Origin of the sequence: Metallosphaera tengchongensis (assembly GCF_013343295.1) — an archaeon.
Lineage (GTDB): Archaea > Thermoproteota > Thermoprotei_A > Sulfolobales > Sulfolobaceae > Metallosphaera > Metallosphaera tengchongensis.
Genome location: NZ_CP049074.1, coordinates 1614646 through 1840146, shown reverse-complemented (window position 1 = coordinate 1840146; position 225501 = coordinate 1614646). Strand labels below are relative to the sequence as shown.

General features: G+C 45.9%; 239 protein-coding genes, 1 tRNA gene, 2 pseudogenes and 1 riboswitch (1 of these 243 only partly in view). Of the genes and pseudogenes, 105 read left to right on the top strand and 137 right to left on the bottom strand.

The genetic code is table 11. From position 1 onward, the window contains the following. Positions 1-294 precede the first annotated feature (294 nt). The 5 genes from GWK48_RS09910 (at position 295) to GWK48_RS09890 (ending at position 6347) form a co-directional block, all read left to right on the top strand. Positions 295-915, top strand: a complete 621-nt coding sequence (locus GWK48_RS09910) for a haloacid dehalogenase type II (protein ID WP_174631877.1) — start codon at positions 295-297, stop codon at positions 913-915. 463 nt (positions 916-1378) lie between these two features. Then, a complete protein-coding gene (locus GWK48_RS09905; protein ID WP_174631875.1) occupies positions 1379-3238 on the top strand; it encodes an AMP-binding protein in 1860 nt (619 codons plus the stop codon). Positions 3239-3382: 144 nt separating this feature from the next. After that, a complete protein-coding gene (locus GWK48_RS09900) occupies positions 3383-4120 on the top strand; it encodes a ZIP family metal transporter (protein WP_174631873.1) in 738 nt (245 codons plus the stop codon). 195 nt (positions 4121-4315) lie between these two features. After that, the gene (locus GWK48_RS09895; RefSeq protein ID WP_174631871.1) at positions 4316-4639 is read left to right on the top strand and encodes a GYD domain-containing protein; all 324 of its coding nucleotides are present in this window, start codon (positions 4316-4318) and stop codon (positions 4637-4639) included. Positions 4640-4826: 187 nt separating this feature from the next. After that, complete coding sequence (locus GWK48_RS09890; RefSeq protein WP_174631870.1) at positions 4827-6347, top strand: APC family permease; 1521 nt, start codon at positions 4827-4829, stop codon at positions 6345-6347. 199 nt (positions 6348-6546) lie between these two features. Here GWK48_RS09890 and GWK48_RS09885 read toward each other — a convergent pair whose 3' ends face one another. The 5 genes from GWK48_RS09885 to GWK48_RS09865 form a co-directional block, all read right to left on the bottom strand. Continuing rightward, positions 6547-7359, bottom strand: a complete 813-nt coding sequence (locus tag GWK48_RS09885) for a CAP domain-containing protein (protein WP_174631868.1) — start codon at positions 7357-7359, stop codon at positions 6547-6549. 546 nt (positions 7360-7905) lie between these two features. Next, on the bottom strand, positions 7906-8223 hold the full coding sequence (locus GWK48_RS09880; RefSeq protein ID WP_174631866.1) for a TA0938 family protein: 318 nt from the start codon (positions 8221-8223) through the stop codon (positions 7906-7908). Then, positions 8220-9131: a thiaminase II/PqqC family protein gene (locus GWK48_RS09875; protein WP_174631864.1), complete on the bottom strand. Its 912-nt coding sequence runs from the start codon at positions 9129-9131 to the stop codon at positions 8220-8222. The genes GWK48_RS09880 and GWK48_RS09875 overlap by 4 nt, the downstream gene beginning before the upstream one ends. 140 nt (positions 9132-9271) lie before the next feature. Continuing rightward, complete coding sequence (locus tag GWK48_RS09870) at positions 9272-10324, bottom strand: hypothetical protein (protein WP_174631862.1); 1053 nt, start codon at positions 10322-10324, stop codon at positions 9272-9274. 660 nt (positions 10325-10984) lie between these two features. Further along, positions 10985-11359: a hotdog fold thioesterase gene (locus GWK48_RS09865; RefSeq protein WP_174631860.1), complete on the bottom strand. Its 375-nt coding sequence runs from the start codon at positions 11357-11359 to the stop codon at positions 10985-10987. A 159-nt stretch (positions 11360-11518) separates the two neighbouring features. On the opposite strand from GWK48_RS09865, the gene GWK48_RS09860 reads away from it, so the two are divergent. Beyond that, positions 11519-12157, top strand: a complete 639-nt coding sequence (locus tag GWK48_RS09860) for a uracil-DNA glycosylase (RefSeq protein WP_174631859.1) — start codon at positions 11519-11521, stop codon at positions 12155-12157. A 31-nt stretch (positions 12158-12188) separates the two neighbouring features. Here GWK48_RS09860 and GWK48_RS09855 read toward each other — a convergent pair whose 3' ends face one another. Continuing rightward, complete coding sequence (locus GWK48_RS09855; RefSeq protein ID WP_174631857.1) at positions 12189-13337, bottom strand: MFS transporter; 1149 nt, start codon at positions 13335-13337, stop codon at positions 12189-12191. A 42-nt stretch (positions 13338-13379) separates the two neighbouring features. Between GWK48_RS09855 and GWK48_RS09850 the strand changes: the two genes are divergently transcribed. Both GWK48_RS09850 and GWK48_RS09845 read left to right on the top strand, forming a co-directional pair. Beyond that, positions 13380-14090 carry a TrmB family transcriptional regulator gene (locus GWK48_RS09850; RefSeq protein ID WP_174631855.1) on the top strand — a complete coding sequence of 237 codons (711 nt, stop codon included), beginning with the start codon at positions 13380-13382 and terminating at the stop codon, positions 14088-14090. Between the two features lie 20 nt (positions 14091-14110). After that, positions 14111-14350: pseudogene (locus GWK48_RS09845) on the top strand (transposase family protein); the annotation flags it as partial. Positions 14351-14447: 97 nt separating this feature from the next. Here the strand turns inward: GWK48_RS09845 and GWK48_RS09840 are convergent. Beyond that, the gene (locus tag GWK48_RS09840) at positions 14448-15167 is read right to left on the bottom strand and encodes an MBL fold metallo-hydrolase (RefSeq protein WP_174631853.1); all 720 of its coding nucleotides are present in this window, start codon (positions 15165-15167) and stop codon (positions 14448-14450) included. Positions 15168-15816: 649 nt separating this feature from the next. On the opposite strand from GWK48_RS09840, the gene GWK48_RS11520 reads away from it, so the two are divergent. Together GWK48_RS11520 and GWK48_RS11515 are read left to right on the top strand one after the other, a co-directional pair. Further along, a complete protein-coding gene (locus GWK48_RS11520; RefSeq protein WP_246263800.1) occupies positions 15817-16044 on the top strand; it encodes a hypothetical protein in 228 nt (75 codons plus the stop codon). A gap of 126 nt (positions 16045-16170) precedes the next feature. Further along, positions 16171-16551 (top strand): hypothetical protein, encoded by a 381-nt coding sequence (locus GWK48_RS11515; protein WP_246263799.1) that lies wholly within the window; start codon positions 16171-16173, stop codon positions 16549-16551. A gap of 543 nt (positions 16552-17094) precedes the next feature. Here GWK48_RS11515 and GWK48_RS09830 read toward each other — a convergent pair. Next, positions 17095-17907, bottom strand: coding sequence for an amidohydrolase family protein (locus GWK48_RS09830; RefSeq protein ID WP_174631851.1), 813 nt, complete (start codon positions 17905-17907; stop codon positions 17095-17097). A gap of 633 nt (positions 17908-18540) precedes the next feature. Next, entirely contained in the window at positions 18541-19647 is a 1107-nt protein-coding gene (locus GWK48_RS09825; RefSeq protein WP_174631850.1) for a hypothetical protein, read from the bottom strand. Between the two features lie 351 nt (positions 19648-19998). Between GWK48_RS09825 and GWK48_RS09820 the strand changes: the two genes are divergently transcribed. Then, positions 19999-20628: an amidohydrolase family protein gene (locus tag GWK48_RS09820; RefSeq protein WP_174631847.1), complete on the top strand. Its 630-nt coding sequence runs from the start codon at positions 19999-20001 to the stop codon at positions 20626-20628. A gap of 1 nt (position 20629) precedes the next feature. On the opposite strand, the gene GWK48_RS09815 is transcribed toward GWK48_RS09820, so the two are convergent. Beyond that, positions 20630-21178, bottom strand: coding sequence for an Hsp20/alpha crystallin family protein (locus GWK48_RS09815; RefSeq protein ID WP_174631846.1), 549 nt, complete (start codon positions 21176-21178; stop codon positions 20630-20632). Between the two features lie 359 nt (positions 21179-21537). Continuing rightward, the gene (locus GWK48_RS09810; RefSeq protein WP_174631844.1) at positions 21538-22860 is read right to left on the bottom strand and encodes a dihydrolipoyl dehydrogenase; all 1323 of its coding nucleotides are present in this window, start codon (positions 22858-22860) and stop codon (positions 21538-21540) included. 216 nt (positions 22861-23076) lie between these two features. Here GWK48_RS09810 and GWK48_RS09805 point away from each other — a divergent pair, with 216 nt between their 5' ends. Then, positions 23077-24165 carry an S-methyl-5-thioribose-1-phosphate isomerase gene (locus tag GWK48_RS09805; protein ID WP_174631842.1) on the top strand — a complete coding sequence of 363 codons (1089 nt, stop codon included), beginning with the start codon at positions 23077-23079 and terminating at the stop codon, positions 24163-24165. 94 nt (positions 24166-24259) lie between these two features. On the opposite strand, the gene GWK48_RS09800 is transcribed toward GWK48_RS09805, so the two are convergent. Continuing rightward, positions 24260-24511 (bottom strand): hypothetical protein, encoded by a 252-nt coding sequence (locus GWK48_RS09800; RefSeq protein ID WP_174631840.1) that lies wholly within the window; start codon positions 24509-24511, stop codon positions 24260-24262. Between the two features lie 377 nt (positions 24512-24888). On the opposite strand from GWK48_RS09800, the gene GWK48_RS09795 reads away from it, so the two are divergent. Both GWK48_RS09795 and GWK48_RS09790 read left to right on the top strand, forming a co-directional pair. Continuing rightward, a complete protein-coding gene (locus tag GWK48_RS09795) occupies positions 24889-26838 on the top strand; it encodes a hydantoinase/oxoprolinase family protein (RefSeq protein WP_174631838.1) in 1950 nt (649 codons plus the stop codon). A gap of 1 nt (position 26839) precedes the next feature. After that, entirely contained in the window at positions 26840-28375 is a 1536-nt protein-coding gene (locus GWK48_RS09790; RefSeq protein WP_174631836.1) for a hydantoinase B/oxoprolinase family protein, read from the top strand. A gap of 58 nt (positions 28376-28433) precedes the next feature. On the opposite strand, the gene GWK48_RS09785 is transcribed toward GWK48_RS09790, so the two are convergent. The 5 genes from GWK48_RS09785 to GWK48_RS09765 form a co-directional block, all read right to left on the bottom strand. Then, entirely contained in the window at positions 28434-28880 is a 447-nt protein-coding gene (locus tag GWK48_RS09785; protein WP_174631834.1) for a MarR family winged helix-turn-helix transcriptional regulator, read from the bottom strand. Continuing rightward, positions 28855-30543, bottom strand: a complete 1689-nt coding sequence (locus GWK48_RS09780; RefSeq protein WP_174631832.1) for an MFS transporter — start codon at positions 30541-30543, stop codon at positions 28855-28857. Before GWK48_RS09780 ends, GWK48_RS09785 begins: the two co-directional genes overlap by 26 nt. A 423-nt stretch (positions 30544-30966) precedes the next feature. Next, positions 30967-31863: a 2-hydroxyacid dehydrogenase gene (locus GWK48_RS09775; RefSeq protein WP_174631830.1), complete on the bottom strand. Its 897-nt coding sequence runs from the start codon at positions 31861-31863 to the stop codon at positions 30967-30969. A 59-nt stretch (positions 31864-31922) separates the two neighbouring features. Next, a complete protein-coding gene (locus GWK48_RS09770; protein ID WP_174631828.1) occupies positions 31923-32336 on the bottom strand; it encodes a type II toxin-antitoxin system VapC family toxin in 414 nt (137 codons plus the stop codon). Continuing rightward, positions 32314-32553: an AbrB/MazE/SpoVT family DNA-binding domain-containing protein gene (locus GWK48_RS09765; RefSeq protein ID WP_174631826.1), complete on the bottom strand. Its 240-nt coding sequence runs from the start codon at positions 32551-32553 to the stop codon at positions 32314-32316. Before GWK48_RS09765 ends, GWK48_RS09770 begins: the two co-directional genes overlap by 23 nt. A 257-nt stretch (positions 32554-32810) precedes the next feature. Beyond that, positions 32811-32890: riboswitch (Fluoride riboswitch) on the top strand. A gap of 14 nt (positions 32891-32904) precedes the next feature. Here GWK48_RS09765 and GWK48_RS09760 point away from each other — a divergent pair. The 7 genes and pseudogenes from GWK48_RS09760 to GWK48_RS09730 all read left to right on the top strand — a co-directional run bounded on the left by GWK48_RS09760 (position 32905) and on the right by GWK48_RS09730 (position 39207). Next, a complete protein-coding gene (locus GWK48_RS09760) occupies positions 32905-34206 on the top strand; it encodes a proton-conducting transporter transmembrane domain-containing protein (protein WP_174631824.1) in 1302 nt (433 codons plus the stop codon). Positions 34207-34211: 5 nt separating this feature from the next. Beyond that, positions 34212-35312, top strand: coding sequence for an NADH-quinone oxidoreductase subunit D-related protein (locus GWK48_RS09755; protein WP_246263949.1), 1101 nt, complete (start codon positions 34212-34214; stop codon positions 35310-35312). Beyond that, on the top strand, positions 35309-35920 hold the full coding sequence (locus GWK48_RS09750; protein ID WP_425487479.1) for an NADH-quinone oxidoreductase subunit B family protein: 612 nt from the start codon (positions 35309-35311) through the stop codon (positions 35918-35920). Before GWK48_RS09755 ends, GWK48_RS09750 begins: the two co-directional genes overlap by 4 nt. Beyond that, entirely contained in the window at positions 35917-36282 is a 366-nt protein-coding gene (locus GWK48_RS09745; RefSeq protein WP_174631820.1) for a hypothetical protein, read from the top strand. The genes GWK48_RS09750 and GWK48_RS09745 overlap by 4 nt, the downstream gene beginning before the upstream one ends. A 147-nt stretch (positions 36283-36429) precedes the next feature. Beyond that, positions 36430-37638: pseudogene (locus GWK48_RS09740) on the top strand (proton-conducting transporter transmembrane domain-containing protein); the annotation flags it as partial. Further along, a complete protein-coding gene (locus GWK48_RS09735) occupies positions 37635-38579 on the top strand; it encodes a respiratory chain complex I subunit 1 family protein (RefSeq protein WP_174631817.1) in 945 nt (314 codons plus the stop codon). The pseudogene GWK48_RS09740 and the gene GWK48_RS09735, both read left to right, overlap by 4 nt. Beyond that, complete coding sequence (locus tag GWK48_RS09730; protein ID WP_174631815.1) at positions 38572-39207, top strand: hydrogenase; 636 nt, start codon at positions 38572-38574, stop codon at positions 39205-39207. The genes GWK48_RS09735 and GWK48_RS09730 overlap by 8 nt, the downstream gene beginning before the upstream one ends. Positions 39208-39293: 86 nt before the next feature. Here the strand turns inward: GWK48_RS09730 and GWK48_RS09725 are convergent, their stop codons facing one another. From GWK48_RS09725 to GWK48_RS09710, 4 genes are all read right to left on the bottom strand, one after another. Beyond that, positions 39294-39812: a hypothetical protein gene (locus tag GWK48_RS09725; RefSeq protein ID WP_174631813.1), complete on the bottom strand. Its 519-nt coding sequence runs from the start codon at positions 39810-39812 to the stop codon at positions 39294-39296. Continuing rightward, positions 39781-41160, bottom strand: coding sequence for a selenium-binding family protein (locus GWK48_RS09720; protein WP_174631811.1), 1380 nt, complete (start codon positions 41158-41160; stop codon positions 39781-39783). Before GWK48_RS09720 ends, GWK48_RS09725 begins: the two co-directional genes overlap by 32 nt. 183 nt (positions 41161-41343) lie before the next feature. After that, the gene (locus GWK48_RS09715) at positions 41344-41850 is read right to left on the bottom strand and encodes a nucleotide-binding protein (protein WP_174631809.1); all 507 of its coding nucleotides are present in this window, start codon (positions 41848-41850) and stop codon (positions 41344-41346) included. Further along, the gene (locus tag GWK48_RS09710; RefSeq protein WP_174631807.1) at positions 41847-42581 is read right to left on the bottom strand and encodes a hypothetical protein; all 735 of its coding nucleotides are present in this window, start codon (positions 42579-42581) and stop codon (positions 41847-41849) included. Before GWK48_RS09710 ends, GWK48_RS09715 begins: the two co-directional genes overlap by 4 nt. 663 nt (positions 42582-43244) lie before the next feature. Between GWK48_RS09710 and GWK48_RS09705 the strand changes: the two genes are divergently transcribed. Further along, entirely contained in the window at positions 43245-44084 is an 840-nt protein-coding gene (locus tag GWK48_RS09705) for an MBL fold metallo-hydrolase (RefSeq protein WP_174631805.1), read from the top strand. A 147-nt stretch (positions 44085-44231) separates the two neighbouring features. Then, positions 44232-45614 (top strand): MFS transporter, encoded by a 1383-nt coding sequence (locus tag GWK48_RS09700; protein WP_174631803.1) that lies wholly within the window; start codon positions 44232-44234, stop codon positions 45612-45614. A gap of 6 nt (positions 45615-45620) precedes the next feature. Here GWK48_RS09700 and GWK48_RS09695 read toward each other — a convergent pair whose 3' ends face one another. The 5 genes from GWK48_RS09695 to GWK48_RS09675 all read right to left on the bottom strand — a co-directional run bounded on the left by GWK48_RS09695 (position 45621) and on the right by GWK48_RS09675 (position 53897). Further along, on the bottom strand, positions 45621-46172 hold the full coding sequence (locus GWK48_RS09695; protein WP_174631801.1) for a class I SAM-dependent methyltransferase: 552 nt from the start codon (positions 46170-46172) through the stop codon (positions 45621-45623). 301 nt (positions 46173-46473) lie between these two features. After that, positions 46474-47817, bottom strand: a complete 1344-nt coding sequence (locus GWK48_RS09690; protein ID WP_174631799.1) for an ATP-binding protein — start codon at positions 47815-47817, stop codon at positions 46474-46476. A gap of 5 nt (positions 47818-47822) precedes the next feature. Then, the gene (locus tag GWK48_RS09685) at positions 47823-48404 is read right to left on the bottom strand and encodes a hypothetical protein (RefSeq protein WP_174631798.1); all 582 of its coding nucleotides are present in this window, start codon (positions 48402-48404) and stop codon (positions 47823-47825) included. Between the two features lie 271 nt (positions 48405-48675). Further along, positions 48676-49887 (bottom strand): NAD(P)/FAD-dependent oxidoreductase, encoded by a 1212-nt coding sequence (locus tag GWK48_RS09680; protein ID WP_174631796.1) that lies wholly within the window; start codon positions 49885-49887, stop codon positions 48676-48678. A gap of 173 nt (positions 49888-50060) precedes the next feature. Further along, positions 50061-53897 (bottom strand): protease pro-enzyme activation domain-containing protein, encoded by a 3837-nt coding sequence (locus GWK48_RS09675; RefSeq protein ID WP_174631794.1) that lies wholly within the window; start codon positions 53895-53897, stop codon positions 50061-50063. A 448-nt stretch (positions 53898-54345) separates the two neighbouring features. On the opposite strand from GWK48_RS09675, the gene GWK48_RS09670 reads away from it, so the two are divergent. Beyond that, positions 54346-54864 carry an SLOG cluster 4 domain-containing protein gene (locus GWK48_RS09670; RefSeq protein WP_174631792.1) on the top strand — a complete coding sequence of 173 codons (519 nt, stop codon included), beginning with the start codon at positions 54346-54348 and terminating at the stop codon, positions 54862-54864. A gap of 6 nt (positions 54865-54870) precedes the next feature. On the opposite strand, the gene GWK48_RS09665 is transcribed toward GWK48_RS09670, so the two are convergent. From GWK48_RS09665 to GWK48_RS09635, 7 genes are all read right to left on the bottom strand, one after another. Continuing rightward, the gene (locus tag GWK48_RS09665; protein ID WP_174631790.1) at positions 54871-56313 is read right to left on the bottom strand and encodes an MFS transporter; all 1443 of its coding nucleotides are present in this window, start codon (positions 56311-56313) and stop codon (positions 54871-54873) included. 238 nt (positions 56314-56551) lie between these two features. Beyond that, the gene (locus GWK48_RS09660) at positions 56552-57682 is read right to left on the bottom strand and encodes an MFS transporter (RefSeq protein ID WP_174631789.1); all 1131 of its coding nucleotides are present in this window, start codon (positions 57680-57682) and stop codon (positions 56552-56554) included. 447 nt (positions 57683-58129) lie between these two features. Next, a complete protein-coding gene (locus GWK48_RS09655) occupies positions 58130-58885 on the bottom strand; it encodes a hypothetical protein (RefSeq protein ID WP_174631787.1) in 756 nt (251 codons plus the stop codon). 391 nt (positions 58886-59276) lie between these two features. Then, on the bottom strand, positions 59277-59543 hold the full coding sequence (locus GWK48_RS09650) for a hypothetical protein (RefSeq protein ID WP_174631786.1): 267 nt from the start codon (positions 59541-59543) through the stop codon (positions 59277-59279). 56 nt (positions 59544-59599) lie between these two features. Beyond that, complete coding sequence (locus GWK48_RS09645; protein WP_174631784.1) at positions 59600-60085, bottom strand: 3-isopropylmalate dehydratase small subunit; 486 nt, start codon at positions 60083-60085, stop codon at positions 59600-59602. After that, the gene (locus GWK48_RS09640; protein WP_174631782.1) at positions 60082-61329 is read right to left on the bottom strand and encodes a 3-isopropylmalate dehydratase large subunit; all 1248 of its coding nucleotides are present in this window, start codon (positions 61327-61329) and stop codon (positions 60082-60084) included. Before GWK48_RS09640 ends, GWK48_RS09645 begins: the two co-directional genes overlap by 4 nt. A gap of 62 nt (positions 61330-61391) precedes the next feature. Then, positions 61392-61547 (bottom strand): zf-TFIIB domain-containing protein, encoded by a 156-nt coding sequence (locus GWK48_RS09635; protein ID WP_174631781.1) that lies wholly within the window; start codon positions 61545-61547, stop codon positions 61392-61394. A gap of 177 nt (positions 61548-61724) precedes the next feature. Here GWK48_RS09635 and GWK48_RS09630 point away from each other — a divergent pair, with 177 nt between their 5' ends. The 5 genes from GWK48_RS09630 (at position 61725) to GWK48_RS09610 (ending at position 68881) form a co-directional block, all read left to right on the top strand. Next, positions 61725-62492, top strand: coding sequence for a winged helix-turn-helix transcriptional regulator (locus tag GWK48_RS09630; RefSeq protein WP_174631779.1), 768 nt, complete (start codon positions 61725-61727; stop codon positions 62490-62492). Between the two features lie 78 nt (positions 62493-62570). Continuing rightward, entirely contained in the window at positions 62571-64541 is a 1971-nt protein-coding gene (locus GWK48_RS09625; protein WP_174631777.1) for a serine/threonine-protein kinase, read from the top strand. 214 nt (positions 64542-64755) lie between these two features. After that, the gene (locus GWK48_RS09620) at positions 64756-65601 is read left to right on the top strand and encodes a CBS domain-containing protein (RefSeq protein ID WP_174631775.1); all 846 of its coding nucleotides are present in this window, start codon (positions 64756-64758) and stop codon (positions 65599-65601) included. Positions 65602-65607: 6 nt separating this feature from the next. Next, positions 65608-67653: a type IA DNA topoisomerase gene (locus GWK48_RS09615; RefSeq protein ID WP_246263948.1), complete on the top strand. Its 2046-nt coding sequence runs from the start codon at positions 65608-65610 to the stop codon at positions 67651-67653. A gap of 64 nt (positions 67654-67717) precedes the next feature. After that, positions 67718-68881, top strand: coding sequence for a cation:proton antiporter (locus GWK48_RS09610; RefSeq protein ID WP_174631764.1), 1164 nt, complete (start codon positions 67718-67720; stop codon positions 68879-68881). Between the two features lie 62 nt (positions 68882-68943). Here the strand turns inward: GWK48_RS09610 and GWK48_RS09605 are convergent, their stop codons facing one another. Next, positions 68944-69393 carry a hypothetical protein gene (locus GWK48_RS09605; RefSeq protein ID WP_246263798.1) on the bottom strand — a complete coding sequence of 150 codons (450 nt, stop codon included), beginning with the start codon at positions 69391-69393 and terminating at the stop codon, positions 68944-68946. Between the two features lie 224 nt (positions 69394-69617). Between GWK48_RS09605 and GWK48_RS09600 the strand changes: the two genes are divergently transcribed. Next, on the top strand, positions 69618-69947 hold the full coding sequence (locus GWK48_RS09600; protein ID WP_246263797.1) for a hypothetical protein: 330 nt from the start codon (positions 69618-69620) through the stop codon (positions 69945-69947). Between the two features lie 21 nt (positions 69948-69968). Here GWK48_RS09600 and GWK48_RS09595 read toward each other — a convergent pair whose 3' ends face one another. Together GWK48_RS09595 and GWK48_RS09590 are read right to left on the bottom strand one after the other, a co-directional pair. Continuing rightward, the gene (locus GWK48_RS09595; RefSeq protein ID WP_174631760.1) at positions 69969-70646 is read right to left on the bottom strand and encodes a sulfocyanin-like copper-binding protein; all 678 of its coding nucleotides are present in this window, start codon (positions 70644-70646) and stop codon (positions 69969-69971) included. Positions 70647-70856: 210 nt separating this feature from the next. Beyond that, positions 70857-70949, bottom strand: a tRNA-Glu gene (locus GWK48_RS09590). Positions 70950-71414: 465 nt separating this feature from the next. Between GWK48_RS09590 and GWK48_RS09585 the strand changes: the two genes are divergently transcribed. Further along, the gene (locus GWK48_RS09585) at positions 71415-72566 is read left to right on the top strand and encodes a pyridoxal-phosphate-dependent aminotransferase family protein (RefSeq protein ID WP_174631758.1); all 1152 of its coding nucleotides are present in this window, start codon (positions 71415-71417) and stop codon (positions 72564-72566) included. Positions 72567-72652: 86 nt separating this feature from the next. On the opposite strand, the gene GWK48_RS09580 is transcribed toward GWK48_RS09585, so the two are convergent. Then, positions 72653-73444 carry an MBL fold metallo-hydrolase gene (locus GWK48_RS09580; protein WP_174631756.1) on the bottom strand — a complete coding sequence of 264 codons (792 nt, stop codon included), beginning with the start codon at positions 73442-73444 and terminating at the stop codon, positions 72653-72655. 121 nt (positions 73445-73565) lie between these two features. Between GWK48_RS09580 and GWK48_RS09575 the strand changes: the two genes are divergently transcribed. From GWK48_RS09575 to GWK48_RS09565, 3 genes are all read left to right on the top strand, one after another. After that, the gene (locus tag GWK48_RS09575; protein ID WP_174631748.1) at positions 73566-73853 is read left to right on the top strand and encodes a hypothetical protein; all 288 of its coding nucleotides are present in this window, start codon (positions 73566-73568) and stop codon (positions 73851-73853) included. Positions 73854-74056: 203 nt separating this feature from the next. Further along, positions 74057-74932 (top strand): SPFH domain-containing protein, encoded by an 876-nt coding sequence (locus tag GWK48_RS09570; RefSeq protein ID WP_174631746.1) that lies wholly within the window; start codon positions 74057-74059, stop codon positions 74930-74932. Continuing rightward, the gene (locus GWK48_RS09565) at positions 74895-75320 is read left to right on the top strand and encodes a hypothetical protein (RefSeq protein WP_174631743.1); all 426 of its coding nucleotides are present in this window, start codon (positions 74895-74897) and stop codon (positions 75318-75320) included. The genes GWK48_RS09570 and GWK48_RS09565 overlap by 38 nt, the downstream gene beginning before the upstream one ends. A gap of 301 nt (positions 75321-75621) precedes the next feature. Here GWK48_RS09565 and GWK48_RS09560 read toward each other — a convergent pair whose 3' ends face one another. From GWK48_RS09560 to GWK48_RS09520, 9 genes are all read right to left on the bottom strand, one after another. Continuing rightward, positions 75622-76095 (bottom strand): hypothetical protein, encoded by a 474-nt coding sequence (locus GWK48_RS09560; protein WP_174631741.1) that lies wholly within the window; start codon positions 76093-76095, stop codon positions 75622-75624. Between the two features lie 32 nt (positions 76096-76127). After that, entirely contained in the window at positions 76128-77042 is a 915-nt protein-coding gene (locus GWK48_RS09555; RefSeq protein ID WP_174632739.1) for a mechanosensitive ion channel family protein, read from the bottom strand. Positions 77043-77246: 204 nt separating this feature from the next. Continuing rightward, complete coding sequence (locus GWK48_RS09550) at positions 77247-77654, bottom strand: DUF2299 domain-containing protein (protein WP_174631739.1); 408 nt, start codon at positions 77652-77654, stop codon at positions 77247-77249. Further along, a complete protein-coding gene (locus GWK48_RS09545; RefSeq protein ID WP_174631737.1) occupies positions 77654-78238 on the bottom strand; it encodes an HAD family hydrolase in 585 nt (194 codons plus the stop codon). The genes GWK48_RS09550 and GWK48_RS09545 overlap by 1 nt, the downstream gene beginning before the upstream one ends. Continuing rightward, positions 78235-79710, bottom strand: a complete 1476-nt coding sequence (locus tag GWK48_RS09540; RefSeq protein ID WP_174632737.1) for a 4Fe-4S binding protein — start codon at positions 79708-79710, stop codon at positions 78235-78237. Before GWK48_RS09540 ends, GWK48_RS09545 begins: the two co-directional genes overlap by 4 nt. After that, positions 79710-80363: a TorD/DmsD family molecular chaperone gene (locus tag GWK48_RS09535; RefSeq protein WP_174631735.1), complete on the bottom strand. Its 654-nt coding sequence runs from the start codon at positions 80361-80363 to the stop codon at positions 79710-79712. The genes GWK48_RS09540 and GWK48_RS09535 overlap by 1 nt, the downstream gene beginning before the upstream one ends. Before the next feature lie 43 nt (positions 80364-80406). After that, positions 80407-81231 (bottom strand): 4Fe-4S dicluster domain-containing protein, encoded by an 825-nt coding sequence (locus GWK48_RS09530; RefSeq protein WP_174631733.1) that lies wholly within the window; start codon positions 81229-81231, stop codon positions 80407-80409. 31 nt (positions 81232-81262) lie between these two features. Further along, a complete protein-coding gene (locus GWK48_RS09525; RefSeq protein ID WP_174631731.1) occupies positions 81263-85570 on the bottom strand; it encodes a twin-arginine translocation signal domain-containing protein in 4308 nt (1435 codons plus the stop codon). A gap of 43 nt (positions 85571-85613) precedes the next feature. Next, positions 85614-86477, bottom strand: coding sequence for a tetratricopeptide repeat protein (locus GWK48_RS09520; RefSeq protein WP_174631729.1), 864 nt, complete (start codon positions 86475-86477; stop codon positions 85614-85616). Between the two features lie 142 nt (positions 86478-86619). Between GWK48_RS09520 and nrfD the strand changes: the two genes are divergently transcribed. Continuing rightward, a complete protein-coding gene (nrfD, locus tag GWK48_RS09515) occupies positions 86620-87687 on the top strand; it encodes an NrfD/PsrC family molybdoenzyme membrane anchor subunit (RefSeq protein WP_174631720.1) in 1068 nt (355 codons plus the stop codon). 6 nt (positions 87688-87693) lie between these two features. On the opposite strand, the gene GWK48_RS09510 is transcribed toward nrfD, so the two are convergent. From GWK48_RS09510 to GWK48_RS09500, 3 genes are all read right to left on the bottom strand, one after another. After that, positions 87694-88659 (bottom strand): hypothetical protein, encoded by a 966-nt coding sequence (locus GWK48_RS09510; protein ID WP_174631718.1) that lies wholly within the window; start codon positions 88657-88659, stop codon positions 87694-87696. Next, on the bottom strand, positions 88608-89237 hold the full coding sequence (locus GWK48_RS09505) for a hypothetical protein (RefSeq protein WP_174631716.1): 630 nt from the start codon (positions 89235-89237) through the stop codon (positions 88608-88610). Before GWK48_RS09505 ends, GWK48_RS09510 begins: the two co-directional genes overlap by 52 nt. Before the next feature lie 126 nt (positions 89238-89363). Continuing rightward, positions 89364-90380 carry a potassium channel family protein gene (locus tag GWK48_RS09500; protein ID WP_174631714.1) on the bottom strand — a complete coding sequence of 339 codons (1017 nt, stop codon included), beginning with the start codon at positions 90378-90380 and terminating at the stop codon, positions 89364-89366. 109 nt (positions 90381-90489) lie between these two features. Between GWK48_RS09500 and GWK48_RS09495 the strand changes: the two genes are divergently transcribed. Genes GWK48_RS09495 through GWK48_RS09485 form a run of 3 tightly spaced genes read left to right on the top strand, consistent with a single transcriptional unit; the run spans position 90490 to position 93044 of the window. After that, positions 90490-91440 carry an ABC transporter substrate-binding protein gene (locus tag GWK48_RS09495; protein ID WP_174631712.1) on the top strand — a complete coding sequence of 317 codons (951 nt, stop codon included), beginning with the start codon at positions 90490-90492 and terminating at the stop codon, positions 91438-91440. A 1-nt stretch (position 91441) separates the two neighbouring features. Continuing rightward, positions 91442-92410, top strand: a complete 969-nt coding sequence (locus GWK48_RS09490; RefSeq protein ID WP_174631710.1) for a FecCD family ABC transporter permease — start codon at positions 91442-91444, stop codon at positions 92408-92410. Continuing rightward, positions 92391-93044, top strand: coding sequence for an ABC transporter ATP-binding protein (locus GWK48_RS09485; protein WP_174631708.1), 654 nt, complete (start codon positions 92391-92393; stop codon positions 93042-93044). Before GWK48_RS09490 ends, GWK48_RS09485 begins: the two co-directional genes overlap by 20 nt. On the opposite strand, the gene GWK48_RS09480 is transcribed toward GWK48_RS09485, so the two are convergent. From GWK48_RS09480 to GWK48_RS09425, 12 genes are all read right to left on the bottom strand, one after another. Then, positions 93041-94648, bottom strand: a complete 1608-nt coding sequence (locus GWK48_RS09480; RefSeq protein WP_174631706.1) for a PQQ-binding-like beta-propeller repeat protein — start codon at positions 94646-94648, stop codon at positions 93041-93043. The genes GWK48_RS09485 and GWK48_RS09480 overlap by 4 nt on opposite strands. A gap of 329 nt (positions 94649-94977) precedes the next feature. Continuing rightward, a complete protein-coding gene (locus GWK48_RS09475) occupies positions 94978-95175 on the bottom strand; it encodes a hypothetical protein (RefSeq protein ID WP_174631704.1) in 198 nt (65 codons plus the stop codon). Between the two features lie 126 nt (positions 95176-95301). Further along, positions 95302-95601 (bottom strand): hypothetical protein, encoded by a 300-nt coding sequence (locus GWK48_RS09470; protein WP_174631702.1) that lies wholly within the window; start codon positions 95599-95601, stop codon positions 95302-95304. Positions 95602-95864: 263 nt separating this feature from the next. After that, positions 95865-96659, bottom strand: a complete 795-nt coding sequence (locus GWK48_RS09465) for an Lrp/AsnC family transcriptional regulator (protein ID WP_174631700.1) — start codon at positions 96657-96659, stop codon at positions 95865-95867. A 190-nt stretch (positions 96660-96849) separates the two neighbouring features. Next, on the bottom strand, positions 96850-96999 hold the full coding sequence (locus GWK48_RS11510; RefSeq protein WP_246263796.1) for a zinc ribbon domain-containing protein: 150 nt from the start codon (positions 96997-96999) through the stop codon (positions 96850-96852). Positions 97000-97985: 986 nt separating this feature from the next. After that, complete coding sequence (locus GWK48_RS09455) at positions 97986-98618, bottom strand: hypothetical protein (protein ID WP_174631698.1); 633 nt, start codon at positions 98616-98618, stop codon at positions 97986-97988. Positions 98619-98880: 262 nt separating this feature from the next. Further along, positions 98881-99696 (bottom strand): twin-arginine translocase subunit TatC, encoded by an 816-nt coding sequence (gene tatC, locus GWK48_RS09450; RefSeq protein ID WP_174631696.1) that lies wholly within the window; start codon positions 99694-99696, stop codon positions 98881-98883. Further along, complete coding sequence (locus tag GWK48_RS09445; RefSeq protein WP_174631694.1) at positions 99680-100033, bottom strand: twin-arginine translocase TatA/TatE family subunit; 354 nt, start codon at positions 100031-100033, stop codon at positions 99680-99682. The genes tatC and GWK48_RS09445 overlap by 17 nt, the downstream gene beginning before the upstream one ends. 74 nt (positions 100034-100107) lie before the next feature. Continuing rightward, positions 100108-100410, bottom strand: coding sequence for a twin-arginine translocase TatA/TatE family subunit (tatA, locus tag GWK48_RS09440; RefSeq protein ID WP_174631692.1), 303 nt, complete (start codon positions 100408-100410; stop codon positions 100108-100110). 382 nt (positions 100411-100792) lie between these two features. Then, positions 100793-101392 carry a hypothetical protein gene (locus GWK48_RS09435; RefSeq protein WP_174631690.1) on the bottom strand — a complete coding sequence of 200 codons (600 nt, stop codon included), beginning with the start codon at positions 101390-101392 and terminating at the stop codon, positions 100793-100795. Between the two features lie 69 nt (positions 101393-101461). Continuing rightward, positions 101462-101809, bottom strand: coding sequence for a transcriptional regulator (locus tag GWK48_RS09430; protein WP_174631688.1), 348 nt, complete (start codon positions 101807-101809; stop codon positions 101462-101464). A gap of 71 nt (positions 101810-101880) precedes the next feature. Beyond that, positions 101881-102918 (bottom strand): glycosyltransferase family 2 protein, encoded by a 1038-nt coding sequence (locus tag GWK48_RS09425; RefSeq protein WP_174631687.1) that lies wholly within the window; start codon positions 102916-102918, stop codon positions 101881-101883. A gap of 165 nt (positions 102919-103083) precedes the next feature. On the opposite strand from GWK48_RS09425, the gene GWK48_RS09420 reads away from it, so the two are divergent. Then, a complete protein-coding gene (locus GWK48_RS09420) occupies positions 103084-103557 on the top strand; it encodes an NUDIX hydrolase (RefSeq protein ID WP_174631685.1) in 474 nt (157 codons plus the stop codon). On the opposite strand, the gene GWK48_RS09415 is transcribed toward GWK48_RS09420, so the two are convergent. Then, on the bottom strand, positions 103543-104904 hold the full coding sequence (locus GWK48_RS09415; RefSeq protein ID WP_174631683.1) for a RuvB-like helicase: 1362 nt from the start codon (positions 104902-104904) through the stop codon (positions 103543-103545). The genes GWK48_RS09420 and GWK48_RS09415 overlap by 15 nt on opposite strands. Before the next feature lie 254 nt (positions 104905-105158). Between GWK48_RS09415 and GWK48_RS09410 the strand changes: the two genes are divergently transcribed. The 4 genes from GWK48_RS09410 (at position 105159) to GWK48_RS09395 (ending at position 108070) form a co-directional block, all read left to right on the top strand. Next, a complete protein-coding gene (locus tag GWK48_RS09410) occupies positions 105159-105401 on the top strand; it encodes a hypothetical protein (protein ID WP_174631682.1) in 243 nt (80 codons plus the stop codon). A gap of 184 nt (positions 105402-105585) precedes the next feature. After that, entirely contained in the window at positions 105586-105972 is a 387-nt protein-coding gene (locus tag GWK48_RS09405) for a CBS domain-containing protein (protein WP_174631680.1), read from the top strand. Positions 105973-106184: 212 nt separating this feature from the next. Then, positions 106185-107021, top strand: coding sequence for a PfkB family carbohydrate kinase (locus GWK48_RS09400; RefSeq protein ID WP_246263795.1), 837 nt, complete (start codon positions 106185-106187; stop codon positions 107019-107021). Continuing rightward, complete coding sequence (locus tag GWK48_RS09395; protein ID WP_174631678.1) at positions 107018-108070, top strand: Y-family DNA polymerase; 1053 nt, start codon at positions 107018-107020, stop codon at positions 108068-108070. The genes GWK48_RS09400 and GWK48_RS09395 overlap by 4 nt, the downstream gene beginning before the upstream one ends. Here GWK48_RS09395 and GWK48_RS09390 read toward each other — a convergent pair. Further along, complete coding sequence (locus GWK48_RS09390) at positions 108047-108487, bottom strand: hypothetical protein (protein ID WP_174631670.1); 441 nt, start codon at positions 108485-108487, stop codon at positions 108047-108049. The two genes, GWK48_RS09395 and GWK48_RS09390, sit on opposite strands and share 24 nt — an antisense overlap. 11 nt (positions 108488-108498) lie before the next feature. Between GWK48_RS09390 and rtcA the strand changes: the two genes are divergently transcribed. Further along, positions 108499-109509: an RNA 3'-terminal phosphate cyclase gene (gene rtcA, locus GWK48_RS09385; protein ID WP_174631669.1), complete on the top strand. Its 1011-nt coding sequence runs from the start codon at positions 108499-108501 to the stop codon at positions 109507-109509. On the opposite strand, the gene GWK48_RS09380 is transcribed toward rtcA, so the two are convergent. After that, positions 109490-110458 (bottom strand): alcohol dehydrogenase catalytic domain-containing protein, encoded by a 969-nt coding sequence (locus tag GWK48_RS09380; RefSeq protein WP_174631668.1) that lies wholly within the window; start codon positions 110456-110458, stop codon positions 109490-109492. The genes rtcA and GWK48_RS09380 overlap by 20 nt on opposite strands. Further along, the gene (locus GWK48_RS09375; RefSeq protein WP_174631666.1) at positions 110459-111742 is read right to left on the bottom strand and encodes a glutamine synthetase family protein; all 1284 of its coding nucleotides are present in this window, start codon (positions 111740-111742) and stop codon (positions 110459-110461) included. A gap of 264 nt (positions 111743-112006) precedes the next feature. On the opposite strand from GWK48_RS09375, the gene GWK48_RS09370 reads away from it, so the two are divergent. Next, positions 112007-112240 carry a hypothetical protein gene (locus GWK48_RS09370; protein WP_174631664.1) on the top strand — a complete coding sequence of 78 codons (234 nt, stop codon included), beginning with the start codon at positions 112007-112009 and terminating at the stop codon, positions 112238-112240. Here the strand turns inward: GWK48_RS09370 and taw21 are convergent. Further along, positions 112224-113009 (bottom strand): tRNA 4-demethylwyosine(37)-methyltransferase Taw21, encoded by a 786-nt coding sequence (gene taw21 / locus GWK48_RS09365; protein WP_425487478.1) that lies wholly within the window; start codon positions 113007-113009, stop codon positions 112224-112226. The two genes, GWK48_RS09370 and taw21, sit on opposite strands and share 17 nt — an antisense overlap. Next, the gene (locus GWK48_RS09360; protein ID WP_174631662.1) at positions 112975-114111 is read right to left on the bottom strand and encodes an amidohydrolase family protein; all 1137 of its coding nucleotides are present in this window, start codon (positions 114109-114111) and stop codon (positions 112975-112977) included. Before GWK48_RS09360 ends, taw21 begins: the two co-directional genes overlap by 35 nt. Before the next feature lie 52 nt (positions 114112-114163). On the opposite strand from GWK48_RS09360, the gene GWK48_RS09355 reads away from it, so the two are divergent. The 7 genes from GWK48_RS09355 (at position 114164) to cutC (ending at position 118330) form a co-directional block, all read left to right on the top strand. Next, the gene (locus GWK48_RS09355) at positions 114164-114985 is read left to right on the top strand and encodes a phosphoheptose isomerase family protein (RefSeq protein WP_174631660.1); all 822 of its coding nucleotides are present in this window, start codon (positions 114164-114166) and stop codon (positions 114983-114985) included. Positions 114986-114994: 9 nt separating this feature from the next. Beyond that, a complete protein-coding gene (locus GWK48_RS09350) occupies positions 114995-115237 on the top strand; it encodes a hypothetical protein (RefSeq protein ID WP_174631658.1) in 243 nt (80 codons plus the stop codon). Between the two features lie 4 nt (positions 115238-115241). Next, positions 115242-115832 carry a hypothetical protein gene (locus tag GWK48_RS09345; protein ID WP_174631656.1) on the top strand — a complete coding sequence of 197 codons (591 nt, stop codon included), beginning with the start codon at positions 115242-115244 and terminating at the stop codon, positions 115830-115832. Between the two features lie 97 nt (positions 115833-115929). Next, the gene (gene cobA / locus GWK48_RS09340) at positions 115930-116655 is read left to right on the top strand and encodes a uroporphyrinogen-III C-methyltransferase (RefSeq protein WP_174631654.1); all 726 of its coding nucleotides are present in this window, start codon (positions 115930-115932) and stop codon (positions 116653-116655) included. Between the two features lie 15 nt (positions 116656-116670). Continuing rightward, complete coding sequence (locus GWK48_RS09335; RefSeq protein ID WP_246263794.1) at positions 116671-116805, top strand: YHS domain-containing protein; 135 nt, start codon at positions 116671-116673, stop codon at positions 116803-116805. A gap of 171 nt (positions 116806-116976) precedes the next feature. Continuing rightward, positions 116977-117813, top strand: a complete 837-nt coding sequence (cutB, locus tag GWK48_RS09330) for a glyceraldehyde dehydrogenase subunit beta (RefSeq protein ID WP_174631650.1) — start codon at positions 116977-116979, stop codon at positions 117811-117813. A gap of 4 nt (positions 117814-117817) precedes the next feature. Continuing rightward, positions 117818-118330 carry a glyceraldehyde dehydrogenase subunit gamma gene (gene cutC, locus GWK48_RS09325; protein WP_174631648.1) on the top strand — a complete coding sequence of 171 codons (513 nt, stop codon included), beginning with the start codon at positions 117818-117820 and terminating at the stop codon, positions 118328-118330. Here the strand turns inward: cutC and GWK48_RS09320 are convergent. Then, on the bottom strand, positions 118275-118841 hold the full coding sequence (locus GWK48_RS09320) for a nucleotidyltransferase family protein (RefSeq protein ID WP_174632731.1): 567 nt from the start codon (positions 118839-118841) through the stop codon (positions 118275-118277). The two genes, cutC and GWK48_RS09320, sit on opposite strands and share 56 nt — an antisense overlap. Continuing rightward, positions 118841-121093 carry a 4Fe-4S dicluster domain-containing protein gene (locus GWK48_RS09315; RefSeq protein ID WP_174631646.1) on the bottom strand — a complete coding sequence of 751 codons (2253 nt, stop codon included), beginning with the start codon at positions 121091-121093 and terminating at the stop codon, positions 118841-118843. Before GWK48_RS09315 ends, GWK48_RS09320 begins: the two co-directional genes overlap by 1 nt. A gap of 53 nt (positions 121094-121146) precedes the next feature. On the opposite strand from GWK48_RS09315, the gene GWK48_RS09310 reads away from it, so the two are divergent. Together GWK48_RS09310 and GWK48_RS09305 are read left to right on the top strand one after the other, a co-directional pair. Next, a complete protein-coding gene (locus GWK48_RS09310; RefSeq protein WP_174631644.1) occupies positions 121147-121890 on the top strand; it encodes a GHMP family kinase ATP-binding protein in 744 nt (247 codons plus the stop codon). Then, complete coding sequence (locus tag GWK48_RS09305) at positions 121845-122642, top strand: 4-phosphopantoate--beta-alanine ligase (RefSeq protein ID WP_174631642.1); 798 nt, start codon at positions 121845-121847, stop codon at positions 122640-122642. Before GWK48_RS09310 ends, GWK48_RS09305 begins: the two co-directional genes overlap by 46 nt. On the opposite strand, the gene panB is transcribed toward GWK48_RS09305, so the two are convergent. Both panB and GWK48_RS09295 read right to left on the bottom strand, forming a co-directional pair. Further along, positions 122621-123409: a 3-methyl-2-oxobutanoate hydroxymethyltransferase gene (panB, locus tag GWK48_RS09300; RefSeq protein ID WP_174631640.1), complete on the bottom strand. Its 789-nt coding sequence runs from the start codon at positions 123407-123409 to the stop codon at positions 122621-122623. The genes GWK48_RS09305 and panB overlap by 22 nt on opposite strands. Next, positions 123321-123971 (bottom strand): hypothetical protein, encoded by a 651-nt coding sequence (locus GWK48_RS09295; protein WP_174631638.1) that lies wholly within the window; start codon positions 123969-123971, stop codon positions 123321-123323. Before GWK48_RS09295 ends, panB begins: the two co-directional genes overlap by 89 nt. Positions 123972-124023: 52 nt before the next feature. Here GWK48_RS09295 and GWK48_RS09290 point away from each other — a divergent pair, with 52 nt between their 5' ends. The 3 genes from GWK48_RS09290 (at position 124024) to GWK48_RS09280 (ending at position 126423) form a co-directional block, all read left to right on the top strand. Next, positions 124024-124755 carry an ABC transporter ATP-binding protein gene (locus GWK48_RS09290; RefSeq protein ID WP_174631636.1) on the top strand — a complete coding sequence of 244 codons (732 nt, stop codon included), beginning with the start codon at positions 124024-124026 and terminating at the stop codon, positions 124753-124755. Further along, positions 124752-125930, top strand: coding sequence for an ABC transporter permease (locus GWK48_RS09285; RefSeq protein ID WP_343044011.1), 1179 nt, complete (start codon positions 124752-124754; stop codon positions 125928-125930). The genes GWK48_RS09290 and GWK48_RS09285 overlap by 4 nt, the downstream gene beginning before the upstream one ends. Positions 125931-126192: 262 nt before the next feature. Next, the gene (locus tag GWK48_RS09280) at positions 126193-126423 is read left to right on the top strand and encodes an Lrp/AsnC ligand binding domain-containing protein (protein ID WP_174631634.1); all 231 of its coding nucleotides are present in this window, start codon (positions 126193-126195) and stop codon (positions 126421-126423) included. Between the two features lie 775 nt (positions 126424-127198). On the opposite strand, the gene GWK48_RS09275 is transcribed toward GWK48_RS09280, so the two are convergent. Further along, positions 127199-127489 (bottom strand): hypothetical protein, encoded by a 291-nt coding sequence (locus GWK48_RS09275; RefSeq protein WP_174631632.1) that lies wholly within the window; start codon positions 127487-127489, stop codon positions 127199-127201. Positions 127490-127632: 143 nt separating this feature from the next. Between GWK48_RS09275 and ccr1 the strand changes: the two genes are divergently transcribed. Then, entirely contained in the window at positions 127633-127809 is a 177-nt protein-coding gene (ccr1, locus tag GWK48_RS09270) for an aCcr1 family cell cycle regulator (protein ID WP_174631630.1), read from the top strand. On the opposite strand, the gene GWK48_RS09265 is transcribed toward ccr1, so the two are convergent. Genes GWK48_RS09265 through GWK48_RS09240 form a run of 6 tightly spaced genes read right to left on the bottom strand, consistent with a single transcriptional unit; the run spans position 127806 to position 131254 of the window. After that, the gene (locus GWK48_RS09265) at positions 127806-128417 is read right to left on the bottom strand and encodes an MBL fold metallo-hydrolase (protein ID WP_174631628.1); all 612 of its coding nucleotides are present in this window, start codon (positions 128415-128417) and stop codon (positions 127806-127808) included. The genes ccr1 and GWK48_RS09265 overlap by 4 nt on opposite strands. A gap of 14 nt (positions 128418-128431) precedes the next feature. After that, the gene (locus tag GWK48_RS09260; RefSeq protein ID WP_174631626.1) at positions 128432-129565 is read right to left on the bottom strand and encodes an isopropylmalate synthase; all 1134 of its coding nucleotides are present in this window, start codon (positions 129563-129565) and stop codon (positions 128432-128434) included. Positions 129566-129605: 40 nt separating this feature from the next. Next, a complete protein-coding gene (locus GWK48_RS09255) occupies positions 129606-130214 on the bottom strand; it encodes a 6-hydroxymethylpterin diphosphokinase MptE-like protein (protein ID WP_246263793.1) in 609 nt (202 codons plus the stop codon). A 20-nt stretch (positions 130215-130234) separates the two neighbouring features. Then, positions 130235-130426 carry a hypothetical protein gene (locus tag GWK48_RS09250; protein ID WP_174631624.1) on the bottom strand — a complete coding sequence of 64 codons (192 nt, stop codon included), beginning with the start codon at positions 130424-130426 and terminating at the stop codon, positions 130235-130237. Beyond that, the gene (locus GWK48_RS09245) at positions 130410-130826 is read right to left on the bottom strand and encodes a hypothetical protein (protein ID WP_174631623.1); all 417 of its coding nucleotides are present in this window, start codon (positions 130824-130826) and stop codon (positions 130410-130412) included. Before GWK48_RS09245 ends, GWK48_RS09250 begins: the two co-directional genes overlap by 17 nt. Next, positions 130823-131254 (bottom strand): hypothetical protein, encoded by a 432-nt coding sequence (locus GWK48_RS09240; RefSeq protein ID WP_174631621.1) that lies wholly within the window; start codon positions 131252-131254, stop codon positions 130823-130825. The genes GWK48_RS09245 and GWK48_RS09240 overlap by 4 nt, the downstream gene beginning before the upstream one ends. Before the next feature lie 32 nt (positions 131255-131286). Between GWK48_RS09240 and GWK48_RS09235 the strand changes: the two genes are divergently transcribed. Together GWK48_RS09235 and GWK48_RS09230 are read left to right on the top strand one after the other, a co-directional pair. Continuing rightward, positions 131287-131772 (top strand): hypothetical protein, encoded by a 486-nt coding sequence (locus GWK48_RS09235; RefSeq protein ID WP_174631619.1) that lies wholly within the window; start codon positions 131287-131289, stop codon positions 131770-131772. After that, complete coding sequence (locus GWK48_RS09230; RefSeq protein WP_174631617.1) at positions 131769-132185, top strand: 6-pyruvoyl trahydropterin synthase family protein; 417 nt, start codon at positions 131769-131771, stop codon at positions 132183-132185. The genes GWK48_RS09235 and GWK48_RS09230 overlap by 4 nt, the downstream gene beginning before the upstream one ends. Here the strand turns inward: GWK48_RS09230 and GWK48_RS09225 are convergent. From GWK48_RS09225 to GWK48_RS09215, 3 genes are read right to left on the bottom strand one after another with little or no spacing between them, the layout of a single operon-like run. Beyond that, positions 132182-132583 (bottom strand): hypothetical protein, encoded by a 402-nt coding sequence (locus tag GWK48_RS09225; protein ID WP_174631615.1) that lies wholly within the window; start codon positions 132581-132583, stop codon positions 132182-132184. The two genes, GWK48_RS09230 and GWK48_RS09225, sit on opposite strands and share 4 nt — an antisense overlap. Next, positions 132564-134063 (bottom strand): dihydropteroate synthase-like protein, encoded by a 1500-nt coding sequence (locus GWK48_RS09220; protein WP_174631613.1) that lies wholly within the window; start codon positions 134061-134063, stop codon positions 132564-132566. The genes GWK48_RS09225 and GWK48_RS09220 overlap by 20 nt, the downstream gene beginning before the upstream one ends. A gap of 40 nt (positions 134064-134103) precedes the next feature. Continuing rightward, positions 134104-134265 (bottom strand): hypothetical protein, encoded by a 162-nt coding sequence (locus tag GWK48_RS09215; RefSeq protein WP_174631611.1) that lies wholly within the window; start codon positions 134263-134265, stop codon positions 134104-134106. 84 nt (positions 134266-134349) lie between these two features. Here GWK48_RS09215 and trxB point away from each other — a divergent pair, with 84 nt between their 5' ends. Together trxB and GWK48_RS09205 are read left to right on the top strand one after the other, a co-directional pair. After that, complete coding sequence (trxB, locus tag GWK48_RS09210) at positions 134350-135321, top strand: thioredoxin-disulfide reductase (protein ID WP_174631610.1); 972 nt, start codon at positions 134350-134352, stop codon at positions 135319-135321. Continuing rightward, positions 135321-136109, top strand: a complete 789-nt coding sequence (locus tag GWK48_RS09205) for an inositol monophosphatase family protein (RefSeq protein WP_174631608.1) — start codon at positions 135321-135323, stop codon at positions 136107-136109. The genes trxB and GWK48_RS09205 overlap by 1 nt, the downstream gene beginning before the upstream one ends. On the opposite strand, the gene GWK48_RS09200 is transcribed toward GWK48_RS09205, so the two are convergent. Both GWK48_RS09200 and GWK48_RS09195 read right to left on the bottom strand, forming a co-directional pair. Continuing rightward, positions 136030-137847: an AAA family ATPase gene (locus GWK48_RS09200; protein WP_174631606.1), complete on the bottom strand. Its 1818-nt coding sequence runs from the start codon at positions 137845-137847 to the stop codon at positions 136030-136032. The two genes, GWK48_RS09205 and GWK48_RS09200, sit on opposite strands and share 80 nt — an antisense overlap. 88 nt (positions 137848-137935) lie before the next feature. After that, positions 137936-139510 carry a phytoene desaturase family protein gene (locus tag GWK48_RS09195; RefSeq protein ID WP_174631604.1) on the bottom strand — a complete coding sequence of 525 codons (1575 nt, stop codon included), beginning with the start codon at positions 139508-139510 and terminating at the stop codon, positions 137936-137938. 149 nt (positions 139511-139659) lie between these two features. Here GWK48_RS09195 and GWK48_RS09190 point away from each other — a divergent pair, with 149 nt between their 5' ends. Beyond that, positions 139660-140748, top strand: a complete 1089-nt coding sequence (locus GWK48_RS09190) for an alkaline phosphatase family protein (protein WP_174631602.1) — start codon at positions 139660-139662, stop codon at positions 140746-140748. Then, complete coding sequence (locus tag GWK48_RS09185) at positions 140741-141280, top strand: phosphoribosyltransferase (protein ID WP_174631594.1); 540 nt, start codon at positions 140741-140743, stop codon at positions 141278-141280. The genes GWK48_RS09190 and GWK48_RS09185 overlap by 8 nt, the downstream gene beginning before the upstream one ends. Here GWK48_RS09185 and GWK48_RS09180 read toward each other — a convergent pair. After that, positions 141277-142938, bottom strand: a complete 1662-nt coding sequence (locus tag GWK48_RS09180) for an acyl-CoA mutase large subunit family protein (protein ID WP_174631592.1) — start codon at positions 142936-142938, stop codon at positions 141277-141279. The genes GWK48_RS09185 and GWK48_RS09180 overlap by 4 nt on opposite strands. A 90-nt stretch (positions 142939-143028) precedes the next feature. Between GWK48_RS09180 and mce the strand changes: the two genes are divergently transcribed. Then, complete coding sequence (gene mce / locus GWK48_RS09175) at positions 143029-143451, top strand: methylmalonyl-CoA epimerase (RefSeq protein WP_174631590.1); 423 nt, start codon at positions 143029-143031, stop codon at positions 143449-143451. Between the two features lie 74 nt (positions 143452-143525). After that, positions 143526-144038 carry an archaeal heat shock protein Hsp20 gene (gene hsp20, locus GWK48_RS09170; protein WP_174631589.1) on the top strand — a complete coding sequence of 171 codons (513 nt, stop codon included), beginning with the start codon at positions 143526-143528 and terminating at the stop codon, positions 144036-144038. Here hsp20 and GWK48_RS09165 read toward each other — a convergent pair. Continuing rightward, positions 144010-144516, bottom strand: a complete 507-nt coding sequence (locus GWK48_RS09165) for a ZPR1 zinc finger domain-containing protein (RefSeq protein WP_174631587.1) — start codon at positions 144514-144516, stop codon at positions 144010-144012. The two genes, hsp20 and GWK48_RS09165, sit on opposite strands and share 29 nt — an antisense overlap. A 61-nt stretch (positions 144517-144577) precedes the next feature. On the opposite strand from GWK48_RS09165, the gene GWK48_RS09160 reads away from it, so the two are divergent. Next, the gene (locus tag GWK48_RS09160) at positions 144578-146140 is read left to right on the top strand and encodes a GTPBP1 family GTP-binding protein (RefSeq protein WP_174631585.1); all 1563 of its coding nucleotides are present in this window, start codon (positions 144578-144580) and stop codon (positions 146138-146140) included. On the opposite strand, the gene GWK48_RS09155 is transcribed toward GWK48_RS09160, so the two are convergent. Continuing rightward, a complete protein-coding gene (locus GWK48_RS09155; protein ID WP_174631583.1) occupies positions 146127-146537 on the bottom strand; it encodes an SRPBCC domain-containing protein in 411 nt (136 codons plus the stop codon). The genes GWK48_RS09160 and GWK48_RS09155 overlap by 14 nt on opposite strands. Then, a complete protein-coding gene (locus tag GWK48_RS09150) occupies positions 146534-146959 on the bottom strand; it encodes an SRPBCC family protein (RefSeq protein WP_174631582.1) in 426 nt (141 codons plus the stop codon). Before GWK48_RS09150 ends, GWK48_RS09155 begins: the two co-directional genes overlap by 4 nt. 322 nt (positions 146960-147281) lie before the next feature. Between GWK48_RS09150 and GWK48_RS09145 the strand changes: the two genes are divergently transcribed. From GWK48_RS09145 to GWK48_RS09125, 5 genes are read left to right on the top strand one after another with little or no spacing between them, the layout of a single operon-like run. Further along, positions 147282-147971, top strand: a complete 690-nt coding sequence (locus tag GWK48_RS09145; protein ID WP_174631580.1) for a MoaD family protein — start codon at positions 147282-147284, stop codon at positions 147969-147971. After that, positions 147968-149302, top strand: a complete 1335-nt coding sequence (thiD, locus tag GWK48_RS09140; protein ID WP_174631578.1) for a bifunctional hydroxymethylpyrimidine kinase/phosphomethylpyrimidine kinase — start codon at positions 147968-147970, stop codon at positions 149300-149302. The genes GWK48_RS09145 and thiD overlap by 4 nt, the downstream gene beginning before the upstream one ends. Continuing rightward, positions 149302-149853 (top strand): HD domain-containing protein, encoded by a 552-nt coding sequence (locus GWK48_RS09135; RefSeq protein WP_174631576.1) that lies wholly within the window; start codon positions 149302-149304, stop codon positions 149851-149853. The genes thiD and GWK48_RS09135 overlap by 1 nt, the downstream gene beginning before the upstream one ends. Before the next feature lie 37 nt (positions 149854-149890). Further along, entirely contained in the window at positions 149891-150406 is a 516-nt protein-coding gene (gene ppa, locus GWK48_RS09130; RefSeq protein WP_174631574.1) for an inorganic diphosphatase, read from the top strand. Further along, complete coding sequence (locus GWK48_RS09125; RefSeq protein WP_174631572.1) at positions 150406-151686, top strand: glycosyltransferase family 2 protein; 1281 nt, start codon at positions 150406-150408, stop codon at positions 151684-151686. The genes ppa and GWK48_RS09125 overlap by 1 nt, the downstream gene beginning before the upstream one ends. Here GWK48_RS09125 and GWK48_RS09120 read toward each other — a convergent pair. The 4 genes from GWK48_RS09120 to GWK48_RS11505 form a co-directional block, all read right to left on the bottom strand. Further along, complete coding sequence (locus GWK48_RS09120; RefSeq protein WP_174631570.1) at positions 151676-153394, bottom strand: type II/IV secretion system ATPase subunit; 1719 nt, start codon at positions 153392-153394, stop codon at positions 151676-151678. The two genes, GWK48_RS09125 and GWK48_RS09120, sit on opposite strands and share 11 nt — an antisense overlap. A 163-nt stretch (positions 153395-153557) precedes the next feature. Then, entirely contained in the window at positions 153558-155405 is a 1848-nt protein-coding gene (locus GWK48_RS09115) for a type II secretion system F family protein (RefSeq protein ID WP_174631568.1), read from the bottom strand. A gap of 141 nt (positions 155406-155546) precedes the next feature. Then, positions 155547-155903, bottom strand: a complete 357-nt coding sequence (locus tag GWK48_RS09110) for a zinc ribbon domain-containing protein (protein WP_174631567.1) — start codon at positions 155901-155903, stop codon at positions 155547-155549. A 60-nt stretch (positions 155904-155963) separates the two neighbouring features. After that, positions 155964-156275: a hypothetical protein gene (locus tag GWK48_RS11505; RefSeq protein WP_174631565.1), complete on the bottom strand. Its 312-nt coding sequence runs from the start codon at positions 156273-156275 to the stop codon at positions 155964-155966. 497 nt (positions 156276-156772) lie between these two features. Here GWK48_RS11505 and GWK48_RS09100 point away from each other — a divergent pair, with 497 nt between their 5' ends. Beyond that, positions 156773-157291 (top strand): hypothetical protein, encoded by a 519-nt coding sequence (locus GWK48_RS09100; protein WP_174631563.1) that lies wholly within the window; start codon positions 156773-156775, stop codon positions 157289-157291. A gap of 62 nt (positions 157292-157353) precedes the next feature. Here the strand turns inward: GWK48_RS09100 and GWK48_RS09095 are convergent, their stop codons facing one another. The 5 genes from GWK48_RS09095 to GWK48_RS09075 all read right to left on the bottom strand — a co-directional run bounded on the left by GWK48_RS09095 (position 157354) and on the right by GWK48_RS09075 (position 161712). Then, positions 157354-157890 carry a KH domain-containing protein gene (locus GWK48_RS09095; protein ID WP_174631562.1) on the bottom strand — a complete coding sequence of 179 codons (537 nt, stop codon included), beginning with the start codon at positions 157888-157890 and terminating at the stop codon, positions 157354-157356. A gap of 8 nt (positions 157891-157898) precedes the next feature. Next, a complete protein-coding gene (locus GWK48_RS09090) occupies positions 157899-158648 on the bottom strand; it encodes a serine protein kinase RIO (RefSeq protein WP_174631560.1) in 750 nt (249 codons plus the stop codon). Continuing rightward, positions 158645-158971 (bottom strand): translation initiation factor aIF-1A, encoded by a 327-nt coding sequence (locus GWK48_RS09085; protein ID WP_174631558.1) that lies wholly within the window; start codon positions 158969-158971, stop codon positions 158645-158647. Before GWK48_RS09085 ends, GWK48_RS09090 begins: the two co-directional genes overlap by 4 nt. 264 nt (positions 158972-159235) lie before the next feature. Then, positions 159236-160423, bottom strand: coding sequence for a thiolase family protein (locus GWK48_RS09080; protein WP_174631556.1), 1188 nt, complete (start codon positions 160421-160423; stop codon positions 159236-159238). Positions 160424-160455: 32 nt separating this feature from the next. Then, positions 160456-161712 carry a tRNA (N(6)-L-threonylcarbamoyladenosine(37)-C(2))-methylthiotransferase gene (locus tag GWK48_RS09075; protein WP_174632726.1) on the bottom strand — a complete coding sequence of 419 codons (1257 nt, stop codon included), beginning with the start codon at positions 161710-161712 and terminating at the stop codon, positions 160456-160458. Between the two features lie 54 nt (positions 161713-161766). Between GWK48_RS09075 and GWK48_RS09070 the strand changes: the two genes are divergently transcribed. The 7 genes from GWK48_RS09070 (at position 161767) to GWK48_RS09040 (ending at position 165928) form a co-directional block, all read left to right on the top strand. Further along, entirely contained in the window at positions 161767-162189 is a 423-nt protein-coding gene (locus GWK48_RS09070; protein WP_174631554.1) for a translation initiation factor IF-2 subunit beta, read from the top strand. A gap of 9 nt (positions 162190-162198) precedes the next feature. Then, on the top strand, positions 162199-162495 hold the full coding sequence (locus GWK48_RS09065) for a DUF424 domain-containing protein (RefSeq protein ID WP_174631552.1): 297 nt from the start codon (positions 162199-162201) through the stop codon (positions 162493-162495). Positions 162496-162501: 6 nt separating this feature from the next. Further along, positions 162502-163197: a 60S ribosomal export protein NMD3 gene (locus GWK48_RS09060; protein ID WP_174631550.1), complete on the top strand. Its 696-nt coding sequence runs from the start codon at positions 162502-162504 to the stop codon at positions 163195-163197. Further along, on the top strand, positions 163194-163820 hold the full coding sequence (gene rnhB / locus GWK48_RS09055; protein ID WP_174631549.1) for a ribonuclease HII: 627 nt from the start codon (positions 163194-163196) through the stop codon (positions 163818-163820). Before GWK48_RS09060 ends, rnhB begins: the two co-directional genes overlap by 4 nt. 1 nt (position 163821) lies before the next feature. After that, positions 163822-164895 carry a TGS domain-containing protein gene (locus GWK48_RS09050; protein WP_174631547.1) on the top strand — a complete coding sequence of 358 codons (1074 nt, stop codon included), beginning with the start codon at positions 163822-163824 and terminating at the stop codon, positions 164893-164895. Positions 164896-165110: 215 nt separating this feature from the next. Beyond that, positions 165111-165635 (top strand): hypothetical protein, encoded by a 525-nt coding sequence (locus GWK48_RS09045; protein WP_174631545.1) that lies wholly within the window; start codon positions 165111-165113, stop codon positions 165633-165635. Then, entirely contained in the window at positions 165614-165928 is a 315-nt protein-coding gene (locus GWK48_RS09040) for a hypothetical protein (protein ID WP_174631543.1), read from the top strand. The genes GWK48_RS09045 and GWK48_RS09040 overlap by 22 nt, the downstream gene beginning before the upstream one ends. Positions 165929-166364: 436 nt before the next feature. On the opposite strand, the gene GWK48_RS09035 is transcribed toward GWK48_RS09040, so the two are convergent. Further along, entirely contained in the window at positions 166365-166637 is a 273-nt protein-coding gene (locus tag GWK48_RS09035; protein ID WP_174631542.1) for a hypothetical protein, read from the bottom strand. 137 nt (positions 166638-166774) lie between these two features. On the opposite strand from GWK48_RS09035, the gene GWK48_RS09030 reads away from it, so the two are divergent. Next, the gene (locus GWK48_RS09030; protein WP_174631540.1) at positions 166775-166945 is read left to right on the top strand and encodes a hypothetical protein; all 171 of its coding nucleotides are present in this window, start codon (positions 166775-166777) and stop codon (positions 166943-166945) included. Positions 166946-167552: 607 nt separating this feature from the next. Here the strand turns inward: GWK48_RS09030 and GWK48_RS09025 are convergent. Together GWK48_RS09025 and GWK48_RS09020 are read right to left on the bottom strand one after the other, a co-directional pair. Continuing rightward, the gene (locus GWK48_RS09025) at positions 167553-168908 is read right to left on the bottom strand and encodes a vWA domain-containing protein (protein ID WP_174631538.1); all 1356 of its coding nucleotides are present in this window, start codon (positions 168906-168908) and stop codon (positions 167553-167555) included. Continuing rightward, a complete protein-coding gene (locus tag GWK48_RS09020) occupies positions 168905-170053 on the bottom strand; it encodes an AAA family ATPase (RefSeq protein ID WP_174632724.1) in 1149 nt (382 codons plus the stop codon). Before GWK48_RS09020 ends, GWK48_RS09025 begins: the two co-directional genes overlap by 4 nt. A gap of 278 nt (positions 170054-170331) precedes the next feature. Here GWK48_RS09020 and GWK48_RS09015 point away from each other — a divergent pair, with 278 nt between their 5' ends. From GWK48_RS09015 to GWK48_RS08995, 5 genes are read left to right on the top strand one after another with little or no spacing between them, the layout of a single operon-like run. Further along, positions 170332-170796 (top strand): single stranded DNA-binding domain-containing protein, encoded by a 465-nt coding sequence (locus tag GWK48_RS09015; RefSeq protein ID WP_174631536.1) that lies wholly within the window; start codon positions 170332-170334, stop codon positions 170794-170796. Continuing rightward, complete coding sequence (locus tag GWK48_RS09010) at positions 170793-171161, top strand: PqqD family protein (protein WP_174631535.1); 369 nt, start codon at positions 170793-170795, stop codon at positions 171159-171161. The genes GWK48_RS09015 and GWK48_RS09010 overlap by 4 nt, the downstream gene beginning before the upstream one ends. A gap of 24 nt (positions 171162-171185) precedes the next feature. Continuing rightward, complete coding sequence (locus tag GWK48_RS09005; RefSeq protein WP_174631532.1) at positions 171186-172841, top strand: molybdopterin-binding protein; 1656 nt, start codon at positions 171186-171188, stop codon at positions 172839-172841. 40 nt (positions 172842-172881) lie between these two features. Beyond that, positions 172882-173817: a homoserine kinase gene (locus GWK48_RS09000; protein ID WP_174631530.1), complete on the top strand. Its 936-nt coding sequence runs from the start codon at positions 172882-172884 to the stop codon at positions 173815-173817. Beyond that, entirely contained in the window at positions 173801-174925 is a 1125-nt protein-coding gene (locus tag GWK48_RS08995; protein ID WP_174632722.1) for an aminotransferase class I/II-fold pyridoxal phosphate-dependent enzyme, read from the top strand. The genes GWK48_RS09000 and GWK48_RS08995 overlap by 17 nt, the downstream gene beginning before the upstream one ends. A gap of 116 nt (positions 174926-175041) precedes the next feature. Here GWK48_RS08995 and GWK48_RS08990 read toward each other — a convergent pair whose 3' ends face one another. From GWK48_RS08990 to GWK48_RS08965, 6 genes are read right to left on the bottom strand one after another with little or no spacing between them, the layout of a single operon-like run. Beyond that, entirely contained in the window at positions 175042-175380 is a 339-nt protein-coding gene (locus GWK48_RS08990) for a succinate dehydrogenase (RefSeq protein ID WP_174631528.1), read from the bottom strand. Further along, on the bottom strand, positions 175377-176249 hold the full coding sequence (locus GWK48_RS08985) for a CoB--CoM heterodisulfide reductase iron-sulfur subunit B family protein (RefSeq protein WP_174631526.1): 873 nt from the start codon (positions 176247-176249) through the stop codon (positions 175377-175379). Before GWK48_RS08985 ends, GWK48_RS08990 begins: the two co-directional genes overlap by 4 nt. A 1-nt stretch (position 176250) precedes the next feature. Then, positions 176251-177219 (bottom strand): succinate dehydrogenase/fumarate reductase iron-sulfur subunit, encoded by a 969-nt coding sequence (locus tag GWK48_RS08980; RefSeq protein WP_174631525.1) that lies wholly within the window; start codon positions 177217-177219, stop codon positions 176251-176253. Further along, a complete protein-coding gene (locus GWK48_RS08975; protein ID WP_174631523.1) occupies positions 177220-178920 on the bottom strand; it encodes a succinate dehydrogenase flavoprotein subunit in 1701 nt (566 codons plus the stop codon). A 36-nt stretch (positions 178921-178956) separates the two neighbouring features. After that, positions 178957-179748, bottom strand: a complete 792-nt coding sequence (locus GWK48_RS08970) for an HAD-IIA family hydrolase (RefSeq protein WP_174631521.1) — start codon at positions 179746-179748, stop codon at positions 178957-178959. Next, positions 179745-180023: a hypothetical protein gene (locus GWK48_RS08965; RefSeq protein WP_174631519.1), complete on the bottom strand. Its 279-nt coding sequence runs from the start codon at positions 180021-180023 to the stop codon at positions 179745-179747. Before GWK48_RS08965 ends, GWK48_RS08970 begins: the two co-directional genes overlap by 4 nt. A gap of 29 nt (positions 180024-180052) precedes the next feature. On the opposite strand from GWK48_RS08965, the gene GWK48_RS08960 reads away from it, so the two are divergent. Then, on the top strand, positions 180053-181657 hold the full coding sequence (locus GWK48_RS08960; protein WP_174631517.1) for a DUF2070 family protein: 1605 nt from the start codon (positions 180053-180055) through the stop codon (positions 181655-181657). Here GWK48_RS08960 and GWK48_RS08955 read toward each other — a convergent pair. Further along, positions 181628-182989 carry a digeranylgeranylglycerophospholipid reductase gene (locus tag GWK48_RS08955; RefSeq protein ID WP_174632721.1) on the bottom strand — a complete coding sequence of 454 codons (1362 nt, stop codon included), beginning with the start codon at positions 182987-182989 and terminating at the stop codon, positions 181628-181630. The two genes, GWK48_RS08960 and GWK48_RS08955, sit on opposite strands and share 30 nt — an antisense overlap. A 39-nt stretch (positions 182990-183028) precedes the next feature. Continuing rightward, positions 183029-183406: a DUF5751 family protein gene (locus tag GWK48_RS08950; RefSeq protein WP_174631515.1), complete on the bottom strand. Its 378-nt coding sequence runs from the start codon at positions 183404-183406 to the stop codon at positions 183029-183031. 107 nt (positions 183407-183513) lie between these two features. On the opposite strand from GWK48_RS08950, the gene GWK48_RS08945 reads away from it, so the two are divergent. Next, positions 183514-183747, top strand: coding sequence for a hypothetical protein (locus GWK48_RS08945; protein ID WP_174631514.1), 234 nt, complete (start codon positions 183514-183516; stop codon positions 183745-183747). Here the strand turns inward: GWK48_RS08945 and GWK48_RS08940 are convergent. Then, the gene (locus tag GWK48_RS08940) at positions 183737-184276 is read right to left on the bottom strand and encodes a phosphoesterase (protein ID WP_174631512.1); all 540 of its coding nucleotides are present in this window, start codon (positions 184274-184276) and stop codon (positions 183737-183739) included. The genes GWK48_RS08945 and GWK48_RS08940 overlap by 11 nt on opposite strands. Beyond that, complete coding sequence (locus tag GWK48_RS08935) at positions 184273-185088, bottom strand: isoaspartyl peptidase/L-asparaginase (protein ID WP_174631510.1); 816 nt, start codon at positions 185086-185088, stop codon at positions 184273-184275. The genes GWK48_RS08940 and GWK48_RS08935 overlap by 4 nt, the downstream gene beginning before the upstream one ends. 40 nt (positions 185089-185128) lie before the next feature. Here GWK48_RS08935 and GWK48_RS08930 point away from each other — a divergent pair, with 40 nt between their 5' ends. The 3 genes from GWK48_RS08930 to GWK48_RS08920 are packed head-to-tail and all read left to right on the top strand — an operon-like array spanning position 185129 to position 187102. Continuing rightward, positions 185129-185647 carry a hypothetical protein gene (locus GWK48_RS08930; RefSeq protein WP_246263792.1) on the top strand — a complete coding sequence of 173 codons (519 nt, stop codon included), beginning with the start codon at positions 185129-185131 and terminating at the stop codon, positions 185645-185647. Positions 185648-185657: 10 nt separating this feature from the next. Further along, positions 185658-186647 (top strand): NAD(P)/FAD-dependent oxidoreductase, encoded by a 990-nt coding sequence (locus tag GWK48_RS08925; RefSeq protein WP_174631508.1) that lies wholly within the window; start codon positions 185658-185660, stop codon positions 186645-186647. Continuing rightward, entirely contained in the window at positions 186644-187102 is a 459-nt protein-coding gene (locus GWK48_RS08920; protein WP_174631507.1) for an Lrp/AsnC family transcriptional regulator, read from the top strand. Before GWK48_RS08925 ends, GWK48_RS08920 begins: the two co-directional genes overlap by 4 nt. A 47-nt stretch (positions 187103-187149) precedes the next feature. Here the strand turns inward: GWK48_RS08920 and GWK48_RS08915 are convergent, their stop codons facing one another. From GWK48_RS08915 to GWK48_RS08880, 8 genes are all read right to left on the bottom strand, one after another. Continuing rightward, on the bottom strand, positions 187150-188040 hold the full coding sequence (locus GWK48_RS08915) for an ATP-grasp domain-containing protein (RefSeq protein ID WP_174631505.1): 891 nt from the start codon (positions 188038-188040) through the stop codon (positions 187150-187152). Between the two features lie 24 nt (positions 188041-188064). Beyond that, positions 188065-188913, bottom strand: coding sequence for a hexaprenyl pyrophosphate synthase (gene gdS-2 / locus GWK48_RS08910; RefSeq protein ID WP_174631503.1), 849 nt, complete (start codon positions 188911-188913; stop codon positions 188065-188067). 6 nt (positions 188914-188919) lie between these two features. Beyond that, positions 188920-189702: a hypothetical protein gene (locus GWK48_RS08905; protein WP_246263791.1), complete on the bottom strand. Its 783-nt coding sequence runs from the start codon at positions 189700-189702 to the stop codon at positions 188920-188922. Next, positions 189669-190475, bottom strand: coding sequence for an S-methyl-5'-thioadenosine phosphorylase (locus tag GWK48_RS08900; RefSeq protein WP_425487477.1), 807 nt, complete (start codon positions 190473-190475; stop codon positions 189669-189671). Before GWK48_RS08900 ends, GWK48_RS08905 begins: the two co-directional genes overlap by 34 nt. A 317-nt stretch (positions 190476-190792) precedes the next feature. Further along, on the bottom strand, positions 190793-191320 hold the full coding sequence (locus GWK48_RS08895) for an SAM-dependent methyltransferase (protein WP_174631502.1): 528 nt from the start codon (positions 191318-191320) through the stop codon (positions 190793-190795). Further along, positions 191317-192057, bottom strand: coding sequence for a cobalt-precorrin-4/precorrin-4 C(11)-methyltransferase (locus GWK48_RS08890; protein WP_174631500.1), 741 nt, complete (start codon positions 192055-192057; stop codon positions 191317-191319). The genes GWK48_RS08895 and GWK48_RS08890 overlap by 4 nt, the downstream gene beginning before the upstream one ends. Further along, positions 192054-192866: a slipin family protein gene (locus GWK48_RS08885; RefSeq protein ID WP_174631498.1), complete on the bottom strand. Its 813-nt coding sequence runs from the start codon at positions 192864-192866 to the stop codon at positions 192054-192056. Before GWK48_RS08885 ends, GWK48_RS08890 begins: the two co-directional genes overlap by 4 nt. Positions 192867-193033: 167 nt before the next feature. Then, the gene (locus GWK48_RS08880; protein ID WP_174631496.1) at positions 193034-194329 is read right to left on the bottom strand and encodes a thermopsin family protease; all 1296 of its coding nucleotides are present in this window, start codon (positions 194327-194329) and stop codon (positions 193034-193036) included. A gap of 38 nt (positions 194330-194367) precedes the next feature. Between GWK48_RS08880 and GWK48_RS08875 the strand changes: the two genes are divergently transcribed. Genes GWK48_RS08875 through GWK48_RS08865 form a run of 3 tightly spaced genes read left to right on the top strand, consistent with a single transcriptional unit; the run spans position 194368 to position 195808 of the window. Continuing rightward, positions 194368-194733: an NfeD family protein gene (locus GWK48_RS08875; RefSeq protein ID WP_174631494.1), complete on the top strand. Its 366-nt coding sequence runs from the start codon at positions 194368-194370 to the stop codon at positions 194731-194733. Then, entirely contained in the window at positions 194717-194992 is a 276-nt protein-coding gene (locus tag GWK48_RS08870; RefSeq protein ID WP_174631492.1) for a PDZ domain-containing protein, read from the top strand. The genes GWK48_RS08875 and GWK48_RS08870 overlap by 17 nt, the downstream gene beginning before the upstream one ends. Before the next feature lie 3 nt (positions 194993-194995). Continuing rightward, positions 194996-195808, top strand: a complete 813-nt coding sequence (locus tag GWK48_RS08865) for a gamma-glutamylcyclotransferase family protein (protein WP_174631491.1) — start codon at positions 194996-194998, stop codon at positions 195806-195808. 59 nt (positions 195809-195867) lie between these two features. Here GWK48_RS08865 and GWK48_RS08860 read toward each other — a convergent pair whose 3' ends face one another. Beyond that, positions 195868-196155 (bottom strand): 4a-hydroxytetrahydrobiopterin dehydratase, encoded by a 288-nt coding sequence (locus GWK48_RS08860; protein ID WP_174631489.1) that lies wholly within the window; start codon positions 196153-196155, stop codon positions 195868-195870. 471 nt (positions 196156-196626) lie between these two features. On the opposite strand from GWK48_RS08860, the gene GWK48_RS08855 reads away from it, so the two are divergent. Together GWK48_RS08855 and GWK48_RS08850 are read left to right on the top strand one after the other, a co-directional pair. Further along, entirely contained in the window at positions 196627-197811 is a 1185-nt protein-coding gene (locus GWK48_RS08855) for a Cdc6/Cdc18 family protein (RefSeq protein WP_174631487.1), read from the top strand. Between the two features lie 16 nt (positions 197812-197827). Further along, positions 197828-198118 (top strand): DUF6788 family protein, encoded by a 291-nt coding sequence (locus GWK48_RS08850; protein WP_246263790.1) that lies wholly within the window; start codon positions 197828-197830, stop codon positions 198116-198118. Positions 198119-198344: 226 nt separating this feature from the next. Here GWK48_RS08850 and GWK48_RS08845 read toward each other — a convergent pair whose 3' ends face one another. Together GWK48_RS08845 and GWK48_RS08840 are read right to left on the bottom strand one after the other, a co-directional pair. Next, positions 198345-199577, bottom strand: a complete 1233-nt coding sequence (locus tag GWK48_RS08845) for an NADP-dependent isocitrate dehydrogenase (protein ID WP_174631485.1) — start codon at positions 199575-199577, stop codon at positions 198345-198347. Between the two features lie 254 nt (positions 199578-199831). Continuing rightward, entirely contained in the window at positions 199832-200341 is a 510-nt protein-coding gene (locus GWK48_RS08840; protein WP_174631483.1) for a class I SAM-dependent methyltransferase, read from the bottom strand. 306 nt (positions 200342-200647) lie between these two features. Here GWK48_RS08840 and GWK48_RS11365 point away from each other — a divergent pair, with 306 nt between their 5' ends. Together GWK48_RS11365 and GWK48_RS08830 are read left to right on the top strand one after the other, a co-directional pair. Beyond that, positions 200648-200908 carry a zinc ribbon domain-containing protein gene (locus GWK48_RS11365; protein WP_217451748.1) on the top strand — a complete coding sequence of 87 codons (261 nt, stop codon included), beginning with the start codon at positions 200648-200650 and terminating at the stop codon, positions 200906-200908. Positions 200909-200919: 11 nt separating this feature from the next. Beyond that, positions 200920-204150, top strand: coding sequence for a S53 family peptidase (locus tag GWK48_RS08830; protein WP_174631482.1), 3231 nt, complete (start codon positions 200920-200922; stop codon positions 204148-204150). On the opposite strand, the gene GWK48_RS08825 is transcribed toward GWK48_RS08830, so the two are convergent. Next, entirely contained in the window at positions 204147-204530 is a 384-nt protein-coding gene (locus GWK48_RS08825; protein ID WP_425487503.1) for a hypothetical protein, read from the bottom strand. The genes GWK48_RS08830 and GWK48_RS08825 overlap by 4 nt on opposite strands. A 279-nt stretch (positions 204531-204809) precedes the next feature. Next, the gene (locus GWK48_RS08820; protein WP_174631478.1) at positions 204810-206168 is read right to left on the bottom strand and encodes a hypothetical protein; all 1359 of its coding nucleotides are present in this window, start codon (positions 206166-206168) and stop codon (positions 204810-204812) included. Between the two features lie 345 nt (positions 206169-206513). On the opposite strand from GWK48_RS08820, the gene mcu7 reads away from it, so the two are divergent. The 3 genes from mcu7 (at position 206514) to GWK48_RS08805 (ending at position 207601) form a co-directional block, all read left to right on the top strand. Next, positions 206514-206702 carry a DNA-binding protein Mcu7 gene (gene mcu7, locus GWK48_RS08815; RefSeq protein WP_174631477.1) on the top strand — a complete coding sequence of 63 codons (189 nt, stop codon included), beginning with the start codon at positions 206514-206516 and terminating at the stop codon, positions 206700-206702. A gap of 147 nt (positions 206703-206849) precedes the next feature. Continuing rightward, a complete protein-coding gene (locus tag GWK48_RS08810; RefSeq protein ID WP_174631475.1) occupies positions 206850-207203 on the top strand; it encodes a hypothetical protein in 354 nt (117 codons plus the stop codon). Positions 207204-207253: 50 nt separating this feature from the next. Next, positions 207254-207601, top strand: a complete 348-nt coding sequence (locus GWK48_RS08805; protein WP_246263789.1) for a hypothetical protein — start codon at positions 207254-207256, stop codon at positions 207599-207601. A gap of 125 nt (positions 207602-207726) precedes the next feature. On the opposite strand, the gene GWK48_RS08800 is transcribed toward GWK48_RS08805, so the two are convergent. The 4 genes from GWK48_RS08800 to GWK48_RS08785 are packed head-to-tail and all read right to left on the bottom strand — an operon-like array spanning position 207727 to position 212325. Then, on the bottom strand, positions 207727-208872 hold the full coding sequence (locus GWK48_RS08800) for an RsmB/NOP family class I SAM-dependent RNA methyltransferase (RefSeq protein WP_246263788.1): 1146 nt from the start codon (positions 208870-208872) through the stop codon (positions 207727-207729). 60 nt (positions 208873-208932) lie between these two features. Beyond that, positions 208933-209568, bottom strand: coding sequence for an HAD family hydrolase (locus GWK48_RS08795; protein ID WP_174631471.1), 636 nt, complete (start codon positions 209566-209568; stop codon positions 208933-208935). Further along, positions 209565-211007, bottom strand: a complete 1443-nt coding sequence (bax1, locus tag GWK48_RS08790; RefSeq protein WP_174631470.1) for an endonuclease Bax1 — start codon at positions 211005-211007, stop codon at positions 209565-209567. Before bax1 ends, GWK48_RS08795 begins: the two co-directional genes overlap by 4 nt. After that, entirely contained in the window at positions 210994-212325 is a 1332-nt protein-coding gene (locus tag GWK48_RS08785) for a DEAD/DEAH box helicase family protein (protein WP_174631468.1), read from the bottom strand. Before GWK48_RS08785 ends, bax1 begins: the two co-directional genes overlap by 14 nt. A 60-nt stretch (positions 212326-212385) precedes the next feature. Here GWK48_RS08785 and GWK48_RS08780 point away from each other — a divergent pair, with 60 nt between their 5' ends. Continuing rightward, complete coding sequence (locus tag GWK48_RS08780; protein WP_174631466.1) at positions 212386-213306, top strand: hypothetical protein; 921 nt, start codon at positions 212386-212388, stop codon at positions 213304-213306. Positions 213307-213480: 174 nt separating this feature from the next. Here GWK48_RS08780 and GWK48_RS08775 read toward each other — a convergent pair whose 3' ends face one another. The 3 genes from GWK48_RS08775 to GWK48_RS08765 are packed head-to-tail and all read right to left on the bottom strand — an operon-like array spanning position 213481 to position 215146. After that, positions 213481-214221: a VIT1/CCC1 transporter family protein gene (locus GWK48_RS08775; RefSeq protein WP_174631464.1), complete on the bottom strand. Its 741-nt coding sequence runs from the start codon at positions 214219-214221 to the stop codon at positions 213481-213483. Positions 214222-214263: 42 nt separating this feature from the next. Further along, positions 214264-214743 (bottom strand): AAA-associated domain-containing protein, encoded by a 480-nt coding sequence (locus GWK48_RS08770; protein WP_174631462.1) that lies wholly within the window; start codon positions 214741-214743, stop codon positions 214264-214266. A 28-nt stretch (positions 214744-214771) separates the two neighbouring features. Continuing rightward, a complete protein-coding gene (locus tag GWK48_RS08765; RefSeq protein WP_174631460.1) occupies positions 214772-215146 on the bottom strand; it encodes a hypothetical protein in 375 nt (124 codons plus the stop codon). 451 nt (positions 215147-215597) lie between these two features. Here GWK48_RS08765 and GWK48_RS08760 point away from each other — a divergent pair, with 451 nt between their 5' ends. Together GWK48_RS08760 and GWK48_RS08755 are read left to right on the top strand one after the other, a co-directional pair. Next, positions 215598-216893, top strand: a complete 1296-nt coding sequence (locus tag GWK48_RS08760; RefSeq protein ID WP_174631459.1) for an APC family permease — start codon at positions 215598-215600, stop codon at positions 216891-216893. Positions 216894-216973: 80 nt separating this feature from the next. After that, the gene (locus GWK48_RS08755) at positions 216974-217405 is read left to right on the top strand and encodes a hypothetical protein (protein WP_174632710.1); all 432 of its coding nucleotides are present in this window, start codon (positions 216974-216976) and stop codon (positions 217403-217405) included. Here the strand turns inward: GWK48_RS08755 and GWK48_RS08750 are convergent. The 5 genes from GWK48_RS08750 to GWK48_RS08730 form a co-directional block, all read right to left on the bottom strand. Next, complete coding sequence (locus GWK48_RS08750) at positions 217402-217824, bottom strand: hypothetical protein (RefSeq protein ID WP_174631457.1); 423 nt, start codon at positions 217822-217824, stop codon at positions 217402-217404. The genes GWK48_RS08755 and GWK48_RS08750 overlap by 4 nt on opposite strands. Then, complete coding sequence (locus GWK48_RS08745; protein WP_174631455.1) at positions 217821-218549, bottom strand: helix-turn-helix transcriptional regulator; 729 nt, start codon at positions 218547-218549, stop codon at positions 217821-217823. Before GWK48_RS08745 ends, GWK48_RS08750 begins: the two co-directional genes overlap by 4 nt. After that, positions 218534-218677, bottom strand: coding sequence for a hypothetical protein (locus GWK48_RS08740; protein ID WP_174631453.1), 144 nt, complete (start codon positions 218675-218677; stop codon positions 218534-218536). The genes GWK48_RS08745 and GWK48_RS08740 overlap by 16 nt, the downstream gene beginning before the upstream one ends. A 34-nt stretch (positions 218678-218711) precedes the next feature. Continuing rightward, positions 218712-221300: a COG1361 S-layer family protein gene (locus tag GWK48_RS08735; RefSeq protein WP_174631451.1), complete on the bottom strand. Its 2589-nt coding sequence runs from the start codon at positions 221298-221300 to the stop codon at positions 218712-218714. Between the two features lie 180 nt (positions 221301-221480). Next, positions 221481-222356, bottom strand: coding sequence for a mechanosensitive ion channel family protein (locus GWK48_RS08730; RefSeq protein WP_174631449.1), 876 nt, complete (start codon positions 222354-222356; stop codon positions 221481-221483). Between the two features lie 327 nt (positions 222357-222683). On the opposite strand from GWK48_RS08730, the gene GWK48_RS08725 reads away from it, so the two are divergent. Next, positions 222684-223283: a hypothetical protein gene (locus GWK48_RS08725; RefSeq protein ID WP_174631447.1), complete on the top strand. Its 600-nt coding sequence runs from the start codon at positions 222684-222686 to the stop codon at positions 223281-223283. Positions 223284-223324: 41 nt separating this feature from the next. Here GWK48_RS08725 and GWK48_RS08720 read toward each other — a convergent pair whose 3' ends face one another. The 3 genes in view from GWK48_RS08720 to GWK48_RS08710 are tightly spaced (at most 8 nt apart) and all read right to left on the bottom strand, a layout consistent with a single transcriptional unit that may run on beyond the window. Then, the gene (locus GWK48_RS08720) at positions 223325-223978 is read right to left on the bottom strand and encodes a hypothetical protein (RefSeq protein WP_174631445.1); all 654 of its coding nucleotides are present in this window, start codon (positions 223976-223978) and stop codon (positions 223325-223327) included. Between the two features lie 8 nt (positions 223979-223986). Next, positions 223987-224709 (bottom strand): SDR family NAD(P)-dependent oxidoreductase, encoded by a 723-nt coding sequence (locus tag GWK48_RS08715; protein ID WP_174631443.1) that lies wholly within the window; start codon positions 224707-224709, stop codon positions 223987-223989. Positions 224710-224712: 3 nt separating this feature from the next. Continuing rightward, positions 224713-225501 carry the 3' portion of a thioredoxin domain-containing protein gene (locus GWK48_RS08710; RefSeq protein ID WP_425487476.1) on the bottom strand. The gene runs 1302 nt beyond the window's last position, so the window shows 789 of its 2091 coding nt (coding positions 1303-2091); its start codon lies beyond the right edge, outside the window; its stop codon occupies positions 224713-224715.

Genomic DNA, 225501 nt, shown 5'->3' with positions numbered 1-225501 from the left:
TTAAAACTTTGCGAAGGGTAAGACGGTTCCCCCCGACTTCCTCCCAACATGACGAGGTTTGCTACTCTTTTTATCATTTTCATCATAGTGGTGACTCCTCCTTTCCACTATCAGATAACGCTAATGCGTTGTCCACTCGATAGCCTGGAGTCCGTAGCGGCAGAGGAAAACCCAGAGGACTTTCCACACCTCTGATGGAGTCGGATAAGTCTAGCGTTGAGAGGATCTCCGTGTTAATAGGTTCAAGACCTCCCCGCCCTTTAAAAAGTTTAAAACCTTTCTTTCTAAACTTCTATGCTCGGATGGAGCATGAGGTTGAGGTTAGCTTTTGACGTGTTTGGGACTATCCTGGACTTGTCGACGCTGCCCTACGAGTTTAGGAGGAAGCAGTTGGAGTACACTTGGCTGTTGACCGTTATGGGGAAGTTTGTCCCTTTTCATGAAGTAACAGAGAAGGCCATGACGTACTACCTGGAGGCAGAGGGCAAGCTTGGGGACTACCATACCATGATGGAGAAATGGAGAGACCTGAAGGCTTTCACGGACGTGTCTTACCTCAATGAAATCTCTTCACTCGCTGACATCTTTGCTTTAAGCAACGGGTCAGTAGAGGAGGTCAAGGATCGCTTGAGGAGGGAAGGTATCCTAAACCTTTTCAAGGGGATTTTCAGCGCGGAGGAGGTTAAGGCCTACAAACCCTCGCCCAAGGTGTATAGACACTTCGTTGAGAACGTAGGGGAGCCTGCCTTTCTCGTTTCCTCAAATCCCTTCGACCTGATGGGCGCTAAAAACGCTGGGATGGGAGCCATATATCTGAATAGAAGGGGGGTTAAACTGGACCCGTTGGGGTTTGAGGTCGATCTCCTTGTTAAGGACCTAAAAGGGCTCTTCCTTTGGTTACGGGAGAAGGCCTGAGCTAACGTTATCCAGACCAAGGAGGCTCATGTTATCTCCTCCCTCCATATGGGAGAAACCCGCCGTAGTCAACAGTTTCCGTGAGACCGTCATGTCCATATAATCTGGGTGTTGAGAGCTTTATATACCGCTAAAGGTCTTGCCTTAGGTGTGGGTCTGAGTCCAGAAAGGTAGGTAAGAGATACGGACAGTCCAAGATGTGCGTTCCCCTACCGTCAAGTGGGCTGGGGTCACCCCTTGGAACTGAAGGGATGAGAGCAAAGGGTCTGCTTGATCCCCGTGTCAAGGGTTGAGGATAGATATCAAACGACATGAAATCCGGTGAGACACAAGCTCCGTCTCTCGTGACTACGTCGCCTCTTTCCTCAACTTCTCAGTCCACTATAGACCTTCAGGAACTTTATTTGATTTTTAGTAAAAAATTAGTGAAAAAATATTTAAGTACAATATTCGAAAGTATCTTATGAATGTCGAAATTTTCTCTCTAGATAAGATAAGGAGGCTCGCTGAGGAGGCTAAGATAGAGCCTGAGAGGTTCTGGGCCCACAGGGCGTGGTACCTAGAGTGGTTCCGGAAGCCCAAGGTAATCCTTGAGGGGAGACCCCCAAATGACAGTTGGTTCGTGGGGGGTCTGCTCAACATAGCCTACAACGCGGTAGATAGGCATTATAGGGTTAACCCTGATGGAGTTGCTTTTTACTGGATGAGCGAGAGGGGAGACACCAGGACAGTCTCGTATAGGGACCTCTACTGCGAGGTCAACAGGGCCTCTCACGTCCTCAAGGAACTTGGGGTGAAGAGAGGGGACTCTGTCTCACTGATTATGCCAAGTATACCCGAGGCGGTCTACTTCTCCCTTGCTGTACACAGACTAGGAGGAGTGTTGGTAATACACTACCTGGGCTTAAGTGAGGACACTTTGGCTTACAGGCTCAACGACTGCAGGTCTAGGGTCATGGTGATAGCTTCCTCTACCACCAGGAATGGCAAGGAGATAGAGGTGAAGAGGGTCGTTGACAGCCTGTTGGAGAAGTTTAAGACCCCAGTGGAGAAAGTCCTCGTAGTAAAGAGAGGGGAAGTGGACACCACTGAGAGGGATGTGATATACGATGACGTAAAGCCGAGGGGCAGGGTCTTCGTGGACCCCGAGGCAATGGAGTCGAACGAGCCAGCCACTGTGTACTACACCTCTGGTACCACTGGAAGACCCAAGGGGCTTTACCATACAAATGGGGGTTACCTGGTGGCACTGAACTGGTCGTTTGACGCCCTGCTAAAGCCCAGGAAGGGAGACGTCTGGTGGACCATATCAGAGCTCGGATGGCCTGTATGGCCCATGGCAAACCTTTACACCATCCCAGTGATGGGTCTAACAGGGGTCCTCTTTGAGGGTTACGTGGGACATAAGGCTGACCTGTTCTCGAGGGTAGTGGAAAGGTTTGGGGTAAACCTGGTGTGGAGCTCAACAACCACCCTCTACACCCTCAAGAGTTTAGGGGAAGAGTCCATAAACTCAGGAGATGTCTCCTCACTAAGGGCAGTCCTAAACACCGGGGAACCGCTAAATACTGGAGCCAGGAAGTGGCTCAGGGACAGGTTGAGGGACGTTTACATAGCTGACGCCTATTGGATGACAGAACACCTACTACCCATAGCCGCGACCCCCATGGGCCTTGGGGAAGTCCCGTACAAACCTGGGTCAGCAGGGATTACCTTCCCTGGTTCCAGTTTCGCTGTAGTGGACGACGACGGAAACCCACTCCCACCCATGAGGAAGGGGTACATAGTCCTAAATTCCGTAAACCCGGCTATGGCGAAGATGTATAACGACCCTAACCACGAGAGGATGGTCAAGACCTACTGGTCCAGGTTCCCAGGGTACTTCTACACTGGGGACTACGGCTACGTCGACGAAGAGGGTTACCTATACGTGATAGGTAGGGCAGACGATGTAATTACCAAGGAAGGAGAGAGGATAGGGACCATGGAAGTGGAGAGCATAGCAGCAAACCACCCCTCTGTGGCTGAGGCAACGGCCGTGGGATACGAGAGGGACGGCTCAATGAGGATAGTGGTCTTAGTAGTCCCAAGGGCCGGCTTAGAGAGGAGCGAGAGGTTAGAACAGGACGTGAAGGCTTTCCTGAGGAACGCTGGAGTCATCGTGGACAGGGTTGTCCTAGTCTCCAAGTTGCCCAAGACCAAGAGCGGGAAGATAATGAGGAGACTAGTGAGGGCCATACTTCAGAACGATGAGCTCGGTGACACATCCACCCTCGACAGCCCAGACGTCCTTAATGAACTTAGAGACGTGTTGTCCAAGTAAGGTTGAACTGATCCTTAGGACGACCCTGGCGTCCTCCCACAAGCAAGTGGTCAATCTTTTAACTACTTGAACGATTTTACGATCTGGCGTTTACGACCAGGCGTAAAACTTTTATACGTCGGGGAGAATGAGTGGTTGAGCGCCATGATGCAGTTGATTCAGTTGTTTCTGATGTCGTCCCTAGTTGCGTACTCAATTTTAGTTACCTACCCCTTAGCCTTCAGGAAGATGTCAGGCAGGAGGTACCAGCTGTTCAACGGGATAGCATTAGGGATACTTATCTACTTGATCATGGACATATTTTCAGGGACTTATACCCTCCTAGACGATAGCCCTATCCTATCCTTTCTCTTTATAGTCCCCTTTGTACTTTCCTACTTTGGGTTTCATCTTTACTCATCCATGAGAGTCTCAGGGGTTTCAAACGAGAAGTACGCTGAAACCGTTTCCCTCATCATATCCCTAGGTATAGGTCTCCAGAATTTCACCGAAGGCCTCGCCATAGGGGGCTCCCTGCGACTAGGCTTGTCGACAGTTCTGATCCCGTTGGTCGTGGGGCTGACTTTACAGAACGTAACCGAGGGCTTCCCCATAGCCTCACCTTTCCTTAAGACGGGAGTGGAGAAGGAGAGAACTTACCTACTCTACATGTACTTGTTGGGCGGAAGCCCCACACTCCTAGGTTCGCTGCTATCTTACGTTTTAGCCTCAACGCCCCTTGTTGTGGTGTTTAACGCTTTAGCCATGGGAGGAATCCTCTTCGTCGCCTTAGAAATGTACAAGGGGATGGTTAAGCACTCGGACCAGTCCCTAAGGAACGTGGCTGAGGTGGGTATAGCCATTGGGATCGTGATTACTTTCCTTGTGAACTTATTACCTTGAGATCTGACTTCCTCCCCGCCATGGTGGAGGTTTCCCTATCTTGTAAACCTCTCCTCTGCCTGTGCCTCTATTTTACATTGATGTACAACGAGTGTAGGCGTGTTCAGGTCATTATAAGAGAGACAGTCTGGGACTTAAGATTAGTGACAGTCTATAGGAAATGCTTATATGATTCGATTCACAATAATATCTATAATGACAGTCTTCATCGTAATATCCAGTTTGACCGATAAGGGGGCTGAGACAGTTGCCGAAAAACCTGAGAGGATAAAACTCGTGAATGAGGAGCTCGCCAAAGTTGGTGCAAAGGTCAAGGAACAATACTTGGTTTTTGGGGACATAGACTTCATAAACGTTGTGGAGGTGGACGATCCCGAAAAATTCTTGAAGGCGATAATAGAGCTGAACAGTAGGGGCACAGTGAGGACAAGGTCCTATTTGGCCATACCAGTTGATAGGGCAATAGACGTGTTGAAGAGTGCCCCCTCGATAGGTCATCCAAAGGAAAAAGGAAAGTGAGCGTAAGTTTTTGTCTTTTATATTTTTAGATATTTAAAATTCTTCCTGTTAACCTTTAAAATGTGTCAACTTAATCCGTACCTATTTGTCAACTTTTCAATATAACCTCGCGTCATCATTGTTAAATATAGAATTTTCTATAGTTTATTTTAGTAACTCTTATAAAGTAGTTTATTATACTTTCTTCATGTCTCTAAAAAAAGAGTTAACCCTTTTTCAATTGGTTGTAATTGGAGTAGTGGGTGCAGTAGGGACTGGAGTCCTTTTTTCCTCAGCGGGAATGGCTAGCGTAGCCGGTCCAGCCCTAGTGCTCTCATGGGTGGTCGGTGCCATATTCTATACCTTCGTGGGGCTGACCTATTCAGAGCTCTCGGTCAACTATCCGGAGGCAGGAGGACCAGCTAGGTATAGCCTGTACAGCCACGGAAAGCTGACCAACGCCATTGGGGCCTTTGCGAACCTCCTGTGGTACCTCTTTATTCCTCCTATCGAGGCCCTGGCTGTCGTGGAGGGATTGAGCTTCTTCTTCCCCCAACTTTTAACTTCAACCGGGGCTCCGAGTCTTCTAGGGTCTGCGGTAGGTGTCCTCCTCATCCTCTTGTTCATTCCTTTTAATTACTTTGGAGTAAAATTTTTTGGAAAGACTACCTCTGGGCTAGGCCTCGTAAAGCTCGCAATCTATCTGGCGTTAGCCTTCGGTACCCTGGCGGTGGTCTTTAGACCGCAGAACTTCACCGCCTATGGCGGTTTCGCTCCTTATGGATTAGCTGGAATGTTCAGCGCTATCCCAATAGCTATGTTCGCCTTCGGTGGGATAAGGGTAATCCCAGATTACGCAGAGGAGTCGAAGAAAAGCTCCATGTTAGGCAAGGCCATAATGTTTACCATACTGGGACAGAGCCTGATCTACGTTCTGTTTGCCCTCGTATTCGTTGGTGGTCTCGACTGGAAGGGATTGGGTATAAACCCAGGGAACTGGACTGCAATCTCCACTCTTCCAGGAAATCCGTTCGTGGATATAGCAAGCGCCGAGAAAGCGTCAACCCTGATACCTTTGGCTCTCCTCGTAGCAATACTTGGACCCTTCGTAGTTGGCTACATCTATCTAGGGGGAGGGACCAGGGTTTTGCTGGCCATGGGGAGAAGCGACATAGTATCAGACAAGATGAAGCAACTCCATCAGACTTACTCTGTGCCCTACTGGGCCCTCATAGTTTTCGGCATAGTGGGGGCAATAGTTACTTTCCTAGCAGCGCCAGTGCCCACCATATACGGCGACATAACGGACTCTGTGGTAGCTGGCTACATAGCCTTCGCCCTAAACCCGGTCTCAATGCAGGTGTTAAGGAATAGGGGGAAGATAGGGTACAAGTTGCCAGGAGGGGCCCTAACCGCGCCCTTAGCCTTCATCTCCTCCTCGCTCATAGCGTTTTGGAGCGGTTGGCCATCAGTCCCTTATGCTATCCTTCTAATCTTTATAGCTGTACTAATATTTTCTTTAAAATATAAAATAATTGGGAATGTAAGGAACTCCGTATGGTACATCGCCTACATCGCCTTCATAACTCTCATCACTTACATAGGCAGTGACGGGGCTCTGTCCATAATACCTTTCTTGACCGCTTCGTTAATAACAGCTGTAGCTTCCTTAGGGTTCTTCTTCTGGGGGGTTAGGTCAGGACTTAAGGAGACCGAGACAGTTAAGTAAACCTTTTTGATAGGCCCCGAAATTAACGAGAGGTTCATTCGAGGGGTCTCGGCTGGCCCCTCCAGGTAAGGAACGAGTTTTTTCATTAGGGTGAAGGGATCCGAAAACTGTCGTTTATAGTTTAAATAAGGATTGGATCTGTGGGATAGTCTCAGTGAGGATAGTGGATTTTGAATACAATGATACCTACTTCACAACTTCATTTTTGGGGAACCTTAAAGGAGAAGGTAAGGATCGAACATAGCTCAGGATCCCTCCCGGAGAGAGGTTTCCACTTGACCCTCCTAGAGTCCCTAGCGTTGACAACTACTGTATATACACCGCCGGTTAGCTGAAGGGGAAACTTAAGTTCCATTTCCTCTCCCATTTTCCAGGTATACGGTCGAATTGTCCTCAAGTCGCGGAAAAAGAGTCCTGGTGGGAGGACGCCCTCAATAGGCCTTCCTAAGTCGTAGTACCGCCTAGAGACGTAAGAGGGATTAGGCTCGTCCTGAAATATTATAACTGATTCAGGGCTCATTACCCTCACCCTTCCCTTAGCGTAGAAGACTGAGTCCCTTATGGATGGATTAACCCCCCAGTTAACCCACGCAGATATCATGGTGATCACAAGGAAGACCCTCCTTGAGTCCCAGGCTACAGAGACGTCTGAATAGTTGGCGCAGGGGTTGAGCAGTGTGTCCCTGTGACCCCAGTTACTCTCCTGATCGTCATAAACCATTTGGTGAATGAGGTCCTTGGAGACGTTTACGACTGAAACGCCGTCCTTGAACCGGGGAAAGATGCTAAAGGTGTAGCCTATTGCTTCTTCCATCCCGAAATAGTTCCCAGCCCTTGTGAAATAGTAGACTGGGTTCACCCCCTCCTTGTCATAATGACTGAAAATGTTCTCCTTGAGCATGTAATTGGCCCTGAAGTTGGAAGCTCCCGAGTTAGCGTACTTCACAGGTTGTATTCCGTGATCACTCCTGATCTTGTTAATGTAATCCACAAGGGTCCTTACCAAGGACATAGTTATCTTCTATGAAGATGGTCTAATAACTGCTCTCATACCCGTGGGACACTCTAAGTAGTAAAGGTGAGAATGATAGCAACAAATAGGAGCTAAATCCCGCATCTTAACGATACTGACTTCCTCCCTGCCCTAAAGGGTGAGGCTTCCCTTGTCTTTTTTGATCTTGTTAGCTAACTAGTTGTGTCTGAATCCTTGCTTCTCTCCAGAAGTTTCTAACTCGAGTCTTACTTCGATGGGGCACATTCCCTACTGAGACTAAGTCCAACTCCGTCCCTTCAGCTGTCATCCTCTACGCAGGATCACGATAATCTAATTCCATTGAAAACCCTTTTCTACGCAAATCCTTGTGGGAAAAAGGGTAAAAGTGGAGAATCAACGTAGTACCTCTACTCTTAAAGCTGGTGACACGACCACATTCGTTGTGTTCTAAGAGTTCTATGAACCTTGCCCTGAAACCATGTGAGCAGCTGAGGACCGAGTCCTCACACTTGACCCGGAACACCATTGCGGTGCCAGTATGAACGTATGGATAGACAATTTTACCTACAACTCTCTGAAGGTCTCTATGTCCGCTTCATCATTGAACTTCACGTAAAACTTGTACTCCTTGCCCTCCCTTCTGGCTACGCATGTCCTACCGGTATAATAGTTGCCCTTAAGCTCCAGCTGATCCAGGTGATCCCACCCCGTCCTCTTTTTAACCTCGTTCACTGTGTTGATGAATGCCTTTGCACAGAGGTCGCAACAGAAGAACATGCTTTGGTCTTCAACATCTTCATAGTAAGACCCCCAAGTGCCACCGCAGAGGGCACATCCTGTCTCTTTCTTACCAGTCTCCCTTCCGTTAGTTATTACCTTCATGTTACCGCCTCCACGAACTTAATGAGGTTAGGGTCGAACTCCATGGCCCTCTCAAGCCTCGCCATAAGGTACTTGGAGAGGGCGTCCAAGGACCTTAGGAATGAAACTTGTACGTCTTCAACGACCCCAAGCTCTTGGGAGTACTTCTCCACGAGTTCGAGGGCCTTCCAAGCGTGGTATTCGTCAGCGTTATAGCCCTCGGCCAGGAACTTCTTCACCGCGTCTGGGTAATCCTGGTCTGTGAGGATTGACGGGTTGAAGTAGTGCATTTTACTACCGTAGTTCCTCAGACTCTTGTCAGCGATTAACTCCATACTGTGCATGGAGGCCATGGTCTCCACCCAACTTCTGGTTTCGGCTATGTTCCTCCACACCTTAATGGAGGAGGAGGTTGAAGGTAATGGGTCGTAGGACATGATCTCGTCTCTGGTGAGCCCCAGACTCTCCCCCATCCTTATGAGTAGTTCGTAGTGCGGTGGAGACCCGTTCCCTAAGAACTCCTGGCTTATGTTCTCCAGCTCATATCTCGCCACGTCGTCCTTGTCGGTCTTGTAGACTATCATTGAGAGCACCCTTATCCAGTTCCTAAGGAAGTGCCTGTGTTCTATCACGTACCCTAGAAGGACCGCCCTGTTTGGTTTCTGCATGGCCAGTATGAAGGGGTGAGGTCTCTCCCCGTAAATCTTCTCTATTACCTTCCCCCTTATCCAGGAAGATAGGCCCCCTTTCAGGGAGAAGTAATCCTCCAAAGTCCCAGCCAGTTCCTGGGATGAGACCTCCCTAGAGGAGAGGTTCCTGTTCAACCACATGACGTGAGGGGGATCGCTCCTTGACGTCATGTCGTGGATGTGAGAGGCCACATCTCCCCAGTTGTTGGATCTAAACCTACAGACCGGACAGATTGACATAAGATGGAGTTTACGTGCAACTTTAAATCTTTTTGCAAATAAACCAAGTAATCGAATTTTCAGTGAGCCAAAGGTATGAGAAGATAAAGCGATAATTAGACTAAGTATACAGTTAATTATATCTTAAAAACACATGTATCCTAAAACTGCAATAATTCGATTTTTTTACTCAACGAATCGATCTTTTCGGAAATCAGTCCTTTATTAACTACCCATTTACCATGCTTGTCATAGTGTTCATAAGGTATTGAAGCAGTTAGCAAGTATTTGAACCTCGGAAGAAACGCATGAACTGAAACGTCTATATTATGTTTATGCTTCCACATAGTGTAAGAGATGTAATCCAACACATCCCCTAGGAAGTAGTCATCGCAATACACATTAGCAATAACCTTGTTATCCGACGTTTCGAAAGCGTAAGATAAAGTCAGGATTTTAGACAAATCTTTAATAACTTCTTCATTTTTACCAAACGTCAATATTACCCTTATATTTTGTAAGTCTTTGATTCTGAATGCGTTTCCTCTTACGAGACCTTTTCCTATTACATGTTTTTGGTAATGATAGAGAGCATTTCTATAGGGAACACCGGCTAATTTTGCTATTTCTTTTAGTGAAATTGTATTTATTTCTTGTTTTTTGCCTATTATAAATAAATCTAACCAGTCCGGCTTGAAACCATCGGAAATATTTGGAAGTTCTAATGGATCTCTTGGATAATCCACAATGCTCTTCTTAAACCTCAATGACACGAAATCGAGCTCAGAAAAATCCATCGCATAGTACATTATCTTTTTCATTTTATGGATTGAATATTCAGATATAATATAGTTATCCACCATTTTTTCGAATAAAGACTGAAATTCAATACCTGTTGGAAAATAAAATAGCGACTTTATCCTTTCGGGATAACGGTCGTTCCTAGCTATTAAAACCAGATGACCATCCATAACGTTATATAAATCCAGTAAAGAAATCTTAGGATTTGCTTTCATCTCTATATAAAAATAATCGAGCCCAAGGGCTTCCCATCTCGCTAGTGGATTGAGCCCATACAAATTTCTTAAATTTCCCAGTATTTCTTCAGCATTTCTGACCCCAGATAACGCACCTATAATTCTAGGGTTTAAATCACCCAGATGCTGAACGTACTGAAGAACCCTTGCTATAACCCTAGAATCGTATTTAGCCATCAATCTAACAATTTACTCTTATTCGCATCTATTAAAGGATTTCCCTAATCATCCCAACAAGGAAAACACGAATAAATCTAAATTCAAGAATAAAAATTATTTTATTTTAAGAAAAAGTAATCCCAGCTGGTAAAAAATTTATCCTGAGCCTACAGGATTATCTGCAACCCCTGCGTGTATAATTATCCCATGAGCTGCCAATAACAAAAGCGTGGCGCTCCCCACCAGCGCAACTACCTTCCCAATGTTATAGATTTGGATTGGATTTAACCTCATTTTTCTCAATTTTCTTTTCTATTAAAAGTTCATTTTTAATATTTCATCTGTAATACACAGTATATGTCCTTTTCTATATTTGCAGATGGGGGTTATTGCTTAAAAGTATTAAATACTTCAGCGATGAGAATGTTATGTTTTAATTTCACTAGCAGGATAACAGTTTGTATTACGGACTAAGGTTTTTTAAAAGCATGTATTTTTGATAATTAAGCTTTTAAATATTTACAATGTCGTGCAGACTCTTACTAAGTCGTGACAACTCTTAAGAAGGGTATATAGCGGGTTAGACAACAAAGTTAAAAGAAGAACCGCACCTAAATGTCCTCCAACGATCCTAACCATGCCGGTGGGCTTAACTCACAAGCATCCACGAACAACTCACTAATTCCTCCCGTCTAGATGGTAAGCTAGGGCTGTCAAGTACGCTAAGACCTTTCCTTCCGAGTTCTTAACCAAAATTCTATACAAAGAGGTTGTCTTCCCTGAGCTCTCTAGGTAGGCCTCAGCGGTTACCCTCTCTCCTTTAAACGCTGGTCTCCTAAAGTCCACGTCCATGTGGAGGGCTACGGAGTCCCTCGAGAAGTTGCTCACGTATTCGAAGGCAGTGTCAGCCAAGGCGAAAAGGAAGGAACCGTGGGCGCTCCCGTGAGTGTTGAGGTGAACCTCTGAGACAATGGAGGAAACTCTTGCATATCCATCCCTAACTTCCTCCACGTTAATGTTTAGATGCTCCACGAAGGGGCTTCTCTTCTGCATTGTTTAGAAGAGCTCGATTCCTCAATTAAAGCTAATTCTAACCTATTACGTGTCCCTCACAACTGACTTCCTCCCCAAAGGCGAGGCTTCCTTTGTGAAGTCATCAAATTGTCCTCAGTCCTAGGGAAACCTTTTGATCTTCCTAACTCTCACATCCACATGGAAAGTTTCGTTAACAGGTTAGTCTCCTGTAGAAAGTGCCACAGGCTAGTCCAGTATAGGGAGTCCTTTCCCCAAGGTTATTGGAGAAGACCTGTTCCCCCTAACGGTGATCCATTCTCCAGGATAGCTCTAGTCGGTCTAGCTCCGGCAGGACACGGAGGGAACAGGACTGGGAGGATGTTCACTGGAGATAGGAGCGCCAACAACTTGACGAGGGCCCTGCATGATACTGGCTTAGCCAACAAACCGACATCAGAGTCGAGAGATGACGGGCTGGTGCTTAAGGTATACATTACCTCTGCTGTGAAGTGTGCCCCTCCTGAGAACAGACCAACAAGGCAGGAGATTGAGAACTGTTTGGAATACCTGAAGGAGGAGATAACTTTACTTAAAAACGTTAGAGTCTACGTAGCCTTGGGCAAGCTAGCGTGGGACTCTCTCCTGGATGCCTTTCGAGGCCTAGGTTACGTTGTTCCATCCGCTAAGTTCTCCCATGGAGCTCAAGTCCTAATAAACGGAGTCTGGGTTTTAGGCTCCTACCACCCCAGTCCCAGGAACGTAAACACAGGGAGGTTGACCAATGAAATGTTAGTTAAGGTGCTAGAGAGGGCTAAGGAATTAGCTTACGGGAGCTAGAGTTACAGGATCTCTGCCCCTCGACGGAACTCTAAGACCAACCTCGGTAATTTCCGTTTCCTTTTGAGAATAATTTGGATTTTAACAGGTCAATCTTCTGAGAAATCCTTATCCTTGAACGCCATGAGATTGTAATCATTGCCAGGATTTGACACATAACTACAACCACGATTGACCACGAAGGGGTGTGGTAAGTAAAGAAGAAGAACAACCCGGCAATGGCGTATCCGCCGTCTCTCAGTAGCCTATAAACTCCCAGAGCCCTCCCCCTAACAGCGATGTCGGCATCGTCATTAACGAGGGCAATCAGAGTTGGATAAACCATGGCCATCCCAATTCCTGAAATCAAGGCTGATAGGTAATAATTGAGCGGAAAGGACGCTACCCCAATAGACATTAAGGTAAACCCAATTAAGATGATTCCAGTCCTTCCCCTCACATCGCTGATGTGCCCCATTGGTGTCTGAAGGCTAGCCCAACTCATGGAATATATTGTAACTATAGTGGCTATTTCCAGAGGACTCTGTTTCTCTAGATACAGGTAGAGGGGAACCAGAACCCAAAAGAACGCATCAACAAATTTTTCCAGGAGCCCAGCCATTCCAATTAATAGGGGAGATGTGAGGCTGAGCCTAGAGGTAACGCCTTGGCTTGGCTTAGTTTCCCTTACAGAGCTACCTATGGAGAGTGCCAGTAGCGAGGTAAAGAGCAGGAAGAGGTAAGGGGAGATTTCACTTTCGATAAGAATTCCCGCGATGAAGTTTCCAAGGGCAACTCCTAAATATCCGAAAGTCTCGTTAAATCCAGCAGCCAAACCTGCCCTTTTCTTTCCAGTGAGGTCTATCTGTGACGTAACAGTGGTCGTCCAAGTGAGGGCTTGGTTAACCCCCAGAAAAGCTGTAAGTAAAATCAAGACCTCGGAGCTCCTGAACAGACCAAATACTGATATGGGCAATGCTGCCAACCATCCAAGAAGGAGGACTTTCTTTCTTCCAATAAAGTCCGAGAGGTGGCCAGAAACATAGTTCATTATGGACTTAACGACCCCGAACACTATGAGGGAGTAAAGGACATATGAGTAGGAGTTGATCTCAATAACTGGATACGCTAGCCTAAGTACTCCCAAGAATAGTCCAGTGAGAAAGACCATCACCGTGAAAACGTGAAAAGATATTTTCATGTATGATGAATCCTTTTAAGAAATAGATTAGAATTATTCACCATGAGTGGTGAATTGGAGGAGAAACTGGTGAGGATAGGTTTCTCCAATTACGAGAGCAAGGTTTATTCAGCCATAGTTAGCCTCTGTGAAACGAAGATGAAAACCCTCTCTGAGGTGTCTGGTGTTCCTTACCAAAAGACGTATGAAGTAGTATCAAGGCTAGAGAAGAAAGGGTTTGTGAAGGTGATAAACTCTAGGCCGAAGAGAATAAGGTTGGTTGATCCAAACCTAAGCTTTGAAAATTACAAGGAAAGCGTGATTAATCAGGTTGACGAAATAAAGAGCGAGATCCGTAATGCTGTTAAGATAAAAAGAGGGGAGAACCCTGGAGTTATTCAAGGAAGGAGGCAGGTAATGAATTTCATTAAGACCAGAATCTCCGAGTCAAAGACGATTAAGGGAGTCTATCGTGGAATTCCTGGCTGGCTAGTGAAGGCCCTTGAGAGGTTCCAAGGGGACCTGACGCTCGTTGTAGACCAAGGAGACGTTAAGAGAGTGAAAAATTTAAGAGGTGACATCAGGGTAAGCGACACAATTGGAGCTAAATACTTAATATTCGACGATGAGGTAAGCGTCATCTTCACAGATGAGAGTTACCTCACCGTAGAGAGCTGTCCAGGATGTATAGTCCATTCAATAGAACATTTCAAATTTTCGTTTAACTCGTCCAGGTTTATATACGTCCCTAGTGAACCTGAGGTCGTGCAGTAGTCCTGTTGAACAACTGACCTCTATCCCGAAAGGTAGGTAAGGCCTTTGAATGCTAGAGGTGTGGGTCCAGACTAGACAGGCAGTTGAACGCGTCATTGAACATCTACCTGAGAATGTGCAGGTTCCCCCACTTACACGGTACTCCGTCTAAGTGGGTCGGGGTTATCCCGCTAATGGGGCGGAGGAGGATGAAGGAAAACCTGCTCGACTCCCGTGAAGCCCAAGGGTTGAGGGTTGATATCAAGTATGAGATCCGATGAAAGCCAAACCCCTGTGGCATTTTATAGCTCTAAAGTTGTACGACCAACTATATGGAGTAGTTGAACTATATGGAGTAGTTGAACGCAACTTGATGCGCTAACCAAGGTTCATCCTTATATTGTCATCAAACTCCTTTGGTCTGTAGGCCTTAGCGGACCTTAAGTTATTCACGAATTTCTCTTTATCCTCCAACCTAAACAAGGTGTTATATCTCCTCTCAAAGCCTATGGTAGATGAAGGTTTACCGCTAAGGCCGAAACCGCATACAGAACCAGATATATGTGCAGGGTAAACTTCCACGTAGTCCGGTAAGGTCTTCAACCTCTGCAGACTTTCAAAGAGGCGTTCAGCCGCGTTCTCCCCAACAATATCGATCCTTCCTACTGTACCGACGAAAAGGGTATCCCCAGTGAGGACAGCCCAAGGTTCGTCGCCTCTCCTCACATCAGTTATCAAAAGGGAAGCACTGTCAGGGGTATGTCCCGGGGTGTGGATGAACTTAATTTTGGTATTACCAGCAACTATAAGCTCGCCATCTCGTACCTTCTCTGCAAACTTGACTTTCGTAGCCTCATGCATGTACAAGTTAGCCTTGGTGATTTCCGAGAGCTTCTTAGATCCAGAAACGTGATCGGCATGGGTATGCGTATCAATTATATAGGATATCCTCATCTTAAGGCCCTCCGATAGAGCAAGCACTTGGTCCACCATATCTAACTTTGGATCAACGACTATGAGCTCACCAGCCTGAGTACAACCTAGAACGTATGTTACACACCCTCCCGTTTTAGATATGAGCTGTCTGAATATCATCATAAAATAAATCAATTTATTTACCTAAAAGTGTTATTCACTATTAGTGGGGAATTTCAAGGAAAGGATCCTCTTCAAGCTCTGAATTTCAGGATGACAGAGGAAAGCCTAGCTCCTAAGGCATGGATGGAGAGTGAGAGGAATAACCGAGGAGAAGTAGATTCTGAGCTTCCTCTAAAAGTTAAACTCATAACTCCTCCCTTAAGGGGTTTGGGTCTCATCGGATCTCATACTTGATATCAATCCTCAACCCTTGGGCTTCACGGGAGTCGAGCAGGTTTTCCTTCATCCTCCCCCGCCCCATTAGCGGGATAAACCCAGACCCACCTAGACGGTATGTTATCTAAGTGGGGGAACCTGCACATCTTGGACTATTCATATGCCTTGCCAGCCTTTCGGGATACAGGCCCACATCTGGGGCAAGACCCCACGTTTGCCTTTGCAGTATATAAAGTCCTCAACATTCCAGGTTATATAGACTTAATGGTCTCACGGAAACTGCTGACTACGGCTTCGCTACAGTAACCAAGTGGAAATTAGAGAATAGGGGAATCATGGAATAGGGCTTTCAAAAAGATCTAGACTATAATAATAGTCAATAGCTTAACTACGCCGTGTTGTTTACAAAGTAGGGAAAGCCTCGCCCAGCGGGATGGCAAATGGCATAGACTTTTTTTCTATTTCTATTTATGGCGTAAGGGCTAAAAAGAGTGGGAATGGAACCAGAGCCACAGTTCCAATAAAGGTTTCCCCCACCGCCTTTCTGCTCAGCGTTGTCTCAAACTATGGAAAAGGCCTACGTTTCATCCTCAACTGGTTAAGGGAGAACAAGCCAAAGAAGTTGTTAAAAGTAAAAGATACACACAAAGGTAATTACTGAACACCGAGAGAAGTCGTCCTACCGTCTAAAGTCGCCCAAGACTGCCATAGAGATGCAATCGCAAAGTACAAGTCATGGTTAAACAACCCTAAACGCGGTAGGTACCCGAGTGTACTTAACGTCTCTATGTGGTTAACCCCAGTCCTACCGTTTTCAACTAACTTCAACAAGATGAGCTTAAGGGTAGCGGGAGTCGGCGCAATACATATAGAAGGTTATCCAAGGGACTTATCGGAGTACAAGGACTGGGAAGTGATGGAGGCCAGGTCAGCGCTGAGGGATGGTAAAGCGTACTTGAAGGTCACTATCCTGAAGGACTGGAAATGGCCTAAAGCTAGAGACAGTGTCGCAGTCGACATCATGGCTGAACTAGTTGTAGGTAAAGGCGACGAAAAGTACGTCAAGATCCCAACACGTTTGGAGGACGCCCACCACAACAAGTCGCTAGCTGAGTCCCTACAGAAGTACGAGAAGAGTGGAAAGAGGACAGGGTCCTACGCAGGATAAGGTCTCACCACAAGAGAGCTAGGGACGTCTTAGAGGACTCGCTAAAGAAGGTAAGTGGTTAGTAGACACAGCTAACTCATTAACCGTCTCATCCATCTCCCTTGAAGACCTCAACGACCTCATCAAAAATGTGAAGAAGCTTCCGGGAGAGTTTAGGGACAGGCTGTCTTGACCCCCCCCACCGGTATGGAGTCACATCCATCAGTTGTGGTAGTCGAGAGGCTCAGATCCCTCCCATAGAGGTCCATGACTGCGGTGACGTCGCAGCCAACCTCATAACAGTATGGACGGCGGGAATACCTGTGGGCAGCCTCTTTCATCTTTTTACCGCATTTATGGCAGCGAGTAGAGGAGTAGTGTGGGTCAAAGAAGACTACTTAAGTCCGTTTTTTGCCTGTCATCCGACCCAGTACTGCAGTCTACGGTACGGGCCCGCAGACAAGGAGGAATTCAGTTGAAGTTGAAAACATAGTGGTAAAACTATTGCATCCAACTGGCATCTCCTAAGGGCGAGGCTTGTCCTCCCTTTGCCAGTTGTCCCCCTTACCTTTCCACCAACTTCCTGGCGTTACTACTCAGGATCTTGTCTTTAACATCTCCAGGTATGTTTAACTCGTTGAACTCCCTGAGCCATCTCTCGGGGCTAACGAGGGGGAAGTCAGATCCGAAAAGAACCTTATCCTGGAGCCTCTTTACGTTGTCCCATAATACCTTAGGTATGTACTTGGGTGCCCAACCTGACAGATCTAGGTACACGTTGGGCTTGTGGAGCGCAACTGCTATTCCCTCTTCTGTCCACGGCCAGCCGAAGTGCGCCATAACTATCTTAAGATTCGGGAACCTAACAGCTACTTCGTCTAGATAGATTGGTCTCCCGTAGTCGAGCCTGATTCCAGACCTAACCCCTGCACCTATACCTGAAGTACCTGTGTGAAATACTGCGACCGTTCCGAGACTGTCAAGGTATTCGTACAACTTGAGCGCCCTCTCGTCTAATGGGTGAAACCCCTGGAGCTGAGGGTGAAACTTAACTCCTACAGGTTCCATCTCCTTGATGTACCTTTTTAGCTCCTCCAGGGAGTTAGCCTTGAGAGGATCGACGGATATGAACTTGATCACCCTATCATCTCTGATCCTATTTACCAGTTCGTTGGGTATCTTCCTTCCAAGGAAGGAAGTCGAGTCTATGGGAAGGACCACAAACCTCTCCACTCCAAGGGAGTTGAATTGGTCAAGGGTTTCCTTGAGGTCCCTCAGCTCAACCTTGGCGTTGAAGTACCTAATGGCTGACTCGGCATATTCCCCCAAGTATTGGAGGAACTCTTTCACGGGGGCGTGGAAGTGAAAATCTATCATACTTAAACTAATGAGAGGAGTCATAAACACTTTTCGAAGGCCGAAGTAGATCTGATGCAACGGTTTTATTGGGAAGGGTGGAAGGTTTTTCCTTTGCTTCAGCAAGGAAAGAAGGATGACCAGGCCTGGTTGTCCATCAGTAGGACAGCTTGAGTATTAGCTTAGCCTAATACGCCTTTGTACTCCTCGCCGCATTTGTCTCAGGTACCTTTGAACTCTACTCTCTTGTCCTGGAAGGACTACTGCCTCCTCTCGAAGTCCACTTCGCTCCACAGCTTTGGTGTCGTGCGTGCTAACGTCCCAGGTTTCTTCTGTCGGTAGCTGCTTGGGAATAGCCCAGCTACTACCGCTCAGACGCATTCCTCTCGCATTGCATGAGCGATCGCTCCGACCCACATCTTTACTAAGTTGAGCATAGGGGAGTCGTTTTATGAAGCGAGGACTTTTCCGTCATTTAGAGACCTTCACATAACCTTGAAAGTCGGGGTTTATCTTCCCTTTTTCAACCTATTCCGCCTGGCACAGTCCGTCCAGTTGACATTACCTCACAATGCTAACTTCCCTCCACAAAGGGCGAGGCTTGTCCTTCCTTTACCATTATACGGTCGAGAGAGTCAGGTATGGTACTACCCTTCAGAAAAAGTTCATGTTATTACCCATAAGCTCGAAGCTGACCAGGGATGGTTTAGGGATGAAGTACTCCTCCGTTCCGTGCTCTGGATGGGTCAAGGTTACACTCCCTGGCTCCAACACTAGAACAGTGGGACTCATGGAACCCCTAATGTACACTCCCTTCATCCTCACAGAGTGTGGCGTTGTGTAGTGACCCAACATGATGTTCAACCGCTCTTCCTTGGACTTGATGAACTCAACGTACTCCTCCCTGTACCTCTTAACCAGGTCCCTCCTATACATATCTAGACCTCTATTTACGTCTAGGAAGCTAACGTTAGCCATCTTAACGTTTGGGCTATACGCGTCCACGAATATAATTGACCCAAGTCTATTCCCCAGCCATTCTGAATCATTATCCCTGGTAACGTTTTCGATCTCCACTAACGGAAACCCGGAACTGTCCTTCTCCCCGCGATCCTTGGGGCGTCTCCTAGTCCGGACTCTAAGCTTAACCTCCACGGTCGGAAACTCTGAGATCTCGGAAATTCTAGACTCTAGTTCCCTCTTTATGGAGAGAACCTTCCTCAAGGACTCCCTTGGGAGGACTGATCCAGTCAAGAAGTTCATGATCTCCGAGTAAATTGTTACTAACCTTTCCAACCGTACCAGATCAGGCTCCTGATACAGCCTATCCCTAATGAACTGGTTCATCAGCAGGGTAAAGGATGGGAGAAACCATAGGTCGTCGCTCTCAGAGAGCCTAGTGCGTTCAAAGGACCTCTCCACTCTCATCACGAGGTCTCCCTGCAACCTGATGACTATCCCGTCCCTGTACTTGAAGTTCTCGTAGGCATGATAGTCAAAGCCCATCATGGCTCGAAGATCCCTCTCAGTGATCTGTTCCGGCCCCTTGTCAAGGTAGCGAAAGCTGGAGAAGACCTGCATTACGAAGTACTTCCCGGTCGAGGAGTCCCGCCCCATGACGTAGGCATCCCCTCTCCTAGACTGCCCACCTAGGAGGTATAACCTATATTCCCCTATCTCTAGAACCTTCCTTTTCAGCCTCTGAGCTAACCTATACCTCGTGTAGTGTTGGAAATCTAAAAAATCCTCTTCTTTCAACATTCAGTCTAGACCTCTGAGGTTCATATCCCTGAAGTCTATGACTGTCTCCTTTTCCTCTACCCTTTCCTCCCTTTTCTTGAGGACAAGTTTTTGCATAATGTATACTCTCATGTGTAATACTTAAGGATTTCTCAAGATACGTTGTCCATGACAATCATAGTTCCGCGTGATCTATGAGGGTTTTAAAGTACTATGTAATTATGAAGGTCTGTTTGAGCTCTGCCACATACGTTAAAACTCGCTATCCCATTATCTAGATGAAGGACCTCCTCTCCTTAAGACCCAGGAACTACAGGGACTGAAAGATACGAAAGGCTTTCTAATTCCGAAACAAAATTTTTACGGAAAACGTTGAAGATTGACCTGCATCAGCATTTGGGAATTAGGGGAGTGGTTGGAAGAGAGACTAAAGACATTTTTGATCTCGTAGTGCTCAATCCCGCGTACAAGTACTCTTGTCAATGTTGCGTGGACGGTTTTTATCAACAGTATCTATGGAACAAGGGAAAGGACTACCTACAACTAGGCATATATAACCCTAGGTGTAGGGTTCCAGCCAAAGTTGAGCTGGGCAGACAGTTGGACAGGGGGATTGTTGGAATAGTCTTGAACCCCATAAACCACGATTTCCACCTTCAGGACGCAACGGAAGTTTACCAGTTCGCTGAGGATCATGATTTACCTCTATTCGTTTACACTGGTAGAGGAAAGGGAAATCCGAACCACCTTTCGAATGTCCTGAAGGAGTTTAAACTCACTGTTGTTCTCCTAGGTTCAGGGTACCCCAATTACGTTATGGAAGCGAAGGAGCTCATGAGGTTACCTAACGTGTTTGGGGACACCTCATCTCTTCCGGAGGACATGGTTGGGACTTTCCCGAAGGATAAGTTGGTCTTCGGGAGTCATTACCCATACGTGCCTCTGACCGTGACAGCGGATAGTATGATCCTGGAGAACGGGAAAAGGGTTGTCAAAATTTGACTTATTCTACCTTTATGACCTGCTCGGAATTGGAGTAGTTCTTCTTAAAGGTGCAAACTAGTACACCGTTGTTCAGCTTAGCTGACAAGGGTTCCACAGGTCCAGGGAGGTTGACCTCCGTCCTACCACCCTTTGTCTCAACTATGAGCTTGACGTTGTTCTTCAGAGTCGCCTTAACTTGTTCCTTAGAGGAGCCCTGAACCTCCACGGTCGCTATGACCTTATCCCCTGACTCAACGACCTCCACGTCTGGTACTTCAGCGTCCCCTTCCTGCAAAACTTGACCCACTGGAGTGCCATTTACGAATTCCTCGACTCTAGGTTTTCCGTCAGGACCCATTGTCACCCTCCTGGTGTAGGTAGTGAACCCAGAGTTGGGATCCATTACTGTCTTAAACATTTCCTCGGTCAGTCTAGTAAGGTTGTCAAACAGCTCATCGAACTCATGAAACTCGGTGCTATCAGGGTCAACTCTTATTTCTCTAGTGGGCTCGTCGTCCTGGATCTTACGGTTTTCCTTCTCTTTCTTATCTTTCTTTCTCCAGAACATAAGATTTCGTCTGGTTCTGAGTTATTAAACATGTCTTCAATCTAACTCTTGAGAGTTGACTTAAACGAACCTTTTTAACGAGCCTCAGTGACAGCCTTAGTGTGGAAAAGGCGTTTGATTGACACTAAATTTTTACCAGCTGACCTCCTCCCCGCCAGGGCTAGGCTTTCCCTACTTTGTAAACTCTAATGGCAGGAAATCGCCTAAGCTTGGCATCCTGTTGTTCGATACACTGAGGTAAGCCCCAGTCAATCTGGGTAAACCTAAAAACAGCCCTCCACATGATAAGGATGAACACACTTAAAACCGATCCACGGAGTCGTTCAAAGGATCTCGCCTTCTAACTTTAGAAGACTGACTTAGTACCTCCTCATGAGCGTTGTTATGTCCTCAAGCTGGGTCGGATGGGGTTGGCTAAACCTAGACAGGTCGTAGCTAGTGAGTCTCTGACCTACCGCCAGGGAAAGCTCTCCTATGAGAAGGTCAGCGTCCTCGCCCACTACCTGAGCCCCCAATAGCCTCCTGCTTCCGCTCTCCAACACTATGTCAATCCACCCCTCAGGTTCTCCATCAATCTGTGCTCTGGAGTCCTTGGAGAGGTCATACCTCCTTACCTCCACGTTAAATCCTAATTTCATTGCGTCTTCCTTCCACATCCCTGTCCACGCCACCTGCGGGTCGCTGTACACTGCATAGGGCACCGCGTTGTAGTCCATCTCAACCACCTCTCTCCCTCCCTCAAGGATGTTCTGTGCTGTAACCCATCCCTCCAGTACCGCAACGTGGAATAGCATGTGCCTCCCGTTCACGTCTCCGGGGGCGAAGATGTTAGGGACTGAGCTCCTCATCCCATAATCCACTTGGACCTCCCCCTTCTTTCCTAAGGGCAAAACGCCTGAGACCGGAGAAGTCATGGGTCTCCTCCCTACTGCCACCAGAACCTCCTGGAATCCCTTCGACTCCTTTTCTGTGACCACTAGTTTCCTGTCCCCGTCCCTTTTCACCCCCTTACTCCTGTCCTTCACTATTTCCACACCCAATTCCTTCAGTCTGGCCTCAAGCAATCCTTGGATCTCCTCAGAGACGTTCAAAAGGTGGGAAGCGTAAAGGGTTACCTTAGAGCCGAACTTGGCGAAGATGGAAGACATCTCCACCCCAATGTACCCTCCCCCAACTATGGCTAAGGTCTCCGGGACTTCCCTGAACGTAGTCCCAGGTTTAAGGAGTTCATGGGTAGTAATTCCGTCCTGAAATCCTTCCGGGACAAACGGATAGGCTCCCGTTGCTACCACGATCCACTTGGCACTGAAGGCCTTATCCTCAACTTTCACGTGATTTGTGTCTAGTAAGACGCCGTCCTTTGCCAAGAAAGTTACGTTTTGGTGTTCCCTTAGCTCTTCATCGTGTTGCCTGAACCTGAGTTCTTGAACCTTGTCCTTCCACTCCACGACCTTTGAAAAGTCAACTGAGAGCTTCAGGAAAGGGAGTTTCCTTGCCTTACTCAAAAAAGAGGAACCGTACCATAAGGTCTTGGAGGGAATGCAACCCTCATAGAGGCAGTTTCCCCCTAGCACCCCCTTGGGGTCAAGCATGAGAACCTTGAGTCCTCCCCTGGACAATTCGAAGGCTGACGTGTAACCTGCTCCGCCAGCTCCGATCACGATCACATCAAAATCTGTCATAAAAATAATCTCCAGTTACTTTTAAATAAAATTTTTCTGTGGAAAATCGCCTTCTAAACAAATTCAATTTGGTCTACTCTGTACAATTTTGAGCACTCCTGACTCAACGAGTACTTCCATGGGTTGTCAACTGGTAAACCTTAACTGAAGCTTAGACCTCAACATGAAATGGTCCAGATGACAAAATGTTTTATATCATAAGTCCATTTATTTACCATGCCCTCGCTCAACGAGCTCAAGGAGATCTTTAAGCCGAAGCTCATCCCTATTTCATGGGAGGAACAAGACAACTCATTGGTTCTCCTCGACCAAAGCGCCCTTCCCTTTGAAACTGTGTTCGTGAAGGTCAGGACTCCAGAGGAGGTAGCGTATGCCATTAAGACCATGAAGGTAAGAGGGGCGCCTGCCATAGGCATAACAGCAGCATATGGAATGATCACCGCTATACTCAAGTCCTCAAGCCTAGAGGAGGCGATGGGCTCCCTGTTCAAGGCTAAGTCTGTCCTAGACTCCTCCAGGCCCACCGCAGTTAACCTGAGCTGGGCTACTTCGCACATGCTTTCCCTATCCAAGAAGTTAGTTGAGGAAGGGAAGGTAAGGAGGGTAGAGGAGCTCTTAGCTGAACTGAAGGCCGAGGCTAGGAGGATTTTCGACCAGGAACTGGAGGCAGAGTTACAGATGGGTATCTACGGACTGGAGAAGATCGACGAAGGCGACACTGTCCTGACTCAGTGTAACGCTGGCGGCCTAGCTACGGGTACGGGAGTAGGCACGGCTCTAGCTCCCGTCAAGGTCGCTCACGCCTTAGGAATTAAGGTGTCCGTAATTGCTCCTGAGACAAGACCTTGGCTCCAGGGCAGCAGGTTAACCGTTTACGAGCTAATGAAGGAGGGGATACCGGTAAAGCTCATAACTGATACTGCGGTAGGTCTGGTCATGTTTAAGGGTATGGTCAACTCAGTGATGGTTGGGGCGGACAGAATCCTCTCGGACGGTCACGTCTACAATAAGATAGGAACCTTTAAGGAGGCAGTTATCGCTAAGGAGTTAGGCATACCCTTCTACGTGCTGGCCCCAGTGACGACATTCGATCTTAAGAATAAAGTTGAGGATATAAGAATAGAGGAGAGGGATCCCAATGAGGTTAGAACTGTGAGGGGAGTCCCCATAGCCCCAGAGGGAGTCGAGGTATACAACCCAGTGTTCGACGTAACTCCACCTAAATACGTTACTGCCATCATTACAGAGAGAGGGGTCATCTACCCTCCCTTTGAGAGAAACGTTAGGAAAACCGTGGGGAGATAACGTTTCTCCCATGCGCAACGTATCTGACCTCCTCCCTGCCCTAAAAAAGGTTCCACTGAGGTATAAAGCGTTACTCCCCTTTACGGGAGTTAGGTTAGTTGTTCTTCCCTACCTTCTCGTTGAGCTTATCGAACTTTTGATTTAGCCCGATGACCTCAGAGTTGAGCTTATCGAACTTTTGATTAAACTCCTCCCCGAGCTTTATCTGCTCTTGTGCCAGCTTCTCCACCTTTAAGCTTAGTTCCTCCAGTCTCTGGACAACTACCTTGTCAGCCAACGCCTCAGCTAGCTTCTCTATGAACTCCCTATCATTCCTTAATTTGTTGTAGATCTCCTCCACGCTCATATGTGAAAGGTGGGAATAATGGAGTAAAAAGATTTCGTCCATTGATGACCATTCTAGGTCTCCATGACGTATTGTTTTGAGTCTCAGTGAAAATAGGCTTCTTGGTTAATACCAGTTAAACGAGGCTAAAGACTTAGCCGCGATTTATCCCTTAGGCGATTAGATAATTGATGCGATCCTTAAGTATTAGGGGTTACCTCTATGTGGTAGAAACACGAAGGCCCACGTAATGGCTTACAGTTAATGAAACCTGATTCTCCAATGGCAAACCGGACTGGAATTAGGATAGAATATTCAGTAGACGTCTCTCCCTAGTCCTACAGTTCACCGTCTACTCAATACCCAACGTTTTTTAGGTCACGTTTGTAAATTGTGTAATGTTAACCGTCTCCGTAGACGTTGGTGGCACATTTACAGATATAGTAGGCGTAGACGAAAGAGGCAATTTCTTCACGTATAAGGGTCCGACTACTCCGGAGAACCCAGAGGTTGGCGTAATTCAGGGTTTAGCAAGTTTCAAAGGGGTTAGGTACCTCGTCCACGCCACTACCTTAGCTACCAACGCCATTCTGGGGCAAATGAGATTGAACCTGCCTAAAGTCGCACTTCTGACCACCAAGGGCTTCAGAGATGTAATAGAAATAGGGAGGCAGACTAGACCTGAGCTTTACAACCTTTTCTTTAGAAAACCAGTCCCGCTTGTACCTAGGGACATGAGGTTCGAAATCGAGGAGAGGATCTCAGCCTCTGGGGATGTACTGACCCCCATGTCCGAGCTCACCGTGGAGGAGGGCCTCAAGGCTGCTAAGGAGAGGGGAGCGTCCGTCATAGCCATATCCTTCCTGCACTCCTATCTGAATCCCTCCCACGAGAGGAGAGCGAAGGAGATTTCCCTGAAGTACTTCCAATACGTGTCTACCTCCTACGAGGTATGCCCAATTCCAAGGGAGTACGAGAGAACCTCGACTACAGTTTTGAACTCATTGTTGATGCCCGTAATTAGGAGGTACCTAACGTCCCTTGAAGAGGGTTTGAGACAGTTTGGAAATCCGACCATTTACGTCATGGCAAGTTCAGGGGGTCTCATAGACGTGAACGAAACCGTGGAGAGACCCGTTCAAATTATTGAGTCCGGGCCAGCAGCTGGAATTATAGGAACTTCCATCTTATCCAGGATCATGGGCATTCCCAACTCGATAGGTTTCGATATGGGAGGTACTACAGCCAAGGCTGGAACCATTTTTGATTATCGTGTGGAGGTGACCCAGGACTACGAGGTGGGCGGCAGGACACATCACGGGAGGTTAGTTAAGGGGACAGGGTATCCTGTGAAGTTTCCATTCGTTGATTTAGCTGAGGTATCTGCAGGCGGAGGGACTGTGATTTGGAGGGATGAGGGAGGGGGTTTGAGGGTAGGTCCCCTTAGTTCAGGTGCAGACCCAGGCCCAATGTGTTACGGTAAGGGGGGCGATAGGCCGACCCTCACGGACGCCAACCTAGTCTTGGGTAGGATACCCGATGTCATCTCTGGAGACCTTAAGTTAGATCCAAACCTCTCCCTAAGGGGATTAAGAGAGCTGGGGGATCCAGTTGAGGTCTCCGTGGAATCGGTCTCCTTGGCTACCCTTGAGATGGCCAGGGCAATCAGACTAGTTACTGTGGAAAGGGGTCACGATCCTTCCGGGTTCACTCTCTTTGCCTTCGGGGGTGCAGGACCCCAGTTCGCAGTTGATCTAGCTGAGGAGATTGGGATCACTAGGGTCGTTATCCCACCGTTCCCGGGCCTGTTCAGCGCTCTGGGTATGCTCTTCGCTGACCGAAAATTTGAGGCCTCCATGTCCTACCCAAAGGACTTGGAGAGAGGTTTCGAAGAACTGGAGAGAAACCTAAAGAGCAAACACCCGGATGCGTCCAACTTCTTGAGATACGCTGAAGTGAGATATGAGGGCCAAGGGTGGGAACTTACTATACCTGTTAACGACCCCGAAAAGGTGGAGGAGGAGTTCCAAAGAGTCCATAACTCAGTTTACGGTTTCGTAATGGATAGACCTATCGAGGTAGTGACCATAAGGAGCTTTGCCATATCCCCAGGGTTGCCACTATCTCTCCCCTCCCCACCTAGATCAGGTACCCCTGAGGTAAAGTGGAGGGAAGCGTTCCTAGAAAACTGGGTGAATGTGAGGGTTATGAAAAGGGAACAGTTACCGGTAGGTTATGTAGTGGAAGGACCTGCTATCCTTGAGGAATATAGTTCAACGGTGATAGTAAAGGATGGATGGAAGGCTAGGGTTCACGAGACCGGATCTCTAATCTTGGAGGAGGAGTGAAGTGACGCGATGGGAGATATTGAACAAGGCCACGGTATTCATAGCGGAGGAAATGGGGATAGCATTGAAGAGAAGCGCATTCTCCCCTAACATTAGGGAGAGAATGGACCACAGTTGCGCTTTAGTCAACCGGGATGGGGAAATTGTGGCCCAGGCAGAGCACATACCGGTGCACCTTGGCTCCTTTAGGATTGGAGTTAGGAACGTCCTGAACTACTTGGACAAAGAGGGGGTGGAGTTGGAGCAGGGTGACTCAGTGATTTTCAACGACCCCTACATTTCAGGGACACATCTCAACGACGTAGGGTTGCTTTCCCCAATCTTCAGAGGGAGATTGATAGGATACGTGGTGAATAAGGCACACCACGTAGATGTTGGAGGTCCGCTTCCAGGCAGTTTAAACCCCAATGCCTCAACTCTGTACGAGGAGGGCGTGATAATACCCCCCTTAAAGTTCGTGAAAAGAGGGGAGTTAAATAGGGACGTCCTGGATCTCATCGAGGAAAACTTTAAGGTACCTCATTACTCATTAGGAGACCTCAAAGCTCAGGTTGCGTCCAACAGACTGGGGATTGCTAGGGTACAAGAGTTATTGGAGAAATATGGGGCGGAAAGGGTAGAAGAGGGATGGAAGAGAGGGATAGAACATTCAGATATCATTACAAAAAAGGAGATAGGGAGATGGACTAAGGGTGCCTTCGAAGCTGAGGACTACCTAGAGTGGGAGGACTTCCTTAAAATTAGAGTTACTGTGGAGGTAGGCGAGAAGGTTAAGGCTGACTTCCATGGTACTTCCCAACAGATTAAGGGCCCTCTTAACGCTGTCCTCGGGGTTACTTATTCCTCAGTGACTTTCGCTGTCAGGACCTTAATCGGTGACGTTGAGACAAACGAAGGTTTTTACAGAAATGTCGAGGTGTCAGCCCCTGTGGGCTCCCTTGTAAACCCAAAGAGACCGTCTGCAGTCGGGGCAGGAAACGTGGAGACCTCTCAGAGGATAGCTGATGTGGTCTTCCTGGCTTTATCAAAGGTATTGCCAGAGAGGGTTCCGGCGGCTTCCAGTGGTACTATGATGAACGTAATGATGGGAGGAGAAGTGGACGGAAAGTTATGGTCGTATTATGAGACGGTGGGAGGAGGTAATGGGGGAAGACCCAACGGAAAAGGGGAGGATGCTGTACAGGTTAACATGACCAACACCATGAACACTCCCATAGAGGTCGCAGAGAGGCAATTTCCCTTACTCTTCACCAGTTACAAGATAAGGGAGGGGAGTGGAGGGATGGGAAAGTACAGAGGAGGTGATGGTATAGTGAGGGGATTTAGGGTACTCCATGAGACAAAGCTCTCCGTAATTGCTGACAGGTTCAAGGTAGGTCCCTGGGGACTTAACGGCGGTGAAAGGGGTAAACCGGCTAGGGTGACTGTGTCAGGAGAGGAAATGCCCAGTAAGTTCTCAATAACCCTAAGGCCTGGAGAGGAGGTCGTGTTGGAGACTCCAGGGGGTGGAGGTTACGGTAAGGCTGAGACCTCATAAAGGAGTAGGAGGGCTGACATACTGCGCACACTGCGATCCTATGAAATCAGGTTAAGGCTCACTCCACTGCTTTTTCCTCCTTGTTTATCTTCTCGTAAAGGACGTCTAAGAGGTCTATGAGTTTAGTCTTCTCCTCTTGGCTCATGTCCCTAAGAAGCTCCTCAGCCATCTCCTCGTAGATTTTAATGGCCTCCTCCGTGGCCTTCACTCCCTCCTCTGTGATGGTTATATTTATTATCCTTCTGTCCTGCCTGTCCCTTTCCCTCCTAACGAACCCCCTCTCCTCTAGCCTATCGACCGCTGCAGTGACCCCTGCCTGCGTCATTAGGACGTCACGGGCAAGATACACCATGGACTTAGGGGACTCCTTTACGCTCATGAGTATGAGAAAGTCAACGTACGTCATGCCGTGGGACTCTAGCCTCCTGTTGAACTCCCTCTTCATGGCCCTGTAGATTCTGGAGATCCTAATTAAGACCTCAATTTCTCTTTTTCTCTGCATCATATTGAACAACCTCCTCCAATATTTTAGTTTTGCCCCTCATGGCGGAAGTCACTGCTGCTATGAAGGATAGCAAGGCCCCGAAGTAGAAGGCCTCCCTCATTGCTGACATGAAGCTAGGTGCAATCGCCTGAGGGAACCAGGTCCTCTGCTCTATCAATTGGATTACAGATGAGGGTATTTGGGAGACCACAGAGGGTGGAAGGGACGTCAGGATGGTTTTAACTGGATCGTACCCCAGGAAAGCGGCGAATAACGCACCTGTAACAGGAACCCTTGACACATAGGACGCCAGTTGTGGCGCTCCTGCCTGCACTAAGGCGTTAGAAATGGAAGGTCCCAACGAGCTGCTCAATGATAGAATAACAATGGTAAAAAAGATGGCTATGCTGACCGTCTGTCCGGTGTTCTGGAGGGTGGACCTCATCCCTGACGCAGCCCCCCTGTGCTTCGCAGGAACGCTACTCATTATCGATGAGGTGTTAGGGGACGCAAACATTCCGTTCCCGACCCCTATCATAAAGATAATTGAACCGAAGACAGGGTAACTGAAGTCATAGGGTAAGGTAGAAAGCGCTAAAAACCCCGCTCCAACGATCAGCATCCCGGCCGTGGCTAACCCCCTAGAGCCGAACTTGTCCGATAGCCATCCGCTTACTGGACCTGCAGACACAAAGCCCAGCATAAGGGGTATAGTGTATATCCCAGCCCAGAATGGAGTGGAGGAGAAGGAATAACCGTGGAGAGGTAGCCATATACCCTGGAGAAAGATAACTATCATGATCATGAGTCCACCGTAGCCTACGGATCTGAGGAAACCGGCAAAGTTAGCCGCAGTGAACAGCCTTATCTTAAAGAGCTCCATCCTAAACATGGGGTACCTGACCTTGGTCTCGATGTATGGGAAAGAAGCCAAAAGTGCTAACCCAGAAATTAGGGAGGCTAGGACTGAGGGGTTACCCCACCCGGTCTCCGAGTTTCCGTAGGGCATAAGGGCGTAAGTCACTCCTATCAACACTAGGGTTAAACCCAACGCGTAGACCACGTTGCCTACCAGGTCTATTCCTTCGCCGACTCTCTGACTGGTCTCCTTCAACTTAAGGTAACTCCAAAGCGTTCCGAACACACCCACTGGCACGTTAACCAGAAAGACGTACCTCCAGTCTATGACTGAGAGGATGCCCCCTAGGATCAACCCTATTAAAGATCCTGCCAGGGCTGCTACCTGGTTTATTCCGAGTGCCCTCCCCCTCTCGTTTAAGGGGAACACGTCAGTTAGTATTGCTGCACTGTTAGCCATAAGGAAAGCTCCCCCTATCCCCTGGATTATCCTGAACAACACCAATTGGAGGGCTGCTACGTCCCCTGTTCCGAAGGTCATGGAGAGAAGTATAGAACCAACCGTAAAGATAACAAAGCCAAGGTTGTATAACCTAACCCTACCGTATATGTCTGAGAGCCTGCCGAAGGATAGTAGGAGGGAAGCTGTCACCACATTGTAACCTAGAAGTATCCAAAGGAGGTACTGGAAGGAAGTAGGGGCTAATGGGTTGATCCCAATTCCTCTAAATATTGCAGGCAAGGAAATTATGGTGATGGTACCGTTAATTGTAGCCATTAGAACTCCTAGGGTCGTGTTACTGAGTGCTACCCATTTGTATTGCATAATTAATGATCTAACTATTAGTTATTTAATCTTTCGCTAGGACAAGTTTCTGATCACTTTTCTCTCCACGTCTTCGACGGTTGGGATTAAGAAAAAAGTAGTGTTTAGGAACTTCCGACTGGGTTGAGGTCCTATGCACGCTTGTCTGACCTCCTCCTTTCCCCAAAGGACGAGGTTCACCGTTCTTTTTATTAATTGAGGGGAACAAGCCAAAAATCTGGCTCAGTGGACTCCCCATTGGTACGGAGTTCAGATCCATCTTCACGTTATTTCCTCAAACCCTCCCGGATTATGAGATGGAGTCCAACTTCCCCCAAGTAGTCATGTACGAAACCATCCCTTGTTTCATCAGCTTGGACAGACACAAAAAGCTTAAACGGGGTGTAGACGATCCCTCACTTGGCTGACCAGACCCTAAAATCGTCAAAGGTAGTCCTCCAACTTTACCAAGTTATCCGATTTTCCCTCCCTCAAGTACGTAGCTAGGTTTTTGCACGCGCTTATCATAGCTTGCCTTAATGTCTCCCCACTAGCTGAAGCTCCTGCAGTGTGAAGTGTTCCGGCGAAGTTCGGTAGTGACCAAAGAGGACTTTCGAAGTTCTCCTTACCTTCCTTTCTCCAAAATACGTCAGTACCGAACCTAAGGTCGTCCCTCTCTTTGAGGAGCCTAAAGATGTCCTCCTCCACTATGGTCTCAGCTCTACCTACATTCACCAGTATGGTATACTCCTTCATGGCCTTTAGAACCTCATAGTTCAAGATACCCCTCGTATATCTGTTTAATGGAAGAGAGACAAAGACGAAATCTGCATTCGATATGACTCTTGGCAGTTGGTCTGGAGTCAACCTCTCGTCGAAGAACTCCGGTCTCCTGAATGACCTGGAGATACCTATTACCTTCATGGAAAAACCCCGCATCGCAATCCTAGCAATCTCCGACCCTATACCCCCAGCACCTACGATCAAGGCTACTCTACCTGTCACAGAGTAAGTCGAGCCCCTCCTCTTGGAATTGACCCCCTTTGCCAAGGAGAGGGCTAGAGCCCACGCATGTTCAGCCACTGAAGTTGAGTACGCGCCTGCGTTGGATAGTACAGTTACACCATTGAGGTACTGGAAGGGAAGGTCATCGACACCAGCAGAGAAGGTCTGGATCACCCTTAGTTTAGGCATTTTTGAGATAAAGCTCGCTGCCTTACTAGGCCACGTCATGAGAACTTCGGCATCTTGAAGGTAAGGCTCCACATCAGAGTCCCTAACCTCGAACTCTCTAAGTATAGAACCACATTCCTCAGGAAGTTTCTCTAATGAGATTATCATAGGTATAATCTTCTGTAGAGGTATTTAGACCCTATTCCTATTGGCATCCCTGGGGAAGTTTACCGTGGCTCGCTATCCTCCAACAACAAAACGGTGTTTGCGTACACCTTCTTGATTCCGGAGTCAGTCGTATAGATCTTTGCACCCTCCCTTTCAGCTAAGGATATTACATAGCAGTCTACAATGGAAAGGAAACTGCTTTGAACCTTTAGTTGGCCAGCCCTCAAGGCCAAATCCTTATCGGTTGGAACTACTTTGATGGGCGAACCCAATATCAATGAAGTCTTTACCTTACTGGCCTCTGCCCCTTTTATTTTTGAATAATTGTAGAAAAATTCAGTTAAGTTGAGGTCAGTAGTCATGGCCAACGAACTTCCGTTATAGATTTCTATCATCAGCTCCTTTGCCCTATCGTTTAAACCAGAAAAATAGATGAAAAAGAAACCAGTGTCAATAACTACTCTCTTTTTCAATTTCAACTCTCCTATCTTCTTCCAATTCCTTAACTAGCCTCTTCCCAGTTTCCTTATCATCAACACCGAAAGCCTCAAGTAGAGTAGACTTTGGTCTGAGGACTATGGCGTTATCAACTATTTCCACCTCCAACCTGGATCCCTCCCTTATGTTGATCCTCTCCCTGACGCTCAATGGTAACACAACTATTCCTTTCTTGTATACCTTCACTTCCATATGTAGGGTTAGTTTAACTATAATTTAAGTTTAACTGCACTGTAAGTTATACTCCACGTACCCAAATGACCCCCATAGAGGGTTAGGTTTACCCTTCTATATGATAATAGAACGGCAAATTTCGCCTTTTAGGGCGGGGAGGAGGTCAGACAGATAACACAGGGATATCTCCGCGGAACAAGATACTGGTGAATGCGAGTTAACAGGGCCCTAGCCGTTAGTTTTTTAAGACCATGTTCTGTAAGAGAGTCGCTCCTACAGGAGTAGGGGATGGCGTCCCCCTGGACTTCGGGTCCAAACCGCCGGATGTGTGAGGGCTGATGACGCCTATCTCATGAACGGTGAGATAGGTTGAATGGTTTAACTGAAGCCCTGCTGGTAATAGTCCCGCTCTTAAGTAACGTATTTATTTGGAAAGTTAAGTACTCAAGTTTAGCCTCGTCAGTTTTGACCCTCACGCTTTCCTTGATCTCATACTTTGACCTACCAGTATTCACACCTACCCTTTACGTGACTAGGTTCACATGGTACTTCCTCGTTATGGTGGCTAGTGTTTACTTCTCCTCTACCGTATACTCCGTGATATACGAGAGAGTGGACAAGTTAAGGGAGAGGAACTATTTCTACTTCATGAACATGTTTTCTGCCTCCATGTTCTTTACACTTATCGTGAACAACTTAGGGCTCATGTGGGTTGGGTTGGAGGCAACCACCATCTCCTCAGTGTTGCTCGTCACTCATGAAGGGACGCAGGAGGCTCTAGAGGCGGGCTGGAGATATGTGATAATAGTGTCCACTGGAATAACCTTCGCCTTCATATCTTTGATCCTGCTTTATTTTGGACTCCACACCTTGCAGATCTCGTCTATTCTCTACCCCCACGCTTCTCCTCTTTTCGCCTTAGCGTCAGTTATTGCGCTAATGGGGTTTGGGACGAAAGCTGGGTTATTTCCAGTTAACACCTGGCTCCCTGACGCTCACAGCGAAGCTCCTCCAGCCGTAAGTGCAATGTTCTCTGGAGTCCTACTGCCTGTGGCAGTTTACATCCTTCACTTAATATACGTCATAGCACCCCTTCAATCAGTTTACAGTTGGACCGCAACCATTTCCGTCTTAGTTGCGTCACTAATGATGGCAGGTCAAAGGTATTACAAAAGAATGTTCGCCTACTCAACCATAGAGAACATGGGGGTAGCCATCCTGGGAATATCAACTTCGTCTACCATGGGAATTGCTATACTCCTAGTCTCTCACGCCTTCGCCAAGGCTGGCGCATTCTACGCTTCCGGCGCCATAATGAGAACCGTGGGCTCGAAGCAAATCAACGAGTATGGACTCATCTCCTCTCCTATGACCTCTGCCGGACTTCTTATGTCATCTCTCGCAGTCACCGGAGCCCCTCCCTTTGCAAATTTCTTTGGGGAATTCTTGATACTATACAACGTTCTTGGGAGCCATATGGTTGCTCAATTCTTCGTAACTTTGCTATCCTTGGCCCTAGCGTTTATCTCAGTTAACTATCACGTTTCTAGAATGATCTTCAAGGGTAATTGGAAAGGGCAAGAGGGTAAATCTCTAAGTGTCTTAGCTCTCATGACCGCTCTTGTACCCCTTACCATAGGAATATATCTGCTTGTTGGTGGTCTGCCTTGAGGATTGTGGGTGATTTGGGACCTTACTGTCTCACATCAGAAGGCCTAACGGAGGGACCGTGTAGGTATCCACCAAATTTACAGGTAGAAGGTGGCTATGGGTCCTTTAATTTTCTTTACGGTCCATCAACCGGAGGTTTACTGGAGAGCGTAGCGTTTGAAATTCTCACTTACGGAGAGTCCATTGAAAAGATTGAAAGATTAAGTTACAAGCCCAGGGAAATTAGGGTCAGGGACCTCGCCCCGGATGAGGTCCTCATGAAAGTTGAGAGAATTAACGTGCCTTTTTCTGCGTCCCATACTATCGCCTTTCTGTCAGCAGTCGAAGATGCCTTGGATGTAAACCCTCCAGAGGAGGTCCTGGAGTCTAGGATAGCTCAGCTGGAACTCGAAAGGGTGAGAAATCACCTCCTTGTTATCCAGAGGCTCGCGGAGGCAGCGTCCTTCCTCGTACCCTCGTACAGGCTCCTATATTACATTGAGGAGGTTAACAGAGCAATTTCCAAGTCGTGCGGGCATAGATATTTCCTAGGTGCTAACTTCCTCGGTGGAACCAGATGTCAGAAGTTAGAGGTACCAAAAATAGACTTAGAGGAAATTTGGGATCTTACAAACAACAGAATATTCATTGACAGACTACAGGGGAACGGTATAGTGAGGGAGGAGTGGGCCATCGGACCTGCTGCTAGAGGAGCTGGTATGAATTACGACGCTAGATCAGAGGTTCCAGATCTCAAATACACGAACTATGGCTTTAGGATAGTAGTTGAAAAAGATGGAGACGCGTTCAGCAGAATGATGGTTAGGTTGAGGGAGATAGAGGTTTCCATGGAAATCCTAGAAGGTTTAGAGTTTAAACCTGTACGCTATGATATTCCTAAGGGATCAGGGACTGGATTGGGAAGAGTGGAGAGTCCTTCGGGCGATTTAGCGTACTTAATCCAACTGGATCAAGGGAAAGTAAAGGAGTTACATTTGTTTCCTCCGTCTAGGGTAAACAGTCAGCTCTTCCTGAGGACCATGCGAGGGAACATATTCACTGACTTCCCTTTCAATTGGGAGAGTTTCGGGATATGGATATCTGAGCTGGAGGTGTCCTTATCTTGAACTGGTTCCTTAGAGGGATTAAGAAGGGAGTCGTCACAGAAAAGAGATTTCCGGAGGTGCTTTGGCCCTCTACCTTAGAGTGGAGGGAAAAAGGGGAAGTGAAATGTCCCACTGGTGCCATAAGTGGAGGAGAGTGGTATCCAAACAAATGCGTATTCTGCAGGCATTGCGAAACCGCGTTGTCTCCGACAGGTAAACCCTTAGGATTCAAGGTGGAGAAAGAGGAGCCAACCTTTAAGAAGTCCTTTTATCTGTATCCCATTGACGTTGGAACGTGTGGTGGATGTAACGTAGAGCTTAGGCTTATCTCTTCTCCCCAGTACGACATGACGAGGTTTGGGATATTCTTCACAAATACTCCTAGACACGCTGACGCTCTGGTTGTTATGGGAGTTCTGTCACCAAGAATGGAGGAAGTCCTGAGAAGGGCATATGATGCCATGCCAGAGCCAAAGCTCATAATTCTCCTCGGAGTGTGTGCGTTGAGTGGAGGAGTCATGGGGGTCCCACCCGATGTGCGCGGTGACGTCCTTATTCCTGGATGTCCTCCAACTCCTGAATCAATCCTCAGAGCTCTAGTAAAGGCCAAGGGAGGGGAAGGGATTTGACTCCAGAGCTTATTGCATTAGGAATCATGATTTTCTCCCTTATCATCTCCCTCTGGAAAGCTAAGGTCTCGTTCACTTCTACAGCCATAGCATCATTGTTCTTTATCATATATGGGCTGAGTGCAGGGGAATTCAAGGTCTTTTATCTCGTTTCCGGCTCGGTGTGGCTTCTCTCCTCAATCTTCTCTGCGTTTCATGAACAAGAGAGGTGGTATTCCCTAACTTTCTCAGGTACTGTACTAGGGATAATGGTAACCCTACTCTCCAAAAACTATCTACAATTTCTCACGGGCTGGGAAGTAATGACTGTCTTTGCTTACGCATCTATTGGGTACTATAAGAGGGAATGGAAACCACCCTAACGTGGTAAACCATAGCGGAAGAGTATTGTTTATCTCTTCAAACTTGAGGGTTCCAGTATCTAGATACGCAAACAGGAAACCGGTAATTAGAAATACCGTACTGAGTTCTCCAAAGGACAGAAGAGTGAAACCTGCCTCCTTAAAACCGGAGTATTTCCGTTCTTGGTAGTAGAGTGGCTTCCATTAGCCCACGGTAACGCTAAGCCCAGTCTATCCTCCGTGTTAAGCGCCTCAATGACCCTCACAGGAATATACGGGATATTCAAGATGATGAGCCTTAGCCCCCAATCGGATGGGGTAGGCTTGTTCTTGACCCTTACTGGCGCTTTCTCCGTATTATTTGGGGCACTTTACTCCTACGTATCTGATCACGTTAAGGGCATGCTAGCCTTCAGTACGATAGAAAATAACGGGGCCATATTGGCTGCCCTAGGTTCAATTGAGCTGACCAACGACGCGCTGTTGAGAGCTTTCGCCTTCTTCAGCTTATCGGTTTACGTTATAGCCCATTCCCTGGCAAAGACCGGTCTATTTCTGGTGACTGGATATGTTAAGGGTGAGTCTATGTCCAACTTAACGACGGAAAAAAGCCTTCCTCTTGAATTAGGGACTGTGTTGTTGACCGCCTCGATGTCTGGTCTTTTACCCACTATAGGAGGAGTAGCTGTTTGGTCTCTCTTGGAGACCTTGTTCATGGAAAGTATCTCCTTAAAGGGAGTGCTTGCACTTGACCCCTTGATAGCGGGAGTCTTAATAGGCTTAGGGGAGGGGTTTGCCGCTGGAGCTATGGCAAGGTTCGCCTCTTTCACCTCCCTAGTTAGACCAAAGGGGACTGGTAAGGGAAGGTTAATTGCACTGATTGGAATGCTTATGCCGATCCTAGCTCTCCTGAGCTATGTCATTTCCCCTGCTTCCGCTTCCATTCCGAACCTCGGAATGTTTGGAAGATCTGTGTTAGTCTCTAGTTACTCCCAAGGCTCCTTCGGTGGAATATCTCCAATATACGTACTTGTTTTGCTAATAGTAGTACCCTCCGCCGTTGTTCTCGTTTTCGGCAAGAGTAAAACAAGGAGGGTAGAGCCTTGGGATAACGGATCAGGTAACAAGCTAACTTACACGTCTTTTGGAATAGCTAACAACATCAGGTTGATGCTTAGGACTATCCTAAGGACTAAAGTAGGAGATGCTCTTGAGACCAGTGCGGACGTTTTCTGGATTGCCATCGTCTCCTTATCCAAGATTTACTCAAGGTTCTCTAGGGTCTTCTCAAGGGTTTACATGAACAGTTCGTTGTCATGGTACATGGTCTACATGATATTAGCTTTCATTATCCTCATCCTGGTGGTGACGCTATGATCCTGGCTACAGTAGTGGAGACTCTAGCTCAAGTTCTAGGGACAATCCTTCTATCCCCTCTCTATGCTGGGATAATGGAGAGACTGAAGGCTACTGTGGAGGGAAGGAGAGGTCCAAGTATATTTCAACCCTACTACGACATAACTAAACTCTTCAAGAAGGAGTTCCTGCTACCAGGTAATGCAGGGGTATTGTTCATCTACGGTCCATACTTAGTGTTCTCTATTTATGTCATTATATCGTTCGTGATACCAGTAGTTTACCCTAGACCTGTGTTTCTAACACCTACAGTGGACTTCCTAGGGGGAGCATTACTTTTCTCTTTAGCTGCTTTCATAAAAGTTTACGAGGCTATGGAAAGCTCCAGTAACCTAGTTACCCTAGGCGTCAGCAGAGTCCTTTCCTTCTCCTACCTCGGGGAGGCAACCCTTTTCTCAGTGTTCATTGCAGTAGCGCTAATAACTGGTACCAACAACCCTTACGTTACCATGGAATTCGTGCAGTCCTTGGGAAATTACCTCCTTCTGCCCCACATATCAGCGACTGTAGCCTTTTTCATGCTATGGCTATTCGAAACGGGGAGGTTACCTCTCGAAAGCTCAGGATTGGCTGAGATGGGTATAATAGATGACTCGCTGATTTACGAGTACTCTGGGTCTAGACTGTCTCTCCTAAAATGGGGGAGTTACATGAAGTCTTATTTGTTGGGGTCAGTCTTCCTCAATGTATTTATGTTACCATGGGGTCTCCTTACCGGTCCATTGGGCGCCGTGTTGGATTTGGGTATAATGTTCGCAAAGTGGATATTCCTCATTGTCTTGACGGTCGTCATAGAGACTTCGCTAGCTAAGTTCAGACTGTTCAAAGTACAGGACTTTCTGACAGTGGCTTTGGTCCTCTCCATCATCTCGTTAATTCTCACGGTGATAGACAATGGTTGACCAGTTGCAGCAAGGGATAGTTATCATCTCCTTTCTGCTACCAGTAACAGCTTTATATATACAAGGTCAAGCGTTCCCTGTACCGTCCATCAAGGGTATAGGGATACAGTCCTCAGTGGTTGCTCTTCTCTCAACGGTCTTGGGTATAGTGTATAAACAGGAAGACCTACTCGTTCTAGGAGGGATCATCATTCTAACTAGGTCTTTACTGACACCCATGGTTCTTCTAAGGGTCGCTAAGTTTAGGAATTGGGAAAGGGAAAAGATAAGGGGGATTACTTCAACCTTTGTGCTTAACACAGTCTTCTTCTTTTCTGCCTCCCTAGTGATAACATTTCTGGTTCTATCTAGGGTGTTCCCTGGCGTCAACGTAGTGGAGATATCCGTACCTTTTATCCTGTTCTTCCAAGGGATGTTCCTTATTGCGTCTAGAAAATCCACAGTTGCCCACATTCTCGGATATGTTGAGCTAGAGAACGCCCTAGTAGCTTTGGGAATATTCCTGATCCCTCCTCCCTTGCTGATAGACGTTACGGTCTTTTTGGACGTCCTAGCGTTGGTCGTGATATCGTCCATCGTGATAGTGGAAAAGAGAGAGCATGAGCCTATGGAGGAACTGATGGGATAGTGAACCCTTGAGGGTCCAAAAACTCTGAAACTTTTCCTTTAACGCATTGACTTTCCCTCAAATGGATTAGGTCGTGAATAGAAAGTTTAAGCTAGGATGCTCAGGGCAACTAGCGCAATTGATATTGAAGTCAAAATCTCAAAGTTTGTCCTGAACAGTCTGTGAGCTAGTAGAGACCCTAGGTACCTGCTCAACACGTTTGTTATCAAAAACGGTAGAAAGTACCTAACCCCTAAGAGAAGGGCCACCCCACCGATAAGGAAGTCCAGATCCATTATGGAGTAAAGGAGAGACCTTCTTACCATGCTCGTCATTGAAACTCTTACGTCCAGGTTAACGTGATACCTGTAATTTACTATCCTAGTTATTGCGCAGAGTAGCAGTACCATGGAGATTCCCCAATAGGAATTCCATGAGCTCAACTTCAGTGACATGAAGACAAAGGAAAAGGAGTATGCTAAAAGAGTGTACATGGGTGGGCACGCCAACGATGCCCACTTTTGACCCGTCCTCCTGAAGTACAACGAGAAAAACCCTCCCTTGAAAGGGTTTAGCCCATCTAGCACGGACACGCTAAGGATAGCAATAGGAGTCAGAAGAAGCATCTCCTCCCCTCAGTCTGACCTGGTGAGCCCTAGCATCTCCGAAATCCACAAGGAAGCCCCTCTCTACCGATAGTCCGTCCTCAGAGTTCAACTTAGCCATCCATCCTCTTATTCCATCTGGGTAAAATTGGTTATCCCATGAGCTATAAAGGGAATTGGTCACGTAGACCCTCCTTCCGTCCCTACTCACCTCCAACATCTGGGGTCCCCCAGATAGCTCTGAGGTCGAGGGATGAGGTTCTCCTCTCCCAATCCCACCGAGCCTGACCTTCCCCACGAGGATCGGTTTGAATGGGTCGGTCACATCGTACTTTCTCACCTCACCAGTCCCCCAACAGCTTAGGTATAGGAATCTATCGTCCAAGGAAAGGTCTATATCCGTGACCAGGGGTGGGACCATACCGAAGGGCTTCAAAATTTCTGGCACGTTGCCCTCAGGCTTCTCCGCAGGGATCTCAATGACCTTTTGAGCTTCCCATTTTCCCTGCTCTTGGTACCACAGCCATATGGAGCTGCTCAAGTCCTTTAGGCTCACTACTAAATTGACGAAACCCATCATCTTGGATGGGTCGTGAAATGGCCTGAGCTCAAGGGCCATCCTGTTCTCCTCCCCAAAAGTTAGGGAGTGGACTTTCTTCCTTCTTTCTAGATCCCAGAAGTGTATCCTATTCCCGTACCTCTCCTTGAGGTGGTCAAGTTTGAGACCATCCTCAATGACGTTAGGAACTGACCACTCGCTTGTCACCATAACACCGTTGGGAAGGTTCCACCAAAAATCATATGCTAGGCTTTGATCGCCCCTATCAATCTCCCATCTCCCCAACACTTCAAAGCTATAGTGATCCAGGACCAGAATCCCCCCTGGGGCTTCCCCTTCAGGGTTTCCGAAAGCACTTATGTAAATACCGTTGGGACCGCAATGAACTGTGTGCAACCGGCTATACTTGGACTTTTCCGTAACTTCCGTTGGTTCTATGACCTTTACTATTCTTGGGTTCTTCGGATCCTCCTTAACATCGATCACGTATATTCTGGATGACCTGAGCCCAGGGACTATGAGATATCTCCTCTCTAGCCCGGGTTTACCGTTTGGACATAACGATGAACTACAGGCGTTCCATCCGAAGTGGTGAAGTTCGTCCCCCACGTAAGGTAGTTGAACCTTCCCTACAACTTGGGAGTAAGTTGGGGAGTTCGGATTCACGTCAATGACTGCAACGTAGTCGGGTTTACCTATACCTGTTCCCTCATATAGGCACGCTACGTACGCTAGATCTTCGGCTTTAGCTCTCATAGCCTCTTTCGCTGAGGGATAAAACGTCGGGTCTAACTTGAAGGATATCCCCATATTATCAAGTTAAATGTGTATAATAAATACTTTGTTATATATGCAAAACTTGCACATCTTTTGAAAATTTTATCTTTTACGGCTTTAGGAACGGTCGTTAATAACTACGGATGGGGAGCGACATGCTGAAAGGAGCTCAGTTTTACCTTGAATCCGCCGTCCAACTCTTTCAGTCTTCCCAGTCTAAACATTATGAAAGCTCTCCATTGGAAGGATCAGGCTACCCTTTTCCTGTCCCAAAATACCCATGACAACTCTGTCCAAGGAGGGCTCAGTTGTCAGTTCCCCTGAGAAGAGAGCGCCGCTGAAAGGAACCATGAAGACCTGCTTGAACCTCCCAACATTTGCCTGGGCTAACTTCACCTCTTCCATGAACCTGTCAGGGAGCGGAGAAACCTTGTTCAGTACCAAAACGTCTGCGTTGTCCTTCTCCATCCATAGCACTTGAGGTTCTGAGACCAGTATTGTCAGATCCCTCTGGACGTCGCTCGGAGGAGAGTCCAGAATTGTGAACTTGGGCTTTGGATCTCCCCTGAAACCGACCTTCTTCAGGTACTCGCTGGAAGTCTTACTGACGCTGAAGTCTTCTAACCATACCCTATACTTCATCTCCTTCAATTTAAACAAGGTGTAGATAGCTACTGTCGACTTCCCGGTCCCTCCTTTCCTTCCGACAACTGCGATTCTCAAGCCAGCTCACCTATAAACTTTAAGCAGTCAAGGGAGAATTGACTGTTCCGCATCCTCAAGGAAATTAGAATCTTAAACACCTCCTCCCTATTTACAGGGATGAAGTAAGACCCTAAAGGTCTGCAGAACAGCTCGTTGGAGTTCACAAGAACCTTACCGGCTTCCATACCTTGGATCCTCAACGTTACTAGATCCGTCATCCAGCGGTTAGGTCTAACTAAGTAGGTTTCTCCTCCCAGTTCCCCTACTACCTTACCTGAAGATACCTTCTCCTCATATCTGTCCATAACGATGTAAGTTCTCTTGTTCAGAATGTACCCTAAAACGCCGGTTCTAGGATCGGGGATGGGGAAGTCTATCCCTATGACATAGCTATCACCGTTTTTACTTTCAACAGCTTCCACCCCAATTGCAGGGTCGACCCTCCACGTCATCTCTGCGTAGTTTGGTAGAGTTTTAAGGTTGAAGGGTATTGGACTGCTCCTCCTGAGTTTTCTCTCAAATGAGAAAGGAGAGTTTTCTATTGAGACGAAGACACCGCTTTCCCTGAGACTTCCTCCCAGTTCTAGGGTGTCCTTGAGTGTGTTGGGTAAGGGGTGAAGGGAGACCTTCTTGTACATTACTAGAATGTCGAATAGCGCTTTCACCTCACTTGAGTCCATGACGAGGTCTACATAGTTGGTTGTAGGCGGACTGGTCTGAAGGAGGTCAGACGCATAAATTCTTTCCATTGACTAATGGATCAAAAGCCGGACTTTTAAGCGTTAGAACTTATCCTGTAAATGGGTTTACGTGGTTAGGACAGGTGGAAATACCACTTTGGATACTTAATTTAAGCCCTAAGCAGGGAATCCTCTTCATCCCCTTAGGCGTATGACTCAATTTGTCTCATTCTCGAAGGGTAAGCCTATGGATACACCCACTGTCTATTGCTTAGTCTATAGGGGCTTATTACCTACGTTTTACATCCTCCCTTGGTGACTAGAGATGTGATGCCGTAGCGAACAGTTTCAGTGAGACCATCATGTCTATATGATCTGGGTTGTTGAAGACTTTATAAACCGCAAAGAAGTCTAGCCCCAGGTGTGGGCCTGTATCCCGAAAGGCTGGTAAAACATATAGACAGTCAAAGGTTTCCGTGTTCCCCCTTTCCTAGGTGGGTCGAGGTCACCCCTTGGGGCGGAGGAGGTGAGAGCGAGCTCCCCGCACGACTCCTGTGAAGCCCAAGGGTTGAGGGTTGATACCAAACGACTTCAAATCCGGTGAGACCCAAACCCCTAGTAAGATAACCTTGAAACCAACTGAATTAAAGGTCTTTAACAAAAATTTGAAGGGGCTTTTCAATCTAAAACCTCTGTCAAAGATATAAAGAGGCTAAGACAAAAATACAGAATATGAAGACTGTCTCTAGACTATCCATTACTATTCTTAGCGATAACTTCTCTTCCACGCTAATGCCACCCCTCATGGGCGAGTGGGGGTTTTCAGCGTACATTGAAACAGATAATGCAAAGATACTTTACGACGTTGGAAACTCAGGCATACCTTTACTCCACAACTCGAGGGCCCTAGGAATAGACCTTGAGAGCGTTGACTACTTAGTCCTGAGTCACGGACATCTTGATCACACAGGTGGGTTAAGAAACGAAGAATTAAGACGTAAACTGAGGGGTAAGGTCATCCTCGCTCACCCAGGTATTTTCGACAGGAAATTCATAAACTGGAGGGACAAGATGGAGTACATCGGTCTCCCAGTGGCCATAGATGAGGAATTTAGACCAATCTTGACCAGGGAACCCATTGAGTTCGCCAGTGGGATAATGTTTAGCGGAGAGGTGAAGAACTACGGTTTTCCTAGGTACGTGAAGGGGATGTACAAGGCCACTGATGCGGGACTCGCGCCCGACCTTATGCTCGACGACACGGCCCTTTACATCAACGTCAAGGATAAGGGGTTGGTAATTGTGACCGGTTGCGGCCACTCAGGCATTCTGAACGTCCTTAACCACGCTAGGGAGGTTACGGGGGTTAGGAAGGTGATTGGAACTGTAGGTGGGCTTCATTTACTGTCCTCAGATCCTAAGGAGGTGCAGGAGGTCATGGATAGACTAAAGACTGAGGTGATCAAGATAAGCCCAGCCCACTGTAGCGGTAACTTAGCCAAGGTACTGGCTGGAGAGAAATATCAAGAAGCAGGAGTGGGTTCAGTACTCAACTTTGAGGATATATCCTAAGATCTTTTAAATAAAATGTGGGGACGATTGATTATCTAAATCTACAATCTATATATGTCCCGTTGACTATATGGGTCTATAGTTACTATATAATAATAATAACTCTAAAGAGATAATTCCTATATCTCCGTAAACTTAACTACTGTCATGAAAGACATATTTAAGCCGCTTGACGAAAAGAAATTTTCCTTTTTCCACCTGAAGTCTCTCGTAACTACAGGGATGGGAGTTTTTACCGATGGTTATGATCTTTCCTCCATTGGAATAGTCCTCCTACTGGTGTTGGGAGAGTTTGGGATCACTCCGAAGTCGCCAGACTACGTAACCTTGACTGGAGCGATCTCTGGTTCCGCGTTGATTGGAGCTGCCATTGGAGCTATTATCTTCGGCTTCCTATCCAACATGGGAAGAAAGAAGTTTTATGGACTCGACGTAACGCTCATGACAGTGGGCGCCCTGCTTCAGGCGTTTGTTACGAGTCCTACAGAGCTCATACTCGTAAGATTCCTTTTGGGAGTGGGAGTAGGGGCCGATTACGTCCTTTCCCCGATGATAATGGCTGAACACGCAAACGCTAAGGACAGAGGTAAAGCCATAGCCTTAGGGTTCGGACTGTTCTGGGGTTTCGGAGCCACACTAGCTGCAGCATTATATTTAGGATTGCAAGCACTACATTTCCCCCCTGATCTGGTGTGGAGGATCGTCTTAGCTGCTGGAGCTGTACCCTCAGCTGCCGTAATATATTTGAGGAGGAAGATACCTGAGACTGCTAGGTTCCTTGGAAGGATAAGGGGAGACACTCAAGGAGTTGAGAGAGTGATAAAGGAAGTAACGGGAGAGGAAGTAAAGGTTAAACAAGATCTTAAGGACAACAATGGCTGGACCACATATTTTGCCCAAAACTGGAAGCTCTTTATTTCTGCATGTCTGCTTTGGTTTCTATTTGATATAGTTGCCTATTCTGGGATACTTTTCGGTCCGAGCCTAATAGCCCAAAGCCTAGGGGTAAGTCCCGCCGTGTTCCAGTTCCTCATAGAGGGCGCTTTCACTATCCCTGGTGGTTTAGTTGCCCTTTCCCTAATTGACAGGGTAGGTAGAAGACCCCTTCAAGTTATCGGATTCGTCATTATGGCAATATCCTTGATCTCCTTCGCATTGTATAGGAACTCATCTGGAATGGCCTTTTCTCCATCGTTAGCATTCATACTGTACGGTCTACAAAACTTCGGTTCTCAAGCTGGACCTGGATCCGTGTCTGCGTCTGGGATCCTTGGGGTTGAGCTAGCCCCTACCAAGATAAGGGGGTTCGTCCAGTCTCTGACCGTTGCGTCAGGAAGATTGGGTGCAGCGCTAACTGCCTTCGTGTTCCCTGCACTATTTAAAGAGTACGGTGAGGCCTTCTCAGTAGCTTTCCTTTCCGTAGTGGCCATAGTTGCAGCAGTCTTAACTTACCTATCCATACCGGAGACCAAAGGGCGTGGACTTGAGGAAACCTCTGGTGAGAGTTTGGTCTCTGAGAGAGCTGTTTAGGTGGATTTAAGACGAAGTTTTTTCCATCAACGAGAAAAAGATCCCCTGATTAACCCTGTAATCCCTTTCCTTAAAGCCGGCGTTTAGGAAACTCTTCCTCATTTTTCTCACTATTTCCAAATCAATTAGGATAAGAAACCCATTGGACTTTATTACCCTATGGATTTCCTTGGATAAGTCCTCTCTGAGATTTCTCGTTACGTTGTAGAAGTATAGCGGGACGTAGACTAAGTCGAAGAACCCATCCCTGAAGGGAAGAGGAAAGAGGTTCTGCACCAGTTGGTGATCTACACCTCTCAGGTAACCTCTTACCTCTTGAGTTGTTATTTCATCGTTCCAGAGATCTAGAGAAGTGAGGTTCAGCTTGGGGAGCATAGTCTTCAAGGTTAAAGTAAAGAGACAGTTACCGCACCCTATTTCGAGGACGTTGGAGGGATTTATAACCTCTACAAACTTAGTAAGGATCTTACTGTAAAACAACTCCTCATCAACCGTTACGCCCATTCTCCTGTAAGGCTTGTAGTCCCACGCATGTATGCTCTCGAAAAGAGATGACACAATGACTTTCGATGTGGGAATAGAAAAGGGATAACCCTCACCTTTAGGGGTTTAGACGATATGGAGGGGAGCAATGCGTGATGATCTTGACCGGGACTAATTCGAATGCCCTTGACATGTGGAAGAATATATGCCTTCTTTCAGTGGATATGGGTAGATTCAAAGTTAGCGACTAACGCTCTCTAGAGATTTTCTTCACGGAGGCTTCTCCCAAGACGACCCTGACCCCTCAATCACGTTTTAGATGATTTACTCCCAGAGATGGAATAAATAGTATCATGTTTTTATCATGGGAAACTGTTCAAGCTACAGTCTCAGCTACCTTGGAGCTAGTAGATTGGAAAAGAGCACCATGGAAACTCCTCACTATCTCCCTTAACATTTCCGAATCTCCGTGAAGGACTCTGACCACCTCTAGAGTGGACACTTGTATCTTAGTCACGTTGCCCTCTGTCGCAAGTTTGGAGGAGTTTGTTATCACAAACCTTCCACCTACGACGTAGTTCTTCTTATCGTGTTCAACGGTGTTGACTCCTGAAAGTAACTTCACCTCCTCGTCGGAGTCCCTATCGTCGTTCATTAGCTTCACCTCTCCTAGATAGGCCAGATCGTCCTTGAGGAAGAAAAGGCCTACGACCAGGTACTTCCCTCCGGATTCGACCCTCTTACCCCTCATATGGACGTAGCTGATCCCCAAGTCCTTAGCCTCGGAGTAAAGCGTCTCCCTCACCAGTTTCTCCAGTTCCTTGGAGTCCTCGTCAGGGTTCTTCAGGGAATGGGAGCTCTTTAGCTTCTCCCTTACGCAGGATATATCCCCGGCGCATTCCTTCTCAAAACCCTCCACTTGGGACTTCACGTACTGAAGGATCGAACTTACAGTGTTAAGCTCCCCTCCGTTCCAAAGGGAAGCTACTATGGGGAAGAGGTCCTCAACCAGCGGGTGGCAATAGGCGTCTATTATTTCCCGAATGTCCTCACCTGTGAGAGCTCTGTCCAGGGAAATTCTACTCTCGTCTAATCTCCTCCTTATGGCGAGGTCCGTCACCCTGCTGTAGGAGTCAGTTGGGATAGCCATAACTACTGGAATCCCCAGACCAGCATTAATCAACCTGTGGATCTTGGGGATGTGTGACTCCCTTACTTCATCTATTAGAAGACCTACGTCCTCAATCTGCCTGTAGTCGGAGAGCATCTTTAACATTCCGTCAAAGTCCCTCGGGTAATCCAAACAATAAAGTCTCAAGTTCAAGTTGTCTAGCTTTCCGCAAGACTTTGAGAGCCAATCCTCAAACTTTACGCCCATTAGCTTTTTCAAGAAACCGTACCCCAACTTTCCGCTAATCTCCTTTAACTTAGGTAACGTCTTAGCCCTCAACGAGCTAGGGTCCACCTTGCTCCAGAACTCCTCCTCAATGGAGCCCTTGCTTGCTAAATCCAGGAAAAACATGGTGTGGCCAACGGATTCCTGGAGCTTCTTGAGGATGGTAGTTTTACCCATGCCAGGTTGGCCGATTATGGAGGCGGTGTCCCTATTCCTCACAACTTGTTGCGCTTTTTCCAGGTAGCCTTTGTACGTTGGCCCTGCGAGTATGACGTTACCGCTACTCCAGGTTGTTACGGTAACTTTAGGTACTGAACATATCATAGTACTCATCTCTTCCTCTTTATTATCCCGTAAATGGAACCCCGCCTCACGTAACCTTCATCTCCACCTGCTATTAGGTCGTAGTTCTCCTCAATGTAGTCCCTTAGGTTAGAGTAAAACTCCTCTTTGCTTACACCCAGTTCTACTCTAATGGCTTGGAGGTGGGCGTAACCTAGGTTGTCCCTGACCCTTTCGTATACCTGCTCAAACTGAAGGTGATTAACTCTCTTTCCCCGAGAGAGGAGATCTTGCATCTTTTTAACCTCCTCCCTCAGCTCAGTTATCTGCTTTAGGACCAGGTCTATCTTATCTTCAGGACTGGAAGGGACCTTAGTTGTCCTACCGCTCCTCGCTCTAGAGGCTTGAGCGAAGTCGGAGCTGAAATTAGGCATTGATGAGAGCTTAAGGTGACCCTGTACAGACCCCACTACACTACTAAATAAAGTTGGGAGTGAGCTTCTAAAAGCACCTAGGATATTACCAGTCCTCAACATGTAATTGGTATTCCCTTCAGTGGACTTAAATAGGGCAGGGGATATAATACCAAAACTTCTTGTCCCCCAAGAGCTTCTGTTTTGTACCTTCACCTTACCAACTATATTTCTGACTCCCCGCCCTGAATGGCGAGGCTTCGTTTATCTTTATGAAGTGTCCGGCAAGAAATAAGAGGAGATGACAGCGAACATATAGCGCTAGCCTAGATCTCAGTACCTTACTCGCATTGTTTATGTTGTTATAATGATCTCACCCCTCACTAACTTAAAATCTGCTATTTCCTGTTCGACAAAAAACTACTGACCGAATTACTCTACTTGCCCCATATCCGGGAGTTACTTCACACGTGGAAGTCCGGTTACGTCACGTTGATGAGAGGTCGAACGACTGGTCCTTCAGTTTTTCCTTCAAGTTGGAGACTGGAACCCTCTTTACTATGAGGTTGTTGAGGGTAGAGAGTTCCCTCTCGTCCCTGTTGAAGGCTACATATCCACAAACCTCTCCTCCCTTCAGGTAGATTGAAACAAAGGAGTTGGAGTCCACGTTACCCCTCAGCACGTAATCTTCGTACTCCCTGGTCTCCCCTGCAGATTCTATATGCAGATCAAAGATGTCAGACCAAACAGTGGAGAGGAAATCATACTTCTCTTCCCCTCCCATCATGTTCTTGGCAGCAATAACCCCAGTGTACTGGGCATTGTTCCAATGCTCTATTCTCCTCCTCTTCTTAGTTATGGGATCCATCACGTTGGCTACATCTCCTGCCACGTAAACGTCCTTAAAGGATGTCCTCAGATGTTCATCTGCCAGGATGCCATTCTCCACTGCGATCCCGCTCCTTTGGGCGACTTCCACATTAGGGAGTATCCCCACTGCCACCAACACTAGGTCACCATCAACTCTCTTGCCCCCTTGAGTCACTACCCCCTCCACCTTGCTCCTCCCCACGATCTCTTTAACACCTTCTCCAGTAATTATCTCTATACCTCTGCTCTGTAGGTAACTCATCACGTGCTTTGAAATATCCTCCCTAACGAATGAAGTCCATATGTGGGGTAACGCTTCGATTATGGTGGGCCTTAAACCGAGCTTAACTAAACTTGACGCCACCTCGATCCCTATGAAGCCTCCTCCTACTATCACAGGTCTCTTGACCCCCTTGGCAATACTCTCCTTAATGGAGTCGCAGTCCCTTAATGACCTCAGGTATTTCACCCCAGGTAGTTCCTCCCCAGACACGTTAAGTTTTCTTGGTCTCCCACCTGTAGCTATAAGGGCTTTGTCGAAGGATACTGACCTGCCACCCTTCAGGACGACCTCCTTGGAGGTGTTATCTATCCTCTCCACTTCAGTGTTCAACATGATCTCCACTTTATGCTCCGCGTAAAACTCAGGGGGATTAAAGAAGGGCTTTTCCACCTCTCCCCTAAGGTATTCCTTTGACAAGGGTGGCCTGTCGTAAGGGAAGTCTTGATCAGACGTGATCATTATCACTTTCTTAGATAGGAGCTCGGTGAGGGCGTGATACCCCGCAACTCCGCTTCCAATAATGACGTAATCCGCATGCTTATCCATATACGGAGTAGGTTACTGTTTAATATAAGGTTTCACTAAGTTTATCTTACTAATTTCGTCTTATTGAGACTTAAAGGCAGGCAGGTAATGAAAATGAAGAAATAGCTCTATTTTTATTGGAAAACATAAAAAAGAGCTGACTTAAAAACTAGTTACAGGGACGCGATGGAGAACTACTTTCTTCTTAATGACAACAGGGCTATAGCTAGGGCTACTAGGCCGACCACTAATCCTATAACCCCCAGGTACAAGCTCTCAGCTGATGTTGAGCTAAGGCTCCTCAGGTGCTGTTGCGTGACATTGTTGAACACCGTGACGGTGTGGGTCAGGACGCTTAACTGGTTCTGGAAGAGTAGGTCTAGGGATACCTTTGAGCTAACCCCGTCCGTTTGCTGCACTAAGACCGTAAGCACGTGGTTACCGTCAGGATAGAGCGTAGTGTTCAAGGTCACAGAGTGAGTACCGTTCTCGTTATAGGTAGCTATTGGGACACCGTCAAGCTCAACCGTTACGTTACTCACGGAACTTCCCTGAACCGTCACTGGGAAGGAGATAGTACCAGTCAGGTTCTGGAATGGTTTCAGACCCACTGAGATCACAGGAGGTGAGGGGTACACCTTACTGTAGCTCGACTGGATCGACTGAAGCCTTGATGAGTTGAGGGAGATGTACTCCACAGATGAGCTCACCAGCTTCACTGTGCTATTTACGGCGTTTATCCTCGTCGCCTGGACGTCAATAAGCGTAACAGAGGAATCCTTAATGAGAAGTGTTCCAGTGTCATTAGAGGACGTAATGACCAGGTTGCTGTCTAAAATCGTGTTGTTGCCGAGGAACAAGTCATTAAACATGTTCCCGTCCAAAGTTATGGTGTCGTTCTGGAACGCAACGTCATAGGTTTGTATTTGGGTGTAACTGGGGTCGTTCTTGATTAGTGTGTAGGGCTCCACAAATAACTGTGAAGCTCTGCTTAAGCCGGTAGCTGTATCCCCTCCATAGGCGGACACTCCGGTCACCAGGACCTTGAACGGAAGAGAGTAATATCCGTTGGTTAGGTAGGACAAGTTACCGAGGGAGTTTGGAGAAGGTAGAGTCAAGTTTCCCTCCCACATCCCTGACGTGCTGTTATACCATAAGGGTACCTCAACTATGCTTGACAAGAAGCTGTACACTGAGCTTAGAACGTTTGGAAACACCGTAGCTGAGAACATTCCAAACTTGATGGGCGATCCGTCCTGACTAATCTTAGCGTATATCTTGACAACAGAGCCCTGGAGCAGGTACCTCGAGGAGAAATTGAGGATTGGACTCACCTTACCTGCTACGTATATCTGACCGTAGTAGAACCCTGGTATGTCTTGACCTAGGGTATAGGAGTAGTAGGAGGAGAAGAGGAGTATGGTGTAGAGCCCTGGAGTCGCATTGTTGGGAACGTAGAGGTAGCCTAAATAACCTGGGCTCAACGGGTTAAATGAGTAGGGTATTTGGGCTGTGGAAACTACTTTCCCTGATGGAGACAGTAGCTCAGCCGTCAGGTTAGACCCGCTCATTAGGTTTTGGGCTGTGGCTAGGGAGGGAATATTTGACGGTGGAGTCAGAGATCCCGTTACTATCACAGGTTGACCAGGGTAAACTGAACCTGGTTCTGCCACAGTTGGAGGAAGTATGAACAGGTTCGACAGTCCTACTCCGTTGAAGAAGGCTACGTATCCGAAGGCGTTCTGGATCTCAACTAGAGTTGGACCAACAGGTATGTTGCTTGGGATCATTCCAGTCCACGCATTCAAGGCTGGGTTAAAGCTCAGTTGGGTCGTGTTTACCAGGGTGTAAGAGTTATTGGTTATGTTATAGGAAAAGATCTCAGCCGTCAAGGTAATGTTAGGAGCTAGGGCACCAGTAGGGGTGGTGAGGTTAACTACAATAGGTATTCCGAAACCTGACCATAGGACAGAATATGGAGTAAGAGACGGGAACTGTGAAAATGGAGTAGGAGGTAGGAACTGGGCGAAATACCCTGAGAAGGCCTCCAACAACCCGTACCCCTCAAGACCATTGGATTCTCCCCAAACTGTGATAAAGGTTACACCTTGATCGTTCTGTGGGACAGTGAGAGTTGCAGTCCAAAGTCCAGTACTTGGGTCAAAAGACATCTTAGATGTCGAGACGTTCCCGTCCACCGTCTCAAGGGTAACGAAAAATGACCCAGTAGAGACTGTCCCGTTCATTGTGACGTTAGCAGTCACCGTTAGGGTTTGCCCAGGGATGAGGACAGACACGTTAGAATCGTTGACCATAACTGATAACTCCTTCTGAGCCTGACTCTTAGTTAAATATGCCAAATTCCCGATGTTCAGTTGACCCAACCCCGTCACGAGGTTATAGCCATAAGATGCGACCCACGGGATGTTGTACCCAAACTCTATGGGGACAAAGACTGAGGAGTAAGAGGACTTAGCCAGGGAGTAAAGGAGGGGATTTAGGTTTCCCAACCTGGAACCAGAGAACTGCATGACGAGGGTGAGGAGACCGGCGGTAAGGGGCGATGCCTCGCTTGTTCCCCCTGATATAGCTGTAACGTTTCCTGGGCAGACAATAAATATCCCTGGGTATACGTCGGCGTTAGCTGACACGTCAGGAGTCTCCCTCCCATTTGGGTAACCCTTAGGAGTAGGGATAGACCATTGATAGAAGGGCTTAGGCTCCACTTGGCTTATTCCACCAGTGCTACCTCCATAGTTAGCATCAGGAGGAACGAAGCCGTAGTTAGACCACGCTGTTACGTTAAAGCTGTACCCATCAAAGGTAATGTAAGTAGTTGTACCTCCTAAGGCAGTGACGAAGGGGGAAGTGGAAGGGTAACCCACAGAGCCCAAAGGTCCTGCGCTGTAGCCACTCCCTCCTCCATCCCCACTGGAAGCCAGGAAAGTAATTCCCTCAGCGTTACCCATTGCGTAATACTGGTCTGTCAGAACAACGCACTGATAGAAGAGGGAGCCTGTCAACGATGGTATTAACTCGTCCGGAATTGAGAAGCTCTGGGAGAGCACGTCAACCTTGTCCTGGGAGACTATGTTGGCTATGATTGAGGAAAGGGGTAGGTTAGGGTTGGCTATGTAGAGAATAATGCTGGCCCCAGGGGACATGGCGTGAACTGACTCGACATCTAGGCTTATCTCTCCAGCCCACCCTGCTTTTATTCCTAGATTAGGGTTGTAAGGCCCTATGGGGATTATTGAGAAGTTGGGAGGCGCTGGAAGACCATATATCTTATCGAAGTACGCCAGTTGTTGTTGGATGTATGGGTCGCCGTAAAAGTCCAAAATCCCGACCGTGTATCCAGATCCGTTTATACCCCTTGAGAGGAGCGACGTGATGTTGTAAGCTCCCCTAAGGTAAGTCACAGGGTACCCCTCAACGGGAAAGGTGCTGTTGACCTGGGCTATGGACTTCTCTAGGTTAATTACGTTCTTGGTGGTTACAAGCGTTGAAGGGTGTGAGAAGAAGAGGGCTGACACATTACTCCCTATAACAGTACCCTGGAAGGGAGGGTTCCCCTCGCTGAAATAGTAGGATTTCGTCCCGTTGTCATAGAGGAAGAAGCGAACCCCCAAAACCGAGGAGAGTTGAGACGCTCTGCCCTTAACTACTATGACCGAGTCAGCAACTGCGAAGATCACGTTCACCCCGTGAGCCTTCAGGGTACTCATAACGTCGTTAAACTCTTGAGTAGGGTAGAAAAGGGACCTCACCTGAGACTGCGTCAGGAACTTGTGATAGAGAGGGGATCCGGGCATGGAGACCTCCTCTGAATAGTAGAAAAGGAGGTTCTGATTTCGAAGAGGCAGGTAAATAGTAGCTATTACCTCCGTATTGCCGGGAAGGGACTTTATATGTGGTGAGTACGCAACGTAGTCAGGACCGCTTTGAGTATAGCTTAGTACATTTACTGTGATACAAATAGAAAAAATGAAGACGAAAACAAGAACAATTCCTAGATAGTTCTTAAACATTACATTCTTCTCTTAAACCTAGTTAATATAGTTTATCTAAATAGTTTAGTCTTCATAGATTATTTGAAACACGGGGAAGGTTTAGTCATCAAAGAAATTTTGTCAAGGAGATGGTCTCAAGCTCAAGATCAATAACTTCACCTGACCAAGGGGGTTCACTCTCTGACTGTACAGCATGAAGGTTTGTAGTACTCTCCGTATTGGAGGATCTGATAAAAGGACAACAGACCTCGCCCTTTAGCACGGAGAGGAGGTCAGCTAAGGTTCCTATCCTTGGGAAGTATCCTGACTAGGGAAAGAACGGGGAACCTACTTACAAGGGCTTGTGCTTAAAGACAAACTGTTCTGAGCCTCTAGCAGTCGATATAGGTCAACCCGTCCAATAACCTAGGAGAGTTGGTCAAGTTTCTACATTAGAATTTTTAATCCAAGAACTTGATACCAAGTCATGCAAATTGCTATTGCTGCCCTGGGATCCGAGCCCTCCCCAGAATTGGAGGAGAAGGCACGAAGGTTCGTCAGGACCTTAACCAAGTGCAGTAACCAGACATTTATTTTAGGTGGGTACTGGGGACTAATGAGGACGGTCACGGACGAGGCTCTTTCCCTTGGAAATAAAGTGGTAGCAGTAATCCCTGAGGGTACTGAGCACGTTATAATGCCAAACGAGGTAATTAGGATAGACTCCGGCTGTGACCCTAGGTGTAGATCAGTGATTATCGCTAGGTCTGGGGACATCATGGTAAGCCTGGGGGGCGAAGCCGGCACAATGACTGAGATACTGATGGCATACGCCATGGGTAAGACAGTTTACGTCTTAACTGGCACTGGACAGAGTAGCGATAGGTTGAACGTGGCGTTCCCTGACAAAATTGACCAGAGAGGTTTGGGGGAAGTTATTTACGTCGACGAACCAGAGAAAATAGGAGCAGCGATCTGTAAGAGGTACTACGGAAAGGACCTTTAACTTCCCTTAAGCCCTTTGGTTTGTTCCTTTTTGATTGGAAGTTTCGACCTTGACTCTCTCCTCTTTACCTCTGAATGCTGAGAGTGCCATGCCCACTGCCAGGACTACCAGCGCTATGACCAGAGCCGACTTAATTCCAACAAGGAAGGACTGGGCTACCCCTCCCAAAAGATCACTCGTCCCCAAGAATACCTCAAAAGCGACGTATCTGGGAATTGATAGAGAGGCTACTGTGATGGTGAGCACGTAACTGGTCAGAGTTCCTAGGTTAGCCAAGGTCCTCAGGAGACCGCTTGCACCGCCGTAAAACCCCTTCTTCGCGTTTGCCATGACTGCGCTGTTGTTGGCTGGGTAAAACAGCGCAGATCCAAGCCCTCCAACAACAGAGGCTAGGATAATTACGTAAAGAGGGGTGTTAACAGTCAACCCAAGGTAGATTAATATGGCCCCCATCATCATGGCAATTCCTAGGGTAGCCGGTATCCTTGCCCCTATCTTATCGGATAGTCTGCCTGCAAAGGGACCCAGAGAGCTAGCGACCACGTACCCTGGAACAAGCAGTAGTGAGGCGTTCAGTGGGCTCAACCCCCTTATACCTTGAAGATACATTATCACAACGAACACCACAGATAGGTAACCTGTACTTTGGAAGAACGAGGCCAATACCGAAAAGGCTAAAACCCTATTGGTGAAAGCCCTAAGGTCGAGTATGGGGTTCTTAACCCTAGTCTCGTACATCAACATCAGAGCAACTACAATTACCCCTCCTATTATTAGACCACCATTGAGCAGGTTAATTCCCCTTCCTGCAACGTCCGACGCTCCATAAGTTATCATGGATAGCCCAGCTAGTAAAAGCGACATGCCAACGACGTCAAGAGATCCTGCCTTAACTCTCTCCACGTCCTTAATATATTTGAGGCCTAGAGCTATTGCCACTGCACCTATTGGGAGATTTATAAAGAAGATGTACCTCCACCCCACCAGAGTGGTGAGAACACCTCCGACCACTATCCCTAGGGTCGCACCTACGTTCCAGCCTATGGAAGTGTAACCGTAAGCTCTCCCCCTCTCGTTTGAGGGGAAGGTATCTGCAATTATTGCCCCTGAGTTGGCCTGGAGCATTGATGCACCGAACGCCTGCACACCCCTAAAGGCCACCAAGGCTTCAATCGAGGCGGAAACGCCACATAGTGCTGAACCGATCGTAAAAATTGCAAACCCCAAGTTATACATCCTCGACCTCCCCAAGATATCTCCTATCCTACCCAACTGGGTGGTCATCACGGCCACGACTAGGAGGTATATCAGAATGGTCCAGATGGACAGGTCAAGATTTGTTTTAAGGTCAGTTGTAATCGTAGGAAGGGCAAGTAGGACAACAGTAGAGTCGATCGCCGCCATCATTGTTCCTAGAACTAGTACGAAAAGGACTGTACTCCTTCTCATGATATACATTGTTATACGTAAAATTAAATAGTTTAGTTTTAGATGATTAACAGACTAAGAGACTTCTTCCTAACTGACGTAATGCATAGAGTATAGTCTTTACCTCCAGAGGGAGCACCTTTGAAGCCTTAACGTTGCGATAACCCTCGACTGTTCAGATTTTGATTTATCTTCACCGATAGGCTGAAACACGGCTCATCATTTCCAACAATGTCTCCACATCTAGAAATAAGGTTTCCTATCTTGATCTGACGTCGATGTTAAAGTGCAACAACATTAGCACAAGAATGGATGTAATGGAAGAACCTAAGAGGAAGAGCAGCCCTAGCTTAGGTGAGAATTCAAAGAGCGTGGAAAAGGCAAAGCTGCCCAAAACCCCTGATATTATCTTTCCTGTGTAGAGGATTGAGGTGTTTAAGGTCGAATACTTAGGTCCGTAAATGTCTCCCACAAGGGCTGAGTAGAGAGTGTAGGAGGAACCGCCGAATATTCCTATGGCCACAGCGCTCCCTATCAGATATGTTGGACTCTTTTCCGCGTAACCAAACACTGCAAACACAGTAGCTAAAAGGAGGGAAAAGTTAACAACATCTATGCCTCTCAGCCTTCCCAGCTTATCCGTAAGGTACCCCAGGAGAGGTCTTCCAGTACCGCTTACTATTGGAAAGACCACGGTTATCAACGTGTAATAGAGGGAGTTCAGATAACTTGCAATTTGGGTTAAGGAGGCTGAGAAGACTAGTAATGGAATGGAGGCGAAAGTGAAGGATAAGTAGATAGTCCAGAACCTTGGTTCCTTTAAGACCTTTCCAGGCGAAACACCTACCTGACCCTTGGGATAGGAGGAAAGGGAGAAAAGAACCACTAGGGTTAGGGCCAGCGTTCCGATCACACCCATTGGAAGTCTGAAGTTTCCTGAGGCCTCAATGAATGGGTTGGCGATGGCTCCACCTAACCCGAAGCCCATGGAGACTAGGCCTGACGCCAGACCACGTCTTTCCTGATACCACTTTAACGCCAGGTTAAGTGAAACGCCGTAAACTATGCCCTCGCCAACACTTCCAAGAGTCCAAGCCAAATAAAAGGTGGTTAGATTGGGGGATAGAGATCCTAAAATCAAGCCTATTGATAAGCAGACTGAGCCTGCAACCCCAACGGATTTGGGTCCGTAAATGTCGGCGAATCTCCCGCTGAAGACCTGAAAGGATGTAGAGAACAGTACAAATAGGGCAAAGGCTATCTCCACCCTAGACGGGGTAGCGTTAAACCCTTTAATTAGTAATGGCTCATAAGCGTTCCATGAATATTGTAACGTGGAGTTGAAGAGCATAGCTACAAACCCGGTCAATAGATAGAGCCTTCTCCTCATGAAATGTTAACCCTCCTCTTTTTGCGAGATGACCTCCAGCCATGGCGGGGGTTCCACAGAGGTGTGAGGTGTTGCTCCCCCTTACGAAGTTACTCCGTTAGAAGAAACTAAAAAGTAAAGAGGTTTTTCAACGTGACTGTAACCCTCTTTACTCCCAGTTTCATTATGTTTAAAGCGTCATTAACGTCAAGGTGATGTCTTCTTTTTATTAATAAAATCATACTATAAGGAATATTTACCTTTAACTTTTATATGTGAACCCTTAGACCTCTTTAGAGCTAAATGAGCTCGTTCAAAATCGATCTTGCCAGACGCTTATTTTTGTCGATTAGAAGTACATATCTTTCCGGGTTGGAAGGGGTGTAATATACTAGAGGTATACCCACAGTCCTGTGGTGAAAATATCCCTCGCCGTAGTGAAGACCTGTTGAAAATTCTTAGGAGATCTCAATCTCGAACTTTGGTACAGGTACCATCTCGTAAGGATTTCTTAAGCTTAACTTGCCTTACTAATCTAAGATTTAGGTAAAGAATTACTGCCGACATGATAGGTAGTCCAAAGTACACGAATACGAAGTAAGGAGTTGAGGAGAGAAGGGAGAAGACCTCTGAGGAAATTACAGGGACTGATAAGGCAACGCTATAAAGGATAAGCGAAGGTAAAGCTAGACAGCAGGACGTTCCAGAGACAACCCCTAGGCTTGGTAGCGTTATAGCTGTAGCTGTCTTCATCCCAACGCCCCTCAACTTGGTTATCTCACTCACGTTTAGACCCATTAGGTCCCCCAGGAGGAGACCCATAAAAAGCGTGAAGGGAACAACGTCTGCCTCGAAGTTACCTATAATGAACCAAATTCCCACACTTTGGGATACCCACAGGAGAAAATACTGGGGAGGGGGAGGGATCTCATATCCGTAACCGAAATGATAACCGTGCAGATAGTTAAAGAGGGCTAACCCGCCTGGTTCCAACAATGTCAGTGTAAAGCTGTAAAGTAGGGAGTGGTAAAGAAAATATGCCAGAAAGGGTACAAGGAAGAGCTTCCCTTTTCCCCAACCTACTTTAGGGAGAACGGTGAGACCGACTCCAACCCAAAAGATAGAACCTGACAACAAGGACATAGCTATTCCCCCTTTCGGGAAGGCTAGAAATATGAGGAAGGAAACCAGCATTAATGTTGTAGAAATCAAAATTTTCTGCATTTATTGTATAATATCAGTGAGAAGTTTAATAGTTTTTCCCAACTTCTGCCAATTGGCATTAGGATTACAAACTAGGAGATTAGGCTCTCGCTAATGAAGGACTACATAGAGTACGACGACGTAATCGACGTCATTAAGAACGGTACCTAAGGGATTAGACGTCTATTTCTATTACAATTACATCTCTTGAGGTCTTACTACTTGAGCTTAGGGTTCGACCCAGGGATCTCAATAAGATTTCACGTTCTTAATCAGAAGCGCTGGACTCCATCAGACGTGAGGTCCATTCTTAACATTCGATCCACAAAATAAGGGATCTTGAGCTCATGTTGCCTAAGCAGGGGACTCGGTTTTCTCCTACTAGACGCCTATAGACCAAGAATCTTCAACCTTAACCTATTTGCCTTTCCTTATTTCTAGTGAGTCCTTGAAACTTAGCATCAACATTAACTCGTCTTAAGAGATGCAACTTTACGGTCCTTGCAACCCCATACATGATCAACGTGGCAATCGCTTCAACCAAGTAGTCAATTACGCCAAACAAGAGTAACTGAGGAGTTGAATCTACACCGTATACTCCCCTCAGAATGCCCACGCTGATAGGATAATCCAAAAACCAAAATAGGAGGGACACAATAACGATACTAAACTTTCCCATGATCATGTATTAGTTTCATCAAATAAAAATTAATTTGTTTCAGTGGGGTCTCTGCCTCAAGCCGAAACTTTCTTCAAATATTCCATTATGCCTCCAGACTTCAAGATATCCAAGGCCATTCCAGAAATTCCCTTCCCCTTCAGAGTCCTTCCGTTAACCTGGACTTCACCGGTCTCGACGTTCACCTTTACAATGTCTCCCTCATTGATCTCCTTTGTCGCGTTGGGCAACGTTATGAGGGGAAGACCGTTGTTAATACAGTTCCTGTAGAATATCCTCGCAAAGCTCTCCGCTATAACTACTTTCACCCCCGCGGCTTTTAGGGCTATGGCAGCTTGCTCCCTTGACGAGCCCATACCAAAGACTTTCCCAGCTACTATAATTACTCCCTTTGAAGCCTTCTTATAAAACTCCGGGTCGATGGGCTCCATAGCATGCTGTGCTAGATAGGCCGGGTCGGTATACTTCAGATGACGAGCTGGGATGATAATATCAGTGTCTATCTTGTCACCATACTTAAGAACCGGACCCTCTACTATCATTGTAGATCCCTCGGGTCTGTTATATACCCAGTTGCGGCTGAGGCAGCTGCCACACTGGGTCCGGATAGGTAGACCTTTGCCTCATTGCTTCCCATCCTTCCCCTGAAATTCCTGGAACTTGTAGAAACTATTACCTCGCCTGGACCGGCAACACCAAAATGCCCGCCCAAGCAGGGGCCGCAGGTACCGTAAGTTACAATGCACCCAGCATTGACTAGCGTCTCTATATATCCCAGTTCCATAGCCTGCTTGAACATCTCATAGGAGGAAGGTATAGCTATGCACCTCGCCTTGACCTTTTTACCCTTGAGTATCTCTGCTGCCATTCTGAAGTCGGAGATCCTACCATTGGTGCAGGAACCTATATACACCTGGTCCACTGGTACCTTACTTTCTTCCCTAGCAGTCTTCACGTTATCTACGCTGTAAGGGGCTGCGACGAGGGGTTCTAGTTTGTTCAGCTCAATTGTGTACTCATCTGTATATCTCGCTCCTTGATCCGGAGTCATCAGTTCAGCCTCCACCCCCCTCATGGTCTTTATGTAATCCTTCGTCTCTGAGTCCGGGACAAACATCAGGGCGTCCGCGTTCATCTCTATGCCCATGTTAGAGACGGTGGCCCTGTAGTCCGTCGGAAACGCCTTCGGGTTATCCACATGAACTTCGATGGACATTCCGTTGAAATAGTCGGCCTTAAACTTACCCAGGAGCTCTAGGGCTACATCCTTACCGTTTATCCACTTCCCAGGTGAACCTTTCAGCTGGACCTTAAAGGGTTGCGGAACTACCAACCAGGTCTTCCCTGTGATTACCGCTGCTGCCACATCACTCGCGCCCATCCCCTGGGCAAAAGCCCCAACTGCTCCCGAGGTTGTAGTATGACTATCTGCTGCCACTATAACCTGCCCGGGTAGGGCATACTTCTCAATCAACAACTCGTGGAGTATCCCTACGTTGATATCGTGGAAGTTTGGTAGCCTAACGTCCTTCACGAACTTCCTTATGTTGCCCTGAATCTCGGCGCTCCTAACGTCAGGTGGAGGAGCTAGATGATCAAAGGCAACTACTATTTTACTCTTGTCAAAAACTTTCACCATATTAGCCTTTTCCATGACCTCTATGACGTGGTAACCGGTTAAGTCATGGAAGGCGACTATGTCCGTCTTAGCCTCTATAACGTCTCCAGGGGAGACTGTTTTCCCCGAGGCCCTTGAAAGTATTTTCTCAGTTAATGTACCTGTCATATCGAGTGATTCTATGATTAGTTAAAAATAAGTCTTTCATTAAAAGAGGTTCGTTTTTCGTATTAACTATTGGTTGATGTTGATATGTACCCCTTACCTTTTTCGTAGGACACAAACACATGTCCGCACTTGGGGCAAGACTTGATCACCACGTTCCCTTCTCTCTTTAGGTTCTCCTCAACTACCTGCTTACAGGACGGGCAAGTTCTTCTTGCCATAATGAGGTCTATCACCAATGAGGCTTAAAAGGGAGTAGGCCCATTCCGTTATATGGAAAATTTTTAAGATGATAGTTGATTAAAAACGAAATAATTTTTACACAGTTGCCAATATTGGGGACAAGCGAAAAATATAATTTGGAGAAACCATATTATATAACTTTGGAAGTGTAGAGCATGGATGATGTAAATAAAAAAATAGTTTTGTACCTGATGAAGGACTACAGGTACTCCCAAAGGAAGATAGCCAAGGAGCTGAACATCTCTCCTCCTGCGGTCAACTACAGAGTAGAGAGAATGACCAAGGAGGGAATTATAAAGAAAGTATCCCTCTACGTTAACCCCAATTTCTACGGAAAGTACCACGGATACGCTTCCTTCTCCAACAGGAAGGAGTGGAAAGGAGAGTACGTGTTTAAGGTGAAGTGCATTGAGGACGTTAACGTGTATGAGATTGAAGGAGATACTTTGGAGGACATAAAGGGAAAGATAAACGAAATGTCCTCAGCCCTAGGCGAGCCCAGGATGGTATACATCCCTGAACAACATCCCTATAGTCCTTCCTCCTTCGACCTCAGGTTGCTCTCAGTCCTCAAGGAGAACCCAGTTATGACTCCAGTTGAGATAAGCGAGAGAATGAAGGTCTCATCCAAGACCGTGAGGAGACACCTGAGGTATCTTTACAAGAAAGAGTTCATCAGACTTGTCCCCATAGTGGACATCAACAAGAGTAACGTTGTGATGTACGCAGTGTTTACCAAGAATGTGGAAGTGGCCAAGAAGTTCTTCGAGAACGTTAACTTCAGGGAGATCTCTGACAAAAACGGAGGAATCTTCGTAAACATTGGAAATTCCATTCAGGAGGTTTCAGACAAAGTCAAGAAGTTCAGGGAGTATGACCCAGATGCCGACCTCATGATAGCCGAGTCTTACGACGTAGCCTGAACCAAGTCTTTCTTAGTAATTTTCTAAACGTATTATCAAGTTAATCACCAAATAAAGTTTTACCACAAGATAGGGAATGTGAGCTACGCTTTCGCCTACAATGATAAATGTTACCTCTTTGCTGACGGGAACCTCAGGGAAATAAATGAAAAAGTCAAGGTTAAGGACGATGTAATAGGGTATCTTGTCTCCACAGAGAAGGATAAGATAAAGTTCACTAAGGTCCCCGTTCTGGACTGCACCAAGAGTGACTTCTCAGGAGTCCTCAAGGCTATAATCAAGGAACCCTCCCTGGCGCTATTCGAGTCACAGGACGCAGCCTGCATCCTCCCAAACCCAAGGGACAAGTTAGTGATAGGTGCGTCTTACGACATAGTTAACGGGAAGGTGTTCTTGAGGGGAGATAAGGCCTCAATCTTGAGTGAGATGGACGACTACCAGGTAATAAAGTTCGCCGTGGAGAGGTATAAGGATCCCGAGGTGCTCAGGCAGGCTATCCTACACCTATCTAGATTAAACAGGTGTGAAGACGCTGTTTCCCTCTTCTCCAAGCTCGATGAGAAGTACCCTGAGGAGTCCCTAGCTGCTGCTGAGTGCTTAGAAAGGCTTGGAAAGGAATTGGAGGCGTTAAGGATATACTCCTATTTCTCTGAGGAGAAGTATAGAGAACTGGAACTCAAGTTGATATCAAAGGCCAACTCCCTCATCGCAGACTTCGAGAAGACCGGGAACCCAAAGCTCCTATACGAATCTCTCTCCGTATTACCAACATATGACGTACCCGCGATTAAGCTAGGTTTCTATTATTTAAAAAAGAATAAGGTTCAGGACGCAATAAACATGTTCGAGGAAGCTCTAAAGAGGAACAAGAGCTTTCAAAACCTGGTAATCCTTGGTTCTACCCTTCTAGAGGCTGGAGAAAACAAGAGGGCCTTGGAGGTATTGGACGAGGCCCAGAAGATAAGGAGAACCGCCCCCTTGGCTTACCTGAGAGGGTTGACCTTCCTTTCCTTAAACTCAACTCCTAATGCCATGAGGGAGTTCGCCTATGCCTGTAGGGAGGGGTTAGTTGAAGCCTGCTCTAAAGTGACGCCCACGGAGAGGAACGGGAATGAATTCGATCCAGAGTCGTGGATAGGGTACGTGCTTTACGGTTACGAGATTAGGGACGTCCTCGGAAAAGGTGGTATGGGCTACGTCCTTCTCGCGGAGAAGAACACTAGGAAGTTCGCCATGAAGGTGATGAAGAGGGAGTACAAGATGGACGAATTCCTTTACGAGGTCGCTAAGATGCAGGAAATCTCAAGGGGCTCGAGGTACATGGTCAGGATACTTGCTAACTTCATTGACGAGAATTGGACCGACTACTACAGTTCACCTCCAGCCATAGTGATGGAGTTCATGGAGGGAGGAGATCTAAGACGAATTTTGGCCGAGGAGGAGTACTCCTCACTAAGGCATTCAGTGAGGTGGACCAGGATAGTTGGGTTAATTTATTCTAGGGTTGCAGAAGCCCTAGTGCACATTCACAAACAGGGTTACGTCCACGCTGACGTAAAGCCATCCAACATACTGTTCAATAGACCCCTATCTAGGTACGGTGAAGAGGCTGAAAACCAGCTACTCAACGAGGAGGTCGTTCCAAAACTATCGGATTTCGGGAGCGCCATCAGGACGGGATTTCCTGTGATCCATTACACCCCTTACTACGCTCATCCCTCACAAAGGTTTGGAGGCAGGGCGGAGACCTATATGGACGTGTATTCCTTCACTGTGTCCCTTTACGTGACATTAACCAATAACTTCCCGTTCCCGGAGTGGTTGGAGAGGGAGATGGAGGAAGCCATTTCCTCCCCGGAGAAGAGGCAGTCCGCGCTTAACGATTTCTATAACGTGGAGCCCAGAATGGACTACGTCCCTCCGGAATACAGGGAGATTATACTGTCAGGAATTAGGGGAGAGACTACCCTGGAACAAATGAGGCGAGAACTCATATACCTGGTGAAAAACGAGTACAACTTACCCTTTAAGGAGTCGGCACTGCTTTAATATGGAGTGAGCTCACTTCACATCGTCCCCGAGGAGGTTTTAAGAAACCGACTAGGCTCTCAACATTTCCATCTAAACCTTGAAAGGTTTCAGGTACCACTCCAAAGCTGATGAAGCTAATGATTTACAGGTTCATAAAAAATTAACATTGTTAACAATTCCCCAATGTTCACGTAATGTGAAATACTTTTAATCCTAGACGGGAGATTATCACATGAAAGTTAAAACGTTCATGAACGCAAATCCACCTATAGTGTCCCCAAATGACGGTCTAAAGGAGGCATTTAAGAAGGTTAACGATAGGGGGCTGGGGAGGGTCATAGTAGCTGAGAACTTAGTTAAGGGTATCCTTTCCACTAGGGATCTCCTCGGGGTAATCATGAGTTTCTGTCCAGTCTCTTGCACTCAGGCTGACCTCTATAAGATGGGTGTCTCCCCCTCTTCCAACTACATGACCCCAAACCCGTTCGTAGTGGAGGAGGAGATGGACTCCCTTGATGCTATAACCATTATGGTGACTAGGAATTTTGGTTCCTTGCCTGTGGTGAACTCGGTTGGCAGGGTCGTTGGCCTTGTCACGGAGCGCGACTTCCTTCTCATGTTCCAGGACCTCGACAACCTATTTTCTGTCTCTAACTTCGTCACTCCAAGGGTAAACAGGGTCTTCAAGGAGACCGTGTTACAGGAAGCTGTAAGGCTCATGTTGCGTAGAGGGTTCAGGAGACTACCTGTGGTAGATGAGGACGAGAAGGTTGTGGGCATGATCACGGCCGCGGACGCTGTTAAGGTAGCCTCCAAGGCTGTTGAAAAGCTTGAGCCAGAGATATTCTTCTCCAGGAGGGTGAAGGACGTTATGAAGTCTCCAGTGATAACTGTGGAGGAGGATAGGTCGGTGAACGAAGCGGCCTCAATCCTTATTAATAAGGGCGTAGGATCCCTGCTTATCCTGGATAATGAGGGAAGAGCTAAGGGGATAATAACCGAGAGGGATCTCCTCATAGCCCTACACTATCAACTCCACCTGCCCTACGCGAAGTTGAGGGGAAAGGTAGAGCGCTAATTGAGAGTGGTAATAACAGAGAAGCCAAGTGTGGCCCTAGATATAGCTAGGGCCCTCGGTAAGGTAGAGAGGAAGCAGGGTTACTTGATAGCAGGAGGGTACTACATCACGTGGACCTACGGTCACATCCTAGAGATCGGGGAGATCGCTCCAAAGAGATGGGACTTGAAGGACCTCCCCATATTCCCAGAGAAGTTCACCTACGATGTCGTGTCCGGAAAGCAGACGCAGCTCTCCATAATTAAGAAACTATTGGAGAGGGCTGAAGTGGTAGTTAATTGCGGGGATGCTGGGAGGGAGGGTGAGCTAATAGTCAGGGAGGTCCTTGAATACCTGAACTATGGGGGTAAGGTTCTAAGGCTGTGGACCTCTGAGGCCCTAACAAGGGAGGTTGTCCTGAGGGAATTCAGGGAGCTGAAACCCTCTAACCTTTTCGACAGTCTATACTATAGCGCCTTGGCTAGACAAAACGGCGACTGGATAGTTGGTATAAACCTCACTAGGTTGATAACTCTAAAGGCGGGTGGAGGGGAAGTATGGAGCGTCGGAAGGGTTCAGACCCCTACGCTCTCCATGATAGTCAAAAGGGACATGGAGATAGAGAGCTTCAAACCGACCACCTATTACGTCATTCTTGGGAGCTTCTCAGGGATGGAAGGAACGTTGATCAGGGATGGGACTGAGGCCAGATTAACCAAGGAGGAAGCTGACCTCACACTATCTAAGTTGAAGATGGAGAAAGAGGGGGTGGTTAAGAAAGTTGAGATAGAAAGAAAAGAGGAAAGGCCTCCTCTACTTCACTCACTGACCTCTCTGCAAAGGGAGGCCAACGTGTTGTACGGTTTCTCAGCCAAGAAGACTCTAGACCTAGCCCAATCCCTATATGAGGAATGGAAGCTGATAAGCTACCCTAGAACAGACGCCAGATACCTGGGTGAGAGCAATAAAGGCCTTGCGAAGGATGTTCTGAGGAAACTGGGAAGGGAGGACTTGATCCCCAAGGTGGATAAGGTGGGGAAGAGGGTCTTTGACTCCAGTAAGCTCACTGATCACCATGCCATAATTCCCTTGGACAAGGCCCCAACCAACCTACCCCAACCTGAGAAGAAGATTTACGACCTAGTCCTAAGGAAGTTCATTGGGGCCTTCATGGATAACTACCTTTATGATACCCAGAAGGTTTTCATAGGGTTGGGATCTGAGGTCTTTCTATGCCAAGGGAAGAAGAACCTCCAACTTGGTTGGATGGAGCTCTATCCTCATCAGGATAGCCCTCTTACACACCTAAAGGAAGGGGAGAGGTTGATCAAGGACTGGGTAAAGTCAGAGGAGAGGAAGACCAAACCCCCTCCAAGGTTCACCGAGTCCATCCTCCTAAAGGAGATGGAGAGGTTAGGACTCGGGACTCCTGCTACCAGGGCTGGGATTATTGAGACCCTCTTGGAGAGGAGCTATGTGGAGAGAAGAGGTAAATCCTTGATATCAACGGAGAAGGGAAGGGAGCTAATCTCTAAACTCGGGGACAGCAAGGTCACCAGTCCGGAGATGACCTCAGAGTGGGAGAGGGAACTTGAGGACATTTACGTAGGGAAAAAGGGAGAGGAAGGCTACAGATCGTTCATAGAGAAGATAAAGGAGTTCACCGCTGAGGAAGTCAGGAGGTTGTCCAAGGTGGAGCTAAATGTAGAACCAAGAGCACCCCCAGACATGATCAGACTTGCCAGGGTAGTTTCCAAGGACCTTGGGGTCAAACTGGAAAGTACCTCGATGGACTACGTGAGGAATTTCCTTGACAAATATCTGCCCCAGACCAAGATACTCTGCAAGTGTGGAGGGGAAGTGTACGGATTCAGCAAGGGGTGGAAGTGTAAGAGTTGCGGGACCGTGGTCTGGAGACAGATTCTGGGTAAGAGGATTTCCTTCAATCAAGCAAGGGGTCTCTTCCAGGGCAAGGAGTTGAAAATGAGCGGTTTCAGGTCAAAGAGTGGAAGGAGGTTCAGCGCCATAGTTTACCTTGATGAAGGGAGCGTCAAGTTCAAGTTCGAGGAATAATAAGAGGTGTTTTACTTAATGCAACACAGAAATCATTTAAGTTTCAGGTTCGTTTAAGAAATTCATGGATGTTACTCTAGTTCTACTTGAGATTTCAGTAATGATCTTCGTGGCCGAAGCGTTGAGGACATCGTTGAGCAAAGTCTCAGTACCTTCACTCATAGGGGAAATCTTGGCAGGTCTTCTTTTAAGTCCCTACGCTTTAGGTGGCCTCATAGACTCCGCAACTGGAGTTAAGATCTTCACTCTCAATAACTATCTACTCTTCATATCTGAGTTCTCAATGATACTCCTCATCTTCTCCTCAGGCCTAGAGCATGGAATTTCTCCCATTAAAAACTCAGGCGTACATGGAATACTTGGGGCAACACTAGGTGCCATTTTACCTTTCCTAGCTGCGTTCCTGGCTTTCTCCAACAGCGTAGGAACCGACTCTGCCCTAATTCTGGGATCCGCTGTGGGGGCGACCAGCATGGCTGCAGCTGCATCTATAATAGAGAGCGGGAAGCTTAAGGGAAGAGGGATCGACCTACTGATGTCCATGGCTTCAACCGACGACGTGGTTGATTTAGTGCTCCTTTCCATAATTCTAGGTACTCTGGCAGGCCAGAGCTCTCCCCTGGCCATAGCCAAAGCTACGGTGTTTTATATCGTGGCTTGGGCTGTGATCTTCCTGGTCTCCATAAAGGTTATACCCATCGTGGCCAACAGATTGGGAGATGTCTACATCGAGGAGTTCTCCATGTTGATCATCTTCGGTCTCACGGCCCTCATGACCTCCCTCAACTTCTCCCCTGTGATATCTTCATTTATAGCTGGAGTAGCCCTAGCTGAGAGCGTTAAGAAGGAGAGAGTACACCAACTGGTGACAGTTCTTCTCTCTGTTTTCGGGAGCATATTCTTCGTCACAGTAGGGGCCCAAGTCGACGTAGCTGCTATTAATATGAACCAACTGCTCTTAGCCCTGGAGATTACTGCAATAGCTGTTGCGTTCAAGATCCTAGGAGTACTCCCCTTTGCTTACCTTGCCCTAAGGAACTTGAAAGCTTCGATCTCCACCTCTTTGGGTATGGTTCCAAGGGGCGAAACAGGGTTAGTTGTGGGATCCATAGGCCTGAGTGTAGGTGCACTGAATTCAGCCGAGTTTAGCGCCGTTGTACTCATGGCCCTGTTCTCTACCGTTATTGGCGGATTACTCTTTAGATGGACATCGAAATGGTTAGAGTAAATAGTCCCAGGTCTCCTCTCTGGTAAGGTAAGCTGGAAGCTTTGACCTCCCCTGATTCGGCTTCACTTCTTATACTTAAGCGATAGATAGCACTTCTTGTTCTTGACGCAGTCTGGCTCCCCTTCCCTGCCCTTAAAAAGGAGGGCAGTTAAGGTGTACTCCATTAGGGTCGTTATGAAGGCGTAGATCTCCGCGTCCTCGGTCTCTTCAGAATCCTCCTTTAGGCCCTTTAGCAGTTCCTCCTTCTCCGATAGGTACTCCCTCTTATCAGCATATATAACCTGGAAGGCCAGGTAGTCATTCTCATAGCCCTCAGTAGCGTTCTCATCGTCAAAGTAGAAGCTGCCCCTCCTCGCCTGGTATTTCTCCCCCTTCAGGACAAGGTTATCCCGGAAGAACTTGTTCATTATTTCCTCGAGCTCTGTCTCCATCTCGTTGATCTGAAGGGCCATAAGGAGCGGATAATCGTAAAAGGCCTCAGAGGCGAACCTACTACAGACCTCGGAGAACATCTTCCACCTCAGTACCCGGTCCTCAAGTCTCATCTCCTTTTTTGCCTCTTAGACTAGATGTGCCCCCTGACCTTTTTAATGTGTGTAAATCAATGTCTTAACTTCTGGCAACCATTCCTCAAAATATTTGAAATAAAGCCCTGAATCATTGAGATTATATGTTTAATTGATCGCTGTTGAACCCCACGCCCTAAATAATATTACCAATAAATAATATTAGTAGTATGACTGTCACATTTAATGATATCATAGACGGGGGTCTCTTGAAGAAGAGATATGAAGAATACGAGGTTAACCTTAGAACCAGTAAGATTAAGGACCTTATGCTGGTCATAAGGGACTTCATGGAGTTCATCAAGAGCCTCAAGGGTGCAGTTTACTCAGAATGGCTCAAGAGGAACCTACTGGAGCAAGAGAGGATAGCGAAAAAGATACTAACAGTCCTAAAGGTGAGGTACTTCCTCATCTTCCTTTACAGGAGGATCGTCGATGGTTTAGTATATAAGTTGATTAATTCCATCAGGAGTTTCCTTTCCCAACTCCCAATAAAGTGATTTTTCTAGTTTTTCGTAAATTTAAGTTACTACATAGGGTACTGTAACGTTAGTTGAAATCAGGTCAATCCACATCCCACTCTGGGCGTGACCGGGTATTGGGCAGGCTATCCAGTAATAACCGCGAGGTAACTGAGTTAACAGACCTGATACGCTGACGCCCCCTGAAATCCCATTCCCTCCGTTGTAACCGATCTCGAAGATTATCTTTCCGTTTTGAGAGAGCTCAAGCTGATTAGGTTCAGCAGTGTTGTTCTGGACAACGGCCAAGGCATGACCCAGGGGCTCTGGGTTGTAGAAGGTGAAGTATAAGCTCCAGTTCTCTGGGACGTAAATCTTCATTGTACCGTAAGTGGTGCCATTGAAGTTGAGGGGATTGGGATCCTGGTTGGACGCATAGAGGTATATGAACACCGTCCTGTTGGAGGCATTATAATTAAGTGGAGACGCTCCGCTCGGTAACTTAACGGTGGTGGAATTGGTCTTCACTGTGACATTAGTGACGTTATTGGACTTGATGGAAGTCGTGTTCATGGAACTTGAGGAGTTGGAAGGGGCTGGGGGAGGGGATGTAACGTTCTTTACAGGACTTACAGTTTGATTTACAGGGGGATTACTGGTGCGATGAGCAATTATGAGGGTTGACAAGGCAACCGCGACGATCACTACTATGATAAGGACTATTTGCCAGACTTTCATGAGATGGAGGACGATGATATCCATTTAAGGATTTTCCCAAATTCAACGTTCAGACTACTGCGGCCTTTTGTTGCTCTAACTGAGATCCTCCCTCTCTCTGAAAGGTGAAGTTCTCCTTTTTATAGGGACGAAGGTAGTAAGGAAAGTCAGAACTATCTAGGCCTTTTAGATGAGACCATTGGAACATTTCTAGTGCGTTTAAAGGAAAGATGGTGCCGCGACCGGGATTTGAACCCGGGCCACAGGCTTGAGAGGCCTGCATACTTCCGGCGCTTTCGCTTGACCGGGCTATACTACCGCGGCAATTAATCTAATACGCTTACACCTTTAAAATTTAACTAGGTACCGACGGTCATTCAGCCTCGGTCTTAATCGGTGTTATTGAAAGGATTTTTTGGGATAACTTAAATTAAGGTAAGGTAAGGTGGGTTTAACCGTTTGTCCCTACACTTTCACTCCTCTTGTTTAATTGTTGTTCAAGCGTTGGGGTTTAATCCTCAACCATCTACCACCTAAAGGATAGTGAGGCATGGAGCTCCTCGGACCTAAACGGGGCTATATAAGCAGCTTTCAAGGGGTTAAACAGGGGAACTACATCCCTATGACTTCCCTGCCTCTTCACGAACTTCCTTCGGGCAGGGCAAGCGCTGGGTGGGTGAAAAACCTTGTTTCCGCAGAGTGGGTAAATTGAAGTTTAAGCATGGTAACCGAAAATTCATGCCTCTGAGAAATTAGCAACAGATTTAAGCACAGAGGTGAGGTAATATTATGACTAGAAAACTTCTCATGCACGTAGGTCCAGTCACCATAGACTATGATATTTTAGTTGCGGGTCTTCGAGGGGACACTGGGTTCACCTCTCAAGAGTTCATTGATGCTATGTCTTTCTCCCTAAAGTACCTTCGGAAATTGATGGGAGCAGACGAGACTTATCAACCGTTCATTATCCCAGGGGGAGGGACCTCAGCCATGGAGAGCGTGGCATCTGTCTTGAGGAGGGGAGACAAGGTCCTCGTAGTTTCCAACGGTGTATTCGGAGACAGATGGAAGGCGATCTTCAACAGGTACTCAGTTGCGGTGGACGTCCTCAAGGCAAATCCAGGGGAGTACGTGAAACCGGAGGAAGTGGAGAAGGCCGTGGAGGAAGAGAAGTACAGCCTGGTAACCATGACGCATGTGGAGACCAGTACTGGAGTTAAGGAACCCATAGGTGAAGTGACCAAGAGGATCAGGGACAAGGTAGACCTCATAGCAGTTGACGGTGTCAGTAGTGTGGGTGCAGAGACGGTGAAGGCCAAGGATAACCAGGTGGACATCTATCTGACAGCCAGCCAAAAAGCCATTGGAGTTCCACCTGGAGCAGGCCTTCTGGTCCTCTCCGAGAGGGCGGTCTCAAGGTTGTCGGAAGAGTCTGTGGCTGGGTATTACCTAAACCTTAAGAACTGGGTAGACGTCATGAGAAACCTGGAAGAGGGGAAGGGTTCCTACTTCGCCACTCTCCCAGTCCACCTCATATTCATGTTGGTGAAAGCGTTTGAGCTCATGGAAAGGGAGGGCCTAGAGAACAGGATAAAGAGACATGAGAGAGTGGCAAAGGGAATAAGGGCAGGGATCGAAAGTATGGGGTTGGACATAGTGGCAAGGAAACCTGAGGCCTACAGCAACACGGTAACTGGGGTGATAGTGAAGAAGGCTAACCCTTCTGAGGTCCTTAAGGCTGTGGTATCTGAAGGGCTTGAGCTCGCCCCAGGAGTTCACCCTGCCTTGGCAGGTAAGTACTTTAGGATAGGACATATGGGCTGGGTAAACCCCAACGACGCCGTGACTACCATTGCAGTTCTGGAAAGAGTACTCAAGAGGATGGGAGAACCTATTAACTTGGGGGAGGGAGTTAGGGCTGTACAGAACACCTTAGCCTAGTCCGTGACGTGAAAAACTTTAGATGAGACCTTGCTGGTCACCCCTCGTACAAGACGTTTAAATTTCCATTAAACCTCCCCTTTGTCTCAGTTACTTACGAAGATCACTCCGTCATCTCCCACCTCAGCCCTACCAACTTGGGCCAATATTGACTTGACTACGATCTCGTTTAGGAACACGTTAGCTGGAGAAATCTTTGCACCCAGCCTTCTCATCACTCGTACAACGACCTGTTCTGCTGTGGAGGGAGTGCTTATCTCTTCCTTAACCCACTTCACCAGTTTAGCCCCGTACTCCAAATTGTATTCCAAGAGTTCCCTCATCTTTTTCGCCTCTTGTATCGGTCCATGGGATATCACTAAGTTGTTGACTCCCTTAGCAATATCCCTTAGCTTCTCCAGGGACTCCATTGCCTGCCAAAAGTCTAAGTAGAAAGGGAATACGAAACCTTCCAGGACTTTTTTCCCAAAGAACGCGTCCCCCGCATACAGGGTGTCCCCTAGGATGTACCCGCTATGTCCTGGAGTGTGTCCGGGTAGTTTCACCACTTCCACTTCCGAATCTCCCGGTTCAATGGAAATGCTATCCTTTATCAGGTCAAAGGTGAAAAGTGACGAGTCCTTAGAACTAAACCCGTAGGTCATCACCCTCCTCCCCATGAGGGATAGGGCCCAAAGATCCTCCTTGGGAATGAACTTCCTCTTAGAGTTCTTCAAAAGACCGGCTATGTGGTCCATGTGGCCGTGTGTAGCTAGCTGTAGCTCTGCGTTCACATCCACTGAAGAGTTCTTACCACCTAAGTCCACCACAGCCCTCCCTTGATATATTAGGGTGTTGGGACTTCCGGGGAGTACTTCCACCTCTTTACTTAACCTCATGGGGTTAAACTACGTGAGATGGGTAAATACACCTTTCCCCGTTTCTTTATTATAAACTAGTTGACCGTATTTCAAAAATTAAGATCTCAATCTTTTATAGTTCAAAAGTTAATACAGTTGCATGGAATGGACAGTTAAGAGCTCAAAGGTAGAGGTAAAGGAGGCCCCACTGTGCGTGGTGGATGAGATAGAGGAGAGCCCTGAGCTAAGGGTTATGTTCCAGAAGGCAGGCGTAAAGACCGGTCACGGTAGCCCAGCCCACAGGTTAGTAAGCGAGGTCATCATAAAGGTGTATCAGGAGAGGAAGGAGACTTTAGATCAAGTTAAGGCGAAGTGGAACCTAAAGGAGATTGATGAAATACTCAAGGAGATCGAGAGGCAGGCTAGAGTAAGGAAAATTATTCCATGAGGTTTTTTCTGACCTTAAGTTGGGCACAAATGAAAGTGCGTCTAGAAACTTCAACCTTCGAAATTGATAAGTTCTGACTTATTCCCTACCCTGGCTTTTCTCAATTGTTAAGGTTTCTAAGTAAAAATTGGCTGTTTCAGTCTTTTGCTATGAGAGGAAATTATATGGAAAAAGTTTATAATGTTCCTGCATCTTAATTTCATATGTCTCTTCAAATCAGAGGTCAAGTTATAAGCACGGAGAGGGAAGATGGAACTTCTTTCATGGCTCCTGACGTTCTCCTTTTTAGGTATCCTAGGGAGCAAATCACTTCCAAATCGATTTTCATCGTACAACCTCAGGAGAACTGTGTGGTCGTTATCCAGGGACAGGTTCAGGCTGTTCTACCCCCAGGGACTCACAACATCCAGTCTCCCCAAAATCCACTCTCCAACTTCCTCTCAAGGTTTAGGTACAACCAATTGCCCTTTGACACCATAGCCTTCTTCACCTCCATGACCAGACATGAGGTGAGGATCCAAGGTAAAAGTCAGACGGACGATCTTGTTCCTTTGGACTATGAGGTAGCAGTATATTACAGGGTAACGGACGCTGCTAAATTAGTGACGAACATTCAGTTCTCTGGACTCTTCTTCAAGGACGGAGAACTTGCAGCTTATCTTGCACCAGTTGTGGACCAAGAGGTAAGTTCAATCCTTAATCAGGTCAAGCTAGTGGACGTGTACAAGAAGTTCTCCGATATCTCCACTGCGATTACTGCAGCCTTGAAGCAGTTCCTGGCTGAGATAGGCGTCGAGCTGATATCAGTCAGGGTGACCAGGCTTATCCCTGAGGATCCCGAACTTAGGAGGATAATCCAGTTGAGGGACCTAGGGTTAGAGGTGGAGAGAGCAGTAAGGATGGGGTTAGCAAGAATATTGACTGAACAGGGGAATCCAGCTAGCGTAAACATGGCCATAGGGATGCCATACTACCCCAACCTGGCTACACTTGTAAACCTACCTCAAAGGCTACTCCAGTTCTCCATGGGCTCTGAGAAGGGTGAGAGTAACGAGCAGAGCAAACCCCAGGGCTCTTAGCTGGAGCGTAGCGGCTGGCATAGGCTACTCCTTCATCCTAACAATAGTTACCGCAGTTGTCTCCCTGTTGGTCAAAGCCTTTTACCCTCCTTTTCAATTCTCCATATCTCCCATCAGGTCTCTAGTGATATCCCCAGTTGAGGGGGTCGTTCAGATATTGGTAATTCTAGTGTTGTTGGCGTTCGCTTTGCCAGTTAGGAGCGTCACCATTCAGAGGGAGTTGAAAGAGGTCAGGAAACTAGTTATTTACGTATCAGTGGGTTACCTAGTTCTCTCGTTACTCCCTTACGCTATCACTACCAATTATTTGCAGACATACGTGGGTTTAGTTATAGCCTTTAACGTTATTAACGGAGTGGTAGGAGGCGTGGCGTCCTCCTTAAGCTAAGGACGTCAACGATCAAAGTTCACGTTTGATGTTTTTAAGGGTAGAGAACCTTAGAGTCCTAAATTGATTGCCGAAGGTAGTTTAAGAGCATGTGTTTCCCTATAAGCCCAGGTAGGGCTTACCTTGTACACATCGGTCTCCAGAGTTAGCTAGGTCAAGCCCATCCAACGCCTTTTTACCTAAAGTGTATACGTCGACATTTTATCAACTTTTCCATTCAATGAAAAGCTTAAACTCCGTACCCTTAAAGAATTTAGATGTAACTCCCATGCCCCAACGGGAGAGGTTTGCTATCCCCTCGTCATCTGTACTCTTGTGGGAAGAACAGCTTCTGTCTACCAATAATGATTTCCCTCAACTTGTTTAGTAGTGGGTCAACTTGGTTAATATTTCCCGAAGCTATGCTATTGTAAATCTCTTCTGCCACGTTAATCATATTAAGATCGTTCTTCACTATCTCGTCCAGCTGTTCAGTCGTTATCTTAAACCTCGCGTAAACGTCTGATCCTCCTCCCTGCATGGCAGTCAACTCACCAATAAAGCTCCTTATCTTAGATGCTATAAACTCCATCTTCTTAAGCTCAGGGGAGAACGGAGAGGACGACGCAGTGATCGCCTCTAGCTCTCCTAACTTGTTTAGAGCGTTCTCCAGCTTCTGCTTAACGGAATTCCTTATTAAAAAGTCATCCTGTCTCACTAAGTCCTTAGCCTTATACCCCCTATAGCCAGGAACCATCAACTGGAGCTTCTCTAGGGGAGTAAGTTCCTTTGTCATGATAGACTTTATCTATTCAAGAATTAAAAACCTTATTTGTTCAATTTTATGGAATCCTCACGCATCTTCTTTAGTGCCTTGGTTGCCCTCTTGATAACTTCACTTCTAACCGGTTCCTCGTATATTGATTTTGAAACGACGTCTATTCCGAGCACCAAAGTGTTTTGTGAAGCCTCCAATATCCTCACCACAGGGGGCTCCAGAAGACCTTCCATATCCTGTAGTGATCTCCCTATCGCCTCTATCGCCTCATCGGGCTCCATATCCTTAGGGATCTCGTATCTAGTTCGTATCTTTCTCTTCTCGTTCTTATCGTGTACAAATATGGCTGCCTGGATCATGATGCTATTGGGGATCCTTAGCTCCGTGAACTCGTCCGTGAGTATGATAGTGTAAAGAAGGGTTATGTCCATGACTTTACCAGTGTACCCTGGGATAAGGTAATCGTTGGAGAAGTACTTGGGTGGGTATGTGGGGAAACTAAGACTGTATTGCCAGGTGGATACCGTGATCCTTTCCCCTACCTTGTAAGGCCTGGAAATAAGGAGCATTATCCCGCCGAAGACGTTAGAGAGCACGTCCTGAGAGGCCAGACCCAGGACCAAACCTGCGAAACCACCTGCCGCTAACGCCTCTCCCAGCCCTACTTTAAATGCTGCTAGAACTCCAGCTATGGCCAATACGTAGCCTATTACCCTCACCACAAAGCTCAGAGAAGAAGCGTTATCCAAGCCAATAGCTGGTCCGAGTCTATTCTTGATCAGCAAGGAAATGAGATAGGTAATCCCCAAAACTCCAATGACCCAGACACCTATTTCCAAGTAGAGTGTGTAGTTACCTGGTAAGATCTTCACCATTCCCAGAACGTAAATGGCTAACCCCACCACTACAACAGCAATAATGGACGATATAACAAGGGAGATTATCCTGGTCTCGCTTTTCATGATACTTCCTTAAGAGTTTCACGTTAAAATTTATTCTGCAGACGGTTCTGGACAAAAACCTGGACGGGCTATCTTGAACACGACTGACCTCCTTACCGCCCTGAGAGGTTTACCGTTCCGATCAACCTGAGTTCCGGCCGATCAAGCCCCCTCTCGGCCTCAAAAATGTCTCGCGGATTTTTCGACGCTCACAGGGAAATTAACCCTTCACCTGCTCGTCATCTCTAGTACCAGTAGAGCAGCGTTCTTGACAAGCGTTACGTTGTTGAGGGCCTCATTTCTCGTAAGGTCCTGCGAGAACATTATCCTTGCTATCTGAATGCTTTTTGGGGCCTTATCGTCAGGGGTGAAGAAAAATTCCACGTTCATTTTGATGAGTTCTCTCTTTATTTGTGATGAGAGTTCTGGGTTGGACTTGAACTTTTGCTGATCTAGGTCCAACACCACTGCTACTATGTAGTAACTTGAATCCGGTGTCGTCCTTATGACAGACACGGGCACACCTCCCATGGGTGGAGAAATGGTGAAGTGAAAGTAGATACCAGAACTGCTGACCTTATCGACTTTCATGTTCAGCTCCTTGAACCAAGAGAACAAGTCAGTGTCGCTTGCCATCAAGTACACCTCAAACTAGAGTCCCCCATGGTAGAGTCAACCCTGTGTTGTGCAAGAGATTCAGCTACCTGCGTTAGGTCATCCCTGATCCCAATACCAAGATCCTGCGGTAGGGAAACTTTACTCCTCAAGAGGATCACCCTAAGACCCTGAGCCCTCGCTACTATGGCTTGGTCTACGTGTGGAGTTATTAAGGTCATTATTCCCCTGACGCTGTTCAGTTTCCTCGCTGAAAAGTCTAGGAACTCCTTCGAAGGGAAAAACCTGTTAACGTCCTCAGGAGAAACGAGGTCCTGGACGAAAGCGTCTAAGTTATACCTCATCAGCAATCTCTTTCCTTCCATCTTGGGTAGATTGGTCACAACGAGTATCCTTGACCTATACCCCAACTCCTCCAAGGTCAGGGAATCAGGGTATGGCTTAGCCTCCGTGAGAGAGCCCTTTAAAACTTCCTTTACGAGCTGGCTCACCGGGTAGTACTTAGACACCAGCGACAGGGAGAACGTTAGGGATCTGTACTCCTGAATCCCCTGGACTGAGGAGAAATCTATTATAGAGTCCAAATCGAGTAGAATGGGATTCATTTCTTACCACCCAGTATTCTCTGAACCCACATTTTAGTCAGCTCCTTCTGTTTACACTCGTTACATATATCGGTGTACTGAGCTGTTCCCTGAAATCCCTGGCTCAGAAGCATGGAGTCAACCCTTACCTTTACCTTTTCCGAACCTATGGGCTTTCCGCAGATCCTGCACTTGGCAACGCTTGCCTTGTTGACGACTTTCTTCCTGAAACTAGAAAGTTTAGCGAAGCCTGGAACGGTTATGGCGTTCTCCGGACAGTTCTTGACGCACCTCTGCGAGCCTATACAGTAGGGGATATTGTAAGATAACTCTAGTTCTGACCCTCCAGATAGATCTGGGACGAGCATCTGACAAGCCCTCACACAGACCCCACAAAGTACACATTTGCTAGGGTCTACTACAACGTCATAAACTCCAGGGATCTCATCGTCCTGGTTCAACGACACCTTTTTGGACATCTCGTTGATTGACCAGATCAGGAGGTTCCTCCTTCTTCCCCTGTTTAGCGAGACCTCCTCAGGGATTTCTGCCCTTGGTATGGAGATTAGGGGGGTCTCCAGAACCTTGGTGAGCTCCTCGTCGCTCTTCGCTTTCCTAACCTCCAGATTAGTTCCAGGGAACTTGGAGGGGAGTTCCTCCAGTCTCCTCAACGCCATGTCCCTAGTCTCACACGTGGAGGACGCGTGGACTATGGGTATGAACCCTGCAGCGTAAGTAGCCAACACGAAGGAATCGTGGACCGAAGCGACGCAAGGAACAAGGAACGGGAAGATGCCCTCGCTAGTCCTCTCAAGCCTCGAATCGGTGAAGAGGATCCCCGCAGGTCTAGGATAAAACCTTACCAAGGAGTTAACGAACGACACGAACTGCTCTGTAGTGAACGTTGGAACCTCTAGATAGCCCAAGTAAGACGAAGCGGAGCAGTAACCGCAAGCTGTACACTTCTCAGGGTTGGTCACGGAAGGTCCCTCTGGGGACTTCGCAATCAGACCCAAGGGACATGACTCCACCGCTTTATTTATCTCCCTCTCCGCATGGACCTCGTCGAACAGAACTGGGTAGGGCTTATACTCGTAGAGCTTAAACTTGAGTAAGGACCTCCTGGACACTGAAGGGGAGCGCGTGGGTTGAACCCTGTAAACTAGATCCATCATCTCTGCCCTTAAGGAGTAAGCTACCAGAAGAGAGATTATGTAATCCCTTGTCTTTTCAAGGAACCAAGACGAGGGTATGACCGAGACCGCCAATGGGGAGACTCCGTATTTTTGATCTAGATCCTCCATCCACCTCTCCCTTCCGGTCTCATTAACGATAAGGAGGGCCCTCAGATCGTTTTGCTTAATATCCTCTTGGACAAAGTCAGTCAAGTCAGCCGCGTACGCTAACTTAGCTCTCTCAAAAACTTCCTTCAGGATATCGTCCCCTATTACCTCCCTAGCTTTCCTTGAGACCAAAAGACCTGCGTTCAGCATCATCTCTCCCCTAGGAAATCCTTCTCGAACTTCAACCAGTTGTCCAGTTCCCTACAAACTACCTTATATAGGTTTGACCTAGGATCGCTCACGACATCGTTTGCCCAGTCAGGAACCCATGAAAACAGGTGGGTTGTGGCGAAGTTCTTCTGGTCCTGGACTGACTTAAACGCGTCCTGTTTTGAAGATCTAAGATTAAACTCCTCCTCAATGAGGATCGACATGAAGGCCAGCAGGGAAGATATATGATCGAGTTCTGGGCTAAACTGTGAGGACATCTTAGGTACAATACCCCTTGACTTAAGGAACCTGACGACATCCGTGTACTTGAAAGTAGCTACCTTCTCGCCCATCAAGGAGAACATCCTTTTGCTCTCCACAGGAGTTAAGGGTTTCACACCCATCCCTGTTAAGAAGAGAGTGGAATACTCAATTAGGTAGTCGCTCCTCTTAGCTTCATGGAAGGCTCTCCTTATTTCCCCCACGTTTACTCCGGTCTCCTCCATATACTTAGAGAGGTTCTCGTCCAAAAACTTCAACTTGTTCAATAACTCGTTGTATTCCTCCTCATGGAACTTGTATAGAAAGAGCTCAGAAAACATATCGTAAGTCGCATGCCTAACGTTTAGCACGTCAAGAATGGAAACTGACAAGTTTAATCACCATAAAAAGAGGACAATAAAAAATAAAGATGTCTTACGAGCTGGAGTTGGAGCCATTGCTCTCCGTATAGGTCGAATTGTTCCCTTGGGAACCCAACTGAACAACCCCGTTGGATGTCCAGACGTTGTAGTACTCGGATTCGCTGAGGAGCTCTACGTCGTTATTCGCTGCATAGGCGCTATGCCATGGCAAATATCCGCTGGCGGGGTTGGCTCCAGTCTCAGGACCTAAAACGAAGCCTCCCTTGTCCACGAACAGGATGTTACCTGGGTCAGTGGGGTCAAGCCTATTTGCCCAGATCCTAGCCTGGACCATACATCCGTGAATGCAGGCTGGGATCCTCTCCTCTGGCGGTAGGGTTGGGTCATATATCCTGTCAAAGCAGTGGGTGCACTTCTTGGTCACGCCCTCAATGTAATCGAAGAACCTGTTTCCGTATGGACATGCGTAGATACAGTACTTGGTCCCTATGCACTCCTCATAGTCGACTAAGACGATGCCGTCCTGTGTCCTCTTAAAGGTAGCGCCAACTGGGCACACCTCCACACAGGGGGCATTCATACAGTGGAAGCAGTTGATGGGTATGTTGTATACCTTGGTTTGGGGGTAGTTCCCTACCTCAACGTAAAGCACTCTCAGCCAGAACATTACGTCTAGGTTCCCATAGGGATCAAGATCAGGCAAAGGTCCGAACATCCCTGATGTGTTCCACTCCTTGCACGACATTTGGCAACCTGCGCATCCGAAGCACTTGTTGAGATCCGTTATTATCGCGTAGTTAGCTACTGGAGTGTATGGGAGAGCCTTTTGGACTCCACCTTGTCTTATATCCAATTGGATTTGTGGTGTTTGGGACATATTATCACCTCAAACATGATTAAGGAAAAACCTATTGACTTGTGGGGTCTGTGGCAAACCCGTACCTCACCTTGTATTGACCTATCTGGTAGCTGGGGGCGAGGGATCCAGGAGACACGTAGCTCCATATACTAGTTGAGGTCATCTGGTTGGCATTGAACCTTAAGTGAGGTACGTTCACAGGCTGGGCGAAGGTAGCCTGTGAGGGAGAGTTGCTCACAGATATCTGTCCGCCCATCTGGTTGGAGATAACGGACAGTATGTCCTGGTTGGAGAAGTCCTGTCCCATGTATGTGAACCTATTGGCTGTGACCTGGACCTGGCTAGAGGATGACTTACCTATGATCTTTATTCTGCTGTCGTGCCACGATGTCTGACCCGTTATGGGATCTAGATACATTATCGGGAAAGCGTTATCAGAGGTTGGAGAGAGTTGTCCACCCCTAGATGGTGGCATGTACGAGATGTTAGCCCAGTTATTTAACACACTGTACTTGACCTGTGGGGAGTCCGCAGTCTGGCTCCTGAACCCTGGCAAGGCCTGAGCTGACACAACAACCCAAGCTGCTCCTGGCCTAGTGGCGTTGTCAAGGAAGGCTACTGCTGTAAGAGTAGTCCTCAGACCTCCACTCCAAGGTTCGTTTATGGCCTCAAACTGTACTAGATCACCAGACTGAATCCCCGTGCTCTTCACATATGGGTCGGCTGCACTCAGCATCACTGGGGTATAAGGCATTATGGCAATCAACCAAGGTACGTTAAAGGACCACGTGTGGTACGTCCTATCGTGCCTCCTCACGAAGAAGGTTAGTGGATAGTCACTCTCGTTTATTCCGTCTGGAGTTATGCTTGAGTTCCAGGCTGGGACAGGGTAATAGCCTCCAAAGGGTCTGTGGTAGCTTAACAGGTTGTTGGCGACCGCTTTCCCGTAGCTGTCGTTAGGCACCACGGAGGGAACCTTGAATTGAGAGTTGCCGGTCTTGAGATAGTAATAGTAGTAGGCTGCGTTATACCCAGTCCACTTCCCTGCTCCTGCCAGCCTAAACTTCTGGAGGTACTCTAGGTAAATCCTGTGAACGTAGGGGAGCCCTATAGGCCCGTAACCTCCTGGCATGTAAGCGCCCCATCCAAGGAAGTAGAACATGTTTACGTTCCTCATGTATCTGATGGAAGGTGGAAGGACGTACGCTGCTCCTCCTTTCCCGACCTTAACTGTGCCTGGATTTATGTCGCTTAAGGACATGTTGGGGGCATACTTGTTGATTATGTCCTGTAGTTTGCTCGCAAGACCAGGCTGGAACTTCACTGGTATCCTGAAGTAGTGCTCCGTTCCGGATGACCTATTACTTGCCCCTATCTTGAAAGTAGGTGCTGTGGAGAACGTCTGACCGCTGGGGACGCTGGATAGTATCTGATTAATGACACTGCTCTGATTCCCGGAGGCTGGTACAAATGAGGCGTATAGCTTCAACTGTTGAGGGTTCGGGGACTGCTTACCAGACTCATCCGTTAGTATGTACTCGAAGTTGCTTCCGTAGCCCGCAAGGAGAGTCCCGGACTTTAATATATACATGCCCGTCGATATCAGTCCTGGTTGACCTTGGGCCAAAATTTGCGTCCCAGTTATGGGGTCGTGGACGTTTACTGGGCTGACTAGGTTTCCTCCCGTGATGGGGTCTTGGGTTGTATAGTGGGGGTTGTCAGTTGGCGTTATGGATTTTTGATTTGGATAAGCCCTCAGTAACCACAATAACGTGAGTAGGGTGTCCCCTGTGGAGAGAACTGGATACATTGATGGTAAAGCTGGCCAGTTCAAGGAATCTGATGGGCCCTGTGGGAGGGAGGTAGGTCTGTCAAATGTGCTGTGAAATCCATAAATCTCCAGGAACGAAAGGTCGGGCATAACTAGATCCACTACGTTGTCCGTCTCCTGCATAAAGAGGTCGAACTGGACTGTGAACGGTATGATGTAATTCCCACTGCTATCCTTCTCGGTCACTTTTTGCAAGAGATCAGTCAGGGTATAAGCGTTGTTCCAGTACGGGGCGGTAATGTACCACATTAATGCGTTCACAGTATATGGCATTACCTGATTAGGGTACTTGTTCATGTAGTAAGCTGTGTAAGCCACAGCTGAGATGCTCCTCTGTACTGCAAGGGGGAGTTCCCAACTATACCCTCTGTCCATGAGAAGAGGTCTTCCGTTACTGTATAGAACTAGGTCGTCCGGACCATCAGGGAAACCGTAGGGACCGGCACCTACAACAGTCACGTTCTTGATGTCCACCGTTCCATCGTTGTAGATATACTCGGTCTTCAGGAATCCAGACCTTCCCTTAGGTATAGATATGTTGGTTCCTTGAATAGCTGAAGCAATGTTTGAGTCTACGCTTGGTGCGTTGGCTAGAGGGTGAGGAGGTACTGCATGACCAGGGAAATAGTGAGGGTAAGGGTACTTATAAAGGTCAGCCCCTGGGTTGTCCCAGGCCCCTAGAGTCAAAACTAGGTAGTAGAGAGATGAAGCGCTCATGAAGCCGTTGGCGTGGGCCGCAAGTCCCCTCATGAAGTATATGGAAACGGGTCTGCCCACCACGTGGTCATGGTAACGGCCTAAATAATCGACCCACTGAGCGGGTTCGTAAATGGACTTCTGGAAAGCTACAGTAGCCAACTCGTTGGCAATTCTGACTACAGTGTTGTGAGGAATCCCTGTCACTTCAGCCACGTTGAGGGCCCCAAACTGGGGTGACGAGCCTGAAGGGGTATACGGATCGTAGTTCATAAGCTCAGCCCTAAAGAGCTCGAAGGCTGTAGTCACAGTGAGAGTAATGGTATCTGAGGAACCCAATGACTTAGGTACGGTTACCTGTATAGCTGGTACCTTCACAGTAGTCCCGTTCTTCAGTTTGTATGGTACCTGCACAATATTGGACTGCATCGACGAGGGTAACTCGTCCATGGTCAATATAGGCATGACGTTCTTCTGCCATGGAGTGTCTACAAAGGAGTAAACATTTCCATCGTTACCCATAATAGCCTCCAACCACGGATGAGACTTACTATACTCAGAGTTACTCACTGGCATCCTCAAGTGCAAACCAACGTTATTCCCTGCGGTTGGATCTGTTGGGTCTAAGGAGTCTCCATTTTGGGGAGTGGGGTTAACTATCACCAACCACGAAAGGTTAGTGTAGTACCTAAGGAATTCCTCATCGATGTGTGGGAAAACTGCTGTTGACGGTATGTCGCCTAGGGAAGCGATAGGTTGTACCTGGCCCGAGGGAGTCGGAGCCTGCATTATTAGTTGCCCTGATGCTGAATCGTACGCTGGTTGTACGGACTGTAAGGTCATGGGGTTGATCACAGCAGGACCCTGACCCGTGGACGCTAGATAGGCCTTGTACACGTAGTAGTGGAAGTCCACTAGAACTCTTATCCACCCCATGGCAAGTGCTCCGTCTGTGGCGGGATTTATGAACAAGTGCTCATCCGATACTGAGTAGAAACCGAACCTCTCTGGAGCAATTGTTACCACCTTTCCGCCGTTCTCTCTTATTCTAGCTATGATCCTCCTCATCCAGTTGGGGAAGTGATCTCCAGCCAATCCAGCCAGTATGAAGTACTGTGCCCTCTCCTCATCTGGACCAGCGTACTCCCACACTGGAGCCCCAGTCACATAAACTCCTGCTGCGTAGACGTTCATTGAGCAGAAACCACCGTGGGCTCCTGAGTTGGCTGTACCGAAGTTACCCGCAAAGAAGCCTGCCGTTATTCCTGGAATAAGTTGGTCTCTACCCTGCCAGAAGCCTAAGGAATGCGGATTGGTCTCCCTGATTTTTAAGAAACCCTGGAAGTTACCTACGCCCAAACTCTGGGGTGTCACCCCAAGCTTGCTCCAGCTGCTTGCCGAAGCCCCATTAACTATGATGTCAAACGCTGTATCGTAATCTATTGCGATCCACTTCCCGGAACCCCTATCCCCTGCCCTGAGCAATGGGTACCTTAACCTGGCTGGGGCAAAATAGTAGTAGACGTCTGAAGCCCCTCTCGGACAAACTCCACCATCGTTTATATGCCAACCTATGGTGCCTGTAATAAACCTTGGGAAACCTGTTGGCGTTCTAACTATCTCAAGGCCACATCTGCCCAGACACTGGAAGCAGTTGGAGTACACTATCTCATCGCCCGGATAGTTGAGGGTATAACCCGTGTCCGTTTGTGAGAACGTGTCGAAAAGCCTCTTAGCTACAGAACTACCTCCTAAGATAATTGCAGTACCTAATGCCGCTGCACCACTTACCTTAAGAAAATCCCTTCTCGTTAGCTTTAAGTGGCTCATTGCCTATCTAAACCAAGTTTCCTAAACATGTTTATTTAAGCCCTCACTTCACTCCCTCGATATAACCAGTTGGAGATATTTTTACGTTAAGCAGGTTTTCCAAGACGGTCCTCATTGACTTGTCCAGCTCCACTGCTTCCCTCACTTCCTGGGAGGGGTCCTCCCCCCTCTCTTTCTTGAGGACTGCCATGAGTGCTAGGTAAGGGGCCTTCCTGGATATCTTTAAGGCCTCGTTAAGGTAAATTAACGCATCATCATACATGCCTAGGTAGTAATGACAGCTGGCAATCTCGTAGTAGTAGTCAGAGTTGTTTGGATCGTAGTGGGAAGCTATCTTGAATTCGCTCAGGGCCAGCTTATGGTAACCTAACTCAAAGTATATCTTCCCCTTAAGTTCGTGAAGTTTAGGATCTTCTTTTCTGAAGGCCAAGGCCCTATTGACCTCTGAGAGGGCGTCCAGCTTCAGCCCCATATTGTAGTAAGACGACGCCTTCATGATCCTGGCTTCGACGTTCTTAGGGTTTGTCCTCAGGACCTCAGCTAGCTCAAGGTTAGCGTCCTCGTACCTTTGTAACTTAAAGAGGACCCTGGCCCTCAAAAAGTGGTGCTCTGAGGAGAAGGGAATGAGTTCTAGAGCCCTGTTAACCTTCTCCAAGGCGTCCTCATATTTTCCCATACTCTCAAGGATCTCTGCTTGCCTGGTGAGCATCACGTAACTGTACGGGAAAATAGACAGCCCCCTCTCCAACTCCGTTAATGCGTCCTCATATCTCCCCAACATGACCATAGACTCCGCACGCATCATGAAGGCTTCAACAAGCTCCACACCGTCTAAGAGGTCTAGGACTTCTAGATATTCACCCCTGCGAAACATCTCATCAGCCTTAAAGAGTAAATCCTCTCCCATTGATGAATTATTCAACGTGAAAAATAAAAGCGTGTCTAAATAAGAGGCCTTAAGATAAGGGAAATATGTTTGACTGGATATATCGGTTTAATGAAATGAAACTTTATTTAAAATATAATGTTAAGCGTCTATCTAGATAAAAATGGGTCTGTTCACATCACCTTCTCCAGGAACGTCCTTCGGCATCCAGGCGCCCATAATACAGATAAACCAGTACCCTCTCTGGGGAGATTACGTAGCTCTAGCCCTATATTTCACGGAGATTGCCGGTATGCTAATGGCTATAATAGGGTTGATGGAAGTCAAGGGAAAGTTCACTTCCTTTAACAAGAGGGCATCGGTTGTCACGTTCATCGCTGCGGTGCTTGCTTTGGGATTTTTTGATATGGATCTAGGGAGACCTGCAGCTGCCTTGTCTTCACCCATAGAGGCTATTGCTAACTTCGGTCACTCGTGGATGGCTAGGGGTATAATTTTCGTTGGAGGTCTATTGCTCTTCTCCTTCCTATATATGGCTGTCTCATTGTTAAACATGAAGAACAGGCTGGTTAGAGGTGTAATAGCGGTTATAGGAGTTTTTGCTGGTATATTTTCCACCACCTACAGCGGATTCGAGCTTGCTGCTACTACTGGGGTTCCCTTCTGGAACAACGCTGGGATACCTGTACTTTATTTAGCGGACGGGATTTTCGCAGCCACAGGTTTAGCTTACATAGTCGCACTTGCTGGTAAGAACGAGGATGTTATAAGAGCCAGAGTTACCCTGTCAAAGCTATTGTTCTTCTCAAGCGTTGCCGAACTAGCCGCTTGGTTCTTGTTCATGGCTTCGGTAAACTTCATCTACGTGTTTGACCAGGTTGCCTACAACTATCTGATAACCTCAAGCTCTTTCCTAGCTGATTTGGGGCTTACTTCCCTTACCTTAGTCCTCTCAGGGATAGGCTATCTCTCCATTTCTGGAATACCCATGATGGGGATGAAGGGAGCAACGACCAGCAAGGCAGTGGGGGAGCTACCAGTCATGGATTTACCAGCAGTTATGAAGTACTTACTCGTAGTGGCAGCCATACTAGCCTTAGTAGCAGGCTACTTGACTAGGGCTGACGTGTTGTTCGCAGGGCAATACGCTTATCAGTTGGCTCCTCTAACACCTTTCCAAATAGTTACCAATCAACCCGTTCCTATAGGATCGTTTGGGTGGAGAGGTTAAGTTAAGCTATACTTTTCTTTTTTTTAGAAAAACGTTTTTACCTTTATCTTTTATCTTACCTACATTGAAGGACGGAATACCAATACTCTCAGCTTTGGAGAGCGCAGAGTCTACATCATACTCCCTTCCTATTACAAGCACCAAGACCTCGGAGTGTGTCACTTCTCCGAAAGCCTTTGTCGACTCCCACAGATTTGGGTACCACGGATCTGGTAACTCTACCTCCATGTCAAATCCTAGAGTCATGACCACGTCCTGTAGACCGTGAATTCCCGCTCTAGTTAGATTGAAGGCCCTCACATCACTGTCAAACACAAGTGCCTTGCCTGCCCTCTCCAAGGTCTCCTCAGAGAGCTTTATCAGATCTCTCAGAGGGAAACCACGTCTCTCAAAGTACTCCTCGGCTCCGTTCAGCGCTCTATAGAGGGCCTTCACCGGGACCAGTCCTCCAGGTCTATTTATCAGACCAGTGGCCATACCCTGTTCGACCCTTAAAGGAGGAGAGTCCCTAAACCCCCAAAAGAAACCCGCAACGTCGTGTTGTTCTACCCCATACCAGGTGGGAGAGTGGATTCCTATCGAAGTGCTCAGATAAGCCTTTAGCAGTTCTGAATTTCTCTCAGGTCTCAAAATGTCAACGAACGGCATTCCGTCTGCACCCAAAATTAACCTGCCTTGACCAGGTTCGGTCCTAAGTTCCTTCTTGAGAAGAGTCCTCTTGGTCGAGGGGTAAAAATTGCATGGACCCTCCTTCTCATGGCCTAAAATCAGACACTTCTCCAGTGAGATTGAACCGCCTAAACTTCCATCTGAACTTACATCCGCGCTTCCCTGAAGACCCCTTCTCATACAACCGTTCATTATTACCGTAGGGTGGAAACCCTTGTTCATTAATGTCCTGACGTTTCCCATGAAGTCCCTCATCTGGTTCCTTTTACCTCCGACTTTATCACTGAATTTATGAGAGAACACTTGTGGAAAATATGAACCCCTTCCTCCTTACAGTCAGAAGCCAAAGCGTAAGGTTCTCCGCTCTCATCGAAGCTAAGGACTACCTTACAGCCCGAGGGTAAAACCACGCTTGGGAACGTCTTTAAGATAAACCTAGCTAATACCTTCTTGCTCATCTCATCCAGATCCTTAGCTCTAGGTAACATCAAACTAATGGCTGAGAGTGGTTGATTGAAACATATGCTCATGGGCGAAATCTCGAATCGTCTTAGGAATTCCCTTAATGAATCTAGAAAATTCCTTAACTCTTCCTGTGACCCCTCGTATTTCCACGCTTCCTTCAAGTTCTTAAGGGAAGTCTCCCTAATTGTAGGTCTCTTAGAGAGATAGTAGGCCATGACCAGGCCCCTAGGGGTGATGTAGTACTCTTTGCTGTCCTTAGCGATCAACCCCATGGACTTTAACTTCATTAGAATCCTCCAAGAAGTTGAAGCTGGGATTCCAGATATTTTAGATAATTTGTAAGATGAAACGTGCATCAGTGTGACCATTAGCTCTATAACGTCTAAGTCGCGCTGATCGAGGAAACTCACATACATTATCATTGATATATTTCTCCAGCTTAAATAGTTGCTATTAGAATAAAATACTGTTAAGATTAAGCTTTATATTAAGATGATTAAAAAAGTATTAGGTTGCAATTTTGTCCCTTAAGCTAGTCATGCTTAGCTTTTCCCATTCCCAGAAAGTATTTCGGTTATAGACCTGAATAGATCAGGGTTTCCCAATACGATGAGGGTCTGTCCAGGCTTCAATCTCGTGTCCTTGGAAAAGTATGGGTTTAAACTTCCGTTCTCCACGATGACTATTGGTATGACTTCTTTTGGTAAAGAGGAAAGAGCGACCTCCTGCTTCACGTCGAAAAATCCCACGACCATGTCAGCCTTCCTTTCCATAGTGAATATCACTCCACCGACGTTCCTGGATATGGAGGCGGCAGCGGTTATCCTCCCAACTATATCCTCATACGGAATAACTTCATCTGCACCTGCCGTTCTAAAAACGTCTATAAGGGAACTTTGTTTAACTACACATATTGTGTTGAGGGGCGGGTTTATCCTCTGAACCTTCAAAGTGACCAGAAGCGACTTGGTGTCATCCTCCATGGCTATTACCACGGATGACGCTGAGGGAATCCCAGCACTCATCAGGTCTCTCTCATCCTCGGGGTTTCCAAGGATCACGTGATCTTCCTTGAGAGCTTCGAAAACCTCTTGGGATGGGGTAAGTACAATATGATCTTTTCCCAACTTCGACAGCCTCTGGGCTGCGCTAATGATTACCCTTCCAGTGCCGATCAACACTATGTGATCCTTCATGTGGGAACCCCTCCACCTTGCCCTCGCGTCCTTCCACGAGGACCTTCTGACTACAGTATTTACTACAGATTGTATTATGCTAGTATAAAGACCTACTGCCATGATGATGGTCACAACCAAAAGGAGCTTCTCCACGGAGGGCATTGCGTTTATGTTGGGTGCGTAGAGCCCAACTGTAGTTACAACGTTTACTCCGGCGTAGATTGCGGAGACCCAGTCCAAATGTTGGTAGTTCACGAAAATGACAGCGTTTGAGAACACCACTAAGGCTAGGAGAAAGATTTGAGGAAATATCTTCCTGAGAACAGAGTATGGTGCCACGATGAACTCAGCGATATCAAGTAGTGTAGATCTAAGGGACAATCAGGATCTCTTGAATGTCTTTTAGTCTAGTAAGTATATAATAATTTTTTTAGATAAGCTTGGAACTAGTTTAACAAGACTTATATACATGGATAGGCTATCCTAGCCTATGAAGTTTAAGCTGATAGCCCTTATATTAGTCCTAGTAGTTGCGTTAACTTTGGTCTATTCAATACACTTCTCCAGTTCTCCTCAAAAATCTGTAAATCAGAGGATAGTCTCCCTATCGCCCAGCGACACACAGATCTTATTGTCGTTGGGACTTGGTAAGGAGATAGTTGGGATGGATCAGTACTCGCTCTCCCTTCTGGAACTTGTCAACGGGACTGGTTACGTTCCTAAAAACCTTACCGTAGTCTCGCTTCCCCCTAACGTTAGCGGAATAGTTCTACTACGGCCCACCCTAGTGGTAGGGGAAGAGGGAATATTAGGAAACAGCGTGACTCAACTCCAGGAGGCTGGTCTGAACCTATTACTCACAAATAACGACTATGCGCAAAACTTCTCAGAGATAGAGGGCTCCGTTCTAAACCTCTCCACCGGCCTTGGGGTGAAGGGTGAGGGTGAGAATCTAGTGTCTTGGATGAACTCTAAGCTGTCCTCCTACGAAACTCACGGTAACACCACTGTAGCTTACCTAATCTGGGTGTGCCCAAATTACGAATTCTACTCCGCTGGGGGAAACGTCTTCATTAATAACATCCTGACACTAGCTGGTGGGGTCAACGTGTTTGGAAATTACTCTGGATATCCGCTCCTAGGGCCCTCATCCCTAATTCTTAGCGACCCGCAGGTAATACTCGTTCAAGAGATGTACAACCTAAGTTACACCTATTACATGGTGAACCACATACCTGGGATACAGGGCACCAAAGCCTATAAGGACCACAGAATCTACGTCCTCTCTCGAAACCTCCCAACCGACTTAATGAATGAGCCAGGTCCTCTATCGGTATACGGAGTTGGACTTATGAGTCAAATTCTAAAGGGCAACGCCCCAAGCTACGTTAACACTTCTTACGTCATGAGAGAGTTGAACGTCACTATGCCGGTGTTCTGAATTGAGGTGGCTCATACTCCTTTTACCTCCCGTACTTATCCTGGGGGTAATGTTTGGGGAGGTTTACATACCACCTCAATACATTCTACATCCAACTGGGGTATACGGTGAGATACTACTGGACATAAGGTTACCAACCGTGGTTGCGTCAGCGCTGATAGGAGCTATCCTCGCAATATCCGGTGCAGTAATGCAGCTACTCTTTAGAAACCCCCTAATGGATCCCTACGTGAGCGGTACGGCCTCAGGGGGAGCCTTTGGGGCTGTGCTATCCTACTTTCTTCTGGCCTTTAACCTACCCTTTTATTGGGTAGCTTACTTTTCTCCCCTGGTGGCCTTCGTCTTCTCCATGGTCTCCACATTACTTACATTAGCAGTTGGGAGGAGAACCGGAGTTTACGGGATGGTTATTGGAGGAGTGGTGGTCTCATACATATTCTCCTCTCTGGTAACAATTATGCTAACCGAGTTGACACTGAGGTTCCCTCAGGTCCCACCTCTTAATTTCTGGCTCCTAGGGGAAATTGAGGTAGTCGGGTGGAGGTACGACCTGGTTTTAGCCCTTTTCCTCTCCCTAATCTTCCTGGTGGGGATTAGGACGTCTCGTATGATAGACTTAAGCTCAGTAAGCGATGACATGACGTTGTCGAAGGGGGTGGACCCTCAGAGGTTCAGAATCATGTGGGTGATCCTCATTAGCCTCGCTGTAGCATTCATTGTTTCCATTGCCGGAATAATAGGATTTGTGGGAATAATTGTGCCACACATCGTCAGGACTTTCGCCTCAGGAAGTGCTACGAGACTAGTACCTTACTCTGGGCTACTGGGGATGATAATCATGATATCAAGTCAGATCGTCTCCAACGGGGTTTTAGGCTTCAAGATTCCTCTGACCGCGATAACCTCCCTAATGGCATCTCCCATAATCGTTATGGTCCTGGTGAAGGGAATTGCTTATTCAGGGAGCTAAGGTAAAGGTAGGGGACAGATTAATCCTGTCAGATTTCTCTCTAGAGGTAAGAAGGGGCCTGAACCTAGTTATAGGACCCAACGGAGCAGGGAAGACTACCCTCCTAAGATCAGTGATAAGGGCTCTCAACAGCTTGCAAGGTATGGAAAAGGGATATGTTCCTGCGGAGTTCTTTTCCTCAGACATTCCAGTGGAGGACATTCTTCTTTCTGGGACGAGAAATAAGCTCGAAAAATATAGGCAATACGTTGAGCTCCTCGACGTAGGCAAACTCTTCGGGAAGAGGTTCTCCACCTTAAGCACAGGTGAGAAGAGAATGGTCCTGATCTGCAAGGCTCTTACGGAAGGAGATTTGATCATCATGGATGAACTTACGTCAGGACTAGACCTCAAGAACCAACGGAAGGTACTTGAAGTTATAAATCACCTGAAGCGAAACAAGACCTTCCTAGCATCTACCCACGACCTACAATGGTTGGGTTACGCAGATTACGTGACCTTAATGAAATCTGGACAGATAGTCCTTCAATCGACGCCAGAGGAAGTTACCGAGGATTTATTGGAAAAAGTTTATGAGATTAAAATAAAAAGGGTTGACTTTAAGGGAAGACCCCTGTTTTTAGTAGATATCTAAGCGTAAAGGACGTAGTTAGGATAGACCTGGTAGAGGGGTATCGCTATTACCCATCCGTAACTGTTGGTCAAGTACATGGTGCTACCTACAATCACTGGATTTACTATTCCGAACCTTCCTCCAACATAATACTGCTGGAGTACCTCTCCTGTCTTAGGATTAAGGACGTAAACGTTTGGTCCACCCACGACCCACAGCAGATTGTCGTAGTAGGTCGCCCCTCCCCTAGGACCTCCTGGCGCAGATGGTGGCGTCGATATCCCATTTAACCTGGTCTGCCATAGAATTTGACCAGTCTTTATATTAATTGCGTACTCTTTGCCAAGGGAAGGTGCCCCCACGTAGACGGTACCGTTGTATATCGTTGGAATTGCTCCCTTGAATGCAGGTGGAGTGTAACCTCTTCCCAGGTTAGTAACCCAGAGAACTTGTCCGGTCGTAGCGTTCACACCCACAACCAAGGTGTCAACAGTGCCGTTAGGCTCAGCGTTGGCGACCGTACTCTGAACCACTATACCTAGTTGCTGATCTACTGCAGGTGGGACATCACCCATTCCGGTATTAAACGGTCTATTTGGTGAGGGTAAAGTTGCGTTCCATACTTCCTTGCCATTAAGTCCATCCACAGCTACCAATAGACCGAAAGGTTGGCTGAGGCTGGTGAAACCTGCTATGAAGATTGGCGTCCCATTAGGCATAACGTAATAGTTTACGCTGCTCATACTATCGAAAAGGCCTGGCATTGAGTCCATCCACAGGACCTGTCCAGTGGTGGCGTTTACTCCTATGAATTCTCCACCTCCGTCGGAGTACGCTAAGATACCATCGTAAACGGCTGGCGCAGGCATGGCCTCGCCCATGGTAAACTTCATCCAGAGCAGTTCACCGTCCGTAGCATTGAACGCATATATCGCTCCATACGCCATTCCCCTGTGTATTGAGGAGAACTGACCTTTTTCGTAATGTACGAAGTTGGCGAAGTTGAACCCAACGTCGCCCACAGTCACGAACACTATTCCGTTATAGACTATGGGATTGTTCATAGCGTAACTAGCCAAACCAGTTGCGTACCAGACTACTTGGCCATTTAACGGATTCACTGCAAAAATACTACCAGGGCCGCTATCTTCTTCCACAAAAAGGAGATTATCAGCAAGGGTGACTCCCAAGGGTTCTCCGACCATTTGAGTTAACATCACCAAAGCGGATCTAGTACCCATCACATTTGCTCCAGGTAACATGTTCTGAGGTGCAGACAGAGGTATGAGAGCTGCACCAGCCATGTGGGCGAAGTCCTGTTGCCACACCACTCCCTGGATTAGTTGAGTGCACGTTGTGGTGAAGGCAGCGTTGTGAGATTGACCTCCATTTGTAACCTCCCATGAAGTTGGAAGACCTAGGTTTAAGTTCGTGTAGTTCCCTGGATAATACACTACCTTAACCTCATAGGGGAAGTAAGTAGTGTTATACATATCGTAAGTCCTTACAATGGGTTGAGGTATTGGTGTGATGACCTGAGAGAAAAACTGCATAACAGGAGAGCCCAAGAACGCTCCCAATAAAAACACCGAGACGACCATTATACCTAAAATTACTTTCTTCATTGTATGTTTAGGTTTACTAATATCTTTATAAATATAAGGGGTTTATAAAATATTCTATTTATTCTTGTTAAATTAAGGAAAATAATCATTTGGACTTATATATAGACTTTATATAAAGATTCTTAGATGTATAAACTTAACCTTGATCCAATCCATCCTCTATATCTAGTTATAACATTAGGAGAATATTTTAAAGAGATTAATTCCAGGGCGGATGATGGAGATGATACGAGTCCTTATCTCGTCGTCCTAACCGGATAGGGAGCTCAAATTTTCCGTCAAAATCGGCCTGCTCTCTTAGCCCTAGGGTAAGGCTTGCATCGACTTTGTTATCTAATGCCCTTACTCCTCATATATCTTAGATAGAGTTTCGAGGAATGTGAACAAGGGAAAAGACCGCACTCACAAGATCCACCAACTATTTTGTTGTTCATTAACTCCAACTTGACTCTGTAGCCTCTCAAAGAACACTTGGCTGGAACTACACCCTCCACATACACTTTGCCATTTTCCAAATGAACTATCATGTGTAGAAATAGACGGAGGAGTATAAGAGCTTATGAATACAGGAAGTAAAGTGTAAATCCTAAACTCGAGTTCTATTACGACACGTATATCCAGAGATTTAGTCAAACATGGTTACGTTCCGTTGATTAATTGACCGCTAATGTCTCTTGGATCCTTAGCACCTGGTCCCTCTTCAACTCCTCCTTTATCTCTGAATAAAGGATCGAGAGGCCTAATAATATCGCTCCGTACAAGTCGTTAAACTCAATTGTCGTAATAGAGTTTTTAGAAATTTTATTATAAAGCTCTTTCATCATTTTCCTGATAATAATTGCGTCTTCCCTATCCTCTCCGTTTAATAGGTATGCCAGGACACTGATCATGTATATGGCTGATTTCAGTCTGTTAACGAACTCATCGGTAGATTTTATCTCGGCGGAGCTCATGATAATTTATATATTAACACCGGTCGTTATATACCTTTTCCATATCTCTTTTAAGAAGAGGTACTCTTTTATAGCCCATATTCTGAAATTTTTTGAATAATTTCAAGATCTACCATGTAAAACCTCTTATACTGAACACTCCATAAAAAATAAAATGTCTATAAAATTGAATAATCACAAAACCTTCTGTTCTTGTTCAGAATATCCTTAGCTAAACTTGAGTTTAAACCAAATCCAATGATACCACTACTTGGAATTGGATTTTAAACTGCTGTTATGCTTGAATCCAGATTTAAATAGTAGTCATAAATTATCATAACGTCAGAGTCAGGCTCCTGCAGTCTCGCGCTATTTACGTAATTTCTTGCCTGAAGCATGCTCTCCACTAAACAGACGTTGATTCCAGCTTTCCCATCTGTAATTCTAAATATGGTACATGGCTCAAGAACTCCTGTAATTTTCCGTATTTCTCTTGAAAACATTGAGAACATAACTAATCCTGCCTTGGATACGTCTAAAACCGGAAAGACAGAATAAACGCCTCTCTTGGCCAATATTCTTAATCTCTTGGCTACTGTCTTAGATGGCATGCCTAGCTTACTTCCGATCTCACTCTCAGTAGCTCTAGGGTTTTTTGAAAGTTCTGCTAGGATCCTAAGGTCCAGAGGTTTTAGGGGCTCCAAGGACTGTTCCGGAACATACTTAAGCCTCGCCTCCCCCAGAGCTGCGGACATCTTATCGATTTTGTCATCTAGATCTCTCAAGCTGCTTCCAATCACGCCATATACATTCAACCACTCCACACACTTAAACTTCAGAAATATCCAATCTGAATCGAAGTCCCTCTGATTTATGAAGGCAACAAACCCGTAATACTTAGAGACAAAGGAAGGAGTTATAAAAACCCTGTATCCTTTCAATATACCGTCTTCCTCTAGCTTCTTGAACCTATAATTTAGGGCTGGTGGAGTTAGGTTCAGCTCCTCAGCTAACTTCCTTTGACTTACCCTACCATCTCGGAAAAGTGAGTAAAGTATCTTCCGATCTGTCTCGTCCATTTAAACCTTGAAACTAAATTGCGTATCTCCAAATTTAAATCGTTCTTTTAAACAAGAGTGCTGATTATAAAAAGAAAACTGACTTCCTCCCACTATTAGAGGGTTTCCCTCATCGGTTCAGAGTTACATCCCTCATGTGAGGGCAGTCGAGAGGAAAGAGAACCCTTACCATACACGTTCATGACTGCGATTACGTCACGATCGTTCTCATAACCACTTGGACAAGGGAGTACCTATGTCCTTCCTCTTCCATTTCTTTCCCGCACTTTGGACAGTGAGAGGAGTAGTGAGGGTCTACGTACACTACCTTAAGCGCGTGCTCCCTTGCAACTCTGCCCACTACTGCAGTCTACGGTACTGCATGAGGCAGAGCACGTCTGTGAACTCAGGGGTCGTCTCTTTACTCTCCTGATGAGGTCGTTAAGGTCATCAGGGCGATGGCAGAGACGTTTAATGAGTTAACTGCTTTGACCACCTATTTACCTAGCTGAGTCCTGGTGTTTCTAGCTCTCTTGTGGTGAGACTTTGACCTGCGTAGGATTCTGTCATCTTTCCACCTTTTTAGTACTTCTGTAGTGACTCAGCTGATGACTTGTTGTGGTGGGCGTCCTCCAAACATGTTGGTATTCTGACGTACTTTTCGTCGTCTTTACCTAGTTCGAGTTCAGCCATGATGTCGTCCTCGACACAGTCCTTAACTCCCTTTCCACCCCTTGAGGAAGGGGACCTTCAAGTGGGCTTTTCCATTCCTCAGCATTAACCTACTCCCTCATTTGCCAGTCCTTGTACTCCGGTAATTCCCTTGGATAACCTTCTATTACGGTTCACCAACTCCTGCTACCTTTACGATCTTTTTTCGAAGTCGGTTGAAGAGATAGGGTTGGGTTAACCATACAGAGACGTTGCGGATCGTAGGGTACCTACCGCATGGGCTGTTTAACCAGGATTTGTATACTGCGATGACGTCGCTATAGCAGTCTTGGGCAGGTTTAGAGGGTAGATCAGACCCTATTAGAGTCTCGTAGTACCCTTGTATGTCTTTCAACAAGTCCTCTGTTCTACTTTCCGTTGACCAAGAGAGGACGAAACGGAGACCTTTTTCGTAACTAGATAAGAGAGCGAGCGGGGGGTAGGGAAAACCCTCATTGGAACTGTAGTCTGATTTCGTTCCCACTCTTTTTGGCCCTTCTATCCATAAGACGGGTAGGAAAGAGTTTTATACCCTTTGTTATCCCCGCCCTAAAGGGCGAAGCTTTCCCCGACTTTGTAATCGTCAATTTATTTTTGAAATGGATTACCAAATCCTATTAAATTTTCACCACAGTATCAACAAAACTTTGCCTCAAGGACTAAATTATCCCCTTTTAAAGACTTAACTTCTGCCCCCATTTCAAGGAGAACCTGATGAAGAAGGGGGGCATAAATCCTATCTAATAGGGTTTTACTTAATATAGTTGTAAAAATACTAAATGCTCCGCAGTTCCCTTCTGTCTTGACGACAATGTTCTGCTTGTTCTGCATGGGAGTAATGGTGAGGAAAAACCTCTTGAGAGTGTTCAACTTAGCATTCACGTCCTTCTCGCCGGTATCCAAAAAATAGTGCTTAAACAGGGATGAGTACGTTGAAACTATATCTTCAGCTATCTCAGGGTTTTTGTCCACAATCGTCTGCAACACGTGAATAGGTAAAGGTATGAAGCCCATAACCTTCGAATTGTAGAAGTCCCTCAACAAGTCATTCCTTTCCTCAAAGGTTTGTTCAGGGGAGAGTTTGATGAGGGTTATGAGTGACTCCAGGGCCTTGTCGATGAAGTCCTTCCACCCGGCCTCCTTTGGGAAACTCCCCCTTTCCATCATAGTTTTCATAAGTTCCCTGAGCTCGCTCTCCTGCCTCCCTCTAACAGGTAAGAGCTTAAAGTGAAGGGGATCCCTCCCGTCATCGTTCTTTTTCCTTACCATTCTATATCAACTTGACTGGAAGGAAATAGACTTTTTCCCTACTAGTTCGTAGTCTTTAAGGATTGCTTGACACCGTCTATCAGCAAGTAAATATCCAAACCAACGAATACAATGACCAAACTAAATTCAATCCAGATTTGGACTGGGAGGTTCATGTATAACTGTTATTACTGTATTAATTTTAAACAAATTGACTTCAGGAATATACAAACTGCAGCTCTAACCCTGATGGGTTACTTAAAAATTATACATATGTATACAGCTATTTACGCCTTTTCTGGGCCAAATAGGATGACGCTACCCCTACAAAGTAAAGGGTCGACAACGTAACCCCAATTGTGGTCTCTATGACTCCTCCCGTGGTACCTGGTGATATAAACCAAGCTATGATGAACGCTCCCAGGACACCGTACCTCCAGTTTCTCCTCCAACTTTCGGCTTTCACTACCCCTGCCATAGTTAACATGGTCATTATTAAGGGGTATTCGAAGCCTAGACCCACCGTTAGCATGAGCGACATCACGGTATTGATAAATGCTCTCAGGCTAAGTGTGGGCTCAACACCTAAAGAAGTAGTATATAGAAGTACGAACTTCATCATTACAGGAATAATGATAAAATACGCAAAACTAGAACCTGCAGCAAACAGAACGAAGGCTGGAAGTATTAGGGACTTAGCCATCTTTTTTTCGTTTTCGTAAAGCCCAGGTGATACAAACCCCCATATCTCATGGATTATGATAGGCATAGCTATAAAAAGTGAAAGGAAGAAGGAAACGTAAGCCGCTGAAAACAAAGTATCAAAGGGGTTTAAGTTCAGTAATTTTAGTTGAGGTGGGAGTTCAGTATGTATAAATAGCCTGATAAAATATGAGGAAATACTGTTGAAAAGATTGGGGTATAGGATAGGGAAATTAAATCCGTTGAAGGACACTTCCTTAATCCCGAAGAAGAAGAATATCACGAAGGCCGAAACAAGCGATATTAGAGCTCTCCTAGCCCTGTATATAAGCTCATTCAAGTGTTCTAACAGGGGCCTCTCTCCTGATTTCTGCAGCTCGCTAGTTTTTTCCGTCACCCTTCTTCAACCTCTCAAGTTCCGCTTGCATCCTCCTTATCTGTTCCTCTAGTTGTTTGATCTTCTCTTCCTCAGACGTTTTAGGGAGGTTGTAGAGTGGTCTTACCATGGGCCCAGAATTAGAGTTAAATGAGAGGTCATTCCTCACCTCCTGCGTAATATCACCGGTCTCAGATAACTCCTTCATGAGCTCCCTCTTGAATTCGTCTTGCCTTTTCCTAAGTTCACTTAGGGTCTTCCCAAGATTTCTCACCGTACCGGAGAGATTCTTCTCCCCGCCAAGCAGCAGTATAGCTACTATTACCATTATAAGGGCATCACTCAGACTACCTATCATTTGTTAGCCTCCCCTCCCCCTTCCTAACTTACAAACAAAAAATTACGCCTACTTTACGTGACCTCTATAATGGCTCACTGAGTTTTTTGCTGTTTTTTCATTTCATCTAGCTGTTTTTGTAGATCCTTTATCTGCTTCTCTAGGTCCTCGGGACTAGCCGCTTTCTGTTGATTACTTTGTGGCGATTGATAGGTTGAGGCTGGTGGCTGATTCTGCATCTGGTTTATTTCCATTTCAGCCTCCATTCTACCCTTCTTAAACTCACCTAAGGCTTTACCCATGGACCTGAACAGCTCTGGTATTTTGCTGCTCCCCACGAAAAGCACTAGTGCTACTATAATTATTATGGCTATATCCGACGGGTTAATTGCGACCATTATATCACGTTATATAAAATATCTAACCAGTTGTTTAAAAACTTTCTTTTTTATAATTTCATCTCTCTCTTAAAGCTTCCATGTAGAGTGGGCTACATAATTGACCCTCTCGTATTGATTTGAACCAGTTGGAAAGCACGTGTTAATCTTTAGGGGTCTGACTCACACCTTATCTGCTGTCTCGTTGAAGGCATTGCGACGTGTTTTGTCCTTACGTTGATATCTTTCCTTATTCATGGACTTATAGGCCGTAAGAAAGACTAGAATTGACGGAGGCTCACCCTTTGTGGAGTCGTATTCCTTGTCAGGACTTCAAACCCATCCTTCTGGATGAGGAGAAGGTCTAAGATACAGACTTTAATACTTATAAAATGCTGTAATTTCACGGAAGCCCTGTATCCCTTGACCTGTAGTTTGTCATGAAAGAGTTAGCCAAATTTAGAGCAATCTCTTCCTGATTGCGCCTAATCTGGTTATAAAGTGAGAGAGCAAAGGATATCCTTTTGAAGGCTTCATTCAACTCTCTCCATGAGAAATTGGTTAAGATGGAAGATATTTCCAAACCGTCCTGTCCTTCCACGTACTTTACTCCAATATCTGCAATGATATCATTAACTAGATCCCTCCCCATGAAATTCTCCAACATTAAGTCGGCCGTGATAACTCTCCCTTCCCTAACCCTCAGGGTCAGGTAGTCTCTCCACACGTTAGGTTTCATCAACACTTCCCTCAACATGTCGATGGAGGTAAGCCTGACGTCTAGAGAGTTTAGGACTTCTCTAGGAATCATTTGGATAGGGAAGAGCAGAATGGCGTAGCTTTCAAAGTCCTTTGCTAGGTAATCACCCTCCTTCCCTGTTAACCTTAGCCAGTTATCCTCCTCTATGACCCTATATCTCAATGTGGTCTCCCTAAAAGTGAATGGATTTAAATGGAGTTCTATCCTGAAGTCTTCAGCGGTGGTCCGCTCATCACAACTCATGCAGTGCTCGACCTCATCACTGTGAAATAGTAATTGATCCTCTTAATCAGCTTTATCCCTTATGTCATTTCATCCATCGTGGGGTAGAACGTCATCATCCACAGGACATCTAAGCGAGCCTGTAAAAAATTTTTTCCTCACCATGTGACAAATTTCACAGATATGGTGATAATTAGCAGATCCTTTGTTTACCATGAGAGAGAGGGTCTTGATGTCGTCCATCAGCTCCTCGTCCTTTGATATCATCTCTATTAGAGGGTTGGTTGAATAGTTGTACTTTGATATTGTAGTTGTCGATACGCCCATCATCTTGGATATCCTTGAGTAAGATACCCCCATTAAAAGTAACTCCTTGACTATTATTGACCGTATGGCTGGCACCACTTCCTTAGATCCTACCTCGCAAGCCAAAGGCATAACGAGTAGATATCTATGTTACCTAATTAAAGTTATCTATAAATGTGGTAAAATGTGTACATTAAACCCCGTTAAAGAGTGTACTCCCTATCCCTCCAAACTACGTTCCTCTTCTTAAAGTCTAGCAGTAACTTCAGCCATCCATAGTAGAGCCCCACAACGGAAAGGATTGAGGGTATTAATGAATATTTTCCCAATTTCCTTGACCTCGCAAAGTTCTTTAAAACCCAGAGGAGCAAAGGCGTAAGGAACACGAAGTTTAGGGTAAGTAAGAAGATAGCTAGAAGAATTAACATAAAGGACCCGATGACAATGAAAGCCTTTGCCCCCCTCCTGGAGTATTTTACGATGGTAATTACCTGTCTTGAGGACCAGGACCACAGATTGTTCTCGTCATAAACGTTTAGAGGTATGGACTTGGCTTGAAATGCGATTTTCCCTCCCCTTTCTTTCACGATCCTGGTCAGAGTGCAATCGTCGCACCATTCTTTTGACAGTTCCCGGATTACCGTCTCATCAAAAAGTTCCCGTCTAAAGGACATTGATCCACCCCACAGGAAAGTTCCACCGAGCCCCTGGGACTCATATCCCAGAGTCCAGAAACCGGCTCTAATTAGGTTCCCCAACGATAATCTTATGGGAACAGGCCACGAGAAAGTAGTCACGGCCATGTTTTTATCCAGATTCCCGACCATAGTTCTCAACCAGTCCTTGGGGTAGATCGTGTCTGAGTCCCCAAACACTATGACATCGTTAGAGGACTCCAACAGACCGGTAAGTTGGGCCCTTATCTTCCCGCTACATTTAGAGCACGGATAGTTCGTTAAGACAACCTTTACTCCCATGCTCGACAAACGCTCAGCCAGATCCGGCTGATCCGGATCCACTACAAATATGACCTCATAATTGCCAGGGAAGTCTTGATCCTTAAGGGAACCTACGGTTTTCTCCAGCAGGGGTTCACTCCCCCTTATCGGTATTATGACAGAGGCTGAGGAGATGAAGTTTCCGTTGTACCTGAAGAAGGACCTCTCCTTCATTATCTGAAGAATTAACAGCACATCGGCAAGCACTGGTAAAGCCATGAGAGCTAGAAAAACTTCCTGCATTTTCCCTTCCCTTTCGCCCAATCAACCTAAAAGTTTAAGGTTGGCCGACCTCCTTTCCGCCCTGAAGGGCGAGGTTTTCCCTTCCATTTATAAAAGAGATGGTAGTCATTCTAATGAACAAAACTTAAGTTAGAAAATATATATCTAAAAACTTTAATTATTTACATGGAATGCGATGCTGCAGTCATCCTGATAAAAAGTAACGACGGAAAGCTACTTATAATAAAAAGGGCTGAACAAAAGGGAGACCCTTGGAGCGGTCATATGGCCCTCCCAGGTGGTCACAGGGACGGTCAGGAAAGTTGTGAGGAAACTGCCTTGAGAGAAGTTAAGGAAGAGGTTGGGCTTACTCCAAAGAACATCCAATTCCTTGGAATTTATTGGCCAAACAACAGAAAGGATCTACACGTTGCGGTATACCTGGGCGAAACTGACAGTACTGACGTGACCCCAGACAATGAGGTAGCCAAATACTTTTGGATAGATCCAAAGGATCTCGTGGATCAAGGTGGACGTTACGTCTACTCCGGATACGTCATTTGGGGGATGACGTATAGGATTATTAAGGACTATCTCTCAGCCCGGCAACGATCAAGTCATCAATTCCAAGCCGTCGACCAGTCATCACTTGAGGAATAGGTTCTCGTACTCCTTTACATATTTTACGCTTTTCTTTACGTCAACGAAGAGCCTCGACGCCTCCCTTACGTCATCCGCCTTAACTACGTTTCTACCGGCTCTCTTGGCTACGATTAGGGAAGGTTCCAGTAGCTGGATAGCGTACCTTAGACTCTCTGATTGAGATAGATTGGTCAACTCCTCTAGGGCCGACTGGTCCAGTTCAACGTCAAGCTCCTCTGCCCTTATGGAAATGATTTCCTTGCTTTCCTCCTTGCTGTAGGGTCTCGTGGTAATTATGAGCAACCTGTCCAGTAAGTCTAACGGCATGCCGTGGGGAGCTTCTACCTCGGCGCCCCTTATTTTAGTGGTACCCCTGTTTGTGGCAAGAACCAGGATAGGCGCAAGTTCGGCCTCTAGGGCCTTGGTTAGGAAGGAGAAGGTCTCCATGTCCAGCATATGTGCGTCATCAATGAAAAGGACTCCAGGAATTAGCTCACCGTTCCCCTTGCTTATTAAGTCCTTCACGTAGCTGTCTACCTGTTTCCTAATGTCCTGGCTTATTTCCCTTTCACTCCATAACGAGAATAACGCGGTGATGGAAATGCTTTGAGCGGCCAAACTTAGATCTAAATCATAAAGTGTGAGAGTATTTGTAAGTTCCTTTTCCTTCTTTACTGGACCGCCTGGGATTTCCACAGACCTCACTGAATCTATATCGTAGCTCTTAGCTCCCTCGATCTCCTTAGCCCTTCCCACCTTAACTACGTTTCCGGTCTCTGCGTCTATCCATATTACGTCTCCTTTCCTTATTCCAAGCCTGTTGAACTGCTCAGCTATGGACTCCCCAGCTGTGAGGGTTTTCTCCTCGTCCTTGGTGGCAAGTTTGATTTCGGCCTCCCTGGGCATCTGAACATACGGGTTAAGCTTACTTCTCGCTACCTTCATCCTCACTTCCTTTACCACTCCTTCGTAAACCAGTCTCCTCTGTCTTACCCTAACACCTATGGACTTTCTTATGGCCTGAGTTAGGACTTCAGTCTTCTTTAGGTCAACTGAGTAAATCTCAGAGGCGTTGAGAGTATTAAAAGGAGTGTCTTCGCCCAGCTCTCTAGCTATTCCCACGGCGAGGGCAGTTTTCCCTGTACCTGGGGGACCTACAAGTAGGATCCCTTTCCCTGCCATCTTACCCTGCTTAATAAGTTGAACTACTACCCAAGCAGCTTCCCTTGCCTCAATCTGTCCCACTAGACCGTTAGCCTTGAATTTAGGTTTTCCGCTCTCATCAACGCCTAGACCAGAGATGTGACTATGTATACTTGCCCTTTCCTGAGATTCGATCTTCCTTACCTCCCTTATTTCCGCCATGGGACATCGAATATAGTTCTGCTGTGATACTTTTGAATTTAACTCTTCTCTTTACTTGAAATGTACTAAGCCTGATTCCGCTAAAGTTCGCACTGGCATAGGGACGTCTCTGCTAGTTAGCTAAGATGAACTTTACAGTGTGAAATGGACTAGAATCGTGGCCACCTCGACTTCCAAAGCTCTCTAAATCACAATAGTTACATTATTAACGTTAAGTTAGTAAATCTTAAAAGTCAAAAATCCCTCCTGTCTCTATGCCCATCAAAATCGATGAACTTCCATGCTCAGCCAAGCTGGTCTTCAAAATCCTTGAGATAAGGGGGAAGGCTACCTTTCAAGAACTAAAGACTGAGGCGAGAATTCCTGATAGAACTCTTAGGGAGGCCTTGAGAATTTTGAGGGAAGCACAGCTGTTGGATATAGAACCCTGTCTAAGTGACGCCCGTTCTAAGGTGTATACACTAAGCGGGGTATGCATGTCGCTAAAAAGGGGGTAGTTAAAGGGACTTTCTTCATTTTCAACAAATTCTCAGACTGATGGGAACTGCTATAAATATCTTTCTATCATTAGAGCTATGTGTATATTTATAACGTTTCTTAAAAGGTACAGGTAAGGGTTTGTATAGTTTCATTTGAATCAAGAGGAGAAAGGTATTTAAAAATTTAACATTACAATTACCTATGTCACATAGTAATTACATACGCGTTACTAAGCCCTTCATAGTCGAGGAGGGGACTAAAGTGTCTGATCTTGTTAGGGAGCTGAAAGGGAGAGGAATCGATATTGTCCTCGTTGTGAGGAAGGGGACACCAATTGGGTGGCTGAGCACGAAAAACTTGGATAGTCCTGAAAGACTAAGTTGTGAAGTCCAGGAGATCATGAATAGAAACATTATTACGGTCAACGGAAATGAGGATCTGCTTGATGTTCTAAGTTTGATGATAAAGAACAAATTGGACTGTCTACTCCTCATGAAGAGGGGTAAAGTGGAGGGAGTTATTACTGTTAAGGACGTCTTATACGCAATCCAGAAAAATGCTGAAACCGTTTCAAGCCAGACTAGTTGAAGAGTACTCCTCCTTTTGACCTACGCTAGATCTATCCCAGCTTTAGGGCGTAAAAAATTAGAGAGATTGAAAGATTTACCACAGACTTTTATGATTGAACTATGTTGTTAAATGGTTAAAAGGCGGAATAGATCAGGTTAAATAGCAGTGACGAGATCTTGATAGATGCAGAACTGTGACGAGGTGGCGGCTAGCTGAGCATTCCTGTACATTTGTCTGTAGGAAAGCTTAACGTGGATATACTCGTTAGGGCGGAGGGCATCCCTGAGCCGGACAGGCCGATGTTCACCGATCTGCTGAAACTTTTCCCAGGAGGGTCTGCCACAAACTACGCCCTAAGCGTGCTAAGGCTAGGGCACAGCTCGAAGATCCTAACCAAAGTTGGAAAGTCTCCCATAGTCAAGGCGTTAATGACCCAATTGGCTGAGGAGGGAGTGGGTTTGGACTACTTGGAAGAAGTAAACGAGGAGCCCAACATCACCCTAATTTTCCTTAGAAGCGACGGCAAAGTTTCCATGATAAGGAGGACTAATCCTATCCTATTGCCAACTGCAGAGGACGTTAGCAAAATGAGAGGTATGTTCGACGTAATACACTTCGCATCAATTCCCCCCTCATCTGTGATATACGATGAAGGTGCGAGACTAGTGACCTACGATCCAGGCCCTTACGCGTCAGAATACGGAGGGGAAAAGGTGGACGTTATTTTTGTCAACTCGGAGGAATACAAGAGACTTGGAAGCAGGGTGAACTCTAAGCTAGTGGTGGTTAAGAGAGGGGCTAACGGAGCAGCGGTTTTCGGAGATGGAGTGGAGTGTCAGGGTGATGGGTTAAAAGTAAACGTTCTGGACACCACAGGGGCTGGTGACGTCTTCGATGCAGCTTTCAACGTTAAGTACTCGACTGATTCTGAGGTCTCTGAGGCGCTTAGGTTTGCCATAGTGGCCTCGGCAATTAAGGTTGAAAGGTTAGGCGGGGTTAGCTCCCCGTCTATCCATGAGGTTATGGAAAGGCTCAAAAAGTCAAACGCGAAAATTAATTGTAGATGATTGTATTATTTGTGGACATAGACTACTTTTTCGCCCAAGTGGAGGAGGTCTTAAATCCGAGTTTGAGAGGAAAACCTGTAGTTGTTTGCGTCTACTCTGGGAGAACAAAGGATAGTGGGGCAGTGGCGACTTCGAACTATCAAGCTAGGAAGTTAGGCATCAAGGCTGGTATGCCGATCGTGAAGGCTAAGGAGCTAGGGGAGGACGCTGTGTTCCTCCCCATGAGAAAGGAGATTTACTCAGAGGTCTCAGGACGTATTATGGGCATAATATCAAAATATGGGGATCAGATGGAGGTCTCTAGTATAGATGAAGCCTTCCTGGACATAACCAGGAGAGCAAGGGATTTTCAGGAAGCTGAAAAAATAGCTATGGAACTAAAGAGGGAAATACTTGACAAGGAGAAAATCACAGTCACTGTTGGTATAGGCCCCAACAAGGTTATAGCTAAGATTGTGGCTGACATGAATAAGCCCAACGGCCTCGGGATAGTGAGAAACGACAAGGTTAACGATTTCGTTGAGAAACTGGACATATCCAAAGTACCGGGGATCGGAGGAAAACTGGAGAGCGTCTTGAAGGGACAGGGGATCACAACGCTTGGGAAAGTTAAGCGTGTAAAGTTTGAGGAACTAGCTAGACTTGTGGGGAAGAGTAAGGCTATATACCTCATTAGCCTGGCTAACAACACTTACATGGAGCCTGTGAGGCCTAAGGAGAAGCACCACAAGGGAAGGTACGTTACATTAGGGAAAAACACCAGGGAAATGAAAGAGATACTACCATACTTGAGGAGAGCGATCGAGGAGGCTTTCGCCAAGATTGATGGACTTCCAAGGGAGATCTACGTCGTGGCAATAATGGAGGACTTAGATATTGTTAGCAGAGGAAAAAGCCTCAAGTTCGGAGTTGAGGAAGACAAGGCCTTGGAAATATCCTCTGATCTCCTAAGAAAGATCATAGAGAGCGACAAGAGGAAATTGAGGAGAGTTGGTGTCAGGCTAGGTAAGGTGACCAGATCGTCGTCACTCAGGGACTTCCTCAAATGAGAGGGTCAACTTTCCCCTTAATTTTTGAAGGTTTATCTGTCCATATTTCCTGACGTAATTGAAGTACCCTCTAACGCCTCTCCCGTCTCCCCTAATCTCATCCTTCACTTCCACGTTTATAAAGAGAGGGACGACACTCGACTTTCTTGCCCTCTCTATCCTTATAAGTTTGGATAACGTGTCCATATCGCCCTTCACTTCCTCCGCCTCCACCATCACCTCGTCCCCCTCCACGAGTTTGACGTCGGTCAGTTCCCCATATTTATCCTCCACTATGACGAACCTAGCCAACCTACCGTCCTCCACATCCTCGAAGAAATTGAGACATAGGACGTACTTTCCGGACTCAGCTAATGGGATGACGACTAGAGAATCCCTACCCTTAAGGTAGCCTAGAGACTTTATTTTAACTTTCACAAATTTACCTCATGCTAGAAATAGATGGGTCTTTCGGTGAGGGGGGAGGACAGATACTTAGGACTTCACTTACGCTATCAGCGTTGACAGGAAGGCCCTTCAGGCTTAACAACATTAGGATAAGGAGAAAGAACCCAGGCCTACAGGCACAGCATCTGGCCTCAGTGAAGGTCGCTAAGCTCCTAGCTGACGCGGAAGTCAAGGGAGACTTTTTAGGTTCCACTCTCCTGGAGTTTCGTCCTAAGGAGATACAAGAGGGAGACTTTACCATAGATATAGGCACGGCTGGGAGCGTAAGCTTAGTTTCCGTGACTGCAATTCCGCTCATGATAAACAGGAGAACCACATTGAGAATTTTAGGTGGTACAGATGTTCCTCTCTCCCCTCCCATAGACTACATGAGACTAGTGTATCTCCCTGTAATCGAGAAAATGGGTATTAGAGGAAAGATCAAACTTCTGAGGAGGGGACATTACCCGAAGGGAGGAGGAGAAGTACTCCTTGACAGCTTTAGGGGAAACCCTGTAGACCTTAATCTAAAGGAGTTTGGAACTCTGGTTGAGGTCAGAGGAGTATCTCACGTTTCTTCCCTCCCGGGCCATATCGCCCGGAGGCAGGCAGAAGGTGCCAGGGAGGTTTTAAAAACCTTGGCTGTGCCCATCCACATTGAGGAGGAAGTGAGGGCTGAGGAAAGTACGGGCTCAGGGATAACTCTCTCTGGTATAGGCTCCTCTGTGGTTGGGTCTAGCAGTCTAGGAGAGAGAGGAGTGAGGGCTGAGACCGTGGGGGAGAGATCAGCTAAGGGACTCCTCAAAGTTCTAGAAACTAAAGCGTCGCTGGACGATCATATGTCCGATATGATAATGAACTTCAGCTTTTTCGCTAACCTTAGCTACACAGGTTCGGAGTTCACTGAACACTGCAAGACCAACCTGTCCATAATAAGGAAATTTTTAGACATTGAAGTTTCGCTCAAAGGCGACAAACCGTTCCACATTGAAATCAGAAAGAGGGTATTATAACTACCCTCCCCACAACCTTTCCCTCAAGTAAGTCTGAAATTGCCTGATTTATTTCACTCAATGAGTAAGGGACTGATAGAGTCTTTAGCATTCCCTTCTCGTAAATCCTTACTGCCTCCTTCATGTGGGATAGGGAACCGTACAGGATTCCCTTCACCCTCAGACCCCTTAAAACCAACAACTGCTCCGGTATCCTAAGCTCGCCACCAAATTCACCAATAATTCTCAACTCTCCCGTTCTCCTTAACAGCCAGGGGACGTCCCTCAGACTTTCGTCACTACCAACGTAGTCCAAAATATAATCAAATTTCTTAAGACCAGCCGACTCAGACAGACTGCTTGAGTACTGTCCCTTGGAGAAAATTACCTCATCTGCCCCGAGTTCCCTCGCCTTCCTTAACTTACTCTGGTTTCTACCGACCACCCAAGTTTCAGCGCCCACAAGCTTTAGAAGTTGTATGGATAGAAGAGCTACCTCACCGGTCCCTAACACGGCTACCACATCGCCTTCACTGATTCCCTCAACGCTGTTAACCGCAGTGGTACCGGCATCAGCGAGGGGAGCTACGTCTGCAGGATTTCCCTTAACCGGAACCAAAGGATAACCCTCCGGTTTCTCCATGTAATTGGCAAAACCTCCATTAACGTGGACACCTATCACCTTAAGCCTCTCACAGTATTGGGGAAAACCAGACCTGCACTGCTTACAAACTCCGCACCCCTTGGAGTTGTATAGAAGGTGGGTGTTACCCTGGTCGTCAACTAAAGCTATCTCGTGACCTAAAATTAATGGAGGGGAGACGTTAACATCCCATCCCCAGTCCCCCATTATTATATGAACGTCCCCGTGACAAAGGCCTGTAGCTCCCACCCTTATCGGATTTAATGGGTCTGAAACTTCCTGTAGCTGAAGGGGTTTCCCTCTTTCACTAAAAACAGCGGCTAACATTTACCATCCGGCCTTTAAATACGCATCCCTTTCCCATTCCGTAATGAAACTCTCATAATCCTCGATCTCCCTTCTCTTGAGCTCTAAAAAGGCGCTCACGAGCTTTTCATCAAGGTTATACTTCAAGCTATCCTTATCAAGATTGGACAGTGCTTCCCTCATGTCCCTAGGTATATTTACAACAACGTTGTCTACTTCAGCGTCCAGTCCCTTATCTATGCCTTCCATTCCGGCGTAGATCAATGCGGAAAGCAACAGATAAGAGTTGGACAGGGGGTCTGCCAGCCTGAACTCCACAGATCTGTTCTCCTTCAAGTTACTGGGTATCCTCAAGATATAATGTCTCTCCGTCCCTATCCCTCCCAAGCCGGGCGTGATCACGTCCTTGAATCTCTTGTAAGAGTTTATTGTTGGGGAGGCTATAGCTAGAATACTTCCCAAGTGTTCCAATATACCTCCGAAAAAGCTGTAAGCTGTCTTGCTCAGTCCTATACCCTTAGGGTCATTAGGATCCAGCATCACGTCAGTCCCGTCCGTTTTAGTCAACCTAAGATATATGTCCATACTACTACCTGGGTGGGTGGAGTAAGGTTTAGGCATAAAGGTGGCTAGCTTATTGTGAAGTTTAGCAACGTCTCTAATTACCTCCCTGGCTGTCACCAATTCGTCAGCTGCTCCTAGGGACTCCTTCGCTGAGAATGTTATCTCGTATTGTCCTGGTCCATAGTGCTTGTTTATCATCTCTACCTCAATTCCCACTAGTTCAAGATATTTTATTACATCTTTTAAGAAAACCTGCTGATCCATGAGCCCCTCTGGAGAGAACGCCTTACTGTTGTCCGAAGGTCTTAAGCTCCCCTCCTCCTCCTTTAAGAGGTAAAAGGTTGGCTCAAAAGCTACTTCCAATTTCAACCCTCTCTCCTCCAGTTTCTGGTTTGCCCTCTGCAGGAGGCTCCTGGTGCAATATTTGGAGGGCGTACCGTCAGGGCTAAATAGGAATGATAGCACCCTAGCCGTTCTCTCAAGGTAAGGGATTATCACGAATGACTGAGGATCTGGAAAAGCCAAGGCATCACCATACTCCGTCTTCAGAGGTTTATCTCGGTAGTCCAGAACGAGGAGAGATTCCGCGTAGGGCACTCCAACGTTTCCATTAATCACCTTCTCAAACTCTGCTCTCCTCAGGGATCTACCCCTCACGTGTCCTAGAACATCAATGAACTCAACTCTTACGTAATCCACTCTCCCTGATTTTAACGCGTCCATTAATTCTGGCTTTGACAAATCTATCTCGATATGTGAATTAGCAGAAAATAAAAGCCTTAAATCTGGGATCAGACCTCCTCTCAGCCCCAAAGGCGAAGCTTTCGCCAATTGTAATAACAACTTTAGATACCCATTTAGAACGCTAGAGCCCACGACAGGATAAAGGTTCACGCCACTGAGTTTATTAGCTCTTGGTCAGTAAATATTGTTTAAAGAGTAGAACTTTTTGGTAATTCACGTTGGATACTAAAGTTAATTTAATTCTGCGCCAAAGTTAACTACATGGAACCAGACCTAAATAAGTTGGAGATTATGAACCTAGGTGTTATGGCTTGTCAAAGGAAGAGGACGACACTTGGCAATTACGAGGTATACTTCCGAGTTTTAAGGAGGGATAATGAGAGTTTTTACGTTATCGAGATAAAGTTCATGGGAAGAAAAATCCAGGTGGGCATCTTCACCGACTTCAGTAAGGCCACACTTTTCGCGGGGGAGTGGATCAAATCCCTTCTCTAATACCTGGTTTTTTAACGATATCTAGAACCACGTGATACTTTCCAGGATTAGTGCTCCTAACGATCCTACCGTTCACGGAGCCAGGAAACCTAGACATTGCCTTGACTACTGGATCCTCTCCCCTCTCTACCTTGACTTCAGCGAAAAGGTGCAACGTTCCTCCAGGCTTAAGTTTTTCCATGGCTACCGAATACGCCTCTTTATCCCTTTCTGGTAAAGGAGATATTATTCTGTCTGCCTCCTCTAGTTTCCTCATCTTGCTAAAGGCGTCGCCGTAAATTGGGATCACGCCGTAAGCGTTGTTGAGCTCTACGTTAACCATCATATAGTAGTAAGCGTGAGGGTTTAAGTCAATGGAGTAAACCACCTTCGGTCTTCCGATCTTATAGGAGAGAATCGAGATGGCACCGAACCCTGAAAACATGTTTACGACTATCTCGTCCCTTTTAACAGCTTCAGCTATTCTCCTGTGCTCGAAGGTCAGCTTCTGGGAGAAGAAGACCTTCCTAATGTCCAGGTAGAAGAGAGAGCCGTGTTCTCTATAAAGGGTGTCGCTTCTTTCATCTCCTGCCAAATGGAGATAGGTGGGGAGCCTGAAAGTCCCTCCAACGTCCCTCTTACGCCCCCACACGGACTTCACCTTCGTCCTATCCATGACCTCCTGGGCGTACTTCCTCAACTCGTCTGGGTCGAAGTGGAAGGGAACCGGAATTATGGCTATGTCTCCAACAATCTCAATTTTTTTCCAGAGTTGACTTCTTCCCTCCAATATCCCTCACTATCTCCTGTGCGCTCTCTACATCCTTCAAGCCCACGTTTAAGGGGACTGTGCCGTCGAGAACTGGCTCTCCCCCAACCACCACAGTTTCTGGGACTCCCGTGGAGAAAAGTAGAGTCTCGTAAGGGGAGCTATAGTCCAAAGGATAAAATGGAGGTTCGTTTACCTGGTAGAGGGCGAAATCCGGCGTGACCCCCAGCTCCAGGGGGTAATTTAACCTCAACTGTCTGTAACCCCACAGAGTCCCAGACCTCACTGCCTCTTCAGGTGTCAATAACAGTCTGGAGACAGCGTAGCCTAGCTCCCTTCTAATATCATAACTAAGGCTAAGGTCAAGGGATACTGAGGGGAGTAAGGCGCCCAAGGTGAATTTACATACCTCAATGGACGGGAGGAAAGAAATTCCAAGCTTCCTCTCCCTTATGAACTCCAGATCCCCCCTGGACGCGCCGCCCATACCAACTATTAGGTCATTGCTGGTCAACCCCTTACTTTGGGAAAGGTCAACTAACCTGTCCACTAGGATGGGGACCTTAAACTCCCGTGACAACCCGACCACTTCGTCGGTTTCCTCTTGACTGCAGAGCTTAAAGACAATCCTGGTATCCTGACCTTTCCACCTATCGTAAAGAACCTTGAACTCCCTCTTCCAGTCAGAGGAACCCCAGCTACAGTTCACTGGAACCGCGATGATGGGTCTGATCCCGACCTTTATCATGGCTCTAGCTACGCTCTCCGGGAAAGGATCCGCAGTCACCGCAGTAGTTACTCCTGACCTAAGGAGGTGATATGCCCCCATCATGGACAGTGAGTAAACATCCTTCTGCCCCAACACGGATATAACATCGTTTACATTTTGTCTACCTGAGACTAGGTTATACCTGAAAGGGTATAAGGACAGCACGGTATGCACGGATATAAATCCGGGGGACAGTATCCTATCTTCTCCCCCTAGTATGAGCTCCGCGTCTTCAAATTCCTCTGGCTCCTCCCTTGTGATTGAGACCAGCTTCGAGTTATCTATCCCAAGATATACTCCTCTAAGAACCTCGTCCTTAACGTATGCCAATTTCGCCTTGATGAGGATCTTCAACTCAGGAGAGATTACAAAAAGCGAATTAAGTTTTTGTTGGTTACTAGAACATATGTACATAGAGGCTTTAGAGGAGGAAGCTAAACGCATTCCAGACCTGAAGTCCGAGGTTAGTGAACGCATAGAAGGAGGAGTGATCACAGGTTCCGGAGACTCCTTCGCAGCTTGTCTAGCCCTTGAGGGTAAGAGCTTGGGGAGGTTCAGATGCGTGGATCCCTACGATCTTCTGGATTGGAACCCTCCAAATACCTTGATTATCGTGTCAGTCTCTGCTAAGCCCAAGGTATATCTAGCTTTGGTTGAAAAGCTACGAGGCAAATCTGAGATTGTTCTGGTAACAGCGAGCGAAAACTCCAAGTTACTAAACTTAGTCGACAGGGTGGTAAAGGTGCCCTACCAGCCTGCTCAGACCCTTCCTGGAACTCTTTCATTTGTTGCCACTCTCAAAACGCTTTACTCCTTAGCCGGAATATGGGAGGAACCGGAAAGGGGTAAGCCTATGAAGCTAGGTAGGTCACCCTTCTTCGTGGGCAGAGGAGAGAACTACGGTGTGGCCTACTTTGCCTACTTAAAAATGGCTGAGATATTTGGGGAAATTAGTAACGCAGAGAGATTAGAACAGTTCCTTCACTCTCCGGTCTTCTCTTCAGGAGGGAGAAGAGTTGTCTTCCTCTCCTCCGGAGATTGGCGGGAAAAGACCATAGAGAACTACAATTACGAGAACTTTCTCTTCTCCCCATGTAAATCTTCCTTGTGTAACGCTGAGACCGTAGTACTTTCAATTATTGAAGAAATGAAACAAAGAAATTGGGACAAAATATGGTTCTTAGAAAACAAAAACATCTTAAAGTTTAGCTCGGATATGATATATTAGGTGTCGAGAGTGGTTGACGAGATTGACTTAACTAAACAGTCTGGAGGATGCGGAGCGAACTCCCCTGCAGTAACCTTAATGAAGTACTGGCTTGAATCAGGTGGAAATAGAGAGGTGAAGGTTCTGGCGACTCCTGGGGTACAGTCTGACCAGGTTGAGATGTGGGCTACAGCCATGGGAGAGCAGGGAGTGAAGATATTAAAAAAGGATAACGAAAATAATATGATGGTATACATAATACACCTGCCGTGATATGATGAACAAGCTTAAGTTAGGGTTGATCGCAGGGTTTTCAATCCTCCTGGTCTCCATTGTTGTGTATAGCGTTGGGGATCCTTTAATCAGATTAATCTCCTATCAGGGTCCCGTCCTCTCCGGAGGAGTTCTTGGATGGTACACACTCTATAGATACACACCCCTTGATAAGTATGCGGAAAACCAGGACGGAGAGAACGTACCCGTAGCATCAATTCTGATCAGGAGGAGGGCATGGATGATAATTGTAGCTGGGATAGGCCTGATTGTACCCTGGTTGACTCCATGGGTTTACTCATACACTTTGAACTACCAGGTCCTTTTCGTAGGATCTTTCCTCTCCCAGTTCGTAGGGGGATTCATGATAGGGTACGTTATTACATCGTTGAAGTTCATGGAGAGGTTCATCCTGTATTCCCTAGGCTTCGCGTCGGACCTTTTTTTCGTGCTTTTACTATACATTTATTCCTCCTTGTTTCAGATCTCCCAGACCGTTCTTTTAAATGACGTCTTAGTTTTAGTGTATGGAGTGAAGTTACTGGAAGGAATTGCCTTCGGTCTATACGTAGTTAGGCGAATAAACGCCATATGAATTGGTCCAGGAAACGATGAGATCTCCACGTTAAATACTAAGGCTTCCCCTCATTTGAAAGATCAGCTTTTTACTCCTTCCCCCTGAATTTAGATAGATGAAGGGAAAGGTAGTGCTCGTGGGGGCAGGACCAGGAGACGCTGGGTTACTTACATTGAAGGGGATGGAGATGCTAAAAAGTTGTGACGTTGTGGTTTACGACAGGTTGGTCTCTGAGGAAGTACTTAAACTAGTCAGGGGCGAAGCTGAGCTTATTTACGCTGGAAAGAACTTGGGTGAGTCGCAAAGTCAAGACGCGATAAACCATCTCCTTCTACGCAAGGCCTTAGAAGGAAAATTGGTTGTGAGACTAAAGGGGGGAGACCCTTACGTGTTCGGGAGGGGAGAAGAGGAGTGCTCATTCCTCATCCAACGAGGAGTTCCATGTGAAGTGGTGCCTGGAGTGACAAGTGCCATCGCGGCCCCAGCCTACGCTGGCATACCTGTAACCTCAAGGTGGTTCTCGTCTGGATTTACTGTAGTTACGGGCTCTAAATCTGAAGGGTCAGGCATAGACCTAGATTACATTCCCAAAAAGGGAACACTAATCATTATGATGGGCGTCTCCAAAATAGAGGAGGTCAAGGAGGCACTCCTTAAAGTGAGATCCCCAGATACTCCAGCGGCCATAGTCGAGAGGGGTACCACTCTGCAACAGAGAGTTTTTGCGTGCACCTTAAAGGACCTTGATCAGTGCGTTTTCGAGAACGGGGTTGAGGCACCTGCTGTTATCGTGGTTGGGGAGGTAATTAAATTAAGAGATAAATTGTGGAAGTACCAATAAATAATGGTGGGAACCTTGAAGGATCCTGTTTGCGGAGAGGAGGTCACTCACACTACTTACGTTTACAACTACAAGGGTAAGTCGTTCTACTTCTGCAGTCCCATGTGCATGGCTGAGTTTAAAAAGAGACCTGAAAAATACGCGAAGTGACTAGTTGGTCTTAGCTTATGTTGGCTCTAGATATTGGACAGTGTTGGGTCGAAGCAAATCGGAGTCCTCTCTATGGGTTTATTCTATTCCCAAGTAGATAAAGGGGAAAAATTAACCTTGAGCATCACCCATGACCTGAAAACATTTATATGATGTGCCTTACTTAATCTCATGTACCCGCCTAAGTTCGGATATGTAATACCTGACTCGCTGGATGAGGCAAACGAGTTTCTAGAGACCCATGAGGACGCTAAGGCTTTAGCTGGAGGACATAGCCTTATTCCAATGCTAAAGTTAAGAATTCTGAGGCCTTCTTACTTGGTTGAACTGAAGGGACTCAACGATCTTCACTACATGAGGAGGGAGGCAGGCAAGATACATATAGGTGCTTTAACTACTCACTACGAAATTCTTAAGGGAAACTTACCTCTATTGAGCGAAGCTGCCTCCACAGTGGCTGACCCTCAGGTAAGAAACATGGGGACTATCGGAGGAGTAATTTCTCACCTTGACCCTGCAGCTGACTACCCAGCATCCTTAATTGCTATGGATGCGACGGTGAAGATTAAGGGAACCAAGGGAGAAAGGGAGGTCCCCTTCAAAGATTTCGCCAAGGACATGTTCTCCCCAGATCTGGCGCCAGGGGAACTTGTGAAGGAGGTCATAACCCCGGAGTTCGCAGGGTATACCTTTTCCTACAAGAAACTTGAAAGGAGGGCTGGAGACTACGCCATAGTGGGGGTAGCTGTCCTCATGAGAAGGGAAGGAGACGTGGTCAAGGACTTGAGGATAGGGCTAACCGCTGTAAACAACAAGGCCGTTAGGGCTCTCGAAGCTGAGAAAGTACTCTTAGACAGGGAACCCAATGAAAAGCTGATCGAAGAGGCAGCGGAGAAAGCCATGGGATATGCCAACCCGACCTCAGACATTAGGGGATCAGCTGAGTATAAAAAGAAGATGACGAAAGTAATGACCAAGAGGGCTCTTCTTGAGGCTCTGAAGAGGTGATTTTATGAAAGTCTATGAAAAGGACCAAAAAGTAAAGATCACGTTAAAGGTAAATGGAAAGACCTTAGAGACCGAGGTTGAGCCTAGAAGGCTATTGGTACATGTGCTGAGAGATCTGGGTTTCACCGGAGTACACATAGGATGTGACACCTCCAACTGTGGGGCGTGCACCGTATTAATGAACGGGAAGAGCGTCAAGTCCTGTACCCTACTCGCTGTGGAAGCTAACAATTCCGAAATTGTCACTGTAGAGGGGTTGGCAAAGGACGGAAAGTTACATCCAGTCCAGGAGGCTTTCTGGGACCATCACGCGTTACAGTGCGGCTACTGCACCCCAGGTATGATTATGCAGAGCGTCTGGCTACTTAAGGAAAACCCGAACCCCACTGAGGAGGAAATAAGAGAAGGGATCTCTGGAAACCTTTGCCGATGCACTGGATATCAGAACATAGTCGAGGCTATTAAGGCAGCCTCCGAGAAACTTCGACTAGGTCAGCCTCAGTATCAACATCAATGAGGACTTCTTCACCTGTCTCCACAAAGCATATGTTTTCCATTTTTCTTCTTAGGATATTTTTAGCCCCAACATCTCCTTGTAATTTCTCCACCTCTGAGAAAAGGGCTCTGGAGAGGATCACTGGGTTTCCCCACTTTCCCTTGTAGGTAGGGACGACAGCTACGCAGTTATTGGTATAGGAGCTAACTATTTTCTCAACGATCTCCCTAGTCAGTAGGGGCATGTCGCCTAAGGCTACCAGAACTCCATCTTTATCTTGAAAATACCTCAAACCCAATTTCAACGAAGTAGACATACCTAACGTCCAGTTGGGATTGTAGATGACGATCTCGTCTGGAAACTGCGCTATAATATCCACGGCGTATTTTCCAGCCACAATTATCCTAGGTTGAGGTATTGCCGAGATCACTCTCAACAGTATGGGAACGCCCTTCAATTTCACTAGTAGCTTGTTCTTCCCGAACCTGGTTGAGTCCCCGCCAGCTAGTATAACTGCCCCGATAGAGGTCATCATGAGTACGCCACGTTCTTCACTATTTCCTGGATTACGTTAGGAGTTACAACCTTCTTAAGTACTTCATCCCTCAAGGCCTTCTTGAACTCATCACCGCTAACTAAGTTCCTTGACTCATACTCAAGCCTACTGGAGTTTGCTACCCTCTTTATTAACTCCTCTGCCAACTCATCAAAGTTCATTCCGTTTATTATCTCGCTCCACCTATCAGCTTTCTCAATAAGTAGTACGCTATTGTTGACTAATTTCATGAAATAATTTTTGATATCTCTGTTTAAGGAAACTCTCTGAATTATTAGACCTGTAAACCTTTTTCTTATTAAAGGCGTAGTTAGTAGGACGAAGTAAGATTTACCACCTAGACTCCACGAGTTTGCCCTCTCCGCGACGTCATCACCCGACATCAGAACTGAGTTTCTCAAGGCCTCGGTCATCCACTCTATGAGCTCCTCCTCGTTTATTTCAACCTCCTTACTTACCTGTTCCTTGATCTCCCCCTTTGAAAAGGAACCGTAAACTGAAGTCGTGTTAAACTTCCACGTAGAGAATGGACATATGGTAAGGAGATTCTTGTTTCTCATTGGAACAGGCTTACCGTGATATGTGGTCATAAAGAGTCCTGCGCATTCCTTATCCTTTCCCTCATAACCCAGCTTTCTAGCCCAGCAACCCGCATGGACATCTCCCTGAACTTTATCTTTCAACAATTCATACGCAAGGACTCCTCTATCTCCTGAGAGTTTGTTATAGACGTATAGCCCCTCTGGGCAGAGGAAGTACACGTCTTGTAGGGTTTGCTTTTCTTTTAACTCCTTAATTCTCGCCACATCCTGCTTAGCTCCCTCTACATCTCCTGCTATATATTTCTCGTATCCGCAACACATACCGTCAATTACCCTCACCCTAGGAGATAACTTAATTCCCTCTCCGTGTTCGTAAAGAAACATTAGAAACCCCTCAACCCCTTGCATATCATATTTGGACGCGCACCCAACAAACAACATCACAGGGGCCCTGTTCCTGTACTTGGCTTCAACCATCTTCTCCATTTCCCTAACTCTTAAGGAGACTTTGGGAGTGTCTATGGAACTTGGGTTCTTCCTCTCGGCAAGTGTTGGAAGTACCTCAGTAATCGCGGAGATCTTTATCCCTTCAGGACAAACGTCTTGGCATTCCATGCATCCAAAACAAGCCTCAAATTCCGTATAACCAGTGAATAACCTACTGAACTTCCCAGGAGGGGACCTCGTAAAGTCACGTGTAACCTTATATGCGAGGCATGAGTCTAGGCACTTTCCACAACTGACGCATTTTAAAGCGTCCAGGTACTCAACCTTTATTGGCTGGACTTTCTTGGGTAAGTTCAATTTATTATCAAATTTATTTATTAGAATCTTTTGTAATTCATTATAATCCTGTAAATTGGGGAAGGGGTATGTCCTTGGATTTTTCTTTAAAAACGAAAACAGGTCATCAAGTTTGTCCCTGTCTATGGAACCGCACTGGACGTACATTCTAGAAGGAGAGTTGTAGTTTATAACATATCCCACAGTCCTTTCAAGGAAGGGTAGATCATGGAGTGTATCCGACCTTAAACAAACTGGTATCTTACCGGGAGTTAGGGTCTTCTCTATTTGAGAGGACAGCTCCTTTATCAGCTCCATTGTATCTAACGATCTTTCTTTCTTATTCACGAGGCTAGAATATATTGTAGGAACATAGTAGAATACCTCTCCGTCCTTTCCAACTATCCCAGCCCAAGAGAATTTCGACTCCTCTCTTGTCTCTATTAACTCGCTGTAGTTCACCGCGAGTAAGGAAACTGACATGTTATCCTTCAATTCATGAACAGTCTTTCTAAAATTTACAAATCCAAACTTATAGCTTCCGAAGCCTGACCCGTTGGTCGCAACAAAACCTCCGACTGTGCCCTCAAGGTATAAGGGGAAAAGGGCCGGGAACAGCCCGTCCCTTGAAAGCCTTTCTATCAAGTCCTTAAAGCTTACCCCAGATGGGACCAATAATCTTGAGTAGGTTCCGCTGTTACTTTCAATTCTGAAAACGCTTCCATCTTCAAAACGGGAGGGAGGAGAGATCACCTTAGGGTTCATGAACTGCAGTATAGAACCTGACATGGACGTCCCCTTGCCTACTATAACCTCCCTCTCCCCCTGGATCAACTGTTTCCGTACAGTATCCAAACCCATTACGGACAAGGCCCTACTGAAGATGGAAGCGTCTAATAGCATCTGAAGATCAATAAATCTTTGGATTTAAATTTGTTTATATCTAGTGTGTCCTAATGGTGGACATTGTAATACCAATTAGTGTTTCCGGGATATGGTATCCAATAGACCTTGAAGAGCCTAAGAAGTCAGGGTCAATTGGTCTGACATTAATACTGGAGCCCTTCTCTTACGCTCGCGTAACCCAAGGGGAGGGAATATACTTAAACGGTAAGTTGGTGAAGATTTCGAATCAAGAAATCCTACAAGCTAAATTGGGAAAGTTGAAAGTAGACTTACAAAGCTCAGTTCCTTTGGGATACGGATACGGAATGAGTGCGTCCATTAGTATTGCCTACGCTTTAGGTGCATCAGAGTTGTTCTCCATGAATCCTGATAATGCCATCTCAGTCGCACATGAAAGCGAAGTGGTCTCAGGGAACGGACTGGGAGATGTGGTCTCGCAATACTACGGAAGGAATCTAGTCCTTAGGGAGTCCCCAGGAGTTCCTCCTTACGGCAGGATCACTATATTTGAATTGGAAAGTGACCAGCTATATTCTAAACCTATTGAAGCAATTCCTACCAGAAGTATCCTCAAACCGCTTAAACAGGCCCTGGAGTTAATAGATGAGTTCAAGAAAAGCCCCTCCCTTCAGAACTTCATTTCATGTTCTAGGAGATTCACCGAAGCCATGGGATTCAAAAGCCCCTATCCCGACTCCATAAGGAAAAAAGGCTTAATCCTTAAATTGGGATCACCTGAATCTGAATCATGGATAAGACACAAGATAGCAAATCAAGGGGCATTCGTGGAGTAGTCCCGGAAAACCACCCCAGAAGGGATTCTATCTTGGTTAGGGAGAAGTTGGTTGAGGCCATGGAGAATCACGTTGTGGTTCCACAAGGGTTAATAGCTCACGGAAGAGGGGAGTGCTTTGACTATATTATTGGGGAGAAGACTGAACGGTTTGCAGAAACTGCAATAGAGAACGCAAGTGCTCTTCTAATAACCGCAAAGAACCCTGTTATATCTGTGAACGGTAACATGGCGTCCCTTGTCCCTGCTGAAGTGGTGAGGTTAAGTGAGATAATACCAGCTAAGATAGAGGTTAACCTGTTCTATAGAGACAGGGAAAGGGAGTTGGCCATAAAGAAGGTGTTAGAAGACCACGGGGCGAAGAAAGTTCTAGGAGTAGATGACACTTCAGAGGTGATACCTGAATTATTTAGCGAGAGAAGAAAAGTCAGTAGAGAGGGGATTTTCACCGCAGATGTTGTTCTGTTGGGTATGGAGGACGGAGACAGGACGGAAGCTCTCGTTAAAATGGGGAAAAAAGTCATAGCCATTGACTTGAATCCCCTATCTAGGACTTCCCTAACTGCGAATGTAACCATAGTGGATAACGTAACTAGGGCTCTTCCCTTATTAATAAAAAAGGTCGAGGAAATGAAGAAAATGAAAGAGGATGAGGTTCAAAAGCTAATTTCAAATTACAATAACAAGGCTGTGCTTAGGGAGGCGATGAAGTTCATGTCTGAAAGATTAGCTCAACTGTCCCTAGTCTTATAATTCTCTTCACTAGGGAAGCTTCCAGACTTCACATCAGCGACGTACTTCTCCACTGCATCCCTTATCTCCTTTTTCAGATCCAGATATTTTCTGGCGAAGTATGGAGATATATCCCCTAGTCCTAAGAGATCGTGTATTACTAGTATTTGTCCATCGCAGTGCGGACCTGCACCTATACATATGGTGGGCACTGAGACCTTTTCAGTGATCTTCTGGGCGATTTCGGCTAAGGTATTTTCAATTACGATAGAGAAGACTCCAGCCTCTTCCAACGCCATGGCGTCCTCTACAAGCCTTCCCTCATCTTTTATTGTTCTATATCCTCCCAGTGTAAGGTACCTCTGAGGGGTCAGACCTATGTGACCCATAACCGGAATCCCAGATTTGACAATCTCCCTCACCCTATCGAAGACCTCAATCCCTCCTTCAAGTTTCACGGCATCAGCCCCTTCCCTAGCAAGGAGCCCAGCGTTCTTCACGGCAACCTCTATTGAAGGTTCGTAGGACATGAAAGGCATATCTACGACAAGGAGTTGCCTCACGGACGCCCTGCTGACAGCCCTGGTGTGGTGGATCATGTGTTCCATGTCAACTTGAAGGGTTGAAGGGAAACCCAGAACATTCATACCTAAGGAATCTCCGACCAAAACCCCGTCAATGTTCGTCTCCGAGAGAACCTTAGCCATCGAGTAATCGTAAACTGTTAACATCGTTATTTTCTCCTTCCCTTTCTTTTTCAGGAAGTCCCTTATTGTTATTTTTTGCATTGTTAATCCTTGTTAGTTTAGAGGCTAACGTTAAAATTTTCTTCACTTTCATGGATATATTTTTCGTCTCCTCGTATTGGATGGACTTCTTGTAAATCTCGACCAAAAGCGGTAAATCCTCAAAAGCTATCTTCCTGAAGATTGCCTTATCCATGTCGCTCCTCATTCCTCTCTGCTGAAGGGTTATTAACTTCCTTTCTAACTCGTCCAAGGACAAGCTGGCTGCCTGGGCCTTAATCAACATGACGTCCGGGTCCTCTTCCTCTTGACCCAGAAAATCTCTCACCTCATCTACGTCAATGAACCTCCACCAATGTTGATTAGAAGATTTATAGGAAGTCTCAATTATACCGTAATCCCTCTCAAGGGCCCTCAAAATCATCTTGGGTTCAAAGGAATGCCCCAGCTCGTAGAGCCTAGCGACTAATGTCCTGTAGTCAAAGTCCCCTACTTCGCTTCTACCCCTCTCATCAACTATGTCCAAAGCTACCTTTAGGATGACCTTTGCCCTATCAAATTTCAAAGTCGCTTCCGTTAATCTGTCCTTTAAACCCCCTATCAATGAATAGAGTACTGAAAACATTATTATTAGCTCTCTTCTGATAGGATTGTGTATGATCAACGAGCCTACGGCAGTCAGTGTTACTTCATTAACCAGAACTGTAAATAGGAAAACGATCCTCAATAACATTAACTTTACTGTAGACATGGGGGAGGTTTATGGCATTATAGGACCTAACGGCGCAGGGAAGACCACAACCCTGAGGGTTCTGAGCGGAATAATAATCAAGTATGATGGAAAAGTCGAGATATTTGGGGAAACCCCTGTAAAGGCTAAGCAGAGAGGATACATCTCCTATATGCCGGAAGATGCGTTCCCTTATGACAGATTAACCGGGATCGAAAATCTACAGTTTTATGCTAGAATTTACTCAAAGGGTGATAAGAAACTGGAGGAAGATTTCCTAGAGAAAGGGATTAAAATAGCCTCCCTCGGAGATAGAATATATGACAAAGCCATGAACTTCAGTAGAGGAATGAAGAGGAGGTTGATAATAGCTAGAACCTTAATGGTCGAGCCAAAGTTGGCTATCCTAGATGAACCCACGTCCGCCCTGGATGTAGAGTCTGCAGTCAGAATTAGGAACGTAATAAGGGAAATTAGAGGACAAACAACAGTGATCTTATCATCGCATAACATGTTGGAGGTAGAGTACATGTGTGACAGGGTCCTCATGATAAACAAGGGAGAGGGTATCAAGATTGGTAAGCCCAGGGAGATCGTGGAGGCGACCGGTACCAATAACCTTGAGGAGTCTTTCATAAAGTTAGTGGGTGAAGACTGACGATACTCGACCTTCTCAGAAAGGAGTGGTTAGACCTCAAGAGGGATAGGAGAATTCTTCTCACCTCCATCCTACTCCCGTTACTTCTGCTACCCCTCATTGGGGTAATTATTTACGCTTCGGTTTCCAGTCAACCTCCTACGGTTATGATAGTCAACAACAGCACTGGGAACTTGCCCTATGTTAACTACTTAAAGGACTACGTGGTCCAGCATGGTGGTATAGTATACATAAATAATTTCTCAGTTGTAGCTGACGTTGAGGTAATTTTTCCCCCAAATTTTTCCAGCAATCTAACCTCCTTAGATAGGGTCGCCTACGTACAAGAGAAGGTCTTAATATCATCTCAAAGTAACGCTCAGACCCTGGTAAATAACGCGCTCTATAACATATTGGTAAACGACTCCTTAGCTAGGATTACCGTGTTGGAGAAGGGTTCTCACATAAACGTTTCCCCTAACGTAGTTAGGGAGCCTTTGGAAGTTTACCTAGGTTACTACAAACCCACGAAACAGGCTACCTCAAGTAACGTTGACAGGTTAGGTCAGCTAGCTAGGGTTGTCTCCCTCATCCTATTCCCGGCTGCCACTCCTGTGATATTTTTCCTGACGGACGGTATTTTAGGGGAGAAGGAGAGAAAGACCCTAGAGTCCCTCCTTGCGTCCCCTGTCTCCCCTATGGAGTTCATAATTTCAAAGTTGAGTATCTCCATGATACTTGGTATTATATCCTCTCTGGGAGACCTAATGGGGTTAATAGCCTTCTCCGTTTTTGCCCCATTCATTATAGGAGGGAACGCGGGAGTAACGTTATCCTTCTCTGCCACGGTAATCGCGGCCTACCTACTTATGATCCTCTTGACTGCATCAATTAGTTTAATTTTACTAATATTCATAGGGGGAACACAGCGGAATGTCCAAATTATCAATTTCCTGATCACGGGGTTTGGAATGTTAGCGTCATTTTCAGCGTTGATCCTCAACTTCGCCTCTCTAGGATCGCTCTCGTTCATTTTGGTAATACCGTATGTACAAATCGTTGCAGGTCTACTGGACAGTGTCTTCGGCCTTACTTTCTATACAATGGGTCTCTTCATAGGTACATTTGTTGTGTCCGTCGCTTTGATATTAATCTCTTCAAGGGTTTTGAACCCAGAGCGGATATTACTGAAGTAGGTATCCATCGTGATGCTCAATAATGACTCCCCCACGCCCTAAAGGGCGAGGTTTACAGTTCTTTTATTAAAAGGCGAGAGCTGAAATACCACAAATTACCCTTAGGTTTTCCGTGAGCGAGAAAGTAATAATCCCTCAAGGAAGAAAGTAATATCATGTTTGTTTACATTATACCAAATTGCAAATTTAGAAACAATTTACTTCACAAACAATAAACGTCGTGATGTTGTAAGTTTTTAAATCTTAAGACTACTATATATGTATGGGTACTCTAAAAGCATATGTTTTATTAATAACCACTATTGGAAAAGAAATGGATGTTGTAAATGAATTAAAAAAGATCGAAGGTGTAAGGGATGGAACTGCAGTTTATGGCGAATATGATGTCGTTGTTGAAGTTGAAGGAAAGGACCTAGACGATATCAATAAAACTATAAACCAAATAAGAAGGAACCCCAACATAATAAGATCTGTAACTCTAATTTCAATGTAGTTGACCTCATCGCCGCCCTAAAGGGCAGGGATTCCACCAAGGTCATGGGTGTCACTCCCCCTTTGTAGGAGTTACTCCGTTTGAGGATACAAAGAAAGAAAGAGGTTTTTCAGTGCTTTAACGGTTTTCTTTATCCTCTCCTCATGATATTGAGGGCACCTTTAACTTAACTATGTAACCTGCAAGCAAGAGGACAAGTGATGACTTCCCTAGGCTTTCTCTCGACCTTGATGTCATAATGTGCATAGAGCCTAGAGGTGCTACACCCAGTTGTTAAGCATACCTTTATACCACACTCATAGAGTTTATACACTATAGCCTACATTAGCTTGATAAGACCAGATGGTTCAAGTGAACTTATTGCCCTTGTCGTAGGAGAACGTCTAATCCCATAACGTTTTGGCAAAACATTTGGGGATAGCCTAACTACGACTGTTCTGACTCCTTACTCTGGTATTGCGGGAGAGATCGGCTCCCCCCATCATCTGGAGTTGAGTAGAGAGGAGTGTCATGAAGGGAAACTACCTTCATGTTTAAAAAGCTCTAATCGGCCTTGAAAGGCGAGGTTTGTCTTTCCTTTATCAGATACAACTTTTTTCCTCATCTAGTCGGCACGTCTCTGCTACATCATTTTCCCTGAGAGCTAAACTTCCAAGTGATTAAAAGGGATAATCTTAGGGGACCCACCTATGTTCATCCTTCCCTGGAACCCAGGGTCACAATCCCATAGGCCCATAACCTTAAACCAGATTAATATTTAATAATCTTTATCCCGTTAACTCCTCTCTATCTCAACCTGCTCCTCTTCGTCTTCCTCCTCTAAAACTTTCAACTTCTTGACAAGCTCCATGACCAGAAGATCCAACTGAGCCACGCGAGCTTCCAGGTAAGCTATGGACTCCTCTACTTTCTCTGTATTTTCCTTAGAAGGAGACTCTTCTTTCCCCTCCATCCCACTTTTTATGTAAAACTTTACCAGGTCGGTTACCTGTATCCCCATGTCTTCTGCTTTTCTCTTTAGCTCCTCGTACATCCACTCTGGGATAGAGAGGTGAACTGTTGGCAATGTATTTTCCTCTAATAAAAAGTATAGGACATGCTATTATATTAATCTTCCTCTTATAGTATTCCTCTTCATATAGGAAGAGGGTAGTATCGCTACAGAAAATACTTAAGCCTTCCCGATTCAATATACCTATTAGGTGCTCGATGAGAGTAATTACATTCAAAGCGGAAGAAGACTTGTTGGAGCTTTTAGACAGGTATGCAATAAAGTCAGGTTTAAACAGGTCGGAGGCAATAAGGAAAGCAATAGAGAAGATGGTTAAGGAGGAAATGAGTAAGGAAACTGTGCCAGTTGCTAGAGTGGAGAGGATAAAGCTCTAATCAATGTCAAATAAGTAAATACCTTTCTTTAGGTTGTTTTCATCTATTTCTTTAGTCTTATACAAGTTCCAGTTCATGTATTTAATGAAATCTTCAGGAGGATCTAATGGCATCAAGAGCCCTCTAACCCAGTAGTGCAGTGGTATAACTGCCGTGGGAGAAATGATCTTTATAATTTCCTGAGCCTCCCTATGTCCGATGGTGATTATCCCCCCTATAGGTATAGCAACAATGTCTGCGCTCAAATTCTTGAGGATTCTCTCTGAAGGAAATTCCCCTATATCCCCCATGTGAAGAAAAGATATGGAGTTACCCTTGATCTGATAAATGCTGGTCTTACCATATTTCTTTCCCTTCAGATTGTCGTGGTACGCCCGAAAGCCTTCTATTTTGTAACCCCCCACTTCAAGGCTTCCCTCTAAGCCAATCTTTACGTCCTTGCTCTCCACGTTTTGGAAAGCGTTGTGATCATAGTGGTCGTGGGTTATTAGAACTTGAACCGTTCGTCCTATGATTGGTTTAGGAAGACCTATACTGCCCCCATCGTGAGGATCTATAACAACGGAATTATCTATGGAGACCATTGAATGACCAAACAAGCGTATCATGAAGGAGTGTTTACTCAAGAAGTCAAAAATCTAGTTGCTATCCTTTTCGCGTCCTCAGCACTGACCTTATTTCCTGAATCTGCTATCTTCTTAACCTCTTGAAGTACCTCCTTTAGCTTCTCGTCATCAAGATATATTCCCTGGTCTTCTAATATTTTCCTTAGACCATGTATCCCGCTGTGTTTTCCTAGAGCCAGCCTTCGGAAATTACCAACTTCCTCTGGAGCCATGGGCTCATAGGTCAGCGGATTTTCTATAACTCCGTGCACATGTATTCCAGCTTCATGACCAAAAGCGTTATCCCCCACTATAGCCTTGAAGAAGGGTACTGGGACTCCTGTTAACTCTGAGACTAGTTTGCTCGTGTCATAGAGCAACCAAGACTTGACATTGACCTCATAGTTGAGGAGTTTTTTAAGCGCCATCACCACTTCCTCCAAAGAAGCATTTCCAGCCCTCTCCCCGATTCCATTTACAGTCACGTGAACTTGCCCAGCTCCGCCAACTACGCCAGCAATGGAATTTGCGGTAGCTAAGCCGAAGTCGTTGTGGCAATGAACACTGATAATTCTACCAGATGAGACTTCCACAATCTTCTTTATCAATTCTTGGAACTTGAAGGGAGTCATAACGCCTACCGTGTCGGGGATATTTACCCTATCAGCGCCTGCCTCTACTGCGGTTTTGACAGCCTGTAATAGAAATTCAACGTTGCTTCTTGTTGCATCCTCAGGGCTATACTCGACTATCAGACCGTGAGATTTGGCGTATTTGACAGACTCGTATATCCTGTCCAGAACTTGCTCTCTGGTCATCTTTAACTTGTACTTGAGATGTACATCAGATGTGGCTATAAAGACGTGAATGCTGGCTAGACCTGCCTCTATCCCTCTATCTATGTCATTCTTGTTAGCCCTGGCAAGACCAGTGACCTCTACCGAGTCACCTACCTCCTCTATTATCCTCTTGGTGGCGAAGAACTCTCCCTCCGAAGAGGCTGGAAATCCGGCCTCAATCGTGTCTACACCCAACCTCTGGAGTTGCCTGGCAATCCTCACCTTCTGCTCAAGAGTTAGATCTATTCCAGGAGCCTGCTCTCCGTCCCTCAAAGTCGTATCAAATATCCTAATTTTCCTAGTGGAGAACACTCATCCCTCTACCCACTACTATTATAAGGATTCGTGGTTTTTATAAATCTTTCCTAAATAGGGTATGTAGAATCTCCTTTGCTACATTAAGTTTCTTCCTCTTGACGTAATTCATGGGTACATCGTTTTTGTAGAATGGCTTTGAATACATCCCAATCTTATCTGAGTCCAAGTCCATTGCGTAAGTAGTTATTCGCTTTGCGCCTAGAGTCATGGCCATCACAACTGCCCGATCGCCATCCGTGAACCCGCCGTAAAGCTTGAGCCTCCCGAAGGGGAAAACTTGGGAGGTGCCCAACACTATACCCATGTAACTCAATTTCCACATCTTGGAGATGTTGTCACCGTGGGCATGAACTACGTAGATTGAGTCTGGGTAGGTCTCAATTCCGTCCAAGTCTGTAACAACTACGTCTGGAATTATCCCCCTAGAGACTAGGTAATTGGTAGCGCCGTCAGCTGCTACAATCACATCCTCCTCAACATCCTTCAGCGCATTAAGTGAGGGGCCTGCACCAACTACAGCAACCTCCCTCCCCATTATCTTGGATCTCAATAGATCTTCAAAGTCTTCCCTTATGATCATGTTAAGGACTAGTGCCGATCTATAGTCCTCCCTTTCAGAGAAACCGAACTCCCTCCTAATCAAGCTGTAAAAGGATAACCATCTCAATTTATCATGAAGTATATCGTATCTCCCTCTCTTTTCACTTCATGAACGTTATACTTCTCTTTTATGGCGTGGTAAAATGGGCTCCTTCTGGAAATAGCGAAAATTACTTTCTTCCCTTTTAGAAACCCTATGGTCTCTATTGGGTCACTGGAACAGGTGAACTCTTCTAAGTCAATTGTGGAATCCATCGAATACCTCCCTCACCTTATCGAAGGTCTTAGTTATCCTCTCAAGAAACGATTTTACCTCCACTTGTCTAGCTAGGACAGTAGGTGCCTTAGTTGGAGACTCGTTAACGTAGGTTATGAATGAGGCTTCCCTCCATATATCTTGTATCTCTGAAATTACGACCTTAGTGTCGTGATCCAACTCCCTGGATTCCAACATGTAACCAAGCACGTTAACAGGCGAGCCAGAGGAGGGTAATATCCCGTAGAGTGACAGCAGGACGGAGGCCAAGTTCTCAAGGGTTTCCTTACCTCTTACAATGGTGAAGTACATGTCCCCCTCATTGAAGGCATTAGTAGACTCCTGCAAGGTTCTGGTAGCCCTCAAGAGGTACTCCGACGCTAAGGAACTGGTGTTCAAAGCTCCAATACCTCCCCCTTTTTGATGTTTTTGAGATCTATGAACTTTATCCCCATATCTTCGATAGCCTTCCAGTTCTTAATGTCCAGTATTTTATCAGGATCGTAAACTACATATCCGAAAGTGATCGTTGAGATCACTATGGGGTAAAAGTGTCCTACCTCACCCGGGCTCAATATAAGCCCTATAACAGGAGGATCGGACTGGTTGTCTACAATGAACTTCCTATACTCGGTCTTGTTCCTCTGCTTCTTGTAGAAATGATTAAAGATTTGACCCCTAGCTAAAAAGGAGATGGAATCCACATCTTCCAGAATAATCAACATAAGAATTGGGTCAGAAGGGAAAATCGCTAAGGCCTTAAGCTTGTCTCCATAGTGGTCAAAAACTGACTCTGAGACGTCGGCAATAAATTTTGAAAAGGACATATTTAAAGTCTTAAAGGATCTGAATTAAAGTTATGGATTACTGGATCCAACGATACCAGGCCGAGAAACCTTCAATGAGGATAGAGGTAATTGAAGTTGACGTACCGTGCAACAGCACTTGCCTTCAGGCTACTGAATTTAGGTCTCTCCTGGAAAACGAGACTTTCAGATCGAGGATGGAGGTAGTGGATAGTCTTGTGGAACTGGTAAAGGAACAAGTTGGTGTGCTAAGAAGGGAGCTTAACGAGAGGTTTAACGTAGCTGATGTGGACATTGATTCCATGACCTACGCTGTTTTCAGGTTAATAGAGTACGGTGGAAACACTACTATGGGCGAGAGGTTAACTTTCCACGATAGAGTTCTGGCTAGAGGAAGCTTCAAGGAACTGGTCACAGTCAACAATATTATAGAGAAAGTGAGACAGGACCAAGATATCAGGATGATCTGCGACGAGATAAAATATTTAATTGAGGCCCTCTGGGAACACTTCAATAAGAACTTGGTGACTGTTAAATGAAAGTGAAAGTGGGTATGGAGGGATTTACCATAGACTCTGCGCATTATACCCTCTCATCGCCCAGGGATGACCAGCTTCACGGGCACACATACACGGTCAACGTGGAAGTGGAAGGACCACTCCACGAGGAGAGCGGATTTGTTATTGACTTCAATAAACTAAGAGAAATTGTAAAAGAGGCTATAGCCCTATGGGACCATAAGTTTATTGTTCCGAAGAGGGACATGGACAAGATACAGATTAGGTCCCCGTTTCGTCTTGAGGTAAAGGTAATCGATTCCCCATTCCCAACTGTGGAGTACATAGGCACTGAGGTAGCTAAATACATCTCAAAGACCTTAGGTACAGAGTATAAGGTAACCATTAAGATATATGAGGGGAAGGACTCCTACGCGGTTATAGAATACCCCTAAGTCACAATGGCTCTTATGCCCATTGGGTCTACTTTCTTACAATTTGCACATTTACTCGCCCTCAGGAATAGAGACCAGCCCTCACCTTTCAGGCACGTCTCCTCACCCCTAGAGGAGGCATCAAGGAACTGGGATAGGGAAGTCCTACAATGCTCTTCCATAGTTACCTCAAAATAGTTTTCGTATTCCAGCCTCCAAACTGGAGACCCTCGCTCGAAGAGTATTATTCCCCCAAAAATCATGGGGTAACAACTTTCCTTGTCACTGCACGAGGACAATCTCATGGTGTTTTTAACCCTCTCGAGCAGTTCTCCTGAAGTTTGAAGAGGATAGTGAGCAATCCCTAGAGTGTACTCACCGAAGCGGAAGAGGGAGATGCTAGGAACTACCACTCTCAACTCCTATCCTCCTCAACAGGGGCTTGTCCTGCACGTATTCCTTATCAAGGAGACAGGCAATTTCAGCTTTGGCAAGCTCGTACCCAAGGTATAGAGCATGATCCTTCGAAATGTTTTCTATGTGCTTTAGCAAAGTACGTCCAACTGCCAAACCATCTTCCCCTTCCACAAGTAAATCCTTTGAACCTGAAAAAGATACGAGTATCCTCCTATCATTAACTACTATGTGGGCGAAACCGGAACTGTCCATAGAGGGCTCTATTTTCTCAGCTCTGATCCTATCCCCTATCGGTAAAGCCTGCCTTGTCCTCCTCTTATCTTTTATGACTAAGAGGTCTTTCCCTGAATTGGTCGGGGTTTTCCCCCTGGTCATAGCGAGGGACACCATTGTTGAAGCCTCCCTCAACTCCCAGGGGCTCCACTTAGTTTTCCCCTTTTCCATTGTAAGGAAAATTGAAACTCCCAATTCGGCTCCTATGGCAGCCATGAGACCGTTAACCCCGTGACTATCCACGTCTATAAGTTCACTAACGTTTAGGACACCCATGAGCAAGGGGACGTCCTTCAGTTTTTCTCTTAATTGTAAGTAATAACCTAAACTGTCCGTCATTCCCATTAAGGGAGGGGATAGGACAGGATCGGCAATCAACTTCGAGAAACCCTTAGACCTTGCCCTCTCCACGAGGGCCACAGTCAAGTTACCTCTATCCTCAGTGGAAAATGGGGCGACTACGAATGCAGGTCCATCCCTTATGTCAGTTAACTCGTCGATGTTCGTTTCGTTTAAGTTAAATACCAAGTTGGCTCCGCTCCTTACTCCCTCTCTCAGAACCGAAGGGGAATCGCTGTCTATCCCTATTGTATTTACCATTTCACCGATCTTCCTGACCCTCCTTCTAACCTCGTCCAGATCCGAGAAACCTACGGGGAAACCCACAACTACCCCGTCCACAAACTTTTTAGATCTTTCAACGTCTGCAATCCACTTCTCTAGGGTAGACGATGGGTTGAGCTCCAGCAGTATTCTAAATGGGGGAGGTCTCACAGGGACCTTGAATCCTACGTCAAAAGCGTAATTTCCCTTTTCTTCTATTCTCCTAAGATCTTCGTATACGTCATATCTAGCTACATCACTTAGTACCTTATCAGCAGGGTAAACTGTAGATAGCTTGACTCCTCTCTCCAGTGCATCAATAACCCTGGGTACGTCCCAAGCGTTCTCTGAACCCTTCACTGTCTTGACCCCAAATTCCCTCTCTATTGCGCTAGCGTCTCCGTAAACTAAGCCAGGTAGTACTATGAAATCATATCCAAGTACCTTGCCCCTTAGTTGCTTCATCTTCTCAAGGATGTATGTAACGCTCATGAGTGAGGCAACGGGGTAATCTAGAGCTAGGACTGTGACCTTTTCCTTCAAGTCCTTCACAGCTTCCTCGAGGATCGGTCGTGCCAACCTCCCAGTTATTAAAAGGAACTTCATTACACGTTGAAAATTAGCTTGCAGTTTAATATTCCCGCGTTTAATCAAACCCTAGGATACTAAATGATTGCGCATGACGCACGTAATAACCGCTATCACTGTAGGTTAGGAACCAAAAGCTCCTAGATATGTCTAGACTATAAACGCTTTTTATTTTCACAATTTGGACGAGCCTGAGCTTAGATACTTTGCACTTTTCCACTTATTAAGTGGCAACAAAGTAATTAAAAACTAAACCTAAAAGATGAGAGAAAATGTTTAATATTTTTGTTCTGTAGATGACAGTATGAGTCTCATACCGAGAGCGTCCAATATTAAACCGAACGAGAAGTTCGATACTATAGTTATAGGCCTTGGTCCTGCGGCTTACAGCGCAGCTTTATACGCAGCTAGATACATGCTAAAAACCCTTGTAATAGGAGAAACTCCCGGTGGTCAACTTACCGAGGCTGGAGAAGTGGACGACTACTTGGGATTGATAGGGGTCCAGGCGTCTGATATGATCAAATTATTTAATTCTCATGTAGAAAAATACAATGTACCTATTCTCATGGACAGGGTGGAGTCCTTCAGAGCGGATGGAGAGGAGTATGTGGTTAAGACCAAGAGGAAGGGAGAGTTCCGAGCGTCCACCATTATCGTGACCGTCGGCACCAAGAGGAGAAAGCTAAACGTTCCAGGTGAGAACGAATTCACGGGAAGGGGAGTATCGTATTGCTCGGTGTGTGATGCGCCCCTTTTCAAGAATAGGCCTGTGGTTGTGGTGGGAGGAGGGAACTCGGCTCTAGATGGGGCTGAGCTTCTTAGCAGGTACGCTACAAAGGTGTACCTAGTCCATCGTAGGGATGAGTTTAGGGCACAACCTATTATACTGAAGTTGGTGAAGGAGAAGCCAAATGTGGAGTTTATTCTGAATTCCACAGTAAAGGAGATTAAGGGCGATAAGTTGGTCAGGAAAGTAGTGGTAGAGAACCTAAAGACCGGAGAAACCAGAGAGTTGGACGTTAATGGTATATTTGTGGAGATTGGTTTCGAACCCCCTACGGAGTTCGCAAGACTAAATAACTTAGAGGTGGACGTTAATGGTTACATTAAAGTGGACGAGTGGATGAGGACTAACCTCCCAGGAGTGTTCGCTGCGGGAGATTGTACTGGGACTTGGCTCGGATTCAGACAAGTGGCCACTTCAACAGCTATGGGAGCTGTGGCAGCTCACAGTGCCTATAATTATCTAAACGAGAGGAAAGGTAAAACGTAATGAGGGAGGAAATCGAAAAGGTTACCCGAGAAGCCGCAGCTTATCTCAATGAGTTAAACGGAAAGGAAGGTCTAGATAAAGTCCTGAAGGTTAAGGAGAACGACACAACAAAAGTTATAGATAAGATGGCTGAGGACTTTATTCTAGATCGTATAAACAACCTAGGATACTCCATGTCCTTCGTTACTGAGGAAGGCGGGTTTATTGGAAAGGAAGGAACTGAATACGTGGCCGTCATTGATCCGTTAGACGGGAGCACGAACTACCTGAATGGTATAACTTGGGCCTCTGTCTCAATTGCAATCTACACCAGGGCTGGGAGGCCAGTAGCTGGTAGCGTTGGAGAAATTTTCTCCAATAGAGTTTATTCCTATGACGAAAGAAATGCTTACGTAAATGGAGTGAAGTTTTCACCAACCTTCCCTCCTAAACAGAGGATCGTTCTTGCCTATTTTGAGAAGGGGAAGTTGGAGAAGGTCATTCCTGTACTCACCAAGATTAAGGGAGGCTACAAGAGTAGGAACCTGGGTTCGGCATCCTTGGACGTCTTGCTTGTTTGCACTGGAAGAGCATACCTTTTCATAGACGTAAGAAATAAGCTCAGGAACGTTGACGTGGCCTCCTCCCTGAATTTTTGTGAAAGAGTAAACGTAAACCCGGTTCAACTGGAAGGGGGTAAAGTAGACATTAACCTCAAAGAAGTGTCAGTCATAAAGAGCCTTCTTGTAACTTCTGACCCTTCCCTTTCTCAACAGATCTTATCAGAGTGGAAGGCTTTATCTTCTTGAGGGCCTCCATCATATCCTCTTTCGTCAGTTTCCTGTCCGGATTCCCCTTTATCATCTCCTTTAAGACTTTCATCTTGGCCTCCCTAGCTAGGGCTGCAAGGTCTGCACCCGAGAACCTTTCAGTTAGCTCAGCTATAACCTTGCAGTCAACCTCCTTACAGCTCTCAGTTCCCAAATACTTCTCTAAAATGTCCATCCTTTCCTCTGTGTTTGGTAGGTTCATCTTGACCACAATATCAAATCTTCCAGGTCTCAACAGTGCTGGATCAATAGCTGAGATTCTATTGGTAGTTCCTATGACTACAACTTCCTTTAGGTTTCTAATTCCGTCCATCTCAGTGAGCAATTGATTTACAAGCTTTGACGACTCTGTATTACTCCTCTGAGTCCTCCTTGAGGCTATGGCGTCTAGTTCATCCAAGAGGACAATTGAAGGCCTGTTCTCTCTGGCCCTATTAAACACTTCCTTTATTGTAGCAACTGCTCCCTCATAACCCTTGTACATTATTTCTGCGACGCTTACGGATATCAACTTTACGTCCAGGGTTCTAGCTAAAGCCTTCGCCATCATGGTCTTGCCAACTCCTGGTGGTCCGTAAAGTAGTAGACCCCTTATGGGGGGTACCTTCATCTGCTCCATTAACTTCGCATACTTTAACTGTAGCTCTAGTAGTTCCTTGAGTTCCTGTTTGACCTTCATGTAACCCCCTATGTCGTCCAGGGTTATTCTATCGTCCCCCTCCTTGCTGTCATCTGACTTCCTGGACCGGCGCTCATAATCTAAACGGAACTTCTCAAACTCTTCCAACATTTGGAGGGTTATACTGGGTTTATATCTCTGGATAATCTCCATGAAGTCCTTCATTGTAATTTTCCTCTCAGACTTGCTCTCCAGCGCCTCCACAGCAACTTTCCTCGCCACCTCTTGGCATATGTTGGCTAGATCCGCTCCGCTATACCTCTCAGTCGCATCGGCTACCTTCGTAAGGTCCACGTCCTCCGCTAAAGGTTTTCCGCTACAGTGAACCTTAAGTATCTCGAGTCTAGCCTGCTTGTTGGGAGGACCGATAAAGATGAGTTTGTCAAATCTACCAGCCCTCAACAGTGCCTTATCCAAGGTTTGGGGCACGTTCGTGGAACCTACTATTATTACTCCGTCATCGCTATGAAGACCGTCTATTTCAGATAACATTAGGGAGAGAAGTCTAGGTGTAACAGAGTCCCCGCTGTGGGTCTCCCTCCTCACCCCTATGGTATCTATCTCATCAAAGAACAAGATACAGGGCGAATTCTTCCTAGCATTGGCAAAGAGCTCCTTTAACCTAGCCTCACTTTCTCCGTACCATTTACTCATTATATCACTGACGTTAACATAAATGAAGTTTAATTTCGCCTCCCCAGCTAGGGCTCTCATCATAAGAGTTTTACCACAGCCTGGAGGACCAAAGAGAAGTACGCCCTTGGGAGGTCTCAGACCGTAAGTCTTCGCCAGCTCCTTGTTTTTCATGGGGAACTCTATGTATTCCCTGATCTCCTTCTTTACGTCCTCGTAACCCCCAATGTCGTTCCATGTAATCTTCCTCTCATCCTCTTCCTTCTTCTTGTTCTTCACTTGGACTTGCGAAGCTTTCTCGCTAGTACTGAAGTTAGTAGTAAACCTTTTAAATAGACCCATAAGTATGTAGACTATAATACCAAGCAATATAAAAATAATAACCATTGTTTCGGCGTAGTTCATTCTAATAACAAATTACCCTTCCTCGTATTTAAGCTGGCGTAAAATGAATACTCTCACAAACGATTTGAAGGGTCCACCTTCTTTAGCCTCATGGGCTATCGTCACCACTTTTCCCTAGTCCTGAGCTCAGATCTGAGATAACTTTCTGGGCACAGTTGTAGCCTGGGGCTCCAGTAACCCCTCCCCCTGGATGGGTCCCTGACCCGCAAAGGTAGAGCCCAGCTACAGGAGTTGTGTAATTTTGAAACCCAGGTAACGGCCTAAAGACGTAAAGTTGATCAGGAGTCATATCCAGATGGAAGATATTACCCTCAAAAATCCCAAATCTTCTCTCTATATCCAACGGAGTTAGAACTTCATACTTCACCGGTCTGAAATTAGGTGCGAACTCTCTGATTTTGTCTATGGAAATATGGTAGATGGTGTCCTTAAGGTCGTCTAGCTTTTTGTCGTATGGAACATATTGTCCAAAAATGGAAAACGAGAACTTCCCTGGTGGGGCAACTGTAGGATCAACTGAAGACTGTATATTAATGGACAGCCAAGGTTCCTTGGAGTACCCAAAGACCTTAGCGTCTGTAAAAGCTCTCTCGACGTACTGGACTGAAGGCAATATGAGCTCAGAGGCTATGTGCTCTGGACTCAAGGACTTACCGTTACCAAAGTCAGGTAACTCCTCCAGATAACCAACTATTTTGAAAGATACCCCTCTACTCTTTAGAGTAGCGACCTTCCTCAAGAACTCGCTATCAAGGTCTGCATTTCTCAAAAGCTTTAGGAATGTAGTCTTAGGATCTGCATTGGATAGGACAATCTTGGCGTTTATGATTTTCCCGTTGGCTAGCTTAATTCCTTCCACTCTCCCATTTTTGACCAAGATTTCGTCAACTGCAGCCCCAGTGTAGATCTCTACCCCTAGGCTCTCAGCTGAGCTCTTTAAAGCCTGAGTCACTCCCCCCATGCCTCCCTTTACGTAGCCCCAAGCACCCTTGATACCGTTTACTTCCCCTAACACATGATGGGCTAAGACGTAAGCTGTACCAGGTGTAGATGGGGATGCCATAGTCCCAACTACTGCGTCCTCAACCAATGCCGACTTTACCTCATCGGATTCGAAAAATTCGTTGAGCAGGGAGGAAGCGTCTTGGACTATGCTCCTCAACGATTCCAGAAATTCCTTTAGTTGTAACCCTGGGACGCTGAGGAGGGACGTTAGTTTCTCTAAATCTTGAGGAGACGGAGGAGGGGATAACATGAGAAGGTCAGCCAATTGATAGAATGGGTCCCAAAACTTTAACCATCGTTCGTAATTCTTAGCGTCATTCTTAGAGAACTTCTCGATTTCCTTGACTGTCTTTTTTGTACTGTTCCACATATACAAGGACTTTCCGTTTCCAAAAGGGACAAAGAGACCAGGATCTTTAGTCATAACCTCCAGTCCATGTTCCCTCAACCTCAAGTCCTCCACTATCCTGGGCCTAAGCAGACTGAGAACGTAAGCCCCAGTGGATACCTTCACCCCTGGCCACAACTCCTCTGATACGCAGGCTCCCCCTACAATCTCCCTTCTCTCAAACACAGCTACTTTCAACCCTTTCATGGCAAGATAAGAGGCGGCAACGAGCCCGTTGTGTCCCCCACCTACCACAGCCACGTCTAACATTTACTTCACTTCCTGGAGCCCAACCACGCTATAACGGAGAGGGCCACTGCCACCAGGGTGAGACCCATGGCAACGTAAACCATGTCCACTAAAATCTCCTGAATTGGCATAAGCTAGTTTATAATAATTCCTGTTTTAAACATTATCCCATGGAATTGGAACAGCCTAACTATGGCAGGAATCTTTACTCCCTAGGTTGTGGCATTGCGAGCTGGTTGGGGATACAGACCCAATGCGATTCAAGGATTGAGATACAGGGTGAGAGACTAATTCTCCTTCTTATGGACGGCTTCGGTTGGAACATCATGGAGAGGGCTTTGGGTGAGGTTAAAGAGGCGACTAAAATCCACGGAGTGTTCCCATCCACTACCTCAACCACATTGACCACTCTTTTTACAGCTAAGACACCTTCACAGCATGGGGTTCTGGGATACAACACATTTGTCAAGAGCCTAGGTGGGATAGTTAACTCGCTTAGGTATAACCACCCCTCAGAAAGTCAGAGGGACTCCCTCTCCAATGGAATGCCATTTGAGAAGGCGTTCCCGAACTCGAAAGGTTATCTCTGGCAAGTCAACGAGGGAACTGCTGCAGTTTTGCCTGCAGGTATAGAGAACACAGAGTTCACCAAAGTGGTTCAAGGAAAGGTCCAGGAGACTAAAACTTACCTGAACGTTTGGGACGCATATGAGTCTCTCAGGTCAATCATAGAAAAGAAGTACAAGTTCATTTACGTCTACATACCCGATGTGGATTCCTTAGCCCATAAGTACGGTCCATACGCAGACCCTACACTGGCCTCAGCCAGAGAGATATTCATGAAGTTCTACTCTCTCCTCAAGGACGTCAAGGAATATACAACCCTAATAACTGCGGATCACGGTCTAGTGGAAACCAGGGGTTTAGTAGAGCTTGACAAGGATGAGGAGTTACTATCCATGCTGGAGTTGCCACCTTACGGTGATTCCAGGGCGGTCTTCCTTAGGACCAGATATGATATGAAAACTTACATACATGGAAAGTACAACCTAAAGGTCTTCACTAAGGAGGAGCTCTTCCAAATTCTTGGTGGAAAAGGGGATCAGAGCGCTTTACCAGACTACGGGGCGGTTCCCTTGGACTACACCGCATACATTTTCAACTTTAGGGAGAAGTCCAATTACGCAAGACTTAAAGGTCATCACGGAGGTCTCTTCAAGGAGGAGATAGAAGTCCCTTTGGTGACCATTAATGGCTGAGTTCTTCACCCCGACATGGGAAAACATAGAGGACCAAATACTAAGAATAGCGAGGAGGATGGCACAGGACCAGTTCCTGCCCAATGCCATAGTTGCCATACTTACTGGGGGTGTTATACCAGCTAAGCTTTTCTCCGATATCTTGAATATGAAAAATATTAAATATATTGATATTAAATTCTATAGAGATGTCGGACAGACGGGGAGTAGGCCTGTGATAAAAGCTGTCTACGCAAATGACCTGGAGAACAAGAGGGTCTTGATAGTGGATGACGTATCTGACACCGGAGAGACCTTAGAGGCTGTTACTAACGTTATCTCAATGTTCTCCCCTGCTGTCATAAGGACAGCAACGATCTACGTTAAACCTTGGTCTAGGAAGATCCCAGATTATTACGGTGAGGAAGTAGGGAAGTGGATAATTTTCCCTTGGGACAAATGGGAGGTTGTCCGTACGGATCCCAACGCACCTGTCTCGAAAAAGGAAGTCTACTTCGAACTTCACGAGATCTTCTCTAGGATGAGTAATTAGAAAACAACGGGTTCCTTATATTCTCCCCAAACTTCCCTTAGAGCCCTGCTTGTCTCCCCCACAGTGCAACCTTTCTTAATGGCATTTAAAACGTACGGGAAGATGTTCACGTTATCTTTTTCTGCCATCTTCCTCAACGAGTTCAACGAGTCCCTTACCTTCATTTCGTCCCTCTCGCTCTTGTACTTCTTTAACCTATTCAGTACTCTCTCCCTCACTTCGGGTCTAACCCTGAAAATCTCCGTGGTGCCTATCCAATCAGGCTCATAGGACATGTTTATCCCCACCTTCACTGTCTCACCTTCCTCGATCCTCTTTTGAAGCCTGTAGGCACTCTCAGCGATCTCAGCCTGAGGGAACCCCCTCTCTATTGCCTTCATCATACCTCCCATACCCTCTATCCTCTCGATGATCTTCCACGCCCTCTCCTCGATTTCGTCAGTTAGCCACTCAACGAAGTATGAACCGCCCATAGGATCTGCAGTCTCAGTCACCCCGCTCTCGTAAGCGACTATCTGCTGTACCCTTATGGCGATTTTGGCTGCCTTTTCGCTAGGCAAGGCAACTGCCTCATCGTAGGAGTTGACGTGGAGGCTCTGAGTTCCTCCAAGGGCAGCTGCCAAAGCCTGGATCGTAGTCCTTATTATGTTGATCTCAGGTTGTTGGGCTGTCAGCTCAGCCCCACCAGTTTGGGTGTGGAACTTAAGCGTGAGGGAGTCCTGCTTCTTGGCATTGAACATGTCCCTCATGATCTTTGCCCACATTCTCCTGGCAGCCCTAAATTTGGCGACTTCCTCAAACAGGTTGGTGTAACCAGCGAAGAAGAACGATAGCGTGGGTGCGAAATCGTCCACCGGAATTCCCCTTTCCACGGTCTTTCTCACGTACTCGATTCCATCGGCTAGGGTGAATGCTACCTCCAGCACCGCATCCGCGCCAGCTTCCCTTATGTGGTATCCGCTTATACTAATTGGGTGCCACTTCGGTACGTTCTTGTAGGAATACTCGATTATGTCAACAGCGTACCTCATTGAAGGTTCAGGGGGATAGATGAAGTTCTTCCTGGCAATGTACTCCTTAAGTATGTCGTTCTGGACAGTGCCGTCTATTTCGTTGAGATTCACCCCCCTACTCTCTGCAGTAGCTACGTACATGGATAGAAGCTCCATTGCAGTAGCGTTAATGGTCATTGACGTTGAGACCTTGTTGAGCGGAATTCCGCTGGTCACGAGATCCATCTCCTTCCAGTGGAACATGGAGACGCCCACAACCCCGACCTCAGTAAACGCCAACTCGTTGTCTGGATCGAGCCCCAACTGTGTTGGGAGATCCAGAGCCATGCTGAGCCCAGTTTGTCCTGCTTCCAAAAGCTTCCTGAACCTAGAGTTGGTGTCCTCCGCTGATCCAAACCCTGCGTACTGCCTTATGGTCCATATTCTCCCCCTGTACATGTTGGGGTATATTCCCCTAGTGTAGGGGTACTCCCCTGGGAAGCCGATCCTCTCCTCGTACTCTCCCTTAACATCTAGAGGTGTGTAAAGCGCTTTGACTTCAATATTTGATGGTGTCAGAAATCTTGTTTTTCGCTCTTTTCTTTTAGATATCCAAGGAGTAAGTAATTTACTTTCCCAGTCCTTAATTCTATCCTGAGTAACCATGTAAGGAATACCCAGCTACATTTTGTTTATACAGTATATAACCTTTGCTTTTTGCTTAAACTTAAATAGGAAAAATCATCACAGATTACCATGGATACTCTGGACATAGATCACGTAGGTGTAGCAGTGGAAAATCTGGAAGAAGCCATAAGTTTGTACGAGGATAAGGTGGGAATGAAGCTCGTTCACAGGGAGGACCTACCAGATAGAGGGATAAAGGTGGCTTTCCTAGTGGGCAGGGATGGAAAAACCGCAGTGGAGCTAATGGAGCCCATGAACCACGAAGATCAAAACAACACTGTGGCGAAATTCCTCAAAAGCAGAGGTCAGGGTATGCACCATTTAGCAGTGAAGGTTGAAGACATAGAGAGTTCTCTACGGGATCTCGAGGGGAAGGGGTTAACGTTGATAGATAAGAAGCCAAGGAAGGGAGCAAGGGGGCACCTAGTGGCGTTCGTTCATCCCAAGAGCGTAATGGGGCTTCTACTCGAGTTGGTGCAGGAGAGTCACTGAATCGTTTGATACAGTTTAAACTTTTGGCGTTAATTTTATATTTTCACAATCTAGTATATATTCGGTGATTATCAATGCCCACCAAGAGGTCTAAAGATATATTCGAATACTTTGATGACCTCATAAGGCAAATAGAGGAAGAGTTCGAAAACATGGAGAGGGAATTCTTCAGGTCAGCTGCCAAAGGGGAGGTTAAGACTTACGGACCCTACGTGTACGGATTTAAGGTAACCATGGGACCAGACGGTAAGCCGGTGGTAGAGGAGTTCGGTAACGTGAAGAGACTTGGAAACAAACCTCTGCTTAGCGAGGAGAGAGAGCCACTAGTGGACGTCATTGAGAAGGGAGATGAGATCAGAGTAGTGGCTGAAGTTCCTGGAGTGGATAAGAACGACATTAAGGTTAAGGTTAACAACAACATGTTAGTAATATCAGCTAACGCCCAGGACAAGAAATACTATAAGGAAGTTGAGCTACCAGCACCAGTTGATGAGAACACAGCTAAGGCAAATTACAAGAACGGCGTCTTGGAGGTCATTCTCAAGAAGAAGGCAGTAGCTACTGGGAAGGATATAAAGGTTGAGTAACCTTTACCTTCTCATTTTTTATGAAGCTAGTTCCTGAAGGATCCTCCAAGATGAAAGTAAAGGTTACTTTTCCTTCCATGGCATCTCTAATTTTTCCGCACTTCTTACCCCTGCACATTGTACCTAGATTGTCCACGATAACCTCCAAGACTCCCCTTATGGTAGAGACTAAACCCTGATAAGAGGAACCTGGTTGAACTTCCACGCCCAACTCAGGAATAATTAAGGAGGCAAAGGCTGACCTGTACACGACCGAGGAGAGATCGCCATCTGTGGAAACCAGTAGCTCGAGTCTGGTTGGTGACCCTGTCTCATAGGGCTTAACGTCTCTGTATCTAAAGTGACATGTTTCGCACTCCCAGTTGGACAAAATTACCTTACCTGTGGGAGTCTCATAAACGTAATCCTTAGCCTGAAGAGACTCATTACCACATACAGGGCACTTAAAACGCTCATCCATTATTAGTTGAGGTTCCATACCTATCAACCAAAGTTTATTTGGTATTATTACTACTTACATATTAGAGCGTATCCCCAATATGAAATTTCCGCGTGAAAATGACCTAGGGAAAATAGAATATAAACTTATTCTTTCCGACCTTAGAGAAGAGAGGCTTCAGGAGTTAGCAACTCAGATGAAGTTCAGATTGGAGGAAGGGGGAGGGGAGGCTATATACATAATCGGAGTAAGCGATGATGGAGATGCCATTGGGCTCACCCTAGATGATCTCGAGTCCACCATGAAGACCTTGGAAAAAATAGCGTCCATGATAAGCGCGAAGATTTCCCATAAGAGGATAGTAAAACTTAAGGAAGACCTTTACGTCGGGGAGGTTTTGATTAGACTTCACAGGGATAGGATTCCGGTACAGGTGAACGTTGCTGTCATGGGGCACGTAAACGCTGGTAAAAGCACTTTAACGGGAACCCTAATACTAGGAAAGCTGGATGACGGAAACGGGTCACTAAGAGCAGCTGTAGCCAGATACCTCCACGAGGTCATAAGTGGTAGGACTTCGTCGATCACAATGAGGCTCTTGGGATTTAACGGCGAGGGAGATACAGTTAACCCAAGTTGCAGGGATCCCACAGACGAAGCTGAGATTACCCTGAAGAGCTCCAAAATCGTAAGGCTCATAGATTTAGGGGGTCATGAGAGATATCTTAGGACGACGCTGAAGGGACTTATGGGGTATGAGGTAGACTATGTCATGTTGGTCGTGGGGTCAGACGATGGGCTAAGTATAATGGGAAGGGAACATCTAGCGGTCTCGACAATCCTTAAGTTCCCGATCTTCATTGTCATAACTAAGGTCGATAAGTTCCCTCAGGAGAGGATAAGGGAAATAATTGGACAGATAAAGGACGTCCTGAAGATCCCAGGGATAAACAGGCTCGCAATGGAAGTGGAGGACGAGGGGGACGTCTTAAACGCCATAATTGGAATGAGGACGCGAAGGGTCGTACCCATATTCAAGGTGTCTAACGTTACAGGAGAGGGATTGGGTCTCTTAACCAAGTTCTTGAACCTGTTACCCCCAAAGAGGGGTCCAAGCGCAGCTGAACCTCTTGTGTACATTGACGAGACCTATAACGTGCCTGGAGTAGGAACTGTGGTCCTTGGTTCGGTCATTAGAGGGAAAGTCAACGTTAATGACAACCTTCTTATAGGACCCACGAAACTCAACGAGTTTAAGGAGGTCAGAGTAAAGAGTATACAGTTAAACAGGGTATTTGTGGACTCCGTTGGGCAGGGCTCAATAGCCACCTTCGCTATTCAGGGTATCGATAGGGATGGCTTAAGAAAAGGTATGGTTCTGTTAAGGAGTAAGCCTCAGGCGGTCAAGAGCTTTTGGAGCAAGGTCATTCTCCTTCATCACCCCACTACAATAAAGGAGGGATACGTAGCTACCATGCACCTCCATACCATAAGGCAGGCCGTTAAGTTCAGCAAGATCTCAAAGGGACTGCTCAGGACAGGGGACAGCGCGGAAGTGCAATTGACGTTCCTGTTTAGATCTGAGTATGTTGAGCCTGGACAGATCTTCGTTTTCCGAGAAGGTCGTACAAGGGGAATAGGTATCATTACTAAGACTGATTGATTTTCGAGATGGAACAAGAGATTATTCTCCTGGAAACTTCTTCAGCTTGCTTGGATATTGTATTGGACAGAGCCTTGGCTAGTGAACCTTCCATTGTGTAGTCAGCGGTCCACTCAAGAGAGTTCTCGCCCAACCTAACCTCCGTTCTTATGGCCACAACCAGACCTGGTCCCTGAACCTCTAGCAGGTTCTTTACTACATCACCCTCAAATTCATAGCTCTTTACTTCTCCAGTCAACTCTGCCCTCAAAGGACCTAAGCTAGCCTCAATGACGAACTTCTTTCCGTTTATTTGCTTTATTCCTGGTACGCACTGAAGGAGATTTTTATAATCTGAAAAAAATGAAAGGGCCGTCTTTTTCTCCTTTATGCGTTCCTGTCCACTCAACTTCGTCATTTCTTCTCAACTCTACCCCTAATGCAATCGAACAGATCCGACACTAACTTGTTAACAACTGGATCCATTAGCCGAGACCCTACTGACGCCAAAGTACCAGCAACCTTGACATCGGCGTCATAAGAGATTGATCCGTCACCGACCTTCACGTGGGCTACAATATCAACGTTGCTGTTGAGCCCACTTCCCTTGGCAATGATAGTCATGCTATCAAGTGGTTTTATATCCGAGAAGTTGACGGTAGCCTTATACTCCCCCTTTATGAACCCTATTCCAGCTGATCCTACTACCTTCAGTGAGTCTCCCTCTTTAGTGACGCTCTTTATGCCTGGGAAACAGGAGGATACTTGTTCGGGATTGTTTAGCGTGTTCCAAATATCTTGCTTACTCGCATTGATCTTAACTTCTCCTTGGTACTTCATAGAACTTAGATTTTCAAGCCAAGGAAAAAAGCTTTACAGAAAAACCCTCCTCATCGTCTAGTCAAAGCTTATGAATGAGGTTGAGCGCCTTGTCCTCAATGTCCACGTAATACCCCCCATTGTAACTTTCTTATTTTACAAAGTTGAGGAAACCCTCGCATTTTGATCATCTGACTTCCTCTCCGCCATGAATGGATTTTAGAAGAAATCCTTAAGGTCTGGAATGTTGAACTAACGGAACTGCTTTTGATCTGGCCAAATGCCCAAGTTATGGTTGACCTATCCGCAAAGAGATAAAAAACCACTAGATGACTTACATCCTATGAAGGTAAAGATCAGATATTTCGCCCTGGTGAAAGACGCTGTGGGAAAGAGCTCGGAGGAATACGAAACTAACTGCACTACCTTAGACTGCTTACTGAAGGAGCTTAGCGTTAAGTATGGTGGAAAGCTGAAGAGGTTACTGGACGGAGAAATACCAGGAGTTAAAATATTTCCCCTTGTTAACGGAAAAATGGGCATAAATGAGATCCAGGAAGGGGACGAGATAGCGTTAATCCCTCCTCCGGCAGGGGGAGACCTAGTAAGGGGTAAACTCGATGTCATGGAAGAGATAAGGAAATTCAGGCAACAGGCCCCCTCAGAGGCCGGATCCCTAGTAGTATACTTAGGATTCGTTAAGGGTACCGTGGAAGGTCATAAGGTAACTAGTCTAAAGTACGAGGCCTACGACTCCTACACTAAGACTAGACTGGATGAGATTGAAAGAGAAATTGCCAGCAAATACGCAGATGTGGTGAAGATAAAGATCATACATGCCATAGACGACATGGAACCTGGAGATGACGTCATCCTTATTATGGTTCTTGGGAAAGGGAGGAAGGACGCCATTGATGCCGTGAAAGAGGCAATCGAGCTGGTTAAACATACAACAGGGATATGGAAACTTGAAGTGAGAGATGACGGTGAGTATTGGGTGGTTGCAGGTAATACAAGGGTGAAAAGAGAATGAAAAATGTGGCCATGGCGATAGGAGGTTTCGACACCGGGGGCGGAGCTGGGGTAGAGAGCGATATCAAGACTATGGAAGCACTTGGGGTTCACGGTGTGGCTGTAGTAAGCGCCCTAACAGCTCAGAACACTCAGGGAATAAGGGAAGTTCTCCCAGTCAGCGCTGACTTCTTTAGAAGGGAAATCGAGGCTATCCTTGAAGACTTTCAGGTAAAGTGCATTAAGACTGGGATGATATATACGCCAGAGCAGATGAAGATAATCCACCAAGTCTTACCTGGAAATATCCCCGTGGTGGTGGACCCTGTTATTTACGCGAAGGACGGCACAAAGCTAATAGCAGACGTTGAGTCGTTCAAACAATACGTCATTCCTAAGGCCTTTGTCATTACTCCAAACGCCATTGAGGCTGAGATCCTGTCCGGTATTAAAATATCTGGGTTGAAAGATCAAATTCTAGCCTCTAGGAAAATACATGAGATGTTCTCTGTCCCCTACGTTATCGTAAAGGGTGGTCATGTGGTGGCTGAGGAAAGCGTTGACGTCCTCTATGACGGAAAGGATAACGTCATATTTAAATCCAGGAGGATAGAGGCTAAACACACCCACGGCACGGGAAGCGTCTTCGCGTCTGCCATATGCTCAATGTTGGCTCAAGGTCACTCGGTGGAAAATTCCACAAGAGTGGCAAAGGACCTGCTAGACGAGAGTATTGGATTCGGGCTTGGGATAGGAAAAGGAGTTGGACCCGTCGACCCTATAGCCTCGCTACATAGAAAAATTGACAAACTGAAAGTCTTAGAAGATATGGTTAAGTTTGCCGATTTCGCGGAAAACGAGAGGAAATTTCACATGTTGATACCTGAAGTCCAGTCCAATCTAGCTCACTCCATTGACCCTAGATACGTAAGGAGTTTAGAGGATGTAGCTACGTACAGGGGGAGAATAATCAGGGAGTGGGGGGGAAGAGTGAGAGTGGGAATGCCAGCCATGTTTGGGTTTCCTACCCATACCGCCAGGTTGTTACTCTCAGTTATTTCCAAGGGTTCAAGAGCCAACACCCTCATGAACATCAGATATGATCCAAACATAGTAAACTCGTTCAAGAAGCTCGGATATGAAGTGTTTGAGGTCGACAGAACGAAGGAACCTGAGGGACCTGAGGGAAGAACCATGAACTGGTTAGCTGAGTACGTCTACTCCACTTTAGGAAAGATACCTAACGTGATATTCGATCGGGGCAAGGTTGGAAAAGAAGCAATGATTAGGTTTTGGACGTCATCGATCGATGAGATGGTGGAATCCCTGAAAAGCGTTCTGAGGGATCTATGATGGACTTAGAGAGGTTGATAGTAGGGTGCAAAAACTTAGTGAGAACAGGATGGATGCAGAAGGGCGTCCCTCCATCAATGGGGGAGACTGTCGCCTCTCACAGCTTCGAGGCTGCAGTCATTGCCTATTTCATCTCCACCAAATTGAGGGAAAATGGGTTAAACGTGGACCCAGATCATGCAGCAGTTATCGCCCTATTTCATGATGTAGGAGAGAGCCTTATCGGAGATCTACCAAAATGGTTGACGGACAGGATTGATAAGAGCGAAGTCGAACTGAGGGCCTTGGAGACCTTGGGAATAGGGAAGGAGCTCTTCCTCGAATACGAAGAGAGGAAGACTCTGGAGGGAATAGTTGCAAAATTTTCGGAGATGTTGGCTACCCTCAAACAGGCCATGAGGTACAAAAGGCTAGGTTTACAAGTTGATGAAATAATTGCAACGTATAAGGGTGCCCTTGAGGTAATGTTGAAAGAAGGCCCTCTCGCCAAAATTAGGGAGGAGATAGAGGGTTCCCTATTGAATAATGATGAATTGGATAAAGACGAATGATATTTAAGATACCAAAGTTGACTATATGGTGATAGACATGAAGCTGGGTCCAGGGAAAAAAGCCCCTGAATTAGTTAATGTTTTAATTGAAATTCCAAGTGGTTCAAATATCAAATACGAGTACGATGAGGAAGAGGATGTAATAAAAGTGGACAGAGTGCTCTACACCTCAATGGTCTATCCTTTCAATTATGGCTTCGTTCCAGGAACTTTAGAGGAGGATGGGGATCCCATAGATGTGCTGGTCATAACCAATTACCCGCTGATGCCAGGAACGGTGATCGAGGCCAGACCGGTTGGAGTAGTTCATATGAAGGATGAGGAGGGAACTGATGAAAAAATAGTCGCTGTTCCAAAGGACAAAACAGACCCCACGTTCTCAAGAATTAAGGATATCAACGATCTAGAGGAGCCAGTCAAGAATAAGATAGTTCACTTCTTTGAGCACTACAAGGAGCTTGAGCCCGGAAAATGGGTAAAGATTGAGGGATGGGGATCCGCCGCAGAGGCTAAGCAGAAAATAGTCAAGGCCATGGAGAGGAAGGGCAAGTAATGCTCTTTATGGACATACTGATTCTCTTTTCAGCCATTCTTTCCTCTTCTTGGATTATTTTACAGGGGGCCTACTACACCGATAAGGTTATCATGGACAAGCTTAATGGAAGTTTCAGCTTTAGGGTATCCATAATAGTGGCCGTAAAAGACGAACCTAAGGAATTGATAGAGAAACTAGTTGAGAACCTCTCAAGGATAGAGTATGATAACTATGAGGTTATAATTGTTTCCGATGATTCTGAAGAGAAGTTTGAAGAGTTAAAGGCGCTCCCAGTCCCCCCCAACTTTTCTCTTTTTAGGAGAGATTTTCAGGGGGGAAGGAAGGCTGGAGCCCTAAACTATGGTATTGAGAAGTCCACAGGGGAAATCCTCATCTTCCTCGACTCTGAGGCTAGGGTGGAGCCGGACTTTCTATCCAGAATTTTGCCGTACATGAACAAGTATGAGGCCGTGGCCATGAGGCTCAGGATTAGAAATCCAGAGTCTAAACTTCAAAGACTTTACTCTGAGATGACCGATTTTTCAATGAACTCCTTGTTTAAGGGAAGGTGGTTACGGGGGCTTCCCATATTTCCCAACGGTTCAGCGTTTTCCATTAGAAAGGAGACCGTGGTAAAGGTGGGTTATTGGAGAGAGGGTATTATAGCAGAGGATCTTGAAATGGGGATTAGACTCTTCCTAAAAGGTGTGACCGTAGCCTATGCTGATGATGTAGTTGTCGAGACCCTAGCTCCCTTTTCATGGAAAGACCTTTTTGAACAGATGAAGCGTTGGGCTTATGGGTCAGGGCAACTGATGATATACAGCCTATCCATGGCTAGAAAAGGCATTAAGGGAATTGAGGGCATAATCTACGCGAATCAATGGGGAATTTACCCTCTGTTTATTCTGATGCTTTTAATCGCAGGTCTTGTCTACCCCTTTCTAACCTCATCTATCCTTGCCTGGATTTTCGGACTATCAATATTTCTCTTATCATCTTTCCTTCTATCCATTAGGTCCAGAATGGAGGAGTACGACATAAGAATACCTACCCTCATGTTGACTGCATTCCTCACAGGTTACTTCCTAGGAGCCCTCAGAACAAAGTTCAAATGGAAAGTTACCCCTAAAATAGGAATAAACGATGACCTCTGGATTCCTTGGGAGGTTAACCTGATCTCGTTCCTGTTTCTGTTGGCCGGAACGTTAGACATAACAGGTGAAGACCTCGTAAGGGATGTGACTCATGGGGCAATTCTTTTAATAATTTCTTTGATCGTTTTAGCTATACCGTGACCTTAATTGAGGACATCCTAGCTACTTCTCTCATTGCCTCTTCCGGTCTTAAGCTATACTTGATGATGTATCTCTTCACCATCTTATAGCTTTCAGGGTGTTGAACTATGTCCTTTGCTGCTGCCATGTACCTTAAGTAAAGAGCTCTCCTCTGTATTTCCTCCCTTACCTCCTCAAGGGATCTTCCCGCCTCTTCCAGCCTTGTCCGCAGGACTTTGGCGTTATCTAGATCTAATTGTTGATTATCTTTCCTTGGATCCCAATCCACAACTCTCCTAAAGTCAGAAGCTGTCACCAGCTCGTCTACTGCTACGACCCTTCTCTTCAACTGAATCTTGTCGCCTATCAGTACCGGTAGCCTCCTTACGTTTATTATTATGTTATTCATGGGTATCCACTCAGGAGGGATATTGAGAGGTGGGTTCTGTAACCTCTTCACAGCGCTTTCCGCATCGTGGGCGTGAAAAGTTGTAGCTCCACCGTGACCTGTCGATAGAGCTTGAAATAGAATGTAAGCCTCTGCACCCCTTATCTCGCCCACAACAATTATATCTGGTCTATACCTCAATGAGAGCTTCAACAAATCCATTAAGCCGATTTCCTTGCTACTCTCACCGTAAGCCTGTCTAGCGTATAGTTGAACCCAGTTTTCCTGAGCTAACCTGATCTCAGGGATATCCTCTATGGACACTATTTTTAGGGACTCCTTAGCCAAGTTCAGTATCGACCCCAAAACGGTGGTCTTACCTGCACCTGTCACCCCAATAACCATAAACGACATCCTTAAGTCTATGGAGTACCACAGATAGGCAGCAGTCTCTGGTGAGAGAACGCCTGAATTTATAAGGTTGAGTATAGTGATAGGGGTCTCGCTAAACCTCCTTATAACGAAGCTAGATCCCCTAGCGCTCACTTCATATCTAAAAGTTGCGGCAATTCTATCCCCCTTAGGTAGGATACCATCAGCAATTGGATTCGCTATGGACACTGTCTTACCGGAGAGAGATATGAGCCTTAACACAATTTGATCTAAAAGGTCAGGTCCACTTATCTCTTTGTCAAGTATTTTAATACTCGATGCAATATTAATATTAGTAGGCACATAGTCATACTCCCTATGATAAACGTAAATGGGCAACCCTATTCCGCTACAAGATATGTCCTCAACCTTTGTGTCTGCTAATAATGGTGTTAGGACGTTGTAGCCAAACATATTCCTTAATAAATAGTAGAGAACCACTTTACCCTTAGTACTAAGCTTAGTGACTCCTCCTACTTGCCCTTGAATCAATTGGAGAGAGGGCATCTTGGCGTTAGTTTCCAATAATATCTGTGCTATATCCAAAGTTTCGTCCTTATTCAGAAGTGATCTTTCAATCTCCCTTATGAGGAGCAAGTAAGAGTTCAGAATACCGGAATCTATTGGGGGCTCAACCAAGACATAGCGAAATATACCTTTCTCCTGATCGAAAACAATGAAGGTGTGCGGATTGGCGATGGACAACTCCACGTTGTGGGCGTTGAATGTCTGTATAATACTTTGAGGAACTAAAGCCAACATGTTTACTTCATACTCTGATACTATCTCCGGTAACTCCTCGTAAGGCATGGATATTGGATATAGACTTATTGGGATATCTAGTTGTACATCAGTAGTTTTGACGGTTGATTTTTGTGAACGAAAGGTTAAATTAGAGGGTATTTTCATTAATTAAATATACTTCTATCTCCCTTATAAACTATTACATTTCGGTCAAATCTTCTATATGAATATTACTTCTACTCCTTAGTTCATTTATTAATTTAAAAAAGAGCACTAGTATGATAATATCTTAATTTATAAAATAAATATTATTCAGTTTATTTTAAAATTATCCTTGGGGAGGTGGAGCTCCGAAGGTAAAGTGAATGTGGACTATGATTATCATCAAGATAGCTGTAACGGTGACCATCACGGCGGCGTGAACGAAACCAGAGGCTACCTTTCCTCTCCCTAACTTCCCTACTAACAGACCTGCAAAGAATGCATTTATCATTGAAGCTATTGCAGTAATGAAAACTGCCTGTGGAAGCAAAACTCTTGCTGCTCCTAAGGCTCCAGAGGTGAAAGCGTACTGATTACCCTCTATCAGACCTAAAATTGCTGCAGATAGGAAATTGACTGCTATTATTGAAATAATGACCCCTATATATGGCGTATATAGGAGTATCTTTATTTTGCTCTCATACTCTCTTTTTATTTTAATTTGGCTCTCAACTTGTTCAGCTAAGCTTTCAATACTATCAGGTGTCATGCTCCCCACATCTATCATGTCTGCCATGGATACAAGTGAAATCCTTGAGGTAAAGTCCAGTATTCTCTCAGCTCCCTTTATGAACGCATCCCTAAGTGGATAGCCTAAGGACAAATACGCGTAAATTTCCTTCAGAACGTTTGATAGTCTCCCCATTTCTGGACTATCCTTTATGTTCTTAATGATTGCCTCAGGGGAGAGTCCTGCCCTAATTCCCTCTGATATCGCCCTCAGTAAGTTCACTACATATGGGTCGTATCCAGTGCCTTCCTTTAGCTCCTTTGAAGTTATTATGGCCGGAGGTATGGTCGCTATTAGTAGCCCCACCAACATGGAAATAACCGTCGGAGTAACGTTATTGATATTTCCGGTTAAGGTAAGGAAAGGAACCAGTTGCTTTGTAACTCCCAACATAACGAACATTGCCACAAAACCTATCCCAAGAGTTATGTAGAAGATTTTGTACGACGATAACTTCCGCTCTGGGAACCTAAGCTGGGATTGTTCCACCAGTAGAATAAAGACTCCGTCCACCAGGGGTAAAATAAGTATTAGAATAGCCCCAAATACGTTTAAAGGAACAGAGGCTCCAACGATACTAGGGAAAAGCGCTTGGAGTAGTAAGATCAAGAAAAACGTGATGTATCCTGAGGCCAACCATATTACGTACGTTTCACCTACTCCAGATAACTTGTCCGCAGCGATCGCAGCCGATAGTTCCAACTGCTTTAGTATGTCCTTAGCCTTAGCCGTAACGGCGTCAAGAACGGGAGCCCCGCTCCTCACTGCGGACACGTAACTCACTATAAAGTCATTTAGCATTTTCGAGGGGGAGATTTTCACAGCGTGCAGGAGAGCATCCTCCACGCTTTCCCCCAGGAAGTTAATTCTCTTAGAGACATAGAGAGTAAGTTGAGTTATGTAATTGAAAGCTATAGTCTTGGATATCCTTTCGAACAGGATCCTAGGGCTAAGCCCTGATTTCAGGAATATAGAGAAAACCGCTGAGAATGCAGCCGTTTCCGCGTCTATTCCAATCCTTCTGTTCTCAATGGCTTGAGATATGTTAACGTTAAGAAGCAGATATGCTACTGGAGGAATTATAAAGGCGAATATAAGAAACATCAGACCCAGCACTGCAAACTTGGCTAATCTAAATACTAAATATAACTTCACTATAATATAAATTCCAAAGAAAGCTAGAAGAACTGAAAAGGCTGAGGAAACTATCAAGTAGAAGAATATTTGGGCGGCAAACATTCTTGGATCTGTACTCATTCCAGCGAGCAAAAGCTTTCTTTCTATACTCTTAGACATAGACTTTACTATTCCCAGATCATAGAAATTTCCTATAATCCCCGTGGATGATTTAGAATTTCCCTGGCCCTTGGTGCCTGACCCTCTTTTCAGCCCTTTAAATGCCATACGGGGTTAATTTGTATATCTCAAATTTAAAAATATTCGCGGAGAAAGATATGAAAGCTGACTTCCTCCACGCCGTAAAGGGTAGGGATCCCCCTCATCGATTCGGGTCTACATCTCTCATGTGGAGAGGAGCCGAGAGGGTCAGAGACCCTTCCCATACAGATCCATGACTGCGACAACATCACGGTCTTTATCATAACCGCAATTAACACAACGGAAGTACCTGTGGGCGACTCCCTCCGTCTTGCTAACGTACTTGGGACATTGAGTGGAGAATAAGTGGGCTACGTACACGACCTTCAACCCGTGCTTTCCAGCTTCCCACTCAACCCAGTACTGGACACGGCGGTACTGCATTAGATAAAGCCCGTCCCTGAACTCTCTTAAAAACTTCTTCACACCCTTGACCATGTTGATTAAGTCCTCTAGGAAGATGACTGAGACGTCCATTAACTTGCCAACAACCCATTCCCCGGCTTTCCTAGCTGAGTCCTCCAAGATGTCACTTGCCTTCCTGTGAAAGTACCTGACCCTATCCAGGGTGCTGTAGTTCTCTTTCTATCTTTTATACTTCTTCTGTAGACCCTCAGCCAGACCCTTGTAGTGGCGAGGATCCTCTGAACGGTTTGGTACCCTGACGTACATGTTGTCTTTTCCTACAACTTCCTCGCCTATGTTAGTGTCCACAGTGACGCCATCCCTTTCCAAGGGCACTTTCCAATCCTTCATAAGGAGGGTTACCTTGAGGAAGACTTTATCATCCCTCAAGACTAACCTAGTTTCCTTAGTTCCCCAGTCCTTGTATGGGCTCAAGTTTCTGGGATAGTCTAACGTGGATAGTCCTCCTATCCTTGCTATTCTTACCACCATCCTGTGGAATTCTACGGTGTAAGACTGGACTGGGCTTAGCCAAACTAAGACCTTGCCGACTCTGGGGTAGCTACCAGGTTAGGGCTGTTTAACCACGAATTGTACTTGAACAACGCGTCCCTATAATAGTCCAGAACTTTAGATAGTAGGGTGACCTTTGCCTTAATATATCTTAAGTACCCTTATGGGTGTCTTTCAACAGCTTTTCTGGCCTGTTTTGTCTTAACCATTGAAGGACAAAATGGAGACCTTTCCCATACCTTTCAACAAGGGAGAGCAGGGGAGCTGCGGGGAGACCTGAAGGGTGACTGTAACCCGGATTTCGTTACCATTCTTAACTCCCCTTCCCATAAGATGGAATAGGAAAAGGTGTTTATATACTTCTCATCCCCACCCTGATGGACGAGGCCTTCCTCACTTTGCAAGATCTTCATCCCTGTGTAGAGTTATGGTGTGGTTCTAGAAACGTTTTTAATGTAGGAGATAGTAGAAGGTGTGTGGATATCCTCCAGCTCCTGAAGGAAGAATATGGATTTACCGATGACGAGTTGGAATATGGGGTGAGCAGAGCCAAAGGCATTATAATGGGCTTTGCCATGGAATACAGGGCTAGGCTTGTCCTTGAGTCGATGAATTTCATTAACGTTAAGTACGTAGATCTGCCAACTCACGACATCGAGGCAGAGAAGAATGGTAGTAAATACTATGTGGAAGTCAAGGCCTCCAAGAGATCACCTACCAAGGAGTACAGTGCCTACAAATTAGCAATGATAGCTAAGCTGTCTGGAACACATCTAACCCTATTGATGACACCAAAACCTACACTTCTCAATACTGAAGATATTCTAAGCGAGCCTAAAAGGATTTTATTGAATTTCTTCAGGTTAGCTATAAATAACAAGGATGATGAGCTGAAAAAATTTTTAGAGGACGAGAAAAATAAGAAAATAATCCTATCTTACGATAAGGTAATAGCATCGACCTTGAGGGGTAAAAGCGAGGTGCTCCTTACCTGACTCCGCTCAAGAGAGTCGATCGGTAGTTATCGCCAATTGACCATGGAGTTACGAAAGGGAGTTCACTCAGTCGGTCTCCGTCTGGATGAGCCCCTATATCTCAACAGTTGCTCCTCAGCCCTGTCAAGATATCTATACACAGATGAGTGCTCTTTTCCCTTGAGCAAGAGCTCGAGAGCTTTTCTGGCAATGGGTATTTGCTCATATGGGCCTAGGAGAGCCACGCTTCTGTCTGACACCACTAGAGTAACTCCAGTGTACTCCTGTATTATTCTCTTAGTCTTACCGTCTTCCCCAATTATTCTCCCTTTTATTCTTCGTATGGAATATTTATTTTCAATTGACTCTTTTAAATCAATTACGTCCATCATATAGTCCTCCCCAAGCAGTTTTAAGGCTTCTGAGATTGGAACTCCGTAGCCTAGCGCCTTTATTACGGAAACTACCTTAAGAGCTTGGTAGGGATTTTGATTTTTAGGATCGACTATGAAATACTTAAGGTCTTGGCTGTACTCTATCTCCACCCCTCCCATTTCCGTCAGCTTTGGAATCAAACCCTTAACGAATTCTAACTTCTCGTCTGGAACGCTTATGAACATTTATACTCCTAAGATGTAGATAACACGGAATTTAATATTTCTTCCACAGGTCTAACGTTTATACCCCTGCTAGAGAAGAACCTATTTATATTTTTTAAATCTTTGTTTAAAAATTCAAGATTAGGGTCGTCGGAGAGCTGGATGGACTGACCAACGTCTATAATAACCGGGGAGGAGTCGAATACCATGATGTTGTACTCGCTAAGATCCGAGTGGACCATCTTGGCTTTCCCTATCATCAACGTTATTTGCTCCAGAACCTTCTCATACAGTTCCTGTGTTATATCCTCATATTCAAAAAGTAGGGGAGCTCTGACGCCATCGTGACCTAAGAACTCCATGACAAGTAAATTCTTATGGACGAGATAAGGTTTGGGAACGCTTACTCCAGCTTCATAAAGTCTCTTAAGGTTGCCGAATTCCTTCCTAGCCCAGCCGTAGATGAGATCCTTTGTACTTGTAGCCTTAATCTTATGTCTGCTGTCCATTGCGATGTATCTACTCAAAGCTTTCTTATGGGAGGCTGTTGAGGTGTAGTAGACCTTTAGGGCAAGGTAGTTTTCCTCCCTCGTTTTAGCAGGGTAGACCTTAGCCTCTTTACCTGAGGCAATAGCACCCATGATAACTTCTATTCCCAGTTTTCTCATGACGTACAACAGGGCTAAAGATGTGGAAGTGTCAAACGTAGAGTCAACGGTCTTGAAAAGGTCAGAGTCTTTTTCCCGCCTTACCTCCTTGCCTCTCCGTATTCTATTCAACCCCTCAACTGATCAATTATTTCCCTACTAATTATCTTTTCTTCTATTAACTTCCTTATCTCATCGTTCATGTACCTGTAAATTATATCTGCTTTGTTGGGCTGGAAATCCCAGGGGGCAGTTAAAACTACATCCCCTTCCTTTATCCAGGTCTTTTTCCTCATTCTTCCCGGGATTCTCGCAGTTCTTTCTTTACCGTCAAGGCAGGCAACTATTATGTGCTCTGCACCTAGCATTTTCTTTACAACACAAATAACCTCGCCTTCTTGAGGTTTTGGGACTTCTCTTGAAGGAGCCTGTGTCGTTCTATCCTTCTTTGGCAACTAATTAAACACCATTGCGTATCAAAACTTGCCACAGCATAAAAAACTTATACTTAAGTTGTTGGGACATTACCCCTTTTTCGAGATCTATACAAGCGTAAGGACACGTGGAGGAAAAGAGCGCCTAAACCTAGATTGAGCTCGTCAGAGGGATGTCATGTGGGCTTTCTAATTCTATGTACAAGTACTTTACTGGGGAGAGGCAAAGGCAGTGAATTCCTGTTACAATAGTTAGAATCATGAGCCGTGAAGGTTTCAATTTTCTCAGAGAGGTTTCAAAAGTTCCAGGGCTATAGCGGTTGAGCCTCCAGTACCGTGACATATACTCGCTACTCCCTTGGAACCTTTCATCTTACTCAATACGTTGAGGAGCGTCACCATAATCCTTGCACCGCTAGCTCCAATGGGGTGCCCTAAGGCAACGGCTCCACCGAAAACATTTAACCTGTCATAGGGGACTCCTAGGAATTTATTTAGAAGAACATTGTTAACGGCAAAGGCTTCGTTATTCTCAAAGTAGTCGAAGTCCTTCACAGATGCGTTTATCTTGGAAAGCAGCTTTTTCACTGAATAAATTGGTGCTTCCGTAAATCGCCAACTCTCAATCCCGACCCAAGAGTAACCCAGGATTTTAGCTATTGGTTCAATTCCGTATTGATTTAGGGCTCTCTTGCTCATTAAAACTAACGATACAGCTCCGTCAGAGATCTGAGAGGAATTGCCAGCTGTATGAACACCGTTCTCAGAAAAGGCAGGCTTTAAGGACGCTAATTTTTCTACGGTGGTGTCGGGTCTTATGCCCTCATCCCTCTCAAGCTTTCCTTCCTCTAACCTAACAGGCACAACCTCCGATTGGAAAAATCCCTTTTCCCAGGCTTGGGAAGCCCTCCTGTGACTCTCGTAAGCTACCTCGTCAAGTTCCCTTCTAGATATGTCCCTCTCTCTGGCAACCATGTCAGCCTCCTGGCCCATAAGCTTCAAGTTGAAGGGATCAGTAAGACCGTCATATAACATCGTATCAATGAAATTGAGGGACTTTCCTGTCAGACTTTTGATCCCCCACCTGACCTCGGAGTTTACAGCCAACATGGCCTGGCTCATGCTCTCAATTCCTCCAGCAACAACAATATCTGCATCTTCACCCTTGATCATTTGGGCTGCATTGGTGACGCTCATCATTCCAGAGGAGCACACCATGTCCACGGAATAGCCGTCTATATTCCACGGGATTCCTGCCTTAAACGCAGCCTGTCTGGCCACATCTTGACCGTGTCCTGCCCTCAGGACGTTACCCATCACTACAAGCTCTACGTCTTTAGGATCTACTCCAACCCTGTTCAGCGACTCCCTAATAACCACTGAGCCTAGATCCTGAGGTTTAACGTTTCTTAATGACCCTCCGAACTTTCCTATGGGGGTTCTGACGGCCGATACTATGTAAACTTCATTCATGGGTTCTCATCTGTATAGAACAATTTAAACTTTTAAAGCACTTCACCCCTCAAATCAAAGAATGAAGAATCGGTAATTTTTACGTCATACCACTTTCCGAGCTCCACTCCCTGTAAGATGACTGGTATGTAATTTATTGTCCTACCTATAATGGAATTACCCTTACCTTTCTCCAATGCAAGGACTCTGAAGGTCTTTCCAACGTACTCCCTGTGGACTTCGTGGGACACCTTCTCATAAAGTTCTATTGCTCTCCTTAACCTCTCTTTCTTTTCTGGACCTGGAACCTGTTGCATCATAGCGCTCCTGGTATTAGGCCTGAGGGAGTACATCGCAATATGGATCCTTTCGAACCTCAACTCCCTGATGAGGTTCAGGGTGTCCTGAAAGGCTTCTTCGTCCTCCCCCGGATGGCCAATAATGATGTCGGTAGTTATATTGGAAAGCGGAAACTTTCTCCTAAGCTCCTTCACCAACTCCTTGAACTCCTCCACCCTATACTTCCTGTTCATAACCCTGAGAACCTCATCGTTCCCGCTCTGAACTGGGATGTGAAAGAACTTGTACACCTTTGGATGGGACCAAGCTTCGATTATTCCGTCGAGTACCCTCCACGCGAGCTCAGGGGTCATCATACCCACCCTGACCATGAAGTCACCATCTACCGAAGTTACCTCATTAACCACTTGAGGCAAACTAACCTTTCCTTCCAGGTCCAACCCATAGGCTGCGGTGTCCTGACCGCTAAGCTCGATCTCTTTAGCCCCCCTATTTACCAGTTCCCTTACGGTGCTAACAATAGCCCTAAGAGGATAGCTTCTTAAGTTCTTTCTCGCTAGCTTGGTGATACAGAAATTGCATGAACCTGCGCAACCGTCTGCTATTGGGACTACAGATATTAGACCATCGAAGACTCTCGGTAAAATTTGGGGGGACTTCCCTGCCAAACTGATGACCTTAGTCTTACTCTCCACCGCGCTTGCGATTTCCTCCAAAGATTGGGGACCCACTAGGGAAGCCTCTGGTGCCAAGGAGTTAACTAGCCCTGGCTCCGCTCCAGCCAGGCAGCCAGCAACTATTAATTTCTTACCCATCTCTCGTAGTTCCTTGATTCTTTTCTTCATTTTCTCCTCAGTTTCCATCCTAACCGCACAAGTGTTTATCACCAGAACGTCTGCATCACCTGGATCCCCCACAATTTCGTGATTCCTTTCTTTAAGTAGGGTCATCATCGAGTAAGTGTCTCCCTTGTTCAGAGCACAGCCGTAGGTTTCAAAGTAAATTCTCATGTTACTACTAGTCACAAATTTAACTTCGACATTATATAGAGTTAATTGAGATACATGTCTGAAAGGGACAAGTCGTACACCGCGCTTTTGGACAGGCTATACGCCAAACTTCCTAAGAAGGACTTAGCTACCGAAACCCAAACTTTACCCGTCTTAAGCATAATTACAGTGGGCAACACTACCATAATAAAGAACTTCAGCGAGTTTTGTGATAGGATTAGAAGGGAGGACAAGCTCTGTATGAGATACCTCCTGAAGGAACTGGCTGCAGCAGGATCCCTGTCTGATAATGGGCAGCTTTCAATTCAAGGGAAGTTCTCCTCATCCATAGTCAATACCTTCATGGACAGATTCATCAAGACCTATGTTCAATGCTCAACGTGTAAGAGCCTTGACACTGTCTTGGTAAAGGACAAGAAGATATGGTATATACAATGTCTAGCTTGCGGAGCCAAGAGCTCAGTTAAACCTCTCTAATGTGGGACAATGAAGGTCGTATTAAACGTAATTAGAGGAGAAGGGCAGGTTTTTGTAAACATTTGTGAGAAGGAGTACCTCGGTAAGAAGTTCATAGAGAACAAGGTTATCCTTCACGTTAATGAGGAGTTTTACGGGGGAGAGGAAGTGGATGTAAACCACGCTCTTAACCTGGTGGAAGAAGCCACGGTAGCTAGCATAGTGGGTGGGAAGGTCATAGAGGAAGCTATAAGGAGAGGACTAATTCACAAGGATTCGGTGCTCACGATCTCAGGCGTTAAGTTCGCCCAAGTATACAACCTGTGATGGGACATGGGTAGAAAGTTCTGCGTCATGTGCGGCAGGGAGGACGCAGATCTCATAGATAGACTTTGCCCTTCCTGTTACGTGAAGTCCAGGGAAATCGCCAAAGTAAATAAAACCTTGGAGCTGACGCTGTGTAAGGTCTGTGGCGCAAGAAAGGTCGGAAACAAGTGGGTCTCGATGAGGGAGGATCTGGATACTGTAGCTGAGGAGGAGGTTGTCAGCTCATTGGCTCTAGACGACCATGTCAGTGAGTACAAACTTGAGTCGAGTAAAATCTGGACAGATTACTTCGGGGTTAGACACTTAGGGTTGAGGATAAGAGGTAAGGTTTCCGGGGCTGAGTTCAACGAAAATAAGGACGTAACAGTGAAAGTAGTTTACGGTCTTTGCGACTCATGTGTAAAGAGAAGAGGTAAATACTACGAGGCTATAGTTCAGCTCAGATCAAAGTCTGGAAGGGTTCAGGACAGCGAAAAGAGCTTTTTTGAGTCCTTCTTCTCCAGAGAAGAAGTCTCTAACCTCTCAGATGTTGTAGAGTTAAGAGAGGGAATAGATTACTACTTCATTAACAGAACAGTAGCTAAAAGGCTAGTTGCCAAGTTCATTGACGAGGTCAAGGCCGATGTGAAGGAAAGTTATCAGAGGGAGAGGATAAAAAGAGGTAAAAGGGAGGGGAAGCTAGTTATATCACTCAGAATATGAGAGTAGGTATAGACGAAGCAGGTAGGGGTTGTCTCATAGGACCTATGGTTGTAGCCGGAGTAGCTCTCAGTGATTATTCAATTAAGACATTGAAGGATGCTGGAGTTAAGGATAGTAAGAAATTGACGAGAAAGCGTAGGGAGGAACTTTTCGATAAGATCTTAGAGTCGAGTGAAGCTATCATTGTGAGTAAGGCGACACCAGAGGAAATAGATTCTAATAACTTAAATAAAATTACATACCAGAAAGTGATAGAAGTAATAGATGGAATGGCTTGGCTCTCGCCAAACGTGATCACTGTGGATAAGGTTGGACCTGAAGAGGAGGTCGTCAAGAGAATAAGAGAGATGGGTTTCGAGCCGAATGTTGTACATAGGGCTGATGAAATGTTCACTGAAGCTAGCTCAGCAAGTATCATTGCGAAGGTTATAAGGGACAGGATAGTGGACTCCTTGAAAAGAGAGTTTGGAGATTTCGGGAGCGGGTACCCCTCTGACAGGAGGACGGTACAGTGGATTAACCAGGTTATCTCGGAGGGAAGAGATCCACCAAATATTATAAGGAGAAGTTGGAAATTTTTACTAAAACATGCCCCCTCGTTTTACATCGAGAAGGTGAGCTGAGATGGTCACTAACTTACCAGCTGAGGCTAAGACCAAATGGCTCAGGGTCATGGACGCCAAGACGCCTGAGGAGAAGATCAAGGCTATCCAAGATTTTCTGAGTAGCGTTCCGAAACATAAGGGTACCGAAAATTTAGTGTATTGGGCCAAGAGGAGGTTATCGGAGCTCAGGGAAGAGTCAGAGAAACAGAGAAAGAAATCCAAGGGAGGGGGTTTATCCTTTTTCCTGGAAAAGGAAGGTGCCGGGCAAATCCTGCTCCTAGGGAGACAAGACCTGAGGAATTTCGTAATGAAAAGGTTAACCAACGTGAAGACAGAGCCTAGGGATTACCCTGTCCCAGGGATGATGGTTTACGAAGATGCCCTAATACAACTAGTTAATCCACCACAGATAATTCTCGACTCCAGACTTATCGTTAGCAAGCTCCTTGGACTAGCGAGGAACGCTGATTCACTACTCTTTGCAGTAGAGGATAAAGAGGAATTTCTCAAAATGAAGGAATTCCTGGAGAACAACAACGTCATCCTTGGAAAGCCTAAGGGAAAGGTTGTAATTGAGAGATTCAGGAGTAGCAAGGAGGGGTTAAGAATAGTCCTCCTCGGTAAGTTTTCAGGGACGAGCGAAGAGGAAGTGAGAAAGTATTTACAAGATTTCGGAATAAAGTCAGCTATAGTTAAAGTTATAGGGGAAGTGACCTTAGATGACGTGGAGAAGTCCCTTTTCGAAGCCATAACCTTTAAGCCAGCCGTAGTGGCTTCGATAAAACCCTTCGAAGCCCAGGACATAAGGGTAGTCCACATTGAGGATCTTGATTCCCTTAGGCGAGAGCTTTTCTTAAGCCTTGACGTGATAAGAGTTTACACCAAGGAACCTATGGAGGAACCTACAACCGACCCTATGTTCATGAGAAGAGGTTCAACTGTTATAGACGTCGCGCAGAAACTTCACAGTGCCCTATCTGAAAATTTCAAGTACGCAAGGGTTTGGGGAAAGTCAGCTAGATTTCCAGGTCAGAGGGTTGGGGAGGATCACGTGCTAGAGGATAAGGATATTGTGGAGATCCACGTGAAGTGAGCAGACGGTTTTGAAACGGATGAAGGTGAAGAAGAGTAAGTTTTCTGAGTTCCTCTCACATTCAATATCCTTTTAATCGATTTTGTCGCCTCACACCCATTAACTAACCGACCTAAGGGACGGGACTAATACCCTCCTTATTGGTACTCTACGGCAGTATTATGTGGGCTTTTAGTTTAAACAATGATATCGTTAATTCATGTTTTAGTGATACGATGAGCGTAGACATTGATAGTAATTCACCTCCACTACAAATGAATACAGAGGGCACTGGAGAGGCAGCTGCCCACATACTGGCTGCGGTTTCAATATTAAAGGGACTCAACGAGCTAAATCTGGAGTCCCTGGAGATAGCGAGGAGGTACGTAGATAACTGGATATCGACCTTGGTTCCGTTGGAATACATACCAGGGATGGCTGAATTCGTAGGTGGAAAACTGAAGAGATCCCTCATGGACGTCTTCGATGAAATCTCCGAGGAGGAGCTTGGGGAGACTCTTGAAATATTAACTACAGTGAAAAGATCATTAGATATGGGTGATATACCATATAACATTGCCGAAGCTGAGGTCAGGATGGAAAGGGTATTTAGGGCACTTGGCCTAGAAATGAACGATTTTGGGAGGTTCTTGGAGAACTCAGATCTATTACAGAAAATGAGGAGAACAGTCTCACTGTTCGCTTTGGCTGTAGGAATAGCTTCGGTTTGGGATAGAAAATGGATAGCGGAATCTCAATAACTGCGGAAAAACTAGTGGAGGTAACTGCAAAGTACGCCTCCAAAATAGCTGTGAAGGAGGAGGAATATGTAAGGGCTGTAGGTTTCTCGTCCCGGGAGATGGGAAGGAGAGTCGTTACTAAAGTGAGCTTTTGGTTGGTCACGCAACAGTCAACTCTTTTGTACTGTAAGCTCTGTAACAAAGGGCCCTTCACTAAGAGAGGAATGTTTCTCCATTTGACTAGGATGCATCACTCTGAGATTAAGCTTCTGTTGGAGGAGGAAATTAAGAGGGAAATAAAGGCTCTTTTATGATAGGGTACTTGCTTATTAAAACTCAGAACTATTGGATTAGACGCTTTCAGGGGATCTGTACCTATGACATCATTACTTTACTACCCAAATACTACTAATTTCCTCGCCGCAATGTAAGGGTTCCGCCGAGGTCTAAAGTGGTACTCCCCTTTATGAGAGTTACTCCGTCTGACGTTACGAGAAAGGGAAGAAAGTTCTTCAATACGTTTGCGGCTTTCTTTATTGCTCTCTTCATTATGTTTTGAACACCGTTGATGCAGCTGTGGAGCCTCTGACCTTTTAGGCAGCTAACGACTCATCTAGACTTCCCCTCAACGACGTTACGGAAAGCACAGGGTCTAGAGGTGTTGTACTCAACAACGAGGGACACCTTTATGCCATACTCGTAGAGCTTGAACATGGTTACCTGAATAAACCTACAGTAAGACCAGGTGTTTCAAGTGGACTTGTTACCCCTGTCCTGGGAGATAAAGTAAGGGTAACCCAAGTAAACGGTTGAGACACCTACCCCACAGCGTTTTAGATAGGTGAGAGGATAAAAACTTCTGTAGTAGTCTAGGAGCCTGCGGTATAGTCTCTTGAAGACCCCTTCTCTTAAGACTCTTCCCCTAGCTTCAGTCTCGTGGACTTTCTCTGCTCTAGCCTTCAACTTGTCTAGTCCTGCCACCTTTTTCTGGAAGTAGAAGTATGCTCTTGACTCTTGGACCACGGTAGGACAGCACGGTACCGCCGTCTACGGTACCTGTTGCCAACATGTTTTTACCTAAGTCAATTGAGGCTACCTTGTTACCTTTAGGTGACGCTAGCTGTACTTCGTCCCTCTAACCGTGGACGATGAGGGAGCCCTTGATTGGTTTCTTGCTCTCCTTCGTTGTAACCCTACCTAGACAACTGGGATCTGAGCGCAGATCCTTGTCATTAGACAAGCCCGCTAAGAAGTTGACAGAGGAAGGCACGTCCCCGTCCTCAAGGACTGGGAAGATTGAAATACCTTCTCAGGAGGTTAAGGCGGTCTGATACACAAGGCAGGCTAGAGGTACACATCCACAACAAGTCCTGCTCCCTCTTCCCCCTCTTGTCTTTCCAATAACCTGGTGGAGAGATATGCTGAACGAATTGCGGTAGACCCTCTTTATCCTTCAGAGAAGAGAAGAAAGATGACCAAGCCCCGTTGTCCTTACGCAGTACAGCTTGTGCATAAACCCCTAGCACCTCTTGTACTTCCCGTAGTACTTGTCCCACGTATCTTTAAAGTCTACCTTCTTGCCCTTGAAGGACTGTTGCCTCTTATCGTAGTTGACCTCGTTGTATAGCCTCGCTGATGCATCTGCGAACTTCCTCAGCTTTTTCTGTTCTGCCCCGCTAGGTAAATACCTGACAGTGACAATGCGGACACTATAGTATTACCGGAGAGATCGGCTCCTGCTTCTCATGGAGAAGTTGACCAGAAGGGAGGGCCATAGGGAAAGGTAGATAAAGAAGTCAAAAACGTTACACCGCCTTAAAAGGCGAGGTTTGCCGTTATTTTTATCGGGCTTAACCAGTTAGGAAATAGTTTACACCTGTTTACTTATTTCAAAAATAATATTAGTTTATTTCTCGAGAGAAATAATATAAGCTCGCTCTAGGACTCCACGACTTTGAGGAGATCCCCTTGATCCAATCTATACACCACTAGGTAGTTATCGGAAACTCTCTTGAGATCCGCGTTGTCTCCCCTTATCATTACACTAATGAGAGTAGCGTTGGCCTCCTTTAACGACCTCCTCACCGTAGTTTCCGCAATTTTGTCCTCGCCATCAGTTAAAATGATGACCTCACTGACACCCTTAACGTGTCCATCTTTTATATCATCGCAGGCTGACATTACCGACCTTGAAATATCCGTCCCGCCTCCTCCCCTAATTTTGCCTATGTACTCCACCATCTTTATAACGTCCTTGCTCTTTGCGTTCTTAATTACCTTGATCAAGGGATAGGGAATGTTATCGAAGAACCTTAAGTAGAAGTCCCTGTTTTCTCTCCTAGCCCTACTGTAAAGGGCTAGGGCTACTGCCTTAGCCCACAAAATCTTTTCGCCATCCATGCTCCCAGACTTATCCAGGAGTAGATATATGGGGCCTAAAGTCTCCTTAATCTGCTTCTGGTATAATAGTAGCTGTCCTTCTGCTAGCTTAACATCAAATAGCTCCTCAGGTAAAGCTAGTTCTGAGGATACCAATCTCTCCAAATCAGACCCTTCCTCATATCCGAAAAGTTCACCTCTAGCATACCTGGTCGTTCTCTTCTTGGTGAAACTACCGAGCTTCGGTATTCCGCTCAGGAATTCCAAGATCTTTTTTATTTCAGTGTTTCTCGCTAACCTCAAGACGTCATGAATATCGCCCTCAAAGGTCATCATAGACCCGGTACCTGCTCCATTACCACCCATTATCCTTTGCATGCTCCTTACCGAATTCGCGTCTTCGGATGCTTTAGCCATGGCTTTCTCGTGAACCTGCTTCATTAATTTATCAGTGGCTTGGTTTTCCTGCTGCTGATTCTGATTCTTGTTGGACTCCTTTCCTTGGCTTCCCCTCATGAGTCCGTTAAGTATTTGTTCAGCAGCCTCCCTTTCTTCTTGAGATTGGGAGGTTCTCCTAATTCTCTCCAGCTCCTCAATCAGATTCTGGACGTAGCTAACGGAGAGTGCCATGCTAACAGCGGAATTGGCGATGGAGTAATTTCTATTTCTGTTTACAATTTCAGATGAGATGGTTAAATCAATTAATGAATACTTAATTGATTCCCCTTGTTCCATTTCATTTCTCGTCTTGAGCAAGGGTAATGGCAAATAGTGAACATAATACGTGTCCACCAAGAATGTGGGATCTATGTTGGACTCTTTTCCCGAAACTCTCCTTATGGTATGGAGTATCCTCTCTCCTCTATATTTCACCACTGGACTCTCATAATCTACCCCTCTTAGTACACCACTCATGTGTAGATCCCCAGCTTTCTCCCCACCTTTTCCACTAACTTATCGATCTCAGAGGCTACTTCCCTAGAGAACTCCTCCACCTTCTCATCTCCGCTTTCTCTACCTAGAGATATCACCCTATCCTTGGTAGCTCTCAGACTTCTGATCATATCAATTAGTCTTGGATCGGACTCCGATGCGGCCTCGACGTACTTGCCTGCCTCCTTGATGTTGTTAAATATCTCATTTAGTTCTCTCATGTACTTTATGGGGGTTTTCAACTCTTCAGAAAGCAGGGCCGACACTTTCTCGAAATCGTCAATTTCCCTGGGGGCTATGTACTTGAGCACTATCAGATCTTCCTCAGTAGCCTTGGTCCTGGAGTTCAAGAGGGCGTGGGCGGAGACTATCTTCAGGACTTTTCCCTTTCTCCTATCTGTTAAGTGAACCCCTTTCTCCTCTAGCATAACGTAAAGCTTCAACAATTTTGACTTGATTTGGCTTAAGTCAACTTCCGGTAACATGTTATATAGTCTGTCAAGGTCCTGCACCGACATTATGGGCTCCCTAACTTTCCACTTCTCCGTGAATTCAAGCTCCCAAGAGGAATCCAACAGGTCCTTCCACATGTCCTCACCTACAGGCTTGGCGTAGTGTCTTAGCAGTAACCTGTCATAAAGCGCCTCCAGTTCTGGCTCGTCAGGTACCCTATTACTTGCACTAATTAGAGTCCGTAGAGGAACTTTAATGACGTTATAGCCATCGTAAATCACCCTCTCGTTGAGTAGGGACAGTAAAGCATTCAGGATAGCTGAATTGGCGTTGAAGATCTCATCTAGAAACGCCAACTCGCTCTCCGGTAATCTTTCCTTAGTTATCCTTTTATATATCCCCTGTTTAAGGGCGTTTACGTCCAGGGCTCCAAAAAGCTCAGCTGGCTCAGTGTATTTAGTTAACAAATACATGAAAAACTTTGCGTTCAAGAGATCAGCTGCCCTTCTGGCAAGAGCTGACTTAGCCGTACCCGGCTCTCCTATTAAAACTATATGCTCCTTCGTTAATAGAGCTAATGTAAGAACTTTAGCCTCTTCGTCCCTTCCTACAAACGGTGAATGAAGAGACTCTAAGAATTTTTTGGGAAGTTCAAGGAGCGTAGTACTCACTATTTTCTCCCTTTATTATTTACCTCCCACGAGCTTATAAACAGAGATTAAGTAACTCAAAAGTTATCTTTAGTTTATAATATTGTATTTTACTAGATACGATAATTTTCATTAAATCATCTTGTAACGCCAGACATGGACATGGAATAAGTTCCATTCCTAAACCCTTTATCCGTATTGACTTCCTACCAAAGGGCGAGGCTTTCTCTAGCTTTGTAACCAACTAATTTATATATCGGGAATTCAAAGACAGAATTAACAAATCGTGTGAGTCGAGATATATGAGTGAAAAGATAGGTAACCTAAAAGGCGGGATGGAAAATATAAATGTGACCGCCCGTGTTTTAGAAGTAGGAGAGCAAAAAGTTGTTCAAACCAAGAATGGTCCAAGGACCATTCGCGAAGTGATGGTTGGAGACGACACAGGGAGAGTTAAGTTGACCCTGTGGGGAAATCAAGGAGACGAAGTAAAGGAGGGACAAATAATCAAGGTCGAAAACGCCTGGACCACTGTTTTTAAGGGTCAGGTCCAGCTGAACGCGGGCAGTAGGTCTAAAATCAGCGAAACAGCCGAAGAGTCTATACCTGAGGCTGATCAAATACCCGAGTCCTCACCAACTGATGACTCGCCACCTAGAAGAGGCGGTTTCAGGGGAAGAGGAAGAAGGAATTTCGGCGGAGGAGGCTACGGGAACTACGGTGGCTATAGGAGAAGGCCAAGGGAAGATGGAGAGGAAGAAGAATGAACTTTGAGGAGGATAATACTGAAAGGAGGATGAGCCCTGAAGAGGATGACTCGGAAGGAGCCCACGAGCACGTGCATGTTTCCCTAAATTTCGATGATATTAAGGATAAGAAGCCCAGGAGAGAAGGTGAATATATAGAGAAGAGCGAGGACGGAGAGAAATTCATAATTAAGCTTGCTGAGGATAGGGTTTACGAAGTTGCAGCCGTAGCTTACTACATATGGGCCATGTGTGACGGTGATAAAACTGTTAATGATATCATACAGGAGATCAGCAAAGAAGCACAAATTGAGGAAGATCAGATCAGAGCCCCCATTGTTGCTGTGCTTGAGCAACTCCAAGAGGCGGCTCTAATATCTATTTAAAAACTTTATTCAGTTATTTTTCTTATGAGAGCTTTTGTCCCAGAGGAGAACTTACCAGATCCTGAGGATGCCCTAAACCTTTTCCTTAAGGAATTCCCTATAAAGAGAAGGTCAATCATAGTTGACCTTTTGCAGGCATCAGGTAAGGTCACTTCTTCTCCCGTGATAGCGGAAATGGACTATCCCCCATTTAATAGGTCCACAGTTGATGGATTTGCCCTGAGGTCAACCTCTACACCAGGAAAATTGAAGATCGTCGGAAAAATATCAATTGGGGATTGGAAGGATATCAAAATCGGGGAGGGAGAGGCTGTTGAAGTTGACACAGGTTCACCATTACCAGAAGGTGCTGATGCGGTAGTTAAGGTTGAGAACACTGAAGTAGTGGATAACCTCGTCACGGTAAAGAACAAGTTGAGGTTTGGAACTAACGTAGCCTGGGCTGGAAGCGATATACCGAGAGGCACCACGATCCTAGAAAAAAATCAGGAGGTAACCCCAGAGGACGTTGGGGCAATGGCATCACTAGGGGTCACCTCTCTTGAAGTTTACGACATGCCCTCAGTTTATATACTAGCCACAGGGGACGAACTAGTGGAGCCTGGGAAAGCCCTAGGGCCAGGAAAGATATTCGAAAGCAACGTCCACTATCTGTCTGCTAGGTTAAAGCAGTTGGGTTGCAGGATTGTAGGTGGAGTAGTACTACCCGATGAGAAGGAAAAAATTAGGCAAGCCCTGAAGAAGGCGGCTCAAGAGGCCGACATTATAATAACCACAGGGGGGACGAGCTCTGGAGAAAAAGACTACATCCATCAAATAATCAGGGAGGATGGTAAAATCATAATACATGGTATAAACTTTAAGCCTGGGAAGCCAACCATCATGGGAGCCCTCTACGGAAAGCCAGTGTTCGGTCTCTCTGGAAATATAGTGGCTACGGTGATGACTTTCAACCAATTGGTGAGGAAATACATTGAACATTTCTCTGGGATAAGTGGCGCGACTAGGCGTTCAGTCTCGTCGAGAGTAATTGCTACTTTAATAATGCCGACCAGGGCGGATCCCCACAGGACTACAAATACCCCTGTTTACGTCCTAGAAAAAGGGGAGAAATTCTTCGCTATTCCCCTACCCTTCGATAGTTACATGATTGGAACTTTTGCCTTAGCAGATGGGTACATAACTCTTCCCCCAGGGAGTAATCTTGAAAGCGGAGACCAGGTGGAGGTCAACATTAAGAGCGTCGATACGAGGCCGGTCTTAATAGGAGAAGAGGACGAGAGCCTAAAAAAGTTCGAGGGAAGAAAGGTACTACTGGGTACTGTCCCAGCCTGCCAAGCGTTGAGGTATGGTTTAGGGGATGTGCTAGTTCTAAGTGAGTTCCTATGTAAAGATGTGACCAACGACGATTTTGTCGAAATCAGGAAGAGCAGGTGGATACTCAGAAACGGTGAGGGTGATCCAGTGGGTTATCACGAGTGGGTTGGGATGAGCAAGTTGGTTGACAATCCCTCAGTAAAACTCAAGTCACCTTCCACTGCGAAGCTGTTCCTTGGCAAGGCAAAGGTAATAGCGCCCTCAGGTTACATACATGGCGAGAGATTGGCTGAGGAAAAGTTAAGGATTCTCGCTAGGAAGAGTTATGTAGAATTCTTAGAAAGAATATTTTCTGAACATTAGCTATAGGAAAACCTTTTACTCCAATGATTAAGCTTATGCCATGCCTTTTGTGAGAGCAACCGCATATTCATCTTCAGCAAATTTGGGTGCAGGATTTGACGTCCTTTCCTTAGCACATCAAGCCTACAAGGATGTGGTAGAGGCGGAGATAGTTGGAGAAGGGAAGAGCGAAGTTGTCATACAGTCCAACAGCGACTTGCCTCTAGATCCTCTTAAAAATTCGGCAGGTGCACCTGTTTTAAACTTACTTAATGAAATGGGACTCAAGTACAGGGTAAAATTGAGGATTCACAAAGGAGTGCCTTACGGGCTAGGCTTGGGAAGCAGCGGGGCTTCAGCGGTCGCAGCGGTAGCTGCTCTCAACAGCCTCCTTAATTTGAAGCTCTCCCTTGAGGAGGTTGTGAGATACGCCACCGCAGGTGAGAAGGCCGTTAGTGGCTCCCCCCATCCAGACAACGTAGCCGCTAGTGCGTTTGGTGGAGTGGTAGCTGTAGTATCCACAAGCCCTGTAAGGATAGTGACCATACCAGTTAGATTGAACTTTAAAATAACTCTGATAGTTCCCAGAATTCATACAGGAGAGGGAAAAACCAAGAGAGCTAGGGAACTTGTCCCAAAGCAAGTTGATATCGGAAAAATGGTTGAAAACATGAGATATTTGTCCTCTTTCGTCTTGGGTATTACCAAGGGAGATAGGGAGTTAACTAGGATGGGTCTTAACGACGAGATTGTGGAGAAGTCAAGGGAACCCCTGTTTCCGTACTACCCTAAGATCAGGGAGATAGCTCTCAGGAAAGATGCAGTGGGAGTATGCGTTAGCGGTGCGGGACCGACAATTTTAGTCTTAAGTGATGAAGAAACTGACCTCGAAGGCATAAAGAGGGAAGTCTCAACAGTTTGCAACGGGTTCGAGACCGTATGCGACTTCGTGGATACACAATTGGGTGGAGGTGTTGAAACTGAAAGATTCAACTAAATCGGTTAGAGAGACGATAGACCCAACTACAGGGGCGATAGTCACACCAATCTATCAGACATCAGCCTTCTTATACCCGGAAGGAGAGAGGTACCGTTACTCTAGGGAAGTCAACCCCACTGTCCTAGAGTTGGCTAGGAAAATAGCTGAACTTGAGGAAGCAGAGGCTGGTTTAGCCTTCTCCTCAGGTATGGGAGCAATTTCCACCAGCTTACTGACCCTCCTGAGACCTGGAAGTAAACTACTGATTCACGTTGATATGTTTGGGAGGAGCGTAAGGTTCGCTAGGGACTACCTAACTTCCTGGGGAATAAAAGTCGACGTAGCTCCTGCTGACAATGACGTTATGTTAGAGATGGTCAAGCAAAAATATGACGTCGTTTTTGTGGAGAGTATCACCAACCCAACCCTAAGGGTAATAGACATAGAAAGTATTGGAAAGGTATGCAGAGACCTGGGATCAACTTTAATTGTGGACTCAACTTTCGCTACACCAATAAACCAGAAACCTACTATGTTCGGCGCCTCTTTAGTGGTACATAGTGCCTCCAAGTTCATAGCTGGACATAACGACGTTATAACAGGGTTAATAGCTGGAAAGGAAGAAATAGTAAGACCCATTGACCAGATGAGGAGAACCTTGGGAACATCATTAGATCCACACCCTGCGTTCTTGACCATTAGGGGGATGAAAACGTTGAAAATTAGAATGGACGTTATAAACAGTAACGCCATGAAGGTCGCAGAGTTCCTAGAGAACCACAAGAAAGTAAGGAAAGTGTACTATCCAGGACTTAAATCCCATGAGACCCACAATGTAGCTAAAAGAGTTCTCAAAGGTTACGGTGGGGTAGTGAGCTTTGAGGTAAAGGGTAATTCTGAGTCAGCGTTAAAGGTCATGAAATCCACTAAGGTGATTACCCCTGCCCAAAGTCTAGGGGGGGTGAATTCACTTATTTCTCATCCGGCCACCATGAGCCATAGGACATTATCCCCGGAGGAGAGGAAGGCTTCAGGAATCTCAGATTCACTACTTAGACTATCAGTGGGAATCGAGGACGTTGAAGATTTAATAGAGGATCTTGATAGAGCTCTATCTAGTATTTAACAGGAGAAATCCTTTATGGAGGTTGCGGAAAATTTTTTAGTGTGTACGAGGAGTTGGGATTGCCATACCTAGCATACAGCCATGGGACCATGGCAGAGTGAAGCTAGGGCCTCCTCTTATTTCTTTTCGCTTTTCAGCTTCTCTAGTAAATCCTTTACCTCTTTCAAATCGTTGAGCAGGTTGCTCTCGTCCGTCTTAATCCACATTATCCCTCCTGCTGCGTCCACCACTTCTCCCTTTATTTTTAAATCCTTTACCCTTTCCTTCCAATTAAAGGGAATCTTTGAGATCACAAGGACGTAAAGATCCCCTGTGTTTCTAAGATGTAATTTACCCCAAAATAGGTCTTGTACTTTGTATTCTGCCTCCTTCGCAAACGCTTCCTTACCCGGTCTCTCGGACACATCTCTCCAAGGACCGAGATCCCCACTGATGGATTTTAGATCCTGGATCAAGTTATCCCCCTCTCCTCTAAAGCTCGCATGGCTATCTTACTTAGTCCCAACTCCTTAGGGCTTACTCCGAACGATATTGCCAACAATTGAGTCACGTAAATTGTAGGCATTGTCCAGCCAGTCTTAAACTCTTCCATAACCTTAAACTGGGTCACATCTAGTTGAAGATGGCAGAGACTGCACGGGTGAACAACGAGATCTGCACCGACGCTTCTAGCTGAAGATAGAACGTTGTAAGCTAGCTTTAGCCCTCCCTTAGGGTTGCTACCCATTAGAGGGAAACCGCAACATGCAGTTGCCATGGGGAATCTCACAGGTGTTGCACCTGTGGCTGAAACTAGATCCTCTAGGCTATGGGGGTTGTAAGCCGGTTCGAATCCCATGATCTGCTCTGGTCTAAGCATCTGACAGCCATAATATGTTCCTACTTTGAGTTGTTTCAGTGGTTTAGTCACGTGCTGTTTTATCTTCTCCACTCCGACATCTCTTACCAAAACCCACACTATGTGCTCTGCATCAACTGACCCCTTATACTCAAGGGAGGCTGACTTCAGTCTCGAGTCTACTTCCTTCTTCAGCTCCTTGTTTTCCTTGTAGTTGTTTGTAGCCAACCTATGGCTTTGTAGACACACGCTGCAGGGAGTTGCCATTTTGTTTAGACCCATCTTCTCCACTTTGGATAAGTTCCTCAAGTTCAATGCGACGTGAGACTTCTCATCATACTCGTCTAGAAATCCGCCACCACAACAGTTCCAATCCTCTACCTCCACCAATTCCAAACCTAGAACCTCAGCAACCTTTTTTGTAGCTATATCCACGTCTTTTGAGAGACCGTGTGTCGCACAACCTGGATAATACGCTACTTTCATGCTACTCACCCATCAGCTTTCTAACCTGATCCAGCTCATTTATTTTCTTCTCTTTTATCATTGCAAATCCGACCTTCCCGTTCCTCATAGTGTATAACATGTCCCTTATGGCTGTGGCTAGACCGTAAGTCGTCAGGTAAACCTTAGCCTCCTCCAGCTTCCCGGTCTCTTTTATGCTGTCGAAGATGGCCTTTACATGTTTCTCTCCGGTTCTGGCAACCTCACCTTTATCTTTAAGGAATTTGGTGTGAGATCTCGTCTTCTTTATAGTGGTTACCGGTTCAACGTCCCTAGGACAGACGTTAAAGCATTGATAGCAGTAGGTACACCTCCAGGAGCTATCTACAAGGATTTTCAACCTCTCTTCGTATATGCTGTCCCTAGGATCCGCCAAAAACCTGTACCCCTTAGCGTGGGCTGCTGGACCTAAAAACTCAGGATCTATCTTGACAGCGGGACATGAAGAGACGCAAAGACCACACCAAATGCATTGAGCGAACTTCCATAGTTCTTTTTGATCCTCAGGTCTCAATCTAGGCTCGGCGGTACCTTCCATAAACTCCTTTGGAGGATATAGCCTAGGCTTTACCTTAAACATCCTCCCATAAAAATCGTCAAGGTTCACTACTAGATCCTTCTCAACTGGGAAAAAGTCCATTGGTTCTAACGTTATAACGTTAGAATTATACTTCTTAACGATATCCAAAGCCAATGTCTTACAGGCAAGCCTAGGCTCGCCGTTTATTTTCATTGAGCAGCTTCCGCATACAGCCATATGACATGATGCCCTATAGGCAAGCGTCGGGTCCTGCTCAGTCTTAATTTTCCTCAACACCTCCGTCATTTGGGTAAATCTGTCCACATTGAGCTTATACTCCTGCCAGTACTCCCCCCTTTCCTTACTGTAGCGCTTTACCTTAACTAGCACTTCCCTCTGCTCTAGATTGTTTTGTATCGATTGAGTTTCCATTCAGTACACCCTCGCCTCTGGCTGATACTTGGTCAGTGTAACGGGTTTAAACCCTATTTCAACTTTGTCGGCCTTAAGGTAGGCAATTGTGTGCTTTAACCAGTTCTTATCATCCCTTTCTGGATAGTCAGTCCTATAATGGGCCCCTCTTGACTCGGTTCTAGTGAGAGCTGCCTTGGCGATAACAACTGCTAGATCCATCATGTTCCTCAACTCGAGAGCATTGAAGAATTCAGTATTGTACACCTTACTCTTATCGGTTACATACATGTTTTTCACCTGGGCCCTCAGCTTCTCCACTTCGGAGAGAGCAGTCTTCAAGAGGTCTTCATTCCTAAATATGCCAACGTCCTCCCACATAACGTTACGCATCTTGTTCAAAATTTCTCCGAAATGTACCCCTGTCTCGCTTTTAACGAAAGAGTAAGCATCATTCACTATCTTTTCTGCCTCCTTTTGGATATCAGTTGAGGAAGAGCCCTCAGCCCTTTTCAGATAACTAACCACTGCTTGGCCTGTCTCCCTACCGAACACGAGGGTCTCCAGAAGGGAGTTTGAGCCCAACCTATTTGCCCCGTGAACAGAGACGCATGCGGCCTCTCCTGCCGCGAAAAGTCCTTGGAGGTCACCATTTTTGCCTGTTATGTCCACGTCAACTCCTCCCATGTAGTAGTGTTGCGCTGGCCTCACTGGTATGTACTCCTTGGTTGCGTCCACGCCGGCAAAATTCATAGCCGCTTCATAGGCTAAAGCTAGCCTCTCCTTAATGTAACTCTCACCTAAATGGGTAAGATCTAGACCCACATAATTTCCTGGGAACCCGCGTCCTTCCCTGATCTCAATCATAATGGAACGGGAAGCTATGTCCCTGGGAGCTAAATCCAACTTTTTAGGTGCATATCTGGCCATGAACCTCTCTCCCTTATTGTTCCTAAGTATTCCGCCCTCACCCCTCGCTGCCTCACTGATCAGGATGTCAGATGGGTAGAGGGCAGTGGGATGAAACTGTACGAACTCCGGGTCCTTGAGAGCTGCCCCTGCCCTTAGGGCCATGGCGTACCCGTCTCCGGTGTTGATATAAGCGTTGGTGGTGTGAGCGTAAAGCATTCCCATTCCACCGGTAGCTAGGATAACAGCCTTCCCAAGAAACAGATAGGGCTCCATACTCTTCATTTCCATGGCAACGGCTCCCACAACTCTCCTCTCGTCCGTGACCAGATCAAGCGCAAACCACTCATTGTAGAAGTCCACTGACAACCCAGAGACTCTCTCAAAAAGGGTGTGCAAAAGCGCCATTCCAGTTTTATCCCCGACGAACCTTGTTCTAGGATAGGTCTGACCTCCGAAATATCTCAGAGCCACTCTTCCGTCAGGCTGTCTATTGAATAGAGTACCCCACCTCTCCATAATTTCTACTATATCCCCCGATTTTATTGAAAGGAGTTCAGCAGCGTCCTGATCAACCAGATAGTCTCCGCCCTTCACTGTGTCGTAGGTCATATAGTTTGGATCGTCGTTGGGATCGGAGTTCCCCTTTACGTAAGCTGCTATACCTCCTTCGGCGGAGGAGGAGTGAGACCTTGTTGGGAAAACCTTGGATATTACTGCTACTCTAAACCCAGCGGACGCAATCTCGTGAGCTGACATTAAACCTGCAAGACCTCCTCCGAGAACTATCGCATCGTAGACAAGTTTATCCATACAAAAAGCTCAATAGAATTGTTATTAAGGATTACTTCAAGATTCTATCTCAGATAGATCCCTGAAGATAAACTTAGGCTTAACCCCTGTCTTCTCGATGTCCTCAACTTTGGATATACCTGTTAACACTAGAATTGTGTCTGCTCCCATCTCGTTGCCCATCTTTACGTCTATTTCCAATTGATCCCCTATCACTAAAACCTTGCTCAAGTCCTTGAGTTTTGCCAGATCCATGGCAACTTGTATGATCCATATGTTAGGCTTTCCAGCAACAAAATCAGGTTCCCTTCTAAGAGAATAAGATATGGCGTTAACTAGGGCGCCAGCGCCAAGTCTCAAACCGTCCCTAGAAGGCCATAATCTGTCCATATTGGTCGCCACGAATTTAGCTCCCTTGGAAATGCATCTCATGCCTATTGAAAGTTTATCGTAGGTCACTAACCTATCTAGGCCAACGACCACTGCGTCTGGCGTCCCCTCCTCTGCCTCGGAGCTAGTCATGACCTCGTATCCTCCGTTCCTTATTTCCTCAACGAGTCCCTCTTCCCCAATGGTGAAGACTTTTCTTATGTCCCACGTTCTTTTCATGTAAAGAACAGCAGCCAACCCGCTAGTTACAATATCTTGAGGTCTGACTGGCAGTCCTAGGTAATTTAATTGCCTCGACAGAAGAACCCGGCTAAAACCGGAGTTGTTTGTCACTAGGATAACCCTCTTTCCATCATTGATGAGCTTCTTCAAGGCTTCAATATTTTGCCATATAGGTTCTCCTTCCCTTAAGAGTACTCCATCCACGTCGCTTATTATAAGGTCGTAGTCCTCCATCATTTTGGGATCATCTCCATCTTCCTCCTCAGCTCCTCAAGGAAGCTCTTATTCCCCAAGTCAAAAACGTATAAACCTTCAGGTCTATATAGGGCACTTTCACAAGTCCACTTACCAGGATACGGCCTCATTAGCTTAACGTACCTCACTTTACCTTGAAAAGCAAACACTAGAAAGTCGCCTAAGTCGCCCACGCTAAGGTAATACATTGTACATTCCCCTAGGTTGTTCCTTATCACTTTCAAGGGGTTTAGCTCCCGAAAGTCAATTTCAATCATTTTTTTATCCACTCCTCAGGTCTATTCTCGTGGATTCAGAAAAGTTAACTAGAAATTACTATTCCAAGTTCATAAGGTTACCATCAACTGAAGCCCTTTCGGTGTGGGTAGGAATTGAGTTTGTGTTATCAATCCTTAGGTCTCTGTCCGATGGTTTCGGTTATGCATTGGGCTTCGGTGTATACATGGTCTTATCCTTTATGGCTCTAAGAAAAAGGATTAGGACTGCCCTTGCAATGACCGGAATGTTTGGAGTTGTATATCTTATAGTATCTTTTTTTCCCCTTGTAATCCCGCTCTCCTTCGGTCTTTTCATCCCTTTGTACACCTACGTTATGCTAATCGACTATGGTGATCTATCCTCACCAGCCATATCCACTGCAACAGGATTTATCCCGTCCCTCTTTACACTCAAGGGGGACTTCTTGTTAGACGTAGCATTTTACTTGGCTGTTGGCCTCTTTTCCTACTTTTACCTTATCTTCATAAATAGGAGAGGTAGGAAGATTACTGGAATCCCCTCATTAAATATTGTAAGACCGTTCTTGAAGGCCATGAGTTACAGAAGGGAGGAGGAACTGGAGGCGTTCCTGGAGAGGATCTCCACTAACTTCACCACCTCAATTCTCCTACTGAAGTTAGGCGATGTAGTGCTTGTCCTCCCTAGGCTACATTACGGTATGTATGGAAACGTGGGGAGTTCCCCCTTCCCCTATCAAGTGGAGGAGTTGACCAAGGGTAAAATGTTAATTTTCCATGGTCCAGGAAGCCACGAGTTGGACTGCCCTTCTAAGCGCGAATCAATGAAAGTTGCAAAAGCCATTTCCTCGGCGATCAACGAAGACAAATGGACCTCCCTGAGACCAGGGGGCATAGCTTCTTTCAAGGAGGATAGGTTCAGATTCACAACGCTCCTATTTGACAAGATATCCGTAAGCTTCTCAGAGAGACCTGGATTCGGAATAGATGATCTTCCCGGAGGACTTTGGGAAGAGATGCTGAGGACAGGCAATTTCCTAGTAGATTGTCACAACGAGTCACTCAAGGAGGAGATAGGTCACAGGGACGAGAGAGCCTTGAAAAACTTTATCTCCAGAAAGCGCCTTGTGACTGGAGAGACCAAGCTCGGTGTTGGGTACGGTGAGGCAGAGATTGAATCAGGATGCGAGGGAATATGTAGCAGAAAAGTTAAAGCGTTGATTATAGGGGACGGTAAGAGAAGACTACTAATCCTCTACGTCTTCGCCAATAACGCCAACGAGGAGACGGGAAAACTGGCAAAGGAAAGATTCAAGGACAAGTTCGATCACGTGATACTTGTGACCCCTGACGATCACTCGTGTACTGGAACCTCGTTTGGGAACTTATACACGCCCGTAGAGGCATGTCCAGCCATTCTGAATTCTTTCGAACGAGCAGTTGAGAATGCCGAGTCTAATTTCAAGGAAGACGTTGAGAGTAAATACATGATAATTAGCGTAAGGACGAAAATAATAGGTAGGTTCATATCTGCAATGGTAGAGGGACTTGAACAAGTAGGTAATTTAGCTATGAAAACCTTTTGGATTCCTTTAATCTTTCCTTATCTACTTCTCTTCCTTCTTTTATTTGGAGACTACTTTGTCAAACTCTGAGATGAGTTGCCTTACGTTACTCCTCCATTGCCCTAGACCTTCTGGGGAAGTTGGATAATTCTTGTATAGCGCCTTCACGTCCTTCATGTACTGAGCTACGTTCTTCAACTTGTAAAGTAACGATGGTCTCCCTATTCCAGCTATTACCCTGATTGCCTTGTCGGCCACAGAGAGCTGGAGATCTCCAGTCGTGCTGGCCTCCAATAAGTCCTCTTCCCTTATTACCTTCTTTCTCATCCCGTAGTTTATGTCGTCATCTGAGAGTTTCTGCAAGAACCTCCTAAAGAGCTCAAGACTGGCCTGCTTAGCTCCATATCTGTCGTTGTAGCAAATGTTGGTTTCCCACAGGGAGTTGGCTGAGAAATCACCTTTCTCAAAGGCGTTTAGTACTGCTCTCGCTGCGCAGAAACCGGATATCATAGCTGATCCCTTACCTCCTCCGTGAACGGGGTTAGCTGTGTAACCAGAGTCACCGATTACGATCACTCCGTTCCACACTAGAGTGTCAAGGGGTCTCCTAGTTGGGACTAGAGCTCCTCCCTTGACTATCATCCTGCTCCTGTCTACGTCAGCTCCGTAATCTTTCCAGTACTTTTCATAGAAAGTGTAAATGCTCGGGTAACCCATACCACCCTGAATCCCTAAGCCTATGTTGACCTTGTCCTTTCCCTTCGGGAAGTACCACCAATACCCTCCAGGAGATGTGGTTTGGTTTATGAATATCTTCAGGTATGTGGGCTCTTCTATGTCGGACCTGGTGTACGCTACCTCCCTGTACGCGATGTCAGAGTCCTTTTCGTCCATGTCCTCGGCGACTGGTAGCTCTTGAGGCAACTTACTCCTGAAGCTTCTCGAGTATCCTGTTGCCTCAATAACTATTTTCGCATTAACTTCTATCTGTTCCTCCTTTCTTCTGTCAAATATCACTGCACCCTTAACGTAACCATCTTGGAAGATTGGCTTCATTGCAGTCGTTAGATCCATGACTTCAACTCCACGATCTTGAGCTTCCTTCAGTAACCTCTGCGTATATGCCGGTGCGTTTATCTCGAAACCTTCGCCCTTAACGGTCCACTCAGTGGACATGTCCGGGCTATAGAGCTTAATGCCCTCTATCTTCTGCTCCAGTTGTTCTCCTTCTGGATAGGGCATACCTAAGTTGTCGAAATGCTCCTTGCTTACTGCATCTCCGCAAGGCTTATCTCCTATTCTGCTCCAAGGTTTGCTGTCTATAAGCAATATTTTCAGGCCCTTGTTCGCCAAATGCCAGGCCGCAGTTGATCCAGCAAAACCTCCACCTATGATTAGTAAGTCATAGTTGACCTGTTTCAAAAATATCCCTATTCCTACATTCTTGTCCAAAATAAAAATCTACTTACAATTATCTCTAACTATATTGATCTTGAGCTTTTCAGAGAGATTACTTAAGAGCCTAGACATGAAGAATTTGTTATCCTCATCGCAATAGGTCATGACTCCATCAGGTCGAATCTCTTCGGCCTTCTTTAACATCCTATCTGCTTCCTCTGCCTTCCACGTATATACCTCCAGGCCCAAATCAATGTTGTCCAGGATAGCTTCTCTAACGCTAGCTAGAACCTGCCAATGAGGAGAGTCTGAAATTACGTCAATTACTATTTTCCTAAACCCAGAAGTTCTAGCGTCCTTCATTATCTTCCTAAAAAGGTCAGCCAAAGTGTCCTCCCTAGCCCCGACGAAAACTAGAAGGGACTTGTTTCTTACTTCCATGAAGAGGGATAACGGCTCTAGTTAATATTAGTAATGTACACTCGACCGAGGTTATACCCTCGGCACCTTTCAATCGCCTTTTAACTTTATACCACCAATATAATGTTGTGATAGTCCAAGTCATTTACAATAAATTTACCCCAGAGATGCGCAGAGTAGTTAGAAAGTTAAGGAAATTTCATTTGATAGATGAAATTTTATTCTATAAGGGGGACAGGAACCTGATCTTGGCTGACGGTTTGCTTGCGTGGGAGGAGGGAAAGGGAGATCCGATAGATGGAATATATGACATAACAATTCTAAAAAGGATTTCTGAAATAAACCCTCAAATTAGTGGCTGAGGCTCCTGGTATAATGGGCAGAGTCCGTTATTACAACGTAACCCCTACTCTCTGGGGGGTACTCCCTAGTTATACCCCCCGTGTATATCACTCTGGCTAGCTTGTCCACTTCTAACCTCTTTTGTTGACCTATGACGAGCCAATCCCAGGGACCAGCCCCAACTGTTTTCCTCAATTGATCTATGTCGCCCTGATGGCCGTGAATTATGTAATATTTTATTGAAGATATGTCGGCGATGTACATGGTTGTACCTATTATTTCCTCCCTATATCTAGGCTCTGCCATTATGCACTTGAGGGCGTGTGGATCCATATCCCCCTGGATATAGACCAATTGGGCCCAAGGTGCGATGCTCCTTATTACGTATAGGACGTCAATAACCCTAGGGCACTCGTAATCCCAGTAACACTGGGTTGTATCCCCATCCAAGACTATGGTCTCAGGTTCCTCCTTCTTTATTATATTGGAGAGCACACTTTCTATGTGGGGTTCTGGAAACCTAACGTTGCTTATGACCAGGATTTTCATATTTCTCCCTCCTTGAAGAACGTCTTCTCTCCTCCAGACCACTTAATTCCTCTTGGCATTGCGTAAGTATTAAATAATGCTGAGGCGTATCCCTGGTTGTCTAAGGCTATCATTCCTAGGTTATCCCTCCCAAACCAACTGGTAAACTTGTTCACAACTGCCCTCAAGGAGTCCTCAAGAGGGTAACCCATGGATCTTAGAATCTCCACCTCCTTGGCTGGAAGCGTCCTCAAAATTAACTCCCCAATCCCTGTTGAGGAAACTGCCACTAACTTGGTAGCGTAGAAGCCAGCCCCTGGTATGGGAGAATCTCCAACTCTGCCTGGAAGTTTACCAGCTATGCCTCCTGTACTAGTCCCAGCTGATAGGTTTCCATCCTTGTCCAGTGCAACTGCACCTACAGTATCCCTGTCGTCAAGTCCCTGCGATAAAACTTGAGTTTCCTCCCAGTAAGTCCTGACCATGAGGACGTGCTTACCCTGTTGCAACACCTCGTAGGCCTTCCTTATGGGATTTTTGGCTCTTACAGAGGCTACAGCGCCAACAGACAGGGTATTCCCATACATTATCCCCGCGTCCATTTCAACTTCTCCGTGAGAATTTTTGACGCTTCCCTTACCTGCGTTGAAAACGCCAGAGTCCTCTAAGGAGGCTATACTCTCCCTTACCGCTTCCAGGGAACTCCCTCTGTTGAACTCCAGGTAGCCTACTTCCAGGGCCTCTTTCAAGGAGTCAATTACTCTCTCCTCAGATCCATTTCGCCAGAGACCTGCTCCGCCGTGTATGAGCAGAATTGGTGAAGTGTACTTCATGTAGTTACTATTACCATTAGATATTTTTATCTTTGACAACATGGCTATAGTGATTCAAATGAAGGATTGGCAAGTGACAGGGGTATCATTACTACTAATTCTACTACCTGTTCTACCTGCTCTGGCAGATAACTTCTACGCCTTTGTAGGGGCATCGGTGGTGGGTTTCGCTATAGTTCTTTACCTGTTCGCGACGTATAAGCCTTGGGTGGATCAGACAAACGCAACAGTCTCACTCTTCTTCTCTGGAATATTCTCGTTCGGACTTGCTCTGGGTGTGTTTTTCACCCTCCCTCTTCATCCTAAACTGTACGGTGCAGTGTCGCTGGTTGAATCTATACCCTTCTTTATTTCCCTCTACTTCGCTACCAAGGACCTTTGGGGGAAGATTTTCAAGAAAGAGGTACTTTACCTTGCGGATGGTTACCTAGCCTTCGCTCTTACCATTCTAATAGGGGCAATAATAGGGAGGTTTTTGCATAACTTCTACGAGTTAATTACCCTTTATTCTGGATTCCTTATCATGGGTTTTATACTAATGCTTTACTTCAGGAAATAGGTGAACCCTATTGAAGCTGGCGATAGTGGGTGGTGGTCCTGCGGGAATTTCACTGGGTTGGTTCCTGCGAGGGACTAAAATCGATGCGACAGTGTACGAAGGTTTAGATGACGTTGGGAAAAAACCTTGCGCCTGGGGACTACTTAAGGGAATTGAGAACCAAATAGACATCCCTAAGGAGAGCATCTACAGCGAAATAAAGGGGTTTAGGATATTTTTAGACGGGAAGCTTATCTCTGAAGTAAGGGAGAGGGAGAGGTTAGGTTACATTGTTGATAAACCAATGTTCTTGAGGAAGCTTGGGGAGAAGATCGATCTGAGGCTAAACTCTAAGGTGGTGGTTAAAGACGGCGTACTGACTGTTAACGGGAAGCAAGAGCAAGCCGACAAGGTAATATTCGCCACCGGTCACTACTCCTTAGGTAAGGATGTGACGATCCCAGCAGTCCAGTATATAACCGACCTAAACTACGACCCTGAGATGGTGGACATGTACTTCTACTCCGACCTCCTAGGGTACGGCTGGATATTCCCTGACCCAAAAGGAGCTAAGATAGGGGTTGGAGGGTACGGCTCAGTTGATTTCATTAAGGAGAAGCTCAAGACCATAACCAAGGGGAAGGTCCTAGGTTTCCACGGAGCCAGGGTTTCGGACTTTGGCGTTTTGGAAGAAAGGTTGAACGGCTCCTACATAGGAGAGGCCCTGGGGACAGTTTACGCTGTGACAGGGGAGGGAATAAGACCCTCTATTATGTCTGCTAAAATAATGGCCAATGCCCTCCTCGAGGATAAGGACTTCAGCAAGGAGTTCAAAAGGAGCAAGCTTTACTGGTCCCTACAAATTCACGCTAAGGTAATTAAGGAGGCTAAAGCCAGAAATTCAGTCAAAGGACTGGAGAGGGTATTACTGAAGGCTGACCCCAGGTTAGTTGTGAAGTTCGCCATGGGGGATTTCGGGAAGTTAGATCTTATTAAACTGTTCGGAAGTTCTATTATATGAACGAGCATTATTACCTAGACGGTATTGATAGGAAAATTTTAGATATACTCCAGAAGGACTCTAGAACCCCATTTTCAAGATTAGCTAAGATGCTGGACCTGAGCGAGTCAACCATCCACATGAGAGTGAAGAGACTGGTTAAGGAGGGTGTAATTAAGAATTTTGGGATAGAGATCGACTTGGACAGGATAGGGCTTAACGTTTTGGCTTTTGTATTGATCAAGGCAGAGCCCAAGAAGTATGAGGAAATTCTTAAGAAATTGATAGAGATGAAGGAAATATATGATATCTACGACGTCACAGGTGAGTATTACGCCCTCCTTAAGGTCAGGGTAAAGTCAAGGGAGGATTTAGCTAAGGTTCTCGACTACATCGGCAAACTGGAGGGAATTACCTCTACCTACACGATGGTAGCCCTTAGGACTATAAAGGAGAAGAAAGGTTTGGAAGAATGAATCAGGGCGAGAGCTCTGCATCACAAGTCAGCCGGTTTTGCTTCTCCTCATTTCCTGATTTTCTCAGTGAGTAGGTCAACTATATATTTAGCGGGATTGACAGAGGTGGCGCTCTGAAAGCCCTTCCAGAGAGGGGCACCATTTACCTCTAGTATCTTGTATCCCCCGTCAAGGTCCTCCACTATGTCAACTCCAGAGTAGTCTAAACCTAAAGTCCTGGTCGCCTTTACACTGATCTCCTCTATCTCGCCTAAGTCCTTTGGAGACAGTGCCTGGACTAGGGCCCCCTGGGCTACGTTGGTTTTCCAGTTCTCTGGGGAGATCCTATATATGCTACCCAGTAGCCTATCACCAACCACAAAAGCCCTTATGTCCCTATTGGGCTTCCTTATATACTTCTGAACGTAAACGGGTTGATTTACTGAAAGTATTGACTTGGCTACTCTGAACGCTATATCGGCATCAGAGACCTTCACCGAACCAAGCCCTAGACTCCCAACTAGAGGCTTAATTACTACCTCACCCCACTTCTCAACTAGCCTCATTACCTCAAAGGGGTCTTCGACGAGAGCTGTGTTGGGTACTGGAAGATTAGCCTTAGCTAACTTTGATATGCTAGCAAATTTGTCTCTTGCTAAAAGCATTGATTGTATGCTGTTCATGGTGACGACTCCCCTCTGCTCTATTTCCCTGATCATGTCTGCCCTCCTTATCAGTTGTTCTATCGTGGTAAGAAATCCTAGGTTTCTGATGAGAGCTCCATTGAGCTCTAAGGCCCTCCCTGAATAGGTCACCTTGGTCTCGTCGTCAACGGACACGTTTATTTTTGAGACCCTTATGTAATAAGCACTATGCCCTCTGGATTTTATTTCGTAAAGGAGCTGTTTTGAAGCCTCAGTTAGCTTTTGCGACTCATGAATGACAGCTATTTTTGCCAAATACCATCGAGTATTGGGACTATTTTAAAATATTTTATTCTTTATTCCGGCTTCTCCCATGAGACCAAAGGCTAAAAAGTCGGGGAGGGCGAGAAGTTGATCGAGCAACTCTCCCTTAATGGGTAGGGACTTTATCAAGTTCTCATAGTGCTCCTTGTACGCACTATACTTCAGCCTAACGTAGGACTCAAACCTCCCCGATGTGAGTGAATACAACTGCTTGGCGCTCCCCACAAGTTTTTCCCTCTCCTGAGTTACGCAGTCCACGTAGTCGTCGATTATTTGATATATTATGCCGAGGTCCTTTCCTACCTCTAGGAGGGAGTCTAGGTACTCTCTTCTCTTGGAAGAGAAGGACGAAAGCGCAGCTGGGAGCTTAAACAGGGAGGCTGTCTTGAGCTCTATAACCCTGATGTATTCGTCCTCTTTACCGTACATGTCTTTAAGGGCACCTATTGCTGTGTCCTTCCAAAGGTCTACACTAATCCTCAGGGCCTTATCTCCATATTCGGATATTATTTTTAGGGCAGTAGGTATAAGGTAATTTGATACGAATATGACCTTCCTGTTGGTGTACACTGCCCACGCTGCCTTCATACCTCTCCTTATCTCATCGTAATCAACTATGTCGTCCAAAGCTAGGGAAGCTGAATGTAATATCTCTGTTGCTAGAGCTCCTGGGTAAGCGTCCCTTTCTTCTCCACCTAGGGCTTCATTGAAGAGGAAGAGAAGGGTTCCCCTGAACCTCTTTCCGTCCCTCATAATGTACTTTGACATCTCCATGACTTCCCAGTCCTGCGATCCTTTCAGGAAGTCCTCTACCAAATTGTCAATGAGGGCTCTGGTTTTGAACCAATATTCCATTAAGTCCAAATTACATCAACTTCCACTAATTCTACTTTTTAAAATGTAAGATATTATACTTAAATATATTGGAGCCGTTAGAGGGTCACTATCCATCAGTATTTCCTTGACCCTTTTACCAGATACTCTCACATGGTTTGCTAGCCTCTTGCCCACTAACTGATCCACCCCTGTATAAACTACGTTAGAGTCAGAAAAGTTATTTTCGTAAAACCCTTTTACTCTTTTACCTAGATTCCGCCTAGCTACTCCCAAAGACGGGAAAAGGACTGGAGAGAGGACAAGGTCCAGTGAGGGTTGGAACTCTGACACCTTACTGTTTAACCATTCAGAGAGGTCGGAAAAGTCAAGCTCCTGGGAAATCCTTTTAGACCTCGGAGATGAAGTCCCGCTTACAACGTATGATAGCAGAGATAAACTGAGGTTGACCTCGCAGAGCTCATCCTTAAACTTGGAGACTTTCAACCCCTCGATACTTACCTTATCGTTGCAAGTGAACAAAGAACCGTTAATGCCGAGGGACCTAACGTTCCCGGAGAGTTCGTTTGCCTCCCCCTCGTCGTTAATTAGAAATACCACATTCTGGCTCTCCACGTAAGGAGAGTCCAAGAACGCAAACTCATACACGTTGAGGATCTTGATTATCCTCCCTTCTAGGGAAGTGATGGCCCTAGATAAGGTATATGCAGGTAACTCCATGTCCTTTCCGAACACCACGACGTCTGGCTGGCCTAGACTAATCACGGAGACCTTGAGCTTTCTTGTCAAATCAGGGCTGTCTTCAGGGAATTGCAACACGAACACTCTCCCTCTGGTCTATCTGGTAAAGACCTTATAACTTCCCTGAGCAATATCTTGGCCTTTGCGGTGTTATCTGACATAACCTTGGTGACCTCCTCCGCAGTAACAGGTACGTCTGCAAATACGTCGTAATCGGTGATCATGGCCACGGTAGCGTAACACATCTGGGCCTCACAGGCCAGGTTGACTTCAGGAACTAACGTCATCCCGATTATATCGGCCTTGAACACCTCTTTCCATACCAAGCTCTCTGCCCTGGTGGAAAACCTGGGTCCCTCAATGCATATGTAGGTTCCTTTACTGTGTGTGACAATCCCTAATTTTTCCGCGGACTTAAGAATGACTTTCCTCAAGGAATTGCAGAAAGGATCGGCCATGGATACGTGAGCCACTACAGGGCCATCGTAGAAGGTATACTGGCGTCCCTTTGTCATATCTATAAACTGGTCAGGTACTAAGAAGTCCCCTGGCTTGTAGCTAAGGTTTAAGCTGCCTACAGCTGAAACTGAAATTAGGAACTTAACCCCCAGTTCCTTTAACGCCCATATGTTTGCCCTGTAATTTATCCTGTGTGGAGGTATTCTATGTCTCCTTCCATGTCTAGGTAGAAAAGCTACGGTTTTTCCTTCAAGCTCTCCCAAGGTTATAAGATCGCTAGGCTCTCCAAAGGGAGTATAGACCTTTATTTCCCTAGTATTTTCAAATATCCCTGGATCGTAAAGTCCAGATCCACCTATTACGCCTATCAGGGCCTTATTTTCTTGTGACATCAGAGTAGAAAGGGAACTTTTGGTTAAATCTCTTCTCGGGGCCTTAACTTTGGAGATACGAAAGTCGATTATAGATCAGAAAAGAACAACTTACGGGATATAACAGAGATATTCTTTCCTTGGACTGACCTCCACCCCACCCTAAAGGGCGAGGTTTGCTGTTCTACCTAATCAAAATTTAGACTAACTTAGTCAATCGTCTATATCTGCCCCTGGCAAACCCTTTAAAGGTTTGAAGAGCTATAGACATCCAGTGATATGAAATGATTTACGTAAGTATATACAGAAGCGAAATGGACCTTGATGAGTACGTTACCTTAAACGCCTTGGGTTGATCTCTTGATAGTTACAGTAAAGTAACCGTTGCCACACTTTATACCTCCTTCCACTTCTCCTTTCATGTACACGTAGGTATCTGCCCCACTCTCCAGGAGTGGACTCGGCGTGATCAGGACCCTCTCCTTACCAAGGGCTATCGGGATCCTGTTTAGTGAAGAGCACCACGAGAAAGAGGTGATCCCGGGTATGACCTGTTGTATTTCTGCGTATTGGCGAAGTCTATAGAGGGAGCTGTAGAACGCTGGATCCCCTAAAGTGACATACGCCACGTTGTTGTAAGACTTGAGTGAGTCCACGAGATCTCCATATACCCTTCTCTCCCCCCTTACCGGTAACTGGAACTCAATAACTTCCTTATCACTTAGGTAAGGCTTTACAGCATTGTAGGTTATTCTCCTGGAAGAGGTTGGTACAACTACGACGTCCGAGCTCTTTATAACGTTGAGGGCCCTCAGGGTAAGTAAGTCAGGGTCTCCTGGACCAATTCCTACTCCCACTATCTTCATTTCAAACCCCTGAAAGAGTGGACGAAATCTGGAGAGTAAAGATTACTCCTTTTACCGGTATACTTTAAACACTCGCTGACTATGATTAGGGCAGTCTTAGTGATTTTATTGTCCTTCACCATCTTCTCAAGGTTACTCAGCTCTCCCCTCAAAATTTTTTGGTCTTGCCACCCCGCTCTGTACACTACTGCAACAGGAAAATCGGGCGGGAAGACCCTCAATAGTTGCTCCTCCACTAGGTTAATGAGGTGTATTGAGAGGAAAACCACCACTGTGGAGTTCCTGTCCAAGACTAGTCTCCTCTCGTAGTCTGTCCTATAGGGAAGCCTTGTAATAATCACGGATTGGGGTCCTCCAGGGCAAGTGAGCTCAATGCCTAGGAGGGACGCCGAGAGTTGGAATGAGCTTATCCCAGGAACTATCTCAACTTCGATCCCCTCTTTAGCGAGCCGGTTGATCTCCTCGCTAATGGCACCGTAAATAAATGGATCCCCGTCGTGGGCTATACAGACCTTCTTTCCCATTTCTACTTCCTTTTTGGTCTCGTTGATTATCTCCTCCATGGTCATTGAGGACGTGTCAAAGATTTTCTTACACTTGAATAGGGCTTTCACTTCATCGCTTATCAAGGAACCGGTGAAGAAAATTACTTCACATTCCTCTATCCTCTTCATGGCCTTGATGGTAAGTAGCTCTGGATCACCTGGTCCTACTCCCAGTATTGTGACTTTTCTCAACTTCCTCCCTTAGATCCTGGGCTTTCCATTTTTTTAAGACTGTTCACTAAAGCTAAAGATGTGGAGAGAGTTGGGTAAATCTCCTTCTCGGCTGGAACTACCACTATAAGTCCTCCACGTTGGGATATATCAGAGAGTGTCTCAAGGAACCTCAATTGAAGGGCCATGGGGTTAGTCTGGTAGGACTTGGACGCTTCAGCCAATATAGTCGACGCCTGTCTCTCACCTTCACTTAGTATCACCTTAGCTCTCCTGAGCCTTTCCGCTTCTGCCTGTTTCGCTATGGCTGTAAGTAAATCAGGGGAAAGCTTTATGTCCCTCACGGTCACAGCTGTCACCTTGACTCCCCATGCCTCAGTGTAGGAGTCTAAAATCTCTTGTAACTTCTTGTTTATCTCCTCCCTCTTGCTCAGGACTTCATCAAGTTCCATTTGACCAATAATGTCCCTTAATGAGGTCTGCGAAATGTTCAGTACAGCTGCGTTGTAATTGGCTACCATGGAGACCGCCTTCATTGGATCCACCACCTTGTAGTAGACTACTGCGTCAATGGATACCGTCACGTTGTCCCTAGTTATGGTTGTTTGAGGAGGGATTTCCACAGTCCTTACCCTGAGGTCAACCACCATGGGTCTGTCCACGAAAGGAATAAGGAAGATTATTCCAGGCCCCTTCATTGCTAAGATCCTCCCGAGCCTCAGGACGACAGCCCTCTCCCATTCCCTAACTATCCTAAGGGATAAAGATACAAATACCAGTATGATGATTAAAAGGAAGACTAAACCGATTGCGTCTGTTATTAAAGACATATAATGTATTGCGTTTTCTAAATTAAAAACATTGGCTAAAAATTGCTGTAATTATCTCTTATTTTAGCCAAGAGTCTAGAATACCTTCCCTTTCTTGAACTGGAAGGTCTAAGGCAAGTTCAGTTAAGCCACAAAATAATTCGTGAGCTCGGACAATCAACACGTAACTACCACCTATAACCTTTCCTCTGAAGAACTGCGGAAATTAGTATCCCCGCGGTTAAGCCACCAATGACCTCCAGAAGTAGGTAGTTAACCTGAGTTTTACCTTGGTACTTTACGTGATTGAAGTCAGAGCTCAACGCCTTCTTGAAGTTATAAGTCTCTAAGAACTTCACCAAAGAATCGAAAAGGGTGGAGGTTTCATTTATAACGTGGTTCAACGTGGGAGACGAGAGGGCAGAGGACTGAGATAGGGAATAATTACCTGGGAAATAGACCTCATAGAAGTTCTCTGTCACGTTCGTAAACTTTACCTCCCCGGAGGAGTTGGTAAAATTTGCGTAAAGGGTAGTGAGGGACAAACCCTTAAGAACCTTTAACTCCACCTCTTGGTTAGGGAAAGTGAAGTTTCCATAGGAGAGCTTAACTGTCACGGTCTGATTTTGCTGGATTAGGTCTACCTTTGGTGGGACAGGCCAGAGAACCGATGGTGAATTAACCCCCCGGTTAATAACATCGAAGGGAGACTGAATATTCCCGAGGTTGGGGGACGAGGCAATTCCGTACGCTGATTCTGCGGTGTCGAGCCCAACCGAGAGGGCTGATGGGACTATAGTTAATTTGTCTTCGCTAAGGAACTGCAACTCCTCCGTTGCGTGTGCCACCATGTTTACCTCGCTACCTCCTCCTGGTCCTCCCCATACGAGCTCCAAGTCGTTTGGAAGACCGTTAGCGGATAGGCCTCCTAGTTTGAAGTAACCTGAAAAGGGCAAGGTTAGGTAAACTGTTCTTTTCCCGTCTATCATGAAGCCGAACTGGAGAGAGTGAGAGGAATTCATGAAGAGGGAGATTGAAGCTGGCAAAGTCAAGTTGATGGAAGGGCCATAGTAGCAGTAAACCCCTAGACCTTGGAAAGTTGTAGTGTTCTGAACTAGGTTGAGGAAAGGCCCAGATAAATTCCAGAAGTTCACTATGAGGCTGACCCTAAAGGTATTGTTACCCACCTCTTGGAAAAGCATAACATTTTGGGCCCAGTAGGATCCGTTAAGCATCGCGTTAAGCTGAAGGGAAGCGTTACCGTACTGAAAGGGTTGCCCGGCTATATATGACCTACCGATGGATAGGGAAGAAATGTTGACTGTTCCCACAACGTATGGAGTGTACTCCACAGAGAATAGGGAGAAATACGACATCCCCACAGGTAGAGATATTTGGGTCTGTCCCACAGCTAACAGCCCAACCGAAGGAGTTACTGCCACAATAAGCAGAAGGGATACTACGAAGAGCGATAAAAAGTTCATGAATATACTTTATAATACCCGAGGACAATAAAATTTTTGTGGCTCACGCGTATGTAATACCTGTAATAATCATTATTGTGTTAATCATAGCTTTAATTCTGACTGGTTACATTTCAGACCCCATTGTGGTTGTGCCGTCCTTAGCCATTATCGGCTTTCTTTCCTATAGGATGATATACGTCATCGCTAAGACCAGAAAGAGGAACCTGTTCACCTACCAGGGGAAAACTGGAAAGGCAGTTGACGATATAAAGAGGGGAGAAGCCGGTTACGTTATAGTTGATGGAGAGTACTGGGAAGCAATAGCCCTTGAGGATATAAGGAAAGGGGAGGAGATCAAAGTAGAGGGCATGAGAGATTTAAAGCTTCTTGTTAAAAAGAGAGTTGATGAAGCTATCATTTGAAACTCTGGATAAGCTCAAGGCCTCAGGTAGGTACAAAACTGAGGAAAGGGGTGACGATGTAACTCTAATTTACTACCCTCCCTCCATAGAGGAAGCCTCCGGGGTGAGCGCTGAAGTTGTTAGGACTATGGAGGTCAGCTTAAAGAAAGTAAACGGCGAATATCAGGTGCTTGGTGGAAAGATAAAGGAGAACGGTCAGGAAGTGAGGGAAATATCCTTGGAAGAACTGGAGTTGTGGATCCAATTTCTTGAGGGTTAACTCATGTACATCTTCGTTTACGGAAGCTTAAGGTACGGTTTCGAGCTTCATCATTACCTTAGGAGGTCCAGGTTTGTTGGACTAGGTTACGCTGAGGGCTTTGAGATGTATAATCTAGGTGGATATCCAGGAGTCGTGAAGGGAGACGGAAGGGTATGGGGAGAGGTTTATGAGATTAATCAAGAGACGTTAGCCAGACTAGACCAAGTGGAGGGTTATGAGGGCTTAGAGGATGACCTCTACGTTAGGGAGACTACAACTGTATATTTCGATGAACAGAGGCAACACAAGCTCAGTGGAGTCTACCTTTACATCTACAACCAACCCACGAAGGAGAAGGATCAAATCACTTCAGGGGATTACTCGCGATGGATAGGAATGCCAGTAGTGACAAATCTCTTCGCTTACGCCGAGAATACCAACTACGAAGTTCTAAGGGAAAGGGGAGTGAGGGAGATCTTAAGAGAAATCAACGCTTACCTACCTGGATACAAGGTAGTTTTCAACGTACCGTGCAAGTATGGTGTTTGCGCGAACCTGGCCAAGGATGAGAAAGGAAAGGTCTGCGGTTACGTCTATATGATGATGGAGGACTATCTAAACTCCTTGGACAAGGCTGAGGGACATCTCATAAGATACATAAGGAAAACCGTAAAGGTTTACGATACGGAAGGTAAGGAATATTTCGGTGTCGCATATGCCTCGGATGAGGGGCATTCTGAGGGAACCCCTTCGAGGGAATACGTCAACCTTATACTTGAAGGTTTACAAAGGCGTTGGAAGGGATCTTGCGTGAGTACAGGGCTTGTCAGTTAACCTTGTTTGACAATAGGTTACTAGCTACTCGAGAAGTTGCTTTAACCGGGGAGTTAACATCAGTGTAGCTTAGCTAAGTCGTCAAGTTTCTCTGCAAGCTTCACGTCTAACTGGGTTATCCCCCCTTCGTCATGGGTAGTGAGATGGACTACAACTCTATTGTAATAGATGCACACGTCTGGGTGATGGTCTAGTGAGTCCGCTACTGGCTGAACTCTTGTCAGAAATCTGACGGATTCGGCGAAGTCAGAAAACTTAAACTCCTTAACTAGCGTACCATTTTCAAGCTTCCAACCGCTTAATCTTTTGAGAGCGGCCTCGATTTCCTGTTCCGATAACTTAGCCATATAGTAAATGGCGACATCATATCTATATTCTTTTGTTACGAACACTCTTTACAGTATAAAAGCAGTGTTTCATGCACCTTCATACCCTAAAATTATGCCTATGTAATAAGAAATGATGATGGTGTTTTTATACAGATTATCGATTATACCAAGAAGAATGGTATGATTTAAACTATAGTGTGTCCCTGCAACTCAACTTCGTTTTTTATATAACTTTTATACGAATTCATAGTCGAGTTTGTATAATTCGAGAAGGCCACCACAAAACCTTACCTTTTCAGTTTACTAGAAACGGATGAAATTCACGGAGTGAGTCTCAAGGATTAGGGTATAGAATTGGAGGAAACATTGCATTTATACTGTATCCATGATTATAGACCTGAACATGGTATTAACTTAGGAAATTTCTATCGGGATAATACTATGAGAATATATGAAACTGAATTTAACTGCCGAAACGTATGAAACTCTGTGATAAGGGAAGCTCTGAAGGGGGGAAAGGGAGAAGTAATCAGAAACCCTAAGGTATTCATTGATCCCCTCTCGGTCTTTACTGACATACCTTTCAGGGAAGATATAATTAGGGAGGCAGCAATAGCTGTAAGGTATTTCGTTAAAAATGACGTCAAGTTTTCAAACCTCTTTCTAGGCCTGACGGGAACTGGTAAGACGTTCGTGGTGAAGTACATTTACAACGAAATAGAAGAGGTGAAGAAGGAAGACCAGGACTACAGCGGGGTTAGGCAGGTTTATTTGAACTCCAGAGAAGTCGGAGGAACCCCTCAGGCTGTTCTCTCGGTTATAGCTGAGAGGCTAACCAACAGTTTCGTCCCTAGACACGGAGTAAACCTAGGCGAATACATTGATAAGATAAAGAGCGTGTTGAAGGGAAAGAAGGCCATAGTGTACCTAGACGAGGTGGACACTCTCGTGAAAAGGAGAGGGGGAGACATAGTCCTATATCAGCTCTTAAGGGCTGACGCCGACGTCTCAGTCATAATGATTAGTAACGACATTAACGTGAGGGATTACATGGAACCGAGGGTTTTGTCCTCCCTGGGCCCTTCGGTGATCTTTAAACCCTATGATGCTGTCCAGCTCAAAGAAATACTAGCCAAGTACGCGAACTACGGTCTCATAGACGGGACATATAACGATGAGATTCTTTCGTATATTGCAGCCATATCCGCGAGGGAACACGGGGATGCCAGGAAAGCCGTCAACCTCCTGTTTAGATCAGCCCAGTTGGCCTCCGGTATAGGCTTTATAAAGAAGGAGCACGTGGACAAGGCAATTATAGAGTATGAGCAGGAGAGGTTATTTGAGGCGATAAAGTCACTTCCTTTCCACTATAAGCTGGCACTTAGGGCAATTGTGATGGCTGATGACGTGGTGACTGCCCACAAGATATATTCAAGATATTGCGACAAACTAAAGCAGAAACCCTTGTCCTACAGGAGGTTCTCAGACATTGTCTCAGAACTAGATATGTTCGGGATCGTGAAGATAAAGATAATGAACAGAGGGAGGGCAGGGGGGATAAGGAAGTACGTGGAGGTTCAAGACAAAGAGAAGATCGTGAAGGCGTTGGAGGAGAACTTGACGGAGGAGATGGGATACGAGTACGACGAGAAACCAGATATGGAAACGGGTTAAGGATCTCGAGGATAGATTGGAAGACCTGGAAAGGAAAAGGGACATACTGGAGAAGGAACTGGAACGTTTGCCATCAGGTCACCTGGAGGCCAAGACAGTCAACGGCAAGGTCTACTATTACCTTAGGTTCTGGGAGGAAGGTAAATTGAGGAGTAAATATCTGGGAAAAGAAGGTGAGAAAATGAAGGAAAGGGTAGAAAGGGCCTCAGAGCTTAAGAGGGAACTCTTGATAGTAAAGGAGGAAGAGCGGAGGCTTAGGAAAGTTCTAGAGAGGATATCACTGGCCCTTCAAGAAGGGAAAGTTTAATCGTTTAGTCTCGCATCTAGAGGGTTCAACCTAAGTTTTCTACGATTTATGCGGTAATTATTCCCACTCGTTCTAAAAATACCTGGATAGAAACGCATTAAGCTAGATTATTCACATCTGTTCCAGTCTGAACGCGTAGCGCTAAGGGCTTTATGTCTCGAGGTTAACACTGTTTTTAACCGGGGAGTTAAAACGCGACAAATAAAAAACGTCGTCCAAATTAGGGTCAGATGGTCTCCATTATTTGAATCAGTTCCTGCGTGTACTCAGTGGTACTAAGGGCTTTAACGCCCATGAACCTAGCCAGATCCTGAGTTACCTTCTTCCTGGAGATAGCTGTTAACACGGACTTTTCTACAAGGTCGGCTGCCTCATTCCATCCCATAAATCTCAACATGAGCTCTGCCCCCTTTATTATTCCAGTTGGGTTGGCCACGTTCTTCCCTTTATACTTGGGAGCTGTCCCGTGGATGGCCTCGAACATCCCCCCAGAGTCCCCTATGTTGGCTCCGCCTAGCATACCTATGTTGCCTATTAGGGCACCAGCAGCGTCTGAAATGTAATCCCCGTTCAAGTTAGGGGCGAGAATTACATCGTATTCGTTCGGCCTAGTTATTATCTGTTGGAACATGTTATCGGCTATTCTATCGTTAACTAGGATCTTTCCTTCAGGCACGCTCCCTGAGTACTGAGAGTTTACCTCTTCTTCTGTAACTATTTTGTCCCTAAATTCAGTCTTGGCCAAATCGTAGGCCCAGTCCCTAAAGGCCCCTTCCGTATACTTCAGCACGTTTCCCTTATGCATTATGGTAACCCTTTTCCTTCCGTGTTCCACCGCATACTTTAGGGCCATTCTGGTTATCCTCTCGGTCTTGTACTTACTGATAACCTTGATCCCTATCCCCGTGTCGTCCTCTACCTCTACCTTTAACTGGTCCCTTAAGAACGATCTTATCTTCTTAGCCTCCTCACTATTGTAAGTGTACTCGATCCCCCTGTACAGGTCATCGGTATTTTCCCTGAAGATGATCATATCCACCTTGTTTGGCTCCTTCAGGGGTGACTCCAAGCCTTCTATGTACTTGACCGGTCTTATGTTGGCATATAGATCGAGCATAAGCCTTATGGCGACGTTTACCGACTTCCACCCCTTCCCTATTGGGGTCTCCAAAGGCCCTTTCAGTACTACTCTGTATTTCATGAGCATCTCCTGGGTTTCCTTTGGAAACCTATCGTTGACCTTGGTAACGGCCTTCTCGCCCGCTAAAGCCTCAACCCACTTTATCTCTTTGTCCGAACCGTAAGCCTTCTCCACTGCCTTATTTATTACCTGGATTGCGGAGTTCACAATTTCTGGCCCTATCCCATCTCCCTCTATATAAAGAACAACGGGTCTCTTAGGAACAATCCACCTTCCCATATCGAAGGTGATCCTATCTCCATCTTCCCCAACGCTCATAGTCAATTACACTGCGGAGTTGTTTTTAACTTTTAGCAATACTGTAGTTGCGAACAGTATAAGTCATGAAGCTAGATATCTTGGAAGAAGGTTCGTGAAAACGTGGGGCATGTAGAAAATCCTCAACCTAACTGTACTCGTTCAAAACTATTTCAGAATGGAAGTGGACGAGGGAACATGGCGAGACCTATAAATGTTTAAGACTTATACCAACAAAAGGCCGTGCGAAGCTCCAACTCTCTAGGTAGTCGAGATTACTTTCTAGTTAGGTAATAGAAGAGGGCGTTCTCCTCCCTGTACGAGACCTCAGAGAAATTAACCAGTTCCTTCCTCTCCCTCCTTACTATCACAGGATCTACTATGAGGAAAAGACCTCCCTTCTTCAGGACCCTGTGCACTTCTGAGAAAAGTTTCTGTCTCTCCTCTTTCCTCAAGTTATAAACGAACATCACAGAATACACCATTTCCAGAGAGGAGTCCTGGAATGGGAGGACTATATCTGGTCTCGATATTTTCATGAAAGTTAGTTCCACTCCCTCCTCCTTAGCGTTCTTCATAGCCTGCTCCATTGGGAACTCGTCCCATATGTCAGCCGCGTGGATCCTTTTACCCCACTTCTTAGCCAACAGGATGGGAATCATACAGTTTCCGCAACCTACATCTAGAACCTCCCCATCTACAGATATTTGTTGTAGCCTCCTAGCTATGAATTCCTCCTCCTCAAGCGTTATCCCCATCCTTCTCACAGGGTAGTAGACGGGCATAATCTGATCAGTGAACCTTATGAATTCTTAATATTAAAGATTAATATTAAAAGTATAGAAACAAGTTTCTCATGGAAGTTAGCGTAATGAGGACATGAGAGCTAGAACGGATGGAATAAACCTTCAATTGGTTTGGTTTATAAAGTTGGGGAAAGCCTCGCTCAGCGGAGATGACAAATGGCATAAACCCTTTCCCCTACATCTGTCTATGGGCAGAAGGGCCAAAAAAGAGTGGGATTAAATTCAGAGCTACGATTTCAATGAGGATTTCCCCCATCCCCTCCCTATTCGCTCTTGTCTCTAGCCATGAAAAAGCTCTGGGTTTGCCATAAGTGCGGTACTAAGGTGGAGAGAGTAGCTTATAGGTACTTCCGTTGTGTTGACTGCGGTTATGAGGACGACCTTGACGTCATCGCGGTCATGAACTTGTATGGGAGTCCTCTTCCCTCTCGACTGCCCCCACATGAGGGATGTTGCTACGAGTCGATGGGGGAAACTCGCCATTGCGTGGAGGAAGTCAGAGATGTTAGAATTACTCACGAAAAAGTTTATGAGAGCATCAACTGATAATGACCTTCATGATTAAGGAAATAGTGCTCCTTACACTTATACTAAGCCAGGTCTTACCGGTTTTCCATTACAACCAGCAGACCCAGGTAACTTTACCGCCTAACCAGATGGTAACCGTGAACATCGTGGAAAAGCCCCAGAATCTTGAGCTACTCCAGTTGTATGTCCAGGAACACAAGGTTCTAAACAAGAGTCAGGTAGAGTCGCTCTTCATACCAAGCGATGAAATAAATAGAACAATCGACTACTTGCACCACTACGGTATTCAGGCTTCAGCCTACATGAACGTCATCACGGCTACAGGTAAGGCCTCACAGTTTGAGAGGGCCCTGGGAGGAGAGTTCTACCTCCAAAGGTTTCATAACCTTACCTTTTACGAGTACCTAGGGGCTGACTCTCCCCTTATACAGAACGCGGAGGTGTTTTCCACCAACGTCACAAAGACGCTTCTCCAGAGGCCCACCACCTTATATAACGTTTCCCAAGCAGTCGCCTTCTCTCTGGTGAACCCCAAACAGCTTCAGGAGGCCTATAACGTGTCCCCGCTTCTACGTCAAGGCATTAACGGGACAAACGTTACCATAGGCATCATAGACTTTTATGGCGACCCCTACATTCAGAGCCAACTGGCGTCATTTGACAAGAATTACAACTTATCTCCCCCACCGTCCTTCCAGGTGCAAAGTATAGGGGCTTATAACCCTAATGATGGAATATCTACTGGCTGGGCTCTGGAGATCTCTCTAGATGTGGAGTACTCTCACGTCTTAGCTCCAAACGCCGGATTGATCCTCTATGTGGCTAATCCAAACGAATCCTTGCCTGCCATTATTGCTTACATAGACAGCCAAGACAAGGTATCTGTAGTCTCCCAGAGCTTCGGGATTCCAGAGATCTACGTAGCTCTCGGATTACTCCCCCTCTCCATGATCCAGTCCATGACTTACGAGTACTGGCTCGGGGAGGTTGAGGGGATAACCTTCGTCGCCTCTAGTGGAGACGGTGGAGGTACTGGAAACAACTTCTTCCTATCTCCCCTTGGAAATTTAGTTTTACCTGCATCTGATCCATACGTTTTATCTGTGGGTGGCACGACGCTCTACTTCTCCAACGGTACCTCAGAGCAGACGGCTTGGAGCGGGGAGAGTATATTTGGAGCCTCAACGGGAGGATACAGCGTTATCTTCCCCTCTCCTTGGTATCAAGGTACCTCTGGTTTCAGACTAGTCCCTGATGTGTCAGCTGATGGAAATCCATATACTGGAGTGCCTGTAACCTACTATTACAACACCTCTGTCCTAGTTGGAGGTACATCTCTAGCTTCACCCTTAGTCTCAGCAATAATCGCCCTCGCAGTTCAAGTTCACGGCAGGTTAGGTTTCATCAATCCCTTGATCTACTCCCTAAATGGAACCAAAGCGCTGGTACCAATAAACTACGGTTACAATACCCCATTCGTAGCTCAAGGTTCCCCCAACCCGGTAACGGGTCTAGGTTACATAAATGCTGGTTACTTCGTCAATTTACTCAATTCAGAGCTTATTAATTCCGAAAAGTCAGTATCTGTAGCTGTAGATAACACCACCTATCTCGACGGTCAAGTCGCTAAGGTCGTTATTAAAGCCCCTCCCTTCCCTCAACCTTCGGTGCAGATATTTAATGGTTCAGGTATGACCGGGACGGTCCCAGTCACCTACAACGGATCCTACTGGGTTGGGACATTCACAGCAACAGGTGACGGTGTCCAGGAGATCTTGGTTAGCCAAGGGAATCACACATCTGGGGCTTACTTCACCTCAGGTCTCCAGGCCCAGTTCCTGTTGCCCCAAGTGGCCCTCTATCCTACCCCTGGAAACCTGCCCGTTCTAGTCCAGCTAACCTATCCTAACGGCACAATAGCCCACTCCAAACTTTCCTTTAGCGCCTTCCTGTACAAGTATGACCCGACCACCGGGAGTCAGAGGTTAATTTCAACAGTCAACTTGACACATCCTCTGGTCCTTAATTTTACTCAATTTGGTCTAACCGTTAGCAACGCTACCAATTACGTTTTTGGATCCTTTCCGCTAAACTCGTCCATGGTTAACGGGATTTATCTGGTCGAGATCTCCGGTGCCTATGGTTTCGACGAGTTCGTTTCGGGAATATATGTGGTTCCGTACATAATCCCAGGGATTGCCACTGAGCCATTAACCTTAGCCCCAGGGGAAAACTTCACCTTGGCTGTCTTCACGGAAACTTTAGGTTCCCCTAACGTAACAGTTACTTTCCTAAGGAACGGGACGAGCGCTTACAACGTTACTGTAAACTCCATAGAGACTTCCTCGGGTCAGCTTTACGTTTTGGAGACTTCTCTCCCAGACAACTTTACGCCTGGGTATTACACAGTTGTGGCTAAGGCAACTTATAACTTTAGTAATTACACTGCAGGCGGAATCGGTGTTACCCAGATATATGTAGCCCCAAGGTCCTTGGTACTTTCCCTAAATAACGTCGAAGAGACTGCCCTTCAAAATTCTACTCTAGAGATAAACGCCACCATTGACTATCCAAATGGTACCCCTGTTAAATACGGTACTTTCTCAGCCATTGTGATTCCCTCCTATCTTCAGGGATCCTTCGACAACCTTGCCATTTCAAATGCTGTCCCACTACAATATGAGGGAGGACACTGGATAGGATACTTCAATCTGCCATCAGGTAGCGACTCCAACGAACTTGGTCTCTCTCCTTACGGACTAGCAGGACAGTGGCAGATCTACGTAAGTGGAGTAGCCAGTGACGGTTATCCGACTCAAACTCAGTCATCCCTGGATTACAACACCTTAAGTGTAGTACCAAGCCCCGTGAAAACTTTCGTCCTTCTGCCCTACGTCCTAGTTCCTTACTTTAACGGAACATCTGGATACAACCTCTACATCCTTAACGCCACCATAGTAAACCATAACGCAACGCTGGTAAATTCGGTTATTTATAATTTAACTGCAATAAATTCTACAGTAAGCTTGCTAAACACTCAAGTGTTTCACTACTCCCTCCAAAATAGCACCCTACTAAACAACACTGCCATTACCCCGGTTCAGATCCTCACATCCAGCAACCACATCTCACCTCAGGGAGTTTTCACCAGGCCTGCAGTTGAAGCTAAATCCAGCGCCAACCCCATCATATCAATTAGTGTGGTAATAGTGGGAGTCCTGGTGTTAATTTATGTCTGGATAAGGGGAAGGAGGACCTAAGCTATACTTGTTATCATCCCGACCCATCCTTCGTGGTCATACATAATGTATTGAACCTTTATCTCTACCCTTTTTATTCCAACCTTTGTTTTCACCTTTAGGACATAGGAAAAGTAGTAGATGTTTCCATCAGTTTCCACTTCAGCTTTCTTGGGAAACTCAACAACGTAGTCGTACTTCTCAGCTATCTCTTGAATTTTCGTTGTCAGCCTAGTTATGATATCCTTAACGGATTCCCCGTAAATAGGTTCGAAGGTGATAGCCCTCAACTCTTCCTTAAAAGTGGAGATGCTCTCGTTAAGTTTGACTTTTCTGGTCTTATTCTTGGCTCTTGCGTTCACAAGCAATACTTGATACTGGAGAATAAAAATCCCCCTCATCATTCAGATTTATGCTTGGAGAGCCGTTAACTGGGGAAAAAGCCCTATGTTCCGAAATCGTGATAAGATAAGGGCAAACCTCCACCTTTAGGGCTTAGAGAGGTCAGTTGGACGGGCTCACACTAGTCGGGTACTAATAAACGATGAGATGAACAAGAGTGCCTGTTTCAGGTTCTCGGGCGAGTACTAGATTTGAAGAATTTCATTACGATAGCTGGTTGCACCTTCACTCTGACGTTACGATTGACGAAAGCCTTGCCCTTTAGGGCTGGGAGGAAATCAGAAATTCACAAAGTAATAATCTTCAAACAATTTCCTTACTCTCCACCCCTCCTCCTCTAACCACTCCACACCCTTTGTTATATCATCCCTAAACTTCCTCAGGTTATCTGGAAGGGAGATCTGAGGTAAATTAAACTTCGTATTAGTTAGGGGAGAGGCAAGGTTCTCCAATTTGCTACCAAAGGCGGTTATACCAAAGAGGGACTTGTTTCTACCTGAATATTTTAAGGTGCTGATAACCTGGGTAAATCCTTTCTCGTCCTTCACTACTAGAAAAGGTAAAATGACTTCAAGTTTATCATCAATGAAGACCGTTCTCCTAGCTAAGTTTGTTAGTTCGTCCATTTCCTTGCTCTTGATCCTCTTCACGGATTCCAGGGAAGATCTAACTTCGTCTGTTGCCTTCCGTAGTTCGTCTAACTTGGAGTCAATGGAAGCTAGCTCTTCCTTCTTCTTCTGTTCCAGGGATTCTATCCTCTGTCGAAAAGAACGAATCTCCGTCTTAAACGGCTCTAGGGCTTTCTCAGCCTGCTGATCCATTTCCTTGAGGAGTTTGTCCCTAGCAGATTCGAGGGATGAAACCTGTCTCTCTGAGATAGTCCCGGCCTCCAAGTCGAGTTTGGTCTTAGCTATTACCCCGTAGAGTTCAGCCACTCTAGGATAGAATTCTGTTACTCTCTTTTTCACTTCGTCGTACCCCTGAGCCTTCTTCTCCTTTAGGACTTTTTCCATCTCTTGTCTGACTTTCGTGATCTCCTGGTCATAGTTCAACTCTATCTTTCGCCTTTCCTGTGCAACTTTCCCTATGAAAGACTCGGAGATTGCGTAAAAACTTCTGACATAATCGTCGATCCTATTGATCTCATCAGATATTATAGTTTGCATTTTCTTCCATTCTTCTATCTCTAAAGATATAATGTTTTCATCTATCTTTCTATTTAGCAATAAGATGGGGAGGTTTACTGAAGGGTATTTTAGGTAGGCCGTAATGTCCTCAGAGATCATCCACTTGAAAGTTAAGGTTTCTCTTCCCCTGGGCTCGGACCAGGAAATGTTCCTAAGCGAGTTGAGGAACTCCTCTGGGGAAGATATCTTCGAAAACGAGTCCAGGTAATGCTGATAATTTTCCAGGACTGTTTTAGTGAACGATGTTTCCATTTCTCCAGTCTCATCGAAGAGCAAGTAGCCTCCAGTATCTTCAACCTTCATAGCTAGGACTGGCCATCCGACAAGGGTGGAACTAAGTATTCTCACTTTTCTGGATACAGCCTTAGCTAAAGCCACGGTTAGCTGTTTCTCCATAGACAAGGGGCTATCGTTGGGATCCAATGCTAGTGCCAGCTGAACAGACTTCATCCACTTGTAGTATAGGATGAGGTTCCTTAAATAGTATTTAGCACGTGAACTACGTTAACCTATCTTCAGGCTCGGTTTTCAGCGGGCTTGTGGAATTCCCAGTATAACTAGAACGAGATCTTCTCATCCTTGAGGGAGAGGTTTGCCCTCATTTTATCAAATCTCAAAAAATTTTTAGTTTTATCTATATACAAAACCCGTTAATTATCCATTATTTGTTGTTATTAAGTGAGTCTCCTTAAAATTTTATACCCTAAAAACGGGTTTCTAATTGAGGTATTATCATTAGTACTACTTATCTTAATATCGCAAGGTTTATAAACCTTAGAAGGCGATATACACTCAATGGCAACCAAAATAAAATTCAAGTATAAGGGTCAAGAACAAGAAGTAGATATAAGCAAGGTAAAGAAAGTCTGGAAAGTAGGCAAGATGGTGTCCTTCACCTACGACGATAATGGAAAGACCGGAAGAGGAGCGGTCAGCGAGAAGGACGCCCCTAAAGAGCTATTGAACATGATCGGAAAGAAATAAGACCCTTTTATGAAAATAATTTCTTTCTTTTTACTTCTTTATTGCTTAAGGCGATTGTGTTAAGGTCTTGTTGTTCCCCTGCAGAGGTATCTCCTTAATCTTTATACATTATTTTATAACCTTGTATTCTAAACTATGTCGATCTGTATGAGAATAGCTCTCACATACGATAAAGATCAAAATCTAAAGCCATTGGAGGAATCAGAGATAATTGCCATAATAGATGAGGAGAAGAAGGAAGTTGAGCAGTATGAAAACCCAGCCTTCCAGATGAGTAAGGAGGCTACCATGGCTGCAATACTAGAGCTTGAACCTGAGGCTATAATAGTCAAGAACCAATTCCTATGTCCTGGATCATATATGATGAGCTACGGTAAACTTAGGTATATTCCTACGCAATTTAATACGCTGAAGGAGATCCTAGAGCATCTTGAAGAGGTCAAGAAGAACATCAGAGAGGATCTGGAAGAGGAGATGTACGCGGAGGCATATCCCGAGTAATTTTTTATAACACAATCAAGTGTTATTAATGGGTTAGGATGCCACATATCTTGTTAGGTATAATTATTTTTATTATTTCAATAATTATCACTTGGATAATAGCTTCTGTTCCAGTATGGCTCTCCGCTAAGCTATTCTCCTCTAAAGCAAGTCTGGGTAAAGCAATGGTGGCAACTCTTGTTGGGTTAATAGCCTTTTTTGTTTTGGACAGAGTAATATCACCGTTTAGTCATTTTATAGCCTTGATAATAGGGTTCCTCGCTGTGCTCTGGGTTTTCAAAACGGTATTTGACGTGGGTTGGTTAAGCTCCCTGGGCATAACTATAGTAGCGTTCATCATTACTATAGTTATCCTTGTGATTTTGGCGGTATTGGGGTTGGGTCTTTCTCTCCTTTAACTCCCCTCTACAAGCCAAGGGGCAAGACTGTTTCTCCCGATCTTCGGTCACTTTATCCTTGGTGAGGAGGTAGTCAATTTCTATTTTACGCTTTTTCCAGGGTCCCTAAACGAGCTCGTAAGGACCTACTGCGGATTTAGTTTAGCTATGAAGAAACCTTCCGTGTAATGAACGTGTGGATAAGTTCTCATTACCCTAAGCCAAACCTTACTCCTCCTATAACCTAAGAATGAAGGATCCTCAGCAATCTTTACGAGGTATCTCGAGTATCTCTCTACCTGAAGTTCCCCCTCCTCCGGGAATAGGGAGCAGGTGGAGTAGACAACTGGGACTCCTAACTTTATGGCCTCCGAGAGAATTCTTTCCTGAATTCTCACTAGATTTAACAGCTCTCTCTTCCTTAACCTAATTGGGAGCGATGGGTCTGCGTTTATGGTTCCGCTGTTTGTGCAGGGCGCGTCTATTAGCACTTTGTGGACTCTCCTCACCCACATTTTTGCACCGTCTGCATTGACCAGTTGTACGTTTTCTACCCCCCATTTTTTCATGAGTTGTCTTTGTAGTTCCAGCCTCTTGGCGGAAATGTCCACTGAAATTACGAAAGAGGAGTTACGTGTCATCTGTTGTATCAAGGATGTCTTAACTCCTGGAGATCCTCCAAGCTCTAGTACTATTTCGCCAGGTTTAGGATCCAAGACCTGAACCACATAGGAGGTCGCCTTATCGTGTGGTATAAGCACTCCCGAGGAGTACTCTGGGGTTGATATCACGTGTGGGGTTCTCCACTCTAGAAGGTAAGGGAAGTCCTTATCCCTCTCAAAGGAGTAACCCTTCCTAGTCATGAGATTGACTGCTTCCTCTTCGTCTATCTTTAACGTATTTATCCTGACCCACTTCCTTCTCCTGTGCAGATTTCTGATCCCCTGCTCCCCCAAAAGTCGAATTAACCTCTGATAAATCCAGTTGGGTAGGCACACTTCTTCCTTACATTCAAGAGCCTTAGAGATAGCCTCAGATGAACCCAAGTCCAGGAGCGGATACTTCTTCCAGACGCAGGGAAGGTGACGCAGAACCTCGAGGAAAACATCATAACAACCAGGGACGCTACGGGAGAGATCGCTTACAGCCCTTTTGAAGGCAACCTCTGGGGGAGACCCTCCAATCACGTATTGCACAGCTCTTCTTAGTAAAAGATAACAATTTTTATCTTCAGTTGGACTAGGAGACTTCATCAATCCATCAACACTAACTTTCATCACTTGATCAAACATAACAGTGGCACTGTCTTAAATGTAGCGACTACATCAAAGGACTTGCGTCTTCAGCTTACCCTATTGAAAGACTACACTTCTTATGAACCTGTCCACGTCACATGGACTTTCCACTAGGATCCCTCCCTGATCCACCAACGATGAGTTGTCTAGGTTGAGTTCACCCTTTATGATGAAAACGTAGGCGACTCCTGCCCCTTTAAAAGCCTGGAAGTCATAAACAGTATCCCCTACCCCTATGCTCTTCTCAGGTTTGCTGCCTAGCCTTCGTAATGCAGTCAAAACTGGTAATGGGTCTGGCTTCCCCCTCTCCACATCATCTCCAGCAACCAGTATGTCCGGCTCGATGCCTATGGCTTGAAGGCTTCTCATGGCTGACCTCCTAAGGGAGGAAGTTACCACAGCGACGGAGTAGCCCAGCTCCCTAGCGTCCTTGACGAGCTCCCTGGCGCAGGGAAGAGGAAAGGCTTTAGTTCCTACGAGCTCATCGTAGATCTCGTTCTTCAGGTTGTATAACTCAAGGTATCTATCGCCGCCCAGTACCCTTGCTATATCTAGCGTCTTCCTACCCATCAGAAGGTCAAGATTAACCTCTACCCTGATTCCCAACCTTTTAAGCGCGATCTCCCATGCCTCCTTGTGAACGTTCGCGGTTGTTGCCAACGTTCCATCCAAGTCCAGAAGTAGAGACCTCATCTTACCACAACTGCCTCCTGAATGTTTTTCCACCTTATCTTGTACCCGAGTCTCTCTAAAATCTCCGTAATATATTCACCGTAAGTGCTTACCAGATCCTGAAGTCTCTTCCCCTCAAAGTTCTCCTTTGCCAACTTGTTGAGAAGCTCCTCCCTTACGTAGTAGTTTCTCAATAGAACGTAACCAGGAAACTCCTTCAGGTTCTTTCTCATTAGGCTTTCAGATACCCCGTACTTCAAAGCGATTTCCTTTATAGAGATGACTTCTCCTCCCTCGAGTGAATACTCCACTGACCTAACGTATCTACCTTCCAACTCCTTCAGCTTTGAGTACACCTTCCCTGGATCCACTTTCCTCTTGTAGGTGATCACGGGTAAGTCCCTAATTTTCCCGACTCCTAACTCCTCATTAACCAAGGCTATGAGGGGGACTGAAGTACCCTCCAGTTTCTTTACCTTCTCCCTGAGGTACTCCTCGGTCCAAAAGCCCACTACCTCAACGTAAACCTTAAACCCGTCCTTTTCAAGGAGAAAGTCTGGCAGAAGTATCCTTCCGTTCACCACTAGAGGACCTGGTTCCCTCTCTATCTTCCAATCCTTGACTAAGCTTCTTAAACTCCAGTATACGTCCTCCTCTACGGAGCTGTCAAAGATCCTCCCCTCTTCAACATGGGAGCTAATCCACTGGAAGTTCTCAACCTTCAGTTTGTAAACTCTACGCTTCTTCTTTCCCAATATAATTTCGGCCTCCACGGTCCATTCCCTTGACGAAACTGCTATAGGTAGCAGGAGGGCTAAGTTCCTCCCATACTTCTCCGAAGGTTTGAGTAAGGTATAGGGACCGAAAACCTCGATCCTGACGGGGTTGGGGTAAGCAACGTACATTAACCCCAATTTTTTTACCCATCTGAGAAGGTTCTTCCAATTGTCCTCTACGGTGAACGTAACCCTGTAGGACTTGAACATGACAGTTTGGAGGAGGGAAAGGTTATACTCTTTGATAATATCCTCAGGTGACCTCACCTGGACTTCTGATATGGTTTTGCTCTCGTCCAAGTCTCCAAACATGAACTTCTCCACGTCCACTCCGAGTTTTTCCTTTACCCTTCTCACCCTCTCATCCCTATCCTCAGGGTTTATTGCAGGACCTTCCGAGAAGAGCTCCCGTCTTATTACCTGAGGATCCACAGGCGACTCACCAGAGAGTTTAACGTGCCTCAGGATAACCCTATGCAGTCCCCTTACCAACTTAGCCCCTTGGGTTGTCATTCCATATACCCTCTCCAAAAGCTTGACGTTGTCCTCCACCTCTCCCAAGGTGACTCCAGGTTTGTAGAGGGAGATCAAGTTATTCACAAGTTCTAGATCCTTTTGGTCAGCGAATGAGGGGTATATTCTATCGTCATAAATCCTGAACCTAGCCAGCTCACTTGGTAGCATAGGATCTCCTCCTACTCAAGTTATGGTCGCTCGTCCCTTTGGTTACAATCTCAATGAGCGTAGCCACCTTCCCCTCCTTTTTTCTAAGTATCCTACCTAACCTCTGAACCATCTGTCTGGAAGTACCGTATCCACCTAGGATAACGCCCACGCTGGCGTCGGGTACATCCACCCCTTCGTCAAATACGTTTGACGCGACGATTACCCTGTAGGTTCCTTGCCTGAACTTCTCAAGGATCTCTCTCCTTTCATCCTTAGGGGTAAGGTAAGTCACCGCAGGTACCAGGAACTCTCTAGATACCCTATAAGCCATTTCCACGTCCCTAGTGAACACAATGATCTTCTCGTTAGAGTACTCCCTTAGAAGTTCCCTCAGCTTCTCAATCTTATTTTGAGAATTTACTGCGATTCTAAGGGATTCATGCCACGCAAGGAGAGCTTCCCTGGCCTCTTTGTCCCTGGAAGCCATGAAGATTAGTTTCTGGAAATCACCGGGGCCCGTCATGACAATTCTCCTTTTTCGAAGGAATTTGGAGAATTTTGCCCTGAGGTCGTCATAAACCACCTTCTCTTGCGGTGTGAGCTCAACATATATTTTCTGGGTCTTGAACTCGGCTAGATACTTCCCAGCGAGCTGGGAAGGGGAGAGTCTGATGAGCACAGGGCCCACGACATCCCTTAATAGGACGTGCCTATTATCCTCCCTCTCTGGAGTCGCGGTTAAGCCTAGCCTGTAGGGAGAGGCCATTAGCTCTCCAATGTTAATGTAACCCGCCGAAGGAAGGTGATGAACTTCGTCGAATATTATCAAGGGGAACTTATTGCCCAGTAGCTCAACCTTGGTGTAGGCTGAATCGTAAGTTATGACCGTTATGCCCAGCATTCTCTCCTCCCCTCCCCCAACTATCCCGGCCTCTACACCTAGGGAATCGTTGATCCTCTCCTTCCACTGATGAAGGAGCTCAATTGTGGGGACAACTATTAGAGACGCAACCTTAAGGGTTGAAATGGCCTTAATCCCCACCGCAGTTTTACCTGCACCTGTGGGGAGCACAACAATCCCTCTCTTCTTTGACAGCCAGGCCTTGAGCGCTCTTTCCTGGTAGTCCCTAAGGGACAGGGAGTCCTTTATGAGAGGGAAAGGAAGTGGATCCATTACTTCATCGTCCACTTCAATGTTCCCCTTCTTGAAATATTGGAGCACGGAGAGGTACTTGTAAGCTGGTGAAACGTAACTCTTCAGCTCCTCATTCCACTGGAGCCCTGGGGCAAAGCTGTCGGAAAGCAATAAGCCCTTAAAGTATCTTAACTTTACCACGATAAACCTGATTATTTGTAGATGACAAAGTTAAAAATTATTTCACAGAACATATACTCTATGATAATTAAGCCGATAGCTTTTGAGAGCTTAGGAGTTAGGTCCCAGGCAACCCTCGTAGAAACCAAGGACGTTAGAATAATGATAGATCCCGCAATTTCCCTTTGCCCGAGGAGATATGGCTTGCCTCCTCATCAGGTAGAGGTGGACACTCTCACCGCACTGGCTAAGGAGATTACCGACGAGGCGAAACTAGCTGACATATTGATCGTTACACACTACCATTACGATCATCACGATCCTGGTTATATTATCCCTACCGATGTATATAGGGGAAAGACCGTATACGTAAAAAATCCCTTGGAGTTCATCAACGTCAGCCAGGGTAAGATAAGGGCCCCTAAGTTTCTAAAAGCCCTAAAAGGCCTCCCCAAGGAAATAAATTTCGCTGATGGAAAGGAAGTGAAGGTGGGTAACACTGTAATTAAGTTCTCCCATCCTGTTCCCCATGGAGCTGACATTAGGCTAGGTTTCGTGATCCAGGTGAGCATATCTGATGGTGTAGATAACGTCCTTTTCACCTCTGATGTCGAGGGGGTTCCAAGCCAAGAACACGTGAAATTTACGCTGGAAACCAAACCCAACTTCATCATTATAGATGGGCCTCTAAGTTACCTGCTCGGCAGGGCTCTGAGCGAGGAACAACTGCAAAGTTCTGTCAAGAACATGGAAATCCTAGCTAAGTCTGGCCTAGAGAAGATGGTCGTTGACCATCACGTCTTGAGGGATTTGAATTACAGAAAGGTCCTGGAACCTCTTTATGACGTTGCCAACTCCTCGGGCGTAGCTGTACTCACGGCAGCTGAGGTATTGGGCAAGGAAATCAAACAGTTGGAAGCCAAGAGGAGGGAACTATTTGCTTTAGATAACAGACCAGCTAGGATACCAAGGGACTTACAAAGGAACCTCTTTCACGAGTAGGGAGACCAAATACCAAGTATCTTGAGAAGGATTACGTAATTTATAGAGTGCAGGTGATGGTAAGGAGTTTCAGAGATTGGATCTTTCCTCCACTTAAATAATAAATATGTTGACAGGCAGGTAATTCATGTCCTACGTCATTGACATGGATATGAGTTACGAGTTGAAATAGACTCAAGGTAAGAATGACTGCGTGGGTATTAAGAGTGAAAGTCCATAACCTGCAAAGTAACTTCCAGCTAATGCTATTATTCCAGTGAGCACTTGTTCTGCTGGCCCTTTCCACCTGGAGAGACCAGTATACCTTGTAGAGAGATATCCAAATAAGGACAGGGTAATAATAATGAGCACAACTGAGCCTGTCAATGCTAAAATGAACCCAAACTTTAGCCAGACGTCAAAGGCAAATGGTATAATTGGTATTATCCCTCCGGTTACAAGGTAGAGTGCCATAATTAATCCAAGCTTTACAGGGGCTTGGAACTCATCGGGGAATATCTTTAGCTCATGAATTAGCATCTCATTTAATACAACTTCCTTGTTTTTCATCAAAATGTCAGCAATCTTCTCGGACTCCTCCTTAGGTATTCCCTTCTCTAGGTAAAAGGAAATTAACTCGTCCCTTTCCTTCTCAGGGTAGTTATCTATCTCGTACCTCTCCTTCCGTATCTCGTTGTTGAAAACTTGCATCCTAACCCTGGTGGAGATGAACTCTCCCACACCCATGGAGAAGGCCTGAGCTATTGTAGCAATGAGACCAGTAACTACCACAAGGAGGGAGTCGTGGGAGAACCCTGCAGCACCTAGGGCTATACTACCAACCCCTATGAGCCCGTCTTGAATCCCGAAAACCTTAGTTCTGAATACGTCAGCTTCCTCCGTTCTGTGTTGTACTTCCTTCCCAGCTTCTGCCATATCGTACTAATTTACAGAATTCATTTTAAAGATTTGCTTAAATTACGATTTATCGTAGTTTACTTTAAACCTGTTCTCGTCAAGCCTAGATATGAGTCCTGAGTAGACTCCCCACTCTAAAATGATGAGCTGGAGTTCATACATTCCTTCTGGTTTATTATAGTTCTGGATTCCCTTCCTCTGAAGGGTCTCCAATAGCTCATTTAGGGAAAACACCTTCAACTCCATAGCTGTGACGAAAGGCTCTATCTTGGTTAAGCTTTCCCTAATTATCTCCTTCCTTTTTTTGATGTTGGATTTCAAGAACTCCAAGCCCTTGTCGCTGATGATAATGTCACCTTCTCCAACAGTGACTAACCCCATTTGGCTCGCTGTATACACAATGGGCATTAGATCGTCCACATCCACTTCCATCTCCTTCTCCAGTTGGTAAAGGTCAGTCCTTCCGTCGAATATGTTATTAAGTACCGAGAGTAAGCCTATCAGGTCAGCTATTCTTGCGTCTGAGCTTATTACATTCATAGCCAAACACCTAATGTTCTAGACTATTTCAATCTTTCCCGAGGTGGGCTCTCCTTCTAAGGTTGTACAACCAGGTTAAGATGTAGAGCCCTGGAAAGACGTAGAAGCCCATAACCATGAGGAGATCTAGGACCGAGATCTTAACGTCTGAGCCGAATTGACTTAAAGCTTCCAAGTGGGCGCTGGAGGCTGTTGAGGAGCCAATGGCCAAGATGCCAAGAACCACTCCTATCTTTATTGCTAGTTGGTTCCCTCTCTCTATGAAGAAAGCTAGGGCAATCAAGACAACAGTTGTGGAATACGTTAGGACAGTTAACAACAAGGGGACTGTCCCTAATAGCTCGTAACCTCCAATAATCAGACAGATAGAAGATCCTAGCAGAAAGTAGCTGTAAGATTTCATGGGAGAAAATAACGCAGTGAGACAATAAAAATATTGAGTTTTTACTTGTTTATTTAGCCTTAACTTGAAGCTTAACCGAAGGGTTTTACCTCAACCTAGGGTGAGGTTCAAAGAAATACCTAAACCTACATCCTAGACCTGAACTTCAGAGCCTAATGGTCCTCTCCAAGGGTCATAGTACGCTCACCAGTTAAGGGTAATAACCAAAAGGATAACCCTACCCTTTATCGTGTATAGGAGGTCGGGTTTGATAACAAATTGGGCCTATTGCTACATAACGTTCACAAACCTCTATGGAACTGTGGTCTCTTTAAAAGGGCTTAAAGTGTTGAACAAGTCCCGTTTCATCCTAAAACGGGCTCTAAGGTTTTCAGTACTTCGTATAGGGAAGACGAGCCCAATTATCCTCAATAAACGAAAAGAATAAAAGAGGATTAGGAAATGACAATATATGGATAGCCTATCCCAAAGGTTAAGGATAAGGGAGTCCCAACTGCCCTTCTACTTAGTTTTTAGTCAATCCATGGCGTCCATAGCTCCACTGAGTTCAGTATCTGCATATCTTACCGTTACCCTGTTAACTGCTGGGACATCAAGTGGTCTGGCGACCATTTTAGGTGTCCTAATGTACTCGACTTGGGCTTACATAGGTTACAGGTTTTCAAAGCTCTATCCTTCAGAAGGTGGTACGTACACATTCGCCAGGAACATCTTCGGTCCAAGGTTATCCTCTGCAGTAGGTTGGATTTACTGGGGGAGCTACGTGTTCTACATGGTCTCAACCTTGACTTATCTTGCAGGATTTCTTCTTCAGTTTTACAACACACCGCCAGTCGTAAGCAAAGTCCTAGAAGTAGCTGTTCCATCGTTGATAATACTAATAATGATAGCCGGAGTTAGACCGCCCTTATTTTACGGTCTAATCACGTCCGTACTGGAGATGCTGTTCATAGTAGTGTTAGGTCTACAGGTCATCCGCTTGGACGGAATTAACCTAGTAGTACCTCCTAAAGGTAGTGTTTACCAGCTATTGACGGGGTCTATTGTAGCGTCCTTTACCGTGGCTGGAGGTGGAGCCTCCTTCTTCCTGGGAAAGGAAGCTAAGGGAAAGGGTAGAGCCGTGGGGATGGCTTACATTATGGCCTTCATTTCAGCCTCGATAATCATGATCTTCTCGGCCTTCTTTTTGGTGAGCGCATCCAAGAATGTGGTCGGAGGACTCACTAACCTAGTTAACACGGGCTTCCCTGGACTAATAGTTGCAAAACTTTATCTAGGAGAACCCTTCGCGACCATCATGTTTCTGCTTACCGTGAACAGTCTAATAGGATCCTTAATAGCAGCTTACGTTTCTGTGTCTAGACTTACCCTATCGCTCAATGGAATCTCCCTGTCTAGGTCTGTATTTGCGGTAGGGGCTGTGTTCTTTACTTCAGCAGTTACGATCGCTCTGTCTGACCAATTCTCGATGGCGTATGAGTACTTTTTGATTTTCTCCCTTTTCTCGCTTTTCATTTCGCACACCTTACTTTCCATTGGTTACTCTAAGCTCTCCTTGAGGAACGGATATCATATTAAGGACTTTCTCCTCGGTTTGGTCTCAGCTTCGGTGATGATTGGAGGGCTCTATTCAACCTATTTAACCACTGGCCCCATAGCTCTGTTGGGAATTGTTGTCGTGGTGGGTTTGGGGTTAACTGGGTTAGTGATCTCGTCATTTAATTTTACTGAAGGACAAGGTAAATAGGATAGGATAGTGACATACCCCATGCTCACCGTAATATTCTCGTTTCCGTCTTTTAAGCCTCCTATATGAAAATAACTAGTGTGAATTTACCCGAAGCTATTTTAGAAATAGGTAAGCAAAACGACTGGAGTGAGGCGAACGACGCCCTAGAGGGTAAGCTAAGCCAAGAGGAGATCGTGAAAATTAGGTTAGATACAGCTGACTTCTACGCAGATAGGGCTGAGGAGCTATCGGTAACTTCGCCCCACTTGGCGAGTGAGATGCTCTTTAAGGCAATAGTGGAGGGGATGAAAGCCCTAGGGGACTACTTCGGCTTGAAGAAGGACATTAAGGAGTTGCCAGCTTTCCTTACAGACATATTGGGGGACTGGATAGATAACACCTGGGAGATAGGAAAAAGGTTACACTATGACGGATATATCTTTGAGTTCCTGCAATCAGATGACGTAAAGGAATATCTTAATTACGTAAGGGAATTTCTAAAGAACTGTAAGATAGCCATTTTGTATTAATCTTCACCTTCCCCTTCGTAAATTATAGTTAAGTTAACGTTTTGTTCTAAGGTTGTAATATTGATCTTATCTCTCGAGGTTCCTGTAACGAAAAACTTCACCTGATAAAGACCCCTGTGTAAATGAACCACTTGATACGGGGAGGAAAGGGTTACCGCTACTGTCTTTGAATCTTCCCCTAAGCTTATTAACGCTATGACGTAGAGCGAACTGAAAATGGATTTGTTGCTCTCTATCTTAACTGCGTAATCTCCTGAGTGGGGGACGTAAAGTACTTCAGTATAATTGAAACTAAATGGGTAGCTCTGCGTGCCCTGACCTTGGTATTGGCTCACTGTGGAGTCTATCAGCCTGGCCGATGAGTAAGCCGTAAACGCAACGGAAATGATTAGGAGGGCTATAATAATGTAGGTTCTCATTTGGGTTCACCTTTAACAACGTATCTAACTCTTCCCCTCTCCCTAACTTCCTCAACAAGCCCTAAGGCGACTAGCTTCTTTACCCTCCTGTAAACTGTGGTTCTTGGGAGCAGGGAGATCTCGGAAATCTTGTTTAGGTTGTCCGCACCTGACCTTATGGCCTCCAAGATCTTGGCATCCCGGCTGTCCAGTTCGTTGGGGGCAGCTACCTCAGGTTGAGGTCTCCTCCTCCAGAGCAAGAACGCCAGATAGGCTGAGAGGCCTGTGCTCACCCCAGTTGTGTATAGATAGGGATTGTCCAGAAGGGTACCTTGATCTACAAGGTAATATGCCACTATAACGTTTCCAGAATCGAAACTGATGTTTATCAAGTTTCCCTGTTGGATCAAAGATACTGGATCAGGGCTCATGTAGGTTATCTTCGAGTTTATAGGTAGAATTACAAAAACCTTGGAGACGTTGGGCTCAGAGACATTTATTACACCTTGATTGGGGACCTCGAACTCAGCCGAGGCTGGGATTGTTGTGGGGACTAGAACGTTCCCGTTCCTGGATATATTGTGGGAGGAAATTAATGTCCAGTTACTTGGCACTATTACGAACCTAGGCGAGTAGAAGTCAAGGATCACGGTACCGTTGTAGTACTCCGTGAGATAGACTTGTGATGAAACCACTGGAACCAAGGAGATACTCAGAAAGATCACCAAGATCATCCCTTTATCCATGTTGAAAACACCGCAAACAAAGAGAGGAAGAAAAGTAACAAGTAGAAGCCTAGCGCTATAACTACAGCCAACCTAGAATACGCAGGTACAATAAAAGCTAGCAGCTTCACTATCGGATCCAATAACATGTGAATATGTTAGTGTGAAAACTAAAAAATATTATCACTTTCTCCTTCTACGGCTGAGAAGTACTATCAATATGATTATAACTATGACAACCACTATCAGGGCAATGTAAAACGCCGGATCTTGTAACAATACTGAGGTTAGGGGTGGGCTCACGGTAACGTGGAACTGATCGTTTTGTACGAAGGGCACAAAGGAACCGGTCTGGTTCCATACGAGGGTTAAGGTGAGGGGATAGCTTCCAGCAGAAGCTCCACCGCTGACGTCAATAACGTAGGTTACGTTAGTCTCCTGACCTGGGCTTAAATCGCCCACGCTGGCTTCAGAGGCAGTTAGAGCCTGTAATGGATTGGACGAGCTCACATGTGGATATATAACGTCAGAGGATCCAAGGATCGCCTTCACGTTCTTGGCAGTTGAGTTTCCAATGTTCTTGAGGACGATCGTCACTGGAACCTTCGTGTCTCCAGGCTGTAACTGAGAGTAAATTACATCAACCACCGTAATGTTAGCCTTTGGGTAGACTGTCAAAGTGTAAGTCTTAGTGTAGCTACCTCCGTCATAATATACGTTAAACGTTAGGTGGTACTGTCCTGCAGGCGTGTTGTCAGGAACGTTTATGATGAAGGATGAGTTTACTGGAACACCAGGAGGTATAGCTCCCACAGTGATGTTACTTTGGGAGACCACGGGGAAAGGCGACTGGAAAGTTATGTAAGCGTTTTGTGCAGACGCAGTACCGTAGTTGGTTAAAATTGTACCTATCCTGACGTCATAGAATCCCGGAAACACTTGGGGAGGAACAGTGAACACAGAAAGCGTTATCTTCGGTGAGTAAATCGTAACAGGTACGTATTGAGTGACATTCACTTGGCTGTAATGGACTACAACGGGTATGTAGTATGTTCCAGGAGTCGCGTTGGGAAACACGTTAACAGTTACACTACCCTCATTTATTTGCCCAGCAGGGACAATACCTATCATTATGGCGTTCTGGGAAAATTGAATAGGAAACTCTGAGCTGGAGAAGTAGAGCGAAACGTTAAGTGCATCTACATCTCCCAAGTTCCTCAGAAGGAAAGTCAAGGGCAAATTGGTTTGTCCTGGGGCCGCAGTGAGCGGTGAGGAGGTTGACCCCCAAACTGTGGAGATGAAGAAACTCTCGTAACCCACTATGGGTACAGTAATCATTGTGTTTATGACCTCCTTCCCTGAGAAGTACTGTATTTGAGCTGGAATTTGGTACACCCCAGACGTAGCGTTGGGGTAGACCGATGCGTAGGTGGTCAGCTCCACAGGTTGACCTGGAGGTAAGTAACCTATATTGAGGTAGTTCTGCATGAACTTGATCGGGTAAGTTGAGGTCAGCAATATTGAGGAATTGGAAAGCTCCACGTTACCTTGGTTGACCACTACCAAGGTTATGGGGACGTTATTATCTCCAGGGGCTACAAGCTGTGGAGATGAGGGTGACCCCCATACTGCCTGAACTGAAGCCCTAGCGTAACCGAGGATTGCGACAGGTACGTAAATCTTCTCATTGGTGTTGAAGTAGTGAATAGTACCCTGCAAGTAGTACACCCCAGGTGACGCGTTGGAGTAGACTGAGACGGTCAAGGTGGTTTCAGAGTAAAGCCCTGCCGGAATTATTCCCAGATAACCGGTCTGTTGCAGGAAGTGTAGCGGAAACTCGTTTTGAGGGAAAGATATGGAGACGTTATTCACGTTCACGTCCCCTAGGTTATTCACTATGAGTGTAATTGGCATTCTAGCGCTCCCTGCTCCCACCACTATGGGATTGCTCGAACTTCCCCACAGGGAGGTTACCGAAAAGTTGGCGTAACCAGTAATTGGAATTGATACTGTAGTGTGTATTTTTGAATCTGAGAAGTACTGTATTTGAGCTGGAATTTGGTACACCCCAGACGTAGCGTTGGGGTAGACCGATGCGTAGGTGGTCAGCTCCACAGGTTGACCTGGAGGTAAGTAACCTATATTGAGGTAGTTCTGCATGAACTTGATCGGGTAAGTTGAGGTCAGCAATATTGAGGAATTGGAAAGCTCCACGTTACCTTGGTTGACCACTACCAAGGTTATGGGGACGTTATTATCTCCAGGGGCTACAAGCTGTGGAGATGAGGGTGACCCCCATACTGCCTGAACTGAAGCCCTAGCGTAACCGAGGATTGCGACAGAAGCGTTTAGCGTTTCGTGAAAATGTCCGAAGAAAAATATGGGACCTGCCACCTTCAAGGAGATGTTATACACGCCTTGGGATGCCGAGTTATTAATGTTGTAATAGTAAATGACGCTTATCGCTTGTCCGGGATTCCAATTTAGTATGGAGATGTTCTGAGTATCATTATAGTAATTTATCAGATCGAACGGAAACACTGAGAACGCAGAAACGTTGACGTTGTGAAGGGCGAAGTTATTCAAGTTAACAATTGTGAAGTTTATAGGTACGTCAGTTAGTCCAGGGGCTAACGGTTCTTCAAGTGGCTTAGCGTACATGAGAAAATGGAGGTTAGGTGAAGAAATACCGAGCCCCAAAGGAACTAAACTAAAAAACGTACCAAAGAGCAAAAGTCCAAGTATTATTATGCTTTTTAACCTTAATGTCATAGTTGTTAAAGATATATCTTTAGTATTTAAAGTCATGCAAAGCTTCGAGGGATTTGAGGTACAGGTCAGATCCTGGCGATAGATGAGAATGGCTAAGGTTATCCATAACCTTATCTTTAGATGAAAGGGGGAATTACTCTGACCCAAGAAGGTTTAAATGAGAAGTTAAACACGTTGAAATTACTTACCTTTAAGCTCCCAATAAATTCGTTCAAACGTCCTGTTAATCATATCGAGGTAGGAGGACAACTTTGTCATGTCGTTCAAGGTCACTAGGACCAGGAACACGTTTGTACTGCCATTCTTGTTATAGAAGGAAACTTCAGGCGTCTTCATGTTAATTTTCTTGAACTCGTCCTCCAAGGCCAGTCTAGCCCGTTGAACCAATATATCAGCCGGTACGTCAGCATTTATAGTCAGTTGGTAAGGATACACCAAGTTATCCCCTTCCTTTAATTTAGTGAAGACCGTGTTTCCTAGAAAGGCCGAGTTGGGAACTTTAACGAGGTTGCCTGTAATAGTCCTGACCTCTGTAAATAGCAAAGTTACCCTTTCAGCTTCCCCAACTATTGGAGGGGACCAAATCCATGACTGGAGAACAACAGCATCCCCAGGTCTCAATGTTCTTGAAGACGTTACCATTATCCCAGATAGAATGTTGGACACTACCGTCTGCGCAGCTAGGCCTATGGCAACTCCTCCTACTGCACCTCCAATAGCAGCTCCTGTAAGGTTCACTCCTAGGGCTGAGAGAATGGCCAAAACTAGCAAGGTGTATAGCAGGAGATCCACAAGTAGGGATACAGACCTTACTGTAACCTTATCAGCTTTGTTAAGCAGGTAATTTTCCAAGGCATACTTAATTATCCTTATTATAATGTATCCACCTATCCCCACCAACGCTGCGTCTAGACCGAGCTGAACCTCATTTACGTAGGGTATGAGCTTCGAGTTTGAGGCAACTATGGTCGAGACAAAAGCGTGGATTATGAAGACAGCAACCCCTATTAACACCAAGGAGATGAGTACCTTTGTCAAAGATCGAACCGAGCTCATAGCTAATATAACGATACTTACTTTATAAAAAACTTGAGTTCTCTCTTAATAAAGAATATAACGAGCGAAAATAGGTTTAGATTTAGCCGAGGTAATGTCTGAACTTGTTCAGGGCTTACTATTACCTTATCCGATAAAATATAAATAGTTGGATCAAGAGTTGAACCCCTTGACAATATTTTTATTTTAGATCTTTATATTGATTATAAAATATCATTTAAAACATGACTGTCTCAAGGTAAGTGAACCAAAACCTAATTTCGGCCGTCACCCGTTTAGTTAAATTTAAAGGGTCACGTTGTAGCTCACGGAAAAGAGTAGTCGTAAATGAAATATATTAAGAAGGCGAAGAAGGAAAAGGATGTAAATATAGCGCTGGAACTTTCCTATGAGATCTTTTCCTCTACCCTGGGCAGGTCACTGGGTCTACCGATACCGGAAGTTGAGCTTGTGAGTTTAGACAACGGTGACATAGGCTTATCAATGGATTACCTAGGGGATTTAAAGGACCAGGAGATCGTCAACAAAAAGGAGTTAGGGATGTCTCTCCCATTTGAGGAACTCCTCTTAAACGTTGACCTAAAGAGGGAACATGTAATGGTCAAGGACAGGAAGGGATATATAATAGATCACGGTCACGTCCTGGACGCCTGGAAACCCCTGTATTATATTGAGGACATAATCTGGTCTCCTGTCACGAGGTTTGACCTCTGGTCTAACCCTAGCGCGTTAAGGGAGGGAGTGGAGTTGGTGAAACAGATAGACCTTGATTACGCTAAGAAGGAACTGGGACTGTCCATGGAGCTTGTGAGACAATCTAAGTTATGCTCCCTTTTCACAGCTCAAGTGGTTGAGGACCACCTAAATACTTCCTATAAAATTCTAAAGCTAAGAAAAACAATAGTACCAAGGTTGTATACCATTTAACTCTGAAACCAGAGAAAAACTGCTTTGAACTAACACTTGAATTACAAGGACACGAAAGCTAACATGTAGTTCTTTATCTCTTGGAACGACTCAGAGGTAGGTCTAAGGGAGTTTAGCAAGTTTCTGAACTCATCCACATCTGAACTCCAGCTATTTCCATCCTTAGACACGTATATCTCCCCTCTCCCGCTCTCTAGCCAATGAACGGTCCTTAGGTTAGACTCGCTAAAGCTAAGCCCCAGTTTAAGCCTCCTTTCGCTCAGGAGTCCTGGCCTGTCCTTCAGAAATTCTCTCCCAAGATCGTACTCTATGTAGTTGGTAGAGAAGTCCAGGAATCTCCTCTCATCAAGGTAGAGTCTCCCCAAGTCCTCTACACCGGTTAAAGCTACGTTAACTGGAATTCCAAAAGTCGTCGAAAGGGAGATCAAATCCTGTTTAACTTGAGGGACGAAGTCCCCAATCTCAGCGATCATACGCGTGGACGCTTCGTTCCCCTTAAGGACCGAGAGTCCGTGAAAATCGAACAGCTTTCCGTTTTCGTAGCTCACCCTTTTCTCATTGCTCAGAAACCTAATGTTAAACTTACCTGAAACTTTCTGAACTTCGATGACTTTACCTCTGCAGTTGCACTGCAATGAGAGGTTATCCTTGGACGCCATCAGCTTGAAGCTCATCTCTTTTATCCAGTCTGTCATAGGTTAATTCACGCCCACCTTAGTCTAGTTCCTCCGTCCACAGGGATTACGACTCCGTTTACCCACTCCGCCTCCTGGCTCATGAGCCAAACTGCTACAATTGCGAAGTCCTCAGGGGGAGCTTTCTCCTCCCCCAGCTTCCTCATCTTCCTCCAATCCCTTTCAGGTTCAAAGTCGCCGTAGATCCAGCTCGGCGCAATCCCCACGACCCTGATGTTACGATCTATCATCTCTGAGGCTAATACCTCCACAGCCTTTGCTAGACCTGCCTTGGCCGAGGCGTAGGAGAGCTGATTCGCTCCAGCCTTATCTATCGCCCTCAGGGCTGAAACAAGTAGTATTGTGCTCCCGGGGTTCATCAGATCCAGTAGACTGTGGATTACCGTAAGGGGGAGCCTTAAGTGGTTGTTTATCATCGAGTCCAATCCGGACAGATCTTCGATAGTGTCCTCCTCATACCCTCCTATCATTATCGCCAGGCCGTCAAGCTTACCAACCTTCTCCTTTACCGACCTCTTTAAACTCTCTAGAGACTCTGGAGAGCTCACATCTGCAGATATCGACATTACGGTGCCGTATTTCCTTAAGGCGTTCTCCATCTCCCTGAGCTTCCTCTCGTCTCTGGAGGAGATTACTACTTTTGCTCCCTCCTTTAGCAAGAAGTAAGCAGTTGCGAAACCTAGGCCCTTACTTACCCCTACGATTAAAACTGATTTATCTTTAAATCTCATATTTTAATGTAGATTTGCCTTGGATTTAAGTAATAGCTTAATTTTTTCCTGCTCCCTAACGGGTAAACTGCACGTATTCCCCACACAGACGAAAGCCCTACTACCACTCCCTTGATCTATCATGGATCTGACCAAGGGTATTACAAGGTCTCTGTCGTCCTCCTTTACGATCTCGACAATCTTAAACGGATGATAGGTTAGCAAGGAATAACGGTGGAGGGACTTAGCCAACTCATCTCCGGAGTCGATTACTACGACGTGAGCAATTCCCTTGATCATGGAGCCCAACGAGAGGGTTAATCCGGCGTAGAATGACGGCCCCTGTACGTAATCACCAAGGATCTTACCCATAACGTCCTCCTTGAGATTGAACTGCTCATTGATGACCGACAGGGAAAGCAGAGCCCTTACCGCTAAAGAGTTCGGTGATTCGTTGGGCGTATCCATGGTGGGCACTTCGTTAGAGCCCCTCCTATCTGAGAATCCTGAGCCAGTAGCGAAGCTCTCCAGTTCCACACCAAGGTCAACAGCTAGGTTCCTGTACTTCATCTCGCCTGTGATTTGATATGCCCTGAGGGCTAGGAGTGTAGCAGAAGCGTAGTCCTCTAAGAGTCCCTCAGAGCCACCGTCAAGTCTCCTGCTGACTTTCCTCCCTAACCTATCCACTACTTTTAAGGAAATTTCCCTCCCATAGCCTGTAATAAGGGAAGATGTCATAATTGCGTCAGCCACCCTACAGTTGGGATAAGTGTAAAGGTTTCTGTCCACGAAAGGTTTCTTCCTAGTCCGGTC

What these genes read in the sequence shown, in the direction of transcription:
- GWK48_RS09910 (WP_174631877.1), top strand. Translation starts at nt 295, where the DNA reads ATGCTCGGATGGAGCATGAGGTTGAGGTTAGCTTTTGACGTGTTTGGG.
- GWK48_RS09905 (WP_174631875.1), top strand. Translation starts at nt 1,379, where the DNA reads ATGAATGTCGAAATTTTCTCTCTAGATAAGATAAGGAGGCTCGCTGAG.
- GWK48_RS09900 (WP_174631873.1), top strand. Translation starts at nt 3,383, where the DNA reads ATGATGCAGTTGATTCAGTTGTTTCTGATGTCGTCCCTAGTTGCGTAC.
- GWK48_RS09895 (WP_174631871.1), top strand. Translation starts at nt 4,316, where the DNA reads ATGACAGTCTTCATCGTAATATCCAGTTTGACCGATAAGGGGGCTGAG.
- GWK48_RS09890 (WP_174631870.1), top strand. Translation starts at nt 4,827, where the DNA reads ATGTCTCTAAAAAAAGAGTTAACCCTTTTTCAATTGGTTGTAATTGGA.
- GWK48_RS09885 (WP_174631868.1), bottom strand. Translation starts at nt 7,359, where the DNA reads ATGTCCTTGGTAAGGACCCTTGTGGATTACATTAACAAGATCAGGAGT.
- GWK48_RS09880 (WP_174631866.1), bottom strand. Translation starts at nt 8,223, where the DNA reads ATGAAGGTAATAACTAACGGAAGGGAGACTGGTAAGAAAGAGACAGGA.
- GWK48_RS09875 (WP_174631864.1), bottom strand. Translation starts at nt 9,131, where the DNA reads ATGTCAATCTGTCCGGTCTGTAGGTTTAGATCCAACAACTGGGGAGAT.
- GWK48_RS09870 (WP_174631862.1), bottom strand. Translation starts at nt 10,324, where the DNA reads ATGGCTAAATACGATTCTAGGGTTATAGCAAGGGTTCTTCAGTACGTT.
- GWK48_RS09865 (WP_174631860.1), bottom strand. Translation starts at nt 11,359, where the DNA reads ATGCAGAAGAGAAGCCCCTTCGTGGAGCATCTAAACATTAACGTGGAG.
- GWK48_RS09860 (WP_174631859.1), top strand. Translation starts at nt 11,519, where the DNA reads ATGGAAAGTTTCGTTAACAGGTTAGTCTCCTGTAGAAAGTGCCACAGG.
- GWK48_RS09855 (WP_174631857.1), bottom strand. Translation starts at nt 13,337, where the DNA reads ATGAAAATATCTTTTCACGTTTTCACGGTGATGGTCTTTCTCACTGGA.
- GWK48_RS09850 (WP_174631855.1), top strand. Translation starts at nt 13,380, where the DNA reads ATGAGTGGTGAATTGGAGGAGAAACTGGTGAGGATAGGTTTCTCCAAT.
- GWK48_RS09840 (WP_174631853.1), bottom strand. Translation starts at nt 15,167, where the DNA reads ATGATGATATTCAGACAGCTCATATCTAAAACGGGAGGGTGTGTAACA.
- GWK48_RS11520 (WP_246263800.1), top strand. Translation starts at nt 15,817, where the DNA reads ATGGCAAATGGCATAGACTTTTTTTCTATTTCTATTTATGGCGTAAGG.
- GWK48_RS11515 (WP_246263799.1), top strand. Translation starts at nt 16,171, where the DNA reads ATGTGGTTAACCCCAGTCCTACCGTTTTCAACTAACTTCAACAAGATG.
- GWK48_RS09830 (WP_174631851.1), bottom strand. Translation starts at nt 17,907, where the DNA reads ATGATAGATTTTCACTTCCACGCCCCCGTGAAAGAGTTCCTCCAATAC.
- GWK48_RS09825 (WP_174631850.1), bottom strand. Translation starts at nt 19,647, where the DNA reads ATGTTGAAAGAAGAGGATTTTTTAGATTTCCAACACTACACGAGGTAT.
- GWK48_RS09815 (WP_174631846.1), bottom strand. Translation starts at nt 21,178, where the DNA reads ATGTTCTGGAGAAAGAAAGATAAGAAAGAGAAGGAAAACCGTAAGATC.
- GWK48_RS09810 (WP_174631844.1), bottom strand. Translation starts at nt 22,860, where the DNA reads ATGACAGATTTTGATGTGATCGTGATCGGAGCTGGCGGAGCAGGTTAC.
- GWK48_RS09805 (WP_174631842.1), top strand. Translation starts at nt 23,077, where the DNA reads ATGCCCTCGCTCAACGAGCTCAAGGAGATCTTTAAGCCGAAGCTCATC.
- GWK48_RS09800 (WP_174631840.1), bottom strand. Translation starts at nt 24,511, where the DNA reads ATGAGCGTGGAGGAGATCTACAACAAATTAAGGAATGATAGGGAGTTC.
- GWK48_RS09795 (WP_174631838.1), top strand. Translation starts at nt 24,889, where the DNA reads ATGTTAACCGTCTCCGTAGACGTTGGTGGCACATTTACAGATATAGTA.
- GWK48_RS09785 (WP_174631834.1), bottom strand. Translation starts at nt 28,880, where the DNA reads ATGATGCAGAGAAAAAGAGAAATTGAGGTCTTAATTAGGATCTCCAGA.
- GWK48_RS09780 (WP_174631832.1), bottom strand. Translation starts at nt 30,543, where the DNA reads ATGCAATACAAATGGGTAGCACTCAGTAACACGACCCTAGGAGTTCTA.
- GWK48_RS09775 (WP_174631830.1), bottom strand. Translation starts at nt 31,863, where the DNA reads ATGATAATCTCATTAGAGAAACTTCCTGAGGAATGTGGTTCTATACTT.
- GWK48_RS09765 (WP_174631826.1), bottom strand. Translation starts at nt 32,553, where the DNA reads ATGGAAGTGAAGGTATACAAGAAAGGAATAGTTGTGTTACCATTGAGC.
- GWK48_RS09735 (WP_174631817.1), top strand. Translation starts at nt 37,635, where the DNA reads ATGATCCTGGCTACAGTAGTGGAGACTCTAGCTCAAGTTCTAGGGACA.
- GWK48_RS09730 (WP_174631815.1), top strand. Translation starts at nt 38,572, where the DNA reads ATGGTTGACCAGTTGCAGCAAGGGATAGTTATCATCTCCTTTCTGCTA.
- GWK48_RS09725 (WP_174631813.1), bottom strand. Translation starts at nt 39,812, where the DNA reads ATGCTTCTTCTGACTCCTATTGCTATCCTTAGCGTGTCCGTGCTAGAT.
- GWK48_RS09720 (WP_174631811.1), bottom strand. Translation starts at nt 41,160, where the DNA reads ATGGGGATATCCTTCAAGTTAGACCCGACGTTTTATCCCTCAGCGAAA.
- GWK48_RS09710 (WP_174631807.1), bottom strand. Translation starts at nt 42,581, where the DNA reads ATGGAAAGAATTTATGCGTCTGACCTCCTTCAGACCAGTCCGCCTACA.
- GWK48_RS09705 (WP_174631805.1), top strand. Translation starts at nt 43,245, where the DNA reads ATGAAGACTGTCTCTAGACTATCCATTACTATTCTTAGCGATAACTTC.
- GWK48_RS09700 (WP_174631803.1), top strand. Translation starts at nt 44,232, where the DNA reads ATGAAAGACATATTTAAGCCGCTTGACGAAAAGAAATTTTCCTTTTTC.
- GWK48_RS09690 (WP_174631799.1), bottom strand. Translation starts at nt 47,817, where the DNA reads ATGATATGTTCAGTACCTAAAGTTACCGTAACAACCTGGAGTAGCGGT.
- GWK48_RS09680 (WP_174631796.1), bottom strand. Translation starts at nt 49,887, where the DNA reads ATGGATAAGCATGCGGATTACGTCATTATTGGAAGCGGAGTTGCGGGG.
- GWK48_RS09675 (WP_174631794.1), bottom strand. Translation starts at nt 53,897, where the DNA reads ATGTTTAAGAACTATCTAGGAATTGTTCTTGTTTTCGTCTTCATTTTT.
- GWK48_RS09670 (WP_174631792.1), top strand. Translation starts at nt 54,346, where the DNA reads ATGCAAATTGCTATTGCTGCCCTGGGATCCGAGCCCTCCCCAGAATTG.
- GWK48_RS09665 (WP_174631790.1), bottom strand. Translation starts at nt 56,313, where the DNA reads ATGAGAAGGAGTACAGTCCTTTTCGTACTAGTTCTAGGAACAATGATG.
- GWK48_RS09660 (WP_174631789.1), bottom strand. Translation starts at nt 57,682, where the DNA reads ATGAGGAGAAGGCTCTATCTATTGACCGGGTTTGTAGCTATGCTCTTC.
- GWK48_RS09655 (WP_174631787.1), bottom strand. Translation starts at nt 58,885, where the DNA reads ATGCAGAAAATTTTGATTTCTACAACATTAATGCTGGTTTCCTTCCTC.
- GWK48_RS09650 (WP_174631786.1), bottom strand. Translation starts at nt 59,543, where the DNA reads ATGGGAAAGTTTAGTATCGTTATTGTGTCCCTCCTATTTTGGTTTTTG.
- GWK48_RS09645 (WP_174631784.1), bottom strand. Translation starts at nt 60,085, where the DNA reads ATGATAGTAGAGGGTCCGGTTCTTAAGTATGGTGACAAGATAGACACT.
- GWK48_RS09640 (WP_174631782.1), bottom strand. Translation starts at nt 61,329, where the DNA reads ATGACAGGTACATTAACTGAGAAAATACTTTCAAGGGCCTCGGGGAAA.
- GWK48_RS09635 (WP_174631781.1), bottom strand. Translation starts at nt 61,547, where the DNA reads ATGGCAAGAAGAACTTGCCCGTCCTGTAAGCAGGTAGTTGAGGAGAAC.
- GWK48_RS09630 (WP_174631779.1), top strand. Translation starts at nt 61,725, where the DNA reads ATGGATGATGTAAATAAAAAAATAGTTTTGTACCTGATGAAGGACTAC.
- GWK48_RS09620 (WP_174631775.1), top strand. Translation starts at nt 64,756, where the DNA reads ATGAAAGTTAAAACGTTCATGAACGCAAATCCACCTATAGTGTCCCCA.
- GWK48_RS09610 (WP_174631764.1), top strand. Translation starts at nt 67,718, where the DNA reads ATGGATGTTACTCTAGTTCTACTTGAGATTTCAGTAATGATCTTCGTG.
- GWK48_RS09605 (WP_246263798.1), bottom strand. Translation starts at nt 69,393, where the DNA reads ATGTTCTCCGAGGTCTGTAGTAGGTTCGCCTCTGAGGCCTTTTACGAT.
- GWK48_RS09600 (WP_246263797.1), top strand. Translation starts at nt 69,618, where the DNA reads ATGACTGTCACATTTAATGATATCATAGACGGGGGTCTCTTGAAGAAG.
- GWK48_RS09595 (WP_174631760.1), bottom strand. Translation starts at nt 70,646, where the DNA reads ATGAAAGTCTGGCAAATAGTCCTTATCATAGTAGTGATCGTCGCGGTT.
- GWK48_RS09585 (WP_174631758.1), top strand. Translation starts at nt 71,415, where the DNA reads ATGACTAGAAAACTTCTCATGCACGTAGGTCCAGTCACCATAGACTAT.
- GWK48_RS09580 (WP_174631756.1), bottom strand. Translation starts at nt 73,444, where the DNA reads ATGAGGTTAAGTAAAGAGGTGGAAGTACTCCCCGGAAGTCCCAACACC.
- GWK48_RS09575 (WP_174631748.1), top strand. Translation starts at nt 73,566, where the DNA reads ATGGAATGGACAGTTAAGAGCTCAAAGGTAGAGGTAAAGGAGGCCCCA.
- GWK48_RS09570 (WP_174631746.1), top strand. Translation starts at nt 74,057, where the DNA reads ATGTCTCTTCAAATCAGAGGTCAAGTTATAAGCACGGAGAGGGAAGAT.
- GWK48_RS09560 (WP_174631741.1), bottom strand. Translation starts at nt 76,095, where the DNA reads ATGACAAAGGAACTTACTCCCCTAGAGAAGCTCCAGTTGATGGTTCCT.
- GWK48_RS09550 (WP_174631739.1), bottom strand. Translation starts at nt 77,654, where the DNA reads ATGGCAAGCGACACTGACTTGTTCTCTTGGTTCAAGGAGCTGAACATG.
- GWK48_RS09545 (WP_174631737.1), bottom strand. Translation starts at nt 78,238, where the DNA reads ATGAATCCCATTCTACTCGATTTGGACTCTATAATAGATTTCTCCTCA.
- GWK48_RS09540 (WP_174632737.1), bottom strand. Translation starts at nt 79,710, where the DNA reads ATGCTGAACGCAGGTCTTTTGGTCTCAAGGAAAGCTAGGGAGGTAATA.
- GWK48_RS09530 (WP_174631733.1), bottom strand. Translation starts at nt 81,231, where the DNA reads ATGTCCCAAACACCACAAATCCAATTGGATATAAGACAAGGTGGAGTC.
- GWK48_RS09525 (WP_174631731.1), bottom strand. Translation starts at nt 85,570, where the DNA reads ATGAGCCACTTAAAGCTAACGAGAAGGGATTTTCTTAAGGTAAGTGGT.
- GWK48_RS09520 (WP_174631729.1), bottom strand. Translation starts at nt 86,477, where the DNA reads ATGGGAGAGGATTTACTCTTTAAGGCTGATGAGATGTTTCGCAGGGGT.
- nrfD (WP_174631720.1), top strand. Translation starts at nt 86,620, where the DNA reads ATGGGTCTGTTCACATCACCTTCTCCAGGAACGTCCTTCGGCATCCAG.
- GWK48_RS09505 (WP_174631716.1), bottom strand. Translation starts at nt 89,237, where the DNA reads ATGTATGTGAGTTTCCTCGATCAGCGCGACTTAGACGTTATAGAGCTA.
- GWK48_RS09495 (WP_174631712.1), top strand. Translation starts at nt 90,490, where the DNA reads ATGAAGTTTAAGCTGATAGCCCTTATATTAGTCCTAGTAGTTGCGTTA.
- GWK48_RS09480 (WP_174631706.1), bottom strand. Translation starts at nt 94,648, where the DNA reads ATGAAGAAAGTAATTTTAGGTATAATGGTCGTCTCGGTGTTTTTATTG.
- GWK48_RS09475 (WP_174631704.1), bottom strand. Translation starts at nt 95,175, where the DNA reads ATGATAGTTCATTTGGAAAATGGCAAAGTGTATGTGGAGGGTGTAGTT.
- GWK48_RS09470 (WP_174631702.1), bottom strand. Translation starts at nt 95,601, where the DNA reads ATGAGCTCCGCCGAGATAAAATCTACCGATGAGTTCGTTAACAGACTG.
- GWK48_RS09465 (WP_174631700.1), bottom strand. Translation starts at nt 96,659, where the DNA reads ATGGACGAGACAGATCGGAAGATACTTTACTCACTTTTCCGAGATGGT.
- GWK48_RS09455 (WP_174631698.1), bottom strand. Translation starts at nt 98,618, where the DNA reads ATGGTAAGGAAAAAGAACGATGACGGGAGGGATCCCCTTCACTTTAAG.
- GWK48_RS09445 (WP_174631694.1), bottom strand. Translation starts at nt 100,033, where the DNA reads ATGATAGGTAGTCTGAGTGATGCCCTTATAATGGTAATAGTAGCTATA.
- tatA (WP_174631692.1), bottom strand. Translation starts at nt 100,410, where the DNA reads ATGGTCGCAATTAACCCGTCGGATATAGCCATAATAATTATAGTAGCA.
- GWK48_RS09435 (WP_174631690.1), bottom strand. Translation starts at nt 101,392, where the DNA reads ATGAGTTGTGATGAGCGGACCACCGCTGAAGACTTCAGGATAGAACTC.
- GWK48_RS09430 (WP_174631688.1), bottom strand. Translation starts at nt 101,809, where the DNA reads ATGCCTTTGGCTTGCGAGGTAGGATCTAAGGAAGTGGTGCCAGCCATA.
- GWK48_RS09425 (WP_174631687.1), bottom strand. Translation starts at nt 102,918, where the DNA reads ATGCAGGAAGTTTTTCTAGCTCTCATGGCTTTACCAGTGCTTGCCGAT.
- GWK48_RS09420 (WP_174631685.1), top strand. Translation starts at nt 103,084, where the DNA reads ATGGAATGCGATGCTGCAGTCATCCTGATAAAAAGTAACGACGGAAAG.
- GWK48_RS09415 (WP_174631683.1), bottom strand. Translation starts at nt 104,904, where the DNA reads ATGGCGGAAATAAGGGAGGTAAGGAAGATCGAATCTCAGGAAAGGGCA.
- GWK48_RS09410 (WP_174631682.1), top strand. Translation starts at nt 105,159, where the DNA reads ATGCCCATCAAAATCGATGAACTTCCATGCTCAGCCAAGCTGGTCTTC.
- GWK48_RS09405 (WP_174631680.1), top strand. Translation starts at nt 105,586, where the DNA reads ATGTCACATAGTAATTACATACGCGTTACTAAGCCCTTCATAGTCGAG.
- GWK48_RS09395 (WP_174631678.1), top strand. Translation starts at nt 107,018, where the DNA reads ATGATTGTATTATTTGTGGACATAGACTACTTTTTCGCCCAAGTGGAG.
- rtcA (WP_174631669.1), top strand. Translation starts at nt 108,499, where the DNA reads ATGCTAGAAATAGATGGGTCTTTCGGTGAGGGGGGAGGACAGATACTT.
- GWK48_RS09380 (WP_174631668.1), bottom strand. Translation starts at nt 110,458, where the DNA reads ATGTTAGCCGCTGTTTTTAGTGAAAGAGGGAAACCCCTTCAGCTACAG.
- GWK48_RS09370 (WP_174631664.1), top strand. Translation starts at nt 112,007, where the DNA reads ATGGAACCAGACCTAAATAAGTTGGAGATTATGAACCTAGGTGTTATG.
- GWK48_RS09355 (WP_174631660.1), top strand. Translation starts at nt 114,164, where the DNA reads ATGTACATAGAGGCTTTAGAGGAGGAAGCTAAACGCATTCCAGACCTG.
- GWK48_RS09345 (WP_174631656.1), top strand. Translation starts at nt 115,242, where the DNA reads ATGAACAAGCTTAAGTTAGGGTTGATCGCAGGGTTTTCAATCCTCCTG.
- cobA (WP_174631654.1), top strand. Translation starts at nt 115,930, where the DNA reads ATGAAGGGAAAGGTAGTGCTCGTGGGGGCAGGACCAGGAGACGCTGGG.
- cutB (WP_174631650.1), top strand. Translation starts at nt 116,977, where the DNA reads ATGTACCCGCCTAAGTTCGGATATGTAATACCTGACTCGCTGGATGAG.
- cutC (WP_174631648.1), top strand. Translation starts at nt 117,818, where the DNA reads ATGAAAGTCTATGAAAAGGACCAAAAAGTAAAGATCACGTTAAAGGTA.
- GWK48_RS09320 (WP_174632731.1), bottom strand. Translation starts at nt 118,841, where the DNA reads ATGACCTCTATCGGGGCAGTTATACTAGCTGGCGGGGACTCAACCAGG.
- GWK48_RS09315 (WP_174631646.1), bottom strand. Translation starts at nt 121,093, where the DNA reads ATGCTATTAGACGCTTCCATCTTCAGTAGGGCCTTGTCCGTAATGGGT.
- GWK48_RS09310 (WP_174631644.1), top strand. Translation starts at nt 121,147, where the DNA reads ATGGTGGACATTGTAATACCAATTAGTGTTTCCGGGATATGGTATCCA.
- GWK48_RS09305 (WP_174631642.1), top strand. Translation starts at nt 121,845, where the DNA reads ATGGATAAGACACAAGATAGCAAATCAAGGGGCATTCGTGGAGTAGTC.
- panB (WP_174631640.1), bottom strand. Translation starts at nt 123,409, where the DNA reads ATGCAAAAAATAACAATAAGGGACTTCCTGAAAAAGAAAGGGAAGGAG.
- GWK48_RS09290 (WP_174631636.1), top strand. Translation starts at nt 124,024, where the DNA reads ATGATCAACGAGCCTACGGCAGTCAGTGTTACTTCATTAACCAGAACT.
- GWK48_RS09280 (WP_174631634.1), top strand. Translation starts at nt 126,193, where the DNA reads ATGGGTACTCTAAAAGCATATGTTTTATTAATAACCACTATTGGAAAA.
- ccr1 (WP_174631630.1), top strand. Translation starts at nt 127,633, where the DNA reads ATGAGAGTAATTACATTCAAAGCGGAAGAAGACTTGTTGGAGCTTTTA.
- GWK48_RS09265 (WP_174631628.1), bottom strand. Translation starts at nt 128,417, where the DNA reads ATGATACGCTTGTTTGGTCATTCAATGGTCTCCATAGATAATTCCGTT.
- GWK48_RS09250 (WP_174631624.1), bottom strand. Translation starts at nt 130,426, where the DNA reads ATGGATTCCACAATTGACTTAGAAGAGTTCACCTGTTCCAGTGACCCA.
- GWK48_RS09240 (WP_174631621.1), bottom strand. Translation starts at nt 131,254, where the DNA reads ATGTCCTTTTCAAAATTTATTGCCGACGTCTCAGAGTCAGTTTTTGAC.
- GWK48_RS09235 (WP_174631619.1), top strand. Translation starts at nt 131,287, where the DNA reads ATGGATTACTGGATCCAACGATACCAGGCCGAGAAACCTTCAATGAGG.
- GWK48_RS09230 (WP_174631617.1), top strand. Translation starts at nt 131,769, where the DNA reads ATGAAAGTGAAAGTGGGTATGGAGGGATTTACCATAGACTCTGCGCAT.
- GWK48_RS09220 (WP_174631613.1), bottom strand. Translation starts at nt 134,063, where the DNA reads ATGAAGTTCCTTTTAATAACTGGGAGGTTGGCACGACCGATCCTCGAG.
- trxB (WP_174631610.1), top strand. Translation starts at nt 134,350, where the DNA reads ATGAGTCTCATACCGAGAGCGTCCAATATTAAACCGAACGAGAAGTTC.
- GWK48_RS09205 (WP_174631608.1), top strand. Translation starts at nt 135,321, where the DNA reads ATGAGGGAGGAAATCGAAAAGGTTACCCGAGAAGCCGCAGCTTATCTC.
- GWK48_RS09200 (WP_174631606.1), bottom strand. Translation starts at nt 137,847, where the DNA reads ATGAACTACGCCGAAACAATGGTTATTATTTTTATATTGCTTGGTATT.
- GWK48_RS09195 (WP_174631604.1), bottom strand. Translation starts at nt 139,510, where the DNA reads ATGTTAGACGTGGCTGTGGTAGGTGGGGGACACAACGGGCTCGTTGCC.
- GWK48_RS09190 (WP_174631602.1), top strand. Translation starts at nt 139,660, where the DNA reads ATGGAATTGGAACAGCCTAACTATGGCAGGAATCTTTACTCCCTAGGT.
- GWK48_RS09185 (WP_174631594.1), top strand. Translation starts at nt 140,741, where the DNA reads ATGGCTGAGTTCTTCACCCCGACATGGGAAAACATAGAGGACCAAATA.
- GWK48_RS09180 (WP_174631592.1), bottom strand. Translation starts at nt 142,938, where the DNA reads ATGGTTACTCAGGATAGAATTAAGGACTGGGAAAGTAAATTACTTACT.
- mce (WP_174631590.1), top strand. Translation starts at nt 143,029, where the DNA reads ATGGATACTCTGGACATAGATCACGTAGGTGTAGCAGTGGAAAATCTG.
- hsp20 (WP_174631589.1), top strand. Translation starts at nt 143,526, where the DNA reads ATGCCCACCAAGAGGTCTAAAGATATATTCGAATACTTTGATGACCTC.
- GWK48_RS09165 (WP_174631587.1), bottom strand. Translation starts at nt 144,516, where the DNA reads ATGGAACCTCAACTAATAATGGATGAGCGTTTTAAGTGCCCTGTATGT.
- GWK48_RS09160 (WP_174631585.1), top strand. Translation starts at nt 144,578, where the DNA reads ATGAAATTTCCGCGTGAAAATGACCTAGGGAAAATAGAATATAAACTT.
- GWK48_RS09155 (WP_174631583.1), bottom strand. Translation starts at nt 146,537, where the DNA reads ATGACGAAGTTGAGTGGACAGGAACGCATAAAGGAGAAAAAGACGGCC.
- GWK48_RS09150 (WP_174631582.1), bottom strand. Translation starts at nt 146,959, where the DNA reads ATGAAGTACCAAGGAGAAGTTAAGATCAATGCGAGTAAGCAAGATATT.
- GWK48_RS09145 (WP_174631580.1), top strand. Translation starts at nt 147,282, where the DNA reads ATGAAGGTAAAGATCAGATATTTCGCCCTGGTGAAAGACGCTGTGGGA.
- thiD (WP_174631578.1), top strand. Translation starts at nt 147,968, where the DNA reads ATGAAAAATGTGGCCATGGCGATAGGAGGTTTCGACACCGGGGGCGGA.
- GWK48_RS09135 (WP_174631576.1), top strand. Translation starts at nt 149,302, where the DNA reads ATGGACTTAGAGAGGTTGATAGTAGGGTGCAAAAACTTAGTGAGAACA.
- ppa (WP_174631574.1), top strand. Translation starts at nt 149,891, where the DNA reads ATGAAGCTGGGTCCAGGGAAAAAAGCCCCTGAATTAGTTAATGTTTTA.
- GWK48_RS09125 (WP_174631572.1), top strand. Translation starts at nt 150,406, where the DNA reads ATGCTCTTTATGGACATACTGATTCTCTTTTCAGCCATTCTTTCCTCT.
- GWK48_RS09120 (WP_174631570.1), bottom strand. Translation starts at nt 153,394, where the DNA reads ATGAAAATACCCTCTAATTTAACCTTTCGTTCACAAAAATCAACCGTC.
- GWK48_RS09115 (WP_174631568.1), bottom strand. Translation starts at nt 155,405, where the DNA reads ATGGCATTTAAAGGGCTGAAAAGAGGGTCAGGCACCAAGGGCCAGGGA.
- GWK48_RS11505 (WP_174631565.1), bottom strand. Translation starts at nt 156,275, where the DNA reads ATGGTGGTAAGAATAGCAAGGATAGGAGGACTATCCACGTTAGACTAT.
- GWK48_RS09095 (WP_174631562.1), bottom strand. Translation starts at nt 157,890, where the DNA reads ATGTTCATAAGCGTTCCAGACGAGAAGTTAGAATTCGTTAAGGGTTTG.
- GWK48_RS09080 (WP_174631556.1), bottom strand. Translation starts at nt 160,423, where the DNA reads ATGAATGAAGTTTACATAGTATCGGCCGTCAGAACCCCCATAGGAAAG.
- GWK48_RS09075 (WP_174632726.1), bottom strand. Translation starts at nt 161,712, where the DNA reads ATGAGAATTTACTTTGAAACCTACGGCTGTGCTCTGAACAAGGGAGAC.
- GWK48_RS09070 (WP_174631554.1), top strand. Translation starts at nt 161,767, where the DNA reads ATGTCTGAAAGGGACAAGTCGTACACCGCGCTTTTGGACAGGCTATAC.
- GWK48_RS09065 (WP_174631552.1), top strand. Translation starts at nt 162,199, where the DNA reads ATGAAGGTCGTATTAAACGTAATTAGAGGAGAAGGGCAGGTTTTTGTA.
- GWK48_RS09060 (WP_174631550.1), top strand. Translation starts at nt 162,502, where the DNA reads ATGGGTAGAAAGTTCTGCGTCATGTGCGGCAGGGAGGACGCAGATCTC.
- rnhB (WP_174631549.1), top strand. Translation starts at nt 163,194, where the DNA reads ATGAGAGTAGGTATAGACGAAGCAGGTAGGGGTTGTCTCATAGGACCT.
- GWK48_RS09050 (WP_174631547.1), top strand. Translation starts at nt 163,822, where the DNA reads ATGGTCACTAACTTACCAGCTGAGGCTAAGACCAAATGGCTCAGGGTC.
- GWK48_RS09045 (WP_174631545.1), top strand. Translation starts at nt 165,111, where the DNA reads ATGAGCGTAGACATTGATAGTAATTCACCTCCACTACAAATGAATACA.
- GWK48_RS09040 (WP_174631543.1), top strand. Translation starts at nt 165,614, where the DNA reads ATGGATAGCGGAATCTCAATAACTGCGGAAAAACTAGTGGAGGTAACT.
- GWK48_RS09025 (WP_174631538.1), bottom strand. Translation starts at nt 168,908, where the DNA reads ATGAGTGGTGTACTAAGAGGGGTAGATTATGAGAGTCCAGTGGTGAAA.
- GWK48_RS09015 (WP_174631536.1), top strand. Translation starts at nt 170,332, where the DNA reads ATGAGTGAAAAGATAGGTAACCTAAAAGGCGGGATGGAAAATATAAAT.
- GWK48_RS09010 (WP_174631535.1), top strand. Translation starts at nt 170,793, where the DNA reads ATGAACTTTGAGGAGGATAATACTGAAAGGAGGATGAGCCCTGAAGAG.
- GWK48_RS09005 (WP_174631532.1), top strand. Translation starts at nt 171,186, where the DNA reads ATGAGAGCTTTTGTCCCAGAGGAGAACTTACCAGATCCTGAGGATGCC.
- GWK48_RS09000 (WP_174631530.1), top strand. Translation starts at nt 172,882, where the DNA reads ATGCCTTTTGTGAGAGCAACCGCATATTCATCTTCAGCAAATTTGGGT.
- GWK48_RS08985 (WP_174631526.1), bottom strand. Translation starts at nt 176,249, where the DNA reads ATGAAAGTAGCGTATTATCCAGGTTGTGCGACACACGGTCTCTCAAAA.
- GWK48_RS08980 (WP_174631525.1), bottom strand. Translation starts at nt 177,219, where the DNA reads ATGGAAACTCAATCGATACAAAACAATCTAGAGCAGAGGGAAGTGCTA.
- GWK48_RS08975 (WP_174631523.1), bottom strand. Translation starts at nt 178,920, where the DNA reads ATGGATAAACTTGTCTACGATGCGATAGTTCTCGGAGGAGGTCTTGCA.
- GWK48_RS08970 (WP_174631521.1), bottom strand. Translation starts at nt 179,748, where the DNA reads ATGATGGAGGACTACGACCTTATAATAAGCGACGTGGATGGAGTACTC.
- GWK48_RS08965 (WP_174631519.1), bottom strand. Translation starts at nt 180,023, where the DNA reads ATGATTGAAATTGACTTTCGGGAGCTAAACCCCTTGAAAGTGATAAGG.
- GWK48_RS08950 (WP_174631515.1), bottom strand. Translation starts at nt 183,406, where the DNA reads ATGGAAGTAAGAAACAAGTCCCTTCTAGTTTTCGTCGGGGCTAGGGAG.
- GWK48_RS08940 (WP_174631512.1), bottom strand. Translation starts at nt 184,276, where the DNA reads ATGAAAATCCTGGTCATAAGCAACGTTAGGTTTCCAGAACCCCACATA.
- GWK48_RS08935 (WP_174631510.1), bottom strand. Translation starts at nt 185,088, where the DNA reads ATGAAGTACACTTCACCAATTCTGCTCATACACGGCGGAGCAGGTCTC.
- GWK48_RS08930 (WP_246263792.1), top strand. Translation starts at nt 185,129, where the DNA reads ATGGCTATAGTGATTCAAATGAAGGATTGGCAAGTGACAGGGGTATCA.
- GWK48_RS08920 (WP_174631507.1), top strand. Translation starts at nt 186,644, where the DNA reads ATGAACGAGCATTATTACCTAGACGGTATTGATAGGAAAATTTTAGAT.
- GWK48_RS08900 (WP_425487477.1), bottom strand. Translation starts at nt 190,475, where the DNA reads ATGTCACAAGAAAATAAGGCCCTGATAGGCGTAATAGGTGGATCTGGA.
- GWK48_RS08895 (WP_174631502.1), bottom strand. Translation starts at nt 191,320, where the DNA reads ATGAAGATAGTGGGAGTAGGAATTGGTCCAGGAGACCCTGACTTACTT.
- GWK48_RS08885 (WP_174631498.1), bottom strand. Translation starts at nt 192,866, where the DNA reads ATGTCTTTAATAACAGACGCAATCGGTTTAGTCTTCCTTTTAATCATC.
- GWK48_RS08880 (WP_174631496.1), bottom strand. Translation starts at nt 194,329, where the DNA reads ATGAACTTTTTATCGCTCTTCGTAGTATCCCTTCTGCTTATTGTGGCA.
- GWK48_RS08870 (WP_174631492.1), top strand. Translation starts at nt 194,717, where the DNA reads ATGAAGCTATCATTTGAAACTCTGGATAAGCTCAAGGCCTCAGGTAGG.
- GWK48_RS08865 (WP_174631491.1), top strand. Translation starts at nt 194,996, where the DNA reads ATGTACATCTTCGTTTACGGAAGCTTAAGGTACGGTTTCGAGCTTCAT.
- GWK48_RS08860 (WP_174631489.1), bottom strand. Translation starts at nt 196,155, where the DNA reads ATGGCTAAGTTATCGGAACAGGAAATCGAGGCCGCTCTCAAAAGATTA.
- GWK48_RS08845 (WP_174631485.1), bottom strand. Translation starts at nt 199,577, where the DNA reads ATGAGCGTTGGGGAAGATGGAGATAGGATCACCTTCGATATGGGAAGG.
- GWK48_RS08840 (WP_174631483.1), bottom strand. Translation starts at nt 200,341, where the DNA reads ATGCCCGTCTACTACCCTGTGAGAAGGATGGGGATAACGCTTGAGGAG.
- GWK48_RS11365 (WP_217451748.1), top strand. Translation starts at nt 200,648, where the DNA reads ATGAAAAAGCTCTGGGTTTGCCATAAGTGCGGTACTAAGGTGGAGAGA.
- GWK48_RS08830 (WP_174631482.1), top strand. Translation starts at nt 200,920, where the DNA reads ATGATTAAGGAAATAGTGCTCCTTACACTTATACTAAGCCAGGTCTTA.
- GWK48_RS08825 (WP_425487503.1), bottom strand. Translation starts at nt 204,530, where the DNA reads ATGAGGGGGATTTTTATTCTCCAGTATCAAGTATTGCTTGTGAACGCA.
- GWK48_RS08820 (WP_174631478.1), bottom strand. Translation starts at nt 206,168, where the DNA reads ATGAAGTCTGTTCAGCTGGCACTAGCATTGGATCCCAACGATAGCCCC.
- mcu7 (WP_174631477.1), top strand. Translation starts at nt 206,514, where the DNA reads ATGGCAACCAAAATAAAATTCAAGTATAAGGGTCAAGAACAAGAAGTA.
- GWK48_RS08810 (WP_174631475.1), top strand. Translation starts at nt 206,850, where the DNA reads ATGAGAATAGCTCTCACATACGATAAAGATCAAAATCTAAAGCCATTG.
- GWK48_RS08800 (WP_246263788.1), bottom strand. Translation starts at nt 208,872, where the DNA reads ATGTTTGATCAAGTGATGAAAGTTAGTGTTGATGGATTGATGAAGTCT.
- GWK48_RS08795 (WP_174631471.1), bottom strand. Translation starts at nt 209,568, where the DNA reads ATGAGGTCTCTACTTCTGGACTTGGATGGAACGTTGGCAACAACCGCG.
- bax1 (WP_174631470.1), bottom strand. Translation starts at nt 211,007, where the DNA reads ATGCTACCAAGTGAGCTGGCTAGGTTCAGGATTTATGACGATAGAATA.
- GWK48_RS08780 (WP_174631466.1), top strand. Translation starts at nt 212,386, where the DNA reads ATGATAATTAAGCCGATAGCTTTTGAGAGCTTAGGAGTTAGGTCCCAG.
- GWK48_RS08775 (WP_174631464.1), bottom strand. Translation starts at nt 214,221, where the DNA reads ATGGCAGAAGCTGGGAAGGAAGTACAACACAGAACGGAGGAAGCTGAC.
- GWK48_RS08770 (WP_174631462.1), bottom strand. Translation starts at nt 214,743, where the DNA reads ATGAATGTAATAAGCTCAGACGCAAGAATAGCTGACCTGATAGGCTTA.
- GWK48_RS08765 (WP_174631460.1), bottom strand. Translation starts at nt 215,146, where the DNA reads ATGAAATCTTACAGCTACTTTCTGCTAGGATCTTCTATCTGTCTGATT.
- GWK48_RS08760 (WP_174631459.1), top strand. Translation starts at nt 215,598, where the DNA reads ATGGATAGCCTATCCCAAAGGTTAAGGATAAGGGAGTCCCAACTGCCC.
- GWK48_RS08750 (WP_174631457.1), bottom strand. Translation starts at nt 217,824, where the DNA reads ATGAGAACCTACATTATTATAGCCCTCCTAATCATTTCCGTTGCGTTT.
- GWK48_RS08745 (WP_174631455.1), bottom strand. Translation starts at nt 218,549, where the DNA reads ATGGATAAAGGGATGATCTTGGTGATCTTTCTGAGTATCTCCTTGGTT.
- GWK48_RS08740 (WP_174631453.1), bottom strand. Translation starts at nt 218,677, where the DNA reads ATGTTATTGGATCCGATAGTGAAGCTGCTAGCTTTTATTGTACCTGCG.
- GWK48_RS08735 (WP_174631451.1), bottom strand. Translation starts at nt 221,300, where the DNA reads ATGACATTAAGGTTAAAAAGCATAATAATACTTGGACTTTTGCTCTTT.
- GWK48_RS08730 (WP_174631449.1), bottom strand. Translation starts at nt 222,356, where the DNA reads ATGAGCTCGGTTCGATCTTTGACAAAGGTACTCATCTCCTTGGTGTTA.
- GWK48_RS08725 (WP_174631447.1), top strand. Translation starts at nt 222,684, where the DNA reads ATGAAATATATTAAGAAGGCGAAGAAGGAAAAGGATGTAAATATAGCG.
- GWK48_RS08720 (WP_174631445.1), bottom strand. Translation starts at nt 223,978, where the DNA reads ATGACAGACTGGATAAAAGAGATGAGCTTCAAGCTGATGGCGTCCAAG.
- GWK48_RS08715 (WP_174631443.1), bottom strand. Translation starts at nt 224,709, where the DNA reads ATGAGATTTAAAGATAAATCAGTTTTAATCGTAGGGGTAAGTAAGGGC.